The 223,613-nt window shown below is 73.4% G+C and carries 214 protein-coding genes (2 of these 214 cut by a window edge); 106 read left to right on the top strand and 108 right to left on the bottom strand.

The features are described 5' to 3' along the window. Window positions 1-218, top strand: partial view of an SDR family NAD(P)-dependent oxidoreductase gene (locus BJZ21_RS17050; protein ID WP_179664848.1) — the 3' portion only. The gene continues 754 nt to the left of window position 1, outside the view; only the last 218 of its 972 coding nucleotides appear in the window; its start codon lies beyond the left edge, outside the window; it ends in the stop codon at window positions 216-218. A gap of 24 nt (window positions 219-242) precedes the next feature. Here the strand turns inward: BJZ21_RS17050 and BJZ21_RS17045 are convergent, their stop codons facing one another. Next, a complete protein-coding gene (locus BJZ21_RS17045) occupies window positions 243-1,934 on the bottom strand; it encodes a dolichyl-phosphate-mannose--protein mannosyltransferase (protein WP_343052190.1) in 1,692 nt (563 codons plus the stop codon). 116 nt (window positions 1,935-2,050) lie between these two features. On the opposite strand from BJZ21_RS17045, the gene BJZ21_RS17040 reads away from it, so the two are divergent. The 9 genes from BJZ21_RS17040 (at window position 2,051) to BJZ21_RS17000 (ending at window position 11,610) form a co-directional block, all read left to right on the top strand. Next, the gene (locus tag BJZ21_RS17040; RefSeq protein ID WP_179664847.1) at window positions 2,051-2,758 is read left to right on the top strand and encodes an endonuclease/exonuclease/phosphatase family protein; all 708 of its coding nucleotides are present in this window, start codon (window positions 2,051-2,053) and stop codon (window positions 2,756-2,758) included. Between the two features lie 160 nt (window positions 2,759-2,918). Beyond that, window positions 2,919-3,776: a 16S rRNA (cytidine(1402)-2'-O)-methyltransferase gene (gene rsmI / locus BJZ21_RS17035; protein ID WP_179664846.1), complete on the top strand. Its 858-nt coding sequence runs from the start codon at window positions 2,919-2,921 to the stop codon at window positions 3,774-3,776. Next, a complete protein-coding gene (locus tag BJZ21_RS17030) occupies window positions 3,773-4,675 on the top strand; it encodes an alpha/beta fold hydrolase (protein ID WP_179664845.1) in 903 nt (300 codons plus the stop codon). The genes rsmI and BJZ21_RS17030 overlap by 4 nt, the downstream gene beginning before the upstream one ends. Beyond that, entirely contained in the window at window positions 4,672-5,583 is a 912-nt protein-coding gene (locus tag BJZ21_RS17025; protein ID WP_179664844.1) for a TatD family hydrolase, read from the top strand. Before BJZ21_RS17030 ends, BJZ21_RS17025 begins: the two co-directional genes overlap by 4 nt. Window positions 5,584-5,889: 306 nt before the next feature. After that, window positions 5,890-7,059 (top strand): resuscitation-promoting factor, encoded by a 1,170-nt coding sequence (locus tag BJZ21_RS21520; protein WP_343052189.1) that lies wholly within the window; start codon window positions 5,890-5,892, stop codon window positions 7,057-7,059. 29 nt (window positions 7,060-7,088) lie between these two features. Further along, window positions 7,089-7,988, top strand: coding sequence for a 16S rRNA (adenine(1518)-N(6)/adenine(1519)-N(6))-dimethyltransferase RsmA (gene rsmA / locus BJZ21_RS17015; RefSeq protein WP_179664843.1), 900 nt, complete (start codon window positions 7,089-7,091; stop codon window positions 7,986-7,988). After that, complete coding sequence (locus BJZ21_RS17010) at window positions 7,985-8,941, top strand: 4-(cytidine 5'-diphospho)-2-C-methyl-D-erythritol kinase (protein WP_179664842.1); 957 nt, start codon at window positions 7,985-7,987, stop codon at window positions 8,939-8,941. Before rsmA ends, BJZ21_RS17010 begins: the two co-directional genes overlap by 4 nt. Beyond that, complete coding sequence (locus BJZ21_RS17005; protein ID WP_179664841.1) at window positions 8,934-10,796, top strand: ABC-F family ATP-binding cassette domain-containing protein; 1,863 nt, start codon at window positions 8,934-8,936, stop codon at window positions 10,794-10,796. Before BJZ21_RS17010 ends, BJZ21_RS17005 begins: the two co-directional genes overlap by 8 nt. Window positions 10,797-10,875: 79 nt before the next feature. Next, the gene (locus BJZ21_RS17000) at window positions 10,876-11,610 is read left to right on the top strand and encodes a VOC family protein (RefSeq protein ID WP_179664840.1); all 735 of its coding nucleotides are present in this window, start codon (window positions 10,876-10,878) and stop codon (window positions 11,608-11,610) included. Between the two features lie 74 nt (window positions 11,611-11,684). Here BJZ21_RS17000 and BJZ21_RS16995 read toward each other — a convergent pair whose 3' ends face one another. Then, the gene (locus tag BJZ21_RS16995; RefSeq protein WP_179664839.1) at window positions 11,685-12,170 is read right to left on the bottom strand and encodes a MarR family winged helix-turn-helix transcriptional regulator; all 486 of its coding nucleotides are present in this window, start codon (window positions 12,168-12,170) and stop codon (window positions 11,685-11,687) included. A 98-nt stretch (window positions 12,171-12,268) separates the two neighbouring features. On the opposite strand from BJZ21_RS16995, the gene BJZ21_RS16990 reads away from it, so the two are divergent. From BJZ21_RS16990 to BJZ21_RS16980, 3 genes are all read left to right on the top strand, one after another. Continuing rightward, window positions 12,269-13,045, top strand: coding sequence for a trans-aconitate 2-methyltransferase (locus BJZ21_RS16990; protein ID WP_179664838.1), 777 nt, complete (start codon window positions 12,269-12,271; stop codon window positions 13,043-13,045). A 26-nt stretch (window positions 13,046-13,071) separates the two neighbouring features. Beyond that, on the top strand, window positions 13,072-13,458 hold the full coding sequence (locus tag BJZ21_RS16985) for a VOC family protein (protein ID WP_179664837.1): 387 nt from the start codon (window positions 13,072-13,074) through the stop codon (window positions 13,456-13,458). A gap of 198 nt (window positions 13,459-13,656) precedes the next feature. Further along, window positions 13,657-14,127, top strand: a complete 471-nt coding sequence (locus tag BJZ21_RS16980) for a hotdog fold domain-containing protein (protein ID WP_179664836.1) — start codon at window positions 13,657-13,659, stop codon at window positions 14,125-14,127. 3 nt (window positions 14,128-14,130) lie between these two features. Here BJZ21_RS16980 and BJZ21_RS16975 read toward each other — a convergent pair whose 3' ends face one another. From BJZ21_RS16975 to BJZ21_RS16965, 3 genes are all read right to left on the bottom strand, one after another. After that, window positions 14,131-15,600 (bottom strand): DUF6297 family protein, encoded by a 1,470-nt coding sequence (locus BJZ21_RS16975; protein ID WP_179664835.1) that lies wholly within the window; start codon window positions 15,598-15,600, stop codon window positions 14,131-14,133. After that, window positions 15,597-16,307 (bottom strand): ABC transporter ATP-binding protein, encoded by a 711-nt coding sequence (locus tag BJZ21_RS16970; protein ID WP_425490525.1) that lies wholly within the window; start codon window positions 16,305-16,307, stop codon window positions 15,597-15,599. The genes BJZ21_RS16975 and BJZ21_RS16970 overlap by 4 nt, the downstream gene beginning before the upstream one ends. 83 nt (window positions 16,308-16,390) lie before the next feature. Continuing rightward, window positions 16,391-17,959, bottom strand: a complete 1,569-nt coding sequence (locus BJZ21_RS16965; RefSeq protein WP_179664834.1) for a CehA/McbA family metallohydrolase — start codon at window positions 17,957-17,959, stop codon at window positions 16,391-16,393. Between the two features lie 100 nt (window positions 17,960-18,059). On the opposite strand from BJZ21_RS16965, the gene miaB reads away from it, so the two are divergent. Continuing rightward, window positions 18,060-19,571, top strand: coding sequence for a tRNA (N6-isopentenyl adenosine(37)-C2)-methylthiotransferase MiaB (miaB, locus tag BJZ21_RS16960; RefSeq protein WP_179664833.1), 1,512 nt, complete (start codon window positions 18,060-18,062; stop codon window positions 19,569-19,571). 52 nt (window positions 19,572-19,623) lie between these two features. Here the strand turns inward: miaB and BJZ21_RS16955 are convergent, their stop codons facing one another. The 7 genes from BJZ21_RS16955 to BJZ21_RS16925 all read right to left on the bottom strand — a co-directional run bounded on the left by BJZ21_RS16955 (window position 19,624) and on the right by BJZ21_RS16925 (window position 22,281). Then, a complete protein-coding gene (locus tag BJZ21_RS16955; RefSeq protein WP_179664832.1) occupies window positions 19,624-20,343 on the bottom strand; it encodes a hypothetical protein in 720 nt (239 codons plus the stop codon). Between the two features lie 45 nt (window positions 20,344-20,388). Continuing rightward, window positions 20,389-20,709 carry a hypothetical protein gene (locus BJZ21_RS16950; RefSeq protein WP_179664831.1) on the bottom strand — a complete coding sequence of 107 codons (321 nt, stop codon included), beginning with the start codon at window positions 20,707-20,709 and terminating at the stop codon, window positions 20,389-20,391. Window positions 20,710-20,771: 62 nt separating this feature from the next. Next, the gene (locus tag BJZ21_RS16945; protein ID WP_179664830.1) at window positions 20,772-21,131 is read right to left on the bottom strand and encodes a hypothetical protein; all 360 of its coding nucleotides are present in this window, start codon (window positions 21,129-21,131) and stop codon (window positions 20,772-20,774) included. Then, window positions 21,128-21,634, bottom strand: a complete 507-nt coding sequence (locus BJZ21_RS16940; protein WP_343052188.1) for an NUDIX hydrolase — start codon at window positions 21,632-21,634, stop codon at window positions 21,128-21,130. The genes BJZ21_RS16945 and BJZ21_RS16940 overlap by 4 nt, the downstream gene beginning before the upstream one ends. Further along, the gene (locus BJZ21_RS16935; RefSeq protein ID WP_179664829.1) at window positions 21,631-21,819 is read right to left on the bottom strand and encodes a hypothetical protein; all 189 of its coding nucleotides are present in this window, start codon (window positions 21,817-21,819) and stop codon (window positions 21,631-21,633) included. Before BJZ21_RS16935 ends, BJZ21_RS16940 begins: the two co-directional genes overlap by 4 nt. Window positions 21,820-21,883: 64 nt before the next feature. Further along, entirely contained in the window at window positions 21,884-22,045 is a 162-nt protein-coding gene (locus BJZ21_RS16930) for a hypothetical protein (protein ID WP_179664828.1), read from the bottom strand. Next, entirely contained in the window at window positions 22,042-22,281 is a 240-nt protein-coding gene (locus tag BJZ21_RS16925; RefSeq protein WP_179664827.1) for an antitoxin, read from the bottom strand. The genes BJZ21_RS16930 and BJZ21_RS16925 overlap by 4 nt, the downstream gene beginning before the upstream one ends. Before the next feature lie 87 nt (window positions 22,282-22,368). Here BJZ21_RS16925 and miaA point away from each other — a divergent pair, with 87 nt between their 5' ends. The 4 genes from miaA to BJZ21_RS16905 all read left to right on the top strand — a co-directional run bounded on the left by miaA (window position 22,369) and on the right by BJZ21_RS16905 (window position 25,778). Then, window positions 22,369-23,367 (top strand): tRNA (adenosine(37)-N6)-dimethylallyltransferase MiaA, encoded by a 999-nt coding sequence (gene miaA / locus BJZ21_RS16920; RefSeq protein WP_179664826.1) that lies wholly within the window; start codon window positions 22,369-22,371, stop codon window positions 23,365-23,367. Window positions 23,368-23,395: 28 nt separating this feature from the next. Continuing rightward, window positions 23,396-23,947 carry a dihydrofolate reductase family protein gene (locus tag BJZ21_RS16915; protein WP_179664825.1) on the top strand — a complete coding sequence of 184 codons (552 nt, stop codon included), beginning with the start codon at window positions 23,396-23,398 and terminating at the stop codon, window positions 23,945-23,947. Window positions 23,948-24,062: 115 nt separating this feature from the next. After that, window positions 24,063-24,956: a diaminopimelate epimerase gene (dapF, locus tag BJZ21_RS16910; protein ID WP_343052187.1), complete on the top strand. Its 894-nt coding sequence runs from the start codon at window positions 24,063-24,065 to the stop codon at window positions 24,954-24,956. A 45-nt stretch (window positions 24,957-25,001) separates the two neighbouring features. Continuing rightward, window positions 25,002-25,778 (top strand): SDR family NAD(P)-dependent oxidoreductase, encoded by a 777-nt coding sequence (locus tag BJZ21_RS16905; RefSeq protein ID WP_179664824.1) that lies wholly within the window; start codon window positions 25,002-25,004, stop codon window positions 25,776-25,778. A gap of 184 nt (window positions 25,779-25,962) precedes the next feature. On the opposite strand, the gene BJZ21_RS16900 is transcribed toward BJZ21_RS16905, so the two are convergent. The 3 genes from BJZ21_RS16900 to BJZ21_RS16890 all read right to left on the bottom strand — a co-directional run bounded on the left by BJZ21_RS16900 (window position 25,963) and on the right by BJZ21_RS16890 (window position 29,464). Continuing rightward, window positions 25,963-26,148, bottom strand: coding sequence for a hypothetical protein (locus BJZ21_RS16900; protein WP_179664823.1), 186 nt, complete (start codon window positions 26,146-26,148; stop codon window positions 25,963-25,965). A gap of 150 nt (window positions 26,149-26,298) precedes the next feature. Next, window positions 26,299-26,964: a nucleoside/nucleotide kinase family protein gene (locus BJZ21_RS16895; RefSeq protein ID WP_343052186.1), complete on the bottom strand. Its 666-nt coding sequence runs from the start codon at window positions 26,962-26,964 to the stop codon at window positions 26,299-26,301. Further along, window positions 26,957-29,464, bottom strand: coding sequence for an FAD-dependent oxidoreductase (locus tag BJZ21_RS16890; RefSeq protein ID WP_179664822.1), 2,508 nt, complete (start codon window positions 29,462-29,464; stop codon window positions 26,957-26,959). The genes BJZ21_RS16895 and BJZ21_RS16890 overlap by 8 nt, the downstream gene beginning before the upstream one ends. A 118-nt stretch (window positions 29,465-29,582) precedes the next feature. Here BJZ21_RS16890 and hflX point away from each other — a divergent pair, with 118 nt between their 5' ends. Then, on the top strand, window positions 29,583-31,118 hold the full coding sequence (gene hflX / locus BJZ21_RS16885) for a GTPase HflX (RefSeq protein ID WP_179664821.1): 1,536 nt from the start codon (window positions 29,583-29,585) through the stop codon (window positions 31,116-31,118). Between the two features lie 31 nt (window positions 31,119-31,149). Here the strand turns inward: hflX and BJZ21_RS16880 are convergent, their stop codons facing one another. Genes BJZ21_RS16880 through BJZ21_RS16865 form a run of 4 tightly spaced genes read right to left on the bottom strand, consistent with a single transcriptional unit; the run spans window position 31,150 to window position 34,167 of the window. Continuing rightward, on the bottom strand, window positions 31,150-31,347 hold the full coding sequence (locus tag BJZ21_RS16880) for a ferredoxin (RefSeq protein WP_179664820.1): 198 nt from the start codon (window positions 31,345-31,347) through the stop codon (window positions 31,150-31,152). Then, window positions 31,344-32,648 carry an NADH-ubiquinone oxidoreductase-F iron-sulfur binding region domain-containing protein gene (locus BJZ21_RS16875; protein ID WP_179664819.1) on the bottom strand — a complete coding sequence of 435 codons (1,305 nt, stop codon included), beginning with the start codon at window positions 32,646-32,648 and terminating at the stop codon, window positions 31,344-31,346. Before BJZ21_RS16875 ends, BJZ21_RS16880 begins: the two co-directional genes overlap by 4 nt. Continuing rightward, window positions 32,645-33,232: a ferric reductase-like transmembrane domain-containing protein gene (locus BJZ21_RS16870; RefSeq protein WP_179664818.1), complete on the bottom strand. Its 588-nt coding sequence runs from the start codon at window positions 33,230-33,232 to the stop codon at window positions 32,645-32,647. The genes BJZ21_RS16875 and BJZ21_RS16870 overlap by 4 nt, the downstream gene beginning before the upstream one ends. Beyond that, window positions 33,229-34,167, bottom strand: coding sequence for an FAD:protein FMN transferase (locus BJZ21_RS16865; protein ID WP_179664817.1), 939 nt, complete (start codon window positions 34,165-34,167; stop codon window positions 33,229-33,231). The genes BJZ21_RS16870 and BJZ21_RS16865 overlap by 4 nt, the downstream gene beginning before the upstream one ends. Before the next feature lie 158 nt (window positions 34,168-34,325). On the opposite strand from BJZ21_RS16865, the gene BJZ21_RS16860 reads away from it, so the two are divergent. Both BJZ21_RS16860 and BJZ21_RS16855 read left to right on the top strand, forming a co-directional pair. Continuing rightward, window positions 34,326-34,652, top strand: coding sequence for a hypothetical protein (locus BJZ21_RS16860; RefSeq protein ID WP_179664816.1), 327 nt, complete (start codon window positions 34,326-34,328; stop codon window positions 34,650-34,652). Window positions 34,653-34,812: 160 nt separating this feature from the next. After that, window positions 34,813-35,301 carry a hypothetical protein gene (locus BJZ21_RS16855; RefSeq protein ID WP_179664815.1) on the top strand — a complete coding sequence of 163 codons (489 nt, stop codon included), beginning with the start codon at window positions 34,813-34,815 and terminating at the stop codon, window positions 35,299-35,301. A gap of 16 nt (window positions 35,302-35,317) precedes the next feature. Here the strand turns inward: BJZ21_RS16855 and BJZ21_RS16850 are convergent, their stop codons facing one another. Beyond that, window positions 35,318-36,667, bottom strand: coding sequence for a sensor histidine kinase (locus BJZ21_RS16850; RefSeq protein WP_179664814.1), 1,350 nt, complete (start codon window positions 36,665-36,667; stop codon window positions 35,318-35,320). Further along, window positions 36,667-37,386 carry a response regulator transcription factor gene (locus BJZ21_RS16845; protein WP_179664813.1) on the bottom strand — a complete coding sequence of 240 codons (720 nt, stop codon included), beginning with the start codon at window positions 37,384-37,386 and terminating at the stop codon, window positions 36,667-36,669. Before BJZ21_RS16845 ends, BJZ21_RS16850 begins: the two co-directional genes overlap by 1 nt. Window positions 37,387-37,445: 59 nt before the next feature. Between BJZ21_RS16845 and BJZ21_RS16840 the strand changes: the two genes are divergently transcribed. Further along, on the top strand, window positions 37,446-38,039 hold the full coding sequence (locus BJZ21_RS16840) for a hypothetical protein (protein ID WP_179664812.1): 594 nt from the start codon (window positions 37,446-37,448) through the stop codon (window positions 38,037-38,039). An 84-nt stretch (window positions 38,040-38,123) separates the two neighbouring features. Here the strand turns inward: BJZ21_RS16840 and BJZ21_RS16835 are convergent, their stop codons facing one another. After that, a complete protein-coding gene (locus BJZ21_RS16835; protein WP_179664811.1) occupies window positions 38,124-39,026 on the bottom strand; it encodes an alpha/beta fold hydrolase in 903 nt (300 codons plus the stop codon). 272 nt (window positions 39,027-39,298) lie between these two features. Here BJZ21_RS16835 and BJZ21_RS16830 point away from each other — a divergent pair, with 272 nt between their 5' ends. Beyond that, window positions 39,299-41,212: an ATP-dependent DNA helicase gene (locus BJZ21_RS16830; protein WP_179665756.1), complete on the top strand. Its 1,914-nt coding sequence runs from the start codon at window positions 39,299-39,301 to the stop codon at window positions 41,210-41,212. A 6-nt stretch (window positions 41,213-41,218) separates the two neighbouring features. Here the strand turns inward: BJZ21_RS16830 and BJZ21_RS16825 are convergent, their stop codons facing one another. Both BJZ21_RS16825 and lexA read right to left on the bottom strand, forming a co-directional pair. Beyond that, window positions 41,219-42,037 (bottom strand): phosphatase PAP2 family protein, encoded by an 819-nt coding sequence (locus BJZ21_RS16825; protein WP_179665755.1) that lies wholly within the window; start codon window positions 42,035-42,037, stop codon window positions 41,219-41,221. A 90-nt stretch (window positions 42,038-42,127) separates the two neighbouring features. Continuing rightward, entirely contained in the window at window positions 42,128-42,856 is a 729-nt protein-coding gene (lexA, locus tag BJZ21_RS16820; protein ID WP_179664810.1) for a transcriptional repressor LexA, read from the bottom strand. Between the two features lie 173 nt (window positions 42,857-43,029). Here lexA and BJZ21_RS16815 point away from each other — a divergent pair, with 173 nt between their 5' ends. The 3 genes from BJZ21_RS16815 (at window position 43,030) to BJZ21_RS16805 (ending at window position 45,392) form a co-directional block, all read left to right on the top strand. Next, complete coding sequence (locus BJZ21_RS16815; protein ID WP_179664809.1) at window positions 43,030-43,872, top strand: SDR family oxidoreductase; 843 nt, start codon at window positions 43,030-43,032, stop codon at window positions 43,870-43,872. A 126-nt stretch (window positions 43,873-43,998) separates the two neighbouring features. Next, window positions 43,999-44,586 (top strand): DUF6318 family protein, encoded by a 588-nt coding sequence (locus tag BJZ21_RS16810; RefSeq protein ID WP_179664808.1) that lies wholly within the window; start codon window positions 43,999-44,001, stop codon window positions 44,584-44,586. Window positions 44,587-45,014: 428 nt separating this feature from the next. Further along, on the top strand, window positions 45,015-45,392 hold the full coding sequence (locus BJZ21_RS16805; protein WP_179664807.1) for a hypothetical protein: 378 nt from the start codon (window positions 45,015-45,017) through the stop codon (window positions 45,390-45,392). A gap of 84 nt (window positions 45,393-45,476) precedes the next feature. Here the strand turns inward: BJZ21_RS16805 and BJZ21_RS16800 are convergent, their stop codons facing one another. Beyond that, a complete protein-coding gene (locus BJZ21_RS16800) occupies window positions 45,477-45,773 on the bottom strand; it encodes a contact-dependent growth inhibition system immunity protein (protein WP_179664806.1) in 297 nt (98 codons plus the stop codon). A 19-nt stretch (window positions 45,774-45,792) separates the two neighbouring features. Continuing rightward, window positions 45,793-47,244 carry an RNase A-like domain-containing protein gene (locus tag BJZ21_RS16795; RefSeq protein WP_179664805.1) on the bottom strand — a complete coding sequence of 484 codons (1,452 nt, stop codon included), beginning with the start codon at window positions 47,242-47,244 and terminating at the stop codon, window positions 45,793-45,795. Window positions 47,245-47,525: 281 nt separating this feature from the next. Between BJZ21_RS16795 and BJZ21_RS16790 the strand changes: the two genes are divergently transcribed. Next, window positions 47,526-47,936 (top strand): LysM peptidoglycan-binding domain-containing protein, encoded by a 411-nt coding sequence (locus BJZ21_RS16790; protein ID WP_179664804.1) that lies wholly within the window; start codon window positions 47,526-47,528, stop codon window positions 47,934-47,936. Between the two features lie 189 nt (window positions 47,937-48,125). Here BJZ21_RS16790 and BJZ21_RS16785 read toward each other — a convergent pair whose 3' ends face one another. Beyond that, on the bottom strand, window positions 48,126-48,470 hold the full coding sequence (locus BJZ21_RS16785) for a hypothetical protein (RefSeq protein ID WP_179664803.1): 345 nt from the start codon (window positions 48,468-48,470) through the stop codon (window positions 48,126-48,128). A 133-nt stretch (window positions 48,471-48,603) separates the two neighbouring features. Between BJZ21_RS16785 and BJZ21_RS16780 the strand changes: the two genes are divergently transcribed. Then, window positions 48,604-49,689 carry an ATP-binding protein gene (locus tag BJZ21_RS16780; protein WP_179664802.1) on the top strand — a complete coding sequence of 362 codons (1,086 nt, stop codon included), beginning with the start codon at window positions 48,604-48,606 and terminating at the stop codon, window positions 49,687-49,689. Window positions 49,690-49,783: 94 nt separating this feature from the next. Then, window positions 49,784-51,184 (top strand): glutamate decarboxylase, encoded by a 1,401-nt coding sequence (gad, locus tag BJZ21_RS16775; protein WP_179664801.1) that lies wholly within the window; start codon window positions 49,784-49,786, stop codon window positions 51,182-51,184. 120 nt (window positions 51,185-51,304) lie between these two features. Here gad and BJZ21_RS16770 read toward each other — a convergent pair whose 3' ends face one another. Continuing rightward, window positions 51,305-52,111, bottom strand: a complete 807-nt coding sequence (locus BJZ21_RS16770; RefSeq protein ID WP_179664800.1) for a DUF1275 family protein — start codon at window positions 52,109-52,111, stop codon at window positions 51,305-51,307. Window positions 52,112-52,179: 68 nt separating this feature from the next. Here BJZ21_RS16770 and BJZ21_RS16765 point away from each other — a divergent pair, with 68 nt between their 5' ends. Beyond that, on the top strand, window positions 52,180-52,914 hold the full coding sequence (locus tag BJZ21_RS16765; protein ID WP_179664799.1) for an FCD domain-containing protein: 735 nt from the start codon (window positions 52,180-52,182) through the stop codon (window positions 52,912-52,914). On the opposite strand, the gene BJZ21_RS16760 is transcribed toward BJZ21_RS16765, so the two are convergent. The 7 genes from BJZ21_RS16760 to BJZ21_RS16730 all read right to left on the bottom strand — a co-directional run bounded on the left by BJZ21_RS16760 (window position 52,896) and on the right by BJZ21_RS16730 (window position 60,735). After that, on the bottom strand, window positions 52,896-54,698 hold the full coding sequence (locus BJZ21_RS16760) for a gamma-glutamyltransferase family protein (RefSeq protein ID WP_179664798.1): 1,803 nt from the start codon (window positions 54,696-54,698) through the stop codon (window positions 52,896-52,898). The genes BJZ21_RS16765 and BJZ21_RS16760 overlap by 19 nt on opposite strands. Next, a complete protein-coding gene (locus BJZ21_RS16755; protein WP_179664797.1) occupies window positions 54,695-55,768 on the bottom strand; it encodes an ABC transporter ATP-binding protein in 1,074 nt (357 codons plus the stop codon). The genes BJZ21_RS16760 and BJZ21_RS16755 overlap by 4 nt, the downstream gene beginning before the upstream one ends. Next, window positions 55,765-56,841 carry an ABC transporter ATP-binding protein gene (locus BJZ21_RS16750; protein WP_179664796.1) on the bottom strand — a complete coding sequence of 359 codons (1,077 nt, stop codon included), beginning with the start codon at window positions 56,839-56,841 and terminating at the stop codon, window positions 55,765-55,767. Before BJZ21_RS16750 ends, BJZ21_RS16755 begins: the two co-directional genes overlap by 4 nt. Then, a complete protein-coding gene (locus BJZ21_RS16745; RefSeq protein ID WP_179664795.1) occupies window positions 56,838-57,725 on the bottom strand; it encodes an ABC transporter permease subunit in 888 nt (295 codons plus the stop codon). Before BJZ21_RS16745 ends, BJZ21_RS16750 begins: the two co-directional genes overlap by 4 nt. Beyond that, window positions 57,722-58,675 (bottom strand): ABC transporter permease subunit, encoded by a 954-nt coding sequence (locus BJZ21_RS16740; RefSeq protein WP_179664794.1) that lies wholly within the window; start codon window positions 58,673-58,675, stop codon window positions 57,722-57,724. The genes BJZ21_RS16745 and BJZ21_RS16740 overlap by 4 nt, the downstream gene beginning before the upstream one ends. Window positions 58,676-58,677: 2 nt before the next feature. Beyond that, window positions 58,678-60,333, bottom strand: coding sequence for an ABC transporter substrate-binding protein (locus tag BJZ21_RS16735; protein WP_179664793.1), 1,656 nt, complete (start codon window positions 60,331-60,333; stop codon window positions 58,678-58,680). 219 nt (window positions 60,334-60,552) lie between these two features. Then, window positions 60,553-60,735 carry an SRPBCC family protein gene (locus tag BJZ21_RS16730; protein WP_179664792.1) on the bottom strand — a complete coding sequence of 61 codons (183 nt, stop codon included), beginning with the start codon at window positions 60,733-60,735 and terminating at the stop codon, window positions 60,553-60,555. Window positions 60,736-61,117: 382 nt separating this feature from the next. On the opposite strand from BJZ21_RS16730, the gene nrdR reads away from it, so the two are divergent. The 3 genes from nrdR (at window position 61,118) to BJZ21_RS16715 (ending at window position 66,238) form a co-directional block, all read left to right on the top strand. Then, window positions 61,118-61,636: a transcriptional regulator NrdR gene (gene nrdR, locus BJZ21_RS16725; RefSeq protein WP_179664791.1), complete on the top strand. Its 519-nt coding sequence runs from the start codon at window positions 61,118-61,120 to the stop codon at window positions 61,634-61,636. Between the two features lie 187 nt (window positions 61,637-61,823). Continuing rightward, window positions 61,824-64,727 (top strand): vitamin B12-dependent ribonucleotide reductase, encoded by a 2,904-nt coding sequence (locus BJZ21_RS16720; RefSeq protein WP_179664790.1) that lies wholly within the window; start codon window positions 61,824-61,826, stop codon window positions 64,725-64,727. Between the two features lie 278 nt (window positions 64,728-65,005). After that, on the top strand, window positions 65,006-66,238 hold the full coding sequence (locus BJZ21_RS16715; protein ID WP_179664789.1) for a hypothetical protein: 1,233 nt from the start codon (window positions 65,006-65,008) through the stop codon (window positions 66,236-66,238). 107 nt (window positions 66,239-66,345) lie between these two features. Here the strand turns inward: BJZ21_RS16715 and BJZ21_RS16710 are convergent, their stop codons facing one another. The 18 genes from BJZ21_RS16710 to BJZ21_RS16625 all read right to left on the bottom strand — a co-directional run bounded on the left by BJZ21_RS16710 (window position 66,346) and on the right by BJZ21_RS16625 (window position 85,180). Beyond that, window positions 66,346-68,586 (bottom strand): thiamine pyrophosphate-dependent enzyme, encoded by a 2,241-nt coding sequence (locus BJZ21_RS16710; protein WP_343052185.1) that lies wholly within the window; start codon window positions 68,584-68,586, stop codon window positions 66,346-66,348. A 339-nt stretch (window positions 68,587-68,925) separates the two neighbouring features. After that, window positions 68,926-69,324: a VOC family protein gene (locus BJZ21_RS16705; RefSeq protein ID WP_179664788.1), complete on the bottom strand. Its 399-nt coding sequence runs from the start codon at window positions 69,322-69,324 to the stop codon at window positions 68,926-68,928. Further along, the gene (locus BJZ21_RS21510) at window positions 69,321-69,605 is read right to left on the bottom strand and encodes a metalloregulator ArsR/SmtB family transcription factor (RefSeq protein ID WP_179664787.1); all 285 of its coding nucleotides are present in this window, start codon (window positions 69,603-69,605) and stop codon (window positions 69,321-69,323) included. The genes BJZ21_RS16705 and BJZ21_RS21510 overlap by 4 nt, the downstream gene beginning before the upstream one ends. A gap of 89 nt (window positions 69,606-69,694) precedes the next feature. Further along, the gene (locus BJZ21_RS16695) at window positions 69,695-70,603 is read right to left on the bottom strand and encodes a LysR family transcriptional regulator (RefSeq protein WP_179664786.1); all 909 of its coding nucleotides are present in this window, start codon (window positions 70,601-70,603) and stop codon (window positions 69,695-69,697) included. A gap of 4 nt (window positions 70,604-70,607) precedes the next feature. Continuing rightward, window positions 70,608-71,624: a YeiH family protein gene (locus tag BJZ21_RS16690; protein ID WP_343052184.1), complete on the bottom strand. Its 1,017-nt coding sequence runs from the start codon at window positions 71,622-71,624 to the stop codon at window positions 70,608-70,610. 192 nt (window positions 71,625-71,816) lie between these two features. After that, window positions 71,817-72,734, bottom strand: coding sequence for a pyridoxal 5'-phosphate synthase lyase subunit PdxS (gene pdxS / locus BJZ21_RS16685; protein ID WP_179664785.1), 918 nt, complete (start codon window positions 72,732-72,734; stop codon window positions 71,817-71,819). Beyond that, complete coding sequence (locus BJZ21_RS16680) at window positions 72,727-73,197, bottom strand: RidA family protein (RefSeq protein ID WP_179664784.1); 471 nt, start codon at window positions 73,195-73,197, stop codon at window positions 72,727-72,729. Before BJZ21_RS16680 ends, pdxS begins: the two co-directional genes overlap by 8 nt. Then, window positions 73,194-74,495: a histidinol dehydrogenase gene (gene hisD, locus BJZ21_RS16675; protein WP_179664783.1), complete on the bottom strand. Its 1,302-nt coding sequence runs from the start codon at window positions 74,493-74,495 to the stop codon at window positions 73,194-73,196. Before hisD ends, BJZ21_RS16680 begins: the two co-directional genes overlap by 4 nt. A 4-nt stretch (window positions 74,496-74,499) precedes the next feature. Then, window positions 74,500-75,759 (bottom strand): aminotransferase class I/II-fold pyridoxal phosphate-dependent enzyme, encoded by a 1,260-nt coding sequence (locus BJZ21_RS16670; RefSeq protein WP_218851528.1) that lies wholly within the window; start codon window positions 75,757-75,759, stop codon window positions 74,500-74,502. Next, a complete protein-coding gene (locus BJZ21_RS16665; RefSeq protein WP_179664782.1) occupies window positions 75,756-77,000 on the bottom strand; it encodes a threonine synthase in 1,245 nt (414 codons plus the stop codon). The genes BJZ21_RS16670 and BJZ21_RS16665 overlap by 4 nt, the downstream gene beginning before the upstream one ends. 21 nt (window positions 77,001-77,021) lie before the next feature. Then, on the bottom strand, window positions 77,022-77,816 hold the full coding sequence (locus BJZ21_RS16660; RefSeq protein ID WP_179664781.1) for an ABC transporter ATP-binding protein: 795 nt from the start codon (window positions 77,814-77,816) through the stop codon (window positions 77,022-77,024). 8 nt (window positions 77,817-77,824) lie between these two features. Next, complete coding sequence (locus BJZ21_RS16655) at window positions 77,825-78,892, bottom strand: taurine ABC transporter substrate-binding protein (RefSeq protein WP_179664780.1); 1,068 nt, start codon at window positions 78,890-78,892, stop codon at window positions 77,825-77,827. A 49-nt stretch (window positions 78,893-78,941) separates the two neighbouring features. Next, window positions 78,942-79,697, bottom strand: a complete 756-nt coding sequence (locus tag BJZ21_RS16650; RefSeq protein ID WP_218851527.1) for an ABC transporter permease — start codon at window positions 79,695-79,697, stop codon at window positions 78,942-78,944. Window positions 79,698-79,831: 134 nt separating this feature from the next. Next, complete coding sequence (locus BJZ21_RS16645; RefSeq protein WP_179664778.1) at window positions 79,832-80,623, bottom strand: GntR family transcriptional regulator; 792 nt, start codon at window positions 80,621-80,623, stop codon at window positions 79,832-79,834. A gap of 299 nt (window positions 80,624-80,922) precedes the next feature. Then, the gene (locus tag BJZ21_RS16640) at window positions 80,923-81,333 is read right to left on the bottom strand and encodes an MmcQ/YjbR family DNA-binding protein (RefSeq protein ID WP_179664777.1); all 411 of its coding nucleotides are present in this window, start codon (window positions 81,331-81,333) and stop codon (window positions 80,923-80,925) included. A gap of 83 nt (window positions 81,334-81,416) precedes the next feature. Continuing rightward, on the bottom strand, window positions 81,417-82,100 hold the full coding sequence (locus tag BJZ21_RS16635; protein WP_179664776.1) for a hypothetical protein: 684 nt from the start codon (window positions 82,098-82,100) through the stop codon (window positions 81,417-81,419). 282 nt (window positions 82,101-82,382) lie between these two features. Further along, window positions 82,383-83,408 carry an Ltp family lipoprotein gene (locus BJZ21_RS16630; protein WP_179664775.1) on the bottom strand — a complete coding sequence of 342 codons (1,026 nt, stop codon included), beginning with the start codon at window positions 83,406-83,408 and terminating at the stop codon, window positions 82,383-82,385. Between the two features lie 152 nt (window positions 83,409-83,560). After that, window positions 83,561-85,180: a DEAD/DEAH box helicase gene (locus BJZ21_RS16625; protein ID WP_246298519.1), complete on the bottom strand. Its 1,620-nt coding sequence runs from the start codon at window positions 85,178-85,180 to the stop codon at window positions 83,561-83,563. A gap of 374 nt (window positions 85,181-85,554) precedes the next feature. On the opposite strand from BJZ21_RS16625, the gene BJZ21_RS16620 reads away from it, so the two are divergent. After that, window positions 85,555-85,944, top strand: a complete 390-nt coding sequence (locus tag BJZ21_RS16620) for a hypothetical protein (protein ID WP_179664773.1) — start codon at window positions 85,555-85,557, stop codon at window positions 85,942-85,944. Window positions 85,945-86,113: 169 nt separating this feature from the next. Here the strand turns inward: BJZ21_RS16620 and BJZ21_RS16615 are convergent, their stop codons facing one another. The 3 genes from BJZ21_RS16615 to BJZ21_RS16605 all read right to left on the bottom strand — a co-directional run bounded on the left by BJZ21_RS16615 (window position 86,114) and on the right by BJZ21_RS16605 (window position 88,923). Further along, window positions 86,114-86,545, bottom strand: a complete 432-nt coding sequence (locus BJZ21_RS16615; protein ID WP_179664772.1) for a DUF1810 family protein — start codon at window positions 86,543-86,545, stop codon at window positions 86,114-86,116. A 130-nt stretch (window positions 86,546-86,675) separates the two neighbouring features. Continuing rightward, the gene (gene ung, locus BJZ21_RS16610) at window positions 86,676-87,860 is read right to left on the bottom strand and encodes a uracil-DNA glycosylase (RefSeq protein WP_218851525.1); all 1,185 of its coding nucleotides are present in this window, start codon (window positions 87,858-87,860) and stop codon (window positions 86,676-86,678) included. Window positions 87,861-87,951: 91 nt separating this feature from the next. Then, window positions 87,952-88,923, bottom strand: coding sequence for a DUF4268 domain-containing protein (locus BJZ21_RS16605; protein ID WP_179664771.1), 972 nt, complete (start codon window positions 88,921-88,923; stop codon window positions 87,952-87,954). An 851-nt stretch (window positions 88,924-89,774) separates the two neighbouring features. On the opposite strand from BJZ21_RS16605, the gene BJZ21_RS16600 reads away from it, so the two are divergent. Next, on the top strand, window positions 89,775-91,133 hold the full coding sequence (locus BJZ21_RS16600; RefSeq protein ID WP_218851431.1) for an ISL3 family transposase: 1,359 nt from the start codon (window positions 89,775-89,777) through the stop codon (window positions 91,131-91,133). Window positions 91,134-91,190: 57 nt separating this feature from the next. Continuing rightward, window positions 91,191-92,834: a DUF6119 family protein gene (locus BJZ21_RS16595; protein WP_179664770.1), complete on the top strand. Its 1,644-nt coding sequence runs from the start codon at window positions 91,191-91,193 to the stop codon at window positions 92,832-92,834. A gap of 3 nt (window positions 92,835-92,837) precedes the next feature. On the opposite strand, the gene BJZ21_RS16590 is transcribed toward BJZ21_RS16595, so the two are convergent. Next, the gene (locus BJZ21_RS16590) at window positions 92,838-92,981 is read right to left on the bottom strand and encodes a hypothetical protein (protein ID WP_179664769.1); all 144 of its coding nucleotides are present in this window, start codon (window positions 92,979-92,981) and stop codon (window positions 92,838-92,840) included. Window positions 92,982-93,084: 103 nt separating this feature from the next. Here BJZ21_RS16590 and BJZ21_RS16585 point away from each other — a divergent pair, with 103 nt between their 5' ends. After that, window positions 93,085-93,366, top strand: coding sequence for a helix-turn-helix transcriptional regulator (locus tag BJZ21_RS16585; protein WP_179664768.1), 282 nt, complete (start codon window positions 93,085-93,087; stop codon window positions 93,364-93,366). 80 nt (window positions 93,367-93,446) lie between these two features. Here BJZ21_RS16585 and BJZ21_RS16580 read toward each other — a convergent pair whose 3' ends face one another. After that, complete coding sequence (locus BJZ21_RS16580; RefSeq protein WP_179664767.1) at window positions 93,447-96,530, bottom strand: DEAD/DEAH box helicase; 3,084 nt, start codon at window positions 96,528-96,530, stop codon at window positions 93,447-93,449. 271 nt (window positions 96,531-96,801) lie between these two features. Between BJZ21_RS16580 and BJZ21_RS16575 the strand changes: the two genes are divergently transcribed. From BJZ21_RS16575 to BJZ21_RS16505, 15 genes are all read left to right on the top strand, one after another. Further along, window positions 96,802-98,070 carry a PP2C family protein-serine/threonine phosphatase gene (locus BJZ21_RS16575; RefSeq protein WP_179664766.1) on the top strand — a complete coding sequence of 423 codons (1,269 nt, stop codon included), beginning with the start codon at window positions 96,802-96,804 and terminating at the stop codon, window positions 98,068-98,070. A gap of 199 nt (window positions 98,071-98,269) precedes the next feature. Continuing rightward, window positions 98,270-99,262 (top strand): LacI family DNA-binding transcriptional regulator, encoded by a 993-nt coding sequence (locus BJZ21_RS16570; RefSeq protein WP_343052183.1) that lies wholly within the window; start codon window positions 98,270-98,272, stop codon window positions 99,260-99,262. Then, complete coding sequence (locus tag BJZ21_RS16565) at window positions 99,259-100,194, top strand: carbohydrate ABC transporter permease (protein WP_179664765.1); 936 nt, start codon at window positions 99,259-99,261, stop codon at window positions 100,192-100,194. Before BJZ21_RS16570 ends, BJZ21_RS16565 begins: the two co-directional genes overlap by 4 nt. Continuing rightward, window positions 100,191-101,033: a carbohydrate ABC transporter permease gene (locus BJZ21_RS16560; protein WP_179664764.1), complete on the top strand. Its 843-nt coding sequence runs from the start codon at window positions 100,191-100,193 to the stop codon at window positions 101,031-101,033. Before BJZ21_RS16565 ends, BJZ21_RS16560 begins: the two co-directional genes overlap by 4 nt. Window positions 101,034-101,073: 40 nt before the next feature. Beyond that, window positions 101,074-102,369 (top strand): ABC transporter substrate-binding protein, encoded by a 1,296-nt coding sequence (locus tag BJZ21_RS16555; protein ID WP_179664763.1) that lies wholly within the window; start codon window positions 101,074-101,076, stop codon window positions 102,367-102,369. Between the two features lie 44 nt (window positions 102,370-102,413). Beyond that, window positions 102,414-103,646 (top strand): ADP-ribosylglycohydrolase family protein, encoded by a 1,233-nt coding sequence (locus tag BJZ21_RS16550; RefSeq protein ID WP_179664762.1) that lies wholly within the window; start codon window positions 102,414-102,416, stop codon window positions 103,644-103,646. Further along, window positions 103,643-105,055, top strand: coding sequence for an ADP-ribosylglycohydrolase family protein (locus BJZ21_RS16545; protein ID WP_179664761.1), 1,413 nt, complete (start codon window positions 103,643-103,645; stop codon window positions 105,053-105,055). The genes BJZ21_RS16550 and BJZ21_RS16545 overlap by 4 nt, the downstream gene beginning before the upstream one ends. Next, window positions 105,052-105,972 carry a PfkB family carbohydrate kinase gene (locus BJZ21_RS16540; RefSeq protein WP_179664760.1) on the top strand — a complete coding sequence of 307 codons (921 nt, stop codon included), beginning with the start codon at window positions 105,052-105,054 and terminating at the stop codon, window positions 105,970-105,972. Before BJZ21_RS16545 ends, BJZ21_RS16540 begins: the two co-directional genes overlap by 4 nt. After that, entirely contained in the window at window positions 105,969-107,945 is a 1,977-nt protein-coding gene (locus tag BJZ21_RS16535; protein WP_179664759.1) for an SUMF1/EgtB/PvdO family nonheme iron enzyme, read from the top strand. Before BJZ21_RS16540 ends, BJZ21_RS16535 begins: the two co-directional genes overlap by 4 nt. Next, window positions 107,942-108,751 carry an alpha/beta hydrolase gene (locus BJZ21_RS16530; protein WP_179664758.1) on the top strand — a complete coding sequence of 270 codons (810 nt, stop codon included), beginning with the start codon at window positions 107,942-107,944 and terminating at the stop codon, window positions 108,749-108,751. Before BJZ21_RS16535 ends, BJZ21_RS16530 begins: the two co-directional genes overlap by 4 nt. Continuing rightward, window positions 108,748-109,935 (top strand): CaiB/BaiF CoA transferase family protein, encoded by a 1,188-nt coding sequence (locus BJZ21_RS16525; protein WP_179664757.1) that lies wholly within the window; start codon window positions 108,748-108,750, stop codon window positions 109,933-109,935. The genes BJZ21_RS16530 and BJZ21_RS16525 overlap by 4 nt, the downstream gene beginning before the upstream one ends. Continuing rightward, on the top strand, window positions 109,932-110,696 hold the full coding sequence (locus BJZ21_RS16520) for an aldolase/citrate lyase family protein (RefSeq protein WP_179664756.1): 765 nt from the start codon (window positions 109,932-109,934) through the stop codon (window positions 110,694-110,696). Before BJZ21_RS16525 ends, BJZ21_RS16520 begins: the two co-directional genes overlap by 4 nt. Window positions 110,697-110,915: 219 nt before the next feature. After that, on the top strand, window positions 110,916-111,203 hold the full coding sequence (locus BJZ21_RS16515; protein ID WP_179664755.1) for a hypothetical protein: 288 nt from the start codon (window positions 110,916-110,918) through the stop codon (window positions 111,201-111,203). A gap of 152 nt (window positions 111,204-111,355) precedes the next feature. Beyond that, window positions 111,356-111,979, top strand: a complete 624-nt coding sequence (locus tag BJZ21_RS16510; RefSeq protein WP_179664754.1) for a hypothetical protein — start codon at window positions 111,356-111,358, stop codon at window positions 111,977-111,979. A gap of 95 nt (window positions 111,980-112,074) precedes the next feature. Then, a complete protein-coding gene (locus tag BJZ21_RS16505; RefSeq protein ID WP_179664753.1) occupies window positions 112,075-113,274 on the top strand; it encodes a hypothetical protein in 1,200 nt (399 codons plus the stop codon). Window positions 113,275-113,677: 403 nt separating this feature from the next. On the opposite strand, the gene BJZ21_RS16500 is transcribed toward BJZ21_RS16505, so the two are convergent. Then, the gene (locus tag BJZ21_RS16500) at window positions 113,678-113,989 is read right to left on the bottom strand and encodes a hypothetical protein (RefSeq protein WP_179664752.1); all 312 of its coding nucleotides are present in this window, start codon (window positions 113,987-113,989) and stop codon (window positions 113,678-113,680) included. 10 nt (window positions 113,990-113,999) lie between these two features. Next, window positions 114,000-114,575, bottom strand: coding sequence for a MopE-related protein (locus BJZ21_RS16495; protein WP_179664751.1), 576 nt, complete (start codon window positions 114,573-114,575; stop codon window positions 114,000-114,002). 64 nt (window positions 114,576-114,639) lie between these two features. Between BJZ21_RS16495 and BJZ21_RS16490 the strand changes: the two genes are divergently transcribed. Further along, a complete protein-coding gene (locus tag BJZ21_RS16490; protein ID WP_246298518.1) occupies window positions 114,640-114,780 on the top strand; it encodes a fumarylacetoacetate hydrolase family protein in 141 nt (46 codons plus the stop codon). 137 nt (window positions 114,781-114,917) lie between these two features. Continuing rightward, the gene (locus tag BJZ21_RS16485; protein ID WP_343052182.1) at window positions 114,918-115,517 is read left to right on the top strand and encodes an SDR family NAD(P)-dependent oxidoreductase; all 600 of its coding nucleotides are present in this window, start codon (window positions 114,918-114,920) and stop codon (window positions 115,515-115,517) included. A gap of 83 nt (window positions 115,518-115,600) precedes the next feature. Here BJZ21_RS16485 and BJZ21_RS16480 read toward each other — a convergent pair whose 3' ends face one another. Continuing rightward, window positions 115,601-116,122, bottom strand: coding sequence for a hypothetical protein (locus BJZ21_RS16480; protein ID WP_179664750.1), 522 nt, complete (start codon window positions 116,120-116,122; stop codon window positions 115,601-115,603). Between the two features lie 79 nt (window positions 116,123-116,201). Between BJZ21_RS16480 and BJZ21_RS16475 the strand changes: the two genes are divergently transcribed. Further along, complete coding sequence (locus tag BJZ21_RS16475; protein ID WP_179664749.1) at window positions 116,202-116,582, top strand: VOC family protein; 381 nt, start codon at window positions 116,202-116,204, stop codon at window positions 116,580-116,582. Window positions 116,583-116,632: 50 nt separating this feature from the next. Here BJZ21_RS16475 and BJZ21_RS16470 read toward each other — a convergent pair whose 3' ends face one another. Continuing rightward, complete coding sequence (locus BJZ21_RS16470) at window positions 116,633-117,601, bottom strand: helix-turn-helix transcriptional regulator (RefSeq protein WP_179664748.1); 969 nt, start codon at window positions 117,599-117,601, stop codon at window positions 116,633-116,635. 152 nt (window positions 117,602-117,753) lie between these two features. Here BJZ21_RS16470 and BJZ21_RS16465 point away from each other — a divergent pair, with 152 nt between their 5' ends. From BJZ21_RS16465 to BJZ21_RS16435, 7 genes are all read left to right on the top strand, one after another. After that, window positions 117,754-117,909, top strand: a complete 156-nt coding sequence (locus BJZ21_RS16465) for a hypothetical protein (protein ID WP_179664747.1) — start codon at window positions 117,754-117,756, stop codon at window positions 117,907-117,909. Window positions 117,910-117,976: 67 nt separating this feature from the next. Continuing rightward, window positions 117,977-119,239 carry a lipase family protein gene (locus BJZ21_RS21170; protein WP_179664746.1) on the top strand — a complete coding sequence of 421 codons (1,263 nt, stop codon included), beginning with the start codon at window positions 117,977-117,979 and terminating at the stop codon, window positions 119,237-119,239. A 103-nt stretch (window positions 119,240-119,342) separates the two neighbouring features. Next, entirely contained in the window at window positions 119,343-121,562 is a 2,220-nt protein-coding gene (locus BJZ21_RS21855) for an FUSC family protein (protein ID WP_179664745.1), read from the top strand. Window positions 121,563-121,722: 160 nt separating this feature from the next. Beyond that, window positions 121,723-122,919, top strand: coding sequence for a phosphatidylserine decarboxylase (locus BJZ21_RS16450; protein ID WP_179664744.1), 1,197 nt, complete (start codon window positions 121,723-121,725; stop codon window positions 122,917-122,919). 280 nt (window positions 122,920-123,199) lie between these two features. Next, window positions 123,200-124,303, top strand: a complete 1,104-nt coding sequence (locus BJZ21_RS16445; protein ID WP_218851523.1) for an NERD domain-containing protein — start codon at window positions 123,200-123,202, stop codon at window positions 124,301-124,303. A 173-nt stretch (window positions 124,304-124,476) separates the two neighbouring features. Continuing rightward, complete coding sequence (locus tag BJZ21_RS16440) at window positions 124,477-125,160, top strand: hypothetical protein (protein ID WP_179664742.1); 684 nt, start codon at window positions 124,477-124,479, stop codon at window positions 125,158-125,160. A 79-nt stretch (window positions 125,161-125,239) separates the two neighbouring features. Continuing rightward, window positions 125,240-125,791, top strand: a complete 552-nt coding sequence (locus BJZ21_RS16435; protein WP_179664741.1) for a DUF4234 domain-containing protein — start codon at window positions 125,240-125,242, stop codon at window positions 125,789-125,791. A 62-nt stretch (window positions 125,792-125,853) separates the two neighbouring features. Here BJZ21_RS16435 and BJZ21_RS16430 read toward each other — a convergent pair whose 3' ends face one another. Further along, window positions 125,854-127,212, bottom strand: coding sequence for an ISL3 family transposase (locus BJZ21_RS16430; RefSeq protein ID WP_218851431.1), 1,359 nt, complete (start codon window positions 127,210-127,212; stop codon window positions 125,854-125,856). A 291-nt stretch (window positions 127,213-127,503) separates the two neighbouring features. On the opposite strand from BJZ21_RS16430, the gene BJZ21_RS16425 reads away from it, so the two are divergent. Genes BJZ21_RS16425 through BJZ21_RS16415 form a run of 3 tightly spaced genes read left to right on the top strand, consistent with a single transcriptional unit; the run spans window position 127,504 to window position 130,293 of the window. After that, window positions 127,504-129,045, top strand: a complete 1,542-nt coding sequence (locus BJZ21_RS16425; RefSeq protein ID WP_179664740.1) for a diaminopimelate decarboxylase family protein — start codon at window positions 127,504-127,506, stop codon at window positions 129,043-129,045. Beyond that, entirely contained in the window at window positions 129,042-129,434 is a 393-nt protein-coding gene (locus BJZ21_RS16420) for a hypothetical protein (RefSeq protein WP_179664739.1), read from the top strand. The genes BJZ21_RS16425 and BJZ21_RS16420 overlap by 4 nt, the downstream gene beginning before the upstream one ends. 22 nt (window positions 129,435-129,456) lie before the next feature. Next, window positions 129,457-130,293 carry an SDR family NAD(P)-dependent oxidoreductase gene (locus BJZ21_RS16415; protein WP_179664738.1) on the top strand — a complete coding sequence of 279 codons (837 nt, stop codon included), beginning with the start codon at window positions 129,457-129,459 and terminating at the stop codon, window positions 130,291-130,293. A 33-nt stretch (window positions 130,294-130,326) separates the two neighbouring features. On the opposite strand, the gene BJZ21_RS16410 is transcribed toward BJZ21_RS16415, so the two are convergent. Continuing rightward, window positions 130,327-130,962 carry an HhH-GDP family DNA glycosylase gene (locus BJZ21_RS16410; protein ID WP_179664737.1) on the bottom strand — a complete coding sequence of 212 codons (636 nt, stop codon included), beginning with the start codon at window positions 130,960-130,962 and terminating at the stop codon, window positions 130,327-130,329. Window positions 130,963-131,065: 103 nt separating this feature from the next. Between BJZ21_RS16410 and BJZ21_RS16405 the strand changes: the two genes are divergently transcribed. Continuing rightward, window positions 131,066-132,268: a hypothetical protein gene (locus BJZ21_RS16405; RefSeq protein WP_179664736.1), complete on the top strand. Its 1,203-nt coding sequence runs from the start codon at window positions 131,066-131,068 to the stop codon at window positions 132,266-132,268. A 17-nt stretch (window positions 132,269-132,285) separates the two neighbouring features. Here the strand turns inward: BJZ21_RS16405 and BJZ21_RS16400 are convergent, their stop codons facing one another. After that, complete coding sequence (locus BJZ21_RS16400) at window positions 132,286-133,884, bottom strand: APC family permease (protein ID WP_246298516.1); 1,599 nt, start codon at window positions 133,882-133,884, stop codon at window positions 132,286-132,288. A 222-nt stretch (window positions 133,885-134,106) separates the two neighbouring features. Here BJZ21_RS16400 and BJZ21_RS16395 point away from each other — a divergent pair, with 222 nt between their 5' ends. Continuing rightward, window positions 134,107-135,549 carry an amino acid permease gene (locus tag BJZ21_RS16395; protein ID WP_179664734.1) on the top strand — a complete coding sequence of 481 codons (1,443 nt, stop codon included), beginning with the start codon at window positions 134,107-134,109 and terminating at the stop codon, window positions 135,547-135,549. Between the two features lie 245 nt (window positions 135,550-135,794). Here BJZ21_RS16395 and BJZ21_RS16390 read toward each other — a convergent pair whose 3' ends face one another. From BJZ21_RS16390 to BJZ21_RS16380, 3 genes are all read right to left on the bottom strand, one after another. Further along, a complete protein-coding gene (locus BJZ21_RS16390) occupies window positions 135,795-136,115 on the bottom strand; it encodes a contact-dependent growth inhibition system immunity protein (RefSeq protein ID WP_179664733.1) in 321 nt (106 codons plus the stop codon). Then, window positions 136,112-137,527: an RNase A-like domain-containing protein gene (locus tag BJZ21_RS16385; RefSeq protein ID WP_246299692.1), complete on the bottom strand. Its 1,416-nt coding sequence runs from the start codon at window positions 137,525-137,527 to the stop codon at window positions 136,112-136,114. The genes BJZ21_RS16390 and BJZ21_RS16385 overlap by 4 nt, the downstream gene beginning before the upstream one ends. A gap of 157 nt (window positions 137,528-137,684) precedes the next feature. Beyond that, window positions 137,685-138,719 (bottom strand): hypothetical protein, encoded by a 1,035-nt coding sequence (locus BJZ21_RS16380; RefSeq protein WP_179664731.1) that lies wholly within the window; start codon window positions 138,717-138,719, stop codon window positions 137,685-137,687. A 168-nt stretch (window positions 138,720-138,887) separates the two neighbouring features. On the opposite strand from BJZ21_RS16380, the gene BJZ21_RS16375 reads away from it, so the two are divergent. Together BJZ21_RS16375 and BJZ21_RS16370 are read left to right on the top strand one after the other, a co-directional pair. Next, window positions 138,888-139,859: an ERCC4 domain-containing protein gene (locus BJZ21_RS16375; protein WP_343052181.1), complete on the top strand. Its 972-nt coding sequence runs from the start codon at window positions 138,888-138,890 to the stop codon at window positions 139,857-139,859. Between the two features lie 199 nt (window positions 139,860-140,058). Beyond that, on the top strand, window positions 140,059-140,748 hold the full coding sequence (locus BJZ21_RS16370; RefSeq protein WP_179664730.1) for a SprT-like domain-containing protein: 690 nt from the start codon (window positions 140,059-140,061) through the stop codon (window positions 140,746-140,748). Window positions 140,749-140,806: 58 nt separating this feature from the next. On the opposite strand, the gene BJZ21_RS16365 is transcribed toward BJZ21_RS16370, so the two are convergent. From BJZ21_RS16365 to BJZ21_RS16350, 4 genes are all read right to left on the bottom strand, one after another. Continuing rightward, on the bottom strand, window positions 140,807-142,279 hold the full coding sequence (locus BJZ21_RS16365) for an MFS transporter (protein ID WP_179664729.1): 1,473 nt from the start codon (window positions 142,277-142,279) through the stop codon (window positions 140,807-140,809). A gap of 130 nt (window positions 142,280-142,409) precedes the next feature. After that, entirely contained in the window at window positions 142,410-143,444 is a 1,035-nt protein-coding gene (locus BJZ21_RS16360; protein WP_246298515.1) for an NAD(P)-dependent alcohol dehydrogenase, read from the bottom strand. 11 nt (window positions 143,445-143,455) lie between these two features. Then, window positions 143,456-144,283: an iron-sulfur cluster assembly protein gene (locus BJZ21_RS16355; protein WP_179664728.1), complete on the bottom strand. Its 828-nt coding sequence runs from the start codon at window positions 144,281-144,283 to the stop codon at window positions 143,456-143,458. Window position 144,284: 1 nt separating this feature from the next. After that, window positions 144,285-145,340 carry an amidohydrolase family protein gene (locus BJZ21_RS16350; RefSeq protein WP_179664727.1) on the bottom strand — a complete coding sequence of 352 codons (1,056 nt, stop codon included), beginning with the start codon at window positions 145,338-145,340 and terminating at the stop codon, window positions 144,285-144,287. A gap of 205 nt (window positions 145,341-145,545) precedes the next feature. Between BJZ21_RS16350 and BJZ21_RS16345 the strand changes: the two genes are divergently transcribed. Then, entirely contained in the window at window positions 145,546-147,054 is a 1,509-nt protein-coding gene (locus BJZ21_RS16345; RefSeq protein ID WP_179664726.1) for an AAA-type ATPase lid domain-containing protein, read from the top strand. 16 nt (window positions 147,055-147,070) lie between these two features. Here BJZ21_RS16345 and BJZ21_RS16340 read toward each other — a convergent pair whose 3' ends face one another. Then, window positions 147,071-147,544: a hypothetical protein gene (locus BJZ21_RS16340; protein WP_179664725.1), complete on the bottom strand. Its 474-nt coding sequence runs from the start codon at window positions 147,542-147,544 to the stop codon at window positions 147,071-147,073. A gap of 215 nt (window positions 147,545-147,759) precedes the next feature. On the opposite strand from BJZ21_RS16340, the gene BJZ21_RS16335 reads away from it, so the two are divergent. After that, complete coding sequence (locus BJZ21_RS16335; protein ID WP_179664724.1) at window positions 147,760-150,150, top strand: transketolase-like TK C-terminal-containing protein; 2,391 nt, start codon at window positions 147,760-147,762, stop codon at window positions 150,148-150,150. Between the two features lie 145 nt (window positions 150,151-150,295). Here the strand turns inward: BJZ21_RS16335 and BJZ21_RS16330 are convergent, their stop codons facing one another. Next, on the bottom strand, window positions 150,296-151,063 hold the full coding sequence (locus tag BJZ21_RS16330) for an MOSC domain-containing protein (RefSeq protein ID WP_179664723.1): 768 nt from the start codon (window positions 151,061-151,063) through the stop codon (window positions 150,296-150,298). Between the two features lie 59 nt (window positions 151,064-151,122). Between BJZ21_RS16330 and rlmC the strand changes: the two genes are divergently transcribed. Both rlmC and BJZ21_RS21505 read left to right on the top strand, forming a co-directional pair. Then, a complete protein-coding gene (gene rlmC, locus BJZ21_RS16325) occupies window positions 151,123-152,262 on the top strand; it encodes a 23S rRNA (uracil(747)-C(5))-methyltransferase RlmC (protein WP_179664722.1) in 1,140 nt (379 codons plus the stop codon). A gap of 204 nt (window positions 152,263-152,466) precedes the next feature. Then, window positions 152,467-154,344: a VWA domain-containing protein gene (locus tag BJZ21_RS21505; RefSeq protein ID WP_179664721.1), complete on the top strand. Its 1,878-nt coding sequence runs from the start codon at window positions 152,467-152,469 to the stop codon at window positions 154,342-154,344. Window positions 154,345-154,422: 78 nt separating this feature from the next. On the opposite strand, the gene BJZ21_RS16315 is transcribed toward BJZ21_RS21505, so the two are convergent. Then, window positions 154,423-155,580, bottom strand: a complete 1,158-nt coding sequence (locus tag BJZ21_RS16315; protein ID WP_179664720.1) for an acyl-CoA dehydrogenase family protein — start codon at window positions 155,578-155,580, stop codon at window positions 154,423-154,425. 12 nt (window positions 155,581-155,592) lie between these two features. Further along, on the bottom strand, window positions 155,593-156,744 hold the full coding sequence (locus tag BJZ21_RS16310; protein ID WP_179664719.1) for an acyl-CoA dehydrogenase family protein: 1,152 nt from the start codon (window positions 156,742-156,744) through the stop codon (window positions 155,593-155,595). A 163-nt stretch (window positions 156,745-156,907) separates the two neighbouring features. Between BJZ21_RS16310 and BJZ21_RS16305 the strand changes: the two genes are divergently transcribed. Continuing rightward, window positions 156,908-157,393 carry a hypothetical protein gene (locus tag BJZ21_RS16305; RefSeq protein WP_179664718.1) on the top strand — a complete coding sequence of 162 codons (486 nt, stop codon included), beginning with the start codon at window positions 156,908-156,910 and terminating at the stop codon, window positions 157,391-157,393. A gap of 18 nt (window positions 157,394-157,411) precedes the next feature. Here BJZ21_RS16305 and BJZ21_RS16300 read toward each other — a convergent pair whose 3' ends face one another. Both BJZ21_RS16300 and BJZ21_RS16295 read right to left on the bottom strand, forming a co-directional pair. Next, complete coding sequence (locus BJZ21_RS16300; RefSeq protein WP_179664717.1) at window positions 157,412-159,748, bottom strand: FUSC family protein; 2,337 nt, start codon at window positions 159,746-159,748, stop codon at window positions 157,412-157,414. Between the two features lie 103 nt (window positions 159,749-159,851). Beyond that, window positions 159,852-160,457 (bottom strand): hypothetical protein, encoded by a 606-nt coding sequence (locus BJZ21_RS16295; RefSeq protein WP_179664716.1) that lies wholly within the window; start codon window positions 160,455-160,457, stop codon window positions 159,852-159,854. A 16-nt stretch (window positions 160,458-160,473) separates the two neighbouring features. Here BJZ21_RS16295 and BJZ21_RS16290 point away from each other — a divergent pair, with 16 nt between their 5' ends. After that, on the top strand, window positions 160,474-160,656 hold the full coding sequence (locus tag BJZ21_RS16290) for a hypothetical protein (protein ID WP_179664715.1): 183 nt from the start codon (window positions 160,474-160,476) through the stop codon (window positions 160,654-160,656). Between the two features lie 39 nt (window positions 160,657-160,695). Here the strand turns inward: BJZ21_RS16290 and BJZ21_RS16285 are convergent, their stop codons facing one another. Genes BJZ21_RS16285 through BJZ21_RS16275 form a run of 3 tightly spaced genes read right to left on the bottom strand, consistent with a single transcriptional unit; the run spans window position 160,696 to window position 162,583 of the window. Beyond that, entirely contained in the window at window positions 160,696-161,214 is a 519-nt protein-coding gene (locus BJZ21_RS16285; RefSeq protein WP_179664714.1) for a hypothetical protein, read from the bottom strand. Next, a complete protein-coding gene (locus BJZ21_RS16280; RefSeq protein ID WP_179664713.1) occupies window positions 161,211-162,392 on the bottom strand; it encodes a protein kinase domain-containing protein in 1,182 nt (393 codons plus the stop codon). Before BJZ21_RS16280 ends, BJZ21_RS16285 begins: the two co-directional genes overlap by 4 nt. 41 nt (window positions 162,393-162,433) lie before the next feature. Further along, window positions 162,434-162,583: a hypothetical protein gene (locus BJZ21_RS16275; protein WP_179664712.1), complete on the bottom strand. Its 150-nt coding sequence runs from the start codon at window positions 162,581-162,583 to the stop codon at window positions 162,434-162,436. A 269-nt stretch (window positions 162,584-162,852) separates the two neighbouring features. Here BJZ21_RS16275 and BJZ21_RS16270 point away from each other — a divergent pair, with 269 nt between their 5' ends. Next, complete coding sequence (locus BJZ21_RS16270; protein WP_246299672.1) at window positions 162,853-163,947, top strand: CHASE3 domain-containing protein; 1,095 nt, start codon at window positions 162,853-162,855, stop codon at window positions 163,945-163,947. A 176-nt stretch (window positions 163,948-164,123) separates the two neighbouring features. Here the strand turns inward: BJZ21_RS16270 and BJZ21_RS20650 are convergent, their stop codons facing one another. Both BJZ21_RS20650 and BJZ21_RS16260 read right to left on the bottom strand, forming a co-directional pair. After that, entirely contained in the window at window positions 164,124-165,803 is a 1,680-nt protein-coding gene (locus BJZ21_RS20650; RefSeq protein ID WP_218851522.1) for a DUF4389 domain-containing protein, read from the bottom strand. Window positions 165,804-165,843: 40 nt separating this feature from the next. Next, on the bottom strand, window positions 165,844-166,260 hold the full coding sequence (locus BJZ21_RS16260) for an Hsp20/alpha crystallin family protein (RefSeq protein WP_179664710.1): 417 nt from the start codon (window positions 166,258-166,260) through the stop codon (window positions 165,844-165,846). A gap of 177 nt (window positions 166,261-166,437) precedes the next feature. Here BJZ21_RS16260 and BJZ21_RS16255 point away from each other — a divergent pair, with 177 nt between their 5' ends. The 5 genes from BJZ21_RS16255 to BJZ21_RS16235 all read left to right on the top strand — a co-directional run bounded on the left by BJZ21_RS16255 (window position 166,438) and on the right by BJZ21_RS16235 (window position 170,800). Next, the gene (locus tag BJZ21_RS16255; RefSeq protein ID WP_179664709.1) at window positions 166,438-167,139 is read left to right on the top strand and encodes an alpha/beta fold hydrolase; all 702 of its coding nucleotides are present in this window, start codon (window positions 166,438-166,440) and stop codon (window positions 167,137-167,139) included. 168 nt (window positions 167,140-167,307) lie between these two features. Continuing rightward, window positions 167,308-168,669 carry a hypothetical protein gene (locus tag BJZ21_RS16250; protein ID WP_218851521.1) on the top strand — a complete coding sequence of 454 codons (1,362 nt, stop codon included), beginning with the start codon at window positions 167,308-167,310 and terminating at the stop codon, window positions 168,667-168,669. Window positions 168,670-168,767: 98 nt separating this feature from the next. Then, a complete protein-coding gene (locus BJZ21_RS16245) occupies window positions 168,768-169,226 on the top strand; it encodes a TspO/MBR family protein (protein ID WP_179664707.1) in 459 nt (152 codons plus the stop codon). Continuing rightward, complete coding sequence (locus tag BJZ21_RS16240; RefSeq protein ID WP_179664706.1) at window positions 169,223-169,576, top strand: TraR/DksA family transcriptional regulator; 354 nt, start codon at window positions 169,223-169,225, stop codon at window positions 169,574-169,576. The genes BJZ21_RS16245 and BJZ21_RS16240 overlap by 4 nt, the downstream gene beginning before the upstream one ends. A gap of 153 nt (window positions 169,577-169,729) precedes the next feature. Further along, window positions 169,730-170,800 (top strand): NADH:flavin oxidoreductase/NADH oxidase, encoded by a 1,071-nt coding sequence (locus BJZ21_RS16235; RefSeq protein WP_179664705.1) that lies wholly within the window; start codon window positions 169,730-169,732, stop codon window positions 170,798-170,800. A gap of 164 nt (window positions 170,801-170,964) precedes the next feature. Here BJZ21_RS16235 and BJZ21_RS16230 read toward each other — a convergent pair whose 3' ends face one another. The 3 genes from BJZ21_RS16230 to BJZ21_RS16220 form a co-directional block, all read right to left on the bottom strand. Continuing rightward, on the bottom strand, window positions 170,965-171,273 hold the full coding sequence (locus BJZ21_RS16230) for a WXG100 family type VII secretion target (RefSeq protein WP_179664704.1): 309 nt from the start codon (window positions 171,271-171,273) through the stop codon (window positions 170,965-170,967). Further along, window positions 171,270-171,581 (bottom strand): WXG100 family type VII secretion target, encoded by a 312-nt coding sequence (locus BJZ21_RS16225; RefSeq protein ID WP_179664703.1) that lies wholly within the window; start codon window positions 171,579-171,581, stop codon window positions 171,270-171,272. Before BJZ21_RS16225 ends, BJZ21_RS16230 begins: the two co-directional genes overlap by 4 nt. Before the next feature lie 227 nt (window positions 171,582-171,808). Next, complete coding sequence (locus tag BJZ21_RS16220; RefSeq protein WP_179664702.1) at window positions 171,809-172,516, bottom strand: FCD domain-containing protein; 708 nt, start codon at window positions 172,514-172,516, stop codon at window positions 171,809-171,811. Between the two features lie 129 nt (window positions 172,517-172,645). Here BJZ21_RS16220 and BJZ21_RS16215 point away from each other — a divergent pair, with 129 nt between their 5' ends. Beyond that, the gene (locus tag BJZ21_RS16215; protein ID WP_179664701.1) at window positions 172,646-173,182 is read left to right on the top strand and encodes a gluconokinase; all 537 of its coding nucleotides are present in this window, start codon (window positions 172,646-172,648) and stop codon (window positions 173,180-173,182) included. After that, on the top strand, window positions 173,182-174,627 hold the full coding sequence (locus tag BJZ21_RS16210; protein WP_179664700.1) for a GntP family permease: 1,446 nt from the start codon (window positions 173,182-173,184) through the stop codon (window positions 174,625-174,627). The genes BJZ21_RS16215 and BJZ21_RS16210 overlap by 1 nt, the downstream gene beginning before the upstream one ends. A gap of 101 nt (window positions 174,628-174,728) precedes the next feature. On the opposite strand, the gene BJZ21_RS16205 is transcribed toward BJZ21_RS16210, so the two are convergent. From BJZ21_RS16205 to glgA, 4 genes are all read right to left on the bottom strand, one after another. Beyond that, window positions 174,729-175,604: a hypothetical protein gene (locus BJZ21_RS16205; protein WP_179664699.1), complete on the bottom strand. Its 876-nt coding sequence runs from the start codon at window positions 175,602-175,604 to the stop codon at window positions 174,729-174,731. Window positions 175,605-175,744: 140 nt separating this feature from the next. Beyond that, window positions 175,745-176,173, bottom strand: a complete 429-nt coding sequence (locus tag BJZ21_RS16200; protein ID WP_179664698.1) for a hypothetical protein — start codon at window positions 176,171-176,173, stop codon at window positions 175,745-175,747. A 93-nt stretch (window positions 176,174-176,266) separates the two neighbouring features. Next, window positions 176,267-176,812 (bottom strand): GrpB family protein, encoded by a 546-nt coding sequence (locus BJZ21_RS16195; protein ID WP_179664697.1) that lies wholly within the window; start codon window positions 176,810-176,812, stop codon window positions 176,267-176,269. Window positions 176,813-176,905: 93 nt separating this feature from the next. Continuing rightward, a complete protein-coding gene (gene glgA, locus BJZ21_RS16190) occupies window positions 176,906-178,105 on the bottom strand; it encodes a glycogen synthase (protein WP_179664696.1) in 1,200 nt (399 codons plus the stop codon). A 98-nt stretch (window positions 178,106-178,203) separates the two neighbouring features. Between glgA and glgC the strand changes: the two genes are divergently transcribed. Next, a complete protein-coding gene (glgC, locus tag BJZ21_RS16185; RefSeq protein WP_179664695.1) occupies window positions 178,204-179,451 on the top strand; it encodes a glucose-1-phosphate adenylyltransferase in 1,248 nt (415 codons plus the stop codon). 38 nt (window positions 179,452-179,489) lie between these two features. Here glgC and BJZ21_RS16180 read toward each other — a convergent pair whose 3' ends face one another. Further along, window positions 179,490-180,056, bottom strand: coding sequence for a uracil-DNA glycosylase family protein (locus BJZ21_RS16180; protein WP_179664694.1), 567 nt, complete (start codon window positions 180,054-180,056; stop codon window positions 179,490-179,492). Between the two features lie 222 nt (window positions 180,057-180,278). Here BJZ21_RS16180 and BJZ21_RS16175 point away from each other — a divergent pair, with 222 nt between their 5' ends. Further along, window positions 180,279-180,755 carry a hypothetical protein gene (locus BJZ21_RS16175; protein ID WP_179664693.1) on the top strand — a complete coding sequence of 159 codons (477 nt, stop codon included), beginning with the start codon at window positions 180,279-180,281 and terminating at the stop codon, window positions 180,753-180,755. A gap of 21 nt (window positions 180,756-180,776) precedes the next feature. On the opposite strand, the gene BJZ21_RS16170 is transcribed toward BJZ21_RS16175, so the two are convergent. Beyond that, window positions 180,777-182,084, bottom strand: a complete 1,308-nt coding sequence (locus tag BJZ21_RS16170) for a phosphodiester glycosidase family protein (protein ID WP_179664692.1) — start codon at window positions 182,082-182,084, stop codon at window positions 180,777-180,779. A 93-nt stretch (window positions 182,085-182,177) separates the two neighbouring features. Between BJZ21_RS16170 and BJZ21_RS16165 the strand changes: the two genes are divergently transcribed. Then, window positions 182,178-183,380, top strand: a complete 1,203-nt coding sequence (locus BJZ21_RS16165) for a DNA methyltransferase (protein ID WP_179664691.1) — start codon at window positions 182,178-182,180, stop codon at window positions 183,378-183,380. Between the two features lie 57 nt (window positions 183,381-183,437). Here BJZ21_RS16165 and BJZ21_RS16160 read toward each other — a convergent pair whose 3' ends face one another. After that, window positions 183,438-184,847: a wax ester/triacylglycerol synthase family O-acyltransferase gene (locus BJZ21_RS16160; protein ID WP_179664690.1), complete on the bottom strand. Its 1,410-nt coding sequence runs from the start codon at window positions 184,845-184,847 to the stop codon at window positions 183,438-183,440. A 159-nt stretch (window positions 184,848-185,006) separates the two neighbouring features. Then, on the bottom strand, window positions 185,007-186,239 hold the full coding sequence (locus BJZ21_RS16155; protein ID WP_343052180.1) for an MFS transporter: 1,233 nt from the start codon (window positions 186,237-186,239) through the stop codon (window positions 185,007-185,009). 82 nt (window positions 186,240-186,321) lie between these two features. Between BJZ21_RS16155 and BJZ21_RS16150 the strand changes: the two genes are divergently transcribed. From BJZ21_RS16150 to BJZ21_RS16135, 4 genes are read left to right on the top strand one after another with little or no spacing between them, the layout of a single operon-like run. Next, window positions 186,322-187,308, top strand: coding sequence for a LysR family transcriptional regulator (locus BJZ21_RS16150; protein WP_179664688.1), 987 nt, complete (start codon window positions 186,322-186,324; stop codon window positions 187,306-187,308). 51 nt (window positions 187,309-187,359) lie between these two features. Beyond that, entirely contained in the window at window positions 187,360-187,674 is a 315-nt protein-coding gene (locus BJZ21_RS16145; RefSeq protein WP_179664687.1) for a hypothetical protein, read from the top strand. Between the two features lie 47 nt (window positions 187,675-187,721). Further along, window positions 187,722-188,828 (top strand): FUSC family protein, encoded by a 1,107-nt coding sequence (locus BJZ21_RS16140; RefSeq protein WP_179664686.1) that lies wholly within the window; start codon window positions 187,722-187,724, stop codon window positions 188,826-188,828. Next, complete coding sequence (locus tag BJZ21_RS16135) at window positions 188,825-190,063, top strand: DNA polymerase IV (protein WP_179664685.1); 1,239 nt, start codon at window positions 188,825-188,827, stop codon at window positions 190,061-190,063. The genes BJZ21_RS16140 and BJZ21_RS16135 overlap by 4 nt, the downstream gene beginning before the upstream one ends. A gap of 31 nt (window positions 190,064-190,094) precedes the next feature. Here BJZ21_RS16135 and BJZ21_RS16130 read toward each other — a convergent pair whose 3' ends face one another. Next, a complete protein-coding gene (locus BJZ21_RS16130; protein ID WP_343052179.1) occupies window positions 190,095-191,225 on the bottom strand; it encodes a glutamate--cysteine ligase in 1,131 nt (376 codons plus the stop codon). Between the two features lie 42 nt (window positions 191,226-191,267). Here BJZ21_RS16130 and BJZ21_RS16125 point away from each other — a divergent pair, with 42 nt between their 5' ends. Continuing rightward, window positions 191,268-192,731 (top strand): threonine/serine exporter family protein, encoded by a 1,464-nt coding sequence (locus BJZ21_RS16125; protein WP_343052178.1) that lies wholly within the window; start codon window positions 191,268-191,270, stop codon window positions 192,729-192,731. Between the two features lie 19 nt (window positions 192,732-192,750). Here BJZ21_RS16125 and BJZ21_RS21500 read toward each other — a convergent pair whose 3' ends face one another. Genes BJZ21_RS21500 through BJZ21_RS16110 form a run of 3 tightly spaced genes read right to left on the bottom strand, consistent with a single transcriptional unit; the run spans window position 192,751 to window position 195,762 of the window. Next, window positions 192,751-193,302, bottom strand: coding sequence for a DUF402 domain-containing protein (locus BJZ21_RS21500; RefSeq protein WP_179664682.1), 552 nt, complete (start codon window positions 193,300-193,302; stop codon window positions 192,751-192,753). A gap of 16 nt (window positions 193,303-193,318) precedes the next feature. Further along, the gene (locus tag BJZ21_RS16115; protein ID WP_179664681.1) at window positions 193,319-194,161 is read right to left on the bottom strand and encodes an SDR family NAD(P)-dependent oxidoreductase; all 843 of its coding nucleotides are present in this window, start codon (window positions 194,159-194,161) and stop codon (window positions 193,319-193,321) included. Continuing rightward, window positions 194,158-195,762 carry a flavin-containing monooxygenase gene (locus BJZ21_RS16110; RefSeq protein WP_179664680.1) on the bottom strand — a complete coding sequence of 535 codons (1,605 nt, stop codon included), beginning with the start codon at window positions 195,760-195,762 and terminating at the stop codon, window positions 194,158-194,160. The genes BJZ21_RS16115 and BJZ21_RS16110 overlap by 4 nt, the downstream gene beginning before the upstream one ends. Before the next feature lie 50 nt (window positions 195,763-195,812). Here BJZ21_RS16110 and BJZ21_RS16105 point away from each other — a divergent pair, with 50 nt between their 5' ends. Then, window positions 195,813-196,463, top strand: a complete 651-nt coding sequence (locus BJZ21_RS16105) for a TetR family transcriptional regulator (protein WP_179664679.1) — start codon at window positions 195,813-195,815, stop codon at window positions 196,461-196,463. A gap of 385 nt (window positions 196,464-196,848) precedes the next feature. On the opposite strand, the gene BJZ21_RS16100 is transcribed toward BJZ21_RS16105, so the two are convergent. Both BJZ21_RS16100 and BJZ21_RS16095 read right to left on the bottom strand, forming a co-directional pair. Continuing rightward, on the bottom strand, window positions 196,849-198,360 hold the full coding sequence (locus tag BJZ21_RS16100) for an ATP-binding protein (protein ID WP_179664678.1): 1,512 nt from the start codon (window positions 198,358-198,360) through the stop codon (window positions 196,849-196,851). Then, a complete protein-coding gene (locus BJZ21_RS16095; protein ID WP_281380844.1) occupies window positions 198,357-199,067 on the bottom strand; it encodes a response regulator transcription factor in 711 nt (236 codons plus the stop codon). The genes BJZ21_RS16100 and BJZ21_RS16095 overlap by 4 nt, the downstream gene beginning before the upstream one ends. A 137-nt stretch (window positions 199,068-199,204) precedes the next feature. Here BJZ21_RS16095 and hrpA point away from each other — a divergent pair, with 137 nt between their 5' ends. Together hrpA and BJZ21_RS16085 are read left to right on the top strand one after the other, a co-directional pair. Then, the gene (gene hrpA, locus BJZ21_RS16090; RefSeq protein WP_179664677.1) at window positions 199,205-203,140 is read left to right on the top strand and encodes an ATP-dependent RNA helicase HrpA; all 3,936 of its coding nucleotides are present in this window, start codon (window positions 199,205-199,207) and stop codon (window positions 203,138-203,140) included. 28 nt (window positions 203,141-203,168) lie between these two features. Continuing rightward, window positions 203,169-203,765, top strand: a complete 597-nt coding sequence (locus tag BJZ21_RS16085; protein WP_343052177.1) for a hypothetical protein — start codon at window positions 203,169-203,171, stop codon at window positions 203,763-203,765. A 220-nt stretch (window positions 203,766-203,985) separates the two neighbouring features. Here BJZ21_RS16085 and BJZ21_RS16080 read toward each other — a convergent pair whose 3' ends face one another. Beyond that, a complete protein-coding gene (locus BJZ21_RS16080) occupies window positions 203,986-204,456 on the bottom strand; it encodes a type II toxin-antitoxin system PemK/MazF family toxin (RefSeq protein WP_343052176.1) in 471 nt (156 codons plus the stop codon). Between the two features lie 211 nt (window positions 204,457-204,667). Between BJZ21_RS16080 and BJZ21_RS16075 the strand changes: the two genes are divergently transcribed. Further along, window positions 204,668-206,122: an extracellular solute-binding protein gene (locus tag BJZ21_RS16075; RefSeq protein ID WP_179664676.1), complete on the top strand. Its 1,455-nt coding sequence runs from the start codon at window positions 204,668-204,670 to the stop codon at window positions 206,120-206,122. Window positions 206,123-206,209: 87 nt separating this feature from the next. On the opposite strand, the gene BJZ21_RS16070 is transcribed toward BJZ21_RS16075, so the two are convergent. Together BJZ21_RS16070 and BJZ21_RS16065 are read right to left on the bottom strand one after the other, a co-directional pair. Continuing rightward, window positions 206,210-207,535 carry an HRDC domain-containing protein gene (locus BJZ21_RS16070; RefSeq protein ID WP_179664675.1) on the bottom strand — a complete coding sequence of 442 codons (1,326 nt, stop codon included), beginning with the start codon at window positions 207,533-207,535 and terminating at the stop codon, window positions 206,210-206,212. Between the two features lie 5 nt (window positions 207,536-207,540). Further along, complete coding sequence (locus BJZ21_RS16065) at window positions 207,541-208,176, bottom strand: DUF3000 domain-containing protein (RefSeq protein WP_179664674.1); 636 nt, start codon at window positions 208,174-208,176, stop codon at window positions 207,541-207,543. A gap of 31 nt (window positions 208,177-208,207) precedes the next feature. On the opposite strand from BJZ21_RS16065, the gene hemE reads away from it, so the two are divergent. After that, window positions 208,208-209,287 carry a uroporphyrinogen decarboxylase gene (gene hemE, locus BJZ21_RS16060; protein WP_179664673.1) on the top strand — a complete coding sequence of 360 codons (1,080 nt, stop codon included), beginning with the start codon at window positions 208,208-208,210 and terminating at the stop codon, window positions 209,285-209,287. Window positions 209,288-209,475: 188 nt separating this feature from the next. Here hemE and BJZ21_RS16055 read toward each other — a convergent pair whose 3' ends face one another. The 3 genes from BJZ21_RS16055 to BJZ21_RS21850 form a co-directional block, all read right to left on the bottom strand. Then, window positions 209,476-209,853 (bottom strand): hypothetical protein, encoded by a 378-nt coding sequence (locus tag BJZ21_RS16055; protein WP_179664672.1) that lies wholly within the window; start codon window positions 209,851-209,853, stop codon window positions 209,476-209,478. Between the two features lie 383 nt (window positions 209,854-210,236). Beyond that, window positions 210,237-210,794, bottom strand: a complete 558-nt coding sequence (locus BJZ21_RS16050; protein WP_179664671.1) for a hypothetical protein — start codon at window positions 210,792-210,794, stop codon at window positions 210,237-210,239. 144 nt (window positions 210,795-210,938) lie between these two features. Next, window positions 210,939-211,703 carry an NYN domain-containing protein gene (locus BJZ21_RS21850; RefSeq protein ID WP_179664670.1) on the bottom strand — a complete coding sequence of 255 codons (765 nt, stop codon included), beginning with the start codon at window positions 211,701-211,703 and terminating at the stop codon, window positions 210,939-210,941. Window positions 211,704-211,791: 88 nt separating this feature from the next. Here BJZ21_RS21850 and BJZ21_RS16040 point away from each other — a divergent pair, with 88 nt between their 5' ends. The 6 genes from BJZ21_RS16040 (at window position 211,792) to hemQ (ending at window position 218,412) form a co-directional block, all read left to right on the top strand. Then, entirely contained in the window at window positions 211,792-213,207 is a 1,416-nt protein-coding gene (locus tag BJZ21_RS16040; protein WP_343052174.1) for a protoporphyrinogen/coproporphyrinogen oxidase, read from the top strand. Window positions 213,208-213,608: 401 nt separating this feature from the next. Then, on the top strand, window positions 213,609-213,896 hold the full coding sequence (locus BJZ21_RS16035) for a hypothetical protein (RefSeq protein ID WP_179664668.1): 288 nt from the start codon (window positions 213,609-213,611) through the stop codon (window positions 213,894-213,896). Between the two features lie 114 nt (window positions 213,897-214,010). Next, the gene (locus BJZ21_RS16030; protein WP_179664667.1) at window positions 214,011-214,778 is read left to right on the top strand and encodes a hypothetical protein; all 768 of its coding nucleotides are present in this window, start codon (window positions 214,011-214,013) and stop codon (window positions 214,776-214,778) included. 99 nt (window positions 214,779-214,877) lie between these two features. Continuing rightward, a complete protein-coding gene (locus tag BJZ21_RS21845; RefSeq protein ID WP_179664666.1) occupies window positions 214,878-217,013 on the top strand; it encodes a histidine kinase in 2,136 nt (711 codons plus the stop codon). After that, entirely contained in the window at window positions 217,013-217,663 is a 651-nt protein-coding gene (locus tag BJZ21_RS16020) for a response regulator transcription factor (RefSeq protein WP_179664665.1), read from the top strand. The genes BJZ21_RS21845 and BJZ21_RS16020 overlap by 1 nt, the downstream gene beginning before the upstream one ends. 20 nt (window positions 217,664-217,683) lie before the next feature. Next, on the top strand, window positions 217,684-218,412 hold the full coding sequence (gene hemQ, locus BJZ21_RS16015; protein WP_179664664.1) for a hydrogen peroxide-dependent heme synthase: 729 nt from the start codon (window positions 217,684-217,686) through the stop codon (window positions 218,410-218,412). Window positions 218,413-218,515: 103 nt separating this feature from the next. Here hemQ and msrB read toward each other — a convergent pair whose 3' ends face one another. Further along, complete coding sequence (gene msrB / locus BJZ21_RS16010; RefSeq protein ID WP_179664663.1) at window positions 218,516-218,917, bottom strand: peptide-methionine (R)-S-oxide reductase MsrB; 402 nt, start codon at window positions 218,915-218,917, stop codon at window positions 218,516-218,518. A 131-nt stretch (window positions 218,918-219,048) separates the two neighbouring features. Between msrB and BJZ21_RS16005 the strand changes: the two genes are divergently transcribed. The 4 genes from BJZ21_RS16005 (at window position 219,049) to BJZ21_RS15990 (ending at window position 223,038) form a co-directional block, all read left to right on the top strand. Then, on the top strand, window positions 219,049-220,164 hold the full coding sequence (locus tag BJZ21_RS16005) for a ferredoxin reductase (RefSeq protein WP_179664662.1): 1,116 nt from the start codon (window positions 219,049-219,051) through the stop codon (window positions 220,162-220,164). 31 nt (window positions 220,165-220,195) lie between these two features. Next, window positions 220,196-221,416: a fatty acid desaturase family protein gene (locus tag BJZ21_RS16000; RefSeq protein WP_179664661.1), complete on the top strand. Its 1,221-nt coding sequence runs from the start codon at window positions 220,196-220,198 to the stop codon at window positions 221,414-221,416. Continuing rightward, window positions 221,416-221,865 (top strand): hypothetical protein, encoded by a 450-nt coding sequence (locus tag BJZ21_RS15995; protein WP_179664660.1) that lies wholly within the window; start codon window positions 221,416-221,418, stop codon window positions 221,863-221,865. The genes BJZ21_RS16000 and BJZ21_RS15995 overlap by 1 nt, the downstream gene beginning before the upstream one ends. A 72-nt stretch (window positions 221,866-221,937) precedes the next feature. Then, window positions 221,938-223,038: a DNA polymerase domain-containing protein gene (locus tag BJZ21_RS15990; RefSeq protein WP_179664659.1), complete on the top strand. Its 1,101-nt coding sequence runs from the start codon at window positions 221,938-221,940 to the stop codon at window positions 223,036-223,038. A 77-nt stretch (window positions 223,039-223,115) separates the two neighbouring features. On the opposite strand, the gene BJZ21_RS15985 is transcribed toward BJZ21_RS15990, so the two are convergent. Continuing rightward, on the bottom strand, window positions 223,116-223,613 hold the 3' portion of the coding sequence (locus BJZ21_RS15985; protein WP_179664658.1) for a hypothetical protein. The gene runs 72 nt beyond the window's last position; only the last 498 of its 570 coding nucleotides appear in the window; the start codon falls outside the window, past its right edge; the stop codon is at window positions 223,116-223,118.

The following is a 223,613-nucleotide window of genomic DNA, read 5'->3' as shown; positions in this document are numbered from 1 at the left end:
ACCGGCTCACCGGCCCGCTGCTGCGCGACGCCGGGGGCGGGGCCGACACCACGGTCTGGCTGGCCGCGACCGAGCCGGTGCCGACCGGCGGCCGGCTCTGGCACGACCGCCGGGCCCGCCCCACCCATCTGCTGCCCCGCACCCGCTCGGGCGACGCCGAGCGCGCGGAGCTGTGGGAGTGGGTACGCGCGCAGCTGGACCTGCCGCCGGCCCCCTGAGCGGGGAGCCCGGCGGGCGCCGGGTCAGATCCAGCGCGTGAACCAGATCCGGTCCAGCCACTCCTGGTGGGTGAGCAGCTGGTCGGTCCAGATCGGCCAGAACCACGCGAAGTTCAGCATCACAAGCACCAGGAACGAGCCCGCGACCACCACCGCCGCCGTACGCCGGGGTGTCGGGACCGGCGAGGTGCCGATCAGCCTGCCCATGGCCAGCGTGAGCGCCAGCACCGTGAACGGCAGCGTGACGACCGCGTAGAACAGGAAGATCGGCCGGTCGTCGTACATCAGCCACGGCAGCCAGGTCGTGAGCACGCCGACCACCGCGACCCCGAACCGCCAGTCCCGGGCGCCGAGCCACATGAACGCCGCGAAGACCAGCGCCAGCACGCCGCCCCACCACAGCACCGGGGTGCCGAGCAGCAGCACCTGGCGCAGGCAGGTGCTGTCCGCGGGGGCGTCGCAGCCCTGGGTGCCGGGCTTGATGTCCACGTCCGCGGAGACCCCGACCGGCCGGTTCAGCAGCAGCCACCCCGACGGCTTCGAGCCGTAGATGTGGGTGCTGCCGTTGAGGAAGTGGGTGTGGAAGACATAGATGTCGCGGTGGTAGTGCCAGAGCGAGTCCAGCGACTGCACCACCTCGCCGAGCCCGCTGGCGTCGGGCTCGTTGCGGGTCGGCCAGTCCTGGCCGCCGTGGTAGTGGGTGTACTGGGTGGCCGAGAGCCACTTCTCGTACTGCTCGGCGTGGATCAGCCAGCCGGTCCACGTGGACACGTAGACGACCAGGCCCACCAGCACCAGGTGCACGAACGCGGGCACGCCGTCCACCAGCGCCGAGCGCAGCACCGCCCACCGCACGCCGAACGAACGACGGGCCCCGGCACTCCACAGCCACACGAGCAGCCCGAACGCCGCCATCGGGTAGAGCGCGTCCCACTTGGTGCCGCACGAGAGCCCCCAGCACACGCCGCTGGCCAGCAGCCAGGGGCGGAACAGCAGCCGGCGCACCGGCCCCCACCCGCGCCGGTCGGTGACCGGCTCGGGCAGCAGCCGGGCCATCCGGGCGCGGTACCAGTCGCGGTCGGCCACCAGGCACGCCACCGCGCTGAGGGTGAAGAACGCCGCGAAGATGTCCAGCAGCGCCAGTCGGGACAGCACGAACTGCAGGCCGTCGAAGGTGAGCAGCAGGCCCGCGACGCAGCCGAGCAGGGTCGAGCCGGTGAGCCGCCGGGCCAGGCGGCACATCACCAGCACCATCAGCGAGCCGACCACCACCGAGGCGATCCGCCAGCCGAACGGGTCCATCCCGAACGCCTTCTCCCCGAGCGCGATCAGCCACTTGCCCACCTCGGGGTGGACGATCATCTCGGCGGAGTCCTTCCAGATCCCCGTCGTGTCCCCGCTCAGGATCTTCTCGTTGGCGTTGCTGATGTAGTCGTGCGCGTAGCCGAAGTGCAGCAGCGACCAGGCGTCCTTGGCGTAGTAGGTCTCGTCGAACTCCAGCTCGTGGGGCGTCCCGAGGTGCCAGAGCCGCAGCAGCAGCGCCAGCATCGCGACGGCGATGCTCGCCGACCAGCCGATGACCGGGTCCTCCAGGCCCACCCGGCCCCGGGCGCGCAGCGCCGCGAGCGGCACCGGCCGGCCCGACGCCGTGCGTGAGAGGCCGGCCCGACGCGCCGGAGCCGTCGCGATCGGTACGTCGGGGGCGCGGCTCGTCACGCCGGCAGACTCTACGTCGTGGCGTGCCCGGCGCCAGCGCTCAGCCGGGCCGCTCAGCCGGGCCGCTCGACCGATGACCCGGCCCGCGCTCGCCCCTCTCGGGTCTACTTGTCCTCATGGTGCTGGGTCCGGCCCCGGAGGGTGCTGCCGCCGACGGCAGCGGCTCGTCCGGCGTGCCGGTCCGGGTCGGCACCTACAACATCCGCGCCGGTGTCCGGGACGCCGACTTCACCGGCGGGGTCGCGGCGCTGCTGCCGCGGGTCGACGTGGCCGGCCTGCAGGAGATCGCGCGCCGCGGCCGCCAGGCCTGGCTCGCCGACCGGCCCGGCTGGGGCTGCTTCCGCCCCCGGGAGGCCGGCGCCAACCCCGTGGTGTGGCGGTCCGCGGCGTTCGACCTCCTCGACGGGTACGGCGCCCTGCTCGCGCACGGGCGCCACATCGGCGACGAGAAGCCGGCCAAGGGCCACGACCTCGACGACCAGTACGCGACGGTCGTGCACCTGCAGCACCTCGCCACCGACCAGGAGGTCACGGTCATCGACGTACACCTGCTCGCCGGGGCCACCACCGCCGGTCGCCGCCGGCACGACCGGCCGCTGATGTTCGGCTTCTACCGCGACGAGGTCAGGAGCCTCGCGGCGCTGGTCGAGGCCGAGCGCGCCACCGGACGGGTCTTCGTCCTCGGCGACTTCAACATCGGCTACGCCGCCGACGCGCGCTGGCACGACGAGGCGATGCCGTTCGCGCGCCTCGCGGCGCTCGGGATGGTCTCGATGTGGCGCGACTGCGGCACCGCCGGCCGGGGCACCCACGGCCCGCAGTAGATCGACCAGATCTGGTCGCAGGGGCCCGCGGACCGCTGCGAGGTCGCCTACGACGTCGAGCACTCCGACCACTTCCCGGTGATCGGGACCTACTCGCTGGTGCCGCCGTCGAGCTGACACCGACCCGGGCGGAACCGGGGGCGCCTGCGATGATCGGGGCGTGACCCCGACCTCCGACGGCCCCGGCACGCTGGTGCTCGCCGCGACCCCGATCGGCCGGGTCGCGGACGCGCCGCCGCGACTGGCCGAGGAGCTCGCGACCGCCGACGTGGTCGCGGCCGAGGACACCCGCCGGCTCAAGCGGCTCACCAGCGACCTCGGCGTGAGCGTCGCAGGCCGGGTCGTGTCGTACTTCGAGGGCAACGAGTCCGCGCGCACCCCCGCGCTGCTCGAGGCGCTGCTGGCCGGCGAGCGGGTGCTGCTGGTGACCGACGCCGGGATGCCCAGCGTGTCCGACCCCGGCTACCGGCTGGTCGCGGCCGCGGTCGAGGCCGACGTACCCGTCACCGCGGTGCCCGGCCCCTCGGCCGTGCTGACCGCGCTGGCCGTCTCGGGCCTGCCGGTGGACCGGTTCTGCTTCGAGGGGTTCCTGCCGCGCAAGGCCGGCGAGCGGTCCCGGCGGCTGGCCGCGCTCGCGGAGGAGGAGCGGACCATGGTCTTCTTCGAGGCCCCGCACCGCACCCAGGCCGCGCTGGCGGCGATGGCCGAGGCGCTCGGCGGCGACCGGCCGGCCGCGGTCTGCCGCGAGCTCACCAAGACCCACGAGGAGGTACGCCGGGGTCCGCTCGACGACCTCGTCACGTGGGCGGCCGAGGGCGTGCGCGGGGAGGTCACGATCGTGGTCTCCGGTGCGCCCCCGCGGGCGGACCTGGACACCGACCCGGACAGCCTGCTGGCCGCCGTGGCCGAGCTCGAGGCCGCCGGCACCAGCCGCAAGGAGGCGGTGGTCGAGGTGGCCAAGCGGGCCGGCGTGCCGAAGCGTGAGGTCTACAACCTGGTCCACGGAGGACGCGCATGACCGGACAGAACGGCCGCATCGAGACCTACACCCACGACGGGCTCACCTTCGACGTCCGCGACAGCGGGCCGCTGGACGGCGACCCGGTGGTGCTGCTGCACGGCTTCCCCGAGCGCGCCAGCTGCTGGGACGCGGTGGTCCCGCTGCTGCACGAGCAGGGCCTGCGCACGCTCGCGCCCGACCAGCGCGGCTACTCCCCGGGCGCGCGGCCGCGCCGGCGCCGCGACTACCGCACCGGCCACCTCGCCGCCGACGTGCAGGCGCTGATCGACGCGGTCGGCCGGCCGGTGCACCTGGTCGGCCACGACTGGGGCGCGGCCGTCGCCTGGCTGGTCGCCGCCCGCAGCCGCGACGTCCGGTCGCTGACCGCCGTCTCGGTGCCCCACCCGGTGGCCTTCCAGAAGGCCATGCTGAGCTCCCGGCAGGGCCTGGACTCCTGGTACATGTACCTCTTCCAGCTGCCGCTGCTCCCCGAGGCGCTGGCCCGGCCCGGCGGCCCGCTCGAGACGTTCCTGCGCCGCGGCGGCATGGACGACGCGGCGCTGGCCCGGTTCCGGCGCGAGATCGTGGAGTACGGCGCGCTGCCGGGCGCGCTGGGCTGGTACCGCGCCCAGTTCCTCGGCGGCGGCGACGCGATGCCGGGCGGGGTGACGGTGCGGGTCCCCACGACGCTGGTGTGGAGCGACGGCGACGTGGCGATCGCCCGCAAGGGCGTGGACCTGACCCCGCAGTTCGTGCACGCGCCGTACGCGCTGGAGGTCCTCGAGGGCGTCTCCCACTGGATCCCCACCGAGGAGCCGGAGCGGCTGGCGGCCGCGGTGCTGGCGCGGATCCGCTCGGTCGGCCCCGAGACGCCCGAAGCGCCCGAGACGCCCGAAGCGCCCGAGGCGGACCGGTGACCGTGCCCCCTGAGCGTCCCACCCGCACCCGGGCGGCCACCGAGGAGAAGACCGGCAGCCGGCGCGACCGCGAGCGCCCGCCGGCGCCCGAGCCGCTGCCGCACCCGGTGGTGGACAACCACTGCCACCTCGACATCGCCGACGCCGACGACCCCGGGGACTGGTTCACCACCGACGAGGCGATCGCGGCGGCCGCCCGGGTGGGCGTGCCGCGGATCGTGCAGATCGGCTGCGACCTGCCCGGCGCCCGCTGGGCGGTCGACGCAGCTGCGGCGTACGACGCCCTGGTCGCCGGCGTCGCGCTGCATCCCAACGAGGCCCCCCGGCACGCCGCCGCGGGCACCCTGGAGGAGGCGCTGGCCGAGATCGAGCGGCTGGCCGGCGCGCATCCGAAGGTCCGAGCCGTCGGCGAGACCGGTCTGGACCACTTCCGCACCGGCGAGGACGGCCGGGCCGCCCAGGTGGCGTCGTTCCGCCGGCACATCGACCTGGCCAAGCGGCTGGACAAGACGCTGGTGATCCACGACCGCGACGCCCACGAGGAGGTGCTGCGCGTCCTGGACGAGGAGGGCGCCCCGGAGCGCTGGGTGATGCACTGCTTCTCCGGGGACGCCGACGTCGCCCGGCGGTGCCTGGACCGGGGGGCGTGGCTGTCGTTCGCCGGCACCGTCACGTTCAAGAACGCGCAGGTCATCCGGGACGCGCTGGTGCTCGCGCCCCGCGACCGGGTGCTGGTCGAGACTGACGCGCCCTACCTCACGCCGAGCCCGTTCCGGGGTCGCCCGAACGCCTCCTACCTGGTGCCGCTGACCATGCGCGCGATGGCCGAGGTGCGGGGCGAGGACCTGGCCGCGCTGTGCGCCGCGGTGGACGCCAACACCGAGGCGGCGTTCGGCGGCGCCTGGTAGTCCCGGCTACCACGGAAGGCCCTCCCTACCGGGTATTTGGTCCCCGAGAGCCTGGTCACGTCTGGGCCATTTGGGGGAGGAGGACTTTGACCGCGCCGCGGATCTCGTTAACGTTTCGTTACTGATGGCCGGGATCGGGAACGATCTGACCAGTGCCGGTGGTCGTCGCGACGCAGCGACAGCCCCGCCCGGGCGCCCCCCATTGCGGGCGTCCATCCCCTGCATGCACCCGCCACCCCCCGGTGGCAATCGTGTGCGCTGCGCGCTGGCAACCCGAGGACCGGACCGTACGACCCCCGGAGAATCGTGCCGAGCAGTGACAACAGCAAGCAGTCCCGACTGACCTCCCTCCCCGCGTGGGCCAGGAGCCGTGCCGCCCTGGTCGGCGTCTCGACCGTCGCCGTGCTGGCCGTCGCCGGCACCACCATCGGCTACGCCCACATGGGCAAGACGGTCACCCTCTCCCTCGACGGCCAGACCCAGCAGGTGACCGCGAGCGGCGACACCGTCGGTGACGTCCTCGACGCCCAGGGCATCCACGTCGACAACCACGACATGGTCGCCCCCGCCCTCGGTCAGCAGGTCGACGACGGCAGCGAGATCTCGGTGCGGTTCGGCCGACCGCTCAAGCTCGAGGTGGACGGCAAGCAGCACACCTACTGGGTCAATGCGACGACCGTCGGCGGCGCCCTGAACCAGATCGGCCGCAGCTTCACCGGGGCCGACCTGTCCCTGAGTCGTGGCGGGTCCATCGATCGCGGGGGCCTCAAGCTCGACGTGGTGACGCCCAAGAAGCTGACCGTGAAGGTCGGCGACAAGAAGCCGGTGCGCCGCCAGCTCACCGCGGTCACCGTCGCGGACGCCCTGAAGCAGATGGGCGTCAAGGTCGACAAGGACGACCGGACCAGCCCCGGCAAGCACCACGAGGTCACCGACGGCGACCGCATCGTGTTCACCGACGTCCGGGTCGTGAAGAAGCAGGTGCACGGCGAGTCGATCGGCTACGACACGATCCACCGCGACGACTCCTCGCTGGCCCAGGGCAAGACCCGGGTCGCGCGCTCCGGCCGCGCCGGGCTGCGCAACGTGACCTACCAGCTGGTCTACCGCAACGGCGACCTGGCCACCCGCAAGGTGGTGAGCCAGCAGGTGCTGCGCGACCCCGTCGACGAGGTCGTCGAGGTCGGCACCAAGGCGCCGGCGCCGCAGCCGACGCCCGCCCCCGCCGCGAACTACGCCTCCGGCGGGAGCGCCTGGGACCGGATCGCCGCGTGCGAGTCCGGCGGCAACTGGGCCGCGAACACCGGCAACGGCTACTACGGCGGGCTGCAGTTCAACCTCAGCACCTGGCGCGCCTACGGCGGCGTCAGCCGGCCGGACCTCACCAGCCGGGAGTACCAGATCTCCATTGCGGAGAAGGTGCGCGCCGCCTCCGGTGGCTACGGCGCCTGGCCGGTCTGTGGGGCCCGCGCCTGACCCGCGGAGCCGCAACTAGGCTGGGTCGCATGTCTGACACCTCCGCCGGTCCGAGGCTGCTCGGGCCGGCGGAGGTGCGTCGGCTCGCCGCCGAGCTCGACCTCCGGCCGACCAAGCAGCGCGGCCAGAACTTCGTCATCGACCCCAACACGGTCCGCCGGATCGTGCGCGAGTCCGGCGTCACCGCCGACGACGTCGTCGTCGAGATCGGGCCCGGGCTCGGCTCGCTGACGCTCGCGCTGCTCGAGGTCGCCGGGCGGGTCGTGGCGATCGAGGTCGACGCGGTCCTCGCCTCCCGGCTGCCGGCCACGATCGCCGAGCATGCGCCGGACCACGCCGACCGGTTCGAGGTCGTGCTCGCCGACGCGCTGCGGGTGGCCGCGGTCCCCGGGCCGGCGCCGACCGCGCTGGTCGCGAACCTGCCCTACAACGTCTCGGTCCCGGTGCTGCTGCACATGCTGACGCTGCTGCCCTCGCTCGAGCGCGGCCTGGTCATGGTGCAGGCCGAGGTGGCCGACCGGCTGGCCGCCGGCCCCGGCTCCAAGGTGTACGGCGTGCCGTCGGTCAAGGCCGCCTGGTTCGCCGACGTGCGGCGCGCCGGCGCGATCGGGCGCAACGTGTTCTGGCCGGCGCCCAACGTCGACTCCGGGCTGGTCGCCTGGACCCGGCGCGAGCCGCCGGCGACCACCGCCACCCGCGCGCAGGTGTTCGCGGTCGTCGACGCGGCGTTCGCCCACCGCCGCAAGGGGCTGCGCGGGGCGCTGCGCGAGCTGGCCGGCTCGGCCGAGGCGGCGACCGCCGCGCTGGAGGGCGCCGGCATCGACCCGCTCGCCCGCGGGGAGTCGCTGGCGGTCGACGACTTCGTGCGGATCGCCGAGGGGCTCGCGGCAGCCGCGCCCGCCGCGGCCTCCCGGGAGGCCGACGCGTGAGCCGCCGGAACACCGGGCTCACCGTGCGTGCGCCCGCGAAGATCAACCTGCACCTCGGCGTCGGCGGCGTGCGCCCCGACGGCATGCACCCGCTGCTGACCGTCTACCAGGCGGTGAGCCTCTACGACGACCTCGCCGCCGCGCCCGCGGAGGCCTGGCGGCTCGGCCTCACCGTCGACGACCACGTCGCCGCCCACGAGGTGCCGCTGGCCGGCGACAACATCGTCGACCGGGCCGCCGACCTGCTCGCCGCCCATCACGGCCTGGCCCGCGCCGACCACGGCGCCGCCGTGCACATCACCAAGGCGATCCCGGTCGCCGGCGGCATGGCCGGCGGCTCCGCCGATGCCGCGGCCGCGCTGGTGGCCCTGGACCGGCTCTGGGGGCTGGAGACCTGCGACGACGACCTGCTCGCGATCGCCGCCGAGCTCGGCAGCGACGTGCCGTTCGCGCTGCTCGGCGGCACCGCCGTCGGCACCGGACGCGGTGAGATCGTCACCCCGGTCGCCGACCACGGCTCGTGGTGGTGGGTGCTCGCGCTCAGCGCCCGGGGGATGTCCACGCCCGCGGTCTACCGGCACTTCGACGAGTTGCACCCCGACGCCTCGCCGGAGCCGCCGCCGGCCGACGCGCTGCTCGCGGCGCTGGACTCCGGCGACCCGGCGCGGCTGGCCGCCACCTTGCACAACGACCTGCAGGCGCCGGCGTTCGACCTGCGCCCCGACCTCGCGGACCGGATCGCGCGGGGGGAGGCCGAGGGCGCGCTGCGCGGGCTGGTCTCCGGCTCCGGCCCGACCTGCGTGTTCCTGTGCGGGTCCGGCGAGCACGCGCGCGCGGTCGCGGCCGCCCTGCGGGTCCCCGATCCCGCGACGGGCGCGGAGCCCGTCGTACTCGTCGCGCACGGCCCGGTGGCCGGCGCCCATGTCGTGGAAGGGCTGGCCGCCCATGGCTAACCTCGTCAACCTCGAGCGGGTCTCCAAGGCGTACGGCGTCCGACCGCTGCTCACCGATGTCTCCCTCGGCGTCGCCGCGGGGGACCGGATCGGGATCGTCGGCCGCAACGGCGACGGCAAGACCACGCTGCTGGAGGTCATGACCGGGCTCGAGGAGCCCGACACCGGCCGCGTCTCCCGGTCCCGCGGCCTGCTGATCGGCTACCTGCACCAGGGCGACGAGCTCGACGACACCCACACCGTCCGCGAGGCGGTGCTCGCCGGTCGCTCCGACCACGAGTGGGCGGCCGACCCGCGCACCCGCGAGGTCGTCGAGGTGCTGCTCGCCGGGGTCTCGCTGGACCGGGCCGTGGTCGGGCTCTCCGGCGGGGAGCGGCGCCGCTGCTCGCTGGCCGCGCTGCTGCTCGGCGAGCACGACCTGGTCGTGCTCGACGAGCCCACCAACCACCTCGACGTCGAGGCGGTGGACTGGCTGGCCCGCCACCTGGTGCAGCGGTCCTCGGCGCTGGTCGTGGTCACCCACGACCGGTGGTTCCTCGACGCGGTGTGCCAGTGGACCTGGGAGGTCCACGACGGCGTGGTGGACGCCTACGAGGGCGGCTACGCCGCGTTCGTGCTCGCCAAGGCCGAGCGGCAGCGGCAGGCCGCGGCCTCGGAGGTGCGCCGGCAGAACCTGGTCCGCAAGGAGCTGGCGTGGCTGCGTCGCGGCGCCCCGGCCCGGACCTCGAAGCCGAAGTTCCGCATCGACGCGGCCAACCAGCTGATCGAGGACGTGCCGCCGCCGCGGGACCCGATGGAGCTGCAGCGCTTCGCCACCCAGCGGCTCGGCAAGGACGTGATCGACGTCGAGGACGTCGACCTGGTGCGCGGGACCCCGGGCGAGGGGGAGCGGCAGCTGCTCTCCCACGCGACCTGGCGGATCGGCCCCGGCGACCGGATCGGCATCGTCGGCGTCAACGGCGCCGGCAAGACCTCGGTGCTCTCGTTGATCGCGGGCACGCTCCCGCCCTCGGCGGGCCGGGTCAAGCAGGGGCGCACGGTGGCGCTGCAGCACCTCACCCAGCAGCTCGACGACCTCGACCCCGCGGGCCGGGTGCTGCCCACGGTCGAGTCGATCCGCCGGGTCACCCGCACCGCCGACGGCGAGGTGACCGCGACCGCGCTGCTGGAGCGGTTCGGCTTCACCGGCGACCGGCTCACGGCCCGGATCGGCGACCTCTCCGGCGGCGAACGCCGCCGGTTCCAGCTGCTGCGGCTGCTGCTGACCGAGCCGAACGTGCTGCTCCTCGACGAGCCCACCAACGACCTCGACATCGAGACGCTCAACGTGCTCGAGGACTTCCTGGACGGCTGGCCCGGCACCCTGGTCGTGGTCTCCCACGACCGCTACTTCCTCGAGCGGGTCACCGACTCGGTGTGGGCGCTGCTCGGCGACGGCCAGATCTCGATGCTGCCCCGCGGCGTCGACGAGTACCTGGAACGGCGCAGCGTGCAGGAGCGCGAGCGCGAGGCGGCACTCGCGTCGACTCCCAGCGCGCCGAGCGGGCAGTCGGAGGCACTCTCGGAGGTGCGAGCGGGCACTTCGGGGCAGTACGACGGGTCGCCGGCCGCCGCGACGCCGCCCAAGGCGAAGGCCGGCAGTGCCGAGGAGCGGTCCGCCCGCAAGGAGATCGCCCGCATCGACCGGCAGCTGGCCCGGATCGCCGAGCAGGAGGCCGCGCTGAACGCCCAGGTCCTCGAGCACGCCCAGGACTACGAGAAGCTCGCCGAGCTCAGCACCCGGCTCAACGCGCTCGCCACTGAGAAGGACGAGCTCGAGATGGAGTGGCTGGAGGCCGCCGACCTCCTGGAGTGACCGGGCCGCCTGCGTCGGTCGGCTCGCGCCGCGGGAGCGCCCGTCGGCCGGCGGTCGGCTGGGGGCCTACGGTGGGGACGTGTACCTGGAGAACGTCGTCATCGACGCCCGCGAGCCGCAGCGGCTGGGCCGCTTCTGGGAGGCGGTGCTCGGCGGCGAGCGCCTGACCGACGAGCCGGACGGGTTCGAGACCCGGCTCGCCGTCGAGGGCGGCCCGGTGCTGGACCTGTGCCTCCAGCGGGTCCCCGAGCCGCCGCCGGCGCCGCAGAGGCTGCACCTGGACCTCCGCGGCGGGGCCCGCCAGGACCAGGAGGTCGAGCGGCTGCTCGGGCTGGGCGCGCGCCGCCTCGACCTCGACCCGCGCGACCTCGACCGGCGCGAGGTGCCCGGGGTGGTGCTCGCCGACCCGGAGGGCCACCCGTGCTGCGTGCTGGAGGACCGGGCGGCGTACGCCGGCACCGGGCCCCTGGCGGCGCTCTCGCTCGACTGCGCCGAGCCGGACCGGGCGGCGGAGTTCTGGTCCTGGCTGACCGGCTGGACCGACGTCGCCGGTGTCGCGCCCAGGTCCCTGCGCCATCCGTCGCGGCGCGGTCCGCTGCTCGAGCTGCGCCCCGAGGCCGCCCCCAAGGGGCCGACCAAGAACCGGATGCACCTCGACATCCGGCTCGAGACCGGCGACGACCCGGACGATGTCGCGGCCGGCATCGCCGCCCGCGGCGGCCGCGAGCTGCCCTCGGAGGGGGCGGCGCTGCCGTGGCGGATTTTCGCCGACCCGTCCGGCAACGAGCTCTGCGTGCTGCCCGCGCGGTCCTGAGGACCGGCGACCGGCCCTCCCCAGGACTCGTCCGGGGCGGCGGCACCCTCCGGGGGACCGGGGGCGGTCGCCGGTCAGGAGAAGGGTGCGAGCAGGGTGCGCAGCAGGTCGGCGAGGGCGTCCTGGTCCCGCGCGGGGAGGTCCTGGAGCAGGGCGCGCTCGGCGTCGAGCAGCGCGGTGAACGCGCCGTCGACCGCGGTCTTGCCCTCCGCGGTGAGCCGGACGATCACGCCGCGGCGGTCCTCGGGGTCGGGGTAGCGCTCCACGAACCCGCGCGCGGCGAGCCGGTCGACGCGGTTGGTCATGGTCCCGCTGGTCACCAGCGTCTCGCGCAGCAGCCGGCCCGGCGAGAGCTCGTACGGCGCCCCCGCGCGCCGGAGCGCGGCCAGCACGTCGAACTCCCACGACTCGATCCCGTGGGCGGTGAACGCCTCGCGGCGGGCCAGGTCGAGGTGCCGGGCGAGCCGGGAGATCCGGCTGAACACCGCGACCGGCGCCAGGTCCAGGTCGGAGCGCTCGCGGGCCCAGGACTCGACCAGCTCGTCGACCTCGTCCCTCATGACGCCATCCTAACCATCCGGTCGAGAATCTTGACATCGAGAATTCTTCGCGTCACGATGAAAGTGTCTTGATGTCAAGATAAACCGAGGAGCGGCAGATGACCCACACCTGGGACCCGGAGCGGTACCTCACCTATGCCGACGAGCGCGGCCGGCCGTTCGTGGAGCTGCTGGCCCGCGTCCGCGCCGAGGCGCCCGGTGCCGTGGTCGACCTCGGCTGCGGGCCGGGCAACCTGACCGGGCTGCTGGCCGAGCGCTGGCCGGACGCCGCGGTCACCGGCCTCGACGCCAGCCCCGAGATGATCGCGAGGGCGCGCGCCGCCGAGAGCCGGATCGCCTTCGACGTCGCCGACCTGCGCGACTGGGCGGTGCGCGGCGCCCGCGACGTCGACGTGCTCGTCTCCAACGCCACCCTCCAGTGGGTGCCCGGGCACCTCGACCTGCTGCCGGCGCTGGCCGGCCGTGTCACCCCCGGCGGCTGGCTGGCCTTCCAGGTGCCCGGCAACTTCGACGAGCCGAGCCACACGATCCGCCGCGACCTGGCCGCCGAGCCGCCGTACGCGCCGCACACCGCGGGCGTCGCCGCCCCGTCCAGCCACGACCCCGCGGTCTACCTCGACGCGCTGACCCGGCTGGGCTGCGAGGTCGACGCCTGGGAGACGACCTACCTGCACGTGCTCACCGGCGCGGACCCGGTCTTCACCTGGGTCTCCGGCACCAGCGCCCGGCCCACCCTGCAGGCGCTGCCCGAGGACCTGCGCCCGGCGTTCGAGGCGGAGTTCAAGCGGCGGCTGCACGCGGCCTACCCGCAGCGGGAGTGCGGCGTGGTCCTGCCGTTCCGCCGGATCTTCGTCGTCGCCCGCATCCCCGCCTGAGCCGCACCCACCCCGAGAGGAGCGTCATGAAGCTGCACCACGTCCAGGTGGCCTGCCCGCCCGGCGGCGAGGACGCCGCCCGCCGGTTCTACGCCGACGGGCTCGGCCTGACCGAGGTCGAGAAGCCGGCCGACCTGCGCGCCCGCGGCGGCGCGTGGTTTCGCGCGTACGACGCCGCCGGGTCGGTCGCCGCCGAGGTCCACGTCGGCGTCGAGGAGCCGTTCGCGCCGGCCCGCAAGGCCCATCCGGCGTTCGTGCTCGACTCGGTCGCCGAGCTCGAGGCCACCGCCGACCGGCTCGCCGGCGCCGGGCACGCGGTCGACTGGAGCCAGCGGACCACTTTCGCCGGCCACCAGCGCTTCCACACCTTCGACGGCCACGGCAACCGGGTCGAGGTGCTCGCTCCCGCCTGACACCCGCGGGTGGCGGTGAGCTGTGCACCGAGTCCGGCCCGGGAACGGTGGCTGAGTCACCGCCCACCGAGCGGGCGCGCGTCAGGACCGACCGGGCCGGACCAGTCCGCCCTGGTAGGCCGCGACGACCGCCGGCGCCCTGCTCGACGTGGTGCGGGTCACGGTGCGGCACGGTTACCCATCGGTAGCATGCGCGGCATGAGCCAGGTCCTCACCCTGTGGGAGAAGGTCAGCCCGCTGCCCCAGGGCAAGCGCATCTTCTCGATCCTCTTCGCCCAGAAGGCGCCGTACTTCGCCACGATCCGGCCGCGGTTCACCGAGATCCGGCCGCACCGGGCCGAGCTGGTGATCCCCAAGCGCCGCGGCGTGCACAACCACCTCAAGACCGTGCACGCGATCGCGCTGTGCAACGGCCTCGAGGCCGCGATGGGCGCGCTGGCCGAGGCCACGATCCCCGCGGACAAGCGCTGGATCCCCAAGGGCATGGAGGTCGGCTACACCGCCAAGGCGACCACCGACATCACCTGCGTCGCCGAGACCGACCCCGAGCACTGGACCCGGGTTCCCGACGCGGGCGGCGAGGTGCCGGTCCGCGTCCGGGGCGTCCGCGGCGACGGCACCGTGGTGGTCGAGGGCGTGATCCGGCTCTGGGTGACCCCGCGGAAGTAGCGGCTACTCGCGCCCGACCAGGTAGCCCAGCACGCCGAGGCTGAACAGCAGCGAGATCACCGCGCCCTTGCCGGTCGGCGAGATCAGCACCGGCGCGGTGGTCAGCACCAGCACGTCGAAGCCGCGGGCCGCGCTGCCGTAGAGGTTGGTCGGCACCGCCCCGGCCGGGGTCGTGACCAGCGGCTTGCTGTAGTCGGGCGGCCGCCCGGTCACCCACCGGGTCGCCGCGGCCAGCGCCGCGGCGCCGACGACCACCCCGAAGACGACCGCGTGCCCGGGGTCGACGCCGAGCGACCCGTCGAGCGCGCCGGCCGTCGCGAGGCCGTACGCCGCGAGCAGGCCGGCGGGCACGGCCAGCGTGGCCATCCGGGTGGTGGCCGCGGGGAACGGCATCGCCCGGGCGATGCTCGGGGTCCGGGTGAGCGCCCGCACGCCGGTGAGCAGCGGCAGCCCGGTCAGGAAGCCGGTGAGCGCGGCGACCAGCACCACCACCCGGCCGCCGCCGGCGGTCTCGGTGGCGTAGGGCACCACGACGGCCGCCACGAGCAGCAGCACGGTCTGCGGGCTGCGCCGCACCCGGGTCAGGTCGAGCCAGACCAGGGCGGCCGCGCCCGACGGGCCGCCGCGCCGCGGGCGGACCGACCCGTGGCCGGTCCAGCGGTGGGCGACGACCACGTCGAAGGCCAGCGCCAGGTCGAGGCTGGCCAGGGCCCCGGAGACCCCGGGGGCCAGCGCCCCGCCGGCCGCGACGTCCCGGCGCCGCAGCCGCGGCAGCCGGCGCACCGCCAGCGCGAGCAGGGCCAGCGTCAGCGCGGCGGCGACGAGCACGCCGGTGACCCAGGCGGGCGAGCCGACCGGCGGGTCGGCGACCGGGGCGCGGCCGAGGGCGAGCACCAGCAGCCCGCCCCAGACCGCCGCCACCAGCACCCAGGTCAGCAGCCGCGCGACCACGCCGCCGGCCGACTGCGACAGCGCCGCCAGGCAGACCGCGACCGCGGACAGCAGCGCCGCCGAGAACGTGAACGACAGCAGCGCCGCGCCCGGGAACGCCGCGACCGCCGACGCCCCGGCCGCGACCAGCCCGCCGCCGACCAGCGCGATGCCGACGGCGCCGAGCAGCCGCGGCCGCAGCACCGAGCCGCGGTCGACCGGGGCCGTCATCAACCAGGAGTCGACCGCGGGGGAGACGAAGACCGGCCCGAAGAGCCGCGCCAGCGCCAGCACCAGCACCACGCCCGCCACCCCGGTGACCCAGGGCAGCACGGTGCGCGCCTCCAGGCAGCCGGCCGCGACACAGGCCGCGCCGGCGGCGCGGCGCACGTTGAGCACCACGTTGACCAGGGCGGAGCCGAACATCGCCACCGCCAGCAGCGCCACGTAGGCGTCGCTGAGCACGTCGACGAGCCGGGCGGTGGCGCGCCCGCGACGCCAGTGCCGGATCTCGGCGCGAAGCTCGCGGACCTCCGTGCTCATGCCTCCCTGCCGGCGGGCTCTCGGTGGGCGCCGACGTCGACGACCCGGTCGGCGACCGCCTCGACCAGCGCGGTCGCGTGGCTGGCCATCAGCACGGCCAGCCCCTGCGCCTTCTCCTGGACCAGGCGCCCGGCCAGCCAGTCCAGGCCCGCGCGGTCGAGCCGCTGCTCGGGCTCGTCGAGGACCAGCAGCTGCCGGGGCCGCACGAACGCGCTGGCCAGCGCCAGCCGGCGCCGCTGCCCCGAGGACAGGGTGCCGGGCAGCTGGCCGGCCTGCGCGATCAGCCCGACCTCGTGCAGCACCTCGTCGACGAGCTCCTGCGCGTCGGCCACCCGGTGCGCCTTCGCGAACAGGTCGAGGTGCTCCACGACCGAGAGGTCGGGGAAGAAGTCCATGTCGTCCATCACCACCGCGAGGTGGGTGCGCACCTGCTCGGAGCGCTCGTCGAGCGGCTTGCCGTCGAGCTCGATGGTGCCGCCGGTCGGCTTGTCGGCGCCGGTCACGCAGCGCAGCACCGTCGACTTGCCGGCGCCGTTGCGGCCCACCAGCGCCACCGCCTCCCCGGCCCGCACGTCGAGGTCGAAGCCGGCCAGCACGTCCACCTCGCCGAAGCGACGGCGCAGCCCGCTCACCCGCAGCAGCGGCGGGGCCTCCGCCTTCGGCTTGGGCTTGCGCTGCTTCTTCTGCTGGTGCGGGGGACGGGCCACGACCGCCAGCGTGCCACTCCGGTCCCCGGCGCCCGTGACCCGGGCTGGCCGGCTCGGGCCTCGTCACCCGGGTGGTCGGGTCCTCAGGCGCGGTGGGGCCCCGAGCCGCCGAGCAGGACCGGATTGGTCATCGCCACCATCGGCGCGGTCGGCGTGGTGCCGCGGCGCACCTCGGCGCGGACGAACCCGGTCCCGCCCGGCACGGTCGTCTCGATCAGGGCCTCGCCGCCGCTCGCCGCCGCCGTCGCGAGAGGGGCGCCGGGGCCGGGCCCGAGCAGCGTGGCCACGCAGCCGTCGTCGAGGCCGGTGACGTGCAGGCGTACGGCGACCGCGTCGCCCTCACCGCTCGGCACCCGGTCGCCGCACCCGCCGGTCACCGCACCGAGCCGCGCCGTCAGCTCCAGCCCGACCCCCGAGGACTCCGCCAGCCAGCTGTGGCCGCCGCGGTAGCCGGCCAGGATCTCCTCGACCGAGAGCGCCCCGGCCCGGACGACGGTCTGGGCCAGCCCGATCCGCTGCTCGTGGCCGTGCGAGTCGGAGTTGCCGACCGCCGGCTTGAAGACCCCGTCGGTGAGCAGCTGGTGCCAACGCTGGACGGCGCGCTCGTTGGCGGTCTGGTTCAGGCCGCTCCACGGCCCGTTCCAGACCTCGACCGCGTCCATCTCGGCGAAGTCGTCGCCGAACTCCCAGCCGATCCCGGCCCCCAGCTGGAAGGGGTGGGCGGCGATCGCGAGCCCGCCGGCGGCCCGGGCCCGGTCGGCGAACCGCCCGAGCTGCCCGTCCGCGGGCCGGTAGCGCCAGTCGATCCAGGTGCCCGGCTCGAGGCCGGTCGCCAGCCAGTGGCCGGTCCGGGTGGTCACCTCCTCCCCGGCGATGACCAGGAAGTCGGCGGGGACGTGACGGCCCCAGGTGCGCTGCGCCGAGCTGGTGTTGTGCTCGGCGCTGCCGAGGAAGTCCAGGCCCGCGGCCCGGGCGTCCGCCAGCACCTGGGCCTGGGTCTGGTGGCCGTCGGAGTGGACGGTGTGCACGTGCAGGTCGCCGCGGTACCAGCCCGGACCGCTGCCCGGCACGGCCGTCGGCGCCGGTTGCGGCACGAACCCCGGCCCGCGCGGGCCGAAGTGCAGCGTGACCCGCACCGTCCACGGCGTACCGGCCCCGACGATCTGGTACGGCCCCAGCGCGACCGCCCAGCGGCCCGGCGTGATCGGACCGGCCAGGTAGCCGGGGGTGGCGTGGGCGCGGCTGATCCGGAACGACCGCCGGGCCCCGCCCGACCAGCCGCGGAAGCCGCGCGCGTCCCCGAGCGCGTGCCCGGACGGGTCGAAGATCCCGATGTCGACCACGTTGACCGTGGTCGGCCCGATCGACGTGGGGTGGTAGTCGTAGCCCACCTCGATCGCGCGGACCCCGCGCGGCACGTGGAAGGGCACGTAGTGCCAGTCGGGCCCGTGCGGGTCGGTGAACTCCCCGCGGAAGGTCCTGGTGACCGCCGAGCCGGCGTGCGCCGGCTCGAACGAGAACAGGGCGGAGCTGGTCGCCAGTCCGGCGCCGGCCAGGAGCAGCCGGCGGCGGTCGAGACGGCGCGCGGCGCCGTGCCCGGTGGGTGGGCCGGAGGGTGGATCGGCGGGCCGTGCCGAGGGGAGCTCGTTCATGGTGTCCCCACCCTCGGTCATCCGGGGCGTCCGCGCAGGCGGTTCGAGGCATCCGAGCGATTGCGACGGGCCGCGCGGCCCGCCGTACCCTTGGGCGGTCATGACTGCCACGCCTGAGACCGCCGAGACCGCCCCGCGCACCTACGAGGTCCGCACCTACGGGTGCCAGATGAACGTCCACGACTCCGAGCGGCTCACCGGGCTGCTCGAGGAGGCCGGCTACGTCTCGGCGCCGTCGGGGGAGCAGGCCGACGTGGTCGTGTTCAACACCTGCGCGGTGCGTGAGAACGCCGACAACAAGCTCTACGGCAACCTCGGGCACCTGGCGCCGGTCAAGGCCGCCCATCCGGGCATGCAGATCGCGGTCGGCGGCTGCCTGGCGCAGAAGGACCGCGACACGATCACGACCCGCGCCCCGTGGGTCGACGTGGTGTTCGGGACCCACAACATCGGCTCGCTGCCGGTGCTGCTGGAGCGGGCCCGGGTGCAGGAGGAGGCCCAGGTCGAGATCCTGGAGTCCCTCGACGTCTTCCCCTCCACGCTGCCGACCCGGCGCGAGTCGGCGTACGCCGCCTGGGTCTCGGTCTCGGTCGGGTGCAACAACACCTGCACGTTCTGCATCGTGCCGGCGCTGCGCGGCAAGGAGAAGGACCGCCGGCCCGGCGACATCCTCGCCGAGATCCGGGCGCTGGTGGCCGAGGGCGTCACCGAGATCACCCTGCTGGGCCAGAACGTCAACGCCTACGGCGTGGAGTTCGGGGACCGGCAGGCGTTCTCCAAGCTGCTGCGCGCCTGCGGCGAGGTCGAGGGGCTGGAGCGGGTCCGGTTCACCTCCCCGCACCCCGCGGAGTTCACCGACGACGTCATCGAGGCGATGGCCGAGACGCCCAACGTGATGCCCTCGCTGCACATGCCGCTGCAGTCCGGCTCCGACCGGGTGCTGCGCGCGATGCGGCGCTCCTACCGGCAGTCGAGGTTCCTCGGCATCATCGAGCGGGTGCGCGCGGCGATCCCGCACGCCGCGATCACCACCGACATCATCGTGGGCTTCCCCGGCGAGACCGAGGAGGACTTCCGGGACACCCTCGAGGTGGTCCGCGCCGCGCGGTTCTCCGGGGCGTTCACCTTCCAGTACTCCAAGCGCCCCGGCACCCCCGCCGCCGTGCTCGAGGACCAGATCCCGCCGGACGTGGTCAAGGACCGCTACGAGCGGCTGGTCGAGGTCGTCAACGAGATCGCCTGGCAGGAGAACAAGGCGCTGGTCGGGCGCACCGTCGAGCTGATGGTCGCCGAGGGGGAGGGCCGCAAGGACGCTGCCACCCACCGGCTCTCCGGGCGCGCCCCGGACAACCGGCTCGTGCACTTCGCCGCCGACTTCTCGCAGGTCGACGCCGGCTCCGGGGTCCGGCCCGGCGACATGGTCACCGTCGAGCTCACGTACGCCGCCCCGCACCACCTGGTCGCCGACGGGCCGGTGCGCGCGCTCCGGCGGACCCGCTCCGGCGAGGCGTGGGAGGCCCGCCAGGCCCGGCCCGCGCCGTCGGGCGTCACGCTCGGCATGCCCTCGGTGGGCGTGCCCGCGCCGCTGCCGGAGGCCCCCGCCTGCCGGTGAGGCCCGCGCCCGGTGCCCCCGGCTCCGGCTCCGGGCCGGGCGGCCCGGGACGTCAGGCCGAGCGCGGTCCGGAGACCTCGATCCGCCTGACCTCGGCCGCGGGGGTCGGCAGGTCGGTCAGGGCCGCCAGCAGCCCGGCCAGGAGCTCGCGCCGACCCGGGTCCGCGCCCGGGCCGAGGCGCGCGAGGGCGTCGTGCAGCCGCTCGGGAGTCGTGCGGCGGCAGCGCACGGCGTCGGCCAGCCAGGCGAGCGCCGCTACCTCTGCGTCGTCCGTCCGGCCGCCGCCCGTCCGGCCGCCGCCCGTCCGGCCGCCGCCCGTCCGGCCGTCCCCCGTGCGGCCGGCGAGCTCGGCGGCGACGTCGAGCAGCGCGTCCTCGACGGGCACCCGCGGGGGCGACAGGTCCCACCGGACGCGATCACCCAGCCCGTCCAGCCGGTGCGCCCGGATCCCCGCCGGGGCCACGAACCGGCTGTCGCGATCGACCGCGACGTGGATGACGGCGTCCCCACCGTCGCGCCGTCCCGGGCCGTCGGCCAGGCGCAGCACGGAGCGATGGCACAGCGCCGCCGGCCAGGCCAGCAGCACCGCCGCCCAGCTGCGCTGCAGCCAGCTGGGGGCCGCGCCGCACGCGAGGTAGACGCCCTCGTGCAGCGCCCGCCACCCGCGCCGCTCGGCCGTGCGCGCCACGTCGAGCTCGTCCCAGCCGGCCGCGCGCAGCTGCAGCCGCCCGATCACGCCCGACTGTCGCTCGAGCAGCTCCTCGATCCCCACGACCGAGCACGCTCCCCGACGGGCGCCGGCGCGGCAAGGGGCAGTTCAGTCGCCTGTGGAGGAGCGCGGGTCCCGGTCGGGGTAGCCGGCCTTCGGGGCGAGCCCCTCCGGCTTCGGCTCCGGGTTGCCGGTCGACTGCTCGGGCGGGACGGTCTCGCCGGGCTCGCGCTCGTGGGGCGAGGTGTCGCGCAGGCCGTCGGTGGCGTTCTGGCCGGGTCCGGCGTGGCCCACCCGCTCGCTGCTGACGCCCATCCCGCCGGCGGCGCGCTGGGGTCCGGAGGAGTTCGGGGTCGACTCGCGCAGGTCGGTGTCCTCGGAGAGGTCGGCACCGGCAGGGGTCGCCGCCGGGTCCGCTGCGGTGTCCACACTCGGATCTGCTGCCGGGTCCACTGCGGGGTCCCGGGACGAGTCGGTGGGGCGGTCCTCGCTCATGCCGGCGACTCCCGCTCCCCGGACATCGGCTCCTCGTCCCGGGTGGCCTGGGTCGAGGTGTCCTCGCCCTCCTTCATCTCCTCCGGGAGCGCGACGTCGTCGACCGCCGGGTTGTCGCGCAGAGACAGGTCCGGCGTGTCCGTCCCCGCGTGGGGCCCGTCGCCGACCGCGTCGGCACCGCCGGGCGCGGGCTCGCCGGGCTCGATCTGCGGCTCGGGCATCGGCCCGAGGTCCCCGTGCTCGGCCTGGTCGCCGGCCTCGGCCTCGGCCTGGTCGGCGTGGTCGCCGGCCTGATCGGGCTGGTCACCGGCCTCGGGCTGGTCGCCGGGCTCGTTCTGATCGCTCGGGTCGCTCATGGTGATCCCTCCCTGCTGCCGGCCTCGAAGCCGAACGTGGTGTACGGCTGCGTCGTACCCAGCCGGAGCTCCGCCAACACCGCCCGCTCGTGCGGAACGACCGGGTCCGGCAGCGCCTCGAGCGGGCACCAGCGCAGCTCCGCGCACTTCTCCGGCTCCACGATCCGCGGCTCGCCGGTCCACGAGCGGGCGGTGAAGAAGAAGTCGATCCGCTCGTCGATCGGCTCCCCGCCGCGGGTGCGCTGCATCGCGGTGACGAACGCCAGGTCGAGGTCGCGCACGTCGATCTCCTCGAGCGCCTCCCGGCGCGCGGCGTCGTACGCCGTCTCGCCCCGCTCCACGTGGCCCGCGGCGGCCGCGGCCCAGTGGTCGTCCATGAAGCCGGTGTTGCGCCGCAGCTGCAGCAGCACCTCCGGGCCGGTGGCGCCGTCGCGCAGCAGGAAGACGTAGGACGCGGGCACGACCACGAACCGGCCCCCGGGCTGGTCCAGGGGCGGGCTCACTCCGGCTCGGCCTCGACGATCTCCTCGTCGTGTGGCGTGGTCTCGGTCTCGCCCTCGACGTCGTAGACGGTGCCGGTCTCGTCGGAGACCGCGGTCTCGCGCTCCTCGGCCTCGTACTCCTCGGGGTCGGGCTCGTCGTGCACGGCCTGCTCGGCGAGCTCCTCCTCGGGCACTTCGCTGGTCATCGGTCCTCCTGGCTGTGGATGGTGTCCGGGTTGTCCCGGGCGACGTCGCGGTCCGGCGGCCGGCTCACTGCGAGGGCTGGTCCTCGGAGCTCTCGGCGTTCTCCACCTGGGCGCTCGACCCGCCCGCGGCGTCGTCCTCGTCGGGCAGCTCGCCGGCGTGCTCGCCGGGCGGCACGGCGTCGCCCAACGGGCGCTGCTCCTCCTCCTCGGGGATCGGCGCGGTCACCGGGCGTCTCCGCCCGAGCGGTGCCGGCCGCCGCCGGGCATGTCGTCGTCCTTGCCGTCGAGCCGGTCCAGGGCGTCCTTGGCCTTCGCGGCGCCGGTGGCGAGCCGGTCGGCGTGCTTGCCACCGGTCCTGTCGTCGATCACCTCGGCTGCCTTGTCGATGCCGTCGGCGATCTTGTCGCCGTGCTTGTCCACGGCGTCGGTGAGCGCGTCCTTGGCCTTGTTGAAGAAGCTCATGGCACTCCTGGTTCGAGGGTCCGGCACGATAGGTCGGACCCGGTGGCTGGCACCGGTCGTGTACCCCGTTGCTGCCACACTAACCACATGCCCGAGCCCCGGACCGCCGCGCCGACGAGACGCGCCGCCGTGCCGGTCGTGGCCGTCGTCGGGGCGACCGCGTCCGGCAAGACCGGGCTCTCGCTGGACCTCGCGGAGCGGCTCGGCGGCGAGGTCGTCAACACCGACGCGATGCAGGTCTACCGCGGCATGGACGTCGGCACGGCCAAGCTCCCACCCGCCGAGCGGCGGGGCATCCCGCACCACCTGCTCGACCTGCTGACGGTGCGCGACCCGCTCACGGTCGCGGAGTTCCAGCAGCAGGCGCGGGCGGTGATCGGGGCGCTGCGGGCGGCCGGCAAGGTCCCGGTGCTGGTGGGCGGATCCGCGCTCTACACCCGCGCGATCCTGGACCGCTTCGACTTCCCGGGCACCGACGAGGCGGTCCGTAGCCGGCTCGAGGAGGAGCTGGCCGCGGTCGGCGCGCCGACCCTGCACCGGCGGCTGGCCGGGCGCGACCCCGAGGCGGCGGCCCGGATCCTGCCCGAGAACGGCCGCCGGGTGGTCCGGGCCCTCGAGGTCATCGAGATCACCGGCCGGCCGTTCAGCGCCTCGCTGCCGACCATGGCCTACGCCGACGCCGCGACCGTCCAGGTCGGGCTGGACATCGACCGGCCCACGCTGGACGCCCGGATCGCGCAGCGGGTGGACCAGATGTTCGCCGACGGCCTCGTGGCCGAGGTCGAGCGGCTGCTCGCCGAGGGGCTGGCCGAGGGCCGGACCGCCGGCCGCGCGATCGGCTATCGCGAGGTCGCGGCGCACCTCGCCGGCGACCTGACGCTGGACGAGGCGCGCGAGCGGACCGTCGTGGCGACCCGCCGGTTCGCCCGCCGGCAGGACTCGTGGTTCCGCAAGGACCCGCGGATCGTGTGGGTGCCCTTCGACGCCCCGGACCGGGTCGAACGGGCGCTCGCCGCGGTGGCCGCGCTGGGCGCGCCCGCCGTGCCGAGCGCGCCGGGCGCGCCGGCTGTCGGTGCCGCGCCCTAGCGTGGGCGTTGCCACGGAGGGAGACCCGATGACCCGGACCACCTACTACACGGCGGCGACGCTGGACGGCTTCCTGGCCGACGAGCACGACTCGCTGGACTGGCTGTTCAAGCAGCACATCGACGAGGCCGGGCCGATGGCCTACGGGCCGTTCATCGCGGGCATCGGGGCGCTGGTGATGGGCGCGACGACGTACGCGTGGATCCGCGCGCACCACGTCGACCGCGGCGAGGCCTGGCCCTACCCGATGCCCACCTGGGTGCTGACCCATCGCGACCCGGCGCCGGTGGAGGGGGCCGACATCCGGTTCGCCCGCGGCGACGTGCGACCGGTGCACGCGGCGATGGTGGCGGCCGCGGGCGGCAAGGACCTGTGGGTGGTCGGCGGCGGCGACCTGGCCGCCGACTTCGCCGAGGCGGGGCTGCTCGACGAGCTGTGCGTGCAGCTCGCGCCGGTCACGCTCGGCGCCGGGCGGCCGCTGCTGCCCCGGCCGTTCGACCTCCGGCTCACCGAGGTGGCGCGCAACGGCGACTTCGCGTGCGTGCGCTACGACGTCGGGGGTCCCTACCGCGGCGACTGAGCGGGGCCGAGCGGGGCTGCGCGGGCAGCGCCGGCACCGTCATCCGGTCCGGTCGTGGGCGGGGCGGCCCCGTCGTACGACGTCCGCCCGGCGCCCGTGCCGATACCGTGGAGGCGTGACCGCCCTCGCGACCGGATCTCTGCCTGAAGCCACCGCCGGCTACCCGTTCCTCAAGGGCCACGGCACCGAGAACGACTTCGTGCTGCTGCCCGACCCCGACGGCTCGGTGCACGGGCCGCTCGACGCCGCCCGGGTACGGGCGCTGTGCGACCGCCGCGCCGGCCTCGGCGGCGACGGGGTGCTGCGGATCATCCGGACCGCGTCGTACGACGGGCCCGACGCGGCGCTGATCCACGGCCAGGACGCCGAGTGGTTCATGGACTACCGCAACGCCGACGGGTCGCCGGCCGAGATGTGCGGCAACGGCAGCCGGGTCTTCGCCCGCCACCTCGTGGACGCGGGCCTCGTCGACGGGGACGCCCCGATCCCGGTCGCGACCCGCGCGGGCGTGAAGGTGCTGACGGTCGCCGGCGACCTGGTGACCACCGACCTGGGCGCCCCGAAGGTGCTCGGCCAGACCGTGGTCGGCGTCGGGCTGCACAGCTGGCCGGCCCGGCACGTCGACATGGGCAACCCGCACGCGGTGGCGTTCGTCGACGCGCTCGAGGACGCCGGCCGGCTGCTCGAGGAGCCGACGTACGACACGGAGACTTACCCGCACGGCGTCAACGTCGAGTTCGTCGTCCGCCGCGCCGAGCGGCACGTCGCGATGCGGGTGCACGAGCGCGGGTCGGGGGAGACCCGCTCGTGCGGCACCGGCGCCGGCGCGGTGATGGTCGCGACCGCGCTGGCCGACCGAGCGGTCGACGAGGGCGCGGCGCCGCGCTCGGAGCTGGCCTACCGGGTGGACGTGCCCGGCGGCACGCTCACGGTCACCTGGACCCCGGAGGACCGGGTGCTGCTCACCGGCCCGGCCGTGGTGGTGGCCGCCGGGACCACCGCGCTCTGACCTGTCGTGCCGGGGCCCCCAACCCGTTCCCTATGCTGCGGCCCCATGGACTTCAACGGAGCATCAGCGATCGTGACCGGGGCGGCGTCGGGCATCGGCGCGGCCGTCGCCCGCCAGCTCGCCGCGGCCGGCGCGACGGTGGTCGTGGCCGACCTGCAGGCCGACAAGGGCGAGGCGCTGGCCAAGGAGATCGGCGGCGTCTTCGTCAGCGTCGACGTGACCGACACCGAGCAGATCAAGGCGGCGGTACGCCGGGCGAGCGAGCTCGGCCCGCTGCGGGTCCTGGTGAACTCGGCCGGCATCGGCTGGGCCCAGCGCACCATCGGCCGGGACGGCGAGGTCGACTCCGCGCACGACCTCGACGCGTTCCGCAAGGTGATCGCGATCAACCTGGTCGGCAGCTTCGACGCGATCCGCGTCGCGGCCACCGAGATGAGCCGGCTCGAGCCCACCGAGAGCGGCGAGCGTGGCGCGATCGTCAACATCGCCAGCGTCGCGGCGTTCGACGGCCAGATCGGGCAGGCGGCGTACTCCGCCTCCAAGGGCGGCCTGGTCGGCCTCACCCTGCCGGTGGCCCGCGACCTGTCCGCCGCCGCGATCCGGCTCAACACCGTCGCGCCCGGGCTGATCGACACCCCGATCTACGACTTCGGCGGCGACGCCGAGGCGTTCAAGGCCAAGCTCGGCGAGAGCGTGCTGTTCCCCAAGCGGCTCGGGCAGCCCGAGGAGCTCGCCTCGATGGTGCTGGAGTGCCTGCGCAACCCCTACATGAACGGCGAGACCGTCCGCGTCGACGGCGGCATCCGGATGCCCCCCAAGTAGCGCCCGGGGGACACCACCCCCCGCGCGCTAAGGAGAAGGGCGCGGGTGTGCCCCTCTCCTTAGCGCCGGGGGTGGTGTCCGTGGTCGGTGGGGGTTGCTGCTGTCACGCCGACGACCAGCCACGCGAGGATCGGCCAGCCGACCCGGTCGGGCTGGACCAGGCAGTCGCGGTCGGTCCGGAACGTCAGCGGCCGGTCCAGACGCCAGGGACGCCCGCGAGCTCGAGCCCGACGATCCCGGGGCCGCGCACGCTCGGGTCCAGGCCGGCCAGCCGGCCGAACGCCACCGCGAGCACCGCGAGCGCCACCGCGGCCGCGAGGCCGGTCCGCCGTCCCCGGTCCGTGGCCAGCCACGCCTGGAGCCGCCGCATCCTGACCACCGCCCTCCCGGGCGACGCCGCCCGAAACCGACCCCCTCAGTGTGACCCCCGGGGCTGGAGGTGCGCGTGACCCGGACGGGGCATCCGTGCCCCCCCAGGTTGGTCACCCGGGCCGGGGAACGGGCGGGCGAACGGGCGGGCCTACCGGCCGGCGGGGCCCGCCCAGCCGGTCAGGTCCAGGACCAGGTCGGCGCGGCGGGCGGCGGCGTCCACGAGCGCGGCGTTGGCCTCGTCGACCCGCACCACCCACTCACGCGCGGCGGCGGGGGACTTGCCGGACGCCTGGTGGCGGGCCAGCAGCCGCGGCACCCGCACCGCCGCGTCGCAGGTGACGTGCCAGACCGCGTCGAGCCAGGCCCGCGCGGCCACCCACTCGGGGCCCTCGAGCAGCAGGTAGTTGCCCTCGGTCACCACCAGCGGCGCCGACGGCGGCACCGGCACCGCCCCGGCCAGCGGCTGCTCCAGATCACGCTCGAACGCCGGCGCCATCACCACGTGGTCGGGCCGCGCGCGGATCCGGCCCAGCAGCGCGGCGTACCCCCACGCGTCGAAGGTCTCCGGCGCGCCCTTGCGCTCGCGCAGCCCGCGCCGCACCAGCTCGACGTCGGCGAGGTGGAAGCCGTCCATCGGCACCACCACCGCGCCCGGCGCCCGGGCGGCGAGCGCGGCGGCCAACGTCGACTTGCCCGCGCCCGGGGCGCCGGTGATGCCGAGCAGCAGCCGGTCCGGCCCGACGGCCGGCAGCAGGGCGGCGAGCTCGCGCCCGTCGGGGGAGAGGCGGACGACGTCCACCGCCGCCTCAGGCACGCACCCGCGCCGAGGTCGGGTCGTAGAACGGCCGCAGCGAGACCTCCACCGGCCACCGGGTGCCGGCCACGTCGACCTCCCAGGACCCCGCGGCGAGCCAGTCCGCGGTCACCGGCGCGCCGCCACCGGCGACGAACGCCAGCCCGACCGCGGAGCCGACCGTCCAGCCGTACGACGCGGCGCGCACGTAGCCCACCGGGACGCCGTCGCGGTGCACGACCTCGGCGTGGAACAGCAGCGGCTCCGGGTCGAGCACCCGCAGCTGCACCAGCCGCTGGGCCATCCCGCCCCGCGCCGCGTTGGCCTCACGCCGGGCCAGCACCGCCTCGCGGCCCACGAAGCCGCCGGGCTTGTCCAGCGCCAGCGCGAACCCGAGGCCGACCTCGAGCGGGCAGTCGGTGTTGTCGACGTCGTGGCCGAAGTCGCGGTAGCCCTTCTCCAGCCGCAGCGAGGACAGTGCCTTGAGCCCGACCGGGCGCAGGTCGTACGCCGCGCCCGCGGCCTGCAGCGCGTCGTACACCTTCAGGCCGTCGCCGGCGGGCACATACAGCTCGTAGCCGAGCTCGCCGAGGTAGGTGATCCGGGCGCAGAGCACCCGGGAGCCGGCCACGTCGATCCACCGGGCGGTCCGGAAGCCGAAGGCCTCGGTCGACAGGTCGGCCGTCGTGAGCGAGGCCAGCAGCTCCCGCGACCGCGGCCCCTGCAGGTTCAGCTGGGCGAACTCGGCGGTGACGTCCTCGACGGTCACGTCGACGTCGCCCGCGACCGCGACCTGGCGGCCCAGCCAGGCCAGCGCGTGCCCGTGGGCGGTGTCGGAGGCGACCACCAGGAAGTCGTCGTCGGCGAGCTTGGTGACGGTCAGGTCGGCCTCGAGGTGGCCGTCGTGGTCGAGCCACTGGGTGTAGGTGATGGTCTCCGGCGCCCCGTTCACGGCGCCCGCCGAGACCCGGTCGAGCACCGCACCGGCGTCGGCGCCGCGGACCCGGAGCTTGGCCATGAAACTCATGTCCATCAGCCCCACGCCCTCGCGGACCGTGCGGTGCTCGGCCTCCCACTGCGCGAACCACGGCGCCCGGCCCCAGGTCGGCTCGGCCACCGGCGCGACCCACGGCCCGGCGAACCAGTCCGCGCCCTCCCAGCCGGAGACCTCGCGCAGCAGCCCGCCCTGCTCGACCAGCCGGTCGTGGACGGGCGAGAGCAGCGCGTTGCGCGCCGAGCGCAGCTGCTTGCCGGGGGTGTGCGCGGCGTAGACGGTGCCGAGGATCTCGGTGGTGCGCGCGGCGCGGTAGCCGTCGTCGGCCTGGTGCGGCCGGAACCGGTCGACGTTGAAGCCGGTCACGTCCACGTCCGGGCGCCCGGTGGTGAGCCAGTGCGCCACCACCCTGCCCAGCCCGCCGGCCGAGAGCACCCCCACCGAGTTCATGCCGGCGGCGACGAAGTAGTTGCGGATCCCCGGCGCCTCGCCGACGGCCGGGGCCAGGTCGGGCGTGAACGACTCGGGGCCGCAGAAGAAGGTGCGTACGCCGGCCTCCAGCGTCACCGGCACCCGGGCCATCGCCCGCTCCAGGAACGGCGCCATCCGGTCCCAGTCCGGCGCGATCTTGCCGAAGGAGAAGTCGGCGGGGATGCCCTCCACCTGCCAGGGCGCGGCCTGCGGCTCGAACAGCCCGACCATCATGCCGCCGCCCTCCTCGCGGTAGTACCCGTAGGCGGCCGGGTCCTCGAAGACCGGCGTGTCCGGGCCGAGCCCGTCGATGGTGTCGGTGATCAGGTAGTAGTGCTCGGCGGCCTGGTTCGGGATCACCAGCCCGTTCCGCGCGCCGAGCTCGCGGGCCCACATGCCGGCGCAGTTCACGACGTACTCGCACTCGACGTCGCCGGCGGTCGTGGCCACGCCGCGGACCTCGCCGCGGTCGGTGCGCACGTCGGTGACCGTGACGCCCTCCACGATCCGGACGCCGAGCTGCCGCGCGCCCTTGGCGAGCGCGGTGGTGAGGTCGACCGGGTTGACCCGGCCGTCGCCGGCCACGTGGAAGCCGGCCAGCAGGTCGTCGGTGCGCGCCCACGGGAACAGCTCGGCCATCTCGCGGGGGGAGATCTCCTCGACGTCCAGGCCCAGGTGCCGCTGGAACGTGGCGACCCGGCGGTACTCCTCGAGCCGGTCGGCGTCGGCGGCCGCCTCGATCAGCCCCACCGGCCGGAACCCGGTGGCCTGCCCGGTCTCCTCCTCGAGCCGGGCGTAGAGCTCGCGGGAGTAGAGCCGGATCCCGGTGGCGGTCTCCGAGGTGGAGCCGAAGCAGGTCATCAGCCCGGCGGCGTGCCAGGTGGTGCCGGAGGTGAGCCGGTCCCGCTCGAGCAGCACCACGTCGGTCCAGCCGGCGTGCGCGAGGTGGTAGGCGATCGAGCAGCCGATCACGCCGCCGCCGATGATCACGACGCGGGCCCGGTCGGGAACATTCGGGGCCCGGTCGGGAACATTTCCTGCGCTGGGGGAGGTCACCAGGCAAACCTACTGCCGGGAATCGGCGCCCGGTCCACGGCGTTGAGCCCTGTGTGGGACGTGTCGCGACCGATATCGGCTCGCGCACCCCGGGTCCCGCACCTACCCTGAGAGGCATATGACGAACGCACGCGACTTCAACCTCGACGCCGAGCTCGACGCCACCCGCGAGTGGGACCGGCTCGAGGAGGCCGACGACTGGGTCTCCGGCTACGCCGACCCGGACGGCCGCGACGAGGGGCCCGACGAGGCGCCCGACGACTCGTGGGCCGACGAGCCCGATCCCGAGCTGACCAGCGGTGAGCTCGACCTGGCCGAGCGGCACGAGCTGCGCCGCGTCGCTGGCCTGCGCACCGACCTCGAGGACATCACCGAGGTCGAGTACCGCCAGCTGCGCCTGGAGCGGGTCGTGCTCGTGGGCGTGTGGACCGAGGGCAGCGTGGAGGACGCCGAGAACTCCATGGCCGAGCTCGCGCTGCTCGCCGAGACCGCCGGCTCGGAGGTGCTCGACGCGATCTACCAGCGCCGCCAGAAGCCGGACCCGGCCACCTACATCGGCCGCGGCAAGGTCGACGGGCTGCGCGAGATCGTGCAGGCCACCGGCGCCGACACCGTGATCCTGGACGGCGAGCTGGCCCCCAGCCAGCTGCGCAACCTCGAGGACCGGCTCAAGGTCAAGGCCGTCGACCGGACCGCGCTGATTCTCGACATCTTCGCCCAGCACGCGAAGTCCCGGGAGGGGCAGGCCCAGGTCGAGCTGGCCCAGCTCAACTACATGAAGCAGCGCCTGCGCGGCTGGGGTGGCAACCTCTCCCGGCAGGCCGGCGGCCGGGTCGCGGCCGGCGCCGGTATCGGTGGCCGTGGCCCCGGTGAGACCAAGATCGAGACCGACCGGCGACGGATCAACACCAAGATCGCCAAGCTGCGCCGCGACCTCAAGGCGATGAAGGGCACCCGCGACACCAAGCGGGCCGAGCGGCGCCGCCACGCCATCCCCGCGGTGGCGATCGCCGGCTACACCAACGCCGGCAAGTCCAGCCTGCTCAACCGGCTCACCGACGCCGGCGTACTGGTGGAGAACGCGCTGTTCGCGACGCTGGACCCCACCACCCGTCGTACCACCACCACCGACGGCCGGGTCTACACGATGAGCGACACCGTCGGGTTCGTCCGGCACCTGCCCCACCAGCTCATCGAGGCGTTCCGCTCGACGCTGGAGGAGGTCGCCGACGCCGACCTGATCCTGCACGTCGTCGACGGCTCCCACCCCGACCCCGAGGGCCAGCTGGCCGCGGTGCGCGAGGTGTTCGCCGAGATCGGCGCCGACCGGGTGCCCGAGCTGGTCGTGATCAACAAGGCCGACGCCGCCGACCCGATGGTGCTCGCCCGGGTCCGGCAGCGCGAGCCGCACTGCGTGGTGGTCTCGGCGAAGACCGGCGAGGGGATCACCGAGGCGCTCCGGCTGGTGGACAGCGAGCTGCCGCGCCCGGACGTGGAGTTCCACGCGCTGCTGCCCTACGAGCGCGGCGACCTGATCAACCGGCTGCACCAGCACGGCGAGATCGCCTCGCTCGAGCACACCGCGGACGGCACCGTCGTCCACGGCCGCGCGAACGCGGACCTGGCCGGCGAGCTGGCGGCGTACGCGGTCTGACCGTGCGCCCGCCGGCCGCCCGCCCGGCCGCTCAGCGGTCGGTCAGCCGCAGCGCGAGCCGCGGACAGGCGCGTACGGCGGCCCGGGCGTCGGCGAGGAGCGCGTCGGTGACCTCGCCGGCGACGACGGGGTAGCCCCACTCGTCGAGGTCGACGAGCTCGGGCAGCAGCTCGTGGCAGAGTCCGCGCGCCCGGCAGCTCGGCCAGTCCACCCGCAGCCGGCGGCTCACGAGGCCACCTCGCCAGCATCCTCGGCGGCGCTGCCGACCGGCTCGACGGCGCAGCGGCCCGCGGCGTGCTCGGCGACCTCGTCGGGGAACACCGCGAGCACCGACCGCACCAGCCGGGCCGTGCCGTCGGGGTGCGCGCAGGCCCCACGACCGGTGACCAGCGCGGCGAGCCGGCCGGCCCGGCCGGCCGCCCCGGAGACGCCGCCGTCGGCATCGCCGTGCACGAGCTCGCGGACGACGCTCGCCAGCGCCGGCAACCCGTTGTGGCACGGCCCGCACCGGCCCGCGCTCTGGCCGGCCAGGTAGTCGACCACCCGGCTGGTGAGCGTCAGCGGACAGGACCCGCCCGGCGCCAGCAGCACTCCGGCCCCGAGCGGCGCTCCGAGAGCGCTCATCCCGGGCACCGAGACCCGGGCCGCGCGCAGCGTCGGCCAGGTGGCCCACGAGCCGTGGAAGCCGCCGACCAGCGCCGGGTGCCCGTGCACGCCGGGGGGCAGCAGGTCGCGCAGCCGCGTGCCGTAGCCCACCTCGTGCACGTGCGGCACGAAGCCGGGGCGGGTCAGCGTGAGCAGCGTGGTGCCGGGCTCGCGGTCGGTGCCGTGATGGCGGTACGCCGCCCCACCGCGGAGCACCAGCAGCCCGACATGGGCCCAGGTCTCGGCGTTCGAGAGCAGCGTCGGCCGGCCGGCCAGCCCGGCGACGGCCTCCGGTGCCCAGGAGGTCACCGGCAGGTTGGGCCGACCGGCGAGCAGCTCGACCACGGCGCGCGCCTGGCCGCCCACGAACCGCGGCTCGGTGGCGTGCTGCCGGATCGGCACGGCATCGTCCCGCTCGTCGAGCGCCCGGACCACCGACTCGCGCACCGCCGGCCGGTCGCCGGCGACCACGACGTGCACCTCGCGGGCCCGCAGGGCGCACGCGGTGGCGACCGCCCCGTCGAGGACCAGGTGCGGCCGGGTCAGCGCCAGTGCGCTGTCCTTGGCGCTGCCCGGCTCGCCCTCGCTGAGGTTGACCACGACCACCGCCTCGCGGCCCCCGCGCCGGCCCGGGGCCCGGCTCGCGGTGCTGCCCGCCGCTGTGTCGAGCTTCCGGACGAACGGGAACGCCGCGCCGCCACGGCCGCGCAGGCCGGACGCCCGGATGAGCTCGCGGAGCGCGGCCAGCCCGACCTCCGGCAGCGCGCCGTACCGGCCGCGGTGGGCGGCCAGCGACGGGCCGTCGGTGAGGCCCGCCAGCAGCGCGGGTCCCTCATGCACCGCGACCTCCTGCGGCACCGGCACCGGTGAGGCGAGGGCGCTCATCGGGCCCCCTCCGGGTCGGTCCCCGGCCACAGGCCGCGCCAGAGCCGGACCACCGTGACCCCCAGCATCACGCCGACGCAGACGGCCGTCGGCAGCGTGGCCCACCGGTGCTCCACCGCGAACAGATCCGCGGGCGTCAGCCCGAGGTCGGTGCCGATGCCCAGGCCGTGACCGACCGCGAGCACCCAGCACGCCCACGCGGCCAGGTGGATGCCGTGCCAGGCCCGGTGGCCCATCCGGGCGCGCAGCAGGCTGGTCACCACGACCACGGCCACCAGGTCCAGCGACAGCGCGCCGAGGCCCAGCCAGAGCGGCCGGTAGGTCGCGCCGAACGGTACGACGGCCTGCCACCACCGGATGTCGACGAAGCTGTCGGCGACGGCCGAGACCACGTGCGCCGCCAGCAGCGTCACCGAGACCAACGCCAGGTTGCGGTGCAGGGACTGGGTGACGAAGCGCGGCAGCCCGCCGCCGGACCGGCCGCCCAGCGCGAGCACGCCCAGGGCGGTGCTGGCGGTGAGGGCGACCAGCAGCACCAGCCCGGTGCTCCGGTTGAGGTACCACAGCAGAGGGTCGTTGCTCATGCGGCTGTCCCTTCCTCGCGGGGGGTCTGGGGCCAGGCACCGACCGTGCGGACGGTGCCGTCGGCGGCGACCAGCCGGGCGTCGACGCCGTGCCCGAGCAGCCAGTCGGGGGCCTGCTCGCCCAGGACCACGGCGGCGGTCGAGGCGGTGTTCGCGGCGACACAGGTCGCCCCGGTCGCGGTGACCGTGCGCCACACGCCGGCGACCGGCTGGCCGGTGCGAGGATCGAGCAGGTGATGGCGTCGTACGCCGTTGCGCGTCCAGCGGCGCACCTGGGTGCTGGAGGTGGCCAGGCCGCCGTGATCGAGCGTGACCAGGGCCTGCACCGGGTCGCCGGGTCGTTCGGCGACCGCGACCGGCCAGGGCGGATGCACCGGCCGGCCGGTGGGGGTCGCGAGCGCGAGGTCGCCGCCGACGCTGACGACCGCGGGCCCGGTGAGCCCGGCGGTGAAGGCCGCGGCGACCAGGTCGGCCGCCCAGGCCTTGCCGGTCGCGCCGAGGTCGAGCGCGGTGCCGGCCGGGATCCGGATCGCGCCGTCGGGGTCGAGGCGCACCTCGCGCCAGGCGTGCGGGCCCGGCGGGGTGACCGGGACCACCGGAGCGCCGGGGCACTCGGTGAGCCGGGCGTGGTCCCGGTCGTAGCCGAGCTGCACCAGCGGACGGCCGAGCAGTGGGTGCACCAGCCCGTCGGTCGCCCGGGCGGCACCGAGCGCCGCCTCGACCGCCTCGAGCAGCAGCGGGTGGACCCCGACCCGGCGGCCGGGCTGGCGGTTGACCCGGCTCAGGTCGGAGTCGGCGCGGAACCGGCTGCACACCTCGTCGACGTCGCGCAGGACCTCCTCGGCGAGCCGGCGCGCCGGCCCCAGGTCGGCGGCGTCGTGCACACCCACGTGCACGTGGCAGCCCAGGGCGGAGAACGTGGTCGCGGCCGCCATCTCAGCCACCTCCCCCGGAGCCTGTGCTCGGCGCAGGGGCGGGTGCCGGCGGCGGTGGGGGCGGCGGTGCGGGTGCGGCCGCGGGCGGGGCGGGCGGCGGGGCAGCGGGCGCCGGTGCGGCCGGGGGCGGCGCGGCAGCCGGAGCCGGAGGAGGGGGCGTGCTCACGCTGCCTCCGCCGCCGATCGGGGCGGACCCGGCAGTGGCGTGGACGTACCGGGTGGTGACCCGCGTCTGCACCGGTCGCTGGCGCAACACCACGTGGGGTCGCTGGGCGCGCCGGGCGAGTGCGGCGTCGTACCGCGCCCGCGCCCGTTCGGCCTTCGCGGCGGCGGCTGCCGCGACCCGCGACCGCTGCGCCGCGACGGCCTGGGTGCTCGCAACCTCCTTCGCGTGGTCGCGGGAGGCCAGGCCGGCCAGCCAGCCGGCCGCAGTGAGGGCGCCCACCAGGGAGACGCCGGTGACCGCGCTGACCGCGAGCCGGTAGCGGTCTCGAGAAGATGCCGAGTAGGTCATGGCCGCCACGCTGCGGGCCGGGACGCCAAGCCGTCCTCATGGCGTCGTCAAGTCCGGGTCAAGGTGGGCCTTGAGGGGGATTTGAGGTTCCCCCGACGCGCTCCTGACCCAAGAGCGCCGAGCCTGTCGCCATGAGACGCATCTCCGCCTGGATCCTCGCCCTGGCCGTCGTGGCGGGCGCCGCCGGCTCGGCCGTCGCCTACGCGCACACCAGCCCCGGCCTCCCGCCCGACGCCGGCACGCCGGCCGCCGCGACGAGCGCCGTACGCCAGCAGCCGGACCGTGCCCCGCGTCCCGCGCGCCCGGTCACCAAGGTCCGCTGGGCGCCGTGCCCAAGGCACGCCCACCTTGAGCACGGCGTCTGTGTCGTGGACGTGGTGCACACCGTGGTGCTGCCGGCCCCGCCATCTCCGCGGGCCGCCCCGGCTGCCCCGGCGACCTCGACGACCGCGGCTGCCGCGACTGCCGGGACAGCAACGGCATCGCGCGGGGCCCGAGCCACCGCGGCCACGGCCGCCAGGCCCGGCGAGGACGGCGAGGACGGCGAGCCCGGCGAGCGTGGTGGCGAGCACGCCGGCGGTGAGGACGGTCCCGCCGGCCATGCCGGTCACGATGACTGACCGGCTCCCGCGCCGCTCAGCCCTCGAGCAGCGGCAGTACCACGGTCACCAGCGCGCCGCCCTCGGGTGCCCGCCCGGTGGAGAGCCGGCCGCCGCTGCCGGCCGCGGCGCGCCGGGCGATGTCCAGGCCCAGCCCGGTCGTCCCGAGCCGGGTGGCGCCACTGCCGATGCCGGTGCCGGCGCCGGCGCGGTCGGGGCGGCCGGGTCCCGGGCCGGGGCCGGCGGCGTCCCGGACCGGGAGGCCGGGGCCGGCGTCGGCGACCTCCAGCACCGCTACCGGGCCGGTGTCCTCGCGGACCGGGCGCAGCTCCAGGCGCAGCCCGGTGCCCTCGGCGGTGTGGGCGAAGACGTTGTCGACGAGCACGTCGACGAGGTCGCCGAGGTCCTCGGCCGCCATCGGCACCCGCAGCGCGACGGCGGGCAGGTCGACCCGGAGCTCGCGGCCCTGGTCGTCGGCGAGGGGGCGCCAGAACTCCACCCGCCGGCGCACCGCCGTGACCGCGTCGCAGCCGGTCGGCAGATCGGTGCGGACCGGGCGGCGGGCCTCGTGGACGATCGAGTCGATGGTGCGCTGGAGGGTCGCGATGTGCTCGCCGAGCCGTTCGGCGAGCTCGGGGTCGGCGACGCCCTCGGAGTCCAGGCGCAGCGCGGTGACCGGCGTCCGCAGCCGGTGGGAGAGGTCGCCCACGGCGGCGCGCTCGCTGGCGAGCAGCTCCCGGGTGCGCTCGGCGAGGCCGTTGAGCGCGCGGGCCAGCTCGCGGGTCTCCTCGGGGCCGCGGACCTCGGCGCGGGCGTCCAGCTCGCCCTCGCGAAGCCGGTGGGCGGTCGCGGCGACCTCGATCAGCGGGTCGCTGACCCGGCGCCCCAGCCGCGAGGCCAGCAGCACCGCGAGCGCGAGCAGCACCACACCCAGCCCGACGATCGCCGCCCAGGCCCGGGAGACGCCCTGGCGCAGCTCGGCCGGCGCGACGGTGGCGCGCGCCACGGCGGTGCCGTGGGGGCCCACCACCGGCAGCAGCACCCGGCCGCCGCGGGCGTCGACGACCGTGAAGGCCTCGCCGGACCGGGCCCGGCGTACCTCCGGGTCGCCCGCCATCGACGGGCCCGAGCCCAGCGTCCGCCCGTCACCGGTGAGCACCTGGGTGGACGGCGCGCCGCGCCGGTCGATCTCCCGCACCAGCGCTCGCAGACGGGCGGCGTCGGGCACCCGGGCGACGAGGATCGCGACGCTGCGGGCCTCCTGGTCGGCCGCGGCCATCGCGCGGTCCTCGGCCAGGGTGCGCACCAGCAGGCACAGCGGGATCACGAAGGCCGCCACCACCGCCGACGTGGTGACGACGACCAGCCATGAGATGCGGCGGCGCATCAGGGCCCCCCGGAGTCGGGCTCGGGGTCCGGCACGGGCTCGGGGTCGACGAGGCGTACGCCGACCCCCCGGACGCTGAGCAGGTAGCGCGGCTCGGCGGCGGACTCGCCGAGCTTGCGGCGCAGCCAGGACAGGTGCACGTCGACGGTCCGGTCGGACCCGCCGTACGCCTGCTGCCAGACCTCGGCGAGGAGCTCGCGCTTGGTGACCACCTCGCCGGCGCGGGAGGCCAGCAGGAGCAGCAGGTCGAACTCCTTGCGCGAGAGGTCCAGGGTCTCGCCGCCGAGGGTGGCGGTGCGGCTGCGCTCCTCGACGACCAGCGACCCGACCCGCAGCGGCGCGGGCGGCGAGGTCTCCCGGCCGCCGCGGCGGAGCACCGCGCGGATCCGGGCTGCCACCTGCTCGGTGCCGAACGGCTTGACGACGTAGTCGTCGGCCCCGCCGTCGAGGGCGCGGACCATCGTCGGGTCGTCGTCCTGGGCGGTGATCACGATGATCGGGACCCGGCTGGCCGCCCGGATCATCGAGATCAGCGTCAGGCCGTCGACGTCGGGGAGCCCGAGGTCGAGCAGCACGACCTCCGGCGACTCGCGCAGCACCAGCTCCAGCCCGGTCAACCCACGGGCGGCGGTCGCGACCGCGAAGCCGCGCTCCCGCAGCCCGCGCTGCAGGCCGGTCCGGATCCCGTCGTCGTCCTCGACCACGAGGATGCTGGTCATGCTGGAACGGTAGACCGCGGCCGGGTGGCGTCGGTCCCGACGGACGGCAGGATGACCGGATGAGTCGATGGCGGTGGCCGCTGGTGGCCGCGCTGGCGTGGCTGGCAGTCGTGGCGGTCGGCTCGGCCGCGGTGTGGTGGGTGATCTCCAGCGTCGGCGAGGACTTGGGCCCCGGGCGGTCGGTGACCGCGGTGGTGCCCGGCGGGACGGGGGGCCGGGCGCCGGGCGGGGGCGCTCCGGGTCCCTCGGCGACCGCGGGTCCCTCGGCTCCTCCGGGCCCCTCGGGGACCACCCCGCCGGGGTCGGCGTCGGGTTCGGCGTCGGGTCCCTCCTCGGGGGGGCAGCCGCCGGGCTCGCCGGGGACCTCGGGGTCCGACCGACCGGCGCCCACGGCGACCCACCGGGAGACCTGGGCGGGTCGGGGCGGGTACCTCACGGTCGGCTGCCGGGGCGTGCAGGCCGGTCTGGTGGCCGCCCAGCCCGATCCCGGGTACGCGGTCTCCGTGAGCGACCGGGGTCCCCAGCGGGTCGAGGTGTCCTTCGAGGGCCGCACCGAGGACGGCGGCCGGCGTGTCGAGGTCCGCGCGGAGTGCCGGGCCGGGCGGCCCGCGTTCCAGCTCTCCGCCGGGGAGGGCGGGGGCCACGACGACTGACCGACCCCGGGCAGCCGCTGACGGCGGGCGTGCCGGCCGCGCGCCCGCCCGGAGGGGGTCACCGCCGGCGCGGCCGGCGGCAGGTCAGCGACCCGCGAGCACCTTGAGGTCGGCGAGGATCTCCTCGATCCGGACGGCGAGCGAGATGTGGCCGTCCTCGTCGAAGAGGTGCGGCTCGGCGCCGGGCACGTGCGCGGCGAGCCACTCGCCGTGCGCGAACGGCACCATCGCGTCCTGCCGGCCCTGCCAGACCCCGACCGGGACCCGGGTCGACTGGAGGTCGAAGCCCCACGGGGCGGTCGCGACCAGCCCGTCGTCGCGCACCCCGCGGACCCCCTGCGCGCCGGCGCGCTGCAGGCTGCGGGCGAGGTAGTCGCCCAGGTCGTCGGTGAACGCGGCCGCGTCCACCGGCGTGAGCAGGCCGCCCATCGCGCCGACCAGCTCGGCCAGCGGCGTCTGCAGGATCGGCAGGAAGTCCTCGGTCAGGTAGGCCGCGTAGGCGTCGGGGCCCTGCACGGCCGCGGCGTACTCGGCGCGGTTCTCCGGCGCCATGCCCGCGAACCAGTCCAGGCCCTGGCCGTCCTTGGGCCCGACCCCGGCCAGCGTCGCGACTGCCAGGCACCGGTCCGGCAGCAGCGCCCCGCAGGCCAGCGCCCGCGGTCCGCCGCCGGACCAGCCGAGCGTCACGAACTCCTCGACCCCGAGCTGCTCGAGGATCGTCATCGAGTCCGCCACGTCGTCGACGACGCGGGGCGCGCCGTCCTCCCACGAGTACGGCGAGGACCCGCCGTACCCCGGCCGGGAGTAGGTGATCATCCGCAAGCCCTGCCGCCGCGCGGCGTCCTCGAAGCGGGCGAACGGGACCGCGGCGCTCGGCGAGCCACTGTGGTAGAGCCAGGCCAGGCCGTCGGGATCGCCGCCGGTGAGCACCTCCAGCACCCGGCCGTCGTCGGTCGTCACCTCGAGGTAGTCGACGTGCTCGTCCATCCTTCTCCCGTCCTCGTGCCCGGTGGGCGGTGCGCCCGCCCCCGATGGCGTACGGCGCAACCGGTCCACCTTAGGGCCCGCGAGGGCCGATGGCTGTGGAACTCCGTGGAACGGGTGTCCGTGGCCGCGGTTAGGGTTCTCGGGTGCCCCCGACCTCCGCCGCCGACAGCGACTCCACGACCGCCCCGAGCTCGGGTGCCGGCCGCGTGGGCGCGGTGCTCGAGGGCGCCGTGGCGGCCCTCGGCGGCCGGCGCCGCGACGGGCAGGTCGCGATGGCCGAGGCGGTCGCGGAGTCGATGCGCGAGGGCCGGCACCTGCTCGTCCAGGCCGGCACCGGCACCGGCAAGTCACTGGCGTATCTGGTCCCGAGCCTGCTGCACGACCAGCGGGTCGTGGTCGCCACCGCGACGCTCGCGCTGCAGCACCAGCTCGTCGAGCGCGACCTGCCCCGCCTGGTCGAGGCGGTGGGGTCGCAGGAGGGCGTCGACGCGTCGTACGCCGTGCTCAAGGGCCGCTCGAACTACGCCTGCCTGCACCGGATCCGCGAGGGCGTGCCCGACGAGCAGGGCGCGCTGGTGGAGATGCCGGCCGGCTCGATGGGCCAGAAGGTCCTCGAGCTGCGGTCCTGGGCCGAGGAGCAGGCCGAGAACGGCGGCTCCGGCGAGCGCGACAACGCCCCGCGGCACACCGACCGCGAGTGGCGGCAGGTCAGCGTCGGCCACCGCGACTGCCTCGGCGCGGCGAAGTGCCCGTTCGGCCAGGAGTGCTTCGTCGAGCTGGCCCGGGAGAAGGCGCACCGCTCCCACCTGATCATCACCAACCACTCGCTGCTCGCGATCGACGCGATCGAGGGCGTGCCGATGATCCCCGACTACGACGTCGTCGTGATCGACGAGGCCCACGAGCTGACCGCCCGGGTCACCCAGGCCGCGACCGACGAGCTCTCCGCGCCCGACGTGGAGCGGGCCGCGCGCCGCTCGCAGCGGTTCGTCGAGGGGTCCGAGGCCGACGACCTCGCCGACGCGGGGGAGACGCTGCGCGACGCGATCGACGGCTGCGACCCAGGCCGCTTCGAGCGGCTGCCCCAGCACCTGGCCGACGCGCTGGTGCTGGTGCGCGACGCCGCGCGCGCCTGCCTCTCGGCGTACCCCCGCGAGAGCGACGCCGGTGACGCCGACGCCGGCCGCACCCAGGCGCGCGGCACGGTGCAGGAGGTCTTCGCGTACGCCGAGCGGATGGCCGCCGACCTCGAGTCCGACGTGCTGTGGCTCTCCGAGGGGGGCAGCGGCGGGCAGAGCCGGGTGCCGCCGCGGCTCTGCGTGGCGCCGCTGCAGGTCTGGGGCCCGATGCGCGACAAGCTGCTGACCGACAAGACGGTGGTGTTCACCTCGGCGACGCTGATGCTCGGCGGCGACTTCAACTCGGTGGCCGGCAGCGTCGGGCTGAAGCCCGGCGAGCGGGTCACCGAGGGCGCCGCGGGCGCGGCGGTCGGCGGCGCGCTGTCCGAGCACGCGCTGCCCTGGCGGGGGCTCGACGTGGGCTCGCCGTTCGACTACGGCCAGCAGGCGATCCTCTACGTCGCCCGGCACCTGCCGCCGCCCGGCCGCGACGGCCTCGGCAAGGCCCAGCTCGACGAGATCGTCGAGCTGGTCGACGCCGCCGGCGGCCGCACGCTGGGGCTGTTCTCCAGCCGGCGGGCGGCCGAGGCCGCGGCCGAGGTGGTGCGCGAGCGGCTGCCGCACCTGACCACGCTGGCCCAGGGCGATGCGCAGCTGCCCGAGCTCGCCCGCCAGTTCGTCGAGGACCCGCACACCTGCCTGTTCGGCACGCTGAGCCTGTGGCAGGGCCTCGACGTGCCGGGCGAGACCTGCCAGCTGGTGCTTATCGACCGGATCCCGTTCCCGCGCCCCGACGACCCACTGATGAGTGCCCGGCAGAAGGCGGCCGACAAGGCCGGCGGCAACGGGTTCATGCAGGTCGCCGCGACCCACGCCGCGCTGCTGATGGCGCAGGGCGCGGGACGGCTGATCCGCACCACCACCGACCGCGGCGTGGTCGCGGTGCTCGACCCGCGGCTGGCCACCGCGCGGTACGGCGGTTTCCTCAAGGCCAGCCTGCCCCCGATGTGGACCACCACCGACCCGGCCGTGGTCCGCAAGGCGCTGGCCCGGCTGGCCGAGGGGTAGCGCGCCTCAGTCGACCGCGAGCTGCGCGCGGCGGTTGGCCAGCGCCCCGTCCGGCGGCCCCATGCGGCCCCGGCGGTCGCGGTCGGCGCGGACGGGCAGCCCGTCGGCGACCATGAAGCCGGTGACGATGACCAGCCAGCCGACCAGCACGTCGAGGACCCAGTGGTTGCCGGTGCCGACGATCACGACGGCGGTGCCGACGGCGTAGAGCCAGCCGAGCACCTTCACCCACGACCAGCGGGCGTGCCGGTGCAGCGCGATCGCGCACCACAGCGCCCAGCCGGCGTGCAGCGAGGGGAAGGCCGCGAGCTGGTTGGTCAGGCCGCCGAGCCCCCGCGGCGCGGAGGCGTCGGTGCCCCACCAGCCGGCGGCGGCGTGCAGGTCCAGCACGTCGACGTAGCCGCCGAGGAACCGCGGCGGAGCGGTGGGCAGCATCAGGTAGATGACCAGCCCCAGGATCGTGGCGATCGCCAGGGCCCGGCGCGCCGGGAGGTAGGTGTGCCGGCCGCGGAGGTAGAGCCAGACCAGCACGGCGAAGGTCACCACGTAGTGCAGCGCGGCGTACCAGTAGCTTCCGAGCAGCCCCAGCACCTCGTGGGCGCTGAACAGCTGGTTGAGCGGGACCTCCCAGTGGAGGCCGAGGTGCTTCTCGATGTGCAGCAGGCCGTGCGCGCGCTGCAGCGCGGGCGTCATCGCGGTGTCGGCGAGGAGCCGGGAGAGGCTGTAGCCCAGCCACAGCACCAGCACGAGCACCAGTTCGAGCACGCCGCGCGTCAGGCGCGGGTACCGCTGTCGGACACCCGCGATCGCGGTCAGGGACGGCATGCTCACGTGAAAACTCTCCGGGAAATCAATGGTTGTGCAAACCCAGTATTACCCGGAGGTCATCCTGAGGAGGACATTACGTCCCAACCGTCACATCCGCCGTAGGACCGCGGTCACCTTCCCGAGGATCGTGGCGTGGGTGCCGTCGATGGGGTCGTAGGCCTGGTTGTGCGGGAGCAGCCACACCTGGCCGTCCTTGCGCTGGAAGGTCTTCACGGTGGCCTCGCCGTCGATCATCGCGGCCACGATCTCGCCGTTGACCGCGGTCGGCTGCTGGCGGATCACGACGTAGTCGCCGTTGCAGATCGCTGCGTCGATCATCGAGTCGCCGGAGACCTCGAGCAGGAACAGCTGGCCGTCGCCGACCAGCTGCTTGGGCAGCGGGAAGACGTCCTCGATGCGCTCCTCGGCCAGGATCGGGCCGCCGGCGGCGATCCGGCCGACGACCGGCACGTACTGCGCGGCGGGCATCGCGTCGCCGACGCCGGTCTCGTCGTACGACGTCTCCTCGGCGGCCGAGATCGAGCGCCGGGCCGCGAGAACCTCGGGCAGGAACACCTCGATGGCGCGCGGCCGGTTCGGGTCGCGCTTGATGAACCCCTTCTCCTGCAGCACCCGCAGTTGGTGGGAGACGCTGGAGGAGCTCGTCAGGCCGACCGCGTCGCCGATCTCGCGCATGCTCGGCGGGTAGCCGCGGCGCTCGATGGAGTTCTTGATCGTGCTCAGGACCCGCTGCTGGCGCGGCGTCAGCCCGGTGGCGTCCGGCGGGCCGTCGGGCAGCTGCGTGACCTTGTCGGACGGCGTCTTCTTCGGGGCCATGCGGCTGCCTCCATGTCGTGCGGGCGGGCGGCCCGGTGGTGCGGGCGACGTCCCGACGGTAGCGGAACCGGCCGGATGATTCAAACACCTGTTCGAAGGCGTGTCGCCTTGACGGACCGGGCTGTCGCGGCCTCCGCCGCGTCGGTCTCCGCCCGTTGCGGCAGACTCCCCGCATGGCCAGAGCGAGCGGTGCGGCGCACCCTGCCGCGGGTGCGCGCGGGGAGAGCTGTGTGGTGACCGGTGGTGCCCGCGGGATCGGGCGCGGGATCGCCGAGCGGATGGTCGCGCGGGGGTACGCGGTCGTGCTCACCGACGTCGACGCCGCGGGCGCGGTCCGCACGGCCGGGGAGATCGGCGCGGTCGCCGGGCTCGGCCTCGACGTCCGGGACCCCGAGGCGCACCGGGCGGCGGCGGTCGAGGCAGCGTCGTACGGCGTGCTCACCGCCTGGTTCAACAACGCCGGGGTCGGCGATGACGGCCGGCTCGCGGAGCTGTCGGAGGAGGCGGTGCGCCGCCTGGTCGAGGTGAACCTGCTGGGCACCCTGTGGGGGATGCGCGCGGCGCTGGCCGCGTTCGCGGAGTCCGGGCGCGGCGGCGACGTCGTGAACACCGCGTCGCTGGCGGGGCTCGGGCCGGTGCCGGGCTACTCGGTGTACGCCGCGACCAAGGCCGCGATCGTCTCCGCGTCGATGTCGTGCGACGTGGAGAGCCCGCGCGGGGTGCGCGTGCACGCGCTGTGCCCGGACGGCGTGCAGACCGCGATGCTGGACGGCCAGACCCCCGGTGGCCTGGGCAACCTGCTGGTGCTCTCCGGCGGGCGGATTCTCGGCGTCGACGAGGTCGCCGAGGCGGCGGTCGCGCTGGTGGGCTCGCGCCGGGTGGTCCGCTCGCTGCCGCCGTGGCGCGGCGGTGTGATCCGCGCATCGGCGTTGGCGCCCTCGGTGACCGCGAAGGCGCTCGGGGTCTTCGTCGCCCGGGGCCGCCGCGCCCTGCAGCGCCGCGCCGGCAGCAACTGACCGGGGCCGGCCATTCGGGACTGTCCACAGGCGGTCTGGCGGGGCCTTCCCAGGTCGTGGGTCCTTCCGTAATGTGCATTTCCGCGGCCCCTCGCCGGGCCGCGGCTTCGGGGGAAGGATCCGTGGATGGAGCGCTCTCGGTCGGCGTTCGCCGCTCTCGGCCTCCTCCTCGCCTGCGCCCTGGGCGGGTGTTCGTCGCAGGATCCGGTGCCGAAGGTCGCGCCTGCGTCGGGGATGTCGGAGTCGGCGTCGGCGTCGGCGTCGGCGAGTGCGACGCCGTCGGGACCGGTGAAGCCGGTCATGCCGGCGGCTGCGAAGAAGCACACCGCGGCTGGGGCTGAGGCGTTCGTGCGGTTCTACTGGGAGATGGCGGACTACGCCCAAGCCACTGGCGATACATCCGGCCTGAGCCATCTGGGGAGCCCCGGCTGTAAGGCGTGCCACGGTGGGATAAGGGCGATTGATGTCCTGTATGAGCAGGGGGGACGGATCCGCGGTGGCGGCACCTCGCTCTCCGGGTTTCACACATTCCGGGTGTCTGTCGACCCGCCGACCTATCAGGTGAGGGTCGCGATCCGAAACAGCAAACAGGTGGTCCAGCGCCCCGGCGACAAGCACGATGAGGTCTATCCGCCAAGCGTTGTGCACGCTCGCTTTCTCGTTGACCTGCTCGACACCCATTGGTCAATCGGCTATTGGGAGGACGTCTCCTAATGCTGATGCGCTTCATGTCGTCGGCTCTACCGGCCCTGCTGCTGATCACGACTGCGGCGTGCCACCCGGCCTTCGCTGACGGCTCGACCGAGGCCGGTTCTCGTGGCAACTTCTTCTACGTCGGCGCCTCGGCTGAACAGTACGAGGGCGGGGCAGCGAATGGTGCACGGTCGACGGGCGTCGCCGAGGGTGTGTGGCACCAAGAGATCGCTTGTGCCGAAGGTGGCCTGGCTCTGTGTGCAGACGTCATGGTCTGCCCGGACGGAACGCCAATGACCAGATGGCTGTTCGTGGGACCCGATGGCAGTTTGCGCGACTCCTACTATTCGTGTCCGACGCAGACGGGGCCTGCACCTCAGCCGCAGATCACGCAGGCGTTGGTGCTCCAGGCGCTGCGCAGGGTTGGCCTTCCGGGGTCGCAGCTGAGGGTGCAGCCGCCGGGTGGGGAGACGCTGGTCAACTTCCGGACCAACTTCTACACCGAGCAGGAGCCGTTCACCAGGACGGTGCAGCTGCTGGGTCGCAGGGTCGATCTGCGGATCTGGCCGAGCCAGTTCCACTGGCGGTTCGGGGACGGCGCGGACCTGGCCACCTCGAACGCGGGGGCGCCCTACCCGGACCTGCAGATCACCCACGCCTACGAGTCCAAGGGTGGTGTGAGTCCGAGCGTGGACACGACCTACGCGGCGCAGTTCCGCGTGGATGGCGGAGCGTGGCGAGACGTCGACGGCACCGTCACGATCCCCGGCAGCCCGGTCCGGCTGCAGGTGCGGACCGCGCGGCCGGTGCTGGTCTCCTACCAGTAGCGGTTTGGGGCGGATCGCAAGCACCAGAGGGGTGGGATCCGCCGCAAAGGAAGTCGGCCCTCGTCCGGCTACCGCCCGGCGAGGTCAGTGACGTCCGGCCAGGTCACGCTGGACCCGCCGGGCGATCTCGAGCAGGCAGCCGCGATAGCCGCCCTCCTCGTCAGCGAGTGACAACTCGCAGCCCAGACCGTCGAGGAACGCCTCGAGCTCCGCGTCCGTGTGATGCGTGCGCAGGACCCAGGAGACCTCGTCAGGAAGCAGCGGAGCCAGCTGGGGAGCCCCGGCGACAAACGCATCGACGTTGTCCCAGAGGTCGCCCAGCAGGTCGAAGTCCTGGTGGAAGTAGGCCCTCATCAGGTGCTCGAGTGCCGGCGTCTCCATCCTTCGTCCTCTCATCGGGTCACGGCCTGGGATAGGCGGTGTGGATGCGAAAACCCTCGGGCATCCCGGCGTCCCGCACAAGGACGACCCGGACGCCGGTGACGTCGAAGAGCTCGCCGGCACGATTGGCGGTCCTGCCGGTCACGGATCCGAGGTCGGCCTCCAGTGCCAGGACCCTTTCCGAAGACGAGCGCCACGCGTCGAGCTTCTCTCGTTCAGACCTGAGGACTCGGGCGACTACCCGCTCTGCGGTGTCCTGGTCGGGGAACGTCGAGGCGAAGCGGAGCTTGGGCTCCCGGGACAGTCGCTCGACCAGTTGCTCGTCCTTGCGGGCGACATGTCTTGCCAGGAGGTGGCCGCCGGCGTCCTCGTGCTGCTGCAACCAGCCCCTCCCGCGCGTCCACCACAGTCGCATCTCACCTCGTTCGCCCTGGGCGAGCGACCGGGCAACGGCGGCCTCCCTGAACTTCACGAGGTTCAGTCGCGTGGTGCTGAGAGCGTCCCGCGCGGCGCGGACGGTGGTGGCGCAGCCCTCGGCCAGCACGCGGAGGGCCTCGAGCAGGGCCGCGAACCGGGGTGACTCCGCCGCCACTCGGGCGGCGACCGCGGCCAGGCCGGCCGCGGTGCCGGCGCCGCCGGTGAGGAAGCCGAGGGCGACGGAGATGACCACGCCCTCGACGACCTGCTCCAGCACCCAGCCCGCCAGGTCCAGGATCTCGGCGTGCTTGGCCTCGACGGCGTCGGCGTACGTTTCGCAGGACGTCGCCAGGGCGGTGAGAGCGGACGCCACGTCCTCGGTGTGGGCCCTGAGGCGGGCCGTGGCCCCGAGGGCGAGGGGAACCTCGGGGGAGCGCTCGAGCCACAGGCCGCGGGCGGCGCTGTCGCAGCAGCCGATCGGGTCGGCCAACGCGGTGGCGGCGGAGCGCCACGCCGCCGCGGCGCGGCGCAGCCGGGCGGCGTCGGCGGTGGGCCAGGCGAAGCCCTGGAGGTGGTCGAGGATCCAGTCGACCTGGGCGGGCAGGGCGGGCAGCGCCGTCGCGCCGCGGGCAGGAGGCGGCGTGCCCGGCAGCACGCTCACATAGCCGTGGTCGGGCAGCCGGTCCCCGTCGTACACGGTGGCGCCGCCGATCACCGCGCGGGCGTTCGCGCGCGCATGGTTGGCCAGCGTCGCGTGGGTGAGCCGCCCGAGCCCGGCGTACGACGCGACCAGGTCGGCCAGCGAACCGACCGCCTCGGCGGCGGCAGCGTCGTACGCCGCGGCGAAGTCGAGCGAGGTCGAGTCGTCGCCGGCCATCCCGCCGCACCCGGCCAGCGTGGCGACCAGGCGGGTGTGGGCCAGGGCGGTGAGCTGGTTGGCCTCGGTGAGGGCGGTGCTCGCGGTCCGGTAGCCACCGCCGTCGATCTGCAGCACCACCATCGGCGTGCCTCCAGAGCCGGACCGGAACCAGGACGACCCCACGATGCCGCCCATCGGGCCGGCGTGGGGGACCGAGACGCGATCTGTGGATAACGCCCGACGACACGTTGACGACGTCGGTCGTGATTCGAACAAATGTTCGTCAGATGCTTGCGTCGTTCGAACACCTGCTCTAGCCTCGTACATACGTTCGATCGAACGTTTGATCGAGGATGTGACGGTCGACCGGTCCAGACCAGTCTTCCCCGGACTGTCGGTGGCCGCCACTAGACATTCCTCGACAGGCAGGCCGAACCGATGACCCAGGCAGACCGCCGCTTCCCCAGGAGGTCCCGATGAGCACGATGACGATGAGCACCACGATGAGCAGCAGCTACGCCGCCCCCGGCCGCGAGGCGCGTCCCGTCCGCGGCCTCCCCACCCCACCGGTGCGGCAGGCGAGCGGAAGCGGCCAGGTGCGGCTCACCCGGCGCGGCCGGGCCGTGGTCTTCGCGCTCGCGCTGCTCGTGGTGCTGGGTCTCGGCGTGCTGTGGGCGGCCGGCTCGGTGGCCACCGAGCAGGCCGGGCAGCCCGAGCCGACTCGGGTGGTCATGGTCGCCCCGGGCGACACCCTGTGGCAGATCGCGGCCGACATCGCCGACGACGGCCAGGTGCGCGCCATGGTGGACAAGATCGAGCACCTCAACGCGCTCGACTCCGCGGCGCTCCAGTCCGGCCAGCGCCTCCAGGTGCCGCTGCACGGCTGAGCTCCGCGCAGCGACCGCAAGACTTCCGCCAGTCGACCTCGACCCCGGCTGGCGGAACCGGGGAAGACGAGGGGCGGGGCCGCGGTGGCCCCGCCCCTCGCGGCTTCCCAGCAGCCGCCCGGTCCGCCCATTTCGAGGGCTCGACCGAGTCAGCCGGCCCGACGTACCCAGCGGGCCGCGGGCGCAGGTTCAGCGGGCGGCGCGCCGCCCGCCCACCGGGCGCGGCGCGGCCGGTGGCTCCTCGGGCGCCGACGGGTCACGGGTGACCCCCAGCCTTCGCAGCAGCCGGGCGAGCAGCATCAGTCCGACGAACAGGCATGCGACCGCCCCCAGCGACGCGATCCCGAGGAACATCCAGGCGCCCGAGTCTCCGTCGCGGGCGGCCGAGCCGAAGTCGATCGCGGCGTACACCAGGTAGCCCCACGCCACCACCGCCAGCGTCACGCCGAGCGCGAGCCCGAGCAGTGGCCGGCTCAGCGACGGGCCCTGTCGAGGCGCCCGCCTCGGACCTGCGCGCTTTCCCCGAGTCGCCACAGCCGCCATTGTGGCCGATCCTCGCCCGACGCGTGGCGCCGGGCTGAGATTCGCACCGCCGGCGGAGCCGGGCGGAAAAGTCAAGGTCCTTGCGCCCGGACATGCGTCGGGGATCTGCCCTAGGCTGTGACTCGTGGTGCAGGGAAGGACCCCGCCGGCGGGGGACGCCGGGGGACAACTGGACGACGTACCCCACGAGCCGCTCGGCCACCTGTCGCGGCTCGGCTTCTCGCTGCGCAGCGCCGGCGACGTCGACGAGATCGCGCGCTGCCTGATCCGCGATCTCGGCGAGCTGCCCGGCGTGGTCCGGGTGGGGGTGGCGTTGACCGAGGGCGGCGGCCGCCGGCTCAAGTTCACCGCCACCGATCGGGCCACCGAGTCCACCCCCGAATCGACCACCGAATCGGCCACCGGGCCGACCACCGGGGGCGGGCCGGAGTGGTGCCACATCGACGCCTACGACGACGTGCCGCTCACCGCGGTCGTGCGCACCGGCGAACCGGTGCTCGGCGACCTGGACCACCTCGAGCGGCAGTTCACCGAGCTCGTCGCCCACGAGCGCGAGCGCGGCGTGCGCGCGCTCTCGGCCTGGCCGCTGCCCGGCCTGGGCTCCCCGATCGGCGGCCTCATCGTCTTCTACGACAGCCCACAGCCCTTCACCGAGCAGCACCGCAGCCTGATGGAGGCCACGGCCCGCCGGGTCGCCGAGGCGGTACGCCGGGTCCGGGTCACCTCCGGGCGGGGCCCGGGCGACGCGACCCCCGATGACCCGGCGCTGGTCGGGAGCGGCGAACGCCGCAGCCTCCTGCTCGAGGGCGACCCGCGGGCGCCGGGCGCGGCCCGCCAGTTCCTCCGCGCCCACCTCGCCGAGTGGGGGGTCGACGACGACCTGGTCGAGACCGCCCAGCTCTGCCTGTCGGAGATGGTCACCAACGTGGTCATGCACGCCCGCACCAGCTCCGAGCTGACCCTGCACCTCGAGGCCGAGGTGCTCACCGTGGTGGTCCGCGACCTTGGCGGCTCCAGCCGCGCCGGCGACCCGACGATGGAGGTCGCGCTGGGCGAGGACGACGACCCGCTCGGCGTGTCCGGGCGCGGGCTGATGCTGGTCGACGCGCTCGCCGACCGGTGGGGCTCCGAGGCCGACGCCAGCGGCACCACCGCCTGGTTCGCGCTCGAGCTGGCCTCGGTCGGCGGGCACTCCTCGCGCACCGGCTGACCCCGTCGTACGCCGCGGCCGCCGACCCCCGGCGTACCCCGCATCGTCAGCTGCGGGTGAGGGCAGCGCGCCCGACCCCGGCGAGGCTGGGGTGATGGCGGTGTGGCGCAGGCACGCGGAGGACGAGGCGGCGGAGGCCGGGGACGCCGAGGTGCTGCCCCGGTTCACGCGGGCCGGGATGCTGCAGGTGCCCACGCGCCGGCTGGGGGAGCGGGAGATGCTGCCGCAGACGGCCTACCAGATCGTCATGGACGAGGTGATGCTCGACGGCAACGCCCGGTTCAACCTCGCGACGTTCGTGACGACCTGGATGGACGAGGAGGCCGACCGGCTCTACGCCGCGACCGCCGAGAAGAACATGGTCGACAAGGACGAGTACCCGCAGACCGCCGCCATCGAGGAGCGGTGCGTGCGGATGATCGGCGAGCTGTGGCACGCCCCGCACGCGGAGGCCAGCGTCGGGACCTCGACCACCGGCAGCTCCGAGGGCTGCATGCTCGCCGGGCTGGCGATGAAGCGGCGGTGGCAGCACGCCCGCCGCGCGGCGAGCCGGCCCACCGACCGGCCCAACCTGGTGATGGGCGCCAACGTGCAGGTGGTCTGGGAGAAGTTCGCGAACTACTGGGAGGTCGAGCCGCGCTACGTGCCGCTGGAGGGCGACGTGCTGCACCTGACCGCGGACCGACTGCTCGACCACGTCGACGAGAACACCATCGGCGTGGTCGCGGTGCTCGGCTCGACGATGGACGGCAGCTACGAGCCGGTGGCCGAGATCTGCGCGGCGCTGGACCGCTACGAGGCGGCCAGCGGGGTCTCGGTGCCGGTGCACGTGGACGCTGCGTCCGGCGGGTTCGTGGCGCCGTTCCTGCAGCCGGAGCTGGAGTGGGACTTCCGGCTGCCGCGGGTGGTGTCGATCCAGGCCTCGGGGCACAAGTACGGGCTGGTCTATCCCGGCGTCGGCTGGGTGGTGTGGCGCGACGCCGCGCACCTGCCCGACGACCTGGTCTTCCACGTGAACTACCTCGGCGGCGACATGCCGACCTTCGCGCTGAACTTCTCCCGGCCCGGCGCCCAGGTGGTGCTGCAGTACTTCCAGTTCCTGCGGCTGGGCCGCGAGGGCTACCGGCTGGTGCAGCGCACCTGCCAGGACGTCGCCGGGCACCTGGCCCGCGCCATGGCGGCCCGCCCGGAGATCGTGCTGGTCTCCGACGGCTCCGACCTGCCGGTGGTGACGTTCGCGCTCGCCCCGACGGTGTCGAAGTTCGACGTGTACGACGTGTCGCGCAAGCTGCGCGAGCACGGCTGGCTGGTGCCGGCCTACACGATGCCGCCGAACCGGCAGGACCTCGCTGTGCTCCGCGTCGTGGTGCGCAACGGCTTCAGCCACGACATGGCCGAGCTGTTCCTGCGCGACCTGCTGGAGAGCCTGGAGTGGCTCGACGACCTCGTCGCCCCGATGCCGCACGAGGAGCAGCCGAGCAGCTTCCACCACTGAGGCCGGGGCGGCTCGCGGGGTCAGCCGAGACATGTAACGCCCGGTTAGGGGGTCCAGCGCGCCGGTCGAACGGTGCACCTGAGCCCCTAACCGGGCGTTACATGTTTTCTGCGGGCGAGCTCAGCGCTCGGAGACGATCCGCCGGGCTCCGAGCGCGACGACACCGAGCGGCAGGACGCACAGCATCGGCGCCAGCCGGGGGGCGTGCACGGTGGTCAGGGCGCTCACCGCCGCGCCGGACATCAGCGCCAGCAGCACCTGGCCGCGCGGCAGCCAGGAGGTGGGCGGGCGCCGGGCGGCGAGGTCGCCGATGAAGTTGGTCAGCGTCCCGGTCAGGTACGTCGACGACAGGCCGTTGACCCCGAAGCGCTGCACCGCGCTGCTCTGGATGCCCAGGGCAACCGCCGAGAGCATCAGCAGCACCAGCGCGACGTGCTCGCTGCGATGCCCCTGGCTCACCTCCCAGCCGGCCAGGTAGGCCAGCAGCACCCCCAGCTCGACGAGCAGGGCCCGGGTCACCCGGCGCGGCCACACCGGGTCGTCGGCCCGGGGCGAGCCCGCCAGGTGCGCCCCGACGAGCAGGCCGACCACGAAGGCGAGGATCGCCGCGCCCGACGTCAGCGCGAGCTGGGCGTCGGCGGCGCCGGCCGACAGGCCCAGCAGCACCATGTTGCCGGTCATCACGCTGGAGAACGCCCCGCCGAGGGCGAGGAAGCCCATGGCGTCCGCGCTCCCGGTCGCGAAGGTGAGCGTGACGACCAGCGCGTGTCGGCGGCGCACCGCCCGGCTGCCGGGCTCCGGAGAGTTGCCGGCCTCCGGCCCGGAGGCCGGATCGCCGCCCGGGCCGGGCTCGCGCTCGGTGCCGCGATCGGCGCGGTCCGGCTGGGTCGCCACGCCGATGGCGGGAGAGAGGGCTCGTCTGGCCACGGGGATGTATCCTCCGAATCGATTGTCTTTCGTATACAAAGCGGTGGGAGCCGCGGGAGGTGGCCACGGTGAGCGACCTGAGGACGCCGGAGCCGAGCCCGGCCAGCCCGGCCACCACGGCCACGCTCGGGGCCCAGCACCTACCGCTGCGCGACCAGGTCCTCGAGGCCCTGCGTGCGGCGATCATCAACGGCGTCTACCCGCCCGGTGAGCGCCTCACCGAGGACCGGCTGGCGGTGGACTTCGGGGTCTCCCGCAACCCGGTCCGCGAGGCCCTGCGGGTCGCGGAGACCGAGGGCTTCGTGGTGATCATGCCGCGCCGCGGTGCCGTGGTGGCCTCGCCGAGCGCCACCGCGGTGGCCGACATCTTCGCGGTGCGCGAGCGCCTGGAGCCGCTGGCGGCCCGGCTGGCCGCCGAGCGCGCGGGCGCCGACGGCGTGGCGAGCCTGCGGGAGATGCTCGAGCAGGCGCGGGTCGCCACCGAGGCCGGCGACCTGGCCCGGCTGGCGGAGCTCAACAGCGCGCTGCACCTGCGGATCCTGCACCTGAGCGGCAACCCGTGGCTGACCTCGATCGCGACCGCGCTCTACCTGCACGTGCAGTGGGTCTTCCGCCTCGGGGCCGCCCGGCGGGCGCCTCACTCGTGGCAGGAGCACATCACGCTGGTCGACGCCATCGAGTCCGGCGACCCCGAGGTGGCCGAGCGCTGCGCGATCGCGCACCTCGCGGCCGCCTCGCACGCGGCGCACACCAACGCCGAGGAGGGGTACGGCGAGGCCGCGGATCAGCGTCCGCACGCGTAGCCCTGCATCCCGCGCGGGTTCGCGCCGGCGGAGAGCACCCCGGTCTCGGGGTCGCGCGCGACCGCGCACATCCGGCCCAGGCTCCACGGCCCGGCCCGGCGTACGTCGTGGCCGCGGGCCTCGAGCCCGGCCAGCACCTCCTCGCCGAGCCGGTCCTCGACGACCAGGACGCCGGGCTCGACCCCGCGGGGGTAGAACGAGGCCGGCAGGCTGGTGGTGTGCCACATCGGGGCGTCGATCGCCTCCTGCAGCGACTGCCCGCCGGCCAGCACCCGGAGCACGAACAGCAGCTGCCACTGGTCCTGCTGGTCCCCGCCGGGGGTGCCGCAGGCGAGCACCGGGACGCCGTCGCGCAGCACCATCGTCGGGCTGAGCGTGGTCCGCGGGCGCCTGCCGGGCGTCAGCGAGGAGGGCAGCCCCTCCTCGAGCCAGGTCATCTGCAGCCGGCTGCCCAGCGGGAAGCCGAGCTCGGGGATCGTCGGCGAGCTCTGCAGCCAGCCGCCGCTGGGCATCGCGGAGATCGTGTTGCCCCAGCGGTCCACGACGTCCACGTGGCAGGTGTCGCCCTTGGTCTGCCCGTCCGCGCGGACCGTCGGCTCGCCGGTGGTCGGGTCGGCCTCGGCGCCCGGGCGGTCGGCGTCCGCGAGCCCCTCGGTGACGTAGCGCGCCAGCCGCGGGGTGCGGCCGCCGGGGGAGCCGGGGCGGACCTCGCGGGAGGCGGTCTCGCCGATCAGCGCCGCGCGTTCCTTGGCGTACGACGGGGAGAGCAGGTCGTCCAGCGGCACCTCGGTGTCGCCGTACCAGCCCTCCCGGTCGGCGAAGGCGAGCTTGAGCGCCTCGGCCTGGGCGTGCGCGCCCGCGACCGTGCCCGGGTCCAGCAGCTCCGAGCCCGGCTCCGCGCCGAGCGCGTCGAGGGTGGCCAGCGTCTGCAGCAGCACCGGGCCCTGCCCCCAGGGCCGGGTCTTGGCGACCGTGTGCCCGGCGAACTCCAGGGTCGCGGGCTCCTCCCAGGTGGCGGAGAACTCCGCCATGTCCTGGCCGGTGACCAGGCCGGCGTGCGCCTCGCCGCTGGAGTCGCGGAAGGACTGCCGGGAGAACGCGTCGACGGCCTCCGCCACGAACCCCTGCGACCAGGCGCGCCGGGCGGCGTCGATGCCGGCCTCGCGGGAGGCGGCGCCGCGGGACTCCCCGACCAGCCGCTCCAGGGTGGTGGCGTACGCCGGGTTGCGGAACATCTCGCCGTCGCCGGGCGGTCGACCGCCGGCGAGCCAGAGCGCCGCCGAGGTGTGCCAGGCCTGCTCGAAGAGCTCGCGGACCGCGGCGACGGTGTCGCCGACCCGGCCGAGCAGCGGGTGTCCGTCGCGGGCGTAGCCGATCGCGGGGGCGAGCACGTCGGCGAGCGTCATCGTGCCGTGGTCGCGCAGCAGCAGCAGCCAGGCGTCGACCGCGCCGGGCACGGCCGCGGCGAGCGGCCCGGAGCCCGGGACCAGCTCGAGCCCGAGCCCGCGGTAGTGCTCGATGGTCGCGCCGCGCGGCGCCGGGCCCTGGCCGCAGAGCACCCGCGGCCGCGGGTCCTGTGCGGTGGCCACGATCGCCGGCACCTCGCCGCCGGGGCCGTTGAGGTGCGGCTCGACGACGTGCAGCACGAAGCCGGCGGTGACCGCGGCGTCGAAGGCGTTGCCGCCGTGCTCGAGGATGCCCATCGCGGACTGGCTGGCCAGCCAGTGCGTGGAGGAGACCATGCCGAAGGTGCCCTGCAGGGTGGGGCGGGTCGTGAAGGTCATGCGGTGGGGATCCTCCCGGGAACGGTGGCGGTGTGGGGGTCGCCGGCGGTGGTCGCGGCCTCGTCGCGCACGTCGGGGCCGGAGCCGTCCGGCCGCACGTAGTGACAGGCCGCGGAGCCGTCGCCCAGGTCCACCAGCGGTGGCACCTGGGTGCACAGGTCGGTGGCGGCCGGGCAGCGGGTCCGGAACCGGCAGCCCGACGGAGGGTCGAGCGCCGAGGGCAGGTCGTCGCCGAGCAGCACCGGGCGGCGCTGCCGCTGGACGACCGGGTCGGCGACGGGGGCGGCGGCCAGCAGGGCCTGGGTGTAGGGGTGCGTGGGCCGCTCGAAGAGCCGCCGGCGCGAGCCGCGCTCGACGAGCTGGCCGAGGTACATCACCGCGACGTCGTCGGCGAGGTACTCCACCGCGGACAGGTCGTGGGTGATGAACAGGCAGGCGAACCTCATGTCGTGCTGCAGGTCGGCGAGCAGGTTGAGCACCGCGGCCTGCACCGAGACGTCCAGCGCGCTGGTCGGCTCGTCGGCGATCAGCAGCGAGGGCTTGGAGATCAGCGCGCGGGCGATCGAGACCCGCTGCCGCTGGCCGCCGGAGAGCTCGTGGGGGTAGCGCTGGGCGACCTCGGCGCGCAGCCCGACCCGGCCGAGCTCCTCGGTGACCCGGGCGTCGCGGTCGCGGCGCGAGAGCTTCTCCCCGCGCAGCCGGAGCGGCTCCCCGACCACGTCGCCGACCAGCATCCGCGGGTCGAGCGAGCCGGCGGGGTCCTGGAAGACGATCGACACGTCCCCGCGGTGCGGCCGCAGCTGGCGGCGGGTGAGGTGGGTGACGTCGGTGCCGGCGACCCGGACGGTGCCGCCGGTGGGCTCGACCAGCCGGGTGAGGCACTTGCCGACCGTGGACTTGCCCGAGCCGCTCTCGCCGACCAGCGCGAGCACCTGTCCGGGCCGCAGCGTGAACGACACGTCGTCGACCGCGCGCACCGGCCCGAAGTGCATGGCGAGGTGCTCGACCTCGAGCGCCAGCGGGTCGGTGTCGGCCGCGCGGTCCGTGGAGGGGGTGGGCTGGGCGGTCATCGGGTCTCCTCCGGTACGGCGGGGACGGGGTGCCAGCAGGCGGCCCGGTGCGGGCCGGCGTCGGCCCCGCCGGGGGACGTCAGTGGCGGCCGCTCGGTGCGGCACCGCTGGTCGGCGGCCGGGCAGCGGTCCGCGAACGTGCAGGCGTCGGGCTGCTCGGAGAGCACCGGCACCAGGCCGGGGATCTCGTCGAGCCGGTCGGTGCCGGCGTGCCGGCCGGGCTGGGGGGAGGCGGCCATCAGCCCGGCGGTGTAGCGGTGCCGGGGGTGGGCGAACAGCTCCTCCACCGGGCCGGACTCGACCACGCGGCCGGCGTACATCACCACGACCCGGTCGGCGATGTCGGCGATCACCCCGAGGTCGTGGGTGATGAACAAGATGCTGGTGCCCAGCCGGTCGCGCAGGTCCCTCAGCACCTGCAGGATGCCCGCCTGGACGGTCACGTCGAGCGCGGTGGTGGGCTCGTCGGCGACCAGCACCTTGGGGTCGCAGGCGACCGCCATCGCGATCATCACCCGTTGCCGCATGCCGCCGGAGAGCTGGTGGGGGTAGTCGTCGACCCGGGTCTCGGGGGAGGGGATGCCCACCAGCCGGAGCAGCTCGACGGCGCGCCGGCGGGCGTCGCGGCGGGAGATCTTCTCGTGCGCCCGGAGCACCTCGGCGACCTGGCTGCCCACGGTGAGGACCGGGTTCAACGAGGTCATCGGCTCCTGGAAGATGTAGGCGACCTCGCGGCCGCGCACCCGGCGCAGCGCCGGTCCGCGGGCGCCGACCAGCTCGGTGGTGCGGCCGCCGTCGCCGCGCAGCTGCACCGAGCCGGTCACCTTCGCGGTGCCGGGCAGCAGCCCGGCCAGGCTCATCGAGGTGACGCTCTTGCCGCAGCCGGACTCGCCGACCACGCCGACGATCTCGCCGGCGCCCAGCGTGAGGTCGACCCCGTCGACGGCCGAGACCCGGCCGGACTCGGTGACGAACTCCACCGACAGGTCGCGCACCCGCAGCACGGGTTCGGTCTGGGCGTGGTCAACGGAGTCGAGGTGGTCGACCCCGTCGACCTGCGTCGACGAGCTCATCGGTTCCCCTTCGGGTCGAGGGCGTCGCGCAGCGCGTCGCCGAACACGTTGAACGCCAGCGCCAGCAGCATGATCGTCAGGCCCGGCATCACCGCAGCCCACGGCGCCCGGGCGGCGAACTGCTGGGCCGAGGCGAGCATCGTGCCGAGGCTGGGCGCGGGCGGCTGGATGCCCAGGCCGAGGAAGGACAGCACCGCCTCGCCGAGGATCGCCGCGGGGATCGCGACGGTCGCCTGCACCAGGATCGCCGAGGTGGCGTTGGGCAGCACGTGCCGGGCCAGCACCCACACGTCGCCGGCGCCGTCGACGATCGCGGCGGCGACGAAGTCCAGCGACTTCAGCCGCAGGGTGTCGGAGCGGACCACCCGGATCACGCTGGGCACCTGGGCGACGCCGATGGCGATCGCCGCGTTGCCGAGGCTGGCGCCGCGGATCGCGGCGAGCCCGACGGCCATGATCAGGAACGGGAAGGCCAGCAGCAGGTCGGTCAGCCGGCCGATCACGGTGTCCGCGGCGGGGAAGTAGCCGCCGGCCAGCCCGAGCGGCACGCCCACGAGCAGCGCCACCACGACCGCGAGCACGCCCACCTCGAGCGAGGCGCGGGCGCCGTACATGATCCGCGACAGCACGTCGCGGCCGAGGTCGTCGGTGCCGAGCAAGTGCCCGGGCGTGCCGGGCGGGGCGAGGGTGTGGGAGAAGTCGGTCTGGGCCGGGGCGTACGGCGCCAGCCAGGGCGCGAGCACGGCGGCCAGCACCGCCACCACCAGCACGGTCAGGCTGACCATGGCCAGCGGGTTGCGGCGCAGCCGGCGCAGCACCCGGGCCCGGCGGCCGGGCGCGGCGGTGACGACGGGGGCGACGGGTGTTTCGGCGACGGCGGTCACGAGGCCTCCCCGGCGACCCGGATCCGCGGGTCGACGATCGAGTAGAGCAGGTCGACGATGAAGTTGATGAGGATGTAGGCGGTCGCGGTGATCAGTACGACGGCCTGGATGACGGGGTAGTCCCGCTGGAAGACCGCGTCGATCGTCATCTTCCCGAACCCGGGCAGCCCGAAGATCTGCTCGGTGACGACCGCCCCGGAGATCAGCCCGCCGAGCTGCAGCCCGACGATCGTGATCACCACGATCAGGCTGTTGCGCAGCGCGTGCCGGCCCACCACCGTGCCGGGGCGCAGCCCCTTGGCCCGGGCGGTGCGGACGTAGTCGGCCGAGAGCGAGTCGAGCATCGCCGAGCGGGTCTGCCGCATGATCACCGCGGCCAGGCCGGTGCCGAGGATGACCGCGGGCAGGATCAGGTGGTGCAGGTTGTCGATGGGGTGGCTCAGCGGCACGAACCCGGAGGCCGGGAACAGGCCGGCCCCGACCGAGAGGTAGAGGATCGCCAGCAGCCCGAGCCAGAAGTGCGGCACGGACAGCCCGATCAGGGCCAGCCCGTTGGCGAACCACTCGCTGGGGCGGCCCCGCCGCACGGCGGCCAGCACGCCGGCGCCCACGCCGACCACCGTGGCGATGAGGATCGCCAGCGCGGAGAGCTCGACGGTGACCGGCAGCGCCGTGCGCAGCATCGAGGACACCGGGATGCCGGTGCGGACCGACACCCCGAAGTCGCCGTGCAGGGCGTTGGCGATGAAGTGCCCGAACTGCACCCACACCGGCTGGTCGAGGCCGTAGTGGTGCCGGATCGCGGCGAGGGCCGCCGGGGTCCGGTCCTCGCCCGCGAGGGCGAGGGCCGGATCCCCGGGCAGTGCCCGCATCCCGAGGAAGACCACCACGGTGGCCAGCAGCAGCGTGATCGCCGACTGCCAGGCGCGGTGGAAGAGGTAGCGGGCCACCGCTACTTCGCCAGCCCGGCGAACGCCAGGCGCACCACGCCGTCCGGGAAGACCTGCACGCCCTTGACGTCGTTGGACACGCCGGTGATGTTGCGCTGGCGGTAGAGGTAGACGATCGGGTCGTCCTCGCTCATCACCTTCACGGCCTGGCCGTAGAGGTCCTGCCGGGTCGAGACGTCGCCGGCCTGGCGGGCCTGGTCGAGCAGCTTGTCGAGCTCGGGGTTGCTGTAGCCGGAGACGTTCAGGCTGCCGCCGGTGCCGACGAACGGGGTGATGTTGGCGTCGGGGTCCACCCGGCCGCTCCAGCCGAGCTGCAGCAGCTCGAAGTCGCCGCGGTCCTGCTGGTCGAGCAGCGAGGAGTACTCCACGGGCTGGATCTTCAGGTCGAAGCCGCCGTCCTTGACCATCGACTGCAGCGCCTGGGCCAGCCGCAGGCTGTCAGGGGTGTTGGACTCCAGCATCGTGACCTTGTAGGGCAGGGAGACACCGGCCTCCTTGAGCAGCTGCTTGGCCTTCTCCGGGTCGTGCGGGCGGCACTGCTGCGCGGCGTCGGAGGAGTACGGCGAGGCCGGGGAGATCGGCGAGCAGGCCACGTCGTACTGGTTGTTGAAGACCGCCTTGACCAGGCCCTGGCGGTCGATGGCGTACTCGAAGGCCTGCCGGACCCGGGCGTCCTTGGCGTCGGGGCGGTCGATCGGCTTGGGGGGCGTGCCGACGCCGTCGACGTTGCCGACGTTGAACGTGACGCCCTGGTAGCCCAGCGACTGGGACTGCAGGATGCTCAGCGAGGGGTCGTTGCTCAGCTCGCCGACGTCCTGGGGGGAGATCGTGTCGGCGACCTTGACGTCACCCGAGCGCAGGTTGGCCGCGCGGATGCCGGAGTCGGAGAGGATCCGCCACACGATCTTGTCGAGGTGGACCTTGTCGGCGTCGTAGTAGTTGGGGTCGCGGACGACCTCGATGGAGTTCTGCGGGACGCGCTTGGAGAACTTGAACGGCCCCACGCAGCTGGGGTGGGAGGCGAAGTTGTCGCCGTACTTCTTCAGCGCGGCCGGGCTCATGACCATCCCGGCCCGGTCGGCGAGCGCCGCGGTGAACGGCGTGAACGGCTCCTTGAAGTGCACCACGACCGTGCTGGCGTCGGGCGTCTCGATCGACGAGATCGGGCCGAGCTCGCTGACCCGGCCGGACTGCGGGTTGGTCAGGTCGCGCTCCAGCGTGGTCTTGACCGCGGCGGAGTCCATCTTGGTGCCGTCGGAGAAGACCGCGTCGGTGCGCAGCGGGATCGTGACGGTCTTGCCGCCGTCGCTGGTCTTCGGCAGGTCGGTGGCCAGCTGCGGGACGATCTCGGCGTCCTGGTTGACGTCGTAGAGCTTCTCGCACATCGTGGAGAAGACGTAGCGGGAGTAGAGGCTGCGCGAGAGCGTGGGGTCGAGCATGTCGGGTTCGGCGGAGAGAGCCATGGTCAGCGTGCCGCCGTCCTGCACCTGCGCGGTGTCGGCGGTGGAGCCGAAGGCGTCGGGGCCCTTCGCGGCCGACGCTCCGTTGTTGTCCGCGCCGACGGAGGAGCAGGCGCTGAGGGCGGCCAGGGACAGGGCGACGACGGCGGTCCCGGCCTTGGCCAGGCGGGGGAGGGATCTGTTGTGCACAGGGGACATCGGGAGGCTCCTCGGGGCCGGATTCGATGGGGCTCCCCGCACCGTATGTTGTATACAAAGTCCCTGACAAGACTTTCTCACAAGCGATTGTGAAGATCCTCGCCCTCGCCCGCGCCGGCGGCGAGCTGCGGCCGGCCGCCGTGGTGGCGGGGCCCCGCGTCGCTGGCGGGCCGCGGCTGCGGGCCCGGTGGTGGTCGAACGTTCGTACACCCGGGAGCGTCAGCTCTCGATGGCCCGCTTCATGGTCGTGAGCATGGTGTCCAGGTCGCGGTCCGCGTGCCAGAGGACGCGATCGACGACCCGGTCCATGAACGGCACCTTGGTGGAGTAGTCGAACCGCAGCGACAGCGTGGTGCCGGTCGGGTCGGGCTCGGTGGTGAACGTCCCCGGTGCCCGGTCCACCGCCCAGTGGCCAACGTCCCCCGGCGACGGGACGCCGGAAGGGGATCCCCACCGGCCCACGACACGCCCGGGCCGGACCGGCCCACCCGCCCTGACCTGCGGTTTCACAACTGCCCCAAACGACACGCCGGGGGAGTTCCGCATTCGCTTGCGAAGCCTCGGGATGGGCGCGTACGGTTACCACTACATCTAGTACTTACACCGGTGTAGTTATCCACATCTAGTTCACAGCTAGGCGCGGAAGCCCCACAGGTGGCTGGTTGTTCTCCACAGTAGAACGCCCGATATCCACAGCTTCTGCACACCCCTCGAGGGGTGTTCGTTGCGACCCCGGAGTCGGGTGCGAGTGCACCACCCAACGACTTGCGAGAGGGGGCCCAGGATGCACTGTCCGCACTGCCGGCACACCGACACCCGGGTCCTGGACTCCCGGGTCGCCGACGACGGCGGCTCGATCCGCCGCCGGCGCACCTGCAGCAGCTGCCAGAAGCGGTTCACGACCGTGGAGCAGATGCAGCTGAGCGTGGTCAAGCGCTCGGGCGCGACCGAGCCGTTCACCCGGGAGAAGGCGGTCGCCGGCGTCCGCAAGGCCTGCAAGGGCCGCCCGGTCACCGAGGACCAGCTGGCCTGCCTGGGCCAGGAGGTCGAGGACGCGCTGCGCAGCGAGGGCGCCGCGGAGATCCCGGCGCACGAGGTGGGGCTGGCGATCCTCGGGCCGCTCAAGCGGCTCGACGAGGTCGCCTACCTGCGCTTCGCCAGCGTCTACCGCGCGTTCGAGTCCGCCGACGACTTCGAGGACGAGATCGCCGCGCTCCGCGCCGAGCGCGCCGGCGTGCCGGACAGCCCCGAGGGCCTCGCCCCGGCGGGCGAGCTCGTCGAGACCTCAGCCCCACCGGGCTGACCACAGACCGCCCGGCGTGCGTCGTGGGGAAGCGGCGCGCGCCGGGCGTACCAAACCAGCTTCCCGCAACCGCTCCCGAAGAGGAGCAGCGGCCCAGCGGGCCGCGACCGGATGTCGGTGGTCGGAGAGACCATCAATGCAGGGCCCCAGCCAGGGCGACGACGAGGGAAAACAGGGAGAACCAGGGATGACCGAGACGGTGAGTGGCGCAGCGGCCAAGACGGGCGCCGGCCTGAAGATCCAGCGGGTCTTCAGCACCAAGGGCAAGCACCCGTACGACGAGATCACCTGGGAGCGTCGCGACGTCGTCCAGACCAACTGGAAGACCGGCGAGACCGTCTTCGAGCAGAAGGGCGTGGAGTTCCCCGACTTCTGGTCGGTCAACGCCTCGACGATCGTCACCACGAAGTACTTCCGCGGCGCGGTCGGCAGCGACGTCCGCGAGTGGAGCCTCAAGCACATCGTCGACCGGGTGGTGAAGACCTACACCAAGGCCGGCCTCGAGCACGGCTACTTCGCGACCAAGGCCGACGCCGAGGTCTTCGAGCACGAGCTCACCTGGCTGCTCGTCCACCAGTACTTCTCGTTCAACTCCCCGGTCTGGTTCAACGTCGGCACGCCCTCGCCGCAGCAGGTCTCGGCCTGCTTCATCCTCTCCGTCGACGACTCGATGGACTCGATCCTCAACTGGTACAAGGAGGAGGGGTTCATCTTCAAGGGCGGCTCCGGCGCCGGCCTGAACCTCTCCCGGATCCGCTCCTCCAAGGAGCTGCTCTCATCCGGCGGCACCGCCTCCGGTCCGGTCTCCTTCATGCGCGGCGCCGACGCCTCCGCGGGCACCATCAAGTCCGGCGGTGCGACCCGTCGCGCGGCGAAGATGGTCGTGCTCGACGTCGACCACCCCGACATCGTGGAGTTCGTCGAGACCAAGGCGCGCGAGGAGGACAAGATCCGCGCGCTGCGCGACGCCGGGTTCGACATGGACCTCGGCGGCAAGGACATCACGTCCGTGCAGTACCAGAACGCCAACAACTCCGTGCGCGTCAGCGACGAGTTCATGCGCGCGGTCGAGGACGGCACCGAGTTCGGGCTGCGGGCCCGCAAGACCGGCGAGGTGATCGAGACCGTCGACGCCCGCGAGCTGTTCCGCAAGATCTCGACCGCCGCCTGGGAGTGCGCCGACCCGGGCCTGCAGTACGACGACACGATCAACGACTGGCACACCAACCCCGAGACCGGCCGGATCACCGCGTCCAACCCCTGCTCGGAGTACATGTCGCTGGACAACTCCTCGTGCAACCTGGCCTCGCTGAACCTGCTGAAGTTCCTGCGGGACGACGACACCTTCGACGCCGAGCTGTTCGCGAAGGCCGTCGAGCTGATCATCACCGCGATGGACATCTCGATCTGCTTCGCCGACTTCCCGACCGAGTCGATCGGCAAGACCACCGTCGACTACCGCCAGCTCGGCATCGGCTACGCCAACCTCGGCGCGCTGCTGATGGCGATGGGCCTGGGCTACGACTCCGACGGCGGCCGGGCGATGGCCGCGACCATCACCTCGCTGATGACCGGCCAGTCCTACAAGCGCTCGGCCGAGCTCGCCGCGATCGTCGGCCCGTACGCCGGCTACCAGCGCAACGCCGACGCCCACAAGCGGGTGATGCGCAAGCACCAGGCCGCCAACGACACCGTGCGCACCCTGCACGTGGCCGACAGCCAGGTGCACAAGGCCGCGACCAAGGCCTGGGCCGAGGTGATCAAGCTCGGCGAGAAGAACGGCTTCCGCAACGCGCAGGCCTCGGTGCTCGCGCCCACCGGCACCATCGGCTTCATGATGGACTGCGACACCACCGGCATCGAGCCGGACTTCTCGCTGGTGAAGTTCAAGAAGCTCGTCGGCGGCGGCTCGATGCAGATCGTCAACCAGACCGTGCCGCGGGCGCTGCGCAAGATGGGCTACCAGCCCGAGCAGGTCGAGGCGATCGTCGACTACATCGCCGAGCACGGCCACGTGGTCGACGCCCCGGGCCTGAAGACCGAGCACTACGAGGTCTTCGACTGCGCGATGGGCGCCCGCTCGCTGAAGCCGATGGGCCACGTGCGGATGATGGCGGCCTGCCAGCCGTTCCTCAGCGGGGCGATCTCCAAGACCGTCAACCTCCCGCAGTCGGCCTCGATCGAGGACGTCGAGGACGTCTATCTGCAGTCCTGGAAGCTGGGGCTGAAGGCGACCGCGATCTACCGCGACAACGCGAAGGTCGGCCAGCCGCTGGCCGACGGCGGCGGCAAGGCTAAGAAGGACGCCGCGGCCGCGGCGGAGGCCGCCGAGGTGATCGAGAAGGTCGTGGAGAAGGTCGTCTACGCCCCGACCCGCAAGCGGCTGCCGAAGTCGCGCCAGTCGCGCACCACCTCGTTCACGGTGGGCGGCGCCGAGGGGTACATGACCTCCGGTGCCCACGACGACGGCGAGCTGGGCGAGGTGTTCCTCAAGCTCGGCAAGCAGGGCTCGACCCTGGCCGGCGTGATGGACGCGTTCTCGATCGCGGTGAGCATCGGCCTGCAGTACGGCGTGCCGCTGGAGACCTACGTCTCGAAGTTCACCAACCTGCGCTTCGAGCCGGCCGGCCTGACCGACGACCCGGACGTGCGGATGAGCCAGTCGATCATGGACTACATCTTCCGCCGCCTCGCGCTGGACTACCTGCCCTTCGAGACCCGCCAGGCGCTGGGCATCTACTCCGCCGACGAGCGCCAGCGCTACCTGGAGACCGGCTCGTACGAGCCCCTCGAGGAGACCGGCTCCGCCGCCGAGCTGCTCGACGGCTCCTCGGCCGACCTCGCTGGTCGAGTGGACTCGTCCGGTGGTCGAGTAGCGAGCGCCAGCGAGCGTATCGAGACCGAGGACGCCGGGGTGCCCGAGGTTCCGGCTTCGGCGACCAAGGAGGCCCACACCTCCGCCGAGCTCCTGGAGAAGATCACCGGCACCGCGGTCGACTCCCCGCTCTGCTTCACCTGCGGCACCAAGATGCGCCCCGCCGGCTCCTGCTACGTCTGCGAGGGTTGCGGCAGCACCAGCGGCTGCAGCTGATGATGCTCCGCTGATCTAGGCACGTGCCTCGGGCCCGTCACCGCAAGGTGGCGGGCCCGACGTACGTTCTCGGGCGTCTCGCTGTGACCACGTGCCTGGAGTGGCGTTGGTGCTGGCCGCGAGCCGCGGCGCGCTGACCGGCTGACAGACGTTGCCTGATTCTCGTGTGCTGGCGTGCCGCCGCTCCTAGGCTGCCCGCGATGTGCCGCGAGCGGCGAGGACGACCGCGCGGAGAGAATCGAACTGGAGGTCTGGTGACTCAGACGAGCGACATGCGCATGGACGAGATGCTCGATGAACTGCTTGCCATGGCCACCGACCACACCGGCGAGGCCTACGAGAACCTGAACCCGGTCCTGACGCCTCGTCTCGACGCCGCCCTCGAAGCGCTCGGTCAGCAGTTGTCGGAGGCTCGCGAGGCGGGCGTGCCGGCCAGGTCGGGCGATCTGCTTCATCCTCTGTTCGAGGCGAGAGCCATCCGGGACGCCGATGGACTGGACGTACTGGGTGATTGGCTGGACCGATACGGGGAATGCCTCACTCCCTTCCGGAAGTACAGGCTCGCGAATCGGATCGCCTGGATCACCAGGGGCGCCAACACCGACCTGCCTCCGTCGGTCGATCGAGCCAGCGACCGCTTCCGCCTGCACGTGGCGTTGATGCGCAAGAGGTTCGTGTTCGACGTCGAGGCGATGGCACGCATGTTCCGCCACGTGCAGATCGATCCCGAGCAAACGGACGCGGTGATCCGTGCCCTCGACGCGTTCTGTGACATCCGCCAGACGCAGGACGCGGCGGAGGCTGCGGCCGCCGTGGAGGCCGCGCTGTCGGCTCACGATGTGCGTGAGTTCGAGGACGCGGTTTATGACATCGTCGCGCACGCCGTCTGGCTCAACTTCGAACTCGAGCGGCAGGGGGAGGTCCTGCAGGATGTCTGCGAGCGCGCGATCACGTACTCCGGGCGGGCGTCGAGTGTCATCCTCTTTCGATACGCCACCGCCCTTCGTCTGCAGGGCGACTACGAAGCTGCCATCCGCAAGGTCGAGAGCGCCCTGGCCAAACTGCACGGATCCACGGAGTTCGTGCGCACCTTCTCGGAGCAGTGCGTTCGGGAGCGCGAGTTGAGTGTCGCCGGCCTGTCGATGAGACGCGACCGTGACCGGGTCGAGCAGGACTTGCTGGATGTGCGAGACGAGGTCGGCGACATCGAGCGCCGCTCCATCGCGAGAATGATCGAGGTCATCGGACTCTTCACGGCGGTGGCCGCCTTCGCTTTCGGCGGCGGCAGCATCGCCGCCCACGCCGGCTCCACACCTCGCGAGACCCTGGTCGTCCTCGGAGGCTTCGGATCCGCGCTGGTGACGTTCTCGCTCGTCGTGGTCGTCGTCACCCATCTCTCGATGGGAGGCAGCTGGTCAGCCAGACGGCTGATCGCTCTCTGCGCCGCGGTCGTTGCCGCGGCGGCAGCGCAGTTCGGCCTCATGATTGCGGTGTCTCATGTGGCCTTCTAGCGACGCGGTCGCGCTATCCAAACGGTCTGGCTCGCCGCCGCTGGCCGCGGAGCCCTCGCGGCAGCGGCGGTTGGACCCGCAGAGCCTCGCCCCGAGCATCGGGACAGTCAGCGGTCTCGCACAGCAGGAGCCCGACCAATAGCCATCGCGGCCTCCCAGATCTCATCCTCTGAGACCAGGACCAGCTCGGCGGCATCGCCCAGCGGGATGTAGGTGTCGGCTCCTGCCACGCGCGACAGCAACCCCCGGTAGTCGGAGTCGAGAAGGGTCGCCATCACGGACTCCGCCACGCCTCCGGACTTCCTGGTCTCGTCCACGACAAGCACACGTCCGGTGGCCTCAGCCTCGCGACGCAGATCCTCAACCGGGAGGGGGGAGAGCCAGCGCAGGTCAACCACGCGGCAGTGGATGCCGGCATGCTCCAGTCGCCGGGCGACCCGGAGGCTCATGCGCAGGCCGTTGCCGAACGAGACGATAGTGAGATCTTCGCCGTCGAAGTAGGTCCGTGCCCGGCCGAGAGGCACGTGCTTCTTCGGCCACTCGTCCGGCGCGGCATAGCGTGACAGCCACTGCCCGTCGCCCTCTTCATAGAGGTCGCGGGTGTGGTACAGCGCAATAGGTTCGAGGAAGACGCAGAGGCGGCCGTCGGCCCGAGCAGCCGCAACGCAGGTGCGCAGCATCGCGGCGGCATCATCGGGCCGCGCCGGAGAGGCGATCACGATTCCCGGGATGTCGCGGAGAACGGCCACCGAGTTGTCGTTGTGGAAGTGGCCACCGAAGCCCTTCTGGTAGGCGTAGCCCGCGATGCGCACCACCATCGGATTGAGGTACTGCCGGTCGGAGAAGAACGGCAGGCTTGCTCCCTCGCCGCGCAGCTGGTCCTCGGCGTTGTGCAGGTACGCCAGATACTGGATCTCCGGGATCGGTAGCAGCCCGGAAACTGCGGTTCCGAGGCCGAGTCCGAGGATCGTCTGCTCATCAAGCAGGGTGTCGAAAACTCGGGCCCCGCCGGCCCGCTTGGCGAGCCCCCGGGTGACGCCGTACACGCCTCCCTTGACACCGACGTCCTCGCCGAAGACCAGGGCCTCCGGGCGGGCCGCGAGGGTATCGCCCAATGCCCGGTTGATCGACTGCGCCAGGGTCAGCCCGCCTTCGTCTTCGGGCAGCGTGTCGCCGAACATCCCTCGGCGCCGTTCTCTGCCGGCGGCGCGGCCGGCCTCCTCGGCGACCTCTTGCTGGTCTCCGAAGCGCAGAGGCGCGACGACGTCAGCTCGCAACGCGAGCTGTGGCCGCGCGAGCACCTCCTCAGCGATCGTCATGACGTGCTCGCGGGTGCGCTCGTAGCGCGCGAGCACCTCGGTGGGCGTGAGGATGCCGGCATCGACCAGGATCTTCGCCGTAGCCAACACCGGATCCTGACGCAGGTCGCGCTGGATTTCGGCCACAGCCCGGTAAGCGAGCTCGACGTCGGAGCCAGCGTGTCCCATGAGCCGCACCGTGCGAAGGTGCAGGAATGCCGGCGCGCGGCGGGTGCGAACCCATGCCACGGCCTCACGGGCCACGGCAAGCGTCTCCTCGAGGTCGGTGCCGTCAGCAGTGAAGTACGAGAGCCCGGGCCGGGCGCCGTAGGTCGCGGCGATCCATCCCCGTGGGCTCCGACCGCTGATCCCGAGGCCGTTGTCCTCGCACACGAGCAGCAGCGGCACGGGGAGGCCTTGATACGAACCATGCAGGGCCGCGTTGATGGCGCCCAACGCGGTGGAGTGGTTCGCGGAGGCATCCCCGAAACTGCAAACGGTGATCGCGTCGTGGGGCCACGCGCTTGGTACCCCGAGCTTCTTGGCCCGCTCGGTCGCAAACGCGACGCCGACCGCGCGCGGGAGGTGCGAGGCGATCGTGGAGGTCTGCGGCAGCACGTTGAGGTCCGGGTGGCCGAAGACCTTGTGCCGGCCACCGGTCATGGGCTCGTCCGCGGCAGCGGCCATGCCGAGTAAGACGTCACGAAGCCCCTGATGTCCTGTGACCTGGCTGGCCCGGGCCAGGTAGAAGGCGCCTGACCGGTAGTGGAGGAGCGCCGGATCGGTCGGGCGCAGCGCATCGGCGACCGCGGCGTTCCCTTCGTGGCCCGAGGAGCCGATGGTGTAGAAGCCGCGCCGTTGCGTTTGCAGCCAGCGACCCGCGAAGTCCAAGTGTCGGCTGCCGAGTTGGGCCTCGAACAGGCGTAGGAGCACCCCGGGCTCCGTCGGCCGCGGGGAGGGTGCCGCGTGGGTCGGCGACGTCATCGCCGTGACGGCCTGCCGGAACTGGGTGTCGACGTCGTTGACGATGCGGGAACTATCGGTCGTCACGTTCGGGCTCCCGGCTCGACTCGCGAGTCATTCATATGCGGAACTCTTTCAAGAACCGATAGACCTGGCCACCACGTGACCGCCAGATCTTCTCGGTCGTGTTCGCAGAGATGCTTACGCTGCCGTGCCGCGACCGTTCTCGTAGATTGAAGCGCCCCCAGGTTTGATGCCGCATCGAACCTGGGGCGCTTCACAGTGACCCCCCAGCCGGAGTCCCGCGACGGGCGGCGCCGACCGAGACCGAGGCCGCCATCTTGGAGTTCGAGAAGCAGTGGTGGAAGGACGCTTGGACAGTCACGCGCAGCGTCGGGGATGCGATCAGGCACTGCTCGCATGTGGTCAGACCATGCCCGGCTTCTCGGTGATGAGTTGGATGAGATTGCCGCAGGTGTCGTCGAAGACGGCGACGACGGCGGTGCCGATGTCCGTGGGGGGCTGGGTGAAGGTGACGCCGTTGCCGGTCAGTCGCTCGTACTCGGCGGCGACGTCGTCGACGGCGAACTGGGCTGACGGAATGCCGTCTTCGACGAGTGCGTCGCGATATGGCTTCACTGCCGGGTGGCCGGCCGGTTCCAGCAGCAGCTGGGGTCCACCTGGAGCGTCTGGGGAAACAACGGTCAGCCAGGAGTGCTCACCAAGCGGGATGTCATGGTGCTTGGAAAAGCCCAGGACCTCGGTGTAGAACTCGAGCGCCGCGCGCTGGTCGTCTACATAGACGCTGGTCAACTCGATCCTCATGGAGCTTCCTTTCGAGTGGTCGGCCATCGTCTGGTGATGGCTTCGAGTGGCTCTGGGTCGAAGAAGTGGAGCTTGGTGCGACCACGCCGCTCGGTTGCCACGAGGCCGGCTTCCTCGAGCACGCTCAGGTGCTGGGAGATCGCTTGGCGGGTCGAGCCGACGCGGTGATGCATGGTGAGCGCCGTACAGATTTCGAACAGGCTTTGGCCGTCCCTGGTCGCCAGCTCATCGAGGATGAGGCGTCTGGTCTCGTCGGCGAGCGCCCTGTACACGTCAGCCACGTAAGCAGTATATGCAAGTGTGTGCTTGCCTGATAGGGAGAGGCTTCCGCCAGAAGTGGCGGTCGGGGGGACTGGATTGGACGCACACTTCAGACGGCATCCGCCAGCGCGACCAGGTCGCGGGCGAGCGGCGTCGGCTCCCGACCGAGCCAGAGCGCGGTCAAGGGGCGGTCGGCCACCAGGTCGTGAACCGGGACCTCCACGAGGGTTCCGGCGGCGAGGTCGGTGGCTGCGGCGCGCGCACTGACGACCCCCACCCCGCCACTGGCGCGCGCTGTCGCCAAGATCATCGAGGTGGAGCCCAGTTCGACGGCGTGCCGCGCGTCGGGCTCCTCGCCGAGCGACTCGGCGAGGCCGGCGAGGAAGGCCTCGCGGGTGCCGGAGCCGCGCTCGCGTAGCAGCAGCGGTAGATCGGGCAGGTCGCGGGCGCGAAGACCCTGCGCAGCGCGCGCGGCGAGGGGGAAGCGCGGGGAGACCACCAGGGCCAGCCGGTCGCTGCCCACAGCCCGCGTGGTGAAGCCCGCCGGCACGGTGGGGCTTTCGATGAACCCGAGGTCTGCCTGCCCGTTCCGGACCCGTTCGCAGACGCCCCGGCTGTTGGAGACGGTCACGCCCACGTCCGCGGTGGCATGCGTGCGGCGGAGGGACAGCAGCCACAGGGGCAGGCAGTACTCCGCGACGGTGAGGCTGGCGGCAACCCTGAGCCGGGACTGCCCCACCGCTTGCAGCGCTCGGACACCCTCGGTGAGGGTGCGCGCGGCCTTGACGACGTCGCCCGCCCAGGCGACCACGGCTTCGCCGTTCGGCGTGAGCCCCGTGCCGTGGGCACTGCGGGCGAGCAGGGGGACCGCCAACTGCCGTTCAAGCCGGGACAGCCGGGCACTGGCGCTGGGCTGGCTCATGCCGTGCGCGGCGGCCGCCTTGCCGACGCTGCCCAGTTCGGCGACCGACAGCAGCAGGTCGAGCGTCGCTAGCTCGGGCGTCCACGCGGGAAGCATCTCGTTAGGACGCCACCCGCAGCAGGAGCAGGCTGGTGGTCGTCACGACGACCCAGAGTACGGCGCCGAGGATCAACGGGCGTGCCCCGGCCTTGCGCAGCGCAGCGACGTCGGTGGAGAGCCCGATGGCGGCCATGGCGATGGTGATGAAGAAGATCGAGGCCTTCTGGGTGACTGGCTGCGTCGCCGCGGGAAGCACGCCGGCGGTGTTGGCCGCGGCGACCAGGAGAAAGCCGACCAGGAACCACGGCACCAGGCGGACCGATCGGCGCAGCAGGTGAGGGCGCTCCGCCGGGGCGGTGGTGCGGTCCGCGCCGATGACGCCCAGGGCCAGGCAGATCGGGATGATCATCAGCGTGCGGGTCAGCTTCACCACGACCGCGTGGTTCCCTGCCTCCGGTCCGTACGTCGTGGCCGCCGCCACCACCGACGAGGTGTCGTTGACCGCGGTGCCCGCGAACAGCCCGAACTGGTCCTGGGTGAGTCCCAGCGCGTGTCCGAGCGGCGGGAAGAGCAGCACCGCCGCGATGTTGAAGCAGAAGATCGTGGAGACCGCGTAGGCGATCGTGCTGCTGCGGGCCCGGAGCACCGGGCTCACCGCGGCGATGGCGGAAGCCCCGCAGATCGCGGTGCCGACGCCGATGAGCGTGCGCAGATCCCGGTCGATGCCCATCCGCTTGCCCAGGACGTGGGCGACCAGCAGGCACGCGACCAGGGTGCCCAGCATCACCGGCAGCGACGAGACGCCGACCTCGGCGACCTGCCGCAGCGACAGCTGCGAACCGAGCATCACCACCGCTACCTGGAGGACGGTCCGCGCCGAGAAGCCGATGCCGGGCTGCAGGGACGACCACCGCCGGACGAAGCGGCTCAGCGCCACGCCGAGCACGATGGCCGACACGGGGGCGCCCAGGAGCGGGAGCGCGGCACCGATGGGCCACGCCGCCACGGCCACGGCGACGGCGACGGCGAGCCCGGGCAGCACGATCGTCGCGCGGTGTCGTCGATCCTGTCGATCCACGGCAGCGGGGCTGGTTGTCGTCACCTGATCACCGTCGCTTGCCCGCGGCGCGCCTGGCACCGGCATCTTGGCTACCGGGGTCATCCGAGTTGCCTATGCCCCGGTCCGGCACGACGCCCGCGGGTCGCAGCAGGCAACCGACCAGGCCGGTCCCTAGGTGGTCGTCGGCCGCCGACGCTTGCCCGAACACGGTCACCAGCCGCGCTCGGCGAGCCGGTGTGGCTGGGGGATCTCCTCGACGTTGAGGCCGACCATCGCCTCGCCCAGGCCGCGGGAGACCTTGGCGACCACGTCGGGGTCGTCGAAGAAGGTCGTGGCCTTCACGATCGCCTCGGCGCGCTGCGCGGGGTTGCCGGACTTGAAGATGCCCGAGCCCACGAACACGCCCTCGGCGCCCAGCTGCATCATCATCGCCGCGTCCGCCGGGGTGGCGATGCCACCGGCGGTGAACAGCACCACGGGCAGCTTGCCGTGCTCGGCGACCTCCTTGACCAGCTCGTAGGGCGCCTGCAGCTCCTTGGCCGCGACGAACAGCTCGTCGGGCGAGAGCGCGGCGAGACCGCGGATCTGCTTGCGGATCGTGCGCATGTGGGTGACCGCGTTGGACACGTCACCGGTGCCGGCCTCGCCCTTGGAGCGGATCATCGCCGCGCCCTCGGTGAGCCGGCGCAGCGCCTCGCCCAGGTTGGTCGCCCCACACACGAACGGCACCGGGAACGCCCACTTGTCGATGTGGTTCTCATAGTCGGCCGGGGTCAACACCTCGGACTCGTCGATGTAGTCCACCCCCAGGCTCTGCAGCACCTGGGCCTCGGCGAAGTGGCCGATCCGGGCCTTGGCCATCACCGGGATCGAGACCGCCTCGATGATGCCGTCGATCATGTCCGGGTCGCTCATCCGCGAGACACCGCCCTGGGCCCGGATGTCGGCCGGCACCCGCTCCAGCGCCATCACGGCCACCGCGCCGGCGTCCTCGGCGATCCTGGCCTGCTCGGGGGTGACCACATCCATGATCACCCCACCCTTGAGCATCTCGGCCATCCCACGCTTCACACGCGTGGTGCCGGTGCCCTCGGAGGGGGCTGCCGAGGAGCTACGTGGGTCAGTCATGCGCGACCGTCACCTCGACCTCGACCGGTGCGTCCAGGGGCAGGACGGCGACCCCGACGGCCGACCGCGCGTGCCGGCCGGCGTCGCCGAACGCGACTCCGAAGACTTCGCTGGCGCCGTTGAGCACCGTCGGTTGGCCGACGAACCCGGGGTCGCTGGCGACGTAGCCGACCACCTTCAGGACCTGGCGTACGCGGTCCAGGTCGCCCAGCACCGACTTGAGCGCGGCGATCGCGTTGAGCGCGCACAGGGCCGCCAGCCGGTTCGCCTCGGTCGGGGTGACCAGCCCGGGTCCCTCGCCGACCTTCCCGGCGCCGGCCAGCTCGCCGCCGGTGAGGGGGAGCTGCCCCGCCGTGTAGGCGACCCCCTGTGCCGTCACGGCGGGCACGTAGATCGCGACCGGGGCGGGCGGGTCCGGCAGGACCAGCCCGGCCTGCCGCAACCGGGCCTCGACCCGGCTCATTCGGGGACCAGGGTGAACTGCTCGTCGGGGAAGTACTTGGCCAGTCGGACGTCGGCGGCGCGGGCGTGTCCCTCCATGCCTTCCACGCGGGAGACGCGCGCGACCACCTGGCCGACCTCGCGGCTGGCCTCCCGCGTCATCTGCTCGAAGGTCAGCGTCTTGAGGAACTTGCCGACCCAGAGTCCTCCGGTGTACCTGGCGGCCTGCTTGGTCGGCAGGATGTGGTTCGGTCCGGCGGACTTGTCGCCGTAGGAGACCGTGGTCTCCTCGCCGATGAAGAGCGTGCCGTAGTTGCGCAGCCGGTCGTGCCACCACGGCAGGTCCGCGGCGTGCACCTCGACGTGCTCGGAGGCGATGTCGTCGGAGACCTGGGCCGCCTCCTCGCGCGTGTCGCAGAGGATCACCTCGCCGCAGTCGGCCCACGCCTGCGCGGCCACCTTGCCGGTGGGGAGCGGGTCGATCGCTTGGGGCATCAGCTCCATGACCTTCCGGGCCAGGGCCTCGGAGGTGGTCACCAGGACCGTGGGGGAGTCGGGGCCGTGCTCGGCCTGGCTGGCGAGGTCGACGGCCACGATCCACGGGTCGGCGGTCTCGTCGGCGATGATCAGCGCCTCGGTGGGGCCGGCGAAGACGTCGATGCCGACCTGGCCGAAGAGCAGGCGCTTGGCTTCCGCGACGAAGCGGTTCCCGGGCCCGGCCAGCACGTCGGCCCGCTTGCCGGTGTACAGGCCGTACGCCATCGCGGCGATCGCCTGGACGCCGCCGAGGCAGAGGATGGCGTCGGCGCCGGCGGCGGACATGGCGTAGAGCGTGGCCGGGTGGATGCCGTTCTCCCCGCGCGGCGGAGAACAGGCGACGACGAACGGGACGCCGGCGGTCTTGGCGGTGCCGATGCTCATCGCGGCCGACGCCGCGTGGGCGTACCGGCCGCCCGGCACGTAGCAGCCGGCCACCTCGACCGGGATGTGTCGATGGCCGGCCCTGAGCCCGGGGCTGAGCTCGAACTCGAGGTCCTGCAGGCTCTCGCGCTGGGCGCGGGCGAAGGCCTGGACGCGGGCGAGGGAGAAGTCGATGTCGGCGCGGACCTGGTCCGACAGCTGCTTGGCGGCCTGGTCGACCTGCTCGGGGGTGACCAGGAAGCTCTCCGGGCTCCAGCTGTCGAGGTGCGCGGAGTACTTGGCGACGGCTTCCTCGCCGCCCGCTTCGATCTCGGCGAGCATCCTGGTCACCAGCGCGGTGGTCTCGCTGTTGTCGGCGGCGGCCACCGGAACGGCGTGCTTGAGGTGGGCGATGGTCATGGTTCTACCGTCCTGGTTGGTTGGGGGAGTGGGTGGTGGCCGCTCGGGCGTGGTCGAGGGCGTGGGCGAGGATCGCGACGACGTCCTCGCAGCGCTCCGGCGGCAGCGCGAGGGGGATCCGGATGTCGCAGAGGGTCGAGAGGACCGCATCGGTGCCGGGCAGCGCCCGGCGCTCGGCGTACGCCCAGGAGGTGTAGGCGCTGGTGAACGCCTCCGGACGCTCGGCGCCGAACCACTTCACGTGGACCCCCAGCCCGTCGGCGACCCGGCAGAACGTCGTGATCTGGGCACCGGTGAGGTCGTCGAGGAAGAACTGGAGCGAGCTGCCCACGAACTGTTCCGCCGGCGGCCGCTCGGGCAGCCGGATCCCGGGGACGCCCGCGAGCCCGCCGGCGATGCGGTCGTAGCGCTCGTTCCACTGCGCGACCCGGGCCGGGAGGCTGCGCAGCTGGGGCCGCAGCACCGCGGCAGCCGTGCTGGTCAGGCGCATGCTGTGGTTGGGCTCGAGCCCCCGGAGGTCCTCGAAGCGCGCCAGGTCGGGTCGCCGCGTGTGCTGGCCGTAGAGCATGTAGCTGCCCGAGGCCAGGATCGCCCGGGCCGCGATCTCGTCGTCATCGGTCGCGAGGAGCCCGCCCTCTCCCGAGTTGAGGTGCTTGTAGGTCTGGGTGCTGAAGCAGCCGACGTCGCCGAAGGTGCCCGTCAGCTGGCCGTCCCAGGAGCCGCCGATGGAGTGGGCGCAGTCCTCGACCAGCCGCAGGTCGTGCTCGGCGCACAGTGCCTGGACCGCGGCCAGGTCGCTGATGTGACCGCGCATGTGGGAGAGCAGCAGGATGCCGCCCCGGTGCGCACGCGCCTGCCTCTCGAGGTCCTCCAGGTCGATGGTCAGGTCGCGGGTGGTCTCCACGAGTACGGCGCGTCCTCCCGCGTGCTCGACCGCTCCGGGCACCGGGGCCAGCGTCCAGGCGTTGAGCAGGACGGGGTCGCCGGGCTGGAGCCCGAGACTGTGCAGCGCCAGGTAGAGGGCGGCGCCGCACGAGTTGACCGCGATGACGTAGCGGCGGCCGAGGTAGTCGGCGACCTCCTCCTCCCACCGGGCCGCCTCGGAGGGCTCCGCGCCCTCCTCGGCGTAGCGGAACAGCTTCCCGGTGCGCATCAGCGCGACCGCCCGGTCGATCCCCTCCTCGGGGATGGGGTCGGGTGTCGACAGGTCGATCCCCAGGGCGGGTGGGGCGGCCGAGTGCTCGGCGATCGGTCGGGCGGTCACGGCGTCGGGGAGGCGTGGACGGCGGAGTCGGGGATCGAGGTGCCCGGCGCCAGGACCGGCAGGTCCGCGTCGACGCACTCGGGGTACTTGATGCCCGCGCCGGTGTTGAGCACGACGACCCGGTCGGTGGGGGAGATCCAGCCCCGCTCGGCCAGGCGTCGCGTCGCGGCCACCGCGGCGGCCCCCTCGGGGCAGACGAACAGGCCCTCGTGCCGGCCGAGGATCCGCAGCTCCTCGAGCAGGGCGTCGTCGTTGACGTCGACCGCGATGCCGCCGGTCTTGTAGAGGATGTCGAGCATGATGAAGTCGCCGAGGGCCTTGGGGACGTTGATCCCGAAGGCCACGGTCCGGGAGTCCTCCCAGAACGTGCTGTCGGGGCGGCCCTGCTCGAAGGCCGACACGATCGGGGCGCAGCCGCTGGACTGCACGGCGACGAAGCGGGGCATCTGCCCCTCGACCCACCCCAGGGCCAGCAGCTCCTCGATGGCCTTGTGGATCCCGATCAGGCCGACGCCGCCGCCGGTGGGGTAGACGACCACGTCGGGCAGGGTCCAGCCGAGCTGCTCGACGATCTCGAGCCCCATCGTCTTCTTGCCCTCGATCCGGTAGGGCTCCTTGAGGGTGGCCACGTCGACCCAGTCCCCGCGGGAGACGGCGTCCGCGATCATCGCGCCGGCGTCGCTGATCACCCCGTCCACGAGGTGCACCTCGGCGCCGGCCGTCAGACACTCCGCCCGGGTGATCCGGGGGGCATCCTCGGGCATGGCGATGAGGGCCCGGAGCCCGGCTCGTGCGGCGTAGGCGGCCCAGGCGGCGCCGGCGTTGCCGTTGGTGGGCATGGCGATCTGCGTCCAGCCGAGCTCCGCGGCCCGCGAGACCCCGACCGCGGCACCGCGCGCCTTGAAGGTGCTGGTGGGCGTCGCGCTCTCGTCCTTGATCCACAGCTCCTGCAGGCCCAGGTCCGCGCCGTGGCGGGCCATCTTCAGCAGGGGGGTGACCACCTCCCCGAGCTTGACCTCGTTGCTGGCGGCCGAGCTGGGCAGCAGCTCGTGGTAGCGCCACAGCTCCCAGCTGCGGTCGCGCAGGGACGAGCGGGGGACCTCGCGCTTGAGCGCGTCGAGGTCGTAGCGAGCCAGCAGCGGTGACGCGCACCGACGGCACAGGCCCTGCGCGACGGTGGCGTCGTGGACGTGGCCGCAGCGGGCGCACTCGAGGTGGGAGAGGTAGCTGTAGCGGGTCATCGGATTCCTCGGTGGTAGTTGTCAGCTGGCCCGCGACAGCGGAGCAGTGTGGATGGCCGTGCGGACCTCGTCGGCGACGGCGAGGAACTCCGGCAGGGCGCGGAGGCGTTCGGGGGCGATCGGCTCGTCCGGTCGGGAGAACACGGCCGCCCGGTCCAGCACGATCCGTCCGGGGCGGGGGCTCATGACCATGACCCGCGACCCGAGGAAGACGGCCTCGTCCACGCTGTGCGTGATGAACACGATGGTCTTGCCCGTGGCTCGCCAGATCTCCAGGAGCTCGTTCTGGAGATGCTCCCGGGTGAGCGCGTCGAGCGCGCCGAACGGTTCGTCCATGAGCACGATGTCCGGGTCGTTGGTGAGCACCCGCGCGATCTGGCAGCGCTGCTGCATGCCTCCGGACAGCTCGTAGGGGCGCCTGGCGGCGAAGTCGGCGAGCCCGACCATGTGCAGGAATCGCTCCGCGTCGGCCTTGCGCTGGGACGCCTTCACGCCGCGGAGCTTGGGGCCGAGCTCGACGTTCTCCTGGACCGTCAGCCACGGGAACAGGTTGGGCTGTTGGAAGACCACCCCTCGGTCCGCCGCGGGCTTGGTCACCGGGACGCCGTCGACGCGGATCATCCCCTCGGTGGGCGTCATGAAGCCGGCCAGCAGCCGTAGCAGGGTGGTCTTGCCGCAGCCGGACGGGCCGGCGAGGCAGAGGAACTGGCCGGGTTCGATGTCGAAGCTGATGTTGCTGAGCGCCTGGACGTGGTCGCCCTTCATCCGGAAGTCGTGGCTCACCGCGTCGATCTCGACGGTGCGTTCGTGGCTCATGGCCGGCCTCAGTCCGTCACCGAGGAGGCGGGGCCCGCGTCGACGCCGTCGCGGTAGGCCTGTTCCGGGCTGACCCCGTCGATCGAGCCTTGCGAGAGGAGGAACTTCGCCGTGGTGACGAGGTCATCGGCGACCTTGCCGCCGAGGTACTCCGCGGTTGCCTGCTTCGAGGCGGGCAGGTAGATGTACCCGCTGAACAGGCCGCTGACGTCCTTGGGGGAGATGCCCATCTGGATGGCGATGCTCTCGGCGGCCTTGTTCGGGTCGTCGGTGATGAGCTTGACGGCGTAGTCCTCGGCCTTCGCCCACTGCTTCATGAAGTCGGGGTTCTGCTCGGCGAAGCTCGCCGTGGCCGCGGAGAGGTCGTAGGTGGGCTTGCCGGCCTTGGCCGTGTCGGCGCTGGAGTAGATCTGCTGACCGGTCTTCTTGAGCTGGTCGAGCACGGGATTCCACACCCAGGCGGCGTCGATCTGGTTGCCGTTCCAGGCGGCTGCCATCGCTTCGGGGGCGAGGTTGACCAGCTGCAGGTCCTTGCCGGGCACGAGTCCGGCGCTGTCCAGGGCCTGGAGGAGCGAGAAGTGCGAGGTGGAGCTGAACGGGACCGCGACCCGCTTGCCGGCCAGGCCCTTCAGGTCGGTGATCGACTTGTCGTGGACCACGAGAGCTTCGGCCTCGCCGATGACCTCTTGGATCCACACCACCTTGATGGGGAGCTGGAGCGGCTTGGACAGGGCGATGGTGGCGGGTGAGGAGCCGAGCATCCCGACGTCCACGCTGCCCGCACCGAAGGCCTGGACCACGTCACCGCCGGAGCTGAACTGGGACCACTTGATGGTGGCGTTCGGCATGCAGGCCTCGAGCAGGCCCATGTCCTTGACGATCAGGTCGCCCGTCGGGCTGGCTTGCCAGGCGATCTGGGCGGTGGTCTTGACGCTCGTGTCCGGTTCCCAGGGGCACTTGGTGTCCTGGGCCTGGGCGGTCGCGCTACGGCCCGAGGACACGCAGCCGGTGGTGGAGAGCAGGAGGGCGACGGCGCCGAGGCCGGCGAGACGGTACGACGCACGGTGTGCGGGCATGATCTTTCGCTTTCTCGAGGAGGGGGGAGCGTCCCGAGCTGGTGACTAGCTAGGCCTTGCCCCGCCAGGGGACAAGGAGTCGTTCGATGAACCTCAGGAGACCGTCGAGGACGACAGCGGCGATGCCGATGACGATGATCGCGGCCACGGTCAGGGGCGTCTGCAGCTGCGTGCCGGAGAGGTAGGCGAGCCCGCCGATGCCGGGAATGCCGTTGTTGAGCTCGGCTGCCACGACGGTCGTCCACGCGAAGCCGGTGGCGACCCGGATGCCGGTCATGACGTCGGGCAGGGTCGCGGGGACCATGACGTGCCACACCGCTTGACGACGGGACGCGCCGAGGCAGAGCACGGCGTTGACCTGGTCCTCGCGGACTCCGCGCACGCCGCTGATGGTCGCCATCGTGATCGGGGGGAAGGCGGCCAGGAACAGCAGCCAGATCTTCGAGGTGTCGCCGATCCCGAACCACACGATGAGCAGACCGATGTAGCCCAGAGGGGGGAGCGACCGGAGGAAGTGCAGGTAGGGCTCGGCGATGACGCCGATCCAGCGCACCGTCGACATCAACAGCCCGATCGGGATGCCCACGATGATGGCGGCGCCGACACCGGCTCCGATGCGCTGGAGGCTCGCGAGCAGGTGCTCCCACATGTAGTAGTTCTGCTCGCCCCGCACGATCCGGTCGACACCGTCTGCGATGGGGTGGTTGGTGTTCGCTCGTACGAACGCCTCCCACACCGAGCCGGGCGAGGGCAGGTACAGCGGTTTGACGAGCTCGAGCCCGGTGATGGTGAACCACAGGGCCATGAACACCGCGAGGGTGAGCAGGCGCGCCGCCCACGGGCGAAGGCCGGCCGGGAGCCTGTTCCAGCTGGCCCGGGAAGAACGTGCCAGCGCGGGGCGAGGTCCGTTCGCGGACGCGGGCGTGGTGGCCTGGACAGTCATCGGCTCGACCTTTCGTCGGTGTCGTCGGCGAGCTGGCCGCTGCCGACGCCGGTCACGCCGGCCTCGGCGAGCTGGGCGAAGAGGGCGTCCATCCGCCGGCTCAGCTCGGGGGTTTCGGAGGTCGCCGCCGCGAGGTTCTCCACCACGGAAGCCAGGTGCGCCAGAGAGCCGACCCGCGCTCCGCGGCGATCGCCGTTGGCGATCGCCACGCAGACCACCTCGTGCTGGTCGGCCCACCGGTGCGGCAGCTCGCTGGACCCCCAGGCCTGGGTCCGCGCCGTGAGCATCATCGGATCGATCGCCAGGTCGAGCAGGTCGGTCGCGGCGTCCCGGAGAAACGTGTTGCGGCACACGGCCAGCAGCGCCCGGTGGACCCGGATGTCGGTGGTCGCGTGCAGCTCCGGGTCGTCCACCGCCAGATGCATGCCGCCGATGAGCTCCCGGGCCGCGCGCAACGCCTTGCGGTCGGGGTCGGAGGCGGCGGCCGCGAGCGCCTGGGGCTCGATCAGGATGCGGGTCTCCAGGAGGTCCACCGCCTCGGCGAGAGAGCCGAGCGGGGGCCGCTCCAGGTCGCGGGGCGCAGCCTCGTTGCTGATCACGACCGTCCCGGAGCCCCGGCGCGACTCGACGTGGCCGGCGAACTGCAGCGCTGCCAGCGCCTCGCGCACCGTGGGTCGGCTCACCTCGAACTCGCGGGCCAGGGCTTCCTCGCTGGGCAGGCGGGCGCCGACCGGGATGGACCCGTTGGTGATCTGTCCGAGGATCTGCTCGGCGATCGAGGAGGCCACGTGAGGCGGACGCTCAAGCGGTCGGAACCTGACTGTGGGCGATGTCACATCCGGCATGGCAGGAGCGTGGCAGTTGCCAAGTTGTCTGTCAACTAGGCAACCCAAGTTTTGGGGTCGATCTCAGACCCCCTCCCGCTGGTAGGGGTCGGGCCTCGGGCGTTCGCCTCTGTGCGTGTTGGAAGGTGTCCAGCCGGTTGAGACTCGTCTGGTCACGCGGTCTGTGTCAGGGCTCCTCCGAGCGGCACGGTCGGGCGCATGACCCATTGGGTCACGGCGACAACGCGCCGACCGCACGGCGTCTATCGCTCCAGTTGGCGCCTGAGCCGCTGGGGAGCGCAGAACCGATAGCTCTCGGTCACCAGTTCGGCCACCTCATCCCAGTCGGTGTCGCCGTCGAGCACCATGCCCACGGCGGCGGGGGACCATGGCGGCTTGTAGAAGGGCGGCCCGGCGTGGCTCAAGGCCAGCAGCTCGTCGCCGGACGACCGGAAGGTCAGCACCGTGGTGGGCTCAGCCACCCCGGTCATGTCGCGGTACGCCGACGTGTAACCCTCCTGGGCGACCAGGACGTGGGCGAAGGTCTTGTTCCGAACCCGCCACCTCACACCCGTCCAGGCGTCCTCCTCGTAGGCGTCGGGCAACGCCAACGAGGAGGACGCAACCCGGGCGACGACCTCGCCGGACGGCTCGATGCGCGGCGTCCGGGGCATGCCCCGAGTCTGTCAGCGGATGCCGACAGGTGGTCACATGTCCTGTCTGTTGCTGCATGCAGCTCCGCCGGCGTCCGCCGCCATCATCTGAGGCTCAAGCCGGAGTGCTCGCGGGTAGAGGCCCGGTACTTCTCTAGCCGGTCGATGACGTCGGCTGCGGCGCCCTTGTCCACCGGCTCGCCGTCTAGTGTGCGGAGCCAAGCCAGCAGTCGCCGGCCAGCGACGAAGTCGATCCCCTCGACTCGAGCCTGCTCAGGAACATCATGTTGGGCCGCGCCCCAGAGCACAACGACGGGCACGACGCGGAGTGGATTCTCCTTGGCGCGGTGTCGTGCACCGCGCTCGGCTTTCAGCAGAGATTGCGCGAGCCCTTCGGCCCTGGTCCGGACGCGGCGCGCCGCTTGTGCCATGTCGACGGTGTCGCGGGCCTGGTTGCGCCACTTGGAATCGATCGCCACCAAGCCGCCACGACGGGTCACGACGAGGTGATCGAGATCGCCGGCTTGGAGGTTGATGCTGTCCACCCAGCCCCAGATCAACCCCTTCCTCTTGGCGCGCTGGAGCTCTGACCGAGTGTTGTCCTCACCCCAAGCCCCACGCAGGTGCCAGATCGCCTCGCGATCGGTGGCCAAGAACGCCGAGTGAAGAATGTGCAGGTAGGCCGCCACCAAGGTCGCCTGAAAGACGCCGAGCAGCCACCACGTGAACGCCGTCGGGGTGAGGAGGACGGTGACTAGGAATGTCTCGGCCGCGCTCAGGGTCACCACGAGGGCCGTACCTCCCGCGAGCAAACCTCGGTTGCGACGCGCCCAAACGACGAGGCGGGATCGCCACACTCGGCGCGAATACGGGTGGTACCTGGCCATGCGAGCCTTCCGATCGTCGGGTCTCGCAGATTCAACAGCACCGCCAGCAGTCACGAGCCGCTTTCCGGTTTCGCGACCATCCTCGTGGCACCTAACCTCGGCTGTGCCACCGAGAGGTTCCACGGACTTGGAATCCCCTGGACGAGGGCACGAGTCATGATCCAGGTGAGCCCGCCGGGTGCGTCAGAGGCCGATCTTGTTGACCGCGTAGGTCGCCTCTCCCAGGGTGAACTGAGCCCCGTACGGACTCGACAACTGGTCGATAAGCCCCTGGCGAGAGAAAGACGAGAAGTCGAGATAGTCCTTGGCCGAGCGGACCGCCTGCTCCTTCCAGTCCACGTTCAGCTGGTCGACGGCCCAGGTGGCCTCGTCGAGCCCGAAACCCGAGCCGTACTTCGACGACAACTGGTCGATGAGGCCCTGCCGGCTGAATGCCGAGTAGTCCAGGTAGCCCTGGGCAGATTCAAGCGCGTTCTCCATGGCGAGAGTGACCTTCGACCGGCTCGGATCGCTCGGGAAGGCATCCTTCGAGTCAGCGACGCCGTCATTGTCGGTGTCCTTGCTGAAGCGGGGATCCTTGGGGAAGTCGTCGAGTTGATCGGGGACAAGGTCACCATCGGTGTCCTTGCTGTAGCTGGCGTTCTTGGGGAAGTCGTCCTTGTAGTCGGCGACTCCGTCGTCGTCGGTGTCGACGTCGTCACGTGTCTGGATCTTGGGGTCCTTCGGGCGGAAGTCGTCGCCATCCCTGACGCCGTCGCGGTCGGTGTCGAGGTCGTCACGTGTCTGGATCGCGGAATTCTTGGGCCGGAAGTCGTCCGCGTCGACCACGCCGTCTCCATCGGTGTCGACGGGCTCGGGCACAGTCTCGGTTTCCGAAGAGATCTCAGCGTCGGATTTGCCGACTGCCTCAGCCGAGGTACCCGCCGCCGCAGGGCTGGGGTCTTCATTCACGCTGCCGAGGGTTCCCACGATGAACATCAGGAGGACGAATGCGAACACACCGCTGATCACCTTGTGGCGAAGGAACCAGTTGCCCTGCGAGGCGCCGGTCGCGCCACCGCGAACCGTCGCCCCCGACTGTGAGGAGTGACCAGGTGACGGCTCGATCCTCCCGGGCGCGGTGTGCTCGGTCCACTGCTGACCATCCCAGTACCGCTGTCCGTTCCCCCCGTTGTCGGGGTACCAGCCGGGAGGGGGAGTCGCGTTCATCGTGGAATTTCCTTGGGATCGGGTCCGACCGCACGGACGGGCTTGGACGGCGACCGTAAGCCGCAGGGCAGGTGTTGTCTGCCGAACTGAGCGGTCCAAACCTTTGCCGGACGAAATGGCCCGATCGGACTATTCGCGAGGCCGAGCCCCGGTCAGGTGCCGTCCTCGATCAGGGTCGTGGACGGAAGCCAGTCGGCCCCGAGGAGCTGGGCGAGGTCGGCGAGGCCGGTGGTATCGCTTCCCACCGTGTCGGAGGCGGCGGCGATCCGCTCCACCATCACCTTGCCGACCTGCTCCTCGACCGTGCCCTCGGCGTACGCGATGTGCCACGGCGAGACCTGGTGGTCGCGGTGGGTGCGGCCGGTCACCTGCCGTCCGGCGATTCCCGAGAAGCGGGCCTGGTGGAAGACGCCGACCCGCGGCTCGGTGCTCGCCTGGCGACCGTCGGCGAGGGTCTCGCTGGCGTGCAGGCTGATCGAGGCGACCGCGGTGAACACGCAGACCTTCGCCTGCCCGGTCTGGAACCGGAGCCGCTCGGCCTCGGGGTCGAACCGGTCGCGGCCGTAGATCGTGGCCACGTCGATGCCGGAGTCACGCAGCCGGTCGGCGATCGGGTCGGCGGCGGTCGCGACGAACTCGACCGAGCACGCCACCTGTCGCTCGGCCTGGACCTGCTGGGCGATCCAGTCGACCGTGGAGTCGACGCGGATCAGGCCGGCCTTCTGCCGGAAGCGCAGCAGCGCGGCCCGACCCTTCGCGACATTGCGGCCGCGTCGCGCGATGTCCATCTCGCGACAGAACTCCCCCCACTCGGCCTCGTACGCCCTCCGCTCCGCCGGCGTGAGCGCCACCGGCATGCCGGAGATCGGCACCGGCCCCCACGGCGCGGCGCGGTGCAACATCGCCGGAGGGCGCTCGTCGGCGAGCCAGCCGCGCACCAGCTTGAGGTCCGCGGCGCGCCGCGCCGCGTCGGTGGTCCAGGTCGCGCCGTAGCGCCCCTGCTCCACCCCGACGCCGTGGCGTGCGAGCGCGGTGGCAAACGCGGCCCCGGGTTGCGCCGCCGAGGTCCACTCCTGCATCGGCTCGCCGAGCACCTGCGCATAGGCCGGAGCGAGGTACGGCAGCTCCAGGGGCGTGTGTCCGGGCGTCGCGGTCGTCGCGATGACGAACGGCGCCTTGTCGTGGGGCCGCCCGTGCCCCGAGATCCGCGCCCAGTGCTTCCACCGCTTCGTCGTCGTACGTCGCAGCGCGTGGGCCTCGTCGGCGATGATCACGTCCCACGTGTGGTCCTTGACCTTCTCCAGCCGGTCCCACGTGATCACGACCCATTCCAGACCCCCGTCGCCCAGCGCCGTGATCGTGCGGCACCAGTGGCCGATCGTGATCGCGGCCGGCCGGTCGGCCACGACGAGCACCCGTCGCGCGCCGCGGAGGTCGCCCACCGCCGTCGCCCCGAGGACCGCGGCGACCGTCTTGCCTACGCCGGGCTCGTCGGCCAGCAGGAACTGCCGTCCGCCCGCCGCGGCGCGCGCCGCGATCGCATCGGCCGCTTCGAACTGGATCCTCCGGGGCTCGAGCGCGTCGGTCGGCTCGGGGCTGGGCGTGGGATTGTCGGGGTTGAGAGTGTTCTCGATGAACCGACCCAGCGTGTATGGCCCCGGGGCGTAGGGCGCGAGGTGCACGGGCAAGGCGCGCCCGACGAACAGGTGGGCCTTGACGGCCGGGTGCCAGGTGGCGCCCTCGACCTGCGTCCCGTAGGGGACGTCGAGCACCCACAGCCGCTCGCCCGGCCCCGCGGCCGGCAACGGCCGCTGTCGCGTCCCGCTCCGGCGCGGTGACGCCCCGCGTCGACGAGCAGTGGAGGGGCGACGACTGGGCATCCCCGGACGCTATCGGGGTCTCCCTCCCGACGAGTGCCGGCTCGCCCACGTCTGCTGACGGTCAGGCGCGCCGGTCTACCCGTGCTCGTGCCGACCCTTGTGGCGGGGCGCGGCCTGCAGGCACCGACGTGCGGGGCATCCAATGCCCCAGCAGCGGCGGAATGAACGCACCTTCGACTTGCAAGTCCCGCGGCGGTTTCGCCCAATGGGATAGTTGTGCCATCTGATTGCGGGCAGATCCTCGTCCGGGGTGTCATCCTCGGCGCATGAAAATCAGAGGTTCAGCGCGCCGGGCCAGCGCGGTGGAGGCCGTCTTACGCATTTCGTTCGCTGCGATGGCGGCTGTGGCCGCCGTCGATGCGCTCCACTCACTCTGGGCTGTTGCTGTGGGGCTTGTCGTCCTGGTCCTGCCGGTTCGCTTCCATAAGGAAACCGTCGGCGTCGCAGCGCCAACCACCGTACGGGACATCCTTCAGTTGATGAGCTCATTCCGATGGGCTGGTCTGCTGACAACGCTGCTCGTCGGCGGCGCCGCGCTCGCGCTTTGGCGCGGTTGGGTGACGTCGGCCGCGATCGCCGCGATCTGGGTGTTGACCGTTAGCGCGCTGTTGCCGGCCGCGACTCACGACGCCCGAAGGCCCGCTCAAGAGATCTGAGCCGCGTGAGCACGGCGCGCGTTGGGGTCTCGGCTGCACGGTGCAGCCTGTTCGCGGCGGTATGACGCGGGTCCTCTCGCGCTATCGAAGGTCCGGTCGGTCCCTTTCTCGGCGGGGTCCCCCTCACAGCCGGTCGACTCCAACGCGGAAGTCGACCACAGCGGCGCGCTCATGTGCCCAGGAAGTCCACGGTCCGCGGGTCTCGTTCCTCGGCGAAGAACGTGTCCAGAACCTGCTGGAACACCAGCTCTGATTCGGCGGCGATGGCGAAGAGCGTCATCGAGGAGCGCAGTTTCGCGTCATCGGGTGACCCCATGATCTGGCGAGCAGTCCGATCGGAGTGGGACAGGACCGCCCGGGCGCATTCGACCAGCCGCGGACCGAGCACGGGGTGATTCAGGTAAGCGCGCGCTTCAGGGAGCGAACTGATGGCGTAGCGCTGTGACATCGGCGAGAAGCCCAGACCGGCAGCCTGCGGGAAGACGAACCACATCCAATGACTCGTCTTGTGGCCAGCACGCAACTCGTCCAGCGCCTGATCGTGGATACCGTTTGACTGCGCCTCGACGAAGCGCTCCAGGCGGTAGGGGTCCACACTCACCCCGCCGAGGCTACGCGACGCCGGCGATCCGGCCGCGCCGACAGGCGGCGGAACGACACCTCATGCTGGTGCTCGGTATTGCCGATCCGGAGCGCAGTCAGCGATGGACACTGATGGCTCGCCGCGGGTGTCACTCGTCTTGCGGCGTCCGGTCCAGAAGTGACCAGTCCACTGGCGCCCGCCCGGCGGAGGCTAGGAGCTTGTTGGCTGTCGTGAACGGCTTGGATCCTGCGAGCGGGTTGTGCGCGTTGGCCCGAGCTTTCGGATGTGCAGCCTTGATTGGCGCTGGGTGACGGGTCAGGTCGATCAACTTTGCCTTCTTCTGTGCAGGGCCACCCCACAGGATGAACACGACCCCCTTGAGCCCGGCACTGATGGCGCTGATGACGCCGTCCGTAAACGTCTCCCAGCCCATCCCTTCGTGGGAGTTCGACTTGCCGCGGCGAACGGTCAGGGTTGTGTTCAGCAGCAGGACACCCTGCTCGGCCCACGCGGTCAGATCACCGTGGTCCGGCAGGTCAGACAAGCTGATTTCGAGGTCGGCGGCCAGTTCCTTGCGAATGTTTCGTAAGGACGGAGGGATGGTGATGCCGGTCGGCACGGAGAACGCCAGCCCGTGCGCCTGCCCAGGCTTGATATACGGATCCTGACCGAGAATGACGACCTTGACGTCGTCGTACGGCGTCAACTCGAACGCCTCGAAGGTCTGTGCCCTCGGTGGGTAAACCTCGTAGTTCTCCCGCTCGTAGGTGACGAATTCCAGCAGCTTGGACCAGTACGGCTTGGCCAGCTCGTCGCGAAGCGGCTCATCCCAGCCGCCACCGAGGCGGACGCCGTGGGCACCGGCGACGTTGCTGTCGGCGTCCGGCTCGCTCCCGCTGGTCGGCGATCCGCCCTTGAGTAGGTACTCGTTGATGTCCTGCAAACCGACGTTCTCGCCCACCGCAGGCAAGAGGCCGCGGTCACGCAGGTCCGCGTAGGCAACTCGATTGTGCTCGAAGAAATGCCGTTCTAACTCGGCGTCTTCGACGGGATCCGGCGACACCTCTCGCGCCGAGGCGGGAGTTGCGATCGGTTCCGTTGTGCCGTCCGCGAAGTAGCGCCCCGCCTGCATGCCCGGGTGTCGGTGCTCCGAGAGGAAATCGAGGTAGGGCCGGCCGCGCTCGTCCTCCCCCCAGGCCCAACCGATGTGCATGCCCTGATGGAAGCTGTGGCCGCGTTCCTGATCGGCAACATCAGCTGCGTTCACCGTCCGGTAGTCCTCGGGCACCGTCCGAAGAGCTGACTCTGCGCACCGCAGCCGTTCATCGTTCATGGCGAGAGGCTACGCGCGCACACCGAGACTTCCTGACGGGCACAAGCTGAGGAGGGCAGAGGCGGCGGTAAGACGCGCCGCGCTCGACGGCTTAGTTGTCTCCGAGCAGCGACTTGATCTGTTGGGTGAGGGGCCGGAACTTCTCCATGGTGGCGATGAACCACGTGATGAACTCGGCGTGCGCATCCGTGTCGAGCACGTCGCCGCTGAGTCGGTCAATGTGAATCCGGCACGCCTTCTTTCCCGGCAGGGCGTCATAGCGGATCGCCGGTCCGAACTCCTCGTCGAGCAGATGCCTGTGAGCGGTGAACCGCTTGAACTCAGCGAGATTTGCCTCAGCATCGGGGCCGCCGAAGTACAACTCGACACGAGGACCCGCCATTGTGAAAGCCATCCCGTACCAGATCGACGAGCTTCCGTAGGGAAGGGTGATCCAGGACTGCGCGGAGGCGGCGGTCGACCGCGTCCAGGTCGGATGTTCAGCGCGGATCCGGCCGAGTAGTTCGTTCCAAAACTCCTGGTAGGCGAGCGACTTCGGCGACAGCGTCACGGCGGTCCGTTCGTTGTGAACCTGCTTGGTCCAATCGTTCGGCTTCGCCACTATGCGGAACAGTGGAGCTGGTCGCGAGTCGTCGATGCGGACAGCCGCGATCTCGACACCGAAGAACCGGGTGTCCTCGTCAGTGTGTTCGTTGAGCCAGTCCAACGCGGCACGGTGCTCCTCTCGAAAGGACGGCGCACACCACACGATCGTCGAAGGATCCGTCCCGCCGGCGTAGGTCAAGAGCTGTCCCAGGTGGGAGTGGTCGGTCTGCTCGAGCTGGTTTTCAACGATCACCACTGTGTTCGTCGCAAGGTCAGTCCCGATCAGGTCCAGCGCGAACCCACCGACTCGTCGCTCGGCTTCCGTGAGTTCAAGGTCCATGCCGAGGGCGTCGCCAAGGACATCCGCATTCTCCAGGAGCCAGAGGGTGAAGTCGTGAGCCTCGTGCTTCCAGATGTCACGCACGGGCACAGCTGCCAGCCGGCTCAGGCCCTTCTGATCGCGGTCCACCACGTTCATGTTCCTTCGGCTTTGCGGGAAGATTCGACCCCAAGGTGCCAGATCAAAGTGACTGCGTGCGGGAAGACCCGACCTTGTGGCGGCGAACTGACGCAGGCTGCGAGCCCCGCGACTCTGAGTGATGGTGCAGCGACCTCGATGTGCGGGGATCCAGGCTCCGTGGACGTCTTCGGGGCGACGGTGTCCGGCATGCCTGGCGACCAGTTTGGCAAGCTCGTGGCCGGCAGTCCGGCCATTTGGTCGGCCGCGCCGAACGTGAACGGCCGCGACATTGCCGGTTGTCCGGGAGGGAACAACAAGCTTCCCTTCCCGGGCGGTCCGAGGCGCAGCTTGTGCCCCCGCTGGGGCTCAGGTCGGCGACCGGCTTCCGAGGTCGAGCCACAGCTCATTGTGAGGCGGCCCTAGGTGAAGTCGAACGGCCTCCCGGTTCTCGACGGCACCTTGAGCGATTCGGTACGCACCAGCGGTCACCCGCTCGTAGATGAGCTGCGTTGACAGCATGAAGTCGTCTGGGAGCTCGTTGTCGTCGCGCTCCGGCATTTTCAGCTCCCCGCCATTGTGTGTTTCCCCGATTTGCGCCACCCGAGGGTGTTTCGATCCGTCAGAACTCTATGGGTAGCCGCCGGAGCGGCGACACTCGGCGCGTTCGCCGAGGTGGCGAGGACGATTCGGCGACGAGTGTTGTAGGTCACGCGCCTTCGTTACAGAAAGCGCACCTAAGAGGCGATTGACGGCTCTTCTTACCTGCGGTGGGGGCAGTGAGCGACACGACCTGAGCGCCTGACCCAGACAGGGGTCGAGGCCTTCCAGGATCGGTAGCGACCAAGCTGACCGACCGAAAGGCCTCGACGATGCTCGAGCCTACGGCGTGCGACCGCGCGCGCCCACGTTCTCAACGCTCCTGCTACTGCGACCGGTGTGACCTCCTCGTCGGCCTCGATGGGTTCCACGTCATCGGCGTCGGCGAACACGCCGGCGCGGTCCGTGTCGTTGTCGAGACACCGCCTGAGCCGACGGGCTGTCGTAGGTGTGGGGTGATCGCACACAGCCACGGTCGACGCGACGTGCGCCTGATCGACGTGCCCTGCTTCGGGCGCCCGGTCCGGCTGGTCTGGCGCAAACGAACGTGGCGCTGCGGCGAGGAGAAGTGCACGGCCAGGTCGTTCACCGAACAGCGCGAGGATCTGGCGGGCCCGCGGGCGTTGCTGACGGTGCGTGCGTGCTGGTGGGCGATCAACCAGCTCCGCCGCGAGCACGCCTCGGTCGCCGGCCTCGCGCGGCAGCTCGGCACGACCTGGCGCACGCTATGGCGCTCGATCGAGCCGCTGCTCGAGGCCATGGCCGTCGACCCGGCACGCTTCGAGAACGTCACCAGCCTGGGCGTGGACGAACACATCTGGCACCACGTCTCGACCAGACCGATCAAGGACGGCGGCCGCGGCCCGAAAGAGCTCACCGGGATGGTCGACCTGAGTCGTGACCAGGAAGGACGCGTGCGTGCGCGGCTGCTCGACCTGGTCCCGGGCCGATCCGGCAAGGCCTACGCCGACTGGCTCGAAGAACGCGGCAACGCCTTCCGCGACGGCGTGAAGGTCGCCGCCCTGGACCCTTTCCAGGGCTACAAGACCGCGATCGACGACAAGCTCGAGGACGCCGTCGCGGTGGTTGATGCGTTCCATGTCGTGAAGCTCGGCACCGCCGCGGTCGATGAGTGCCGGCGCCGGGTCCAGCAAGAGACCCTGGGTCGCCGCGGCCGCAAGGGCGACCCGCTCTACGGCATCCAGAAACTGCTGCGCGCGGGCGCGGAGAAGCTCACCGACAAGCAGTGGGCCAGATTCGAGAAAGCCATCGCAGCCAGACCCGATGAGCACCTGCAGGTCTGGATCGCCTGGTCGTGCGCCCAACAACTCCGCACCGCCTACCGCCACCCCGATCCGGCCGAGGGCCGCAAGATCGCGACCAAGATCCTCGACTCGTTCCCGACCTGCCCGGTCCCCGAGATGGCCCGACTCGGTCGCACACTGAAGCGCTGGAAAGAGGCGTTCCTGGCCTACTTCGAGACCGGCCGATCCAACAACGGCGGCACAGAGGCCATCAACGGCCTGATCGAGCTCCATCGACGCGTGGCCAGAGGATTCCGCAACCGCGAGAACTACCGCCTACGCATGCTGCTCATCGGCGGCGGGCTCAGCCACCCCCACCTGAAGTAAGAAGAGCCCGATTGACCCCTAGGGTGAGCGCGGCCACTACTCGGGGGGGATGTCTGAATGCTGTCAAAGAAGGACTCGAAACTTAGGTACAACTGCTACCTCCTCATCGACAGCGTGAAGGACGTCGAGAGGGCGCTGCGCCCGAAGTATCGCCCAGGTGCCGCGCAAGGGATGACGCAACTTCCGTCCACATCGGTCGCTCCAGCAGGAGCCATTGCATATCTCGGCTCGAGCGCGCCGCGTCAACCTGTTTGGGCGCAGCAACTCGAGGCCGCCTTCAGTGGAGCTGACGCCATCGCCAATGTGGCTCACCGGCTGGTGATCTTTCTTCCTGTCAAAGGCCGATGGTTCGCCGTTTGCTTTGGTTACGGCAGTTCCGCGCTCGAGTGGGACCTTGTTGACCACAACTTCGGACTTCGCGTCGCGATGCGAAGGTTCGCACCTGAGGCTGTGCAGGAGCTACGAAGCCGACGAGTCGATGCGACGGCTAGAACCCAAGCGGTGACTCTCCCTGCGGGAGCTCAACTACGCGACTTCGGTGTACCGCTCGAAGGCGAGTTCGTCCGCAAGATGATCGGGCGCCTGGACGGTACTGGCGAGTCCGGTTCTGTGGTGGCCGGCGACTCGATCATTTTCAGGGCAGACACCGATCTCTCCACGGTTCAGCAAGAGCTAGAACAAATGCTTGACGACCTTGACAGTGCTGACGTTCGACAGCAGTTCGAATTCATCGATGCCCTTGAACCACTTCGCAACAGTGACTCGATCGCCAAGGAACTCGACCAAGTGCTCGGTGCGGCACTGCTCGAACGACCTCAAGACCTAGAGAGACTGCCCGACCGAGGAGAGTCTTGGAAGCAGCAGTTTCTCGAATTCGCTCCGCCTGATGATGTTCGCTTAGAGGACGTCGACCACTTTGCGGTGAGAAACGGTGACCACAGTTCCACTTTCACTGCGTTGAGCCTCCCCGCTGTGCGGAGAGCCCTGGCGGAGGTACACGTCAAGCGAGGGTCGGGCTTCCTTAAGACCGTGCGCATCGTTGCAATGACGGCAGATGGGGAAGCGGCGAGTCAGATGCTTCCGGTCCGGCATTGGTTGGTGTTTGAGGCGAGCCGCGTGGCGTCACGCTTTATCCTGACGCTCGGCCGATGGTTCCGCTTGCAGGAGACATATGCGGAACAGTTGGACCACGACCTGAGTGGAATTCTAGATGTGACCGCCAATCTCAATCTGATCGATTGGCGGACTGTTTGGGACGAAAAGACGTACAACCAACGGGCAGTCATCGGGCGCAGCGATCTCCTCACGTTGGACCGCAAGCTCTGCCCGACTGAAGACGGGGGGCACATCGAAGTTTGCGACCTCCTGCATATGAGTGGCTACCTCATTCACGTGAAGCGCTATAACGGCAGCCAAACACTCAGTCATCTCTTCGGACAGGGCACCGTTTCGGCGGAGTTGCTCAAGGTGGACACCGTCCTCAAGCCAGCGTTTGTCGACAAAGTGAACTCTCTCGATGCCGCGTTTGCTCCTGTGGCCAAGGCTGCCGCCGAGCGCGTGACCTACGCCATTGCTGTTGCGGACGGACGACCTGTTCCCTTGGGTCTTCCGACCTTCAGTAAAGTCAACCTTCGAAACCATGTCCGCCAGTTGAAGTTGCTGGGTGCGGATGCCTCGGTGGCTCGTATCAATATCACATAGTTGTCAGCCTCGAGCGCTGTTGGATAGTTGCGGTCGCGCCAGCAAGGGGATCTGCGCGGCCTCGAGCACGGCACGCAGGCCGTCAATCGCCTCCTTGTCTTCTGTGACATACGAGACGAAGGCGTGCTTCCTATCCAGATAAGCCATGCGCTGAGGTAAACAGATCGCCCGACGCGATGGCCGAATGAGGTGAGGGGCCTAGCGAAACCTGCGCAGGGACGTGATTCAGACCGCAACACTAGGAGGATTGATGGCCACACCCACCAAGGGCGGCAACCCCGTTTCAACGCGGGCCGGCATCGACACACGGAATCGCATCGTCGAGCTGGTCGCCGCGAACGTCGAAAACGGTGGCGACGGAATGACTCGCGCCGAGCTGGCGGCGGAGCTTGGAATCACCAAGCCGCGCCTCCACAAGCATCTGACAATGCTGTTCGCAGACCGTCGCGTCCAGCAGATCGGCATGAAGGTCGTGCCGAGCAACGAGGGCCACATTCACATCTGCCGCACCTGCGGCCAGACCATGCACTGAGGCCCTCAGGATCACTTCCCAGGGGCCAACGAGCACAAACGGGTGCGTCTTAGTGGGCGGAATGAGGCACTGGTCTTGGGTCAGCTGGCCGCGACCGTGGCCGCGTTGAAGAACTCCGCGGGCATGGGATGCGCAAGTCGCCACGTGATCGCGATGGGCCGTTCACCCAGGTGGGACTCGTAGGCGGCGGGCCCGAGGAACAGGTAGGGCGCGGTGCCGAACTCGTCCTTCTGTTCCGCCCGCACGAACAGCAACACCGTGCTCGCCCCCGTCAGATAGCGCTGCCCGGTGGGCGAGGCGAGGGTCGTCGTCGACTGCGACTCCCAGTGGAACAGCGTCGGACTGATCGGGTAGTCGCGGTACATCGTCGTGGGGGAGTAGTCCGCCTCCGACTTCTTCAGCGTGACAAAGAGGATGTCGGTGTTGGACGCCTTCGAGTAGGCGACACCCTGCATCACGCTGGTCGGCCGCCGCTCGAGATCGGCGTAGTCCAGCGCCGCAAGGATCTCCTCGCGCTGGTAGCGCGCGTGCACGCGCAGCGGGGTCTCAGCCAGCGATCCGTCGAGCCGCAGCGCCTGGTGGCGGGCGTTCTCGAACGACACGTCGACCACGCTCCGGAGCTCATCGCGAGTGGCCTGCTCGCGACGGAGCGCCGCGAGCCCCGTCGTGAAGGACGCGTGGCCGCCGCCATCGGGCCAAACGGAGAAGAACAGCATCCGCGCGATCCGCTGCTCGCTCGGGGAGAGGGCGTCGTACGACGCGGCGTCGTCCGCGAGCAGCCGGCCATACTCGGCGGCCCGGTGTTGATCATCCACATGAGCGAACGCCCGCGAACGCTTGAGCAGCTTCGCTTCGTGGCCGGTTCCTGCCCGGGTGGCGAGGCCGGCGTCGCGGCGCAGCTCCGTCCACGACCGGCCGCCTTGTCGGAGGACATCGGCGAGCTCGAGCCCGGATTCACGCAGGAACGTCGGCAGGTCCTGATCGCCGTACGACCGCAGTTCCGAGACCAGCTGCGACCAGCGGCTGGCGACCTGGGACCGCACGTTGTCGAGGATCAGCCGCTGGGACTGCTGATCCATGACGATCTGGCAGCCCGAGGGCAGGAAGGAGAACCCTCGTTCGATCTCGCGCTCCAGGCCGCGGCGGGTCTGCCCGGTGAGCGCGCGCAGCTTCAGGTCGAAGCGGAACTCCTTGCGGTGGTAGCCCACGAAGTCCAGGGCGGTGAGCACGGCTTTGGTGCGGGTCCGGCGTAGGCCCCGGCCGAGCTGCTGCAGGAAGACCGTGGCGCTCTCCGTGGGTCGCAGGAACAACACCGTGTCGACGTCGGGTAGGTCGAGGCCCTCGTTGAACAGGTCGGCAGCGAACAGGATGTTGACCCGCCGATCACGAAGATCGCGAAGCGCCTCCTCCCGCTGCGGCTGAGGCGTCTGGCCGCTGACAGCGCGGGCCGGGATGCCCGCCTCGACAAAGACCTGCGCCATGAACTCCGCGTGGGCCACGCTGACGCAGAACCCGAGGGCCCGCATCGCGCCCGGGTCGAGCACCTTGCCGCGCAGCTGATTCAGCACGATCGCGGCCCGCGCCCGATTGCCGGTGTAGACCGAGGACAGTTCGCTCTCGTCGTAGCGCCCCTTGGCCCAGCTGATCCGCCGCAGGTCGGTGCCGTCGGCGATCGTGAAGTAGTGGAAGGGGCAGAGCAGGTCTGCCCCGAGGGCATCCCAGAGTCGCAGCTCGGCGGCGGTGCGGTTGTCGAAGAAGACGCGCACGTCCACGCCGTCCGCGCGCTCGGGTGTCGCGGTGAGGCCCAGGAGCTCGCGCGGCTGCAACCACTCGATCAGGCGGCGGTACGTCGTGGCCTGGGCGTGATGGAACTCGTCGATCACGACCACGTCGAAGGCGTCCGGCGGGAGGTTCTGCACCCCGTACGACGTCAGCGACTGGACGCTGGCGAACACGTGGCGCCAGCGCTCCGGACGAACACCGCCGACGTAGAGCTCACCGAAGTCCGCGTCCGCCAGCACCTCGCGGTAGGTGCGCAGTGACTGCTCGAGGATCTCGCGCCGGTGCGCCACAAACAGCAGCGAGGGCCGGTCGCCCGTCGCCGGATCGCACAGCCGTCGATAGTCGAGCGCCGCCACGACGGTCTTGCCGGTGCCCGTGGCCGCGACCACCAGATTGCGATGGCGGTCGTGGACGACCCGCTCGGCCTCAATGGCGTCGAGCATCTCCTGCTGATAGGGAAACGGCCGCACCTCGAGGCCGGCCAGCGAGATCGTGATGCGGTTGTGCTGGGTGCGTCCCGACGCCTCGGCCAACGCATCGTCGAGGCGGTCACGATCCCGATCGGGGTCGTACAGCTCGAAGCTCGTGTCATTCCAGTAGGTGTCGAAGGTCGCGGCGAACTTCTCCAGGAGCGCCGGGGTGCCCACGCGGGAGAGCCGCACGTTCCACTCGACACCGTCCAGGAGCGCCGCGCGCGAGAGGTTCGACGAGCCGACGTACGCCGTGTCGTACCGCGTGCGCCGCCGGAACATCCACGCCTTGGCGTGCAGCCGGGTGCGTTGCGCGTCGTACTGCACCTTGACCTGCGCGCCGAACTCGCGGACGAGCCGATCCAAGGCCGCGCGCTCCGTGGCGCCCATGTACGTCGTCGTGATCACCCGCAGAGGTGCCTGGCGCAGCAGGAGCCTGCTGAGTTGCGGCTCGAGCAACCGGAGGCCATGCCACTTGACGAACGCGCAGAGCAGATCCACCTCGTCGGAGGTGTCGATCTCCGCGCGCAGTTCGGCGCCGAGGCTCGGCTCATCCCTCGCGTTCGTCAGCAATGCCGCGTCACTCAGCGGAGTGCTCGGCCGCACGGGCTCGATCTGCACCGATCCCGGGACTGACGGTGGGGTGAGCTTCAGGAGCTGACGCGCGGGGTGCCTGACGTCGTCCGGGGATTCACTCAGGACCGAGAGCAGCGCGTTGACTCGGCGCACCCGCTCCTCGGGATTCCTGACGAGCTCGAGTGCGCGAAGGCTGGCGTCGTAGATGTGACGCGCAAGGACGTGCGGCGCATCCGCGGGATCCACGCCCGCCAGCTCGACCTCGACTCCGCTGAGGCCGGCGAGCCTGGTGTCGAGGTTGGCGGTCAGCAGACTCTCGTGGAGTCCCGGCTCCATCAAGGCCTCACTTTCTGCCCGCTCGAGCTTCCCGTCAGCTCCCCGGAAGTTCCTATCACCTGAGGTGACCAAGGCACTGCGGAACTCCGAATGCCGGCCGTTGACAGCGCGCCTGCAGCGCCGAGCTGGCCCGCGCCCTTCGACCATCGCGGGGGCCGTGGTGCACCCGGCGTGGCTGCTGTGCTCCGTGTTGCCACCGGGGTCGGGGAGGCCGGGAGCGGCGGGACATATCGGTTCTGGTTGCTGCTGAGGGCCGGACGTACTCTTTGGTATGCCTGAGGAGCGACCAGGACCGGATGACCTCGCGCTGGACAGCCGGGCCGAGGGGTTCGGCGAGCGACTGCTGGGCTCGCTGCTGGACCGGGCCCACACCATGCCGCCGCAGCTGATCGCCCCCCTGATCGCGCAGGAGGTGGCCCGGATCGGTGGTCGCGACGTGACGGTGCTGCTCCAGGACTACGACCAGATGACCTTGGTGGCGTTGCCCGGGGAGAAGCTGGTGGTGGGCGGGGACCAGCCCATCGACGACTCGCTGGCCGGCCTGGCCTTCCAGACCGACGAGATCGTGGAACGGCCCTGGGGGGACGTGGTCCGGCTGTACGTGCCGCTGCTGGACGGCACCGACCGGATCGGGGTGCTCGTCTTCACCCTCGACCGGGTCGACGAGCACCATCGGCGGCTGGTGCGCCGGTTGGCGGGGTTGGTCGCGGACATGATCGTCACCAAGAACATGTACACCGACCGGTTCTTCCAGGCGCGTCGACGCAAGCCGATGAGTCTGTCGGCCGAGATGCAGTGGCAGCTGCTGCCGCCGCTGATGATGACCACCCCGCAGGTGGCCGTGGCCGGGGCCCTCGAGCCCGCCTACGACGTGGCGGGCGACAGCTTCGACTACGCGCTCAACGACGACACGCTGCACCTGTGCATGATCGACGCCATGGGGCACGGGCTGAGTGCCGCCGTGATGAGCACCGTCGCCATCGGCGCCTACCGGCACGCCAGGCGGGCGGACGTCGAGCTCTCCGAGCTGTACGCCGCCATGGACTCCGCCGTGGCGGACCAGTTCGGGCCGGAGCGGTTCGCCACCGCGCAGATGGCGGCCCTCGACGTGATGTCGGGGCGGCTGCGGTGGGTCAACGCGGGGCACCCCCCGCCGCTGTTGCTCCGTGCCGGTCGCATCGTGGCCGAGCTGGACAGCCCCACCACCCTGCCGGTCGGCTTCGGCGGCGACACGCCGATCGTGACCGAGAGGATGCTGCTCCGCGGCGACCGCGTGCTGTTCTACACCGATGGGCTCGTCGAGGAGCGCCTCCAGGGCGGCATCGAGTTCGGCGACACCCGCATGAGAGAGGTCCTCGAACGGGTCGAGGTCCACGGTGTGAAGCTCCAGGAGTCGGTGCGCCGGATGTCGCGCCTGCTGATGGTCGAGCGCGGCGGAGCCACCACCGATGACTCCACGCTGCTCATGGTCGAGTGGGCCGGGGCACCCGCCCACGAGCTCGCGACCCCGGCCGACCCCCCGGAGCTCCCACCCGGCTGACCGCGCGGGTGCCCCCAGCACCCCTGCGCCCGCTCGAGCTCCCGGCCGCTCCCGGCCGTGCGCGGCCGTGCGCGGGCGCCGAGCCGTCCGTCACCTGTTGACGTGACCGCCGTCTCATGGCACGCTCTGCAAACGATTACAGTAATCGTTTACAGGAACGGAGCGGATGATGTCGGGAGAGCGCCCCACGGTCGCCCGCGTGGCCGAGCTGGCCGGCGTCTCGGTCGCCTCCGTCTCCCGCGTGCTCAACGGCCTGCCGGCCAGCGACGCGGTCAAGGAGAAGGTCAACCGGGCCGTCGACGAGCTCGGCTACCGGCCCAACGCCTTCGCCCGCAGCCTCAAGGTGCGCCGCTCCCAGCAGCTCGCGTTCGCCGTCGCCGACGTCGGCAACCCGGTCTACGTCGAGATGATGCGCGCCATCGAGGACGAGACCCGCGCCCACGGCTACCGGCTGCTGGTCTCCTCGACCGGCGGCCGGTCCGACGACACCCTCGCGCTGCTCGACAGCCTCGAGGGCGGGTACGCCGACGGCCTGGTGCTCAGCCCGGTCCGCGTGGACGCCCGGCTCGTGGCCCGGCTGCGGCAGGTGACCTACCCGCTGGTGGTCATCGGCACCGTGCCGACCGACGTCGCCGTCGACAACGTCCGCGCGAACTCCGCCGGGGGAGTCCGGCTCGCGCTGGAGCACCTGCACGAGCAGGGCTGCCGGCGGATCGCGTTCGTCAACGGCCCCGAGGACACCGTCCCCGGTGAGGCCCGGCGCCAGGCCTTCGAGCGCACCGCCCAGGCGCTCGGGCTCGACCCCGGCGCCGACCTGCGCGTCGAGGCCGGCGACTTCACGCTGGCCGAGGGCCGCAAGGCCGCCGAGACCCTGCTGGACCGCACCACCCCCGACGCCGTCCTCGGCGGCAACGACCTGCTCGCGATCGCGACCATGCAGGTGCTCGCCGAGCGTGACCTGCGCATCCCCGACGACGTCGCCGTCGTCGGCATGGACGACACCGAGCTCGCCGGCGTCACCAGCCCCAGCCTGACCAGTGTCGGCCTCGGCGCCCACGAGCGCGGCCGGGTGGCGGCCCGGCTGCTCCTCGACCGGCTCGACCACGCCGACCGGGAGCCGCAGCGGGTCACCGTCCAGCCCCAGCTGAGCGTGCGCGACTCCTCGCGCAAGGGAGACGCGGCGCGCCGATGACCACCACCGAGCTCGCACCCCCCGCGCCGGCCGCGGCGCCGGACAAGCCCCGGGGCCGCCGGCCCGGCCGGCTCAAGGGCGACGCCTGGCCGCTGCTGCTGCCGGCCCTGATCCCGATCGCGTTGTTCAGCGTCTACCCGCTGCTGCAGGGCATCTACCTCGGCTTCACCGACTCCCACGCCGGGCTCAACCAGGTCACCCAATTCACCGGCCTCGAGAACTACCAGCGCCTGATGCACAACGAGCTGTTCTGGAGCTCGTTCAAGATCGGCCTAATCTGGGCGCTGTCGGTCACCGTGCTGCAGTTCCTCGCCGCCATGGGGCTGGCGCTGCTGCTCAACGCGAACCTCCGGCTGCGCTGGCTGGCCCGCACGCTCTCGCTGATCCCGTGGGCGATGCCGCCGGTGGTCACCGGGATCATGTGGCGGCTGATGTTCGACCCGAACTCCGGACCGATCAGCAGCGCCTCCCAAGCGCTCGGCTTCGGCCAGCTCAACCTCCTGGGCGACTTCACCACCGCGCTGCCGGCCGTCATCGTCGTCGGCGTCTGGGCCGGCATGCCGCAGACCACGATCACCCTGCTCGCCGGGCTGCAGGGCGTCGACGACTCCCTGCACGAGGCCGGCGCGGTCGACGGGGCCAGCCCGTGGAAGCGGTTCCTGCACATCACGCTGCCCCAGCTGAAGCCGGTGATCATCGCGATCACCTCGCTGAACTTCATCTGGAACATCAACACCTTCGACCTGATCTACGTGATGACCAACGGCGGCCCCGGCGGCAAGACCATGGTCCCGGCGCTGTTCGCCTACAACGAGGCGTTCCGCTACGGCCACTTCGGCATCGCGGCCGCCATGGGCAACGTGATGGTGGTCGTGATCATCGGGCTGCTGCTGTTCTACCTCCGCTCCCGGCTGAAGGAGGAGCGGCGATGAGCTCCGGGCGCACCAGCACGGCCGGGCGGGCGGGGCAGTACGTCGCGCTCGCGGCGTACGTCGCCTTCCTCGGCTTCCCGCTGCTCTGGCTGGTCTCGACGGCGTTCAAGAGCACCAAGGAGATCGCGCTCGGCGGCGCCGCCCTGATCCCCGACGCGCCCACGCTGAGCAACTTCAGTGACGCCGTGCACAAGGCGAACCTCCTGCAGGCCGGGCTGAACAGCCTCCAGGTCGCGATCGCCACCACGGTGCTCACGGTGCTGCTGGCCCTGCCGGCCGCCTACGGCCTGGCCCGCTTCCGCACCGTGCTCCGGCCGGTCACCCTCGGCTGGGTCCTGGTCAGTCAGGTCTTCCCCACGATCCTGGTGATCATCCCGCTGTTCCTGATCCTCAAGCAGTTCCACCTCGTGGACTCGTTGACCGGCCTGACGATCGTCTACGTCGTCTTCACGCTGCCGTTCTGCCTGTGGATGCTGATCGGCTTCGTCTCCAACATCCCGCGCGAGCTGGAGGAGGCCGCGGCGATCGACGGCGCCAGCCGCCTGCGGATCCTGCGCAGCATCGTCTTCCCGCTGCTGCGACCCGGCGTGGTCGCGACCGCGCTGTTCGCGTTCATCTCCTCGTGGAACGAGTTCCTCTTCGCGCTGGTCCTGATCCAGACCCCCGACAAGGTCACGCTGCCGCTCACGCTCTCGCGGTTCGTCGGCGCCGAGGGCCAGGTCCAGCTCGGGGCGCTCGCCGCCGCCTCGCTCCTCGCCACCATCCCCAGCCTGCTGTTCTTCGCGCTGATCCAGCGCCGACTGACCTCGGGACTGCTCTCCGGAGCCGTCAAGGGCTGACACCCCACTCACCGCACCACCGAAGAAAGGGATTTCCCCGATGAAGCTCAGCAAGACCGTGGGCGTGCTCTCGGCCGTCCTCACCCTGGCACTCGCCGGGTGCGCCACCTCGACCGACAACGGCGGGGGTGGCAGCGGCGACGGCAGCGGCGGAGGCAAGGTGACGCTGCGCTTCCAGAGCCTGGCCTTCCAGGACTCGACCATCAAGGCGACCAAGGACATCGTCGACTCCTGGAACGCCGACCACCCCGACACCCAGGTGAAGTACGTCCAGGGCAGCTGGGACTCCGTGCAGGACCAGCTGGTCACCCAGTTCCAGGGCGGCACCGCGCCCGACATCATCCAGTACGAGTCGGCCGCCACCACCCAGTTCGCCAACCAGGGCTACCTCGCCGACCTCTCCGGCTCGCTCTCCGACGACGTGAAGAGCGCCGTCTCGCAGGACATCTGGGACACCGTCACGGTCGACGGCAAGGTCATCGCCGCGCCCACGCTGCTGCAGGCCTACGTGGTCTTCGCCAACAAGGACCTCCTCGACAAGGCCGGGGTGCAGATGCCCACCGGCGACACCTGGTCGTGGGACGACTTCCAGGCCGCGGCCAAGGCGACCACCAAGAACGGCGTGTACGGCGTCGGCTGGGGGCTCGGCTCGCCGACCGCGACGATGATGAGCATGGGCATGAACTTCGGCGCCACCTACTTCGACGGCACCGGCACCGACGCCACCGTGCACGTCGGCGACGCCGAGCTCGCGCTGCCCGAGCACATCCACTCGATGGCCTACGACGACAAGTCCCTCGACCCGGTCACGCTGACCCAGGCCGGCTCCGACGTGATGACCGGCTTCCTCAAGGGCAAGTACGCGATGACCGTGCAGGGCTCCTACAGCGCCCAGACGCTCGCGGAGTCCGCACCGAAGAACCTGCACTGGGTCGCGATGCCGCTGCTGGCCGCGGACACCGCCGAGCAGTCGGCCAACCCCCAGACGCTCTCGGTCTCCGCGCAGAGCAAGGACGTCGCCGGAGCCTCGGAGTTCGTCGACTACTACATGCAGGCGCAGAACCTGGCCAAGGTCGCCGAGGGCGACTGGCTGATCCCCGCCTCGTCCACCGCCGCCGACCAGGTCGCGCAGGACACGAACGGCGAGAACGGCTGGGACACCATCCTGGCCGCCCGGCAGTACCTGAAGGCCGCGCCGTACCAGTCGGTCACGAACTACCCGCAGTGGAAGGACCAGATCGCCACGCCGGCCTTCCAGAAGTTCCTCGCCGACGACATCTCCTCCGACGAGCTGGCCAAGGACCTCGAGGACGGCTGGGACCAGGTCAACCAGTAGTCCCCCCGGTCCGCACACGCACCCGCACGACGGAAGGAAGCAGCGTGACGCTGCACGACTCCCTGATCGACCCGCCGCTCGACCAGGCGCTCGACCCGCTGCTCGACAAGGCGCTCGGGACCCTGGTGGGCTCGGCCGTCGGTGACGCCCTCGGGGGCGCCACCGAGGGCTGGACCACCGAGCAGATCCGCCAGCGGTACGACGGCTGGGTCACCGGCATCGTCCCGCCGTACAACGCCGACTGGCGGGACGCCCGGCCGATCGCGCCGTACCACAAGGGCGACGGTCACATCACCGACGACACCTTGATGACCCACGCGCTGGTCGACGTCTACGCCCAGCGGCGCGACCACCTCGACGCGTACGCGATCGCCGCGGACCTGGTGCCGCTGCTGATCGGCGAACGCCGCTGGATCCCGGAGCTGGAGTCCGAGGCGCTGCTGCTCCAGCGGATCTTCCTCGCCGAGAAGTGGTTGGTGGCCAGGCTGCACTACGGCCACGTGGACCCGCGCGAGGCCGGCGTCGGCAACATCGTGAACTGCGGAGCGGCGATGTACATCGCGCCGGTCGGGGTGGTCAACGCGGCCGACCCGGCCGGTGCCTACGCCGAGGCGATCGAGATCGCCTCGGCCCACCAGTCCAGCTTCGGCCGGGAGGCCGCCGGCGTGCTGGCGGCCGCGGTCGCGGCGGCGTTCACGCCCGGCGCCACCGCCCGGTCGGTGGTCGACGAGGCGCTGGCGCTCGCCCAGGACGGCACCCGGGCCGCGATCGAGGCGGTCGCCTCGGCCGCCGTCACGGTCTCGGACTGGCGGGAGGCGATCCCGGTGCTCCGCGCCGCGATCGAGCCCTTCGACACCGTCGGGCCGCGCTACCGCGAGCCCGAGATGGACGCCCGCCGGCCCAGCCGGACCAAGGCCATCGAGGAGCTCCCGGTCGCGCTCGGCATGGTGCTGGTCGCCGACGGCGACTACGAGGCCGCGGTGCTGGGCGGGGTCAACTACGGCCGCGACGCCGACTCGATCGCCAGCATGGCCGGCGCCATCTGCGGGGCGCTCGGCGGTCACGGCTCGGTCCGCTCGGACTGGGCGACCACGGTCGCCGAGGCCAGCCGGACCCCGCTGGAGCCGGCCGGCCGGACCATCGCGGGGGTCGCCCGCGAGGTCTTCGTCAAGGATGCGGAGCGAGCGCGGCTGCGCGAGGCCCGGCGTACGGCGCTGACCGGGGCCGGCGACGTCGCCGGCGCCGACCGGACCGTGCGGGAGGACGTCGCTCGATGAGCCGGCTCACCTGGGTGCAGCCGCCCGACCTGCTCGCGCACGAGCTGGTCGCGAGCGCGGAGGACGGCAAGGACGTCGCCGAGGTCCGCGCCCGCTGGCTGGCCGCCGGCGGGCAGGCCACCGCGCCGGTCACCGGCCTGGCGCAGGAGGGCGACGAGTCGCTGCGCGCGCTGGCGCGGCAGCTGCTCGACGAGCTCGAGGGGCTGCCCGGGGACCCCGGGCTCGCGGGGCGGGAGCCGGACGGGCTCGAGGAGATCCTCGGTGCCGGGTCCGGCCAGGGTCCCCGCCAGAGTTCCGGGCAGGGCTCCGGCCAGGAGTCCGAGGGGGCGGCAGTGCTGGCCGACCGGGCGCTGGCCGACCGGATGCTGGGGGCCTGGCAGGGGCGGGCCGCGGGGTGCCTGCTCGGCAAGCCGGTGGAGAAGATCCCGCGCCACGGCATCCGGGAGATCCTGCGGAGCCAGGGCCGCTGGCCGCTCGATGACTGGTTCACCGCCGTCGGGCTGCCCGCGGAGGTGGCCGCCCGGTGGCCGTGGAACCGGCGCTCCGCGCCGACCAGCCTCGCCGAGAACATCGCCGGGATGCCCGAGGACGACGACCTGAACTTCCCGATGCTCGCGCTCGACCTCGTCGAGCGGCTCGGCACCGGCTTCACCACCGACGACGTCGCGGACGCCTGGCTGGCGAACCTGCCCGGCGGCCGGGTGTTCACCGCCGAGCGGGTCGCCTACCGCAACCTGCTGCTCGGCGACCGCGCCCCGCGCACCGCCACCCGGCACAACCCGTTCCGGGAGTGGATCGGCGCGCAGATCCGCGCCGACGTCTACGGTTGGGTCAACCCCGGCGACCCGGTGGCGGCGGCCCGGCTGGCCTGGACCGACGCCGGGCTCAGCCACGTCCGCAACGGCGTCTACGGCGCGATGTTCGCCGCCGCCGCCTGCGCCGAGGCCCTCGTCGCCGACCACGTCGACGAGGTGCTCGCCGCCGGGCTGGCGGTGGTGCCGCCGCAGAGCCGCTACGCCGCGGCCATCTCCTTCGGCGTCGACCTCGGCCGCTCCGGGCTGTCGACCGAGCAGGCCCTCGACCGGCTGTCCGAGGCGTACGGCCACCTGCACTGGGTGCACGTGCTCAACAACGCCGCGCTGGTGGCCTACGCGCTGACCGTCAGCGGCGGGGAGTTCACCACCGCCATCACCACGGTCGTCACCGGCGGCTGGGACACCGACTCCAACGGCGCGACCGTCGGCTCGGTCTGCGGCGCGCTGGCCGGGGCCGCGGCCCTGCCGACCCGCTGGATCGCGCCGCTGCGCAACCGGGTCGCCACCAGCCTGCCCGGCTTCGACGGCATCGGGCTGGACACCCTCGCCGAGCGCACGCTGGCGCTGGTCCCCGAGCAGGAGCCCGCCCGGTGACCGGCCACGAGGTCGTGGTGCTGGGCAGCGCCAACCTCGACCTGGTCTCGACGGTCACCGCCATCCCCGCGCCCGGGGAGACCGTGCTCTCCACCGGCCGGGAGGCCCGGGCCGGCGGCAAGGGGCTCAACCAGGCCGTCGCCGCCGCGCGGGCCGGCGCCCGCACGGCGCTGGTCGGCGCGGTGGGCGACGACGACGCGGCCCACCTGCTGCTGCGCGCGGCCGCCGACGCCGGCATCGACACCGCGCTGGTCCGCCGGGTGCCCGGCGCCAGCGGCACCGCCTGGATCATGGTCCGGCCCGACGGCGAGAACGCGATCGTCGTGGACAGCGGCGCCAACGCGACCGTCGAGCGGCTGCTCGAGGCGGAACGGGCGGTGATCGCGGCCGCCGGCGTACTCCTCGCCCAGCTCGAGACGCCGCTGGCCGCCCTCACCGAGGGCTTCGGGCTCGCGCGCGAGGCGGGCGTGCCGGTGCTGCTCAACGCCGCCCCCGCGGCGTCGCTGCCGGCCGAGCTGCTCGCCTGCGTCGACGTGCTGGTCGTCAACGAGCACGAGGCCCGGCAGCTGTCCGGCCGCGCCGACCCGGCGGCGGCCGCCGCCGTCCTGCTCGAGCTGGTCGGCTCGGTGGTGGTGACGCTGGGCGCGGACGGCGCGCTGCTCGCCGACCCGGCCGGCGCGCGGCGGGTCGCCGGTGTCCCGGCCGACGTCGTGGACACCACCGGAGCCGGGGACACGTTCACCGGCGTGCTCGGCGCCACCCTGGCCGCGGGCGCGGACCTCGACGCCGCGGCGGCCCGCGCGGTCGTCGCCGGCGCCCTGGCGGTCGAGGCCGCCGGCGCCGTTCCGTCGATCCCCACCGCCGCCCAGATCCACGCGCGCGCCGCCGCGCACCTCGACCAGAAGGCCTCCCGATGATCCCGAACGCGGAGCCGCGCGACCCCTACGCGGCCCGACCGATCGATCGGCCCGCCGCGGTGCCGCTCGAGCCGGACGCCGACCTGTCGGTGCTCGACGAGGCCAAGATCCTCGCGGCGCCCGACGACCCCGCCGACCGGCCGGCCTGGCGGGCCGCGCTGCACCGCTGGCGCGCCGAGGCCCGCGAGCGCACGTCGTACGACGACGGCGTCTACGCCGACCCCGCCGGCCGCTGGGCGAGCACGGCGTGGAACGTCGCCGTGGTCTGGCTGTGGGACGAGGCGGTCCGGGACTGGGACCGCGAGCGCTTCGACGCCGAGCGGCTGCTCGCCACGTACGCCGACGTGGGTGGCCTGGACGCGGTCGTGCTCTGGCACGCCTACCCGGTCATCGGCGTCGACCCGCGCAACCAGTTCGACTGGTACGACGTGCCCGGGCTCGACGCGCTCGTCGCGGACCTGCACGAGCGGGGCGTGAGGGTCTTCCTGGACTACAACCCCTGGGACACCGGCACCCGCCGCACCGAGCGCTCCGATGCCGCCCGCCTCGCCGAGCTGGTGGCGTCCCTCGGCGTGGACGGCGTCTTCCTCGACACCCTCAAGGAGGGCGACCCGGAGCTGCTCTCGACGATGGCGGCCCTGCGGCCGCGGCCGGTGCTCGAGGGGGAGTCCCGGGTGCCGCTCGCGCGGATCGTCGACCACCAGGCGTCGTGGGCGCAGTGGTTCGCCGACAGCCCGGTGCCCGGCGTGCTGCGGGCGCGCTGGTTCGAGCAGCGGCACATGATGCACCACACCCGGCGCTGGAACCGCGACCACCGCGACGAGCTCCGCTCGGCGTGGGTCAACGGCGCCGGCGTGCTGCTGTGGGACGTGGTCTTCGGCGTGCGCGTGGACTGGGAGCACCGCGACCGGCACACGCTGCGCCGGATGCGGGCGACCTACCGCGCGCTCGAGGCGTGGTTCACCGAGGGGGAGTGGGAGCCGTTGACCGACCTGCACCCCGACGCCACGGCCGCCGGCGTCTTCGGCTCCCGCTGGACCCGCGACGGGGTCGAGCTGCACACGCTGGCCAACCCCACCGGCGCCACCTACGACGGCCCGCTGCTCGCCGACGGCCCCGGCGCCGCCCACGTGGTCGTCGGGGACGGCACCGTGCCCGCGCTCGGGGTGGCCGGGCTGGTGCGGGTGCCGACCGGCGCCGAGCCGCCGGCCGGGCTGGCCGCGCTGGTGACCGACAACGCCGCCGACCCGGCCCCGACCCGGCCGCTCGATCGCCCCGCGCCGGTGCGGGTGACGCCGGACCGGGCGACGGGACGGCCGGCGGCCGACGCCGTGCGAGTCCAGCCCGGCGAGCGCACGCTGCCGGTCACCTGGCGCCAGCGCGAGACCGGCCTCTACGAGACCGCGCCGTACGTCGCGGACTGGAAGCCGCTGCCGCCCCGGCTGCACCAGCTCCGCGAGGACCGCCGCCGGGTCACGCTCGGCGCCGTGGCCGTCGACGCCACGGAGGTCACCAACGACGAGTTCGCGGTGTTCCTCGCCGAGACCGGCTACCGCCCCGCGGAGCCGAACCGGTTCCTGGCGCACTGGGTCGACGGCGCGCCCGCGCCCGGCACCGGCCGCGAGCCGGTCCGCTACGTCGACCTCGAGGACGCCCGGGCGTACGCCCGGTGGCGGCACGCCCGGCTGCCCACCGAGGACGAGTGGCAGGCCGCCGCCGGCGAGCCGGGCTGGCGCCGCGGCGAGCCCCTGGTGTGGAGCTGGACCGAGAGCGAGCACCGGGACGGGCGCACCCGCTGGGTGGTGCTGAAGGGCGGCTCCTGGTTCGCCGCCGAAGGCTCGGAGTGGTACGTCGACGGCGGCCCGCGCGACCCCGACTGGTCGGTGCGGTTCCTGCTCACCCAGGCCGGCACCGGCCGCTCGGAGTGCCTCGGCTTCCGCTGCGCGGTCGACCTCGTCGAGGACCACGCATGAACCTCGTGGCCACCCGGGCCGCCACCGGGATCGTGTGGTCGCCCGTGCTGAGGGAGGAGATCCGCTACCGGGTGCTGACCCCGCGCGCGGACCGGCGCGGCCGCACGTGCCTCTACCTGCTGCACGGACGCGACGGGTCGATGGACGACTGGCTGCCGCTGCTCCCGCTCCTGGACCGGCTCGTCGACACCGGCGCGATCCCGCCGCTGGTGGTGGTGATGCCCGACGCGCCGTGGTCGGAGCGCGCCGGCTTCTACGTCGACAGCGCGTTCACCGGGCAGCCCCCCGGCCGCCCGGTCGAGACCGCGCTCACCCGCGACCTGGTCGCGCACGTCGAGGCGACCTACCCGGTCGCCGCGGACCGGACGCACCGGCTCGTCGGGGGCGTCTCGATGGGCGGGGCCGGGGCGCTGCGGCTGCTGCTCGCGCATCCCGAGATGTTCTCCGGCGGCCTCGCGCTGAGCCCCGCGGCGTACGACCCGCTGCCGCCGGCCGGCAGCTCCACCCAGCAGTCCGGCGCGTACGGCCACGGCGACCTGGTCTTCGACGCCGACGTCTACCGGGCGCTGGGCCACCGCGGACTGCTCGCCGCCTGGCCGCCGGACCGGGTCGCCCGGCTGTTCGTCGCGGCGGGTGCGGACGAGGACCTGTGCCTGCAGGCCGCGCAGGTCCACCGCGCCGCCCGGGAGACGCCCGGCATCGAGTCGACGCTGCGGGTGCTGGCCGGCGGCCACGACTGGGACCTGTGGCAGCAGGCCACGGTCGAGGGCCTGACCTGGCTGTTCGACGGAAGGGTGGACCGATGACCGGACCTCTGGCGGGGCTGCGCGTCGTGGACGCGGCCACGCTCTTTGCCGGCCCGCTGGCCGCGACCCACCTCGGCGACTTCGGCGCCGACGTGATCAAGGTCGAGCACCCGCGCCGGCCCGACGCCGCCCGCGGGCACGGCCAGGTCAAGGACGGCATCGGGCTGTGGTGGAAGACCCTGGGCCGCAACAAGCGGACGGTCACGCTCGACCTGAAGAACCCCGAGGGTGCCGCGGCCATGAAGCGGCTGCTGGCCACCGCGGACGTGCTGGTCGAGAACTTCCGGCCCGGCACGCTGGAGCGCTGGGGCCTGGACCCCGAGACGCTGCTGGAGCTCAACCCGCGGCTGGTGGTCGCCCGGGTGACCGCCTTCGGCCAGGACGGTCCCTACGCGGGTCGGCCCGGCTTCGGGTCGCTGGCCGAGGCGATGAGCGGCTTCGCCGCCATCACCGGTGAGCCGGACGGGCCGCCCACGCTGCCGCCGTTCGGGCTCGCCGACGGGATCGCCGGCCTGGCGACCGCGTACGCGGTGCTGGCCGCGCTGCGACACCGCGACGAGACCGGCCGCGGCCAGGTGGTGGACCTGGCGATCATCGAGCCGATCCTGATGATGCTCGGCGCGCCGCTGACCGGCTACGACCAGCTCGGCTACGTGCAGCCGCGCACCGGCAACCGGTCGGTGAACAACGCGCCGCGCAACGTCTACCGGACCGGTGACGGTGAGTGGGTGGCGGTCTCGACGAGCTCGCAGAGCATCGCCGAACGGGTGCTGCGGATGGTCGGCCGCGCGGACCTGATCGAGCAGCCGTGGTTCGCATCCGGCGGTCAGCGGGCCGAGCACGCCGACGAGCTCGACGAGGCGGTCGGGGGCTGGATCGCCGAGCGCAGCCGCGAGCAGGTCGTGCGCGCCTTCGAGGAGGCCGAGGCCGCGGTCGGCCCGATCTACGACGTGCGGGGCGTGCTCGCCGACCCGCAGTACCAGGCCCGCGGCACGGCCCTGACCGTCGAGGACGCCGACCTGGGCCCGCTGGTGATGCAGAACGTGCTCTTCCGGCTCTCCGAGACCCCCGGCGAGGTGCGCTGGACCGGCCGGCACCCGGGCGCCGACACCGACGAGGTGCTGGCCGAGGCGGGCCTGTCCGCCGCGGAGATCGCCCGGCTGCGAGAGGCAGGTGCGGTGTGAGCGTGGTGCTGCTCTACGTGCCGGGCTCGCGTCCCGACCGGTTCGACAAGGCGGCGGCGACCGGCGCCGGCGTGATCCTGGACCTCGAGGACTCGGTCGCGGCCGAGGACAAGCCGGCGGCCCGGGCCGCGGTCGGGCAGTGGCTCGCGACCACGGCGTACGCCGGGGAGCTGCAGGTGCGGGTGAACAGCGCGCACTCCGCGGAGCTCTGGTTCGACCTGGCGACGCTGCCCGCGCAGGTCGACCTGCGGCTGCCCAAGGTGGAGTCGCTCGCCGACCTCGAGCCGGTGGCGGACCGGAGGGTGCACGCGATCCTCGAGTCGGCGGCCGGCGTGGAGAACGCCCTGGCCATCGCCCGCCATCCGGCGGTGCGCACGCTGTCGCTGGGAGAGGCCGACCTGGCCGCCGAGCTCGGCATGGACGGCGACGAGGCGTTCGGCTGGATCCGGTCGCGGGTCGTCGTCGCGACCGCCGCGGCCGGCCTGCCGGCGCCGATGATGGCGGCCTATCCGGCGCTGCGGGACCTCGACGGGCTGGCCGAGTCGTGCCGGCGCGGGCGGCGGCTGGGCATGCGGGGACGCACCGCGGTCCACCCCGCGCAGGTACCGGTGATCCGGTCGGTCTTCGAGCCGTCGCCCGCGGAGGTCGCGTGGGCCAACGACGTCCTGGCGGCGCTGTCGTCGACCGGCGTGGCCACGCTGAGCGACGGATCGATGGTCGATGCGGCCATGGCCCGGCGGGCCCGGGCGATCCTCGGCTGACGGTCGCCGGCGGATGCCTTGATCGGCAGCGTCTGCGCTCAAGAAGCGGCTGCGCACGACCGAGACCTTCTGTGGGCCGCCGACGAGGGGACTTCGGCCGTGGCGTTCAGGTGCCACGGCGACTGCGGCCCGCGACTCGGTCATGCCGCTGGAAGTGGCGTCGAGGCTCCCTCCTGCTACGTGCGACACCGGGTCGCACGTCAACTGAGAAGGGCCACCATGAAGAAGCGGATCCTCGTGGCGATTGCCGCCACCGTCATGGGGCTGACGGCCGCCGGTCCCGCCGTCGCTCAGCCGACCCACTCGCTGGCAGCGCGCCACCATCATCACCGCCACCACCACCACGCGGGCGCCCACCACTCGTGCACCCAGACCTCGTCGGGCACGTGCATCCGCGGTGGCGAGTTCTGCCCTCAGGCGAGCTACGGCGACAGCGGGTGGGACGCGCGCGGCCGTCGCTACGTGTGCAAGGGCGACCACACGCATCCGCACTGGATGCTGCCCTGACGCTCGCCCGACTCGGGTCCCGACCGGTTCGACCCAAGGTCGAGCCTCCCCGGCGGGCGCGGGCGATCCTCGGCTGACGGCCGGTCGACGACGGCGCGGTGGGTCGCGGGCCACGGCTACGATCGGGCGACCAAGTCAACACAGGGGGACTCGTGACGACGACATCGCGCTCGGGGCGCTGCCGCAACGGCTTGCTCATCGGCTCGCTCCTGGCCACGCTCGTCACGGGGCTGACCGGGTGCAGCGACGGCGGGGCCCTCGGGACCACCGCGGGAGCCGCCACGAGCGGGGGCGCGTCCGACGGGGCTTCCTCGACGCCCGCGCCCGGGTCGGGATCCCCGTCCGGGTCGCCCTCGGCGACCGCGCCCGCCGACGGCAAGGAGGTCAGCAGCGACGTCTTCACGGCCCACGTCCCGGCGAGGTGGCACCTGCGCAGCATGATCTCCGCCGCGATCGTCGGCTTCGCCCCGGACGGCGGCGCGGCCGCGTTCAACGTCGTCCCCGCCTTCGGCGCGTCGGTCAGTGACCGGCGATTGATCAGCGAGGCCGATCGTGACTACGGCTGGTCGCGCAAGCCCCGGGTCGAGCAGCCCGTCTTCGTCGACGGCCAGCGGATGGTGCACCTCAGTGGTCCGATCGGGGGCGGGAAGAGGGCGGACTACTACGTCGGTATCCACGCGGACTACGAGGTCTCCCTCGACCTCGAGACGAGGCGGTCGGCGGCCGACCAGGCGGCGATCGCCGACGCCATCCTCGCCAGCTGGCACTGGAAGTAGGGCCCGCCGCCGGCTCGTCCTTCGCGGCTGAGTTCTCCACAGGCGCGGGAAATCGGTCTTGTCGGGGCCCCGGTCGAGGGCGTTGTCTCGGCGGCATGACCGACCCGAGACCCTCGTCCCCGTCCGGCCCGAGCCGAGGCTTCGGTCGCGGCCCGCGGATCAGCGACCTGATGACCCGTGAGTACGACGCGTTCGTCGCCAGCGCGCTGGCGGCCGAGCGGGCCGGCGACGCGGAGACCGCGCTGGAGTACCACCAGGGCGTGCCGATGTTCCGGCGCAGCGCGCACCGGGTGGTGCTGGCCCAGCTGGTCGACCTGTCCGCGGAGATGACGCCGTGGCTGTGGGCCCGCTGGGCCGCCTACCAGTGCACCCGCGTCGAGGACGCCGGCACCAGCTGTCGGGAGTCGACCCGGTCGGCGCTCGACTACACCCTGCGGATGTTCTACGCCGAGCAGATGAGGCACGCCTTCGACACCGGCGCCGACCCGATCCGGCTGGTCTCCGGGGTCCAGGGGGAGGACTGGGCCTACCACCAGATCTGCACCTTCGAGCTCGACGGGCTGGAGCGGTTCCTCAACACGCTGGCCGGCGGCCGGCTCGCGGACGGTTGCGCGCTGGCGCGGGAGTGGGTCGGCGCCCGGGTCGGCGGGTTCCGGGTCCTCTCCACCGGGCCCGACGGGCTGGTCGTCCGCGACCTCGCCGACGGCCACTCCGTGCAGCTGCTCGACCTCGGCGCCGGGCTGCTCGCCGACGCCGACGGCTGGCTGATCGGCCGGCTGGTGCCCAGCGGCACCACGCCCGCGCTGATGTTCGACACGCGCCCGCTGCCCGTCGACGCGCAGACCGCACTCCAGGCCTCGACCGGAGACCGGCGCGGCGCCTGGATCACCGCGCTCGAGACCGCGTTCGCCGAGGGCCGTCTCGACCGCTCGCTGCTGCGGTCCGAGGACCGCGAGCTGGTCACCGACGTGCCGAGCCTGCAGCTGCTCGAGCGCGGCACCCCACCGGACGCGCTGGCCAGCACCCTCCGCCAGCTCGCCCAGGGGCGCGACGAGATCGGCCGCGCGGCCTACCGCGTCCTGCGCGCGGCGGCCGAGGGCTCGTTCGGGACCGACGAGCATGCGCCCTACGTCGCCGCCGCGGTGGTGAACCCGCACGGCTTCGCGGAGGCAGGGCGCCTGCTGGTGGCCCCGGCGCACCGCGCGGCCTGGGAGCGATGGGCACCACTGGTCCCCGAGCCCGCCCGCGGCCGGCTCGCCCGGCTGGCCGCGCTCAGCGCCGCCGCGGCGGCCTGACTGGGTGTGTCCCTATTGAGACCGAAGCGCACTCAAGCAGCCGATGTCCGGACGCTGACACACCCCAAAGCGCAAGGCTCTCGGTCCCGGCACTTACGTCTGCGGCATGCAGGCAACTGGCACGAGTCAAGGGTCAAGATGGCGCCCCATGCCAGCCCCGCGCATGGCCATCCTGCACCGAACAAACACCGAGGACAGTTGCCAGTGCCAGCCCGCCGCCGGAGACTTTGAGCCGCACGCAGGTCACTTTGCTCAGCTGATGTAATCGCGTCGTCGGGGCGCACGGTGGCCACTGTGGTCGCTGACGCCCGTGAGCGCACCAACCACGCGTCCACGGCGGGGCGCCGAGGGGCTTGCCCCCGGCGACCCGCCGCTGCAGTTGCGGGTCCGTCTCGAGCTATGGCTACGTGTGCACGCGGCGTCGACCGGCGCGGCGGGCGAGGAGCACCACGACGACGGCGAAGAGGACGGCAGCGATCAGGCCGCCGACCACGAATTCCCCGGTCAGGGCGTCGGTGCCGAACCGGACGCCCCGGAACGGCGCTAAGGCGGCAGGTGCCTGGTCGTGGCAGACCTGCTTCTCGGCGGGCGTGTTCGCGGGCACCCCGGTGTCCGTCCCCTCGACGCACGTCTTCACGACGCTGTACCCCACCCCGGTGATCCACAGCAGCCAGCCGGGGATGGCCAGCAGCGCCAGCCATCCCCAGCCCGCCATGCGGGGCCGTTCAGTAGTCGAACTCGACTCGGCCATACCCCGATCCGTTCTCTGTCTTCACCAGTGTGCCGTCGACGCGGATCTGGACTGTCCAGTTCGCCGGCTCCGCGCACCGGTGATACTCGTACACCTCCACCGTGTATGTGCCGTGCAACGGGCTGGCGCCGTCGTCCCACACAGTGTTCTCCACGCCGCCAGGCTCGGAGTCGTAGCCGCACACGAAGACGTTGTCGTCCCGGTCCAGGCGGCCGCCGGTGGCCGTCGGCCCGGTGTTCCCATACCAGATGCGGGTGCCGCCAGGGTCGGTGACGTGCAGGTCCAGGTCGTCGTCGTTGTTCCACAGCAGCGTGACCTGGATGACGCCGGTGCCCACGACCAGGTCGTGGCCGTCGCAGTTCTGGTCGATGCCGTCGTTGGGTACGTCCACGGCTCCGGGGTTGATGCTGGAGTCGTAGGGCGCGCAGTCGGCCTCGTCGTCCCAGCCGTCGTTGTCGGAGTCGCCGCCGCACAGCGCCAGGTGAGTGGGCGGGTCGGTGTCCTTCCCGATCGGATCGTGCCGCCAGGCCACGCACGTCGGCAGGCTCACGTCCAGCGTGGCGCCGCCGGTGCGGACCAGCGGGGCCGTGTTGGTGAGGTCGACGTTGATGCCGATGCAGTTCCTCGTGTTGACCGGGACGCCGGAGGGCGTGGCGTTGTCGGGCCGCTTTCCCTACCTCGGCGAGGGCGACGTGGTCGAGCTGGCCATCGACGGTCTGGGGCGTCAGCGTCAGGAGGTGGTCTCCGGTGAGTGAGCTCGGCGGTCTGGTGGCCCTCGTCACCGGGGGCGCCTCCGGCATCGGCGCGGCGACCGCGGTCCGGATGCAGGAGCTGGGGGCGAGCGTCGCGGTGCTCGACCTCGAAGTGGGCGATGCTCCCGAGGGGACCCTCGGTGCCCCTGGACGTCACGGACGAGGCTGGCGTCGCCGACGCCGTCCAGACCGTCGTCGCCAGGCTCGGCCGGCTCGACGTGGTGGTCAACAACGCCGGGATCGGTGCTCAGGGCACCGTGGAGACCAACGATCTCGTCGAGTGGCACCGGGTGCTCGACGTGAACCTGCTCGGGATGGTGCGAGTCAGCCGTGCGGCCCTCCCGCATCTGCGTCGTTCCCCGTCGGCAGTCATCGTGAACACCGCGTCGGTGGCGGCGGACGTCGGGCTGCCGGATCGCGTCCTCTACAGCGCGAGCAAGGGCGCGCTGGTCGCCGCCTCGCGAGCGATGGCGGCTGACCTGGTCCACGACGGGGTCCGGGTCTGTTGGGTCAGCCCCGGGACCGCCAACACCCCGTGGGTGGGTCGGCTGCTCGACCGAGCGGACGACCCGGCCGCCGAGAGAAGGGCACTGGAAGCCCGCCAGCCGCACGGCCGGCTGGTCGGCGCCGATGAGGTCGCCGAGGCGATCGCCTATCTCGCTCGCCCGACCGCGGGCTCGACGACGGGCGTGGGGCTCACGGTCGACGGCGGACTTGCCGGCCTCCGGCTCCGACGCTGAGCCGCGCGGGCAGTACGACCGGTCGGCTACCGGTCGCCCCGTCGTGCCAGCGCCGCCCTGAAACGGAAGCGACGCCCATCGGCTCAGTCACCCAGGAGCGCGCCGTGCAGGAGCTCGGCGGCCCGGGCGCTCCGGCGCGCCGCGACGCCCGGCATCAAGAAGAGCAGGAGACCGGTCGGGACCGACATCACGAGACCGGCGAGAAAGGCGCCCCGGACGTCGCTGTCGCCCGGTCCCCGCTGGATGGCCAGCACCACCGCGACGCCGAACAGGAACAGCGTGAACACCACGAACATCCCGGTGGCCAGCCGGTCGAGCAGGTAGCGCAGCCGCCCCTCGAGGCGCACCCCGTCGCCGGTCTGCTCCAGGCGGCCCTTGACCGACCAGGTCGGCGACGAGATGCCGCCGCCGCCGTAGTAGCGCAGCACCAGCACCCCGTCCCGGACCGTGAGCCGGTAGCTGCGGGGCACCTCAGCGTCCCGGGCCGCGGCCTCGATCCCGGGGACCGTGCCGCCGGGCAGCAGCAGCCGGAAGCCGGTGGGTCGCAGCAGGGCGGCGAGGACGCTCCGGGGCTTCGGGTCGACGTCGAGGTCCTCAGCAGGCATCGGCCCGGACCTTACGCGCGGGGGTGCCGCGCACCGCAAACACCTTGAGCCCCGGACCCGGGGGCGCCACACTCCCGGGATGGCCTCGCGAATCCGCAACACCTGCATCGACTGCGCCGACCCCTACGCCCTGGCGCTCTTCTGGAGCCGGGTGCTGGGCGTCGCGATGGATCCCGAGGATGCCCCCGGCGCGGACGAGGCCGGCTTCGACGTCGAGGGCGGGCGCAGCCTGCTCTTCCTCCGGGTGCCCGAGCCCAAGGCGACCAAGAACCGGCTGCACCTGTGCCTGGAGCCGCAGCAGCAGCAGCGCGACCAGGAGGTGGCGCGGCTGCTGGACCTCGGCGCCACCCTGTGGGACGACCAGCGCCGCCCGGACGGCACCGGATGGGCCGTGCTGCAAGATCCCGAGGGCAACGAGTTCTGCGTCCTGCGCAGCGAGGCGGAGCGCTCCGACGCCTGACCGGGGCGCGGGCCGGGCTGCGGGCCGGGCTGCGGGCCAACCGACGCGGGTCACCGTGGGTCGGCCTGCGTCGCCCGGCCGAACCGCTCGCCGAGCCGCCGCACCGCCTCGACCAGCTCCGGCGGGTCGTGCACGGTGAAGTCGACGCCGAGGCGGGCCAGGGTCAGCGCGATCGCGGTCAGCGTCTCGCCGCCGATCCGCGCCCGGCAGCGGCGATCGTCCATCGGCTCGAGCACGCCCTCCGCGGAGAGCAGAGCCACGTCGGCCGCCGGCGCGTGCAGCGTCACCGACGCCTCGTGCCGCCAGGTGGTGCGGGGCAGCAGCTCGGCGAGCTGGCCCTCGACGTCGCCGGGCGGGTCGCGCGGCTCGAACCGCGGACCGGCCGGCACCCGAGGGTGCAGCCGGTGCACCTCGAAGGCCGCCCATCGGTCGGCGGCGACGTCGAAGCCCAGCAGGTACCACCGGTGGCCGCGGCTGAGCAGCCGGTGGGGCTCGACCTCGTGCGCCGCCCGGTCGCCCTCGGCCTCGGCGGCCGGCGCGGCGTCGTACCAGAACCGCACCCGCTCGCGCCGGTCGCAGCGGCCCGCCAGCTCGGTGAGCACCGCGGGGTCGACCACCGGCGCCGGCTGGGCGCTGGGCAGCGGGACGGTGTAGCGGTTGAGCAGGCGGACCTGCTGGCGCAGCCGGGCGGGCAGCACCCGCTCCAGCTTGGCCAGCGCCCGCACGGAGGTCTCCTCCATGCCGCCGATGATGCAGTTCACCCCGGTGCGCAGGCCGACCGCCACCGCGACCGCCTCGTCGCGATCCAGCAGCAGCGGCGGCAGGCTGGTGCCGCCGTGCCCCAGCCGGTAGCCACCCACGCCGGGGGTCGCGCGCACGTCGTAGCCCAGCTCCCGGAGCCGGTCCACGTCGGTGCGCACCGTGCGCCCGCTGACCCCGAGCCGCTCGGCCAGCTCGCCGCCGGTCCAGTCGCGGTCCCCCTGGAGCAGGGAGAGCAGGCGCGTCGCGGTGTCCGGCATGCGCGCCACCCTGTCAGCCGGCTAGGAAGCGTCGCCGCCTAACCGGGTGACAGCGTCGGGCGCGCCACCAGGCCGCGGGGCTGCTGTCCTGCGGGTGAGCGCCCCGGCCCTCGCCTCGACCCCCTTCCCTCCACCACAGAACGGAACACCTGATGCGCAACCAGATCCTCGCCTCGGCGCTCGGCGCGGCCGTCACCCTGCTCGTCGCCGCCCTGGTCCTCGACGACGGCCCCGGGCTGGGCCCGCAGGTGGTGATCCTCGGCATCGTCGGCGCCATGCTCGGCTGGCTGGCCGTGAAGGTGTGCTAGCGATCGCGTGACGAACGGCCGCGAGCGTCGTTGGTAGGGCGACCGGATCAACTGCAGGAGGAACGCCGTGCGTCTTCGATCCACCGCCCTGGCCCTGCTGGCGGCCGCGGTCGCGGCCACCGTCACCGCCGTACCGACCGGTGCGCCGGCGGAGGCCGCCGCCGCCTCGGACGGGCTGGTGCGGCCCGCGAAGGACCCGTTCTACACCTACGACGGCGCCAAGCCGCTGCGGAAGATCGCGCCCGGGACCCCGCTGAAGACCCGCGACGTGACCCTGGGCGCGAGCACCGGCCAGACCCCGCTGCCGGCCGAGCAGATCCTCTACCGCACGACCGACACCCAGGGGCACGCGGTCGCGACCGTCACCACGGTGGTCGAGCCGGCCACCGGCACGACGGCGCCCCGAGTGGCGGCGTACCTCTCCTTCTATGACGCGCTGTCGGCCAAGTGCGACCCGTCCTACACGCTGCGCGGCGGCGACCCCGGCGCGGCCAACCAGCAGCTGACCGGCCTCGAGCAGGCCACCGTCAACAGCCTGGCCGGCCAGGGCTACATCGTGACCGTGCCGGACTTCGAGAACCAGGACCTGCACTGGGTCGCCGGCCGCGAGGCCGGCGTGAGCACGCTCGACGGCATCGAGGCGACGCTGCGGGCGCTGAAGCTCGACCGGAGGGCCACGCCGGTCGGGATGATGGGCTACTCCGGCGGCTCGATCGCCGCCGACTGGGCCAGCGAGCTGCAGCCGCACCGCGCCCCGCGGATGAACCTGGTCGGCACCGCGCTCGGCGGGATCCCGGCCAACCTGCGGCACAACCTGCCCTACGTCGACGGCACCCCCGAGTGGTCCGACGTGATCCCCGGCGCGATGATCGGGATCAGCCGGGCCTACGGGCTCAACCTCGACCACTACCTGTCGAAGTGGGGCCGCAAGGTGGCGCGCACCGAGTCGCACCAGTGCATCGGCGAGATGTCGGGGGAGTTCCCCAACCTCACCATCAAGCACCTGATGAAGAAGCGCTACGAGCACCTCCTGGCCGTGCCTGCCTTCCACCGGATCATGAAGCGGCTGAAGATGGGCTCGGCCAAGGGCCACCCGGGCGCGCCGATGTTCATGCTGTGGGGCAACCACGACGGGAAGGGCGACGACGTGATGGTCGCCGCCGACCAGGCCAGGCTCGCCGCGGAGTACTGCGCCCAGGGCGTGCCGGTCTCCACCGTGGAGCTGCAGGGCGCCAACCACAGCGACGCGGGGGCCGCGTTCATCCCGCAGGCCGAGGCGTGGCTGGCGGCGCGGTTCGCCGGTACGCCGGCGCCGAGCACCTGCAGCTGACCCCGGCCGGGCGGGGCGGAGCCCGCCGGCGCTCGCTCGCCCACCCGGTGCGAGCGGGCGCCGTGGTTCGCCTGTTCTTTGCCCGTCTGGGACCATCGGAACCGTGCCCGAGGTCCGTCGAATCCTGTTGGAGACCCGGGACCGGATCGCCGCCTCGGACCCGGGAATGGGCCGGTTCAAGCAGGCGCTGAACGCGACGGCGTCGGTCGGTACGGCGCTGCCGGTGCTGCTGCTGCTCGCGTGGCTGCTCGGGTGGTCGGGACCGGTGGCGTTCGCGACCACGATGTTCGGCGCGGTTGTGGCGATGATGTGCTCCAACGCGCTGGTCGCCAAGCCCCGGGCGGCGGCGGCCCGGACAGCGGCGTACTTCCCGCTCGCTGTGGCCGTCGGGCTGGTGCCGGGCACGCTGTCGGGTGGGCACCAGCTGCTGCAGGTGGTCGGCTTCGCGGCCGCGCTCTTCCTCGCGGTCTGGGTGCGCCGCTTCGGCATCGACTTCTTCTTCTACGGGTTCATGGCCTGGATGGGCTTCTTCTTCGCGACCTTCCTGAAGGCCAGCTGGGGGCTGGTGCCCGAGCTGCTGGTCGCGTCGGTGGTGTCCACGGCGTGGGTGTGGGTGCTGAGCTCGACGGTCTTCCACACCGATCCGCGCCGGGTGCTGCAGTCGACGCTGGGCGCCTGCTTCGCGCGCGGGCGAGCGGTGGCCCGCGAGTGCGTGGACCTGCTCGAGGCCCCCGACCTGGGCTCGCGGGCCCACGGCCGGGCGCTGCGCTCGCTGGCCGGGCAGCAGGCCGCGCTGGCCGAGACCGCGCTGCTGGCCGAGGCGTGGTCCGCCGAGCCGGGCGCGCTGCCGGAGGGCTGGTCGGCGGCCGCGCTGCGCCGCCGCACGCTGGAGATGCAGCAGGCGGTGGAGCGGTTCGCCGGCGCGACCGTGGCGCTGCGCGACGCCTCCGACGAGCTGGTGGCCGAGGCGCGCCGTACGGTCGACCACCTGGCCCGGCGCCGGGACCACGCCGCCGCCGTGGCCAGCGAGCGGCTCGACCGGCTGGCCGACGCCGCGCGGGAGGCCGGCGACGAGGACTGGTGGCCGGCACGGCACCTGGCGTACGGCGTCCGGGAGTTCCTGCGCTTCGACGCCGCCGTCGACCACCCGCCGGAGGTCGACCCGGGCGAGGAGGAGTTCGAGGCCGCCGTGGGACTGGTCTTCGGCAACCTGCCGGGGGCGCCCGCCGTCAGCCGCGACGTGCCGGTGCGTGCGGCCCGCTGGAACCCGATGGGCCGGCTCTCGATGACCACCCGCCAGGCCGTGCAGGTGACGCTCGCCGGGGTGATCGCGATCGGGCTGGGCACGATGCTCTCGCCGACCCGCTACTACTGGGCGGTGATTGCGGCGTTCGTGACGTTCACCGGCACCGGCACCCGCGCCGAGACCATGATCAAGGGCTCGGCCCGGATCGGCGGCACGTTGCTGGGGCTGTTCGCGGCGGTGCTGCTCGCGCACCTGACCGTGGGCAACCAGGTCGCGATCTTCGCCACGATCCTCGGATCGATCTTCATGGCGTTCTACCTGGTGAAGATCTCCTACGCCGCGATGACGTTCTTCATCACGATCCTGCTGGGCCAGCTCTACACGGTGCTCGGCAGCTTCAGCGACCAGCTGCTGGAGCTGCGGCTCGGCGAGACCGCGGTGGGGGCGGTGGTCGGCGTTCTCGTCGCGATGGTGCTGGCGCCGCTGTCCACCCGCGACACCGTGCGCTCGGCGCGGCAGGAGCTGCTGGAGTCGCTGCGCGAGCTGCTCGAGGGCGTGGCGAAGTTCGCCGACGGCGAGCGCGTCGACCTCGACGGGCTGGTCCGGGCGCTCGACGACCGCGCGCGGCGGATCGCGCTGGTCGCCCGGCCGCTGACCCGGCCGCTGGTGCTGGGGCACTCGCCGCGGCGGACCCGCCGGCGACTGGGGCTCTACGTGACCGCGGTGACCCAGTGCCGCGCGCTGGTCGAGGCGGCGCAGCGACGCCCTCTCGAGGACCCCGCCGTCACCGTGGCCGCCGCCCGCGCGCTCGCCGACGCCGTCAGCGCCCTGCTGGCCACCGGCATGGGCGCCGGCGCCCCCGCGGCGGAGCACCCGCTGCGCCGCAGCGACGTCGCGCTCTTCCGCGACCACCGCTCGGCCCGCGACGAGGACCCGGTGATCCGGCACCTGCACCACCTCGGCGCGACGCTGACCGAGATCGCCGAGACCGGGATCGCGCTGCCCGCCCGGGACCGGTCGGCGGGCGACGGGTCGCAGGAGACCGGGCGCCCGGCCGAGGCCGGCCCCGCCCGCTGATCTCCCGGTCGTTGATTGCGCGAGGGCAAGGACGGGTACGCGACAAGGGGGCGGCCGCTCGGGCGCGCTGCCCGACCTATCTGCCCGACCAACCTGATCAACCCGGCTGCCCGTTCCGGAGCGCTCCGGCCGGTGGCCCGATTCCGAGAAGGAGCACGCCTTGCCCGAGGCTCACCAGATCGTGTCCGACCTGCAGAAGCTCGTCGACCGGCGCGGCGACCTTCGACCGCTGCTGGAGAAGTCGCTCGTCCGGGCGCGGGAGCGCGCGGAGACCGAGCTCAACGCCGAGCTGCGCAACACGCTGGACTGGCCGGCCGACCTGCCGGCGTACTACGACTACCTCGAGGGGTTCATCCGCTGGATCCCGCGCCAGACCGACAATCCGGCGTGGAGGGTCTCCTCCCCCGGGGAGCGCTACGCCAAGGAGGTCGCCGACCGGCTCTCGCACTTCTTCTTCCTGATCGACCAGAAGGTCGACGAGGACGAGTCGGCGGTCGCGCAGAACGACGAGGAGTTCCGCGACTGGCTGACCGAGTTCGCCCGGCAGTGGGGCAGCTTCCTCGACACCCCGGAGTCCTTCAGCGAGGAGATCCTCGAGTCGTTCCTGAAGGAGGCGCCGGAGTACACCATCGAGGAGTCGATGATCGACGGCCGCCCGAACATGCCGAGCGGCTGGCTGACCTTCAACCAGTTCTTCGCCCGCGAGCTCAACCCGGGCCTGCGTCCGATCAGCGAGCCGGGCGACAACCGGGTGGTCACCTCGCCGGCCGACTGCAGCTACATCCGCACCTACGACATCGACGCCGAGTCCAACATCCCGGCCACGCGGATCAAGGAGACCCACCGCTACGGCAACATCAAGCAGCTGTTGGAGGGCAGCAAGTACGCCGACGCGTTCGCGAACGGCACCTTCGCCCACTACATGCTGCCGCCCTCGGCGTACCACCGCTACCACGTGCCCGTGGCCGGGGAGATCAAGGAGTCCTTCACCATCCAGGGCCGGGTCTTCATGCAGGTCGACCTCACCGACGGCGAGCTGCAGTCCAAGGACAGCGCCAAGAGCGGCTACGAGTTCTCCCAGACCCGGGGCGTGCTCACGATCGACACCGCGGCCTCCGGGCTGGGCGACCTGGGCATCGTCGCGGTGGTCCCGGTCGGCATGTCGCACGTCGCCTCGGTGAACATGAGCGCGGTGCCCGGGGCGCAGGTGGCCAAGGGCGAGGAGTTCGGCTACTTCCTCTTCGGCGGCTCCGACATCATCGTGCTGTTCCAGGAGGGCGTGGACCCGGAGGTGGACACCAGCGAGGCGTTCCGGCACGTCGGCTCGGTGATCGCGCGGGCGAAGACGCTGTCGTAGCCCGGTCAGCCGCCCGGTCAGGCGGGCAGCGCCGGGGGTGCCGGGCGGTCTGGGGCGGGTTCGCGGGCGCTGTGGAGAGGGGCACGGTTGTGCCCCTCTCCATAGGACGATCGTGGGCATGGTGGCCTACCACCTCGGTCGCCGGAGCCGGCGTCGGCCTCGGCGTCGGCTCAAGTCCGCCGTCGCGCGGGCCGATGGTCCCCTGGACGCGGCAGTACGGCGGCAGTACGACGGGTGGCTCGAACGGGTGGCCTCACGGGTGGCACGACGGGGAGCGGACGTGGCGGGAGAGTCGGCCGACGAGCTGGCGCGGCGGCAGCGCGAGAAGGCCGAGCGGCTGCTGAGGGCTGCGGAGCGCTACGAGCAGGGCGCCCGCGGCGAGCAGGCCACCGGCGCGATCCTCGACCAGCTGTGCGCGGACGGGTGGGCGGTCTTCCACGACGTGCGTTGGCCGGGCCGCCAGCGGGCCAACCTGGACCATGTCGTCGTCGGGCCGCCGGGCGTCTTCGTCGTCGACGCCAAGAACTGGAGCGGCCGGATCGAGCTCGGCGACCAGACCTTCCGCGCCAACGGGCGACGGCAGGACAAGGTCGTCGCCGCCGCGGGCGACGCGGCCCTCGCGGTGGCCGGCCTGCTCGGCCCGGAGGCCTGTGCCGCGACCCGCTCGGTGCTGTGCTTCGTCCGCGACGAGCCGCTCACCGGCTGGTGTCACGAGGTGATGGTCTGCTCGACCGGCAACCTGCGCGAGACGCTGCAGGGCGGCCCGGCGGTGCTCACCGAGGACCAGCAGCGCGCCGCCGCGGTCGAGCTGGACCTGGCCTTCCGGGCCGCGGCCCGGGGTGACCGGCCGGCGCCCGACTCGGGCTCCGGCACCCGGCCCGGCGCCAGGCCCGGACCCAAGCCCGGCCCCGGGCCCGCGGGCTCGCCCGGCCCGCGTTCCGGCCCGCGTTCGGGTCCGCGGGCGGGTGCGCGGGCGGGTGCGCGGTCGCCCGCGCCGGTCCGCCCGATCGGGCCGCGCCGGCCCCGGCGTACCGCGCCGAGGAGGAGGGGCGGCGCCGGCCGCCTCCTCGCACTGGGGCTGGTGCTGGCGCTGACGCTGGTGCTCGGCGCCGGCGCGCTGGCCAGCTCCCTGCCCCGGCTCATCGACCTCCTCGACCCGCCCGTGACCGCGACGCAGGTGCCGCTGGGGCCGACGGTCTACGAGGACTGCGAGGCGCTGCGTGCGGACTACCCCGACGGCGTGGGTACCCGCCGTGCGGTGCGGCACCTGGCCGCCGGGGGACGGGCCCCCGCGGTGCAGCCGGCGGTCTACCGGGCGAACCGGAGGCTGGACCCCGGTGCCGACGGGATCGCCTGCGAGCCGGTCGCCGGCAGCACGCCCTGACCCGCCGCCCGTCCTGACACACCGCTCTGGCCCGCCCGTCCTGATCCGATCGGCGCCGGCCGGCGCGTCGCGGACCTCGGTGCATGTTGCGCCTGCGGCGCCCTTTCCGCGCGGGCCGTTCGTCCTTGATCGTGTCTCGCGGCCGGGCGCATGCTGGTCGCGGAGGTGTGCTCATGGCGAATACCGAGATCCCGGACGGACTTCCGATCCTGTCGCGCGGCAAGCACCGCAATCCGCGCCGGGGCGCCTGCTTCATGGAGCTGGCGTCCGTGCTGGCCAGCGAGAGATGGAGCGATCATCCGGCGTGCACCCATCCGGTGCTGGCCGAGCTGGCCCGGTCGGTCAACGACCACACCAGCGACCGGCATCGCGGCGACCTGCTCCCGCTCGTGCCGTCGGTCATCGGGCTGCGCGGCGGTGGCCTGTCGTGGGTCGTGGACCTGACCGCGGCGGTCGCGCTGCAGGCGCTGCCCGAGGTGTCGGAGTCCTCGATGCGCGCGCTGGTGGCGGGCCTGCTGCGCTGCGACGAGTTCGCGGCCCAGCTGCCGTCCGGCTCGGTGCCGCACGCCGCCGCCGTACGCCGGGCCCTGGACGACCGCCCCCGCGCGGTGACGTGGGCACGGCGGCTGTCCGGCGGCCGACCGATCACCACGACCGCGTTCGAGAAGCGCTCGGCGCCGGGGGTGATGGCGTGTGCGGTCCGCGGGATCGCCACCTCCGCCACCTCGGAGGCCGACTGCGACGCGCAATTGCGCGAGCTCCTCCGGGTGGGCATCGACACCGCCCGCGCGGGCCAGCCCGCGGCGACGCCGGAACGGCTGGGCGGCCCGACCGCGTCGGTCCGCTACCACCGGTAGGACGCCCGCCCGGCTGACACCGGCCGGCTGCCCCCGCCCGGCTGATCCGGATCGCCCGCAGCCCCGAGGAGGAACCACCATGTCCGAAGTCGACGAGCCGCAGCCCGACAAGCCGACCGAGACCGGCTCCGGGTCGCCGCCCGCGGGCGAGGAACCGCCGTCACCCGCCGCCCCGGCGTACGGCTCCCCGACCCCGGCGTACGGCTCTCCGACCCCGGCGTACGGCGCGCCGACCCCGGCGTACGGCGGAGTGCCGCCGACCGCGGCCGGGCCGGGCGGCCAGGTGCGCGAGACCGGGACCTGCATCCTGCTCACAGTCGTCACGCTCGGCTTCTACAGCCTGTACTGGTACTACAAGACCCACGACGAGATGAAGCAGCACACCGGCACCGGACTCGGCGGCCCGGTGGCGCTGCTCCTCGCGATCTTCGTCGGCTTCGTGATGCCGTTCTTCAACTCCCACGAGGTCGGCAGGCTCTACGAGCGCCGGGGCGAGGAACCACCGGTCACCGCGATGACCGGGCTCTGGGCGCTGCTGCTCGGCTGGTTCTTCTTCGTCGGGTCGATCGTGTGGTTCGTGAAGACCAACCGGGCGCTGAACGACTACTGGCTCTCGCTCGGCGCGGAGTGAGCCGGGCCCGGCCAGCGGGGGGTCCTCCCGTTTGAACAAATGTATGTTCAAACGGGCTCTTCTTACTTCAGGTGGGGGTGGCTGAGCCCGCCGCCGATGAGCAGCATGCGTAGGCGGTAGTTCTCGCGGTTGCGGAATCCTCTGGCCACGCGTCGATGGAGCTCGATCAGGCCGTTGATGGCCTCTGTGCCGCCGTTGTTGGATCGGCCGGTCTCGAAGTAGGCCAGGAACGCCTCTTTCCAGCGCTTCAGTGTGCGACCGAGTCGGGCCATCTCGGGGACCGGGCAGGTCGGGAACGAGTCGAGGATCTTGGTCGCGATCTTGCGGCCCTCGGCCGGATCGGGGTGGCGGTAGGCGGTGCGGAGTTGTTGGGCGCACGACCAGGCGATCCAGACCTGCAGGTGCTCATCGGGTCTGGCTGCGATGGCTTTCTCGAATCTGGCCCACTGCTTGTCGGTGAGCTTCTCCGCGCCCGCGCGCAGCAGTTTCTGGATGCCGTAGAGCGGGTCGCCCTTGCGGCCGCGGCGACCCAGGGTCTCTTGCTGGACCCGGCGCCGGCACTCATCGACCGCGGCGGTGCCGAGCTTCACGACATGGAACGCATCAACCACCGCGACGGCGTCCTCGAGCTTGTCGTCGATCGCGGTCTTGTAGCCCTGGAAAGGGTCCAGGGCGGCGACCTTCACGCCGTCGCGGAAGGCGTTGCCGCGTTCTTCGAGCCAGTCGGCGTAGGCCTTGCCGGATCGGCCCGGGACCAGGTCGAGCAGCCGCGCACGCACGCGTCCTTCCTGGTCACGACTCAGGTCGACCATCCCGGTGAGCTCTTTCGGGCCGCGGCCGCCGTCCTTGATCGGTCTGGTCGAGACGTGGTGCCAGATGTGTTCGTCCACGCCCAGGCTGGTGACGTTCTCGAAGCGTGCCGGGTCGACGGCCATGGCCTCGAGCAGCGGCTCGATCGAGCGCCATAGCGTGCGCCAGGTCGTGCCGAGCTGCCGCGCGAGGCCGGCGACCGAGGCGTGCTCGCGGCGGAGCTGGTTGATCGCCCACCAGCACGCACGCACCGTCAGCAACGCCCGCGGGCCCGCCAGATCCTCGCGCTGTTCGGTGAACGACCTGGCCGTGCACTTCTCCTCGCCGCAGCGCCACGTTCGTTTGCGCCAGACCAGCCGGACCGGGCGCCCGAAGCAGGGCACGTCGATCAGGCGCACGTCGCGTCGACCGTGGCTGTGTGCGATCACCCCACACCTACGACAGCCCGTCGGCTCAGGCGGTGTCTCGACAACGACACGGACCGCGCCGGCGTGTTCGCCGACGCCGATGACGTGGAACCCATCGAGGCCGACGAGGAGGTCACACCGGTCGCAGTAGCAGGAGCGTTGAGAACGTGGGCGCGCGCGGTCGCACGCCGTAGGCTCGAGCATCGTCGAGGCCTTTCGGTCGGTCAGCTTGGTCGCTACCGATCCTGGAAGGCCTCGACCCCTGTCTGGGTCAGGCGCTCAGGTCGTGTCGCTCACTGCCCCCACCGCAGGTAAGAAGAGCCTTCAAACGGGAGGACGGGTGGTCGCCCGGGGCTCCTCCCCGGCGGCGCTCCACCAGGGTGCCGCCCCGCAGCGGGGACCCGGGGCGATCCGGGACCACGGTCCCTGGTGGCGGGGGCACGCCCGACGTTCGCTGGACGAGAAGCCCCCACCGTCGAACGAGAGCGTGGCGCCATGCCCAAGCCCAGGAACGCCGTGACCAGGCGGCCCGGCCCCGCCGACACGCTGTCGGTGCGCGACGGCCGGCTGTGGGTCGAGGAACGACCCGCGTCCGACCTCGTCGAGGAGTTCGGGTCACCGCTGTTCGTCTTCTCCGAGGCCCAGCTGCGCGGCAACCTGCACCGTTTCCGCAACGCGTTCGGGGCCGAGTGGCCCGAGGGGCCGGTCGACGTGCTGCCCGCGTTCAAGGCCAACACGCTGCTCGAGCTGCGCCGGATCCTCAGCGAGGAGGGCGCCGGCGCGGACATCTACTCGCCCGAGGAGCTCGCCGGCGTGCTCAGCACCGGCGTGGACCGTGAACGGGTCTCGGTCAACGGCGGCGGCAAGTCGCGCGAGCACCTGCGCACCTGCGTGGCGGCCGGGGTGCGGATCACCGTCGAGGACGTCGACGAGATCGACCTCATCCAGGAGGTGGCCGCCGAGCTCGGCGACGTCGCGAAGGTGCGGCTGCGGTGCAAGGCCGCCGTACCCAACCTGTGGCGCCGCACCGACTTCAGCCAGCTCAGCGTCCCGATCGACCTCGGCGTGCAGGTCTACAAGTCGGGCATCCCGCGGGAGTACCTCGTCGACATGGGCCGTCGGGTGTTCGCGATGTCCAACGTCGAGCTCGTCGGCCTGCACTTCCACGTCGGCCGGCACCACCCGAGCCTGTGGTTCTGGGAGGGGCTGATGACCCGCTACGCCCGCCTCGTCGGCGAGCTCAGCCGCGCCTGGGACGGCTGGCGGCCCGCCGAGCTCGACATCGGCGGCGGCATGCCCAGCCCCCGGGACCCGCACAACGAGGAGATGGCGCGCTCGGAGTTCCTGCTCACCGCCGCGGGCTACCCGCTGATGGTGGGGGCCCGCCGGCTCGGGGAGGAGACCTACCACCGGATGATGGGCCGGCTGGTGCCCGCGCTGACCGGGCACCGCGTGCGCAAGGAGCCGCCCACGATCGAGGAGCTCGCCGCCACCATCACCTCGACGCTGCGCCGGGAGCTCACCCGCGAGGGCCTGGACCTGCAGGGCATGCGGCTGCAGCTCGAGCCCGGCCGCAGCCTCTACGGCGACACCGGCATCCACCTGACCCGCGTGAAGAAGGTGAAGCGGCAGAGCGAGCCGATCCCGTACGCCTGGGTGCTGCTCGACACGACGTACTTCTTCCTCGCCGGCGGCGTGCTCGAGCACAACCGGCACCCGTTCGTGGTCGCCGACGACGTGGACGGGCCCGCGAGCCTGGCCGCGGACCTGGTCGGCCACTCCTGCTTCGCCGACCAGATCGTGCTCGGTGCGCACCTGCCGCCGGTGAGGACCGGGGACGTGATCGCGCTGCTCGAGACCGGTGCCTACCAGGAGAGCTCGGCCTCGAACTTCAACGCGCTGCCGCGGCCGGCCTCGGTGCTGGTCTCGGGCACCCAGGCCCGGATGGTCAAGCGTGCCGAGACCCTCGCCGACGTCTACGCTCGCGACGTGGTCACCGAGGAGGCCCGCGAGCGCGTCGCCGCGCCGGGCCCGTGACCGACGACCCGCTGGTCTGGGTCACCGCGGTCGTCCAGGTCGGCACCGCGGCCGGGATCGGCGCCTTCTGGGCGACCTGGTTCCGCCAGCCGCACGCCGAGCCCTGGCAGCCGGTCGGCTACGTCGAGCACGAGCGGGTCTTCGTCTTCCCCGACAGCCTGTGCGCGACGGTGCTGGTCGTCTCGGCGGTGCTGGCCGTCCTCGACGAGCCGTGGGGCCCGACGCTGGGCCTCGTCGCCGCGGGGATGCTCACGTTCCTCGGCGTGATCGACGCCGCCTACTACGCCCAGCACGGCCTGTATGCCCGCGAGCGGGACGGACTGCTCAACGCCGCGATCGTGGTGGCCGTGCTGGTCGTCGCGGCCCTGCTGGTCCTCACCTACCACTGACCGGCAGTCCCAGGAGGTCGCCATGCGCCATCAGTCCCACGGGTACGACGGGTCGCGGGAGCTCGACCCGTTCTTCGCCCAGCACGCGATCGTCACCGGCGGGTCGAGCGGGATCGGCCTGGCGCTGGTGCGGCTGCTGGTCGAGGCCGGCGCCCGGGTCACGGTGCTCGCGCTCGACGACGCGGACCTGGTCGCGCTCACGGCCCCGCCGTACGACGGGGCGGTGCTGGCGGTGCCCACCGACGTCGCCTGGCGCGACGAGGCCTTCGCCGGCGTGGCCCGGGCGGAGGCCGCGCACGGACCCGCCGACCTGGTGGTGACCTGTGCCGGGGTGGTGCGGCCCGGCTACTTCACCGAGCTCGACCCCGCCGAGCACGAGCGCGAGATGCAGGTGAACTACTTCGGCACGCTGTGGACGCTCCGGGCCGCCGCACCGGCGATGATGGCCCGGCGGCGCGGCGCGATGATGGCGATCTCGTCGTTCGCGGGGCTCGTGGGTCCGTTCGGCTACACGGCGTACTCGCCCTCGAAGTTCGCGGTCCGCGGCCTGTGCGAGTGCCTGCGGGCCGAACTCAAGCCGCACGGGGTGCACGTCGGCTGCGTCTTCCCGCCCGACACCGACACCCCGATGCTGGCCGCCGAGGTGCCGCTGAAACCGACCGAGGCGCAGGCCTCGAGCATGCTGCCGGTGCTGTCGGCCGAACAGGTGGCCCGGGCGGTGCTGCGCGGGGCTCGGCGGCGCACCGCGCGGGTGCACCCCGGCCGGCGCACGCCGGCGTACGCCCGGGCGGTCACCGCGCTGCCCGGTGTCACCGGCCTCGTGATGGACCGCGACGTCGCGCGCTCGGCGCGGCACTGACCCCCGGGGCCGGCCCGGGGCGGCCCCGGCGCCTCATCGTCCGCGGACGTCCTCGACGACCGTCTTGTCCCGCGCGGCGCGGACGCAGGCGGCGACCAGCCGCGGGAGGTCCTCGGGTGAGACGAGCCGGGCCAGCCGCTCCGGTGCGGTCGGCAGGCCCAGCCGGTCGGCACCCCGGGCGGCGAGCTCGTCGACGTACGGCGCCAGGTCGGTCCAGGTGCCCTGCACCTCCCGGCAGAAGATCGCGGCGCCGGCCGGGCCGATGCCCTTGAACTGCTGGAGGTCACGATGGAGGTCGTCGGTCCGCTCGTGCAGCCGGCGCAGGTCGCCGGCGTACTCGGCGAGCACCCGAACGGCGAGCTCGCCGAGCTGGGTGGCGGTGCGGAAGTCGTAGCGCCGGTAGCCGCCCCGGCCCAGCGCGTCGACCCGCCCCTGCCAGGACAGGTCCCGGGTGCCGCGCGGCGTGCCGCACCCGGCCGCGAACAGCTCCCGCGCCGAGGCGACCGCCACCGAGGAACGGATCCGCGCCGACAGCAGCAGGCTGAGCACCAGCAGCTGCCACAGCGGCGCCGGCTCGTCGGCGAGGCGGATGCCGGCGTCCGCCGCGTACGTCGTGCCGTGCCGCTCCAGCAGCGCGCTCACCAGGTCCTGGGTCTCGTCGGTGGCCATGCCGCACCGGTACCCGCCGGGCCCGGCGCCACGCGGCCGGCGGTTGTCCACAGGTCGCGAAGTCGGTCTGGCGGAGCGCGCCGCGGCGGCGTTGGCTGGGGGCATGCCAAAGTCACGGGGACGCAAGCCACACAACCGGTCGCGCAAGCAGCAGCGGCGGCCGGCACCACGCCGTACGCCGGGCCGCGGCGGGCTGGACCCGATCGCGATCCGCGCCGAGTCCGAGGACTTCCTGCCGCTGATGCGGGCCAGCGACGCGGCCGAGGCCCGCGGTGATGCGGCCGGGGCGCTGGACGTGATCGGGCGGCGGCCCTACGGGCACGACGGCAAGCCGTTCTGGCGGCCCTGGCGGGTGACCCGGCTGTGGCAGCTGGCCAGGCTCGGCTCCGTGCTGCCGCGGTGGGCGACCTCGCGCTGGATCCTCGCCCAGGCCGCACAGGGGCTGGGACCCACGGACCGGCTGCGCCATCAGCGGGCGCTGCAGGTCGCGCTGCAGGTCCGCGGGGCACCCGGTGGCGATCTGCGCGAGCTCGGGATGACCGCGGTGGACGTGATGGACCACGACTGGGTCCACCGCCAGCTGGTGCTCTACGAGCTCGGCGGGCTCGACTCGTTCCTGCGCCGGGAGGCGAGCCCCGCCCTGCTCGCCGGCGCGGACCGGATCGAGCAGTGGGCGCGGACCCCGATGGGTGGCTACCGGCTGCTCGCCGAGGATCCGCTGCTGCTGCGCTGGGCGGTGCTCGGCACCGGGGAGACCGTCGAGACCCCGAACCTGGGCGCCGCCAGCCTGCTCGGGCCCGGGGACTGCGCGCTCGGCCGGCTGGTGCCGATCGAGGAGGGCGCGATGTTCGAGGCGGCCCCGCTGTTCGTGCCGGAGCACACCGCGATGCGGGTCGCCGGCGACCCCGACGGGTGGATCCAGGCGGTCGCCGAGGCCTGCCAGGACGACTCGGCCGCGCCGGAGCAGCAGTGCAGCACCGGCGGCCACGACTTCGAGCTGCTCACCGACGTGCCGCTGGTGGTGCAGCTGCTGGCCCACCACGACGTGGGTGCGTCCGGCCTGTGGACCGAGGACTGCGTCTGCCTGGTGCTCGCCGCGCTCTCCGGACACTTCGAGCACCGCCCGGACGCGCCGCCCTGGCCGTCCGTCGCGGCCGCGCTGCTGCAACCCCACGTCGCCGACCGGCTGGCGCTGCTCCTGGGGGAGGAGGACCGGGACGCCCTCCGCCACCTGGCCGACACCATCGCCGGTCCCGCGGCCGCCCTCTGCCGGGAGCTGGTGCCCGACCTCGGCGAGGCAGCGTGACACCAGCCGGTCCGCCGTCAGTCGTGGCGCTCGGCGCCGGTGGCCTCCGCCTCGTCGTGCAGGTGCCTGGCCAGCGCCCGATCCGGTCGGCCGATCGCGAAGAACAGCACGCCCACGACCGCGACGACGACCATCACCAGCAGGGTGATCCAGTCGAGGTTGAAGTAGCCGCGCGGGCTGGTCAGGCCGGTGGGGGCGACGACGTTGAGCAGCATCAGGGCGAGGTAGACCCCGGCGAGCACGTAGACCGCCCACGCCCACCGGCCCAGCCGGAAGCGGCCCTCGGGGACCCAGCCGCGGGCCCGCGCGATGATCACGCCGATCACCGTGAGCAGGAACGAGAGGTAGATGCCGCTGACGCCGAACGACACCAGCGAGACCAGCGCGTTGATGTTCGCCGGGTAGGTGATGAAGCCGAGGTGGACGTCCTTCGACGGCGAGTAGAAGACCAGCAGCATGAACAGCACGGTGATCACCGCGCCGCCGAGCAGCGCGTTGGTCGGGGTCTTGAAGCGCGGGTTCACCGCGGCCAGCCACCGCGAGGCGGGCAGCGCGCCGTCCCGAGCGAACGAGAAAGCCAGCCGGCTGCCGGCGCCCTGCACCGAGGTGCCGCAGGAGAAGAACGCGAAGATCACGATCAGCAGCAGGAAGTCCTGCAGGCCGCTGGGCAGCTCGCCGAGGATGAACGGCACCCCGCCCCCGTTCACGGTCCGGCCCACCGGGTCCGAGCCGGACGGCATCGCCAGCAGCAGCGAGGCGGTCAGCACGAACGACGCCACGCCGCCCCAGACCAGCGCCCGGCGCATCGACTTCGGCACCTCCACGCCCGCGTCCTTGGTCTCCTCGGAGATGTCCCCGGCGGACTCGAAGCCGTAGAAGATGTAGACGGGGGCGAGCACCGCGATCAGCGCCGCCCCGGTCCACCAGTTCCCGCCGAAGTCCAGCCCCAACGGGTTGCTGCCGACGTGCTGCACGTCCTGGGTGGAGAACAGGAAGCCCAGCCCGTGGTGGAAGCCGTCGATCGCGAGGATGATCGCGATGCCGAGGGTGCCCACGATCTCGACGTACACGCCGAACTGCGCGACCCGTCCCATCACCCGCGCGCCGGTGATGTTCAAGACGGTCTGGATGATCAGCAGCCCGCCGCTGACGGCCAGGATCGTGGCGTGGCTGGTCGGGTCCCAGTTGGTGCCGAACCAGTTGTGGCTGAGCGCGGTGACGTAGCCGACGACCCCGGTGTCGACCGAGGCGACGGTGATCAGCAGCGCCATCCCGTAGAACCAGCCCACGAACCAGCCGTAGGACGGGCCGACGGAGAACTTGGAGTACTGGTAGAGCGCCCCGGCCACGGGGTAGTGGCTGGCCAGCTCGCCGAAGACGAGCGCGACGAAGAGCATCCCGATGACCGGCAGCCAGGTCAGCCAGACGTACGCCGGGCCGCCGGTGGCCACGCCGAGCACGAACAGCGAGTAGATGCCCACCATCGGCGAGAGGTAGGTGAACGCGACCGAGAAGTTGGCGAACGACCCCAGGACCCGGTTCAGCTGGGGGCGGTAGCCGAGGCTGGCCAGACGCGCGTCGTCGGTCAGGCCCTCGAGCGGGGCGGGCTCGGTCATGGCGGCCTCCATGGGTTGTGGCCATGGTCGGTCCGCGCGGGACGTCCCTCCATCCCCAATGAGGGTCAAGTGCCTCGGGGCCCGCGGCGGCCCCTCGAGCCGATCGAGGTCCGGCGGCCACGACCTGCGGGACGTCCGCCTCTTGACCCGAGCGGTTGACGGAGAACGGCGCCAGGTAGGAGGTTTCTGTGGTGGGGGCTCGGCCACGGAGAGGGAGACGAGATGACCGACCAGACATCGGCCGGAGGGCGGCGGGTGGCGGCCCAGACCGGGATCTTCAGGCGCAAGCCGATCGAGGACGACGGCTCCGAGAGCGGGCTGGAACGCAGCATCGGGCTGTGGCAGCTGACCGCGATCGGCCTCGGCGCGATCATCGGCGCCGGCATCTTCGCGCTGGCCGGACCGGTCGCGAAGGTCGACGCGGGGCCGGCGGTCTCGGTGTCGTTCATCATCGCCGGGATCGCGAGCGCGTGCGCGGCGCTGTCGTACGCCGAGTTCGGCGGGCTGATCCCGCGCGCGGGCTCGGCGTACACCTACGGCTATGCGGTGCTCGGCGAGTCCGTCGGTTGGTTCATCGGCTGGGACCTGCTGCTGGAGTACACCGCGATCGTCGCCGTCGTGGCGATCGGCGTCTCGCAGTACATCACCTTCCTGCTCGACGCGTTCGGGCTCGACCTGCCCGCGTGGATGCTCGGCGCCCCCGGCACCGGCGACGGGCACTTCGTCGACCTGTTCGCGGTCCTGCTCTGCCTCGGTGTCGCGTGGCTGCTCAACCGCGGCATCAAGACCTCGGCCAAGGTGGAGACCTGGCTGGTGTTCGTGAAGATCGCGATCGTGCTCGCGGTGATCGTGGTGGGCGCGTTCTACGTCAAGAGCGACAACCTCACGCCGTACTTCCCCTACGGGCTCTCGGGCGCGGCGACCGGGGCGGCGACCGTGTTCTTCGCGGTCTTCGGGTACGACGCGATGAGCACCGCCGCGGAGGAGTCCAAGGACGCCGAGCGCAACCTGCCCAAGGCGATCGTGCTCTCGCTGGCGATCGCGATGGTGCTCTACCTGCTGGCCGCCACGGTGCTGACCGGCATGCAGAACTACACGGACCTCGCCGACGCCGCCGCGTTCGGTGTCGCGTTCGAGTCGGTGGGGCTCTCGAGCTTCGCCAAGGTCGTGGCGTTCGGCGCGATCATCGGCATCTTCACGGTGCTGTTCTCGTTCACGCTGGGCGCCTCGCGGGTCTGGTACGCGATCGCGCGCGACGGGCTGCTGCCCTCGTGGTTCGCCAAGACCAATGAGCACCACTCGCCCTCGCGGCCGGTGTGGATCGTCGGCATCGTCTCGGCCGGCATCGCCGGCTTCACGCCGATCGTCGACGCCGCGGAGCTGACCAACATCGGCATCCTGCTGGCGTTCATCGTCGTCTCGGTCGCGGTGATCGTGCTCCGCTACCGCTCGCCGGACCTGCCGCGGACCTTCCGGGCGCCGCTGATGCCGTTCACCCCGCTCCTCGGCATCGCGTTCTCGGTCTGGCTGATCACCCAACTGCAGCCGGCCACCTGGATCCGGTTCGCGGTGTGGTTCGTGATCGGGGTCGTCATCTACGCCTCCTACGGCTACCGGCACAGCCTGCTGGGGCGCGGGCGGGTGGTGCAGACCAAGGACACCTGAGGTCGGTTGACCGGGGCGGCCGGCGGGGCCGGTCGGCCCGGCCGGCGCCGGCCGGCCGGATCCCGGAGGAGACCTTGGGTCACCACGTGGCTCACCCTCTCCTCTGGGATCTGGACAGCAGGCCAGCGGGGGTCGGGGCAGTTTCGGTCGGGGTGATGGCCGGTGGGCTGGTGGACCATCTCGGAAGATCTGCCGCATCTGGTGCGGCAGATCTTCCGAGCTGACCGGACCGGCCGGGCCGCCGGTCAGCGGTGGTCGGGGAGGCGGGCGTGGACTCGGTCGGCGACCTCCAGCAGCCACTGGCGGGAGCCGCCGTCGTGATCCTCGAAGCGGTACATGCAGCCCAGCGAGTCCAGGTAGTGCTCGAGTTGCTCGTCCGTGGAGTAGAGAGACAGCAGCTCCGGGATCTCGGCAAGGACGCGGGCTGCGTTGCGTGGGTCGTCATCGACGAAGGCATCGACCGTCTCCCACATGCCGCCGTAGACCTCGTCGAAGTCCTGGTGGAAGTAGGCCTTCATGAGGGTGTCGACGGCCGGTCTCTTCACGTTGCCTCCAGGGATGCTCATGGGGTCGGGTACGCGGTCAGGATGTGAAAGCCCTCGGGCATCGTCGCATCGCGGATGAGCACGACACGCAGCCCGTGGGCATCGGTGACGAGTCCGTCTGGACGAGCGCACCTTCCGATCAGTCCTGCCGTCACGGCGTCCACCTCGTGTGGCGCCCCGCTGCCACTGGCGAGCCATGCCTCGATCCCCGCACGGTCACGGTCCAGGGCCCGTGCGATCGCCGCCTCAGCGGCCTCCTCGTCGGTGAAGGAGGAGGCGACTCGGGGCCCGGACGTCTGCTGCGTGCGCTGGATAAGTTCTTCATCCGTCTTGCCGACATGCCTCGCGATCGTGTGGCCGGGGGGCCGCTCGTGGAGCTTGAGCCACCCTCGGATCCGCCCCTGCGTCCAGGCCAGCCGCAGCTCACCTCGTTCGCCCTGGGCGAGCGACCGGGCCACGGCGGCGTCCTTGAACCGGACCAGGTTCAGTCGCGTGGAGCTGAGCGCGTCCCGCGCGGCGCGGACGGTGGCGGCGCAGCCCTCGGCCAGCACGCGGAGGGCCTCGAGCAGCGCCGCGAACCGGGGTGACTCCGCGGCCACCCGGGCGGCGACCGCGGCCAGGCCGGCGGCGGTGCCGGCGCCCCCGGTGAGCGCGCCGATCGCCACGCTGATCACGACGCCCTCGACCACCTGCTCCAGCACCCAGCCCGCCAGGTCGAGGATCTCGGCGTGCTTGGCCTCCACGGCGTCGGCGTAGGAGTCGCAGGCGGACCCGAGCGCGGCGAGCGAGGCGGCGACCGCTCCGGTCCGCGCCCGCAGCGCCCCCGTAGCCTCCACGGCTCGCGGGACCTCCGGGGAGCGCTCGAGCCAGAAGCCGCGCACCGCGCTGTCGCAGCACCCCTCGACGTCGGCGAGCGCATCGGCGGCGGCCCGCCACGCCGACGCCGCCCTGCGGAGCCGGCCCACGTCGGCGCCCGGCCACACGAACCCCTCGAGATGGGCCAGGATCCAGCCGACCTGGCTCGGCAGGTTCGGCGGCGTGGCGCCCCGGGAGGTGGTCGGCGTCCAGGGCAGCACCGTCACGTAGCCGGAGTCCTCCCCGGCGTCCGGCAGCCCGCCCCCGGCGTACACGATCGCGCCGCCGACGACCGCGCGGCTGTTGGCGCGGGTGTGGTTGTCCAGGGTGGCGCGGGTGAGGTGGCCCAGGCTCGTGCACGCGTCGGTCAGGTCGGCCAGCGAGGCGACGGCCTCGGCGGCGGCCGCGTCGTAGGCAGCGGCGAAGGCGGCCGAGGTGGTGTCGTCCCCGGCCATGCCTCCACAGGACGCCAGGACTCCGCGCAGGCGGGTGGCGGCCAGCGCGGTGAGCTGGTTGGCCTCGGCGAAGGCGGTGGCGGCGGTCCGGTAGCCGCCGCCGTCGATCTGCAGCACCACCATCTGCACGACCCCCGCGTCCGCCTCGGCACCAGTACGCCGCCCACGATGCCGCCGGCCGGGCCCGGGTGGGGGGCCGGAACCATATCTGTGGATAACCCCGCGCCCGGCCCGCCCACGAGCGGCCCGCCCCAGCCCGCCCCAGCCCGCCCCAGCCCGCTCAGCCGGCCTCGGGCGGCTCGGGCGGCTCGGCGGCGTCCGGCCGCGCCGGCACCGGACCCGACGAGCCGCCCCGCAGCAGGGTGAGCCTCGGCCGCGCGGGCAGCCGGCCCTCCCAGCCCTCGGGGTCCTCGGCGCACGGGGTGCGCCAGGCCAGGTGGCCGAGCAGCGCGATGACGAACTGGTCGAGGGCCATGCCATGACGCCGTGCCCGCCGGTCGAGCTCGGCGTGCAGCGCCGCGGGCATGCCCTCGAGGCAGAGCTCCACCCCAGCCTCCTCCCGGGCCCCCGCCAGCTCGCGCCAGAGGTCGGCCGGGCGGACCGCGACCGGGTCGTGCAGGATCTCGTCGAGCGGCGCGTGCGGCGTCGACAGGAGGCCGGGATCCTCGAGACGGGCCCGGGCCAGGCAGCGCACGACCAGGGCCTCGAGCTGCTCCGGGTCGTCCTCGCCAGACCCGTAGTCGCGAGCGAACCGCTGGGCCAACCGCTGGACCAACCGCTGGGCCATCAGGGTGCGGACGTGCAGCTCCTCCCGCGGCCCGGCCAGGTGCGCGGGGTCGACGAGCGAGACCGACAGCCGGCCGTCGCGCCAGCGCAGGCCCACCAGGTCGCCGCGCCGGGCCGCGGGCAGCCAGCCGGCGGGACCCACGAGCACCGGCGCCCCCGAGGCGGAGATCCGCGCCTCGCCGCCCGACGCCAGCGGCAGGGGGTGCAGGCGGGCGAGGCTGAGGAACGGTTGCGCGCCGCGGCCGAGCCACAGGTCGGTGCGCCCGCCCAGCGCGCCGCGCACCCGGTGGGTCAGCACGATGCCGTCCAGCACGTGCGCGAGGTGGTCCACGCGCCCGTCGGGCCGCCGCACCAGCGTGGCCGCCGCGTCGGCGGCCAGTTCGACGCCCTCGGCCGTGACCCGGGCGTCCCGCAGCCGCCGCCGGACGCGGGCGGCCAGCGTGGCCGGGTCCTGGGGGCCGTGGTCGGAGATCAGGTCGGCGAGCACCTCGTGCAGCTCGACGTGCCCGCGGACGGCGGGTGCGGTCATGGCGTGTCCTCCGCGTTCGGTGGCGGGTCCGGGACCGCGATCATGACCCGGCCGACGGGGCTCCGCGCGGGGCTCTCCACAGCGGCCGCCGCACGGCCCAAAGGGCGTGCACACGCCGGTCTCCCGCAACCTCGATCCACAGCCGTTCCCGGCTGCCAGACTGGCCCGGTGCCCGAGGACTTCGTGATCGCCCGGAACCCGGACGGCGACTCGACCCTGCCCTACCTCCTGCGGATCCCGCTCGGCCCCGGCGGCATCATCCTCAAGGCGCGCGACACCTGGCCGCGCACCGCCAAGATCTACTGCCACCGCGTCGACGCCTGGCCCGAGGACGCCGAGGTGGTCGAGCGGGTGCCGGTGCGCAGCTGCGTACGCCGGGGCGCGGCGATCGACCTGGTGCTGGACCGCGGGCGGGAGAACCGGTCGCAGCTGGTCTTCGCGCGGGTCCGCGGCGGCCGGCCGGCGATCTTCTGGCAGACCGCCCGCACCGCCAAGCAGGCGCGGCCGGCGGTCGACCTGCCGACCGCGCGGGCGTTCGGGCAGGCCGGCCTGGAGATCGTGGTCGACAGCCACGAGCGCTACGCCTACGGGTTCCCCGATCAGCAGGTGACCACGGTCCGGGGCCGCCTGGCCGCCGGCGACTACGGGATCGTGCGCGGCGGGACCGTGCTGGCCGCGGTCGAGCGCAAGAGCCTCGCCGACCTGGTGAGCTCGCTGACCACCGGCAAGCTGAAGTACCAGCTCACCGAGCTCGCCTCGCTGCCGCGGGCCGCGGTCGTGGTCGAGGACCGCTACTCGGCGGTCTTCCGGCTCGAGCACGTGCGCCCGGCGCTGGTCGCCGACATGCTGGGGGAGTGCCAGGTGCGGTGGCCGATGGTGCCGATCGTGTTCTGCGAGACCCGCAAGCTGGCCCAGGAGTGGACCTACCGCTTCCTGGCCGCGGCGTCGGTGGGCGCCGAGGAGGAACGGGCGGGCAGCGAGGCGGTCGCCCGTCTGGCCGCAGGCGCGCCGCTGGCGCCCGCGCCGCCGACCGCCGCGCAGGTCCGCGTGTGGGCCCGACAGCAGGGGCTGCCGGTCTCGGCGAAGGGCCGGGTCCCCCAGGAGGTCGTCGCGGCCTACCTGGCCGACCGCGACGGCTGAGGGTCGCTGGCGTCGGCCTGCTCCCGGCCAAGTCCCGGCCGCACCGGCCCGTCCGGCGTCCACAGGTCGGCGTCCCGTCGGCGGGGTCCACCGGCCGGTGGGCGCCGGCGCCGGTCGTCGGCGCGCTTTCCTAGGGTGTTCCCACGACGGCCGGGGTGGCCGTCGTGGAGGTGGGCCGGCAGGCGGCCCGAGGAGCGAGATGGACCTGACCGAGGCGGCGACGATGGGGCGCCGGCTGCTCGACGAGCACGGGCTGGGCGACTGGACGCTGGTCTTCGACCGGGCCAAGCGCCGGGCCGGCGTGTGCCGGGCCGGGGTGCGGCAGATCGGGCTGAGCGCGCCGCTGACCCGGCTGCACCCGGTCGCGGAGGTCCGCGACACGCTGCTGCACGAGATCGCGCACGCGCTGGTCGGGCCGAGCCACGGCCACGACCAGGCCTGGCGTGCGGTCGCCCGGCGGATCGGCTGCACCGGGGAGCGCTGCGTCAGCGCCGACGTCCCCGCGCTCGAGGGCGACTGGGTCGGCACCTGCCCGGCCGGCCATCGGGTCACCCGCCATCGCCGCCCGCAACGGCCGGCCTCCTGCCGCGACTGCGCGCCCCGGTTCGACCTGGCCCACCTGCTCAGCTGGACCTTCCGCGGGACGCCGGCGCCGATGCTGACGAGCTACGACCAGGCGCTCGCGCGGCTGCGCGAGCCCTCGCCGGCGGGGGCGGGCGCGCTCCCGGGCGTGCCGCTGCGGATCGGGGACCGGGTGCGGATCGTGAGCCCCGGGCGGAAGTACGACGGGGTCGCGGGCACGCTGGTCAAGCGTGGCCGGACCCGCTACCACCTCCAGGTCGGGCGGGCGGTGATGACCGTGCCGTTCACGATGGTCGAGCGGGCCTGAGGCGGGCCGGCGGGCGACGGGGTCGGGACCGGGCGCGCCGGCCCGGGCCGCCGGCGGCTCAGTGAGCGGCGGTGTCGGCCGCCTCCGGGTGGTGCTCGGCCTCCCAGGCGGCCTGCGGGCCGGGCACCACGTGGGTCCGGGCGCGGATCACCGGCACGAACGCCGCCACCAGCGCGGCCAGGGCCGAGGTCGCGACCAGCACGCCGAACGCGTTGGTGTAGCCGGACTCCACCGGCAGGCCGTCGGGCCGGATCCCCGCGGTGATCACGCTGGCCAGGACCGCGCCGCCGATCGCGCCGCCGACGGTGCGGATGTTGGCGTTCATGCCGCTCGCGACGCCGGTCTGCGACTGCGGCACCGCGTCGACGACCAGGTTCGACATCGCCGCGAACGCGAGGCCGAACGCCAGCCCGAGCAGCGTGGTCTCGGCGACGACCTGCCAGAGCGCGCCGTGCGCGAGCGTGAGCCCGAGGGTGCCGACCGCGGTGAGCGCGGAGCCGGCCACCAGCACCGCCTTGGCGCCGAACCGGTGGGCCAGCGCGCCCGAGATGATCCCGGCGACGAAGGTCGCGGCGGTCTGCGGCAGCAGCAGCAGGCCGGACTCGGTCACCGAGACGCCGAACCCGTAGCCGGTGACGTCGGGGGTCTGCAGGAACTGGGGCAGGAACGCGAACATCGAGTACATCCCGATGCCGAACAGCAGCGCGACCAGGTTCACCGTCCAGACCGTGGGGATCCGCATCATCGTCATGTCGACCAGCGGGTGGTCGCTGCGGGCCTCGGCGAGCACCCACGCCGGCAGCAGCACCGCGGCCAGCACGAACAGCCCGAGCACCCGGCCCGAGGTCCAGCCCCAGGTGTGGCCCTGGCTGACGCCGAGCAGCAGCGCCACCAGCCACGCCGAGAGCAGCAGGGCGGTGCCGACGTTGATCCGGCCCGGCGTGCGCTCCGGCGACTCCGGCACCCACACCGCGGCGGCCACGCCGGCGACCAGCGTCATCACCATCGGCAGCCAGAACAGCCAGTGGTAGCTCAGCGCGTTGACCACGGGACCGGCCAGCACCAGGCCGACACCCCCGCCCACGGCCAGCAGCGCCGCCGACGTACCGACCGCGCCGGAGACCTTCTCCCGGGGGAACTCGTCACGGATGATGCCGAAGGTCAGCGGCAGCACGCCGCCGCCGATGCCCTGCACGGCCCGGGCCACGATCAGCACGCCGATGGTGGGCGCGAGCGCGGCGACCAGCGAGCCGATCGTGAGCGCGGCCATCGTGACCACCAGCATCCGCTCCTTGCCGACCTTGTCGCCGACCCGGCCCACGATGGGGGTGAACACCGACGCCGAGAGCAGGTAGGCGGTCAGCACCCAGGTGACCGTCTCCTGGTCGGTGTCCAGGGCCTGCTCGATCGTGGGCAGCACCGGGTTGACCATCGACTGCAGCAGCGAGAACGACGCGACGCCGAGGCAGAGCACCACGAACGTCACCCGGTAGTCGGTCCTGCGCTCCGTGACCAGCGTGTGCGCGCCCATCGTGTCCTCTCCTGGAAGATGTGCCGGGCCAGAAGAGGCCGGTGCAGGGCCGAACGCCGCCGGCCCGGGGCGCCATTCCCGGGACCGGCGTGTCGGGGCTCACCCGGCCAGGGTTCGGCCAGGGGTTCGGTCAGGGGGTGAGGATCGCCCGGCCGCGGACCCGGCCGGCGTCGAGGTCGTCGATCGCGGTCTGGAAGTCCTCGAGCCGGTACTTCTGCGTGTGCAGCGTGACCGCGCCGCGGGCCGCGAGCACCATCAGGTCGCACAGGTCGTTGTAGGAGCCGACCAGGTTGCCGATGAAGTTGATCTCGGTCGAGATGATGTCGATCGTCGGGACGTCGATGTTCTCGCCGTAGCCGACCACGTGGTAGTCGCCGGCCCGGCGCAGCATCCGCACGCCCTCCGCGGTCGCGCCGCCCTCGCCGACGAAGTCCACGACCACCTCCGCGCCGTGCCCGCCGGTCAGGTCCAGCACCTCCTCGACGTGCTGGCCCTCGGCGACCACGCCGTGGTCGGCGCCGATCGAGACGGCCAGCTTGACCGCCTCGGGGTTCCGGTCGACCACGATCAGCTCGGCGGGGCTGAGCGCCTTGAGCACCTGGATCCCGATGTGCCCGAGGCCGCCGGCGCCAATGACCACGCACCGGTCGCGCGGGGTGAGCCGGCGGGCCGCCTTCGCCGCGGCGTGGTAGGCCGTGAGCCCGGCGTCGGCCAGCGCCGCCACGTCGGCCGGCTCCAGCGACTCGTCGATCCGCACCACGCTGCGGGCCGAGGTGCGCAGGTACTCCGCGTAGCCGCCGTCGGTGTCGATGCCCGGGAACGCGCTGGCCTCGCAGTGCACGTCGTCGCCGGACCGGCAGGCGCGGCACAGCCCGCAGGTGATCAGCGGGTGCAGGATCACCTTGTCGCCCTCGGCGACGTTGGTGACCGCCGAGCCGACCGCGTGCACCCAGCCGGCGTTCTCGTGGCCGATCGTGTACGGCAGCGCCACCCCGGACTTCTCGGCCCACTGGCCCTCGAGGATGTGCAGGTCGGTCCGGCACACGCCGGCGCCGCCGATCCGCACGACCACGTCGAACGGCCCGGTCGGCTCCGGGACGTCGACCTCGGCCATCCGGAGGTCCTGGTGGTAGCCGACCACCTGGACGGCTCGCATCTTCGTCATGACCTGTGCTCCTAGCGTCGGGTCGTCCCCGCGGCCGCGGGGACGAGGGTGGTGAGCGGGATGAAGGTGGGGTCGTCGGCCTGCTCCGCGCCGTCGGGCCGGGGCACCTGGTCGGCGTCCGACCCCGGGTAGCGGGTGCGCAGCAGCCCGCGGCAGAAGTGTGCGTTGCCGTCGATCGAGATCCGCGTCGAGCGCGCCCGGCGCAGCGCCAGCGGCACCTCCTCGGGCGGGTAGCCGCGCCCGGTGTGGTCGACCAGCACCGGCGCGTCGGGGGAGTCGGGCAGCCCCAGCGCGGACCGGCGGCGCCGCAGCGCCCCGGCGTACCGGTCCTGCGGCAGCTCGCCGAGCGTCACGCCGCCCAGGGACTCCACCGGCCGGTCGGGGTCGCGCCGCAGCAGGCCGGTCAGGCAGCGCTCCATCGCCGCGGCGTGCGCCTTGCGCCGGAACGTCATGCGCAGCTCCTCCAGGTCGTGCTCGGCCTCGTGCCGGAACGTGCCCAGGTAGCCGGCGTCCGCGGCCAGGCCGCGGTTGATGAGGTCGGAGTCGTGGTGGTCGTCGAGCTCCACCACCACCCGCCGGGCCCAGGGCAGCGCGGTCAGCACGTCCTTGGCGTCGGAGGCCATCAGGTAGGCGAAGTTCGGCGAGCAGAACGACGTCGGCAGCCGCAGGTGCACCTCGAGGTCCCCGGCTGCCTCCCCGGTCAGCTCCAGGGACCGGACGAAGCCGAGATCGGTGATCGGCTCGTCGAGCTCGGGGTCCATCACCTGCCCGAGCGCGGCGTACGCCTCCTCCCGGCGCGCGGTGCCGGGGTCGTACGCCGGGGCCGGCGCGGCACCCATCTCAGGCCCTGGCCAGGTCGGCGGCCTCGGGCTGGCGGGGCCCGACGTCGGGCTCGCCCGCATCCTGCTCGGCCTCGGGCAGCCGCAGCTCGGCCGGCACGTCGAGGTCGTACATCCGCGCGGCGTTGAGCCCGAGGATCTTCTTCTTCTGCGCGAGGGTGAGCGGGGCGTACTCGGTCATGTCCTCGGGGATCTGGAAGTCCACGAACCGCTCGATGAGCCACTTCGGGGTCCACAGCGCGTAGTCGGAGGAGAACTGGATCCGGTCCTCGCCGATCCAGTAGAGGAGCTCGCCGATGATCTGCGCGAAGTAGCGCGGCCGGGTGTGGATGAACGGCATCGCCACCGCCAGCCCGCCGTGCACGTTGGGCTCCTGGGTGGCGATCCAGCAGAAGTCCTCCAGCCGCGGCAGGCCGACGTGCTCGACGACGAAGTTCAGCTCGGTGAAGTCGGTCGCGACGTGGTCGACGTCGGCGACGTCGAAGGAGTCCCGGTCCAGCGGCCGGATCGTCGGGCCCTTGTGGATGTGGATGTTCTTGATGCCCAGCTCCTGGCAGGCCTCGAAGTAGCGGTAGGCCCAGGGGTCGTCGAGCTTCCAGCCGCGCGAGTCGCCGTGCCACTCGGCGGTGTAGAGCTTGACGCCCTTGAGGTCGAACCGCTCGGCGTCCCGGCGCAGCTGCTCGAGCCCGACCTCGCCGTTGCGGGGGTCGAAGTTGTGGTTGTAGGTGAGCTTGTCCGGGTGGGCCCGGGCCAGCGCGGAGGCCTCCTCGGTCTGCCCGAAGCCGGTGTTGTAGAACTCGCCGAGGTAGGCGGGCTGGAAGATCGCGTGGTCGACGTAGCCGTCCTCGAAGAGGTCCTTCATCAGCCGCTCGCCGCCCTGGTAGAGGTACTCCTCGTAGCTCCACACCTCCGACTCGGGCGAGAGGTTGCGGTGGTAGTCGTAGAAGCAGTCGATGAACTGCTTGCCGTGGATCGTCCGCTGGTTCTCCGGACGGGCGTCCCACAAGGCGATGTGGGCGTCGACGATGAAGTAGCTCTCGTCGTCCTTGGTGTACATGTGCGTCTCCGTTCCCGCGTGACCGGCGTCACTCCCTCCGGCGAACCTAAGCCGACGACCGGCCCCCGCGACCGGGTCGAACGTCTCAATCTGAAACAGGCACCGTCTCGATCTGAGACGGCCGACCGGTGCCCCGGGGGCGGGCCGGGAGGTAGCGTCGAGCACATCTCGGGACTCGCGCGTCCGTGCTCCGGAGGAGGTGGCCATGGACCTCGGTGACGTCCCCGAGCGCGCGCGCCTGCACCCGGCGCTGCGGGCCGAGCTGCCCGGTTCGGACGTCGAGGCCGACGGCGGCCACGTGTCCCGGCGGCTGCTCGCCTCGTGGCAGCGCAGCCAGGAGTACGGCGTACCGCTGGAGGCCGTCGCGCCCGTCTTCACCGGCACCTACGACGAGGAGTCGCTGTTCTTCGAGTGCGGCCGCCGGGTGCTGACCGACCTGCACCGGACGCTGGTCAACGAGCCGATCTCGCTGATGCTCACCGACGCCGACGGCCTGGTGCTCAACCGGCTCAGCGGCGATCACGCGCTGCTGCGGGCGCTGGACGCGGTGCACCTGGCGCCGGGGTTCGGGTACGCCGAGCGCGCGGTCGGCACCAACGGGCTGGGACTGGCGCTGGCCGACCGGGTGCCGACCGTGGTGCGGGCCGAGGAGCACTACTCGCTGAGTCTGTGCAGCTACACCTGCGCGGCGGTGCCGGTGCTGGACCCGCTCACCGGCCGGCTCGAGGGCAGCGTCAACCTGACGACCTGGTCGACCTCCTCCAGCGACCTGCTGCTCGCGCTGGCCCAGTCCGCGGCCGGCAACACCGCGGCGCTGATGCTGGCCCGCTCCCAGGGGCGGCGTCCGCGGCCCGCGCCCCGGGGCGAGGTGTTCCGCGTCGAGACCGAGCCCGGCGGCGGCACCGTCCAGGAGCTCTCGGCCGCGTGGACCGAGGCGGTCGCCCAGGCCGAGGCGGGGCTGGCCGCGGGGCGGGTGGTCGCGGCGGTGGGCGAGCCCGGCGCCGGCCGGGCCACCATGCTCGCCCAGGCCCAGCGGCACGCCCGTCCGCGTGACCGGATCCTCTCGGCCAGCACCCCGGCGCCCCAGGACACCGACCCGTGGCTGGCGCTGTGGTCGCCCGAGCTCGGCAAGCCGAGCACCGCGGTGGTGGTCTGTGACGTCGACGCGCTGCCGACATGGGCCGCCGAGCGGCTCCGGCAGCTGGTGTGGCAGGCCCGCGCCGACCGGCCCGAGGGACCCGGCGTGCCGTTCACGATGACCGCCGAGCGCTTCGAGGACATCCCGGCGCCGCTGGCCGGGCTGGTGGGGACCGTCGTCCAGGTCCCCCCGCTGCGCGACCGGGTCGAGGACGTGCTCCCGCTGGCCCACCACGCCGCCCGCAAGCTGCGCGGTCGCGGCGTGGACTTCACCGCCGCGGCGGTGGCCGCGCTGCGCGGCTGCGCCTGGCCGGGCAACGTCGACCAGCTCCACCGGGTGGTCCGGGACGCGGCGACCCGCACCGACGTCGTCGATGTGCGCCACCTGCCCGCGGAGGTGCTGTCCGGGAGCCCGCGCCGGCTGAGCCGGATCGAGGCGTTCGAGCGCGACGAGATCGTGCGGGTGCTCACCCGTCCCGGCGTCACCATGCGGGAGGCCGCCGAGGAGCTGGGGATGGGTCGGGCGACGATCTACCGCAAGGTCGCGGCGTACGACATCCACATCCCCAAGCACTGACCCCGGGGGTCGGCGGTCAGCCGGAGCTGCTGGGGCCGCACGGGACGTCGGTGACCAGCTGCTGCACCGCGGTGCCGACCTGCACGGCGGCGGTCCCGAGCTGCTGCAGGGTGTTGCCGGCCCCGCCCTGCCCCGCGTTGTCGAGCGCGGTGCCGAAGTCCTTGAGCGCCGCCTGCACGGCGTCGACGTCCGGGCCGTAGGCCGCGCTGGCCGCCGGCTTGAGGTCGGCGAAGTCCTTCTGGGCGTCCTGGAAGCCGGCCTGGAACTCCGCGAGCGTGCCGGCGCTGCTCATCGCCTTGACGTCGGCGCGCAGCGCGTCCAGCGAGTCGCACACCGCGGTGGTCCCGCCGGGCGCGGTCGAGGCGGTGCCGGCGGACGAGGTGGTGGACGGCGACGTGGTCGAGTTGTTGTCGGAGCTGCAGGCGGCGAGCACCAGCGCCAGGCCGAAGAGCGTCGCGGCGAGCAGGACGGCGAGCAGACGGTGCGCCACGGCGTACCTCCTCGATCGGGGTCCCCTCCACCGTCGGTGCTCCGCGGACCCGGCGCCTCGTCCCCGTGGGGTGATCCCGGGGCGGTGATCCCGTGGGGGTGATCCCGGCCGGGCGGGGCGGCGTGGCGGCCGGCGCCACGGTGGGGGAGGATCGCCGCCGGGCCGCGCCACCGCCGTCGCGGCCCGGGACCCGGAAGGACCGTGACCACGCAGCCATGAGCGAGCTCGACACCACCGCCGCCACCGCCCCCGCGCCCACCGCCGCGCCCGCGGGCCACGCGCTGAGCGCCGCCGAGGCCGACACCCTGCGGGAGATCTCCCAGCGGGTGCTGTGGCTCTCCGCCGCGATCGTGGACGCCGCCAACCGCGGCCGGCCGAACACCAGCGGGGTGAAGGTCGGCGGCCACCAGGCCTCCTCAGCCTCGATGGTCGACATCATGGTCGCGCTGTGGTTCCACGAGCTGACCTCGCTGGACCGGGTCTCGGTCAAGCCGCACGCCTCCCCGGTGCTGCACGCGATCAACCATCTGCTCGGCGACCTCGACGCCTCCTACCTGCCCACGCTGCGGGCCAAGGGCGGGCTGCAGTCCTACCCCTCCCGGCTCAAGGACCCCGACACCGTCGACTTCTCCACCGGGTCGGTCGGGATCGGGGCGACCGCCGCGCTGTGGGCGGCGATCTCGCACCGCTACGTGCGCTCGCAGTTCGCCGACGCCCCGCCCGCCGGCCGCTTCGTGAGCCTGCTCGGGGACGCCGAGCTCGACGAGGGCGCCATCTGGGAGGCCGTCGCGGACCCGCAGGTCGCCTCCCTCGGGGAGCTGCTGTGGGTCGTCGACCTCAACCGGCAGTCGCTGGACCGGGTGGTCCCCGACATCCAGATCGCCCGGCTGCAGGGCATGTTCGCCGCGGCCGGCTGGCAGGTGGTGACGCTGAAGTGGGGCCGGCTGATCTCCGCGCTGTTCTCACGCCCCGGCGGTGAGGAGCTGCGCCGCCGGCTGGAGGAGATGCCGAACGAGGAGTACCAGCGGATGCTGCGCGTGGACTCCTCCCAGGTCGCCGACCGGATCATGGGGGACACCACGACCGGACAGGGCGGCTCGGCCCAGCTCCGCGCGCTGCTCGACCAGGTGCCGGCCGCGCAGCTGGCGGCGGCGGTCCGCGACCTGGGCGGCCACGACCTCGGGCTGCTCGTCGACACCTTCGGCGCCGTCGACGACCACCGTCCGACGGTGGTCTTCGCCTACACGGTCAAGGGCCGCGGGCTGCCGACCGAGGGCCACCCGAACAACCACTCCGCGCTGCTCACCGAGGCCCAGATGCGGGCGCTGGCCGACGCGTCCGGCACCTCGCTGGAGGACCCGTGGCGGGCGTTCGAGCCGGACAGCGCCGCCGCCGACCTGTGCCGCGGGCGGGGCGCCGCGCTCCGCCGTACGCCGGTCCCGCCGCCCGCGAGCGTGACCGTGCCGACCGCGCTCGGCCACCCGCACCGCAAGCCGGTCTCGACCCAGGCCGCGCTCGGCCGGCTGCTCGCCGACCTCAAGCACGACGCGCCCGCCGCGGCCGCGCGGGTGGTGACCTGCAGCCCCGACGTCGCCTCCTCGACCAACCTCGGCGGCTGGATCAACAAGACCGGCGTGTGGTCGGTGCAGGACCGTCGCGACTGGTTCGCCGACGACGCCGAGCGGGTGCTGAAGTGGCACGAGGTCGCCACCGGCCAGCACATCGAGCTCGGGATCGCCGAGGTCAACCTGGTCGGGCTGCTCGGCGAGCTCGGCGCGACCTGGTCGCGGTGGGGCGAGCGGCTGATCCCGATCGCGACGCTCTACGACCCGTTCGTGTCGCGGGCGCTGGAGCCGTGGTCCTACGGGATCTACTCCGGCGGCCAGTCGATCCTCGTCGGCACGCCGTCCGGCGTCACGCTGGCCCCCGAGGGCGGCGCGCACCAGTCGATCACCACCCCGTCGATCGGGCTGGAGCAGCCCGGCTGCGTGGCGTGGGAGCCGGCGTTCGCGGCCGACCTGGAGTGGACCTTCCTGCACGCGATGTCGCAGGTCGGCGTGCCGGGCGGGACCTCGGCGTACTTCCGGCTCTCCACGCGGCCGATCGACCCCGCGCTGGCCGCGCTGCCCGAGGACCCGGCGCTGCTGGAGCGCCGGCGGCGGCAGGCGATCGCCGGCGGCTACCGGCTCAGCCCGCACGCGCCCGCGTCGGACGAGGTGACGCTGGTCGGCGTCGGCGCCCTGATGCCGGAGGTGCTCGAGGCCGCCTCGGTGCTCGCCGCCGCGGGCGTCAGCGCCGGCGTGGTGTGCCTGACCTCGCCGGACCTGGTCTTCCGGTCCTGGCAGCAGCGCTCCTCGCGCGGCGTCGGCGAGGGCAGCGGGATCGTGGACCTGCTGTTCCCGGCCGCGGCGGCGGCGCCGCTGGTGACCGTGCTCGACGGGCACCCGCACACGCTGTCCTTCCTCGCCGGCGTGCGCGGCGACCGGACCCGCTGCCTGGGCGTCACCGACTTCGGGCAGTCCTCGGGGCTGGCCGACGCCTACGCGCTGCACGGCATCGACGCCGGCTCGATCGCCGACGCGGCGTTGTCGCTGCTGGGGCGCTGACGCGCTCGGGTCGTCCGGGCTGTGGCCGGTCCGTCCGTTCAATTGCTCGGACTTCGCGGGTTACCGGTCAGTAGACCGGCCCATCTCCAAACAATTGAACGGATCATGCGCCCCGGTCGGCACAGCCCCCTCGACCAGCCCGCCGTCAGTCGACGAGGACCGGGTCGCCCGGCCGCACCGCGCCGGGGGCGACCACGAACGCGTCGACGCCGAACGGCAGCTCGGGGGTCCCGTCCGCGGCCGGGGCGGGCCGGTCGGCCAGGGCCTTGAGCACCGGCGCGCTCGGCACACCGGTGACCGGGTCGAGGTCGATCACGGCGCAGCGGGGGACCAGCGCGTTGACGCGGACCGTGGCGTCGCCGAGCCGGACCGTGCGGCCGACCCACGACTCCTCCGCCCACGGCTCGAGGTCGTCGACCACGATGGTCGGGCGGAAGCGGGCAGGCTCGCGGGCGAGCTCGGGCCGCCCCAGGCTGTCGGCCAGCGACCGGAGCGAGGCGAGCGAGACCAGCGTGACCGGCGCGCCGTACACCACCTGCCCCGGGGGCGCGGCGGCGAGGCGGACGTCCGCCCCGAGATAGGAGGAGGCGAGCGCCGCGTGCGGCCCGGCCAGCAGCGCCAGCGTCGCCGGGCGGCCCCAGTAGTCGCAGACCAGCTCCTCGCCGGTCGGCTCCGGCGCCGAGCAGGCGACCTCGCCCGAGGGCAGCACCATGCTCAGCACCGCGCCGTCCCAGGCGGAGCGGATGGCCACCAGCGATGGGTTCTGCACGGTCTTCAGCACCCGGCGGCCGGCGACGTCGACCAGGCAGAAGGCGCGGTCCCCGACCGGCCCGTGCTCCGCGAGCGTCACCCGGTCGTACGCCGGGTGCCGGGTGCCCTTGACCGGGGCGAAGCCCACGCGTGCGACGTGCATCTCCCGACCCTCCCACGCCCCGTCGCCGTCCTGGGGGCACGCCCTAACCTTGGACGGTCATGCCCAGCGATCACCTGTGCGCCTACTACGACTCCGGCCGCTGCCGCTCCTGCACGCTGCTGGGGTGGCCCTACGAGCGACAGCTCGCCGAGAAGCAGCGCTCGGTGGAGGGGCTGCTCTCCGCCCACCCCGGGCTCGCGTGGCTGCCGCCGGCCCGCAGCGCCCAGCTGGGTTTCCGCAACAAGGCCAAGATGGTCGTGACCGGGACCGTCGAGCAGCCGGTGCTGGGCATCCTGCGCCCCGACGGCACCGGCGTGGACCTGCGCGAGTGCCCGCTGCACACGCCGGGGATCGCGGCGGCCCTCCCGGTGCTGGCCGAGTTCGTGACCCGGGCCCGGCTCACGCCGTACGACGTGGCCTCGCGCGCCGGCGAGCTCAAGCACCTGCTGGTGACCGAGTCGCCGGACGGGGAGCTGATGGTGCGGTTCGTGCTCCGCTCGACCGAGGCCGAGGCGCGGATCCGCAAGCACCTCCCCGCCCTGCGGGACCGCCTGCCGACGCTCCGGGTCGCCTCGCTGAACATCCAGCCGGCGCCCAAGGCGGTCCTCGAGGGCGAGCGGGAGATCCTGTTGACGGAGGAGCAGACGCTGCGGATGCGGGTCAACGGCCTCGACCTGCACCTGCGCCCGCAGAGCTTCTTCCAGACCAACACCGCGATGGCCGCGACGCTCTACCGCGACGCGCGCGCGTGGGTCGCCGAGCTCGACCCGGGCACCGTGTGGGACCTCTACTGCGGCGTGGGCGGGTTCGCGCTGCACCTGGCCGGGCCGGGCCGGCGGGTCACCGGCGTCGAGGTCAGCGCGGAGGCGGTCGCCAGCGCCGAGACCACCCGCAGGGAGGCCGGTCTGGAGCGGGTCGAGCTGCTCGCCGGCGACGCCACGGCGTACGCCCTCGGCGCCGGGACCGCGCCGGACCTGGTCGTGGTGAACCCGCCGCGCCGCGGGATCGGACCCGAGCTCGCCGGCTGGCTCGAGGAGTCCGCCGCGACCACGCACGTCGTCTACTCCAGCTGCAACGCCCAGTCGCTGGCCCGCGACCTCGCCGCGATGCCCTCGCTGGTGCCGGTGCGGGCCCGGCTGCTGGACATGTTCCCCAACACCGGGCACTACGAGGTGCTCACGCTGCTCGAGCGCCGCTGACCCGCCGCCCCGTGCGGCGCGGGTGGATTGAGATCCGCGGCCGCGGGTAGCCTCCGGCCAGCCGACCCAGGGGGAGACGACGTGCCCGGCCCTACCCACCCGCATGCTCACCGTGCCGCCACCAGGGCCGCCACTCGCCCAGGCGCCCGCCCCGCTGCCCGCCCCGCCCTGCTCGCGGCGCTGACGCTCGCGCTGGGGCTGACGGTGCTCCTGCCCCTGGCCGGCACCCGGTTGGCGATCGCCCCCGCCCGGGCGGCGGACGGCGAGGTCCCGAGCGCCTACGGCCGGATGCTCCTGGTCCTGGACTCGTCCGGCTCGATGGCCGAGCCGTCGGGCGGGGGGACGACGCGCATCGCCGCGGCCAAGCGGGCGCTGACCCAGGTCGTGCGTCAGCTTCCCGAGCAGTCGGAGGTGGGCCTGCGCGTCTACGGCGCCACCGTCTTCGACAAGGACCACGAGGACGCCTGCACCGACAGCCAGCTCGCCGTGCCACCCGGCACCGGGAACCGTGGCGACCTGCTCGACGCGATCGGTGCGGTGAAGCCGTACGGCGAGACCCCGATCGCCTACGCGCTCCGCCGGGCCGCCGACGACGTCGGCGACGGGGGCATGCGGTCGGTGGTGCTCGTGTCCGACGGCATCGCCACCTGCGCCCCCGACCCCTGCAAGGTGGCCGCCGAGCTGGCCTCCTCCGGCGTCGACCTGCACATCGACGTGGTGGGGCTGAGCGTCTCCGGGGGCGCGCGGCAGCAGCTGCAGTGCATCGCCGAGCAGGGCAAGGGCACCTACTACAACGCCGACTCGGCGGCCGACATCGTGAAGACGCTCACGCGAGTGTCCCAACGGGCGGTGCGCCCGTTCAGGCTGGCCGGCACCCCCGTCGAGGGCAGCCGCACCGCCGCGGACGCGCCCACGATCACCGCGGGCCAGTGGACCGACGTGGTCGGCGGCAAGGGCAGCCCCGACGCGACGCGGCACTTCCGCGTCCGGCGCACCATGCCGGGCTCGACGATCCACGTCACCGCCACCACCCGCGGCACGGTCGGCAAGTGGGACCAGATCGGCGTGACGTTGACCGGCCCGGACGGTTCGGAGTGCGACAAGGAGGACGACTACCGCGACATCGACCAGTACTCGATCCTCTCGACCGAGGTCGTGAGCGGCCGGGACGTCCCCTACATCGAGGACGACTGCTGGCAGGGCGACTCGCTCGAGATCGCCGTCGAGCGGGGCAACTTCGAGGACACCCGGAGCGCGCCGTTCTCGCTCACGGTGTTCGAGGAGCCGCCCGCCACCGGCGTCGAGCAGCTGCCGGAGTGGCAGGAGACCGGCGCGTACGTCGCGCCCTCGGTCCCGGGCCGGGCCCACCGGCTGGTGGCCGGCAGCGGCTTCGCCGACGCCCCGCGGATCGGGACCGGCCGGTACGCGCTCGACATCGTGCCGGGCGAGTCCCAGATCGTCCGGGTCCCGCTGGACTGGGGCCAGCAGCTCACGGTCCGGGCGAGGTTCCCGGCGGGCACCCCCGGGGTGGAGGACCTGACCGGCATCCAGGGCCCCTTCGGCGACCTGAAGCTCTACACCAGCCTGCTCGGAACCATGTCGGCCTACGCCAGCGGCACCGACAACACCTCGATCATGCCGGGCCTGCGCGCCGGGGAGCTGACCGCGATGTCCCCGACGGTGCGCTACCGGAACCGCGAGGCCTACGGGGACGGTCAGCCGGTGCTCCCGGGCGACCACTACGTGGTGGTCTCGATGAACGCGGACTCCGACGGGGACACCTGGGTGCAGCCCTACACGCTGGAGGTCGAGGTGCTCGGCGAGCCCGCTGGGGCTCCGGCGTACGAGGGCGACGCGGAGGTGACCCAGCCCCTGGACGCGCTGGCGGTCGCCCAGGCCCGGGAAGCGCCCACGTCCGCGCCGACGGGGCCGACGGCGGCGGGTGGGCCGGCCGGATCGGCGGCCGAGGCCGATCGGCCGGCCGACGACGGGCTGAGCGCCGGACTCGTCGGGGCCGTGAGCCTCGGGCTCGTGGTGCTGCTCCTGGTCCTGCTGCTGCTGGTCCGCCGCCGCCGGGCCTGAGCCGCCCGGCCGGCACCGGGGCGTTTGCCTGAGCCCGCGCCGGGGCGCGGTCCCGAGGCACACGACCGCCGGGCGCGGTCAGGGCAGCGGGTCGACCTCGCCGTGCTCCCCGACGGTCGAGGCGAGCCGCCGCAAGTGGTGGTCGCCGTCGCCGAGCAGGTGGTCGAGCGCGGTGAGCCGACTGGTGTAGCTGCCGACGGCGTACTCCGCGGTCATGCCGATGCCGCCGTGCAGCTGGATCGCCTCCTGGCCCAGGTGCCGGCCGGCGCGGGAGGTCTGCAGCGCGGCCCGCGCCGCGGCGTCGGCGACCTGCTCGGGCCGGCCCGCCGCCACCACCATCGTGGCCCACGTCGTGACGCTGCGGGCCAGCTCCAGCGAGACGTACATGTCCGCGGCCCGGAAGGTCAGCGCCTGGAAGGTGCTCAGCGGCACGCCGAACTGCTTGCGGTTGCGGAGGTAGTCGGTGGTCGAGGCCAGCGCGACGTCCATCGCGCCGAGCGCCTCGGCGCAGGCCATCACCCGGCCGATGTCGAGCACCACCGCGATCGTCGCGGTCAGGTCGGCGCCGGGCTCGCCGAGGGGTACGGCGGGGGCCTCGTCGAGGCCGACCCGGGCCGCGCGCCCACCGTCGTGGGTGGGGTAGCCCGCGCGGGTCACGCTCGGTCCGGCCGGGTCGACCAGGAACAGCCCGGTGCCGCCGTCCGGCAGCGCCGCGGAGACCACCAGCCGGTCGGCGCGGGCGCCGGCGACCACCGGCTCCTTGACCCCGGAGAGCGTCCACTCGGTGCCGGAGCCGGACGCGGTCACCGCGGCGGCGGTGGCCGACCAGCGCGCCGCGCCGGACGCGCCCGGCTCGGCGTGCGCCCAGCCGAGCACGCACTCGCCCGCCGACAGCGCCCCGAGCACCTCGGCGCGCTGCTCGGCGGTGCCGGCCGCGGCGACCATGCCCCCGGCGAGCACCACCGAGGCGAGGTACGGCTCGGGCGCGATCACCCGGCCGAGCTCCTCGGCCACGATCGCGACCTCGACCGGGCCGGCGCCGGATCCGCCGTCCTCCTCGCGGAACGGCAGCCCGAGGATGCCCATCTCGGCCAGCCGGCCCCACAGCTGCTCGTCGAAGCCGGGGTCCTCGGCGACCGCCCGGCGCCGGTTCTCGAAGTCGGAGTAGGCCTTGCCGACCAGCCCGCGCACGGCCTCGCGCAGCGCCTGCTGCTCCTCGTCGTAGGTGAAGTCCATGTCAGCCGCCTCTCAGAGCCCGAGGATCGTCTTCGCGATGATCTGCCGCTGGATCTCGTTGGACCCGCCGTAGATCGACGCCTTGCGGAGGTTGAGGTACGCCGGGGTGGCGCGCCGCGACCACCAGGGGATGGCGGAGTCCTCACCCGCCCCGGACGCCAGCGAGTCCGGGCCGGCCAGGTCCACGACCAGCTCGCTGACGGCCTGCTGCAGCTCGGTGCCCTTCAGCTTCAGCACCGACGAGGCCGGGTGCGGCTTGCCGTCGGAGGAGTTCGCGGCGACCCGCAGCGCGGTGAGCTCCAGGGCGAGCAGCTCGTTCTCGAGCTCGGCGAACCGGGCGGCGGTCAGCGGATCGGCCAGCTGCTCCCCGGCGTACTGCTTGGCGGCGGCGAGCACCCGCTTGGTGGCGCCGACCGGCGCGACCCCGACCCGCTCGTTGCCGAGCAGGAACTTCGCGTAGTCCCAGCCGTGGTTGAGCTCGCCGACGAGCTGGTCGGCCGGGACCCGCACGTCCTCGAACCACACCTCGTTGACCTCGTGGCCGCCGTCGATCAGCTCGATCGGCCGCACGGTGACGCCGGGGCTGGTCATGTCGATGAGCAGGAACGAGATGCCGCGCTGCTTCTTGGCCTCGGGGTCGGTGCGGACCAGGCAGAAGATCCAGTCGCCGTACTGGCCCAGCGTGGTCCAGGTCTTCTGCCCGTTGACCACGAACTCGTCGCCGTCGCGCACCGCGGTGGTGCGCAGCGAGGCGAGGTCGGAGCCGGCGTCGGGCTCGGAGAAGCCCTGCGACCACCAGATGTCGAGGTTCGCGGTCGCCGGCAGGAACCGCTCCTTGAGCTCCTGGGAGCCGAAGGTCGCGATCACCGGGCCGACCATCGAGGCGTTGAACGCCAGCGGCGGGGGGACGGCGGCGCGCTGCATCTCCTCGTGCCAGATGTGCCGGCGCAGCTGGGACCAGTCCTGGCCGCCCCACTCGACCGGCCAGTGCGGCACGGCCAGACCGTGCTGGTTCATGAGCCGCTGGCTCTCCACGATCTGCTCCTTGGTGAGCTCGCGGCGCTCGGCCACGGTGTCGCGGATCTCCTGGGGGATCTCGGTGGTGAAGAACGTCCGCATCTCGTCACGGAAGGCGGCGTCCTCCGGGGACAGCTCCAGCTGCATCGGCGTCTCTCCTGGGGTCGGTGGCGGCCGGGTGGGCCCGCGTCCGCGAGGTTACCCGCCCGTAGGAAGTGCCGGCCCGGCCGGTGTTCCCGCGGGGTTCCCGGATGCCGGGAGTGGACCCCGGCTTGCGGGGCCCGGGACGGCAGCGGCAAGGTGGAGGGCGATGACATCCTCCGAGGACTACTGCGAGCTGTGCGACCTGCCCCTGAGCCAGTGCGTGCACGGCCGCCCGCCGACCCCGCCGGCGGAGAAGCCGGCCCCCGCCGCCGCCCGGACGACCACCCGGACCAGCCGCACCACCAGCCGGACGACCACCCGGGCCGCGAGTCCGACCGCCACCGGCCGCGCCACCGTGAGCAGCCGACCGCCCCGGCGGACCCCCCAGCGGGAGTTCCGGCGCCACATCCTCGGCGCCCTGCAGGACTCCGGCGGCCGGGCCGACGTCGAGGACCTGATGGCCGAGGTCGCGCGCCGGATGGAGGAGGTGCTGCGGCCCGCCGACCACGAGACGGTCAACCAGGGCGAGCTGCGGTGGCGGTACGCCGCCCGCCTCGAGCGCCGCGCCATGCAGGACGAGGGCCTGATGGTGCCGCCGAGCCGGCCGGGCCTGTGGGAGCTCAGCGACGCCGGGCTGACCGCGACCGACTAGCCCGAGCCGCGCGCCGGGTCAGTCCCCGGCCGAGCTGACCGCCGCCGGGCGCTCGTCCTCGGCGCCCGGGCCGCCGCTCCGCAGCCCCGCACGGGTGGGCCGCCGCGCGAGCGGCTGGTCGGGTGCGGCGGGGTGCGGGAGCTCGCGGGTGAGGCCGCGGAGCGCCCCGTCGATCGCCCGCAGGTGCCGCAGCACCGACCGGAGCAGCTCCCCGGCGCGGCCCTCGGCGTCCTCGGCCAGGCGACGCAGCGCCTCGAGCTGGTCGTCGACCGAGGGCGGGGTGGGCGCGGTCCCCGGCCCGCCGGCCTCGAACACCGGCCGGACCGTCGCGACCGTCCCGGCGACCGCCTCGACCGCGTCGCGCACGACCTGGCGCCGGCCGGGGGAGGAGACCAGGCCGGGCTCCTCGGCCGCGCCGCGGGCGAGCGCCCGCGCGTGGTGCTCGCACGCGCCGGTCACCACCACCAGGTGCCGCAGGCCGGTGCGGCGGGTGAGGCCGGCGACCTGGCCGGTCAGCGGCCGCGCGGTGGTGCGCAGCGTGGTCATCGCGTCCCGCAGCGTGCGCGCCTGCTCCAGCACCGCCAGCTCGCGGTGCAGGTCGGCCGGCTCGGTGACCACCGTCGCGACCCGGGCGAGCAGCTCGCTGAGTCCGTCGAGCACGTCGGCGATGTCGTCGGTCGCGGCGCGCCGGCCCCGGGCCGGCAGCACGACGTACGCCGCCAGCACCCCCGCCGCGGCCCCCGCGACCGTCTCCTCCAGCCGCAGCACCAGCAACCCCACGCTGAACTGGCCGAGCAGGCCGTAGAGCAGGCCGAGCATGGTGGTGATGAAGAAGATCATCCAGGCCAGCGAGACCTGCACCAGGTAGACGCCGAGGAAGACGCACAGGGCGATGGCCACCAGCGAGAGCACCGTGTCGCCCCCGATGAGCGCCGCGACCACGACGCCGGCGCCGACCCCGAACAGGGTGCCGACCACCCGCAGCCAGCCCTTGGTGAGGATCTCCTCGCGGGTGGAGGCGCCCGTGAACACCACGAACGCGGCGATCACCGCCCAGAACCAGCGGACGGGGGAGAGCAGCTCGCCCAGCACGATCGCGAGCACCCCGGCCACCGCCACCTGGGCGGCGGTCCGGGACAGCTCGCGCCACGGCGGCGCCCCGCCGCCGGAGTCGTCGCCCTCGCCCTCGTCGTCGCCCTCGTCGTCGGCGTCGTCCTTCTCCTCGTCGGCGTCGGCGCGGCCGGCGTGGTCGGGCCCGTCCTCGGCCGAGGCCGCCTCGGCGACGTCGTGGGCCAGGCCCTCGCCGTCGGGCTCGGGCGACCAGCTGCGCTGCCAGGCCTCGGCGCAGCGGTCCAGCGCCGCGACCAGCACCGGGGCCAGCTCGGGGCGCTCCGAGGCCGGGCGGCGGCTGGCGACGGCGGTGCCCAGCCGGGCCCGAAGGTCGCCCAGGGCGGCGCGCAACGCCCTGCGCTGCGCCGTGTCGTGGGGGTCAGGGGCGTCGGGCTCGACGGCGTCGACGGGGTGGACGGGGTCGCTCGGCTCGTCGGGCGCGGGCGCCACCAGGTCGGCGGACAGCGCCACCACCCGCTCGAGCGTCAGCTGGGCGTCGAAGACCCGGACCGCGAGCTCGTCGTTGGCGATGCCGCTCCACAGCGGGTCGTCGGCACCCTGCAGTCGTGACTCGGCGGCGTGGGCGGCCTCCTCACAGGCCCGCACCCGGTCGCGCACGCGCGCGGCGGTGCGGCCCGACCACCGGCCCTCGGCGACCGCGTCCCCCAGGGTGTCCAGCAGCCGCCCCGCTCGCACCGACCAGGCGGCCAGCTCGCGGCGCAGGTCGCGGTCCGGGCGGCGGGGGCGCAGCAGGTGGCGCACGGTGAAGCTCATCGCCGCGCCCACGGCCGCACCGGCGACCATCACCGGCAGCTGCGAGGGGGTGACCTGCAAGAACAGCGCCAGGAAGTAGCTGACGAAGCCGATCATCCCGACCGCCAGCCCCCGCGGTCCCCACCGGCGCAGGTAGACCGCCGCCACCATCACCAGCACGAAGACCGCGTCGCTGAGGACCTGGTGGCCGTGGTCGAAGGCGGCCAGGCCGGCCGAGACCGCCGCGCTCGGCACCATCAGCGCGGTGCTGATCGCCCGGTCGCGGGGCCGCGGGTCGTTGACCGTGAGCGAGGAGATCATCGCCACGACCACCCCGAGGATCGCCGGCACCACCGGCTGTCCCCAGGCCGTCGCCATCCCGACCACCGCGACGACGGTCAGCACGATCGCGGCCACGGTGGTGGCCGCCATCCGGAGCCGCACGAACGCCGGGTCGGAGACGGTCAGCAGGATCCAGCCACGTCGCAGCACCCGCCCACCTCCCACCCTTCCTTGGCCACCCTTCCCTGGACCGACGACCCAGGTTAGGAGGCCGGTCCAACCGGCGCCGGCGGCCGGTTCACCGGGCCGCGGTTCAGGTGAGGACCCGGATCTCCGCGCCCAGCCGGGCGTCGCGCTCGAGGCGCAGGTCGTCGCCGGACCAGAACATGCCCGGGTCGTAGTAGTTGGTGGGGAGCCGGTGGTCGAGCAGGCCCATCGCGGCGTACGTCGCCGCGACGACCTCGGCGCAGTAGGTCATCTCCGCCGCCGCCCGCCGGCGTACCCGCCCCCGGGCCCAGCGGCCGACGAGCGCGGCGGTGGACGGGAACGGCGTGCCGTCGAGCCGGGCGATCGTGGTCAGCACCGCGTCCTCCATCACCGGCGTGACCTCGCCCTGCAGCTGGCGCAGCCAGGCCCGCTGCCCGTAGCGGCCGGTCCACTGGCCGACCGCGTCGCGCAGGTCGTGCAGCTGGACGCCGCGGTGGTGGCTCCCGGTCCACACGTCGAGGAGTCCCTTGCCGAGCTCGGCGTGCCACATCAGCGGCGGCAGGTCCTCGAGGACCACCGCCATGCCGACGTGGTTGACCGGCGCGTTGGTCATCATCCGGATAGCGTGGTCGGCAGCCGAGCGGCCGCGGAACAGCCACAGGTCGCCGGTGCGCGTGAGCTCGACGGCCTCGTCCAGGGGTAGGTCGGTCATCGGGAGGAGTCCGTTCGTGAAGCTGTGGAGGGTGCTCGGGGTCGCGGGTCTGGCGGGCGTGGCCGCCACCGGCGCCATCATCGCGCGCGACCAGCGCCGGCGCGCGCAGCTCACGCCGGAACAGGTGCGCGCCCGGCTGCTGGAACGGGCCGAGCAGGCGCGGGGCAACCAGGACGGCCAGGACGGCCGGGCCGGCTGACCGGCGCTCGGTGTCCGACGCCCGCCCTCACCGCGCCACTCAGTGCTTGCCCGGTTTGGGCCCGTGCTTGGGCCCGTGCTTCGGCGCGTGCTTCGGTCCGGGACCGTGACCCTTGGGCTCCTTCGGCGGCTTGGCGTGCCCGGGCGGCTTCCCGGTCTCGTGCCCGGGGGGCTCCGGTGAGTCCGGGGTGTCCTGCTCCGGACTCGGGTCGAGGGTGGGTGACGCGGAGCCCGTCGAGGAGGAGTCCGCGGACGGCTCCGGTCGCGCGGGCAGCGCCGTGAGCAACCGGTCGGCCGCCGAGACGATCGCGGCACTCACGGCGCTGTCGAGGGTGCCGCTGCGCTCGGCGCGGTCCGCCGCCTGCTCGAGCCGGTCCAGCGCGGTCCGGGCTGAGTCGTAGTCCCGCGCCGTCACGGCCCGGTCCACCGCGTCCAGACGGGACTGCAGGGTCGGCACCCGGTCCGCGGGCGAAGCCGCGGAGCCGCCCCCGCAGCCGGCCCCGGCCAGCACCAGCGCCAGGACGGGCAGCACCCGCAGCAGGGCCGGGCGTCGGGTCATGACGCACCCCCGTGCACGGCGTCGTGGAGGTCCTGCAGGGGTTGGCGCAGCCGGGCGGGGGTGTTCGACGGGAGGTCGTCGCGGCCGGAGCTCGAGCCGCCCGTCGCGGCCAGCGCCACGACGACCAGCACGACCAGGATCGCGGCGACCGCGCCGAGGACGCCCCACAGGTGGCGGGGGACCCGGCCGGCGGCGGCCCGGGCGCGCGCCGGGAGCGGTGCCCGATCGGGACCGGAGTGAGCCGGTCCGGTCGTGGCTGTCGGGGCCGCTGCGGGCCTCGGAGCTGCCAGGACCGTCCGACCCGGCGGGGCCGGGGGCGGCCCGGGCAGGACCCGGGTCGGGTCCGCGGGCGCCGGCGCGGTGCGGGTCCCGGTCGAGCCGGCGGCGAGCGCGGCCAGTTCGTCGGCCACCTGGCGCGCGGTGGGCCGGGCGGCCGGGTCCAGCGCCGAGGTGGCCTGCAGCAGCTCGCGCCACCCCGGCGGCAGCCAGGCGGGCACCTCGGGGGCCCGCTGCAGCCGGGCCAGCGCGGACTCGGTCGGGGTGCCCGGGAAGGACCGCTCCCCGGTGAGCGCCTCCAGCAGCACCAGCCCGAGCGAGTAGACGTCGACCGCCGGCGTGATCTCCCCGCCCTGCACCTGCTCAGGCGCGAGGTAGGCGGCGGTGCCGATGGCGTGGCCGGTCCGGGTGTGGCGGACCGCGTCGCCCAGCAACCGGGCGATGCCGAAGTCGGCGAGCTTGACCCGGTCGGCGCGGCCGATGAGCACGTTGCCGGGCTTCACGTCGCGGTGCACCACGCCCTGGCCGTGGGCGTAGGCGAGCGCGTCGGCCAGCTGCGCGCCCAGGGCGGCGACCCGGTCCGGCGGCAGCGAGCCGCCCGAGCAGCACTGGGCGAGCGTCTGGCCCTCGACCAGCTCCATGACCAGGTAGGGACGCTCGGCGGTGGTGCCCGCGTCGAGCACCATCACCAGCCCGGGGTGGCTCAACCGGGCCAGCGTGCGCGCCTCGGCGGTGAACCGGAGCCGGTCCGACTCCTCGTCGGCGGTCTCGCGCAGCACCTTCACCGCGACCGGGCGCTGCAGCACCCGGTCGGTCGCGCGGTGCACGTCGGCCATGCCGCCGCGACCCAATAGCTCGCCGAGCTCGTAGCGGTCGGCGACCACCCCGGTCTCGCTCGTCACGTCCACTCCTGTCCACGCCGGTCGGCCCGCCGGCCCGGGACTCAGGTGAACCAGACCGCGTCGCACCCGTCGCACTCGTAGCGGTTGCTGACCACGCCGTCGTCGTACTCCACGGCGCGCAGCTGCCATCCGTGCGCGTGTCCGGCGAGCTCGGCCGCGGTGGCGCCGGAGGGTTCGACCAGCGTGGTCACTGTCCCACCTCCCCCGTGGTCCGCCGCGGTCGACGCCGGACGGGCGGGACCGAGGAGGGTCGTGCCCATCCCGACCGGGTCCAAACCCCGGGACCGGAGCGGCGGGTGTGGTCTGGACCACCCGGAGGACCCCGGCCGGCGCCGCGCGGCGCCGGTCTGACCCCGCCGCTCCAGGACCGCCCCGCGGACCGGCCCGGACGGCGTAGCGTGTCAGGCGCAAGTGCCACCGCCGATCCCGTGACCCTGCTGGAAGGGGCGAGTGCGTGGAGATGGCCCCGCCCGACCGCGGTTCCCCGGCCTGGAGCCGGCGGCCCGTCTGGTCGCTGCGCCTGTGGCTGCTCGCGGCGGCCGTGCTCGCGCTGCTCGCCGTCGGCACCGGCGCCGGCGCCACCTTCGCCACCCGCGGCGTGGTGTCCGACGCCTCGGGGGACCTGACCCGCCGGCTGCGTCCGGCGCAGGGCGCCACGCAGGCCCTGCTCACCGCCTACGTCGACCAGGAGACCGGGCAGCGCGGGTTCGTGCTCACCGGGGACGAGGGGTTCCTCCAGCCGTACCGGGCCGGCGGCGAGGAAGTGCGGCGGCTCGAGCTGCGCCTGGGTCCGTTGCTGGCCCCGAATCGGGAGGCGACCGCGCTGCTGCGGGAGGTCAAGGCGGCCGGCGACACCTGGAACACCCACGTCGCCGCCCAGATCGACGCGGTGCGCGACGGTGGGCCGGCGGCGGTGCGGCACGTGCGGGTCCAGCGGGAGGAGAAGCAGATCTTCGACCGGCTCCGCTCACGGCTCGACGAGCTGCGCATCAACGTGAACGGGCTGGTCGACGCCGAGGTCCACCGGCTCGCGACCGCCCAGCAGCACGTCGACGTCGCGATGGTGATCGCGCTGGCCCTCGCCGTCCTGGCGCTGGCCGGCACCGTGGCGCTGCTGTGGTTCGCGCTCACCCGGCCGCTGACCCGGCTGCTCGACCAGCTGGCGTCGGTGGCCCGCGGCGACTACCGGCGCCACATCGACGTGTCCGGGCCGGAGGAGATCCAACGGATCGGGCAGGCGGCCGAGACGATGCGGGTCAGCATCGTGAACCGGTCCGCCGAGCTGGCGGACGCCCAGCACGAGCTCGGCGTCCAGAACGAGCGCCAGCGACTGGCCGCCGACCTGCACGACACCACCATCCAGCGCCTGTTCGCGCTGGGGCTCAAGCTCAGCGCCCTCGCCTCCCAGCGAGCCGAGCTGGCGAGCACCCTCAACACCCTGATCGAGGAGGCCGACGAGATCATCCGCGAGCTGCGGCGGATGATCTTCGAGCTCGACGACAGCCGGGCGGGTGCGGCCTCCGCGCCGGCGGCGCGGGACCGCTCCTCGGGATGATCCGCGCGGCCCCCGGTGGCCGCCCGGCCCGAGGAGGAGGACGCACGAGGGCCCGGCACCTCGGGAGTGCCGGGCCCTGGTGGCCACTGGACTGGATCAGCGGCAGCGACGCGACCCGAGGCGGGAATGGCGATTCCGTGACCGCCCCGTGTCTGGCACCAGCCAAGCGCGTCCGCTCAGCGCGGCGCATCCCCCATCCGGGCCATCCCCGGACCGTCCTGGGGTCCCGAGGACGGCGGACGGCGTCGCAGCGCGAGGACCAGGACCACGGCCGCCACGATGGCGCCGACCAGCCCGGTGACGAGCAGCCCCCAGGCCAGGTTGTCCAGCGCCGGGACGGTGGCGCCCACCGCCACGTCGGCGGCCACCGGGGTGGTGCCGGCCCCGTTCATCACCACCAGCGTCCAGTGCCCCGCCTCCGCCGGCCAGGTGACGGTCTGGCGGCCGGGACCGTGGGACGAGGCGGCCCAAAAGCCGAGGTCCTGCGGGGCCCGCGGCGGTGAGCCGCCGTCGGTGAAGTCCGTGCGTGCGCTGCCGCCGTCGGCGTACGGCTCGCGCACCACCGAATGCGCGACGCCGGCCAGGTAGGTGTCGACGTCGTTGGTCCGGGCGATGCCCACGAACACGCCGTTGCCGGTCCGACCGTCGGCCTCGACCCGCACCGTGCCGAGCCAGTCGTCGGGCACCCCGAAGAGCGGCGTGCCCGAGCGCAGCTCGACGTCGGGGCTGGTCACCGCGTAGCCCGGGGACGTGAACGCCACAGCCGAGCTCATCAGGTAGCCACGGTCGTCGCGCAGGCCGTCGTCGGCCACACGCAGCACCCCGCCGGCCGCCACCAGCCCCAGGGAGACCAGCGCCAGCACCGAGCCGACCACCACCGCCAGGATCCGGCCGGGACCCCAGCGCGAGGGGGCCGCCACCGGCGGGGGAGGCGGGGTGGGCGGGCCGCCGAGCACCTGGCCCCAGCCGACGGTCGGCGGGGGTGCGGCGGCGCCGACCTGCGGGTGGACGACCGGTCCGGGGCCGGCGCCCGGCGGCGGCGTGCCCAGGCGCGCCGCGCCCGGCCCGGCCGGTGGCCCGGCCGGTGGCCACGTCGTCGGGGGAGTCGCCTGGGTGGGCGCCTGGGTGGGTGCCTGGGGCGGCGTCTGGGTGGGCGGCTGGCTCGGCGGCCGCCCGGCGCCCCCGACGGTGAGCACCCCGGTCGCCGGGTCCGTGCCCCCGAGGTCCAGCCGGAACGGCGGGTAGTCGTCGGTCATCAGCGAGGCGTACGCCGCGACCCGCAGCACCCACCGGTTCAGCCCCAGCACCAGATCGAAGATCCCGCCCGGGTAGCGGCCGGTGAACAGCAGCACGACCGCGGCCACCAACACCAGCAGCCCGATCAGCCCGCTGCCCCAGGCCCGGTTGTCACCGCCGCTCGCGGCATACCAGCCGGCGCCGAGGAAGACCCCGACGACCAGGTAGTGCGGGATCGCCAGCAGCCACCACTTGACCAGCGCCAGGCCGCGGGAGAGGTGGTCGGGGTACTCGACCTCGAGGTGGGCGGGGTAGTCGGGTCGCTCCTCCAGGCTGAACGGCGGGTAGCGGTCGGTGCCGAGGCCGCCGTACGCGTAGAAGGCCACCCGCCAGCTCCAGCGCAGCACCCCGACGTTGAAGTCGAAGATCCCGCGGGGGTAGCGGCCGGTGACCAGGATCGCCACCCAGGCCACCACGCTGAGCACCACGAACGCGGCCCACAGGAACGCCAGCACCACGTAGTGCGGGATCGCCAGCAGCCACTTGACCAGCCACAGCCAGCGGCTCAGGCCCGGGTCGAGCGCGGCGTCGACCCGGACCGGGTAGACGTGCCCGTTCAAGGTCCTGTCCCGATGCCCGCGGCGGCCACTGCCGGCGCCGTCACTCGCCGTCGCGCTTGATCGGGATCGACGTCGGCTCCGCGGTGGCGACGGCCGTCGGGAAGGTGACCTCGAGGATCCCGTCGCGGTAGGTCGCGTGCACCTGCGAGGGGTCCGTGCCCTGGGGCAGCCGGACGCTGCGCGAGAACGCTCCGTAGTGGAACTCGCTGTGCTGGGTGTCGCGCTTCTCCTCGCGGCGCTCGCCGTGGATGGTGAGGAAGTCGTTCTGCACCGACAGGTGGATGTCCTTGTTCGGGTCCACGCCGGGCAGCTCGGCGCGGATGACCGCGTGGTCGTCCTCGGTGCAGCTCTCCACCCGGATGAAGTGGCCCTCGCGCGGGGACAGCCCGGCGCCGGACTCCAGCCAGTCGAGCATGTCGGCGAGGCGGTTGGAGGCGCGGACGGCAACGGTGGACATGGTCGATCTCCTTTCGACGGCGGCTCCCCACCAGCGTCTGTCCGGGCTCAGAGGGGCCGCAGAGGACAAGGTCCCGCGGGCCGCGGGCCGTTGTGCTGGCGCCGGTCCGCTGCCGGTCCGCCCCCGGCCCGGCGACGTCCGGCGGCCGGCGTTGGACCCGCCCGAGAGACTGGAGGGGTGCCCGTCGAATCCCACCCGCCCGTCGCGCCCCGGCTGCTTCCCACCCACCTGCCGCGCCGCCCGCAGGGCGCGGTGCTCGTGCTGCACGGCGGGGCGTCCCGGCCGGGCCGGCCGCCGGTGAGCCCGGCCCAGCTGTCGGTGCTGCGGATGGTGCCGGTGGCCCGCCGGGTCGCCCGGGCCGCGCGCGGCCGGCTGGCGGTGTTCCGGCTGCTCAACTCCTACCGCGGCTGGGACACCACGCACACCCCGCTCGACGACGTGGCCTGGGCGCTGGGCGAGGTCCGGCAGCGGTACGGCGAGCTGCCGGTCGGGCTGGTCGGCCACTCGCTGGGCGGTCGTGCGGCGCTGCTGGCCGGCGCCCGGGACGGCGTGCGCAGCGTGGTCGCACTGAACCCCTGGGTCTACCCCTCCGACCACGCCGACCTGGCCGGCCGGCGGGTGCTGTTCGTGCACGGCACCGAGGACCGGGTCGCGGACCCGGCCCGCGCCGCGGCGGTGGCCCGCCGCCTCGCCGCCACCACCGACGTCGGCTTCGTCTCGGTCCCGGGCGGGCGGCACGCGATGCTGCGGCACGGCGGCCTGTTCGAGCGGGCTGCGGCGGACTTCTGCCTGGCCACGCTGCTGGAGCCGCCCCCGGGCCGACCCGCCGGCGTGGTCGGCCGGGTGCTGGACGGCGAGCAGTGGGTCAGTGCCGGGTGAGCGCCGGGTCGTCGAAGTGAGGTTCCCGGGCCGTTGGGGAATGCCGGGGCCGATGGGGCAGACGTGGCCCCGGGTGACCACGTAGGGTGCCGGTCAGGACATGGGGTCGACACCTAGTGGTGGTTGAGGCGTCGTGGTTGAGGTGTCGTGGTTGATCGGGGAGGCTCGTTGCGCCGGGCAGTGTTCAGGGTCACCAGCGCCGTCACCACCGTGGTCGCCGGCGCGGTCGCCGGCGCCGTGCTCCCGCTCGCGGCCGCCCACGCCGACAGCACCGTGGTGGTCCGCGGGCTCGGATTCGCGCCCGAGAGCAGCACCAACCTCGCGCTGGTCGGCTGCACCGGGCTGTACGACGTGGCGCCGGGCGGCGTCACGACGTACCTCTCGCCGAGCCCGGACGGCCCGGCCGGCACCCGCGCGCTCAAGTACGACCTCCCCGGCGGCTCCGCGGTGGGCTCCCAGCACCACGTGGCGTCGATGGCGGCCACCACCGTCGCCGGCCTGTCGGTGCAGGCACCGCACGGCACCAGCGGGGTGGCGTACGCCGCCCTCCAGTCGGCCCAGGACGCCGGCACCGACCTGGTCTGGGTGGGCCGCGCCCCGCTCACCGTCGCCGCGGGGGCCTGGCAGCGCCTCGACGCCACCGGGCTGACCTACACCTGGAGCCACCTCGACCTGGCCACCGGCCAGCCCGCCGCCAGTGCCGCCAGCGCCAGCGCGGCCGCCGACCCGGCCGACCCTGCGGACCCCGCCTCGCCCGCCGACCCGGCCGCGCCGGCGGACCCGGCCGCGCCGGCCACGGTGGCGGAGCTCCTGGCGGCCCACGGCGGCGACGTGCCCGGCTTCTACGCGGTCGGCCTGGGCTGCGACGGGAACCCGTTCAAGATCGACGCACTGCGGACCGGGACGCCCGGCGACGTGACCACCTACGACCTGGAGGGCTACACCACCACCACCGGGATCACCGGCTCGGCGACCCGGATCGCGGCCGGCGACCAGGTCACCCTGCACGGCTCCGTGTCCAGCGACCTGGTCGGCCCGCTGGCCCAGGGGCTGCTGGTGCTGGAGGCGCAGCAGCCCGGGAAGGGCGGGTTCGCACCCGTCGACGGCGCCGCGCTGCAGGTGGACGGCGGCGGGGTCAGCGCGACGGTCGAGCCGACCGCGCACACGGTCTACCGATGGCGGTTCGGGGGCTCCTCCTCCGCCGCCGGCAGCGTGTCCGCGCCGTTCGTGGTCGACGTCGCCTCGGTGGTCACCGCGGCGCCCGCGGCCGGTCACGGTGGCGCCGACGGCACCCCCGCGATCGCCGGCCGCACGCTCCCCGCCCGTCCGGGCGTGACGGCGACGCTGTGGCGGGTCGGCCGCGGCGGCCCGACCGCGGTCGGCTCCGCGCGCACCGCCGCGGACGGCAGCTACGCCATCGACGTGCCCGCCGGCCGGACCGGACCCTGGCGCTACTACGTCACCGTGCCGGCGGGTGGGGGCAACCTCGCCGGGCAGTCCCCGATCCAGACCTTCAGCCCGACGCCCTGAGCTCGACGCCCTGAGCCCGACGCCTTCAGCCCGACGTCCTGAGCCCGACGCCCTGAGCCCGGGGCGGCCCGGCTTGCCCGGGCAGGCAGGCTGGGGGCATGCGCGCCTCCGTCCTGACGCCCGTGATGACCGCGGCCGCTGCCGTGCTCGGCAGCCTCGGCACCAAGCCGCAGAGCGAGTGGTACCGCTCGCTCGACAAGCCCGCCTGGCAGCCCCCGGGTGCGGCGTTCCCGCTGGTGTGGACGCCGCTCTACGGGTTGATCGCCTGGGGCACCGGCCGGGCCGCCGACGCGGCCCGCGGTGACGGCCGCCGCCGGGTGCTGGCGCTGACCGGCGCGGACCTCGCGGTCAACGCCGGCTGGTGCTGGGCGTTCTTCGACCGGCAGTCGCCCCGCGGCGGCCTGGCCGCGATCGCGGTGCTCAACGGGCTCAACCTCGCGCTGGTGCGGGAGGCCGCCCGGCACGACCGGGTCGGGGCGGCCGCGCTGGTGCCGTACGTCGCCTGGACCGGCTTCGCGACCGCGCTGAACGCATCGATCTGGCGGCGCAACCGATGAGCGACCCCGGCGCCGTGCCGCCGGGGGCCGCCGCCCGGCTGGCCGCGGAGCGGACCCGCACGACCCAGCGCCTCGACCGGCTGCGGCACGACTTCCTCGGCGTGGTCGACGCCTCGCGCGACTCCAACGCCGACGACGAGCACGACCCCGAGGGCGCGACGATCGCGTTCGAGCGCTCGCAGGTCGACGCGCTGCTGCGGCAGGCCGAGGAGCACCTGGCGGAGGTGGACGCGGCCTACGAGCGGCTCGCCCACGGCGGCTACGGCCGCTGCGAGGTGTGCGGCCGGCCGATCGCCGCCGAGCGGCTCGAGGCCCGGCCGACCGCGCGGACCTGCATCTCGTGTGCCTGAGCCGGCGCCGCCCGGGCCGGGGGAGCGGCGGCGCGTGCCGGCGTACGCCGTGGCGCGCCGCTCCCGGTGAGCGCGGGGCCGCGGAACACCCGGCGCCCCGCCGTTGTTGACCCGGGGTCCGTGCACATCCTTCATCGTCAGGAGCCCCGACCCGTGAGCCAGTTGTTCAGCCCCATCACCCTGCGTTCGGTCACCGCCCGCAACCGCGTCTGGGTCTCCCCGATGTGCCAGTACTCCGCGGTCGACGGCGTCCCGAACGACTGGCACCTGGTGCACCTCGGCTCGTTCGCGCGTGGCGGTGCCGGGCTGGTGTTCACCGAGGCGACCGCGGTCAGCCCGGAGGGCCGGATCTCGCCGGCTGACGCCGGCCTGTGGAACGACGAGCAGCAGCAGGAGTGGGCGCGGATCGTGGCGTTCGTGCACGACCAGGGAGCCAGCGCCGGCATCCAGCTCGCGCACGCCGGCCGCAAGGCGTCCTCGAAGGCGCCGTGGGACGGCCGCGGCTTCGTCGCCGACGAGGACGGCGGCTGGGAGCCGGTCGGGCCGTCGGCGATCGCGTTCCCGGCCCTGCGGGAGCCGCGGGAGCTGACCACCGAGGAGATCGCCGGCGTGGTGAGCGACTTCGGTGCGACGGCGACCCGCGCGATCGCGGCCGGCTTCGACGTGCTCGAGGTCCACGCCGCCCACGGCTATCTGCTCCACGAGTTCCTGTCGCCGCTGTCGAACCAGCGCATCGACGAGTACGGCGGCTCTTTCGACAACCGGGTCCGGCTGCTGCTGGACGTCGTCGCCGAGGTCCGTGACCGGGTGTCGGCCGAGGTGCCGGTCGTGGTCCGGATCTCCGCCACCGACTGGGTCGAGGGCGGCTGGACCGCCGAGGACTCGGTGCGGCTCGCGGCGCTGCTGCGCGAGGCCGGCGTGGACCTCGTCGATGTCTCGACCGGGGGGAACGCGCTGGCCGACATCCCGGTCGAGCCGGGCTACCAGGTGCGCTTCGCCCGCCAGGTCCGGGCCGAGGCGTCGATCCCGACCGGCGCGGTCGGCCTGATCACCGAGCCCAAGCAGGCCGAGGAGATCGTCGCCGACGGGTCGGCCGACGTCGTGCTGCTCGCCCGGGCGCTCCTCCGCGACCCGCACTGGGCGCTGCGCGCGGCCCACGAGCTCGGCGTCGAGGTGGGCGAGGGCATCGACTGGCCGAAGCAGTACCAGCGCGCCGCGCTCTGATCCTCTGATCTGAGGTTCGCCGAGTCGGCGCTCGTTGACCTCCGGGCTGCCGGCCTCCGGTCGAAGCGCGCCGCCTCGGCCGCGCCCGCCCGGCCGCTCCAACGTGATCGCGGAGTCCCCGACGCACCTGCTGCGTCGGGGACTCCGCGATCCTCGGGTCGGGGTCACACCAGCTGGTCCCACATCGCGACGTTGGCGGCGACCGCCGCGGCGTAGCCCTGGTGGGCGCGGCCGCCCGCGGCGCGCATCCGGAGCAGCCCGGCGTGCATCTCCCGGAAGCCGGCCTCCCACCGGTGCTGGGCGTCCAGCTGGGCCGCGGCCGCCGCGCCGTCCCAGCTCGCGTGCAGCACCCGCACCCGGGCGCCGAGGTCGGCCAGCAGGGACTCCAGCTCCGACGCACCGGCCGCCATCCGGTCCACCACCTGCTCGAGCCGGTCGAGGTCGACCGTGAACCGGTCGGGCGCGGCGGTCACCGGCCCAGCCGGCCGGCCACGCCGGCCAGTCCGCCGGCGGCGGCGAGGTCCCGCGCGGTGAGGTCGCGGTGCACCCGGTCGACCAGGTCGCGCATCGCCAGCAGCCCCGCCAGCACCTCCCCGGCGCCGGCCCGCCACTCCTCCCAGCCGGAGGCGAACGCCTCGGCCGCCACGCCCGACCAGCCGCCGTCCAGGAGCGCGCCCACCTCGCCCGCCATGCGGTCGCGGCAGCCGCCGAGCCGGTCGGCGGCCGCGGCGAGGTCGCCGAGCGCGGCGCGGAAGGCCGGGTGGCTGGCCTCGATGGTCATGGGTCCTCCCGAGGGTCGTCGTACCCCCGACCCTCCCGGTCGCGCCGTCTCGTGCCAACCCCGGATCCGCGCGCCTGTGGACAACCGCCCTCGGACCGGACCCCGGAGCTCGCCGAGTCGGCGCTCGTTGACGCGTCGGGCACGCCGAGTCGGCGCTCGTTGACGCGCCGGGCACGCCGAGTCGGCGCCGGTTGACGCGGGTACGCCGGTCCGGGGCGGCAGGTGGGTCAGGAGTCCTGTTCGTCCTGGAGGGCGGTCGCGGCCTCCTCGATGATCGCGCGCATGGCGCGTTCGGCGGCGGGGGCGTCGCCGAGCCGGACGGCGCGGGCGACCTCGTCGTGCAGCGCGATCGCCTCCGGGTTCGGGCGCGAGGGCATCATCCCGTGGTGGGTGCGGCCGCTGAGCACCTCGCCGACGACCCCGTCCAGCGCGCTGAGCATCTCGTTGCCGCTGGCCGCGAGCAGGGTGCGGTGGAAGATCGTGTCCGCGACCAGGTAGGCGGCCAGGTCGCCGCTGCGCCCGTGCACGGCCATGTCCGAGGCCGCCGCGGCCAGCACCCGGCACTGGGTCAGGTCGGCCCGCTGGGCCGCCAGGGACGCCGCGACCGGCTCGACGCCGCGGCGCAGCTCCGAGAGCGAGAGCAGCTGCGCGGCGCGGTCGCCCTCGTCGAGGCGCCAGCGGATGATGCGCGGGTCGAAGACGTTCCAGCGCGATCGGCGCTGGACGGTGATCCCCACCCGTCGGCGCGAGGTGACCAGTCCCATCGACTCCAGCACCCGGATCGCCTCGCGGGCCACGCTGCGGGACACGGCGTACTCCCCGCAGATGCCCTCCAGCGTGAGCACGCTGCCGGCCTCGAGTCGTCCCGACGCGATCCGCCCGCCCAGGGCATCCAGGACGCTCGCGTGCTGGCCGGTGGCGGGGGGCGTCGTCACGGGAACATCATCTCATCCCCACCCATCCGCATCAATGAACGGGTGAAATCGGGATAAGGGTTGCAAAAGTATGACCTATTGGGTCACCATTCGTGACGACAGCCACAACCCACGTACCCGGGAGTGCGAATGCCAACCTCGTCGCTCGTCGTCGTCATGGGCGTCTCCGGCTCCGGCAAGTCCACGATCGGAGCCGCGCTCGCCCAGCGGCTCGGCGTGCCGTTCGTCGACGCCGACGACCTGCACCCCGAGGCCAACATCGACAAGATGTCGCGCGGCGAGCCGCTCGACGACCACGACCGGCACCCGTGGCTGGAGACCATCGGCCGCTGGCTGGCCGACCACGACGCCCGCGGTGGCGTGGTCAGCTGCTCGGCGCTGAAGCGCAAGTACCGTGACCAGCTGCGCCACCAGGCGCACCGGGTCGAGTTCCTGCACCTGCAGGGCACCCGAGAGGTGATCGCCCGCCGGCAGGCCAGCCGCCCGGGCCACTTCATGCCGCCGTCGCTGCTCACCTCGCAGTTCGCCACGCTCGAGGGCCTCGAGCCCGACGAGCGCGGCGTCGTCATCGACGTCGACCAGCCGGTCGACCGCATCATCCAGGAGTACGTCGACCGGCACGCCGCAGGCGCGACCGCGTCCGGCGCCACCGAGAAGGAGAACTGATGTACGCCCTGTCCGCTCTGCTGCCGATGGCCGGCACAGACCTGGCCCAGCCGGTCGCGCCCGGTGGCCAGCTGATCTTCGCCGCGCTGCTCGGCATCGCGCTCATCGTCGTGCTGATCACGCTGCTGAAGGTCCACCCCTTCCTGGCGCTGACCCTGGGCGCGATGACGGTCGGTGCCGTGGCCGGCCAGAACATCTTGAAGAACGCCGACGGCACCGGCGTGCTGCCGTCGTACCTCGCCGGCTTCGGCAGCACCGCGGCCGGCGTCGGCACCCTGATCGCCCTCGGCGCGATGTTCGGCAAGCTGCTCGCCGACTCCGGCGGCGCGGACCAGATCGTCGACACGATCGTCGGGAAGTCCTCGAAGCGGACCCTCCCGTGGGCGATGGCGCTGGTCGGCGCGATCATCGGGCTGCCGATGTTCTTCGAGATCGGCCTGGTCATGCTGATGCCGGTCATCTACCTCGTCGCGCGCCGCGCCCAGGTCTCGCTGATCACCGTGGGCATCCCGGCGCTCGCCGGCCTCTCGGCGATGCACGGCTTCATCCCGCCGCACCCCGGCCCGGTCACCGCGATCGGCTACCTCGGCGCCAACCTCGGCCTCACCCTGGCCCTCGGCATCCTGGTGGCGATCCCGACCATCATCGTGGCCGGCCCGCTGTTCGGCAGCCTCGCCGGCCGCTGGGTCGACATCCCGGCCCCGGCGATCTACGACCACGAGGAAGCGGAGCACGCCGTGCGCCGCGAGGGCCCCGGCGCGACCACCGCCGTGCGCCGGACGTCGTTCGGGCTGACCATGTTCAGCGTGCTGCTGCCGGTCGTGCTGATGCTGGGCAAGGCGCTCGTCGACCTGCTCGTCGACGACCCCACCCAGCCGCTGCAGCGGTTCTTCGACCTGGTCGGTGAGCCGTTCTTCGCGCTGCTGATCGCGCTTATCGTCGCGATGTTCACCCTCGGCCGGGCCTCCGGCATGGACCGCAAGCGGATCTCGACCACGCTCACCGAGTCGCTGCCGCCCATCGCCGGCATCATCTTGATCGTGGCCGCCGGCGGCGGCTTCAAGACCGTGCTCGTCGACACCGGGGTCGGCACCGTGCTGGGCGACTGGGCCCGGGACGCCAACATCTCGGTGCTGCTGCTGGCCTGGGTGCTCGCGGTGCTGATCCGCCTGGCCACCGGCTCGGCGACGATCGCCACGATCACCGCCTCGACGCTGATCATCCCGCTGGTCGCCGGCATGTCGTCGACCGAGACCTCGCTGGTGGTGCTCGCCGTGGGCGCCGGCTCGGTGTTCTTCTCCCACGTCAACGACGCCGGCTTCTGGCTGGTCAAGGAGTACTTCGACATGGACGTCGTGCAGACGATCAAGTCGTGGTCGCTCATGGAGACCGTGCTCTCGGTCAGCGGCCTGGTGTTCACGCTGATCCTCAGCGTGATCGTCTAGCTGCTGCCGGGCCCGGTCGGCCCCGGCACCCCACACGCGAGGCCCGCCCGGAGCGATCCGGGCGGGCCTCGCGTGCTGCCGGCGTGCGCCGGCCCCTGCGGTCAGCTCAGCGTGACGAAGTGCCACATGCCCATGTACGCGTGCGGCATCCCGGTCTCGTCGTCCGGCCAGAAGCACATGATCAGGTACCGGCCGGCGGGCAGGTCGTAGTGGAAGGTCTGGGTCCGGTACGGCGAGATCACTCCGGTGTCGGTGCTGGCGCGCAACGCCCACGGCGGCTGCTTCTGCGAGCCGGAGTTGAAGTAGTCCCGGACCATCTTGCGGGTGGTGCCCGGCTTGACCCGGTTCATCACCACGAAGTGCGGTTGGTCGCTGTGGTTGCTCACCAGCGTCCAGCCGGCCGCCGGGATCGTGGCCGACGACAGGTCGAAGCCGTAGCTGAGCGCGGTGATGCGGCTGTCGTGAGGCACCGTGGGCCGCGACGCGGGCTTTCCGTGGACCCTCAGGACGGTCGCGGCCGGACCGTTCTGGTCCACCACCATCAACCTGTTGGCGTGGAGGTTCACCGAGAACCAGCCGGGCTGGCCCGGCCTAGCGGGTGCCCCGCCGAGGAAGGTGATGTGGTCGTCGACGCGGTTGACCGCCGCGACGTTGCCGCGGAAGGCCTTCCCGAAGTCGGCCTGCGCCTGGCGGGCGGTGTACCCGTGGTGCAGGCGCAGCAGCTGGAGCTCGTGGCCGTGATGGTCGCCGGCCACGACCTTGAACATCACCCGCCCGGCGCGCATGTGGTTCCCGACGCTGAGACGGATGTGCTTCTTGGTCATGGTGGCGACGACCGTGGGAACACCGTGCACGCTGAGGTCGGCGGCGGCCCCGGGGGCCGCCGTCGCCGACGCAGGAGCGGTCAGCAGGCCGCTGGTCGCCAGGCCGAGGACCGTCAGCGCGGCAACGATCCGAGGTGAGCGGGCAATGGACATGGTCATCAAACCTTCCCGGTGGCTGATCGGGGATCCCATCAGGTCCCGGCCGCCGTGGGGAGGAACCCGCCGCACAGATGCCCAGATCTGGGTACGCCGGAGATCCTGTCGCCGGAAGGCGAGCGAGGTGTCCGGCCCGCTCACGCGGTGCGGGCCATCACCTCGTCCATCGGCAGCGGCACCAGCATGTCGTCGGTGGCGAGGTGCACCACGTCGGTCTCGACCTCGGCCCGGCGGCAGGCGTCGTAGAGGCTGCGCGCCCAGGCCAGGTCGTCCGGCGTCGGGCCGCCGCGGCCGGGCCGGGACCGCAGGAAGACGATTCGCTCGCCCGCGCACATCTCCGAGCCGAGGGACCTGAGCAGCGCGACGAAGCTGTTCAGCTCCGGGGGCGTCGGCGGCCGCACGCACTCCTCGATCTGGGTCAGGTGCGGGAGCGGGGTGCCGTCGGGCTGGACGAACATCAGCCACAGGCTGTGCCCGCCGAAGCCCAGCGGCTCCATGAGGTGGCGCCAGGCGTCCTCGAGGTCGGCCTGGCTGCGGATCACGGGTGCGTAGGGTGTCTCGCTCATGCCCGTCAGCCTCGTCCGATCCGCCGCGCGGCGCGACCGCTCCTCCACAGGGGCCCTCGGCAGGGCCGACCGGCGGCCGGCCGGTCCGGCGGTTCAGGCCGTCTGGTCGTTGAGCCGCCGGATCTGCAGCCGCTCCTCCGCGGTCAGGTCCGCGACCGCGAGCACCCGCTGCAGCACCGTCGACTTGCCGGCGAGGTAGGTGTCGATGTCCATGTCGGGGTCGGCGGCCAGGGCCAGCTTCACGGCGGCGTACTCCTCCCGCAGGTCCGCCCGCGCGCGCAGCACCTCGCGCACGGCGAGGTGGTTGCGCAGGTGCAGGGTGCCGGCCACGCACACGTAGATGTTGCGGCGCGGCTGGTCGTCCGGCGCGTGGAACGCCTCCCGGTCGGTGACGCCGAGGTCCCCGCGGTGCGCGTAGCCGGCGCCCTCGAGGGCGGCCACGGCCGCGGGCACCTGGCGGCGGGCCACGACCACGTCGACGTCGATGACCGGCTTGGCCGCGAGCCCGGGGACCGAGGTGGAGCCCACGTGCTCCACCGCCGCGCCGGGGACGCCGCGCAGCGCCGGCTCGAGGTCCCTCGCGACGTGCGCGAACCAGCGCGGCCACTCCGGGGAGTACGGCACCACCTCGATCGCCACGCGGGGATGGTCGCACACCGACGGCCGCGGCCGTGGGTACCCGTGGGTGCCCGCCGGTGCCCGCGGGGGCGCCGACCGGGAGCGGGCCGCCGGTCAGAGCACCGAGCGGTAGACCTCGACGGTGCGCTCGGCGATCGCCCCCCAGCTGAACGCCTCGATCGCCCGGCGCCGGCCGGCGCGACCCATCCGCGCCGCGCGGTCCGGGTCGCCGACCACGTCGTTGAGCGCGGCCGCGAAGTCCGCGACGTAGCGGTCCGGGTCCAGCGGTGTGCCGGTGCCGTCGGTTGCCTGCTCGATCGGCACCAGCCGGCCGGTCGCCCGCTCGTCGTCGCTGTCCACGACGACCTCGGGGATGCCGCCGGTGGCGGTGGCGACCACCGCGGTCTCGCAGGCCATCGCCTCGAGGTTGACGATGCCGAGCGGCTCGTAGATCGATGGGCACACGAACGCGGTCGCGCCGGTGAGCAGCGCGACGACGTCACGGCGCGGCAGCATCTCGGCGATCCACACGATGCCGTCGCGCTGCCGTCGCAGGTCCGCGACCAGCCCCTCGACCTCGGCCAGGATCTCCGGGGTGTCGGGCGCCCCGGCGCACAGCACCACCTGGCAGTCCGGGGGCAGCTCGGCGACCGCGCGCAGGAACAGCGGCAGCCCCTTCTGCCGGGTGATCCGCCCGACGAACACCACCGAGGGCCGGTCCGGGTCGACGCCCAGCTCGCGCACCCGGTCGGGGTCGGCGCGCGGCGCCCAGTCGTCGGTGTCGATGCCGTTGTGCACCACGTGGACCCGGTCCGGATCGATCGCCGGGTAGCAGCGCAGCACGTCCTCGCGCATCGCCGAGGACACCGCGATCACCGCCGCGGCCGCGTCGTACGACGTCCGCTCGACCCAGGAGGAGATCGCGTAGCCGCCGCCGAGCTGCTCGGCCTTCCACGGCCGCAGCGGCTCCAGCGAGTGCGCGCTGACCACGTGCGGGACGCCGTAGAGCAGCGAGGCGAGGTGCCCGGCGAAGTTGGCGTACCAGGTGTGGGAGTGGACCAGGTCGGCGCCGGCACAGCCGTCGGCGATGGACAGGTCGACGCCGAGGGTCCGCAGCGCCGCGTTGGCGTGGGCGAGCTCGCCGTGGTCGGCGTACGACGCGGTCAGCGGCTCCTCGCGCGGCGCACCGAAGGCGTGCACCCGGGCCTCGAGGTCGGGCAGCCGGCGCAGCGCGCGGACCAGCTCGGCGACGTGCACCCCCGCGCCGCCGTAGATCTCCGGGGGGTACTCCTTGGTCAGGACGTCGACGCGCATGGCGCGAAACTACTCCGTCGCCCCTCGGACAGGCATCGCGTGGTTCGGTCCCCGAACTCGCACTGCCCGTGGCGGCCGGCTCCCGCTAGCGTGACCGCATGAGCCCCAGCAGCCGCAAGAAGGTCCTGGCCATCGTCCTCGCCGGCGGGGAAGGCAAGCGGCTGATGCCGCTGACCGCGGACCGGGCGAAACCGGCGGTGCCGTTCGGCGGCATCTACCGGCTGATCGACTTCGCGCTGTCGAACGTCGTGAACTCCGGCTACCTGCAGATCGTGGTGCTCACCCAGTACAAGTCGCACAGCCTGGACCGGCACGTCAGCCAGACCTGGCGGATGTCGACGATGCTCGGCAACTACGTCACCCCGGTGCCGGCGCAGCAGCGGGTCGGCAAGCACTGGTACCTCGGCAGCGGCGACGCGATCTACCAGTCGCTGAACCTGATCCGCGACGAGCAGCCCGACATCGTCGTGGTCGTCGGCGCCGACCACGTCTACCGGATGGACTTCTCCCAGATGGTCGACCAGCACGTGGCGAGCGGCGCGGCCTGCACGGTGGCCGCGATCCGCCAGCCGATCTCGATGGCCGACCAGTTCGGGGTCATCGACGTGGCGCCCGAGGACCCCTCGCGGATCCGGGACTTCCTGGAGAAGCCGACCGACCCGGTCGGCCTGCCGGACAGCCCGGGGGAGGTGCTGGCCTCGATGGGCAACTACGTCTTCGACGCCGACGCGCTGGTCGAGGCGGTCAGCCGGGACTCGATGATGACCGGCTCCAAGCACGACATGGGCGGCGACATCGTGCCGGCGTTCGTACGTCGCCAGCAGGCCGGCGTCTACGACTTCAAGGACAACGACGTCCCGGGCGCGACCGACCGCGACCGCGGCTACTGGCGCGACGTCGGGACGATCGGCTCCTACTACGCCGCGCACATGGACCTGGTCTCGCCGCTGCCGGTGTTCAACCTCTACAACTTCGACTGGCCGATCTTCACCTCCTACGGCCCGCAGCCACCGGTGAAGATCACCCCCGGCGAGGACGGTCACGCCTCGCTGACGCTGGAGTCGCTGCTCTCGCCGGGCACCGTGGTCAGCGGCGGCGAGATCGCCCGCTCGGTGCTCTCGCCCGCGGCGTTCGTCGGCGCCGGGGCCCAGGTGTCGGACTCGGTGCTGATGAACGGCGTGCGGATCGGCGCGGGGGCGGTCGTGAGCAACGCGATCCTCGACAAGCACGTCGTGGTCCCGCCCGGCGCCCGGATCGGCGTCGACCCGGGCGAGGACGAGGCGCGCGGCTTCGTCGTGCAGGACGGGCTGACCGTGCTCGGCAAGGACCAGGTCTTGCCCGGCTGAGGGGGCCTGGCTCGGGTGGGCCGGGAGCGGCCCGGCGGTCAGAGGATGCCGGCGGCGCGGGCGGGTTCGGCGTACGCCGCGGCCAGCGACTCGACGGTCTCGTGGGCGTTGAGGCCGCTGGGGTTCGGGACGACCCACAGCTCGGCGCCGGCGAACGGCTCGGGCTGGTGGCCGAGGGCGGCCCCGCGGTGGCCGAAGGCGTGGCGGTACGCCGTGATGCCGGCGACCGCGACGACCCGCGGCGCAACCCGGTGGACCAGCTCCTCGAGCTGCCGGCCGCCCTCGCGCAGCTCGTCGCGGGACAGCTCGTCGGCGCGGGCGGTGGCCCGGCGGACCAGGTTGGTGATGCCGATGCCGCGCCCGCGCAGCAGGTCGCGGTCCTCGTCGGTCATCCCGGCCGAGGGGTCGATCGGGTGCCCGATGATCCCGGCGCGCAGCAGCGCGGGGTAGAAGCGGTTGACCGGGTGGGCGAAGTGGGTCTGCGTGGCCGCGGTCCACAGCCCGGGGTTGATGCCGACGAACAGCAGCCGGACGTCGGTGCCCAGCAGGTCGGGCACCTCGGTGCCGCGGAACGACTGCAGCTCGGCACGGGTGAAGCGGGGCACGGACGCATGCTGCCACGCGGCCGGGCCTCCGCCCCGACCGCCCGCCCCGACCGCCCGCCCCGACCGCCCGCCCCGACCGCCCGCCCGGATCGTCGGGGGCGGGAACCGGTGGCGGCGGGCTACCGTCCCATCATCATGCGACGCACTCTCGGACCCCTGCCGCTGCCCGCCCTTCGACCCGCTCTCAAACCCGCCCTCCGGCCCGCCCTGCTGCCCCTCCTGATGACCGTGCTGCTGACCGCGGGGCTAGTCGCCGGCTGCGGCGCGGACACCGCCTCCGACCCCGGCGCGTCGGCCGGCAGCACGTCGACCGGCAGCGCGTCGCCCTCACCGAGCACCGGCCCCGTGGACAGCACCGTGCTCGCGCTGATCAGCCAGACCGCGGTGGGCGGCCGCGTCGACCCGCACCCCACGGTGCTGGACAGCCGGGCCGCCGTCGAGCAGTTCGCCGGCCGGTTCCGTGGCGGGCTGCTCCAGGGCCGGCTCCAGCAGGTGCTCGCGAAGGCCGACCTCGGCGACGGCCGGGTGCCGGTCGCGGCCGTGGTCGCGGTCGGCTGCGACGTGCCGAAGGCGGTCGACGTGCAGCGCACGCCCGACGGGCTCCAGGTCACCGCGCAGCCGGTGAGGAGTCCGCTGCCGGAGTGCCTGGCCCCGGTCACCACCGTCGCGGTCGTGGCGGTCCCGTCCGGCGCGGTGTGACGTCGGCCGCCGCCCCTCGGGTCACCGCGGGGCGGCGTACCGGACCTCGAGCGCGTTGGCGACCCGGCGCTGGAAGCCGTCCGACGGGCTGTTGACCACCCGGCTGCGGGCGCCGGGGCGACGCACGACCATCGTGGTCGAGCCGCCGCCGTCGAGGTTGAGCGCGTCGTCGGCCCCGAGGTCGACCATCAGGTTCGCGAGCTCGACCATGGTGAGGCCACGGCTGTCGCGCTGCCGGCCATCGACCGCGAGGATCAGCACCTCGCCGGTGTCGCGGTCGATGCCGACGGCCGTGCGCGGGGCCATCATCCGGTCGTCGACCACGTTGACCAGCCCGTCCTTCACCAGGAACCGGCTGCCGCTCAGCGCCATCGCCGGGTGCTGCGGCAGGCTCCACCCGAGCGTGGCCCGGGAGCCGACGGTCAGCGCCCGCAGCGCCCGCGCGCCGGCGCCGCGGCCGATGAGCACGGTGCCGTCGATGGGCCGGTCCCGGGTCAGCCGGGTCTGCGAGGCCCGCACCCGGCCGCCGCGGACGACGACCATGCGGACGTGTCGCCGCTGGCCGTCGGTGACCCGGTAGCCCGCCGTACGCCCCCAGCGCGGGGTGTAGACGCCGATGCCGCCGGGCTGGACGAACGCCGAGTTGAGGTTGGTGATGGTCAGGTCCGGGTGCTGGGCGACGTGCGCCCGCAGCGCCAGCGTGCCCATCTCGGGCTGGCCGTCGCGGGTGAGGTAGAACGCGGAGTTCCAGCCGCTCCTGCGGGCGTTGAGCAGCCCGCTGCTCCGGTCGCGGGCGACACCGAGCGGCGCGCCGGTGTCGCCGATGTCGTAGAAGTCGCCGTTCACCCCGGCCACCGCGTGCGTGCGGTCCACCAGGTCCTTGACGGTGGCGGTCTCGCGGACCCGGCCGCTGGTGGCGACGTCGAGCGAGACCCCGGGGCGGCGGGTGTCGACGGTCAGCAGGTACGCCCGGTTCGGGCCGCGCGCGTCGAGCCGGTCCCACCGGGTCCAGGTCACGCCCGGCGCGAGCTCACGCCGGACCAGGTCCGCGGTGGTCGGGGACTCCCGGGCGTACGACGGGACCGCCGGCGCGAGCACGCCCCGCTCGCCGTCGCTGCTGGTGACCGGGTGGTGCCGGGCGTCGACCGCGCGCGGCACCCGGTGGCCGTGCCCAGAAGCGAGGGGAGTGGCGAGGGGAGTGGCGAGGGGAGTGGCGAGGGGAGTGGCGAGGGGAGTGGCGGGTGGCGGTGCGGTGCCGGCCAGGGCGGGGGCGGCCGCCGCGAGGCAGCTCGCGAGGACGGCAGCCGACAGCGGGGCCCGAGCACGCATGCCCGACAGGCTAGGTGGCGATCCCCCCGGCGGCGCGTAGGCCCGCGACCGTGTCGCCGGCCGCCGCCCCGCCCGGCCCACTAGGGTGCGCACGTGGGTCGACGGGCTGGGCACCCCTGGAACGCCTTCATCGAGGGCGACAACCTCGAGGTGCTGGCGCGGGTGACCGCGCCGGTCGACCTGGTCTACATCGACCCGCCGTACAACACCGGCAACGACTTCGCCTACCGCGACGACTTCCGGCACGGCGAGGCGCGCAGCACCCGCCACCAGGCCTGGGTGGCGATGATGCGGCCCCGGCTCGAGGCGGCGCGGGGGCTGATGAGCGAGCGGGCGGCGATCTTCGTCAGCATCGACGACAACGAGGCGGCGCACCTGCGGCTGCTGATGGACGAGGTGTTCGGGGAGCCGGGCTTCGTCGCCCAGGTGGTGGTCAACCTCAACGCCAAGGGCCGCCAGCTCGGCCGCGGGTTCGCGACCAGCCACGAGTACCTGCTGGTCTACGTCAAGGACCCCCGGCGCACCGCCCTGGACGCCAGCAGCCCCGACGCGGTCGACGAGCGCGACTTCCCGCTGACCGACCCGGCGACCGGCCGCCGCTACCGGCGGCTGCCGCTGCGCAACACCAACAAGAAGTTCAACCCCACCACCGCGCGCACCCTGCACTTCACGCTCTGGGGCGATCCGGTCACCGGCCGGGTCGGCACCAGCCCGTTCGCGGGGGCGCAGGAGATCGGGCCGGTCTTCGGCGACGGCCGGCCCGCGGTCTGGCGCTGGTCGCGCCCGCTCATCGAGCAGCGCCCCGAGGATCTGGTCTGCCGCACCGTCAACGGCCGGGCCGGCCCCCGGGTCGACGTGTTCCAGAAGGACTGGCTGGTCCGGGACACCCCCGGTGGCCGCCGCAAGAAGCTGCGCACGATCTGGCTCGCCGAGGAGATCGGCACCACCGACACCGCGGTCGCGGAGCTCAAGGCGACCGTGGGCCACGTCTTCGAGTCGCCCAAGCCGACCGGGCTGGTCCGCAGGATCCTCGCGACCATGCCCGACGACGTGCGCGTGCTCGACTTCTTCGCCGGCAGCGGCACCACCGGGCACGCGGTCGCCCTGCAGAACGCCGAGGACGGCGGCAGCCGCCGGTGCCTGAGCGTCAACTCCGGGGAGCCGACCCGGGAGGGCTCCAACGCCCGCGCCGCCGGGCTGCTGAGCGTCGCCGACATCACCCGGGCGCGGCTGCGCGCGGTCGCCGAGACGGTCGGCGGCGGGCTGCTCGAGGACCCGCCGCAGTGGCCGGGATGAGCGCGCAGCAGCGGTCCCGGGCCGGGTGGCTCGACCGGCGCCGAGGACCGCGGCCGCTCAGGCCCCGACCGCCTTCTCCAGCGCGGCCACCTCGGTGTCGAGGTGGCCGAGCAGCCGCTGCAGGTGCGGGACGGTGCGCCGGCAGCCGGTCAGCCCGAACCCCATGTTGCCGTCGTAGGACGTGCAGGTGATGTTGAGCGCCATGCCGTTGATCGGGATCGAGAGCGGGTACTGGCCGAGCAGCCGGGCGCCGTTCCAGTAGTGCGTGGTCCGGGGGCCGGGCACGTTGCTGATGATCAGGTTGTACGGCGGCTTGACGATGCCCTGCATCCGCAGCAGCGGCGGCAGGATCGCCGGCGCCTGCCCGAGCGCACTCATCGCCATGATCTGCACCGGGGTCATGCTGGACAGCGCCTCCTTGCCGTCCTTCATCGACCGGTGCACCGCGGCCAGCCGCTCGGCCGGGTCGGCGAGGTCGGTGCCGAGCTTGCACATCACCGCGCCGACCGCGTTGCCGCCGTCGGCCGAGGCGACGTGGGACTGGCGGGCGTGGAGGCCGACCGGCACCATCGCCACCAGCGGGGCGTCCGGCAGCGCGTCGAGCTCGGTGAGGTAGGTGCGGACCGCGCCGCTGCACATCGCCAGCACCACGTCGTTGAGGGTGGCGCCGGACGCCTTGCCGATCGCCCGCAGCCGCTCGATCGGCCAGTCCTGGGCGGCGAAGCGGCGGGACCCGGTGATCGAGCGGTTGAACATCGTGCGCGGGGCGTAGAGCGAGAGCGCGGAGGTCTCGTTGCGCACGCTCCTGTTGAGCGTCCGGATCAGCGCCCCCGGCAGGCCGGCCGCCTCGGCGGCGATCCCGAGCGCGGTCTGCAGCGCGTGCACCGACACCTCGGCGAGGTCCCGTTCGGTGACCGCCGGCGACCGCTCGCGGCTGCGGGCCGCGCTCGCGCGCATGCCCCACGGCGCCGGCATCCCCCGCTTGTCCGGGTCGGTGCTCAGCACGCTCTGGATCAGCCGCATCGCGGAGATGCCGTCGACCAGCGCGTGGTGGGTCTTGGTGTACATCGCCACCCGGCCGTCGCGCAGGCCCTCGATGACGTGGGCCTCCCACAGCGGGCGCTCCCAGGCGAGCCGGGTGCTGTGCAGCCGGCCGCAGAGCTCGAGCAGCTCGCGGATCCGGCCCGGACGGGGCAGTGCGCTGTGCCGGACGTGGTGCTCGATGTCGAACTGGTCGTCGTCCTCCCACACCAGCTGGCCGGCCGTCCGCAGCGACCGCTTGGGGTGCTTGAGGAACAGCGGGGCGACGGCCTCGACGTCGCGCATCTGCTCGAACATCTGGCGCACGTAGTCCCGGCCGGCCCCCTCGGGCGGCTGGAACAGCTGCAGCCCGCCCACGTGCATGGGCTGGCTGCGGTTCTCGGCCAGCAGGAACGCCGCCGACGTCGGATCGATCGGTGTGACCACGGGTACCCCGCTCTCGTCGTTGACCGATCCTCGCCCTCGGCCGCCCGTTTCACAACGATCCTCCCCAGCCGGCGGCGGTCCATGCCGCCGGTCCTCGGATGTGTGCCACCGGGCCGCGCCCCAGGTGCGCCGGGGCGGCGATCCGGAGGGCCGGCGTGCTCAGCGGCGCAGCGGGTCGAGCGAGGGGGTGTGCCGCAGGACGCCGGCCAGCGCGGCGGCCAGCACGACCAGCACGACCGACAGGGTGACGACCGCGGGCCAGGCGCCCGCGGACCACGCCGTACCGGCAAGGCTGCCGAAGACCGAGGAGCCGAGGTAGAAGCCGAACAGGTAGAGCGAGGCGGCCTGCCCCGACGCGATGCCGCCGGCCCGGGCCCGGGCCGGGACCCAGCCGCTGGCCACGCCGTGCACGACGAAGAACCCGGCGGTCATCACCGCCAGGCCCAGCACGATCACCGGGAGCGGGCGGGCCAGCGTGAGCAGGATCCCGGCGAGCGTGATCGCGCAGCCCGCGGGGACGACGGTCCGGCGGGACCAGCGCTCGGCGAGCCGGCCGGCGACGACCGAGCTGATCGAGCCGATCGGGTAGACGAGGAAGACCAGCCCGGCCGCCCCCAGGCTCAGCCCGACCTCGGGGGAGGTGAGCCGGAAGCCGATCGCGTTGCTGACCGCCACGAACGACCCCGTCGTGCAGGCGCCGATCGCGTAGAGCGCCAGCAGCCCCCGGTCGGTGAGCGCCCGCCGGGTCATCGTCACGAGGTGGTCGAGCCGGGCCGGGGCCGCGACGAAGTTGCGGGACGGCGGCAGCAGCAGCCGGACCGCGACCGCGCAGCCCACGCCGACCAGGCCGAGCGCCGCCAGCGCCCAGCGCCAGCCGGCCAGGTCGCCGACGACGCCGGCGGCCAGGCGCCCGGTCATCCCGCCCAGCGCCGTGCCCCCGATGTAGAGACCCGCGGCCCGGGCGTGCAGGTCGGGGTGCAGCTCCTCGTGGAGGTACGCCGTCGCGACCGCCGGCAGGCCCGCGAGCGTGACGCCCTGGAGCAGCCGCAGCCCGAGCAGCACGTGCCAGCCCGGCGCCGCGGCGCAGGCCAGGGCGACGACCGCCGAGAGCGCCAGCGACAGGTGGATCAGCCGGGTGCGGCCCAGCACCTCCGAGAGCGGTCCGGCGACCAGCAGCGCGAGGCCGAGCCCGACGGTGGTCAGCGAGAGGGACAGCGTGCTCGCGGCCGCGGTCACCTGGAAGGAGTCGGCGAGCTCGGGCAGCAGCGCCTGGGTGCTGTAGAGCAGCGCGAAGGTGGCGACCCCGGCCGCGAACAGCGCGGTCGCGATCTGGCGGTAGCCGGCCTCCCCGGCGCGGTAGCCGTCGTGGCGGGTGGCGGCGGCGATGGACACCCGGCCACTGTCCCGCATCCGCGGGCATGCTTCCAATGCATGGTTTCACGCCAACTGCATACGCCACGCGTATGTTGTCGCCATGCAGCTGGAGGACCTCCGCAAGCTGCTCGTGCTCGCCGAGCACGAGCAGGTGACCGACGCCGCCGCGGTGCTCGAGGTGCCGCAGCCGACCCTGTCCCGGCTGTTGGCGCGGGTGGAGCGCGAGCTCGGCGTACGCCTCTTCGAGCGCGACGCCAGGGGGGTGCACCCCAACCCGTACGGCGAGCTGGTGCTCGCCGCCGCGCGCGACCTCACCGGCCGGCACGACCAGCTGGTGCGCGACCTCGCCGACCTGCTCGACCCGGACTCCGGCACCGTGCGGCTGGCGTTCCTGGACTCGATGGCGACCTCGCTGGTGCCCCGGCTGCTGCACGAATTCCGGGCGGTGGCGCCGCGGGTGCGCGTGGTGCTGACCCAGGAGCCGAACCACGAGATCCTCCGCGACCTCGCCGCCGGCACCGCCGAGCTGGCGGTCACCTCGCCCCGGCCGAGCGGGCCGCACGGCTGGCTGCCGCTGCAGCGGCAGCGGCTCGCCGTCGCGGTGCCGGCCGGGCACCGGCTCGCCGGGCGGACCCGGGTCCGGCTGCGCGACCTCGAGGGCGAGGAGTTCGTCACGGTGCCCCCGGGGTTCGGCTTCCGGGCGCTGGTCGACGAGCTGTTCGCCGGGGCCGGCGTGGTCCCGCGGGTCGCCTTCGAGAGCGTCGACCTGGCCACGATCGAGGGGCTGGTCGGCTCCGGGCTCGGCGTGGCGCTGCTGCCCGAGCAGCTGATCGGGCAGCTGATCGGGGGGCGGGCCGTCGGGGTGCCGCTCTCCGCGGCGGGCGCCGAGCGGATGGTCGGGCTCACCTGGCGCACCGACCGACGCCCGGCCCCGGCGGCCGCCCGGTTCCTCGCCTTCCTGGCGGAGCAGGCGGCCGCGGACCGGGCCGAGCCGGCCCGGCCCACTTCTCCTCCACAGGCGGCCCTCCCGCGGGGTCGTCCCCAGCCCGGCCGACGCTCGCCGCGGCGGACCCCACCGGTCTCCTAGCGTCCGAGCTGCGCCGGAACTCGCCGGCGCCCCGACCTCGGGAGACCACAGATGAAGCACACCCTCGGGCTGATCGCCGCCGCCACCGTCCTCGCCGTCGGGGGAGGGACGGCCGCCTGGGCGAGCGGGGACGACCCGCCGCCGGGCGACACGATCACCGACGTGAGCGGCGACTGGCGGCACGGCTGGACGATCGAGCACTACGACGGCACGGTGACCTACCCGCCCACGATCGCGGAGGCCCGCGCCGGGTGCGCGGCCCTGCACCACCGGGTCGGCCGGGTGCGCTGCCGCACCCGGACCCGGATCTGGTACCGCGACCTCGCGGCGACGAAGCTGGCGCTGGACTTCGCCCGGTCCCGGTAGCGGTCGGCGGGCCGGCCGTCGCGCCGGTGCATGGCAGGATCTCCGCCATGGAGGCCGCCGCCGGACCCCTCGACCGCGCCTGGGACCGTGGCCGGCTCTCGCTGCGGGCCCGGATCCGGCGCTGGGAGTCCAAGCGCTGGGCGATCGCCCAATGCGCGACGGCGGCCGGGGTCGCCTGGCTGCTGGCCAGCGACGTGCTCGGGCACCAGGCCCCGTTCTTCGCGCCGATCGCCGCCGTGGTCAGCCTCGGCACGACCTACGGTCAGCGGCTGCGCCGGGTGGCCGAGGTGACGATCGGGGTGGCCCTCGGGGTGTTGCTCGGCGACCTGGTGGTCACCTGGATCGGCACCGGCGCCTGGCAGCTGACCCTGATCGTCGGGCTGGCGATGTCGCTGGCGTTCCTCCTCGACGCGAGCCAGCTGCTGGTCAACCAGGCCGCGGTGCAGTCGATCGTGGTCAGCACCCTGCTGCCCGACCCGGGGGCGGGGCTGACCCGGTGGAGCGACGCGCTGGTCGGTGGCGCGGTGGCGCTGGTGGCCGCGACCGTCGTGCCGGCCGCACCGCTGCGCCGGCCCCGACAGCAGGCCGCGATCGTGATGCGCAAGATCGCGATGCTGCTCCGCGCGGCCGGGGAGGTGATGACCGACGGCGAGATCGACCGGGCGACGGCGCTGCTCGCCGACGCCCGCGCCACCGACCACCTGATCCGCGAGCTGCAGGCGGCCGCCGACGAGGGCCTGGCGGTGGTGGCGTCCTCGCCGTTCCGCATCCGTCACCGGGGCAACCTGCGGCTGATGGCCGAGCTGGTCGAACCGCTGGACCGGGCCCTGCGCAGCACCCGGGTGCTGGTGCGACAGACCGCGGTCGCGGCCTACCACCAACGCCCGGTGCCGAAGTCCTACGCGCTGGTCGCGCTCGACCTCGCCGACGCCGCGGACGCGGTGGCGGACGAGCTGGCCGACCGACGGATCGCGGTGGCCGCCCGGCCCGCGGTGCTGGCGGTCGGCAACGCCACCGGCCTGGTCGAGCGCAGCGACGTGCTCACCGCCGAGGTGGTGCTCGGCCAGCTGCGCTCGGTCGTGGTGGACCTGCTCATGGTCACCGGCCTCGACCAGCTGCAGGCCACCGACACGCTGCCGCCCCCGCCGCGATGACCGGCCGGCCCGACCCCGAGCCCCGGCCCGAGCCCCGGCCCGAGCAGCCGCCCGGCCGCCGACCCGGGCGGCGGTGGGTGCTGCACGTCGACCTGGACCAGTTCATCGCCGCGGTCGAGGTGCAGCGGCATCCGGAGCTGGCCGGCCGCCCGGTGGTCGTCGGCGGCCGCGGCGACCCCACCGAGCGGGGCGTGGTGGCGACCGCGTCGTACGAGGCCCGGGAGTTCGGCGTCGGCTCGGGGATGCCGCTGCGGGTGGCCGCCCGCAAGTGCCCGGACGCGGTCTTCCTGCCGGCCGACCACGCCGCCTACGAGGCCGCGTCGGTGCGGGTGATGGAGACGCTGCGCTCGCTGACCTGGGGTGGCGCGCCGGTGGTGGTCGAGGTGCTCGGCTGGGACGAGGCGTTCCTCGCCGCCGGCCCGGGCGCGGACCCCGCCGAGGTGTCGGCGGACGTGACGGCGGGAGCGGTGGCCGAGCCCACGACCGGGCCGCGCGGGGAGGGGGTGGGGGGAGGGACCCCCGAGCAGCCTCCCGGGCCGGTCGGCCCCCGGGCGTTCGCGGCGCTGGTCCGGCAGCGGGTGCTGGAAGAGACCGGGCTGCACTGCTCGGTGGGCATCGGCGACAACAAGCTGCGGGCCAAGATCGCCACCGAGTTCGGCAAGCCCCGCGGGGTGGCCGAGCTGACCGCGGACACCTGGGCCGAGGTGATGGGCGAGCGGCCGACGGACGCGCTGTGGGGGATCGGCCGCAAGACCGCGAAGAAGCTGTCCGCGCTCGGCATCGACACCGTCGCCCAGCTCGCCGGCTCGGACGCGCGGGTGCTGGCCGCCGAGCTCGGCCCCACGATGGGGCCGTGGTACCACCGGCTCGGCCGGGGCGAGGACTCCAGCCCGGTCGACGCCACCCCCTGGGTGCCGCGGGCGCACGGCCGGGAGGAGACCTACCAGGTGGACCTCGAGGACTGGGAGCGGATCGCCGAGGAGGTCCGGGTGCTGACCCGGCGGACGGTGGCCGACATCGACCGGGAGGGCCGCCCGGCGGCGCGGGTCGCGATCAAGGTGCGGTTCAAGCCGTTCCTCACCGTGACCCGCAGCCTCACCATGCCGGCGCCGACCAACGACCCCGTCGTGCTCGCGGAGGCGGCGGTCTCGCTCCTGGACCGGGTCGAGCACGACCGCCCGGTGCGGCTGCTCGGCGTCCGCCTGGAGATGACCGAGCCGACCGGCGGCTACTGAGCCCCCCTCCCGCGGCCACCCCGCCGCCGCGCTACCCCAGGCCGGCGCGCAGCTCGCGCACGACCGAGTCGACGACCGCAACCAGGTCGCCGCCGGTGCGCTCGGCCACCGCGCGCTGCCGCTGGTAGGACGCGCCGCGCCGCGGGATGTCGGCGACCGCGGCCAGCTCGGCGGAGCAGCCGAGCCGCTCCGCGACCGGCTCGAGCCGGACCAGCAGCTCGGCGAGGTCGTCGGTGACCAGCCGCTCGTGGCAGTCGGCGTCGAGCACCACGATCGCGTCGAGTCCGTAGCGGGCGGCGCGCCACTTGTTCTCCTGCACGTGCCACGGCGGCATCGTGGGCAGCGCCTCGCCGCGGGCGGCCCGGGTGTCGAGGTCGACGACCAGGCAGTGCATCAGCGCCACCAGCGAGGCCAGGTCGTCGAGGTCGGAGACGCCGTCGCAGATCCGGTTCTCCAGGGTGCCGTTGCGGGTCGAGGGCCGCAGGTCCCAGCGGATCTCGGAGAGCTCGTCGACCACGCCGGTGGCCAGCTGGTCGGAGGCGAACGCCTCGAACTCCTCCCACCGCTGGAACTGGAACGGCAGGCCCGCGGTCGGCAGCTGCTGGAACATCAGCGCCCGGTTGGAGGCGTAGCCGGTGTCCACGCCGGACCAGATCGGCGAGGACGCCGAGAGCGCCAGCAGGTGCGGATAGTGGTTCAGCAGCGCCGAGAGCACCGTCATCACCCGCTCCCGCACGGGCAGGCCGACGTGCAGGTGCACGCCCCAGATCAGCATCTGCCGGCCCCACCACTGGGTGCGGTTGATCAGCTCCTCGTAGCGGTGCCCCTCGGTGAGCTGCTGCCGGGTCCAGGACGCGAACGGGTGGGTGCCACCGCCGTACAGGTCGACGCCCATCGCGTCGGCCACCGGCACCACCTCGGCCAGGGTGCGCCGCAGGTCGGCGACCGCCTCCCCGACGGTGTGGCACACGCCGGTGACCACCTCGACGGTGTTGCGCAGCAGCTCCTTGTGCAGCCGCCCGGGGTCCGGCAGCCGGGGGCCGGCGGCGGCGAACAGGTCGGCCGCGCAGTTGGCCAGGTCGCGGCTGGACCGGTCGACGAGCGCGAGCTCCCACTCGACGCCGATCGTCGGCTCGGGGGAGCCCCGGAAGTCGATGCGCACCCGACCAGCGAAGCACATCGCGGGCCTGTCAGCATGGGGCGCGTGCTGGAGTCTCGCGCGCTGAACCTGACTCTCGACTTCTGCCTGCGGGTCGGCGAGATGCTGCTCGCCTCGGGCGGGGGCGCCGCCGACGTGACCGCGACCATGCGGACGCTGTCCTACCACCTCGGCGTCCGGCACCCCGACATCGACGTCACGTTCACCTCGCTGTCGATGACCTTCCAGCCGAGCCCGGAGGACCCGCCGCTCATCCAGATCCGGCAGGTCAAGCAGCGCGAGATCGACTACGAGGACCTCACGCTGGTCGACCACCTGGTGCGCGACGTGCTGGCCGACCGGGTGGACCTGATGGAGGCGCGGGCCAAGCTCGCCCGGATCGTCTCCTCCGGGCACAAGCAGCCGCGCTGGGCGGTCACCCTGGGCTGGGGCGTGATGTGCGCCGGCGTCGGCCTCCAGCTCGGCGGTACGCCGACCGTGATCGCGATCGCGTTCGTGGCGGCCGTCTGCATCGACCGGGCCCAGGTGCTGATGTCGCGCCGCCGGCTGCCGTTCTTCTACCAGCAGGTGGCCGGCGGGGCGATCGCCACGATCCTCGGCGCCGGCGCGGCCGGCCTCGGCCTGGTCGGCAACCCGTCCCTGGTCGTCAGCGCGAACATCATCATGCTGCTCGCCGGCATCGGGTTCATGGGGGCGCTGCAGGACGCGCTGTCCGGGTTCTACATCACCGGCGGCGCCCGGCTGACCGAGGCGATGCTGTCCACCGCCGGGATCATCGCCGGGGTCAGCGGCGGCCTCACGCTCGCGCAGATGGCGGGGATCCAGGTGCACCGGCTCAACCCCGGCGCCTACGGCAGCGTCAAGGCGGTCTCGATGATGGCGCTCGGGGCCGCGATCTGTGCCGCGGCGTTCGCGTTCGCCTCCTACGCGCCGCGCCGGATCATCGCGCCGATCGCGGTGATCGCGGCCGCCGCGATGGTGATCTCGCAGACGCTGTCGCTCTCCGAGGCGGGCAGCACCTGGCCGACCGGGCTGGCGGCGTTCTTCGTCGGCCTGGTCAGCTACACGGTGGCGGGCCGGATGCGGGTGCCACCGCTGGTCGTCGTGGTCTCCGCCGTGGTGCCGATGCTGCCGGGCCTGTCGATCTACCGCGGGCTCTCGCTGCTCGCCGAGGGGCAGCACGCGACCTCCCAGGGCCTGCTGGCGATCATCACGGCCGCCTCGATCGCGATCGCGGTGTCCTCGGGGGTGATCCTGGGGGAGTACGTCGCCCAGCCGGTGCGCCGCGAGGCCCAGAAGCTCGAGAGCCGGCTCGCCGGCCCGCGCCTGGTCGGTCCGCTGCGGGTGCGCACCGGGCGCAAGGCCCGCCGCGAGCAGCAGCGCCGGACCCGGGAGCCCGCCGCCGCGACCGAGCGCGCCGCGGAGCCGGCCGCCTCGGACCGCCGGCAGGGGTCGGTCGGCCGGGACCGTGCGCACGGCGAGCCCCAGCCGGCCAATTCCGAGGACTGAGCGGCGTGACCGCGGCCGCTCAGCGGGCCGCGAGCCGGTCGAACCAGGCCGCGCTGGTCCCGTCGTACGGCGGGCAGCCGGCCTCGACCGCGGCCCGGACCCGGTCGCAGGAGCGCATCGCCAGCCGCGAGACCTCCTCGGGGTAGGCGTAGCGGACCCGGTGCTCGGCGAACTCGTCCTCGTCGTCGACCCAGACCCGGCCGGTCGGCCCCTGCACCACGTCGAGGTCGAGGTCGACCGCGCGCACCACGGCGCCGTCCCAGACCGGCGGGGTGGTCATGTCGACGTAGACCCGCACCGGCCCGCCGTGCGCGTGGAACGTGGCGAACCAGCCCCGCTCGGCGTCCGGGCCGGGGCCCGGGACCAGGCAGACCTGGGCGACCGGCGCGACGTACTCCGCGCCCGGCCGGGCGAAGAACGTCCCGCCGGGCAGCCCGATCCAGTCGCCGTGCGCGTCCGCACCGAGGTGGACCGCGTCGTACTCCCAGTGCGGCCGGCCGCCCCACTTGGTCATCACCACGTGGACCGGGTCGCCCGGCCGGGGCCGGCCCGGGGTGGGGAGTGTGCTCACCCTGCGTTTGTAGCAGTCAGACGACCGTGGCCTTCGGCGGCACGACCTTGCGGCTCGCCATCGCCACGACGTCCTGGTAGCGCGAGCCGGTGAGCCGGGCGAAGTGGTGCAGCGCGTGGGCGTCGAGACCGACCAGCACCCGCGCCTTGTTGCCCACGATGCCCTTGACGATGATCTCGGCGGCCTTCTCCGGGGTCATCCGGGCCAGCTTCTCGTCGAAGAGCCGGGCGGTGGCCTCCTTGTCCTCGCGGTCGGAGACCCGGGCGTTGCGGGCGATCGCGGTCTTGATGCCGCCGGGGTGCACCGCCGTGACGCCGACCCGGTGGCCGGCGATCAGCATCTCCTCGCGCAGCGCCTCGGTGAGCCCGCGGACGGCGTACTTGGTGGCGTTGTAGGCGCTCTGGCCGGGCATCGAGATCAGCCCGAACAGCGAGGACAGGTTGACCACGTGGCCGTCGCCGGAGGCGATCAGGTGCGGCAGGAACTCCTTGGTCCCGTGCACGACGCCCCAGAAGTTCACCCCCACGATCCAGTCCATGTCCTCGTAGGTGAGGTCGACCAGGTCGCCGGCGAGCGCCACGCCGGCGTTGTTGATGACGACGTTGACCCGGCCGAAGTGCTCGGCCACGGCCGCGGCGTACGCGGCGAACGCCGCCCGGTCGGCGACGTCGAGCCGGTCGCTGCGGACCTCGGGGGCGCCGGCGACGGTGGCCAGCTCCACGGTCTGGGCCAGGCCGACCTCGTCGACGTCGGAGAGCGCCAGCAGCGCGCCGCGCCGGGCCAGGTTCACCGCCAGCGCGCGGCCGATGCCGCTGCCGGCGCCGGTGATCACGACGACCTTGTCCTCGAGCGTCTTCATGCGGTCACGTCCTCGGTCTCTCGGTGGGCGGCGGTGGGGGAGGGCTCGGCCGTCGGGCCGGGGTGCGGCGCGCGCACGGCGTAGGCGGCGACGTCGAACTCGGCCAGCAGCCGGCGGAAGGTGAAGGTGGCGCGCGGCCACAGCGTGGTGTTGCGGCCGTGCGCGTCGAGGTACCAGCTCGAGCAGCCTCCGGTGCTCCAGACGGTACGCCGCATCCGGTGCTGCAGGTCGGCGTTCCAGGTCCGGGTGGCCGCGGGGGTGGGCTCGACCGCGGCGTACCGGTGCTGGCGCATGGTGCGGACCGCGGCGCGCAGGTAGGCGACCTGGGACTCGATGATGAAGACCATGCTCGAGTGGCCCAGCCCGGTGTTGGGGCCGACCAGCATGAACAGGTTCGGGAAGCCCGGGACCGTGGTGCCCTTGTAGGCCTCCATGCCGCCGGTGCGCCACTGCTCGGCGAGGGTGCGGCCGTCGCGGCCGGTGAGCCGCTCGGTGATCGGCAGCTCGGTGGTGAAGAAGCCGGTCGCCACGACCAGCACGTCGACCGGTCGCTCGGTGCCGTCCTCGGAGACCACCGCGTCCGGCGTCACCCGCGCGATCGGGTCGGTGACGACCTCGACGTTCTCGGCGTCCAGTGCGGGGTAGTAGCTGTTGGAGATCAGGATCCGCTTGCAGCCGATCTCGAAGGTGGGGGTCAGCCGCGCCCGCAGCTCGGGGTCGGACACGCCCCGCTCGAGGTTGGCCAGCGCGAGCCTCTTGGCCGGCAGCGCCAGCCGCGGCTGCCGCGTGAAGCCGGGCACGTAGCTCTCGCGGCCCCAGTAGATCGCGGTGCGGTAGAGCCTCTGCAGCCCCGGCAGGTGGCGCAGGGCCAGCCTCTCCAGCCGCCCGTAGCGGCGGTCGCGGCGGGGCAGGACGTACGGCGCGGTGCGCTGGTAGACGTCGAGGTGGCCGGCCCGCCGCTGGATCTCGGGGATGATCTGGATCGCCGAGGCGCCGGTGCCGATCACCGCGACCCGCTTGCCGGTGAGGTCGACGTCGTGGCGCCAGCGGGCGGAGTGGAACAGCTCGCCGCCGAAGTCCTCGATCCCGTCGATGTCGGGCAGCCGCGGCTCGGAGAGCCCGCCGGCGGCGACCACCAGGGTCTGGGCGGTCAGCGTGTGTCGGCCGGACCCGTCCTCGACCTCGACGCGCCACCGCTGGGCGTCCTCGTCCCAGCCGGCGGAGACCAGGGCCGTGCGGAACCGGAAACGGTCCAGCGTCCCGGACTCGCGGGCGACCCGGCGCAGGTAGGCCTGGATCTCCGGCTGGGGGGAGAACGACATCGACCAGTCGGGGTTCGGTGCGAACGAGAACGAGTAGAGCTGGCTCGGCACGTCGCAGGCGGCCCCCGGGTAGGTGTTGTCGCGCCAGGTGCCGCCGACGTCGTCGCCCTTCTCGATCACCAGGAGGTCGTGCTCCCCGTCCTGGGCGAGCTGGATCGCCGCGCACAGGCCGGCGAAGCCGGCGCCGACCACCAGGTGGCGGACGTGGTCCGGCAGGCTGTGGGGGCGGTCGTGGCCAGGGCGTGTGGTGGTCCCCGTCGTGGTCCCCGTTGCTGTCATGGCCTCGACGGTATTGGCGTTATTGAACAAGTGTCAATAGAATCCGGCGCGTGACGGCGAACACAGAGAACGACGCCCGCGGCGACGGATCCGCCGGTGGGGCGCGCACCCGGCTCAGCCCCGAGCAGCGGCGCTCGCAGCTGCTCGACCTCGGAGTGCGGCTGCTGGCGCACCGCTCCCTCGACGAGCTCTCGATCGACCTGCTGGCCGAGGAGGCGGGCATCTCCCGCGGCCTGCTATACCACTACTTCGGCAACAAGCACGCCTTCCACGAGGCGGTGGTACGCCGGGCCGCGGACGACCTGATCGCGCAGACCGCGCCCCCGGTCGAGGGGGAGCCGCTGGAGCGGCTGCTGGTCTCGACCACGGCGTACCTGGACTACGTCGAGGCCAACTTCGAGGGCTACCTGTCCCTGGTGAAGGGGGCCGCCGGCGGCAACGACACGCTGCGCGAGATCTACGAGGAGGCGCGCTCGGCGCTGACCGACCGGATCTTCCGCGAGGACGCGCAGGGCGGGATTCTCCCCGACACCGCCGCGTCCCGGCTGGTCGTGCGCGGCTGGGCGGCGATGACCGAGGAGCTGGTCCTCACCTGGGTCCAGGACCCCGGCGGGGTGTCGCGCGAGGAGCTGGTCGCGATGATCGCCGGCGCGCTGCCCGCGCTGGTCGCCACGCTGCCGGGGTCGGCCGGGGAGCGGTGAGCTGTCCACCGGATCCCCGCCGGAACCGGTGGAGGAGTCACCGGCCCGGCCGGGGAGCGGTGAGCTGTCCACCGGGTCACCGCCGGGACCGGTGGAGGAGTCACCGCCGGCTGGGCGGCGATGACCGAGGAGCTGGTCCTCACCTGGGTCCAGGACCCCGGCGGGTGACGCGCGAGGAGCTGGTCGCGATGACCGCCGGCGCGGTGGCCGTCCTCGTCGCCACGCTGCCGGGGTCGGCCGGGGAGCGGTGAGCTGTCCACCGGATCCCTGCCGGAACCGGTGGAGGAGCCACCGCCCGGCCGGGGAGCGGTGAGCCGTCCACCGGGTCCCACGCCGGAACGGTGGAGGAGTCACCGCCGGCAGCCCGGCCAGCCCGCCTGGGCGGTCAGCCCGGCAGGTCGACGGTGATCGTCGTGTCGCCCGGGCGGGAGTCGAGCCGGACGGTGCCGCCGTGGGCGTGCACGATCGCCTCGACGAGGGAGAGGCCGAGACCGTGGCCGCCGACGACCGCGTCGGCGCCCTCCCCGTCGAGCGAGCGGGTCCGGGCGGTGTCGCCGCGGGCGAACCGCTCGAAGGCGTGCTCGACCAGCTCGGGCGGGAAGCCCGGGCCGGTGTCGTGGACGCAGAACCGGCCGCCCGAGGGGGTGGCCCTCGCGGAGACGGTGACCACGGTGCCCGGCGGGGTGTACTTGCGGGCGTTGGTGAGCAGGTTGGTCACGACCTGGTGCAGCCCGTGAGTGTCGCCGGTGACCTGCACGGTGCCGTCGGTCCCGCCCGCGCTGCCCGCGCTGCCCGCCCCGACCGCGCTGTCGGCGCTGTCCGCGTCGCCGGGCAGGTCGAGTCGCCAGCGGTGGTCGGGGGAGACCACCCGCGCGTCGGACACCGCCTCGACGAGGAGCCGGGAGAGGTCCACCGGCTCGCGCTCGAGCGGCCGCCCGGCGTCGAGCCGGGCGAGCAGCAGCAGGTCCTCGACCAGGGCGGTCATCCGGCCCGACTCCTCCTGCACCTTGCCCAGCGCGGTGCGCACCGCGGACGGGTCGTCGGGGCGCCGCCGCGCCAGCTCGGTGTAGCCCGCGATCGTGGTCAGCGGCGTGCGCAGCTCGTGGGAGGCGTCGGCGACGAACTGCCGCACCTGCTGCTCGCTGCGGTGCCGCGCCTCCAGCGACGACTCCACGTGCACGAGCAGCTTGTTCAGGGCGGCGCCGACCTGGCCGACCTCGGTGCGCTCGTCGGTCAGGTGGTCCGGCACCCGCTCGGTCAGGTCGATCTCGCCCGAGGCCAGGGGCAGCTCGGCGACGACGTGGGCGGTGTCGGCGACCTCGCGCAGCGGCCGCAGCTGCCGGCGTACGACGAAGAGCCCGGCGCCGGCGGCGGCGACGACGCCGAGCAGGGTCAGCAGCACCTCCCACCAGATCAGCTGGGCCACCGTCGCGTCGACCTCGCTGAGCGGCCGCCCGCTGGCGATCAGCGCGCCGCCCTCCTGCCTCAGCACGACGCGGTAGGACCCCAGCCCGGGCAGCGTGACGCCGTGCACGCGGCCGTCGGCGGGGAGCGCGGCGAGGTCCGTCAGCGCGGTGGTGGACAGCGTGCGGCAGGCTGCGTGCTCCTCGCTGACCACGCAGCCGCTGGGCGCCGGGCGGAGCCGCGCGACCAGGGTGCCCGGCCCCTGGAAGCCCGCGTCCGGGGGCCGCGGGCCGGGCACACCGCCGTTGTCGCGGTCGTGGTCGTTGTCGCTGAACCGGCCCAGCGAGGACTGCACGTCGTGGTCGAGGCGGTCCAGCAGGCTCGCCCGCAGCGCGAGCGTGGTGACGGTCGCGATGAGCACCGAGACCAGCGCCACCAGCACGACCGCGGTGACGACCAGCCGCGAGGTGAGCGAGGCCAGCAGGTTGCTCACGTGGCCGGCTTCAGCACGTAGCCGGCGCCGCGCATCGTGTGGATCATCGGCTCGCGGCCGGCGTCGACCTTCTTGCGCAGATAGGAGATGTAGAGCTCGACGACGTTGGCCTGGCCGCCGAAGTCGTAGTTCCAGACCCGGTCGAGGATCTGCGCCTTCGACAGCACCCGGCGCGGGTTGCGCATCAGGTAGCGCAGCAGCTCGAACTCGGTCGCGGTCAGGCTGATCTCCTCACCGGCGCGGAACACCTCGTGGCTGTCCTCGTCGAGCGTGAGGTCCCCGACGCTCAGCACCGATGAGGTCGCGGCCTGCTGGGCCCCGGCGCGGCGCATCAGCCCCCGCAGCCGCGCCACCACCTCCTCCAGCGAGAACGGCTTGGTCACGTAGTCGTCGCCGCCCGCGGTCAGGCCGGCGATCCGGTCCTCGACCGCGTCCTTGGCGGTGAGGAACACCACCGGTACGTCGGGGTCCGAGGTCCGCAGCCGGCGCAGCACCTCGAGGCCGTCGAAGTCGGGCAGCATCATGTCCAGCACCACCGCGTCGGGGCGGAACTCCTTGGACGTGCTGACGGCCCGGGAGCCGGAGTGGGCCGTGGCCACCTCCCAGCCCTCGTAGCGCAGCGCCATCGAGATCAGCTCGGCGATGTTCACCTCGTCGTCCACCACGAGCACGCGCAGCGGGGAGCCGTCCGGCCTGGTCAGGTCCATGCGCTGCACCCCATGGGGTCCACCTTGCCTGCTCCCGGCCCGGGCGCAACTGTGGACTTGCTGTGAGTCGCCTGTGCGTCCCGCGGACTTTTCCGGTTCGCGGGCGCAGCCACCCCGCAGGCACAATGGCCGGCATCATGTCCGGCCCCGCCCACTCCCGCGAGAGCACCCCCGACCCCGCGAAGCGGGAGCAGCGCCCGGACCCGGCCCCGCTGAGGATCAGCTACCCGCCGGAGCTGCCGGTCACCCAGCGCCGCGAGGACATCGCGGCCGCGATCCGCGACCACCAGGTGGTGATCGTCGCCGGCGAGACCGGCTCGGGCAAGACCACCCAGCTGCCGAAGATCTGCCTGGAGCTCGGCCGCGGCACCCGCGTCCGCACCGGCAAGGGCCGGGACGGCCGGCCCCGTTACAGCGGCGGCCTGATCGGGCACACCCAGCCCCGGCGGATCGCCGCCCGCTCGGTCGCGGAGCGCATCGCCGAGGAGCTCGGCACCGAGCTCGGTGACCTGGTCGGCTACCAGGTGCGGTTCACCGACCGCACCTCCCGCTCGAGCCGGGTGAAGCTGATGACCGACGGCATCCTGCTCGCCGAGCTGCAGCGCGACCGGATGCTGCGCCGCTACGACACGATCATCATCGACGAGGCCCACGAGCGCAGCCTGAACATCGACTTCCTGCTCGGCTACCTCCGGCAGCTGCTGCCGCGCCGGCCGGACCTGAAGCTGATCATCACCTCGGCGACCATCGACCCCGAGCGGTTCGCCCGGCACTTCGCCGACCGCGACGGCAAGCCCGCCCCGATCGTGGAGGTCTCCGGGCGCACCTACCCCGTCGAGGTCCGCTACCGGCCGCTCCTCGAGCTCCCGGAGGAGGACGAGGAGGGCGAGCCGGTCGTCCGCGACCAGACCGAGGCGATCGTCGACGCGGTCAAGGAGCTCTCCGCCGAGGGCCCCGGCGACGTCCTGGTCTTCCTGCCCGGCGAGCGCGAGATCCGCGACACCGCCGACGCCCTGTCCGACCTCACCTCCTCGACCCGTGGAGGCGGTCTCGAGGTCGTGCCGCTCTACTCCCGGCTCTCGGCCGCCGAGCAGCACAAGGTCTTCCAGCGCCACACCGGCCGCCGCGTCGTGCTCGCGACCAACGTCGCCGAGACCTCGCTGACCGTGCCGGGCATCCGCTACGTCGTGGACAGCGGGGTGGCCCGGATCAGCCGCTACTCCGCGCGCACCAAGGTGCAGCGGCTGCCGATCGAGCCGATCAGCCAGGCCTCGGCCAACCAGCGGTCGGGCCGCTGCGGCCGGGTCGAGGCCGGCATCGCGATCCGGCTCTACTCCGAGGAGGACTTCGAGTCCCGCCCGGAGTTCACCGACCCCGAGATCCTGCGCACCAACCTGGCCTCGGTGATCCTCCAGATGGCCTCGCTCGGGCTCGGCGAGATCGCCCGGTTCCCGTTCGTCGAGCCGCCGGACCGGCGCAACGTGACCGCCGGCGTGCAGCTGCTCGAGGAGCTCGGTGCGGTCTCGGCAGGGGACCTGACCAAGGTGGGCCGCCGGCTGGCGCGGCTGCCGATCGACCCGCGGCTGGCACGGATGATCCTCGAGGCCGAGCGGCTCGGCTGCCTGCGCGAGGTGGTCGTGATCGCCGCGGCCCTGTCGCTGCAGGACCCGCGCGAGCGCCCGGGGGCCGAGCACCCCAGGGAGCAGGCGCAGGCCGACCAGCTGCACGCCCGGTTCAAGGCGGAGGGCTCGGACTTCCTCACCTGGCTCAACCTGTGGCGCTACCTCAAGCAGCAGCAGAAGGAGCTCTCCTCCTCGGCGTTCCGGCGGATGTGCCGCCGGGAGTTCCTCAACTACCTGCGGGTGCGCGAGTGGCAGGACTTCGAGTCCCAGCTGCGGCAGGTCTGCAAGGAGATGGACCTCGACGTCGGGGTCTCGGCACGCTCGACCAGCGAGGGCGCGGCGTACGACGCCGACGGGATCCACCAGGCGCTGCTGTCCGGGCTGCTCTCCCACATCGGGGCCCTGGAGGAGCGCGACAAGAACGAGCCGGGCGGCAAGGGCCGCCGCGGCCCGCGGGAGTACCTCGGCGCCCGCGGCACCCGGTTCGCGATCTTCCCGGGCAGCGGGCTGCACCGGAAGAACCCGCCGTTCCTGATGGCCGGTGAGCTCGTCGAGACCAGCCGGCTGTGGGCGCGGCAGAACGCCGCGATCGACCCGGAGTGGGCCGAGCGGCTGGGCGGGCACCTGGTCAAGCGGACCTACTCCGAGCCGCACTGGAGCAGGAAGCGGGCCGCGGTGATGGCCCACGAGCGGGTCACGCTGTACGGCGTCCCGCTGGTCGCCGACCGGCTCGTCAGCTACGGCAAGGTCGACCCCGAGCTCGCCCGCGAGCTGTTCATCCGGCACGCGCTCGTCTACGGCGAGTGGCAGACCCGGCACAAGTTCTACGCGAAGAACCTCGCGCTGCTCGAGCAGGCCGAGGAGCTCGAGCACCGCGCCCGGCGCCGCGACATCGTGGTCGACGAGCACACGCTCTTCGACTTCTACGACCGCCGGGTCGGCGAGGAGGTCGTCAGCGGTGCGCACTTCGACCAGTGGTGGAAACGGGCCCGGCAGCGGCAGCCCGAGCTGCTCACCTTCGACCTCGAGATGCTCACCCACGACACCGCCGAGGAGGTCCGCGCGGCGGACTACCCCGAGACCTGGGTGGGCGAGGGGCTGACCTTCCCGATCAGCTACCACTTCGAGCCCGGCGCGGCCGACGACGGCCTGACCATCGACGTGCCGGTGGCGACGCTGAACCGGGTCGGCGCCGAGGACTTCTCCTGGAATGTGCCGGGGCTGCGCGAGGAGCTGGTCACCAGCCTGATCCGCAGCCTGCCGAAGGGCCTGCGGGTGAGCTTCGTGCCGGCGCCCAACAAGGCGCGGGAGTTCCTGGCGGCGGTGCCGCCGGGGGAGGAGCCGCTGCTCGACGCGCTCGAGCGCTGGTGCCGCAGCACCACCGGCGTGGTGGTGCCGCGCGAGGCCTGGGACTGGTCCAAGGTGCCCGAGCACCTGCGGCCGACGTACCGCATCGTCGACGACGGCGGCCGCGAGCAGGCGCGGGGCAAGGACCTGGAGGCGCTCAAGGAGCCGCTGCGGCCCACGTTCGCCAGGGCGATGGCCGAGGTGGCCGCCGACAGCGGGATCACCCGCACCGGCGAGACCGACTGGGTCTTCGGCACCATCGAGCCGTCGTTCACCCGGACCCGCGCCGGGCACGAGGTGCGCGGCTTCCCCGGCCTGGTCGACGAGGGCGGCGCCGTCGGGCTGCGGGTCTTCGGGTCCGCGGTCGAGCAGGAGGCCCAGCACCGGCTGGGGGTGCGCCGGCTGCTGCTGCTCGGCCTCGACCGGCTCGACGGCCGCGGCGGCGGTCCGGTCCGGCGGGTGCTGGACGGGCTCGACAACGCCCGAAAGCTGGGCCTGGCCGGCTCGCCGTACCCCTCGGTCGGCGAGCTGCTCGAGGACTGCCGGGCCGCGGTGGTCGCCGACCTCGTGGACGCCCGGCCGGCGATCCGCGACGAGGCGGCGTTCCGGGCGCTGCTGGCCGAGGCCGGCGCGGAGCAGGAGGCGCGGCTGCGCGCCGTGCTCGACGACGTGATCCGGGTGCTCGAGGCGTGGCGCCAGGCCGAGAAGGCGCTCAGCGGGCGCACCGAGATGGCCGAGCTGCCGGCGATGTCGGACATGAAGGCCCAGCTCGCGCGGCTGGTGCACCGGGGGTTCGTCGCCGAGGCCGGGGCCGGGCAGCTGCGGCGCTACCCGACCTACCTCGCCGCGCTGCGCCACCGCCGCGAGCGGCTGGCCGAGCAGGTCGGCCGGGACCGGCAGCTGATGGACCAGATCTCCGACGTCCAGGACGCGTGGCTGCACCAGGTCGCGGCGCTGCCCGAGGGGCGGCCGCCCGGCGCCCACCTGCGGCAGGTGCGGTGGCTGCTCGAGGAGTACCGCGTCTCGCTGTGGGCCCAGCACCTCGGCACCCCGGTCCCGGTCAGCGACCAGCGGATCCGCAAGGCGCTGAACGCCGCCTCCTGAGGGTGGGGGCCGGTCGTAGGGTGGCGCGGTGAGCGAGCGTCCCCACCACCGGCCGATGAAGCCCGGGTCCGACTTCTTCGAGGAGCTGACCGGCGGCGTGGACCCCGCGGCCGTCAGCGAGGCCGCCGACCGGGCGGCCACGCTGCTGGTGCGCGGGGCGCGGGAGTCCGGGGACGACGCGGTCGCCGACCGGCTGCTGCACCTCGCCGAGAGCGAGGGCATCGAGACCATCGCGGAGGTGTGGGCCGGGTCGCCCGCCGACTCGCTGGCCGGCTGCCTGTGGCGGCTCTACCTGCTCCGGTCCTGGGTGTACGCCGACCCGGTCGGGGTGGCCCGGGAGTACGAGGCCGGGCGGGCCCGCGCCCAGGTGGCCCGGGTCGTCGCCGGGGTGGCCGACCCGCCGGGACCCGACGAGCTCAAGGCGATGATCGACCAGGTGCTGCGCGGCATCGTCGGCAGCGACTTCGCCGACGTGTTGCTGCGCGCGGCCGCCTTCGCCCGGGTGGTGGCGACCGGCCGGGCCTCGCTCACCGGCCCCACGAACGACGAGGTGCGCCGGATGCTCGGCCTGGCCGAGCAGCTCGAGGCCGCCGGCCACGCCGAGCTCGACGAGGGACTGAGCTGAGGGCCGGACCGCCGACGCCGAATGTGTGCGACTCATCTCAGCGGTATCGCCTTGAGCCCACCCGATGAGGTCGTAAGGTTGGTCCCCGGAGCACGTCGGACCGCGGCAGCCCCGGGTCCCAAAATAAGCCGCTACGAGCGGCCACGCGCCGTGAGGCGCTCCCGGTCCGGCGTGCTCCCTCAGTTATCGGCTCAGTTCTCGGCTGAGGTCCCGGCTCAGGTCACGGCAGGGCGTGGTGCCGGCGCGCGGCGGCCAGCACCCGGTCGTACGTCGCCCGGTCCAGCGCCGCGCCCTCCCGGCGGATGCCGGCCGGCTCGAGCTCGAGCAGCCGGTCCAGCCGCACCTCGCTGGGCCGCCTCTCCCGGTCCCAGCCGCCGGTCCCGACATCCATCCAGTACCGCCCCTGGCGCGCCTCCTGGGCGGCGTCGCGGTCGTGGTCCTTGCTGGTCAGCATCAGGCCGAGCCAGCGCTCGCCGCCGCCGGCCCGCCGGCTGCCCACCAGCAGCACCGGGCGGTCCTTGCCGCGACCGTCGTCCTCCTCGAAGGGCACCCAGGCCCACACCACCTCGCCGGGGTCCGGCCGTCCGTCCGCCCGGGGCGCGTAGCCGAAGACGTCCGGCTCGCGACGCGGGCGGCGAGGTCGGGCGGCCCTGGTCACCAGGTCGCGGATCCGGCGGCTGAGTCGAGGCACGGGGGGAGCCTACGGCCGGCGGCCCGGCGGCCGACCGGGCCCGCACCGGGACGCACCGGGTCGCGCGCAGGGTCGCGCAGGGTCGTCCCCGGCGCGAGGCGCCTCCGGGCCCGTGCCGCCGGTCGGTAGGGTGGGGCGCCGGCGGCCCGGGTCCGGGCCGGCCGCAGCAGGAGCGGTCAGAGCCCGGCGTACGCCGGGGAGAGGGGTGCAGGTGAGGATTCGTCGCTGGTCTCGTGGGCGCGGCCGGTCGGCGGTGCTCACCGGAGCGCTGGCCGGGGTGCTCTGCCTCGGGCTGGCCGGCTGCGACGGCGGCACGGGGGCACAGCCCGGCCCGATCCTGCACAGCAGCAGCGCGAGCTCGCCGACGCCCCAGCCCACCTCGCTGACGTTCGGGGTCTACGGACCCAAGGACGAGCAGACGGCCTTCGAGCGCGTGGTGAACGCCTTCAACGCCACCAGTCAGGACAGCCAGGTCCAGCTGCACAGCTGGCCCACCCACGACGCGATGATCTCCGAGCTGCGCAAGGCCTCCGCCGGCGGGCAGGAGCTCCCGGACGTGTTCATGGTCTCCCGCAGCGACCTGGCGTGGCTCCAGCAGCAGCAGCTCACCCAGCCGGTCGACGAGCTGCTCGACGAGCGCGGCGTGGACTTCGGTGACGGCTACGCGCGGTCCGCGCTGGAGGCGTTCAGCGCCGACAACCGGCTGCAGTGCATGCCGTACTCCATCTCGCCGATGGTCATCTACTACAACAAGGATCTCATCGACTTCGCACGGATGGCCGAGCGCGGCCTCGACGCCCCCGACCCGGAGAGCGACAACCCGCGCTGGACCTTCGAGCAGTTCACCGCCGCGGCCAAGTTCGCGACCCATCCCCGCAAGGGCACCCGCGGCGTCTATGTCAGTCCCTCGCTGAACGGGCTCGCCCCGTTCATCTACTCCGGTGGCGGGTCGCTCTTCGACGACGAGCAGAACCCCACCTCGCTGGCCTTCTCCGCCAGCGGCACCCAGGACGCGCTGAACCGGGTGCTGCCCCTGCTGCGCAACCCCCACCTCACGCTGACCCAGCGACAGCTCGCCACCGCCTCGCCGCTGCAGTGGTTCGAGCGGGGCAAGCTGGGCATGATCGCCGGCTACCGCTCGCTGGTGCCGCGGTTGCGGCGGGTGCCCGGCCTCGACTTCGACGTGATGCCGATGCCGATCCTGGACAGCTCCGCCACCGTCGGGAACGTGACCGGCCTGTGCTTGTCCGCCGACGCGGCGAGCACCCCGGAGGCCGCCGACTTCCTGGTGCACGTGCTCTCCACCGAGCAGGTCGCCCAGGTCGCCCACACCGGCTACCTGGTCCCGACCAATCTCGAGGCGGCCGCCGGCGAGGACTTCCTGCAGCCGGGCCGCCAGCCCGAGGACGCCCGGGTCTTCACCAGCAGCGAGCGCTACGTCCACTTCATGCCGCTGATCGACACGATGACGCGGCTGGAGCAGGTGGTCGGGGGAGAGCTCAACGAACTGGTCACCGTGCCGGTGCTCGACCTGGCCCAGCTCGGCGCGCAGATCGACGCCCAGTCCCGCAGCGTGCTGGCCCCGGCCAGCCCCAGCCCCAGCCCGAGCGACAGCTCGAGCCCGAGCCCGAGCCCCAGCTCGACTGACAGCCCGAGCGCCGGCTAGCTCGAGCGCCGGTCGGCTCGAGCGCCGGTCGGCTCGAGCGCCGGCCGAGGGCGGGCCGGCCGGCCCGGGGCGCGGAGGCACCCGACGTCAGTCCGTGGCGGCCTCGGCGTCGGCCTGCAGCACCGCGGTGGTCAGCAGCGGCGCGGTGAGCGCGATCTGCCAGCTGCGGGCGCCGTACGCCGCGAGCTGGGCGGCGACCTCGTCGAGCAGCTGGCCCGGGTCGCGGGTCGCGGGCGGCGTCCACAGCGTGCGCCGCAGGTAGTCGGGCGTCAGCAGGTTCTCCACCGGGATCGAGTGCTGCTCGGCCAGGTCGGCCATGGCGCTGCGGGCGAGCGCGAGCCGGCTGGCCGCGACCGGGTCCTTCTCCGCCCATGCCCGGGGCAGCGGCGGACCGTCGCTGCGCGGCGAGCGGGCCGGCAGCTGGTCCTCGGGCATCTCGGTGGCCTCGCGCAGCGCCGCCAGCCAGCGGCCGGCGTACCGCTCGGCGCCCCGGCCGTGGAAGCCGCGGGTGCGCAGCAGGGACGGCTTGTCGGCGGGCATCGCCTGCGCGGCGGCGACGATCGCGCTGTCGGGGATGATCCGCCCCGGGGTGACGTCGCGCTGGGCGGCGATCTCGTCGCGGGTCTCCCACAGCGCGCGCACCGCGCCCAGGCCGCGGCGGCCGCGGACCCGGTGCATCCCGGAGGTGCGCCGCCAGGCGTCGACCCGGGGGGTCGGCTGGAAGGTGCGCAGGTGGTCGAACTCCTGGCGGGCCCAGTCGTCCTTGCCGGCGGCGGCCAGCTCCTCGGCCAGCGCCGCGCGCAGCTCCACGAGGACCTCGACGTCCAGCGCGGCGTACTCCAGCCACGGCTCCGGGAGCGGGCGGGTCGACCAGTCGACCGCGGAGTGCTCCTTGGCGAGCCGGTGGCCGAGCAGGGTCTCGACCAGGGTGGCCAGGCCGACCCGGGGATAGCCCAGCAGCCGGCCCGCGAGCTCGGTGTCGAAGAGCGCGTCGGGGTGCAGCCCCAGCTCGGCCAGGCAGGGCAGGTCCTGGCTGGCGGCGTGCAGGATCCACTCGGTGCCGGCCAGGGCCTCGGCCAGCGGGTCGAGGGTGTCCAGCGCGATCGGGTCGACCAGCGCGGTGCCGGCGCCCTCCCGGCGCAGCTGGATCAGGTAGGCGCGGGAGGAGTAGCGGTAGCCCGAGGCCCGCTCGGCGTCGATCGCGACCGGGCCGGTGCCGCCGGCGATGGCCGCGGCGACCTCGCGCAGCCGCTCCGCGTCCTGCACCACCGAAGGCAGGCCGTCGCGCAGCGTGAGCAGCGGGCGCTCCTCGACCGGCGGCTCGGGGACGGTGTCGCCGGCCGGCACCCCCTCGGGATCCGCGGCCGGGATGTCGGCGAGCTCGGGTTCGGAGGGGTCGGCGAGCGGGGGCATAGGACTCAGTGTCCCGGACCGCGCTGGCCGCGCCGGCTCGGGATCACCGCAACCCCCTCCGGCACCGGCGGCAGCCCCGCCGCGGTGCACAGCAGCTCGCCCCACGCCTCGATGTGCGGGGCGAGGTCGAGCGGGGCGCCGGGGACCGCTCCCGGCTCCGGGGCGGGGGACCACGAGGCGCGGATCTCCAGCTGGGCGGTGCCGCCCTCGTCGGCCATGCCGCCGAAGCTCTCGGTGGCCACCCGGGTGACGGTGCCGGAGGCGGCGGCGTACGTCGCGCCGTGGGCGTCGAGCGCCTCGGTCAGCCACGACCAGCCGACGCTGGCCAGCAGCGGGTCGGTCACCAGGTCCAGGTCGATCTCGGCGCGGGTGTAGGCCACCAGCCGGAAGGTGCCCTCCCAGGCGTCGTTGCCGGCGGGGTCGTGCAGGAGGATGATCCGGCCGGTGCCGACGTCGGTGTCGTCGACGGTCACGTCCGCGGACAGCGCCGCGGCGTACGGCGCGATCCGCTGCGGCGCCGGCATCTCCTCACAGAAGACCTCCGGGCGCAGCCGGGCGGCCTGCATGCTGCTCACCGCGTCCCGGAACTCCGGGGGCACCCCCGCACCCGCTCCGGGGTGCGTCTCCTGACTGGCCACCATGGGTTCACAGTAGGTCGGCGGGCCCGTCTCGATGTGCGAACACGCCGACCGACCTGCGAGGCTTCACCCCGTGAGCACCCGTCCAGACGTCTCCGAGAGCGCCTTCTTGAAGGCCGCGCGCGGCGAGCCCGTGCCGCACACCCCGGTCTGGTACATGCGCCAGGCCGGTCGGTCGCTGCCGGAGTACCTGCGGGTCCGGGAGGGCGTCGCGATGCTCGACGCGTGCGTGGATCCCGACCTGGTCGTCGAGATCACCATGCAGCCGGTGCGGCGCTACGGCGTGGACGCGGCCATCCTCTTCTCCGACATCGTGCTGCCGCTCAAGGCGGTCGGGGTGGACCTCGACATCACCCCCGGCGTGGGGCCGGTCGTCGCCCATCCGGTGCGCACGCTCGCCGACGTCGAGGCGATCCCCGAGCTGACGCCCGAGCACGTCCCGTTCATCACCGAGGCGGTGCGCGGGCTCGTCGGCGAGCTCGGCGGCACCCCCCTCATCGGCTTCGCCGGCGCGCCGTTCACGGTCGCGTCGTACCTCGTCGAGGGCGGCCCGTCCAAGGAGCACGCCCGCACCAAGGCGATGATGTTCGGCGCCCCCGAGGTCTGGGAGGCGCTGATGGCCAAGATCGCGCGGATCGCCGCGGCCTACCTCGAGGTGCAGGTCGCCGCCGGTGCCAGCGCGGTGCAGCTGTTCGACTCGTGGGCGGGTGCGCTGACCCCGGCCGACTACCGGGCGCAGGTGGGGCCGCACTCGGCGTACGTGCTGGAGCGGGTCGGTGCGCTCGGGGTGCCGCGGATCCACTTCGGGGTCGGCACCTCCAACCTGCTCACGCTGATGGGTGAGGCGGGCGCCGACGTGGTCGGCGTCGACTGGCGGATGCCGCTGGGCTCGGCGATCCCGCTGGTGGGAGACCGGGCCGTCCAGGGCAACCTCGATCCCACCCTGGTCTTCGCCCCGACCGAGCTGATGACCGCCCGGGCCGCCGAGGTGATCGAGGCCGGCCGCGCCGCGCGCGGGCACATCTTCAACCTCGGCCACGGCGTCATCCCCTCCACCGACCCCGACCAGCTCAAGCGGCTGACCGAGTTCGTGCAGTCCTATCCGGTGGCCTGATCTGGCGTGAGGGGTGCCGAGCCGGCCCTCCGAGCCGGCACGGAGCCCGTGAGGTGTGCGTTGGCCGGCGTGAATGTCTCTCGCGGCCCCGCCGCCACTGACGTGCGGGCGGTGTTCCGGCCGGTCGAGGGCCGATTTCCTTTGCGGCGGATCCCACCCCTCTGGTGCTTGCGATCCGCCGCAAACCGCTACTGGTAGGAGACCAGCACCGGCCGCGCCGTCCGCACCTGCAGCCGCACCGGGCTTCCGGGGATCGTCACCGTGCCGTCGACGTCTCGCCACGCTCCGCCATCCACGCGGAACTGCGCCGCGTAGGTCGTGTCCACGCTCGGACTCACACCACCCTTGGACTCGTAGGCGTGGGTGATCTGCAGGTCCGGGTAGGGCGCACCCGCGTCCGAGGTGGCCAGGTCCGCGCCGTCCCCGAACCGCCAGTGGAACTGACTCGGCCAGATCCGCAGATCGACCCTGCGACCCAGCAACTGCACCGTCCTGGTGAACGGCTCCTGCTCGGTGTAGAAGTTGGTCCGGAAGTTGACCAGCGTCTCCCCACCCGGCGGCTGCACCTCCAGCTGCGACCCCGGAAGGCCAACCCTCCGCAGTGCCTGGAGCACCAACGCCTGCGTGATCTGCGGCTGAGGTGCAGGAGCGCCGGGGCCGTTACCCTGCGCTGCACAGAAACGGTCAGGCGGGAGGCCGACCGTTATGGCCATCCGAACACAGGCGGCGTCCCAGCCCGAATCCCTCGGCGGGGTGGCGTGGGACGCCACCCCTGCAGGAGCGGGCGGTTGAGTGGTCGAAGTGCAGGTCTGATGCGCCACCAACTGGACCGCACCGTCCACGAACTGCTCTGCCTGCGTCCAATGACACTCACCCGTCGCGTGAGCGGCCGGAGTGCAGAAGACGAGCGAGCTCGCGAGCAGGGCGAGAGCCAAGGTCAAGGAGGCCCTCATGACAAGAAGCCCAAGAAACTGACCAGCCAGCCCTTCTCGGATGGCTGCAACTTGAAGACCGCCATATGCCGCTCGGGCGGATACTCATTCGGCGTAGCGCCCGCCTCAGACACCGTCGTTCCACCAGCCATCACCACGCCCGCATCGACGACCGCCCGCGACGAGCCCGTAGAACGGAGCCTTGCCTTGGCGATTCGCCACCCAGCCGTGTCGAAGTGACCGCCACTGGAATAGATCTCCTCGATCGGCTCGATGAGCCCATCACAGGTCCTGCAACTCGGCGCACTCAGTTCACGGACATCATCGACACCTTCGCCCCGTAACGCCTTGTTACGCGCTGCTACCCAGGAGCGAACTACAGCGACCGGCCGGGCCTTCTTCGACGGCGTCGCAGTTGCACTCTCCGAGGCCGGGTCGGACGCTGACGGCGAGACGGACTCCGACATCCCCGACGCAGGCGCGACCTTCGGCACCGGATCCTGCGACGAGCACCCGGCGAGCGCGCAGGCGAGGAGGAGGCCAAGAGCGGCGAACGCCGACCGAGAGCGCTCCATCCACGGATCCTTCCCCCGAAGCCGCGGCCCGGCGAGGGGCCGCGGAAATGCACATTACGGAAGGACCCACGGCCTGGGAAGGCCCCGCCAGACCGCCTGTGGACAGTCCCGGATGGCCGGCCCCGCCGGTCAGGGCGCGCCGCGTCAGGACTTCTTCGCGGCCGTCTTGCGGGGTGCGCGCTTGCGCGCGGTGCGGGTCGGCCGCAGCCGCACCCGCACCTGCTGGTCGGGCTCCTGCTCGACGTCGACGTAGTCCTGCGCCCGGGCGAGCTCGACGAGCTTGGGGTAGCCGTAGTTGCGGGAGTCGAACGAGGGGTTGTTGGCGCTGATGTGGCTGCCGACCACCGACAGCGCCGCCCAGCCGTCGTCGTGCGAGGTGGAGTCGATCGCGGCGACCAGGATCTTGCGCAGCTCCGGCAGGGGAGCCGCCTCCTCGTCGGGCTGCTGGGTCGCCTTGGCCGCGTCGACCGGCTCCCGGCCCAGCACCTCGAGGTAGATGAACCGGTCACAGGCGGCCACCAGCGAGCGAGGGGTACGCCGCCGGCCGAGCCCGATGACGGTCTTGCCCGACTCGCGCAGCCGGGTCGCGAGGCGGGTGAAGTCGCTGTCGCTGGACACGATCGCGAACCCGTCGAGGTTGCCCGAGTAGAGCAGGTCCATCGCGTCGATGATCAGCGCGGAGTCGGTGGAGTTCTTGCCGCTCGTGTAGGCGAACTGCTGGACCGGCTGGATCGCGTGCCGGTGCAGCTCGTCCTTCCAGGGGGAGAGCTGCGGGGTGGTCCAGTCGCCGTAGGCGCGCTTGACCGTCGGTACGCCGTACCGCGTCAGCTCCTCGAGCAGGGCGCTGACGGAGGCGGCGGAGGTGTTGTCGGCATCGATGAGGACGGCGAGGCGGCTGTCGGCTGGCACGGGACCAGCCTCGCAGACCGGCCCGGCCGGCGTACCCCTTCGGGGTCGATCTCGCGGCGCGGCCTACCCTGACCGGGTGGATGGCCGGGTGGATCGTGCGCAACGCCGGGTGGTCGTCGTCGGGGGCGGGATCGCCGGGCTCACCGCGGCCCGCGACCTCGCCGCGGCCGGCCACGACGTGCTGCTGCTCGAGGCGACCGACCGGGTCGGCGGCAAGCTGCGCCGGCACGAGGTGGCGGGCGTCGCGGTGGACGTCGGCGCGGAGGCGATGCTCAACCGGCGCCCCGAGGGGGTCACGCTGGCGGCGGCCGCGGGGCTCGAGGTCATCCATCCGGCGGTGGTGTCCTCCCGCCTGTGGGTGCGCGACGCGCTCCGCCCGCTGCCGCGCTCGCTGATGGGCGTGCCGCTCGACCTGGACCAGCTCGCCTCCTCCGGCGTGCTGTCGGCCGACGGGCTCGCGCGGGCCCGTCGGGAGCCCGAGCTGGCCGCGGAGGTCCTCGACGGCGACGTGTCGGTGGGGGACCTGGTGGCCCGCCGGTTCGGCGACGAGGTGACCGACAGCCTGGTCGAGCCGCTGCTCGGCGGCGTGTACGCCGGCCGCTCCCGGGAGATCTCCGCCCGCGCCGCGGTGCCGCAGCTGGTGGCGTACGCCGAGCGCGGGTCGCTGCTCGAGCAGGCCGGCGCGATCCCGCCCAGCTACGACCGGCCGGTGTTCGCCGGCGTCCCCGGCGGCATGGGCCGGCTCCCCGAGGCGTTGGCCTCCGGCTCGTTCGTCGTGCGCACCGGCGCGACCGTGCGCGGGCTCCGCCCCGGCCCGGACGGTGCCGGCTTCGTGCTGGCGGTCGGGCCGACCACCGCCCCCGAGCAGCTCCGCGCGGACGCGGTCGTGCTGGCCACCCCGGCCGCGCCGACGGCCCGGCTGCTCGGCGAGGTCGCGCCGGCGGCGGCCGCCGAGCTCGCGGGCGTCGAGTCCGCCTCGGTGGCGGTGGTGACGCTGGCGTTCCGGGCCGCCGAGGTGCTGCCGCTGCTCGAGGAACGGCTCGGCGGCCAGGGCTCGGGGTTCCTGGTCCCGCCGACCGCCGGACGCCGGATCAAGGCCGCGACGTTCTCGTTCGCCAAGTGGGCCTGGGTCCGCGACGCCGGTCGCCGGACGCTCGACGGCGAGGACCTGGTGCACCTGCGCACCTCTCTGGGCCGGCACCGCGAGGCGGTCGCGCTGCAGGCCGCCGACGAGGAGCTGGTCGGCTGGTCGCTGGCCGACCTGGCGGACGCGGTCGGCCTGTCGGCGACCCCGGTCGACACGCACGTCCAGCGGTGGGGCGGCGGGCTGCCGCAGTACGCCCTCGGACACCTCGACCGGGTCGCCCGGGTCCGCGCCGCGATCGCCCGGGTGCCGGGGCTCGCGGTCTGCGGCGCGGCGTACGACGGGGTCGGCATCCCGGCCGTGGTCGCCTCCGCGCACCGCGCCGCCCGCGAGGCGCTGGACGCGCCGCCCGCCGGCTGAGCCCGCCGGCTAACCCCGCCGGCCGGCTCGTCGCACCCGCGCCGGTGGGCGGTGGGTGAGCCCAGTCGCTCTCTGCTTCCGGCCTGGGGTGGTGGCCTGGGGTCCTGAGCCCCGCCCCCCGGTGAAACTCGGTCCGGCCCACTCTTGCCTGCGACTCGGCCGCACCGGCGCGTCCTGCTCCCAGCATCCGCAGGGGCCCGGGCCGGCGCATCCCCCGCCCGGGTCATGTGGGCCGGTCCCCGGGGCCGCGGATCCGGTTGCGGAATGGCGACCAACCGCAGATCCCCGCACTACCCGGCTGCGGTCTGTCACCATTCCGCACGCGGAGGCCCGGCGGCGCATGGCTGAGAAGGGTCATTGGTCACTGGTCATGCTGGGTGGTCTGGGTCATGGTCTCGAGCGTGAGTGCTGAGCGCTTGCGCGTGATCGAATGCGGTGCGCGCGACGGACGCCCGGTGATCCGGCGCCACGACGAGCGGCAGGTCGGGCCGCTCTTCTTCGGCCCCGGTGACGCCAACCTGCTCTGCGGCGCGTGCACGTTCCTGCTGATCCGTGGCGCGAACGGCGCGCACTCCATCCGCGACGCGGTCGTGGAGTGCCCCAACTGCGGGTCCTGCAACCAGGCGTCCCGCCCGGCGCCGGACCCGGGTAGCCCGGCGCCCCCGGCTCCCCGGCCCGCTTCGCCCTAGCCCGGCCCGGGCGCCCGGCAGGTCTGCCTCGTTGTCCCTGTCGGTCGGGACACCGGGCCCGGCACCGTCGGGCCATCGACGGCGACCGCCGTCCCGACCCGAAGGAAGAGCCGCATGAGCACCCACGTCTCCACCTCCAACCCGGTCCGTTCCGACGTGCTGGACCCCGGGCCGTACGCCGGGACCCCGGCCCCCGCCGCCTCGCGTCCGACCGGCCACCCCGCCCACCCCGGCCACCCCGGTCGCGCCTGGACGCTCGCCGGCATCGCGGCGGGGCTGGCGGGGATCGGCACGCTGGTGACCTCCAGCCTGGTGGACGTCGTCTACGCGGACCGGTTCGCCGGGACCACCGACGGCGTCGCGACGGCGCTGCAGGACAAGGCCGGCGTGATGTTCGCGTTCCACACCGTCACCGCGCTGGGCGCGGTGCTCACCGTGCTGTTCGCGGCCGGGCTGTACCGCCGGCTGCGGGCCGCGCTTCCGGACAGCACGATCCCGCTGGTCGCGTTCGCCGGCCTGTTCGGCACCGCGGTGGTGTCGATCCTGGGCAGCGGCCTGGACACCGAGTACATGATGTCGCTCGCGGCCCGCGACGGGTACGTCGACGACGCGACCAGCGCGATGTACAACCACTGGATCGGCACCGTCCCGTGGCTGTGGACGCTGGCCGGCCTCACCGGGCTGGCGGTGTTCGTCGCCGCGCGCCGGGGCGCGGTGCCGCGCTGGACCGGCCGGGTGGGCCTGGTCCTGGGCGGTCTCACCCTGCTGCTCGGCATCTCCCCGCTGGAGTACATGGCCGGTGTCACCGGCTCGGTGTGGCTGGTGGTGACCGCCGCCGGGTTCGCGCTCGGCGACCGGGCGCACCGCGCGGCGGCCCGCTGACCGGCGTACGCCGTGCCGCTCCCGTCCCGGGACCCCACATCCCGGGCAAACCCGGCCGGTCCGGCCCCCTCGGGGTCGGGCCGGCCGCACAATGTGCCGGTGGACCCCAGGCAGGCGACCCGACGGCACCTCGCGGTGCTGGCGCTGCCCGTGCTCACCACCGCCGCGTTCGCGCTCACCGTCGCCCTCGACCTGGCCACGCCTCCCTCCGGTCCCGGTCGCGAGCTCGCCCCCGGCTACGGCTGGAGCTACGCGCTGCTGGGGCCGCTGCTCGGCGGACTGGCCACGGTGATCCTGGTGCGCGACGTGCGCCAGGGCTGGGGCTGGGCGCTGGCCTGGCTGGGGGTGTTCTGGGCCCTGGACGGGCTCACCCAGTCCTACGTCCGGTTCGGGATCCGGCCGGACGACGCGCTGCCCGGCGAGAACCTCGCCCTGTGGTTCCTCAACCGGTTCGGGGCGTTCCTGCCGGTGACCGTGGCGGTGCTGCTGATGATCTTCCCGACCGGGCGCTTCCTGGAGGGCCGCTGGGGCCGGGCGTGCCAGGCGGCCCTGGCGCTGATGGTCGTGTCGGTCGCCGCGGCGATCCTCGCGCCCACCGGCCCGCAGGCCAGCGGCATCGACCCACCCCCGGGCGTGGACGTCGACGCGTTCACGGTGCCGGCCCTGGGCGGGCTGGCCGACCGGGCCATCCCGCTGGCCGTGGCCCTCTCGATCGCCGGCCTGGGCGTCGCCATGGCCTCGGTGGTGGCCCGCCACCGGGTCGCCCGCGGCCTCGAGCGCGAGCGGATGCGCTGGCTGCTGTGGTCGGTCGTCGCGATGGCCCTGGTCATCGTGCTCGGCTTCGTCGTCCACGTCCGCCAGGTCCAGGACCTGGTGATCTTCTGCGTGGCGCTGCTGCCCGCCGCGGCGATGACCGTCGGCATCGTCGATCCCCGGCTGGTCTCGATCGAGGACCTGCTCGGCCGCACGCTGGTGCTCGGCGCCCTGGCCGTCGTGCTGCTCGGCGTGGACCTGCTGGCGGTCGCGGCGCTGGCCGGCGCGCTGGGCGACTCGCTCACGCAGGGCCAGGTGGTGACGACCGTGCTGCTGGTCTCGGCGGTGCTCTACGCGCCGCTGCGGTCCCGGCTGGCCGCCTGGGTGCGGCGGCTGCTGCTCGGCGGCCGCGACAACCCCTACGACGTCGTCGCCGGGTTGGCCGCCAGCCTGGAGACCGCCGACGAGGGCCCCGCCCAGCTCGCGGCGGTCGCCCGGGCGGTGGCGACGGCCTTCGGCGTGGGCTTCGTCAGCGTCGAGGTCGACCGGGCCGCGGGCGAGCGGCTGGTCGCGACGTACGGCGAGCCGCCGCGGGAGACCCGCAGCCTACCGATCGCCTACCGCGGCGTCGAGGTGGGCCGGCTGGTGCTCCCGGCCCGGGGGCTGCGCAGCCGGCTCGGCCGGCGCGACGAGCAATTGCTCGGCGACCTGGTCCGCCAGGCGGCCACCGCCGCCCGTACCAGCCGACTCGCCGAGGAGCTCCAGGACAGTCGCGAACGGCTGGTCGCCGCGCGCGAGGAGGAGCGCCGACGGATCCGCCGGGACCTGCACGACGGGCTGGGCCCGGCGCTGAGCGGGGTCGTGTTCCGGCTGGAGTCGGCCCGGCTGCGGCTCGACCGCGACCCCGAGGCAGCCCGGGCCGACCTCGCGGCCACCCGCGAGCAGGTGCAGGAGGTGGTGGCCGACGTACGCCGGCTGGTGCACGAGCTGCGCCCGCCGGCCCTCGACGACCTGGGCCTGGCCGGGGCGCTGCGGCAGCAGGCCGACCGGCTCACCCGGGACGGGCTCGTGGTGCGGGTCGAGGCCGACGACCTCGGCGCGCTGCCGGCGGCGGCCGAGGTGGCGGCGTACCGCATCGCCGCCGAGGCGCTGACCAACGTGGTGCGGCACGCCGCCGCGGCCACCGCGACCGTGCGCGTGCGCCGCCGGCCCGGTGAGCTGGTCGTGGAGGTCCGCGACGACGGCAGCGGCATCGACGAGCGGGCGCAGGCCGGCGTCGGGCTGCTGTCGCTGCGGGAGCGGGCCGCCGAGCTGGGCGGCCGCAGCGAGGTGACCTGCCCACCCGGCGGCGGCACGCTGGTCCGGGCCTGGCTGCCGACCGCGCGGCCGGACGCCGGGTCGGACGCGGGGCAGGACGCCGGGCCGAGCATGGGCCAGGACGCGAGGCAGGAGCCGGTGGTCGTGCCGGCGGGGGAGGGCTGATGGGCGAGCAGGTCATCCGGGTGGTCGTGGTCGACGACCACCAGATCGTGCGCGACGGGCTGGTCTCGCTGCTCGGCGCCCTGGACGGGATGGCGGTCGTCGGCACCGCCGCCGGCGGCCGCGACGCCCTGCGCGTGGTCGCCGAGGCTGCCCCGGACGTCGTGGTCATGGACATCCAGATGCCGCACCTGGACGGGATCGAGGCCACCCGGCGGGTCACCGCGCAGCAGCCCGGCGTGCGGGTGGTGATGCTGACCATGAACGAGGACGACGACACGATCCTCGCCGCGATCCGCGCGGGGGCGTCGGGCTACCTGCTGAAGGGGTCGGGGGCGGAGGAGGTCGCCAACGCCGTGCGCGCCGCGCATGCCGGCGGCATGGTCTTCGGGGCCACCCTGGCCGGCCGGGTCGCCGACCTGTTCGCGGGCCGGGCCACGGTGGCGGTGCCGTTCCCCGAGCTCACCGACCGCGAACGGGCGGTGCTCGACCTGCTCGCGGCCGGACGGTCGAACGACGCGATCGCGCGGGCGCTGTTCGTCTCCTCCAAGACCGTGCGCAACACGGTGTCGGCGATCTACGCCAAGCTGCACGCACCCGACCGCGCGGCCGCGATCATCAAGGCCCGGGAGGCCGGTCTCGGGCGCGCTTGAGCGGGGTCCACAATGGAGGCATGAGCACGACCTCCGACAGCCCCGCCACGAAGACCCGGGCCGCGCGCGCCCGGGAGATCAACGACTCCATCCAGTACACGATGTGGTCGGTCTTCCGGCTCCGCGACGTCCTCGGTGACGACGCCGACCGCGAGGCCGAGGGCGCCGAGGTCGAGAAGCTGTTCGCCGAGCTCGCCGAGTCCGACGTGGTGGTGCGTGGCGTCTACGACGTCAGCGGGCTGCGCGCCGACGCCGACGTGATGGTCTGGTGGCACGCCCCGCGCTCGGAGGACCTGCAGGCGGCCTACCACCGGTTCCGCCGTACGGCGTTCGGCCGGCGGCTCGACCCGGTCTGGTCGCAGCTGGCGCTGCACCGGCCCGCCGAGTTCAACAAGGGCCACATCCCGGCGTTCATGGACGACGAGGAGCCGCGCGCCCACCTGTGCGTCTACCCGTTCGTGCGCTCCTACGAGTGGTACCTCCTCGAGGACGCCGACCGCCGCCGGATGCTGGCCGAGCACGGCATGATGGCCCGCGGCTTCCCCGACGTGCGCGCGAACACCGTCTCCAGCTTCGCCCTCGGCGACTACGAGTGGCTGCTGGCCTTCGAGGCCGACGACCTGCACCGCATCGTCGACCTGATGCGTCACCTGCGCGGGGCCGAGGCCCGCCGCCACGTGCGCGAGGAGGTGCCGTTCTACACCGGCGCCCGCACCCCGATCTCCGAGCTGGTCGCCCGGCTGCCCTGACCACGGGTGGTGGGTCAGCCACCTGTGTCGGCGCGCGGTCGGTGGCCAGCTCACCGCTGCCGGGACCGCCAGCCCCGGGGCCGCGGGCCCCGGGCGGGCGAGCTCAGGAGTCGGCGGGCTCGAGGGTCAGGCTGATCGAGTTGATGCAGTAGCGGTCGCCGGTGGGGGTGCCGTACCCGTCGGGGAAGACGTGCCCGAGGTGCGAGCCGCAGCCGGCGCAGCGGACCTCGACCCGCTTCATCCCGTGCGAGGTGTCCTCGAGGTACTCGACGGTGTCGGTCAGCGGCTGGTAGAAGCTGGGCCAGCCGCAGCCGGAGTGGAACTTGGTGTCGGACTCGAACAGCTTGGCCCGGCAGGCCTTGCAGCGGTAGACGCCGGTGGTCTCGGTGTCGGTGTACTCACCGACGAACGGCGCCTCGGTGCCGGCCCGACGCAGCACGGCGTACTCCTCCGCCGAGAGCTCGGCCCGCCACTCCTCGTCGGTCTTCTCCACGTCGTAACCCATGCCCCCACGGTAGGCGAGGGAGCAAAGTGGCGCGCGCCGGGCGCTGGGACGCAGTTCACCCTCTCGGGGCGTTGACCATTCCAGTAAACACCTGTTCACTGAGTTCCCAGACCAGTCGAACGGAGGCGGGCATGGCCGTGACGAACCCCTGGGAGTCCATCCCCTGGGACCGGGTGCGCAGGGCGGGCTCCAAGCTGACCACCCCGCTGCACCCCGACGACTACCTGCGGTTGCTCAACCCGCTGTGGAGCGAGCGTGAGCTGCGCGGGCGGATCGAGGAGGTGGTCCCGGAGACCGAGGACGCCGCGACCCTGGTGATCCGTCCGGGCTGGGGCTGGCGCTACGACCACCGCCCCGGCCAGTACGTCGGGATCGGCGTGCAGGTCGACGGGAAGTTCCAGTGGCGGTCCTACTCGGTGAGCTCGCCCCCGCAGCGTCGGGGCCGGACGATCTCGATCACGGTGCGCGCGATGCCCGAGGGCCTGCTGTCCTCGCACCTGGTCAGGGGGCTCGCCCCCGGCACCATCGTGCGGCTGGCGCTGCCCGAGGGCGACTTCGTGCTGCCGGACCCGCCGCCGGCGCGGATGCTGTTCCTGGTCGGCGGCAGCGGCATCACCCCGGTGATGGCGATGCTGCGCACGCTGGACCGCCGCTCCCGGGGGACCGGCCGGGCGATGCCCGACGTGGTCATGCACTACTCCTCGCCGACCCCGGAGCGGATGATCTTCCGCGACGAGCTGGCCGACCTCGAGGCGCGGCACGAGTCCCTGACCGTGCACCGGCTGCACACCGACCTCGACGGCATGCTCGCGCTGGCCGACCCCGAGCGCGGGCTCGACCGGATCTGTCCGGACTGGCGCGAGCGGGAGACCTGGGCCTGCGGCCCGGGGCCGATGCTCGACGCGATCCGCGCGCACTTCGAGGACCAGGCGGCCGAGGACCGGCTGCACCTCGAGCGGTTCTCCCTCGAGCTCGGCGGCGACGGCGGCGAGGGCGGCACGATCACGTTCCGCAACTCCAACAAGCAGATCGACGCCGACGGCGCCACCACCGTCCTCGAGGCGGGCGAGGAGGCCGGCGTCGGGATGCCGTACGGCTGCCGGATGGGCATCTGCCACACCTGCACGCTGACCCTCGTCTCCGGCACCGTGCGCGACCTGCGCAACGGCAACGAGTTCGGACAGCCCAACGAGCCCGTGCAGACCTGCGTCACCGCCGCGGTCGGCGACTGCGTGCTCGACATCTGACCACCACCCCGCAACGAACAGGAGACCCGACATGGCGATCTCGGACGTCAAGGAGTACACCCACCTCACGGCCGACGAGGTGGAGCAGATCGGGCGCGAGCTCGACCAGATCCGCCGGGACGTCGAGGAGTCCCGCTGTGCCGCGGACGCGGCGTACATCAACCGGATGATCAGGGTGCAGCGCGGCCTCGCGGCCGCCGGGCGGCTCACGCTGCTCGCCGGCTCCCGGAGCAGGCGGGCGCGCACCCCCGCCTGGGTCGCCGGCGCGACGTTCCTCGGGCTGGCCAAGGTCCTCGAGAACATGGAGATCGGCCACAACGTCATGCACGGCCAGTGGGACTGGATGAACGACCCCGAGATCCACTCCAGCAACTGGGAGTGGGACACCGCCCAGCCGGCCGAGCAGTGGAAGCACAGCCACAACTACATCCACCACCAGTTCACCAACGTGCTCGGCTACGACAACGACATCGGGTACGGCATCCTGCGGATGGCCCGCGAGCAGAAGTGGCACCCGGCCAACCTCGGCCAGCCGGTCTACAACGCGGCGCTCGCGACGCTGTTCCAGTGGGGCGTGGCCCTGCACGACCTGGACCTCGAGCGGATCCGCAAGGGCGAGAAGGACCCGAAGGAGATGAAGCGGCAGCTGCGCCAGATCGCGCGCAAGGGCCGCAACCAGATCCTCAAGGACTACGTCGTCTACCCGGCGCTCTCGGGCCGGGGGTGGAAGACCACGCTCACCGCGAACATGACCGCGAACCTGGCGCGCAACCTGTGGTCCTACGTGATCATCTTCTGCGGGCACTTCCCCGACGGGGCGCTGCACTTCACCGAGGAGGAGCTCGAGGACGAGACCCGCGCGGAGTGGTACCTGCGCCAGGTCCTCGGCGCCGCGAACTTCGACGGCGGGCCGCTGCTGCACATCCTCAGCGGCAACCTGGGGTTCCAGATCGAGCACCACCTGTTCCCCGACCTGCCGAGCAACCGGTACGCCGAGATCGCGGTGAAGGTCCGCGCGCTGTGCGAGAAGTACGACATCCCGTACACGACCGGTCCGCTGCACCGCCAGTACGGCCAGGCGCTGCGCACGATCATCAAGCTCTCGGTGCCGAACAGCTGGACCTCGAGCGACCAGCCGGAGCCGCCGAGCCCGGTGCGCGACCGCAAGCGGCGCACCGACGCCGAGCGGCCGGCCCGGATCAGGCAGCTCGGCTCCTGGACCCGCAGCCCGCAGGAGAGGAGCCACGACTGATGGACCCCGCTCCCCGCCCCTTCAGCGAGCTGCCGGCCGACCCGGAGCTCGGCGTACCCGTGCCGTTCGCGTGCGGGACCGCCGGGTTCGGCGGCCCGCGGGACGGCTCGGCGCCCAGCGTGCGGAGCCTCGACGGCCGGCGCGTCACGCAGTGCGCGCTGTCGCGGGTCTGCGGCGTGTGCGGCGCCGGGCTGGGCCGGCCGATCGCGTTCCTCGGCAGCCGGCTCGAGGCCGACCGCAACGCCTTCCACTTCCCGCCGGCGCACCTGTCCTGCGCGGAGTCGCTGCTCGACGCCGTGCGCGGGCTGACCGGCGGGGTGCTCGGCCAGGAGGAGGACGTGCGCAGCTGGACGATCGTCACCACGGCCGGGTTCGAGTACGTCCGCCCCGGCAAGGAGGACCTCGACCGGCGCCCGACGTTCCAGCCCAACTCGGTCCTCACCGGCTGACCCCGGATCGGGTCGTGTGCCCGAGGACGCGCCGGGGCGCTCTCGGGCCCACGACCCCGCTAGCGTGAGCCCATGGCGAAGACAGCCGCCGCGGAGGTGGAGGCCGGGGGACGCTCGGTGCGGGTCTCGAGCCCGGACCGGGTGATCTACGAGGCGACCGAGGACACCCCCGAGGTCACCAAGCTGGGGGTGGCGCGCTACGTCGCGTCGGTCGAGGACGGCCTGATGCGGGCGCTGCGCGACCGGCCGACCGCGCTCGAGCGCTGGACCTCGGGGGTGCGACCCGGCATGAGGCTGGCCACCGGCCCCCAGGACCGGGGCGCCGACGCGTTCTACCAGAAGCGGGTGCCCAAGGGGGCGCCGGACTACCTCGAGAGCGTCGAGGTCACCTTCCCGTCCGGCCGGACGGCCGAGGAGATCTGCCCGACCGAGATCGCGGTGCCGGTCTGGTGCGCGCACATGGGGACGATCACCTTCCACCCCTGGCCGGTGCGCCGCGACCCTGCCTCGGATTCCTGGCAGGACCGGCCCGACGAGCTGCGCATCGACCTCGACCCGCAGCCCGGCACCGACTTCCGCGACGCGGTCCGGGTGGCCGGCGTGGCCCGCGAGCTGCTGGAGGAGCTCGGGATGCGGGGCTACGTCAAGACCTCGGGCAACCGGGGCGTGCACATCTACGTCCGGATCGCGCCGCGCTGGGAGTTCCTCGACGTGCGGCACGCCGCGATCGGGTTCGGGCGGGAGCTGGAGAAGCGCGACGGCGGCGTCACCACCGCCTGGTGGAAGGAGCAGCGGGGCGAGCGGGTCTTCGTCGACTTCAACCAGAACTGCCGCGACCGCACGATCGCCTCGGCGTACTCGCTGCGCCCGCTGCCCGGCGCGCCCGTCTCGACGCCGCTGAGCTGGGAGGAGCTCGCCGAGGTCCGGCACCCGCGCGAGCTCAACCTGTTCACGGTGCCCGAGCGGCTCGCCTCGCAGGGGGACGCCTGGGCGTCGATCGACGAGGTGCACCACGACCTGACGCCGCTGCTGGAGCTGTGGGAGGCCAGCGAGGGCGGGGAGATGCCGTTCCCGCCGGACTACCCGAAGATGCCGGGCGAGCCGCCCCGGGTGCAGCCGAGCAAGAAGGTCGCCGCGCACTGGGACGCCGACGGCAACCGGGTCGAGGGCTGAGGGACCGCACGCGCCGGTGGGCCGGGCCGTACGGCGTCCCGCGCGCCTCGCGCGTCCCGCAGCGACCCCGGCGCCGGTCAGAAGCCGGTGACGCCCTCGCTGCCGTAGCCCTCGGCCTGCTCGTCGAAGTTCTCGTGCTCGAGCAGGTGCAGGACCGGCACGCCGATCTTGCGGCGGGCCTTGGAGGTCCAGTCGACGTGGAAGAACTCCGCGACCACGTGCGAGCGGGTCAGGATGATCGCCTCGCGGGCGTCGACCCGGGCGACCTCCGCGGCCAGCGCGTCGATCGGTGGCTCGCCGCAGACCCGGCCCTCGGCGGTGGCGCCGGTGGCGCGCAGCGCCTCGAGCGTCGCCTGCAGGTCGGCGGCGGACCGCTCCTGGCAGTCCTTGCGCACCGCCTCGAGGTCGACGTCGTTCATCGCGATCGTCGGGGAGGTCAGCACCTCGCCGGCGGACAGCGAGCCCATCGCGGACTCGATCCGCGCCGCGGCGTCCTCCAGCGGCATCAGCACGTGGTAGGCCACCGGCTCGTCGAGACCCTCGTGCAGGGACCGGACCTGCGCGGCGTCGGCCGC

Source organism: Nocardioides panaciterrulae (assembly GCF_013409645.1).
GTDB lineage: Bacteria > Actinomycetota > Actinomycetes > Propionibacteriales > Nocardioidaceae > Nocardioides > Nocardioides panaciterrulae.
The sequence above is the reverse complement of the archived record's forward strand: the minus strand, read 5'-3'. Positions and strand labels throughout refer to the sequence as shown.

What these genes read in the sequence shown, in the direction of transcription:
- BJZ21_RS17040 (WP_179664847.1), top strand. Translation starts at nt 2,051, where the DNA reads ATGGTGCTGGGTCCGGCCCCGGAGGGTGCTGCCGCCGACGGCAGCGGC.
- BJZ21_RS17030 (WP_179664845.1), top strand. Translation starts at nt 3,773, where the DNA reads ATGACCGGACAGAACGGCCGCATCGAGACCTACACCCACGACGGGCTC.
- rsmA (WP_179664843.1), top strand. Translation starts at nt 7,089, where the DNA reads ATGTCTGACACCTCCGCCGGTCCGAGGCTGCTCGGGCCGGCGGAGGTG.
- BJZ21_RS17005 (WP_179664841.1), top strand. Translation starts at nt 8,934, where the DNA reads ATGGCTAACCTCGTCAACCTCGAGCGGGTCTCCAAGGCGTACGGCGTC.
- BJZ21_RS16995 (WP_179664839.1), bottom strand. Translation starts at nt 12,170, where the DNA reads ATGAGGGACGAGGTCGACGAGCTGGTCGAGTCCTGGGCCCGCGAGCGC.
- BJZ21_RS16990 (WP_179664838.1), top strand. Translation starts at nt 12,269, where the DNA reads ATGACCCACACCTGGGACCCGGAGCGGTACCTCACCTATGCCGACGAG.
- BJZ21_RS16985 (WP_179664837.1), top strand. Translation starts at nt 13,072, where the DNA reads ATGAAGCTGCACCACGTCCAGGTGGCCTGCCCGCCCGGCGGCGAGGAC.
- BJZ21_RS16980 (WP_179664836.1), top strand. Translation starts at nt 13,657, where the DNA reads ATGAGCCAGGTCCTCACCCTGTGGGAGAAGGTCAGCCCGCTGCCCCAG.
- BJZ21_RS16975 (WP_179664835.1), bottom strand. Translation starts at nt 15,600, where the DNA reads ATGAGCACGGAGGTCCGCGAGCTTCGCGCCGAGATCCGGCACTGGCGT.
- BJZ21_RS16965 (WP_179664834.1), bottom strand. Translation starts at nt 17,959, where the DNA reads ATGAACGAGCTCCCCTCGGCACGGCCCGCCGATCCACCCTCCGGCCCA.
- miaB (WP_179664833.1), top strand. Translation starts at nt 18,060, where the DNA reads ATGACTGCCACGCCTGAGACCGCCGAGACCGCCCCGCGCACCTACGAG.
- BJZ21_RS16945 (WP_179664830.1), bottom strand. Translation starts at nt 21,131, where the DNA reads ATGAGCGACCCGAGCGATCAGAACGAGCCCGGCGACCAGCCCGAGGCC.
- BJZ21_RS16935 (WP_179664829.1), bottom strand. Translation starts at nt 21,819, where the DNA reads ATGACCAGCGAAGTGCCCGAGGAGGAGCTCGCCGAGCAGGCCGTGCAC.
- BJZ21_RS16925 (WP_179664827.1), bottom strand. Translation starts at nt 22,281, where the DNA reads ATGAGCTTCTTCAACAAGGCCAAGGACGCGCTCACCGACGCCGTGGAC.
- miaA (WP_179664826.1), top strand. Translation starts at nt 22,369, where the DNA reads ATGCCCGAGCCCCGGACCGCCGCGCCGACGAGACGCGCCGCCGTGCCG.
- BJZ21_RS16915 (WP_179664825.1), top strand. Translation starts at nt 23,396, where the DNA reads ATGACCCGGACCACCTACTACACGGCGGCGACGCTGGACGGCTTCCTG.
- BJZ21_RS16905 (WP_179664824.1), top strand. Translation starts at nt 25,002, where the DNA reads ATGGACTTCAACGGAGCATCAGCGATCGTGACCGGGGCGGCGTCGGGC.
- BJZ21_RS16900 (WP_179664823.1), bottom strand. Translation starts at nt 26,148, where the DNA reads ATGCGGCGGCTCCAGGCGTGGCTGGCCACGGACCGGGGACGGCGGACC.
- hflX (WP_179664821.1), top strand. Translation starts at nt 29,583, where the DNA reads ATGACGAACGCACGCGACTTCAACCTCGACGCCGAGCTCGACGCCACC.
- BJZ21_RS16875 (WP_179664819.1), bottom strand. Translation starts at nt 32,648, where the DNA reads ATGAGCGCCCTCGCCTCACCGGTGCCGGTGCCGCAGGAGGTCGCGGTG.
- BJZ21_RS16870 (WP_179664818.1), bottom strand. Translation starts at nt 33,232, where the DNA reads ATGAGCAACGACCCTCTGCTGTGGTACCTCAACCGGAGCACCGGGCTG.
- BJZ21_RS16865 (WP_179664817.1), bottom strand. Translation starts at nt 34,167, where the DNA reads ATGGCGGCCGCGACCACGTTCTCCGCCCTGGGCTGCCACGTGCACGTG.
- BJZ21_RS16855 (WP_179664815.1), top strand. Translation starts at nt 34,813, where the DNA reads ATGAGACGCATCTCCGCCTGGATCCTCGCCCTGGCCGTCGTGGCGGGC.
- BJZ21_RS16850 (WP_179664814.1), bottom strand. Translation starts at nt 36,667, where the DNA reads ATGCGCCGCCGCATCTCATGGCTGGTCGTCGTCACCACGTCGGCGGTG.
- BJZ21_RS16845 (WP_179664813.1), bottom strand. Translation starts at nt 37,386, where the DNA reads ATGACCAGCATCCTCGTGGTCGAGGACGACGACGGGATCCGGACCGGC.
- BJZ21_RS16840 (WP_179664812.1), top strand. Translation starts at nt 37,446, where the DNA reads ATGAGTCGATGGCGGTGGCCGCTGGTGGCCGCGCTGGCGTGGCTGGCA.
- BJZ21_RS16835 (WP_179664811.1), bottom strand. Translation starts at nt 39,026, where the DNA reads ATGGACGAGCACGTCGACTACCTCGAGGTGACGACCGACGACGGCCGG.
- BJZ21_RS16830 (WP_179665756.1), top strand. Translation starts at nt 39,299, where the DNA reads ATGGCCGAGGCGGTCGCGGAGTCGATGCGCGAGGGCCGGCACCTGCTC.
- BJZ21_RS16825 (WP_179665755.1), bottom strand. Translation starts at nt 42,037, where the DNA reads ATGCCGTCCCTGACCGCGATCGCGGGTGTCCGACAGCGGTACCCGCGC.
- lexA (WP_179664810.1), bottom strand. Translation starts at nt 42,856, where the DNA reads ATGGCCCCGAAGAAGACGCCGTCCGACAAGGTCACGCAGCTGCCCGAC.
- BJZ21_RS16815 (WP_179664809.1), top strand. Translation starts at nt 43,030, where the DNA reads ATGGCCAGAGCGAGCGGTGCGGCGCACCCTGCCGCGGGTGCGCGCGGG.
- BJZ21_RS16810 (WP_179664808.1), top strand. Translation starts at nt 43,999, where the DNA reads ATGGAGCGCTCTCGGTCGGCGTTCGCCGCTCTCGGCCTCCTCCTCGCC.
- BJZ21_RS16800 (WP_179664806.1), bottom strand. Translation starts at nt 45,773, where the DNA reads ATGGAGACGCCGGCACTCGAGCACCTGATGAGGGCCTACTTCCACCAG.
- BJZ21_RS16795 (WP_179664805.1), bottom strand. Translation starts at nt 47,244, where the DNA reads ATGGGCGGCATCGTGGGGTCGTCCTGGTTCCGGTCCGGCTCTGGAGGC.
- BJZ21_RS16790 (WP_179664804.1), top strand. Translation starts at nt 47,526, where the DNA reads ATGAGCACGATGACGATGAGCACCACGATGAGCAGCAGCTACGCCGCC.
- gad (WP_179664801.1), top strand. Translation starts at nt 49,784, where the DNA reads ATGGCGGTGTGGCGCAGGCACGCGGAGGACGAGGCGGCGGAGGCCGGG.
- BJZ21_RS16760 (WP_179664798.1), bottom strand. Translation starts at nt 54,698, where the DNA reads ATGACCTTCACGACCCGCCCCACCCTGCAGGGCACCTTCGGCATGGTC.
- BJZ21_RS16755 (WP_179664797.1), bottom strand. Translation starts at nt 55,768, where the DNA reads ATGACCGCCCAGCCCACCCCCTCCACGGACCGCGCGGCCGACACCGAC.
- BJZ21_RS16750 (WP_179664796.1), bottom strand. Translation starts at nt 56,841, where the DNA reads ATGAGCTCGTCGACGCAGGTCGACGGGGTCGACCACCTCGACTCCGTT.
- BJZ21_RS16735 (WP_179664793.1), bottom strand. Translation starts at nt 60,333, where the DNA reads ATGTCCCCTGTGCACAACAGATCCCTCCCCCGCCTGGCCAAGGCCGGG.
- nrdR (WP_179664791.1), top strand. Translation starts at nt 61,118, where the DNA reads ATGCACTGTCCGCACTGCCGGCACACCGACACCCGGGTCCTGGACTCC.
- BJZ21_RS16720 (WP_179664790.1), top strand. Translation starts at nt 61,824, where the DNA reads ATGACCGAGACGGTGAGTGGCGCAGCGGCCAAGACGGGCGCCGGCCTG.
- BJZ21_RS16715 (WP_179664789.1), top strand. Translation starts at nt 65,006, where the DNA reads ATGGACGAGATGCTCGATGAACTGCTTGCCATGGCCACCGACCACACC.
- BJZ21_RS16705 (WP_179664788.1), bottom strand. Translation starts at nt 69,324, where the DNA reads ATGAGGATCGAGTTGACCAGCGTCTATGTAGACGACCAGCGCGCGGCG.
- BJZ21_RS16695 (WP_179664786.1), bottom strand. Translation starts at nt 70,603, where the DNA reads ATGCTTCCCGCGTGGACGCCCGAGCTAGCGACGCTCGACCTGCTGCTG.
- pdxS (WP_179664785.1), bottom strand. Translation starts at nt 72,734, where the DNA reads ATGACTGACCCACGTAGCTCCTCGGCAGCCCCCTCCGAGGGCACCGGC.
- BJZ21_RS16680 (WP_179664784.1), bottom strand. Translation starts at nt 73,197, where the DNA reads ATGAGCCGGGTCGAGGCCCGGTTGCGGCAGGCCGGGCTGGTCCTGCCG.
- hisD (WP_179664783.1), bottom strand. Translation starts at nt 74,495, where the DNA reads ATGACCATCGCCCACCTCAAGCACGCCGTTCCGGTGGCCGCCGCCGAC.
- BJZ21_RS16665 (WP_179664782.1), bottom strand. Translation starts at nt 77,000, where the DNA reads ATGACCCGCTACAGCTACCTCTCCCACCTCGAGTGCGCCCGCTGCGGC.
- BJZ21_RS16660 (WP_179664781.1), bottom strand. Translation starts at nt 77,816, where the DNA reads ATGAGCCACGAACGCACCGTCGAGATCGACGCGGTGAGCCACGACTTC.
- BJZ21_RS16655 (WP_179664780.1), bottom strand. Translation starts at nt 78,892, where the DNA reads ATGCCCGCACACCGTGCGTCGTACCGTCTCGCCGGCCTCGGCGCCGTC.
- BJZ21_RS16650 (WP_218851527.1), bottom strand. Translation starts at nt 79,697, where the DNA reads ATGGCCCTGTGGTTCACCATCACCGGGCTCGAGCTCGTCAAACCGCTG.
- BJZ21_RS16640 (WP_179664777.1), bottom strand. Translation starts at nt 81,333, where the DNA reads ATGCCCCGGACGCCGCGCATCGAGCCGTCCGGCGAGGTCGTCGCCCGG.
- BJZ21_RS16630 (WP_179664775.1), bottom strand. Translation starts at nt 83,408, where the DNA reads ATGAACGCGACTCCCCCTCCCGGCTGGTACCCCGACAACGGGGGGAAC.
- BJZ21_RS16620 (WP_179664773.1), top strand. Translation starts at nt 85,555, where the DNA reads ATGAAAATCAGAGGTTCAGCGCGCCGGGCCAGCGCGGTGGAGGCCGTC.
- ung (WP_218851525.1), bottom strand. Translation starts at nt 87,860, where the DNA reads ATGAACGATGAACGGCTGCGGTGCGCAGAGTCAGCTCTTCGGACGGTG.
- BJZ21_RS16605 (WP_179664771.1), bottom strand. Translation starts at nt 88,923, where the DNA reads ATGAACGTGGTGGACCGCGATCAGAAGGGCCTGAGCCGGCTGGCAGCT.
- BJZ21_RS16600 (WP_218851431.1), top strand. Translation starts at nt 89,775, where the DNA reads ATGCTCGAGCCTACGGCGTGCGACCGCGCGCGCCCACGTTCTCAACGC.
- BJZ21_RS16595 (WP_179664770.1), top strand. Translation starts at nt 91,191, where the DNA reads ATGCTGTCAAAGAAGGACTCGAAACTTAGGTACAACTGCTACCTCCTC.
- BJZ21_RS16590 (WP_179664769.1), bottom strand. Translation starts at nt 92,981, where the DNA reads ATGGCTTATCTGGATAGGAAGCACGCCTTCGTCTCGTATGTCACAGAA.
- BJZ21_RS16585 (WP_179664768.1), top strand. Translation starts at nt 93,085, where the DNA reads ATGGCCACACCCACCAAGGGCGGCAACCCCGTTTCAACGCGGGCCGGC.
- BJZ21_RS16580 (WP_179664767.1), bottom strand. Translation starts at nt 96,530, where the DNA reads ATGGAGCCGGGACTCCACGAGAGTCTGCTGACCGCCAACCTCGACACC.
- BJZ21_RS16575 (WP_179664766.1), top strand. Translation starts at nt 96,802, where the DNA reads ATGCCTGAGGAGCGACCAGGACCGGATGACCTCGCGCTGGACAGCCGG.
- BJZ21_RS16565 (WP_179664765.1), top strand. Translation starts at nt 99,259, where the DNA reads ATGACCACCACCGAGCTCGCACCCCCCGCGCCGGCCGCGGCGCCGGAC.
- BJZ21_RS16560 (WP_179664764.1), top strand. Translation starts at nt 100,191, where the DNA reads ATGAGCTCCGGGCGCACCAGCACGGCCGGGCGGGCGGGGCAGTACGTC.
- BJZ21_RS16555 (WP_179664763.1), top strand. Translation starts at nt 101,074, where the DNA reads ATGAAGCTCAGCAAGACCGTGGGCGTGCTCTCGGCCGTCCTCACCCTG.
- BJZ21_RS16545 (WP_179664761.1), top strand. Translation starts at nt 103,643, where the DNA reads ATGAGCCGGCTCACCTGGGTGCAGCCGCCCGACCTGCTCGCGCACGAG.
- BJZ21_RS16535 (WP_179664759.1), top strand. Translation starts at nt 105,969, where the DNA reads ATGATCCCGAACGCGGAGCCGCGCGACCCCTACGCGGCCCGACCGATC.
- BJZ21_RS16530 (WP_179664758.1), top strand. Translation starts at nt 107,942, where the DNA reads ATGAACCTCGTGGCCACCCGGGCCGCCACCGGGATCGTGTGGTCGCCC.
- BJZ21_RS16525 (WP_179664757.1), top strand. Translation starts at nt 108,748, where the DNA reads ATGACCGGACCTCTGGCGGGGCTGCGCGTCGTGGACGCGGCCACGCTC.
- BJZ21_RS16515 (WP_179664755.1), top strand. Translation starts at nt 110,916, where the DNA reads ATGAAGAAGCGGATCCTCGTGGCGATTGCCGCCACCGTCATGGGGCTG.
- BJZ21_RS16505 (WP_179664753.1), top strand. Translation starts at nt 112,075, where the DNA reads ATGACCGACCCGAGACCCTCGTCCCCGTCCGGCCCGAGCCGAGGCTTC.
- BJZ21_RS16500 (WP_179664752.1), bottom strand. Translation starts at nt 113,989, where the DNA reads ATGGCGGGCTGGGGATGGCTGGCGCTGCTGGCCATCCCCGGCTGGCTG.
- BJZ21_RS16490 (WP_246298518.1), top strand. Translation starts at nt 114,640, where the DNA reads ATGCAGTTCCTCGTGTTGACCGGGACGCCGGAGGGCGTGGCGTTGTCG.
- BJZ21_RS16480 (WP_179664750.1), bottom strand. Translation starts at nt 116,122, where the DNA reads ATGCCTGCTGAGGACCTCGACGTCGACCCGAAGCCCCGGAGCGTCCTC.
- BJZ21_RS16475 (WP_179664749.1), top strand. Translation starts at nt 116,202, where the DNA reads ATGGCCTCGCGAATCCGCAACACCTGCATCGACTGCGCCGACCCCTAC.
- BJZ21_RS16470 (WP_179664748.1), bottom strand. Translation starts at nt 117,601, where the DNA reads ATGCCGGACACCGCGACGCGCCTGCTCTCCCTGCTCCAGGGGGACCGC.
- BJZ21_RS16465 (WP_179664747.1), top strand. Translation starts at nt 117,754, where the DNA reads ATGCGCAACCAGATCCTCGCCTCGGCGCTCGGCGCGGCCGTCACCCTG.
- BJZ21_RS16440 (WP_179664742.1), top strand. Translation starts at nt 124,477, where the DNA reads ATGGCGAATACCGAGATCCCGGACGGACTTCCGATCCTGTCGCGCGGC.
- BJZ21_RS16435 (WP_179664741.1), top strand. Translation starts at nt 125,240, where the DNA reads ATGTCCGAAGTCGACGAGCCGCAGCCCGACAAGCCGACCGAGACCGGC.
- BJZ21_RS16430 (WP_218851431.1), bottom strand. Translation starts at nt 127,212, where the DNA reads ATGCTCGAGCCTACGGCGTGCGACCGCGCGCGCCCACGTTCTCAACGC.
- BJZ21_RS16425 (WP_179664740.1), top strand. Translation starts at nt 127,504, where the DNA reads ATGCCCAAGCCCAGGAACGCCGTGACCAGGCGGCCCGGCCCCGCCGAC.
- BJZ21_RS16415 (WP_179664738.1), top strand. Translation starts at nt 129,457, where the DNA reads ATGCGCCATCAGTCCCACGGGTACGACGGGTCGCGGGAGCTCGACCCG.
- BJZ21_RS16410 (WP_179664737.1), bottom strand. Translation starts at nt 130,962, where the DNA reads ATGGCCACCGACGAGACCCAGGACCTGGTGAGCGCGCTGCTGGAGCGG.
- BJZ21_RS16405 (WP_179664736.1), top strand. Translation starts at nt 131,066, where the DNA reads ATGCCAAAGTCACGGGGACGCAAGCCACACAACCGGTCGCGCAAGCAG.
- BJZ21_RS16400 (WP_246298516.1), bottom strand. Translation starts at nt 133,884, where the DNA reads ATGACCGAGCCCGCCCCGCTCGAGGGCCTGACCGACGACGCGCGTCTG.
- BJZ21_RS16395 (WP_179664734.1), top strand. Translation starts at nt 134,107, where the DNA reads ATGACCGACCAGACATCGGCCGGAGGGCGGCGGGTGGCGGCCCAGACC.
- BJZ21_RS16390 (WP_179664733.1), bottom strand. Translation starts at nt 136,115, where the DNA reads ATGAGCATCCCTGGAGGCAACGTGAAGAGACCGGCCGTCGACACCCTC.
- BJZ21_RS16385 (WP_246299692.1), bottom strand. Translation starts at nt 137,527, where the DNA reads ATGGTGGTGCTGCAGATCGACGGCGGCGGCTACCGGACCGCCGCCACC.
- BJZ21_RS16380 (WP_179664731.1), bottom strand. Translation starts at nt 138,719, where the DNA reads ATGACCGCACCCGCCGTCCGCGGGCACGTCGAGCTGCACGAGGTGCTC.
- BJZ21_RS16370 (WP_179664730.1), top strand. Translation starts at nt 140,059, where the DNA reads ATGGACCTGACCGAGGCGGCGACGATGGGGCGCCGGCTGCTCGACGAG.
- BJZ21_RS16365 (WP_179664729.1), bottom strand. Translation starts at nt 142,279, where the DNA reads ATGGGCGCGCACACGCTGGTCACGGAGCGCAGGACCGACTACCGGGTG.
- BJZ21_RS16360 (WP_246298515.1), bottom strand. Translation starts at nt 143,444, where the DNA reads ATGACGAAGATGCGAGCCGTCCAGGTGGTCGGCTACCACCAGGACCTC.
- BJZ21_RS16355 (WP_179664728.1), bottom strand. Translation starts at nt 144,283, where the DNA reads ATGGGTGCCGCGCCGGCCCCGGCGTACGACCCCGGCACCGCGCGCCGG.
- BJZ21_RS16350 (WP_179664727.1), bottom strand. Translation starts at nt 145,340, where the DNA reads ATGTACACCAAGGACGACGAGAGCTACTTCATCGTCGACGCCCACATC.
- BJZ21_RS16345 (WP_179664726.1), top strand. Translation starts at nt 145,546, where the DNA reads ATGGACCTCGGTGACGTCCCCGAGCGCGCGCGCCTGCACCCGGCGCTG.
- BJZ21_RS16335 (WP_179664724.1), top strand. Translation starts at nt 147,760, where the DNA reads ATGAGCGAGCTCGACACCACCGCCGCCACCGCCCCCGCGCCCACCGCC.
- BJZ21_RS16330 (WP_179664723.1), bottom strand. Translation starts at nt 151,063, where the DNA reads ATGCACGTCGCACGCGTGGGCTTCGCCCCGGTCAAGGGCACCCGGCAC.
- rlmC (WP_179664722.1), top strand. Translation starts at nt 151,123, where the DNA reads ATGCCCAGCGATCACCTGTGCGCCTACTACGACTCCGGCCGCTGCCGC.
- BJZ21_RS16315 (WP_179664720.1), bottom strand. Translation starts at nt 155,580, where the DNA reads ATGGACTTCACCTACGACGAGGAGCAGCAGGCGCTGCGCGAGGCCGTG.
- BJZ21_RS16310 (WP_179664719.1), bottom strand. Translation starts at nt 156,744, where the DNA reads ATGCAGCTGGAGCTGTCCCCGGAGGACGCCGCCTTCCGTGACGAGATG.
- BJZ21_RS16305 (WP_179664718.1), top strand. Translation starts at nt 156,908, where the DNA reads ATGACATCCTCCGAGGACTACTGCGAGCTGTGCGACCTGCCCCTGAGC.
- BJZ21_RS16295 (WP_179664716.1), bottom strand. Translation starts at nt 160,457, where the DNA reads ATGACCGACCTACCCCTGGACGAGGCCGTCGAGCTCACGCGCACCGGC.
- BJZ21_RS16285 (WP_179664714.1), bottom strand. Translation starts at nt 161,214, where the DNA reads ATGACCCGACGCCCGGCCCTGCTGCGGGTGCTGCCCGTCCTGGCGCTG.
- BJZ21_RS16270 (WP_246299672.1), top strand. Translation starts at nt 162,853, where the DNA reads ATGGCCCCGCCCGACCGCGGTTCCCCGGCCTGGAGCCGGCGGCCCGTC.
- BJZ21_RS16260 (WP_179664710.1), bottom strand. Translation starts at nt 166,260, where the DNA reads ATGTCCACCGTTGCCGTCCGCGCCTCCAACCGCCTCGCCGACATGCTC.
- BJZ21_RS16245 (WP_179664707.1), top strand. Translation starts at nt 168,768, where the DNA reads ATGCGCGCCTCCGTCCTGACGCCCGTGATGACCGCGGCCGCTGCCGTG.
- BJZ21_RS16240 (WP_179664706.1), top strand. Translation starts at nt 169,223, where the DNA reads ATGAGCGACCCCGGCGCCGTGCCGCCGGGGGCCGCCGCCCGGCTGGCC.
- BJZ21_RS16225 (WP_179664703.1), bottom strand. Translation starts at nt 171,581, where the DNA reads ATGACCATCGAGGCCAGCCACCCGGCCTTCCGCGCCGCGCTCGGCGAC.
- BJZ21_RS16215 (WP_179664701.1), top strand. Translation starts at nt 172,646, where the DNA reads ATGCCAACCTCGTCGCTCGTCGTCGTCATGGGCGTCTCCGGCTCCGGC.
- BJZ21_RS16210 (WP_179664700.1), top strand. Translation starts at nt 173,182, where the DNA reads ATGTACGCCCTGTCCGCTCTGCTGCCGATGGCCGGCACAGACCTGGCC.
- BJZ21_RS16205 (WP_179664699.1), bottom strand. Translation starts at nt 175,604, where the DNA reads ATGTCCATTGCCCGCTCACCTCGGATCGTTGCCGCGCTGACGGTCCTC.
- BJZ21_RS16200 (WP_179664698.1), bottom strand. Translation starts at nt 176,173, where the DNA reads ATGAGCGAGACACCCTACGCACCCGTGATCCGCAGCCAGGCCGACCTC.
- glgA (WP_179664696.1), bottom strand. Translation starts at nt 178,105, where the DNA reads ATGCGCGTCGACGTCCTGACCAAGGAGTACCCCCCGGAGATCTACGGC.
- glgC (WP_179664695.1), top strand. Translation starts at nt 178,204, where the DNA reads ATGAGCCCCAGCAGCCGCAAGAAGGTCCTGGCCATCGTCCTCGCCGGC.
- BJZ21_RS16175 (WP_179664693.1), top strand. Translation starts at nt 180,279, where the DNA reads ATGACCGTGCTGCTGACCGCGGGGCTAGTCGCCGGCTGCGGCGCGGAC.
- BJZ21_RS16170 (WP_179664692.1), bottom strand. Translation starts at nt 182,084, where the DNA reads ATGCGTGCTCGGGCCCCGCTGTCGGCTGCCGTCCTCGCGAGCTGCCTC.
- BJZ21_RS16150 (WP_179664688.1), top strand. Translation starts at nt 186,322, where the DNA reads ATGCAGCTGGAGGACCTCCGCAAGCTGCTCGTGCTCGCCGAGCACGAG.
- BJZ21_RS16145 (WP_179664687.1), top strand. Translation starts at nt 187,360, where the DNA reads ATGAAGCACACCCTCGGGCTGATCGCCGCCGCCACCGTCCTCGCCGTC.
- BJZ21_RS16140 (WP_179664686.1), top strand. Translation starts at nt 187,722, where the DNA reads ATGGAGGCCGCCGCCGGACCCCTCGACCGCGCCTGGGACCGTGGCCGG.
- BJZ21_RS16135 (WP_179664685.1), top strand. Translation starts at nt 188,825, where the DNA reads ATGACCGGCCGGCCCGACCCCGAGCCCCGGCCCGAGCCCCGGCCCGAG.
- BJZ21_RS16115 (WP_179664681.1), bottom strand. Translation starts at nt 194,161, where the DNA reads ATGAAGACGCTCGAGGACAAGGTCGTCGTGATCACCGGCGCCGGCAGC.
- BJZ21_RS16110 (WP_179664680.1), bottom strand. Translation starts at nt 195,762, where the DNA reads ATGACAGCAACGGGGACCACGACGGGGACCACCACACGCCCTGGCCAC.
- BJZ21_RS16095 (WP_281380844.1), bottom strand. Translation starts at nt 199,067, where the DNA reads ATGGACCTGACCAGGCCGGACGGCTCCCCGCTGCGCGTGCTCGTGGTG.
- hrpA (WP_179664677.1), top strand. Translation starts at nt 199,205, where the DNA reads ATGTCCGGCCCCGCCCACTCCCGCGAGAGCACCCCCGACCCCGCGAAG.
- BJZ21_RS16070 (WP_179664675.1), bottom strand. Translation starts at nt 207,535, where the DNA reads ATGCCCCCGCTCGCCGACCCCTCCGAACCCGAGCTCGCCGACATCCCG.
- BJZ21_RS16065 (WP_179664674.1), bottom strand. Translation starts at nt 208,176, where the DNA reads ATGGTGGCCAGTCAGGAGACGCACCCCGGAGCGGGTGCGGGGGTGCCC.
- hemE (WP_179664673.1), top strand. Translation starts at nt 208,208, where the DNA reads ATGTGCGAACACGCCGACCGACCTGCGAGGCTTCACCCCGTGAGCACC.
- BJZ21_RS16050 (WP_179664671.1), bottom strand. Translation starts at nt 210,794, where the DNA reads ATGGAGCGCTCTCGGTCGGCGTTCGCCGCTCTTGGCCTCCTCCTCGCC.
- BJZ21_RS16030 (WP_179664667.1), top strand. Translation starts at nt 214,011, where the DNA reads ATGAGCACCCACGTCTCCACCTCCAACCCGGTCCGTTCCGACGTGCTG.
- BJZ21_RS16020 (WP_179664665.1), top strand. Translation starts at nt 217,013, where the DNA reads ATGGGCGAGCAGGTCATCCGGGTGGTCGTGGTCGACGACCACCAGATC.
- hemQ (WP_179664664.1), top strand. Translation starts at nt 217,684, where the DNA reads ATGAGCACGACCTCCGACAGCCCCGCCACGAAGACCCGGGCCGCGCGC.
- msrB (WP_179664663.1), bottom strand. Translation starts at nt 218,917, where the DNA reads ATGGGTTACGACGTGGAGAAGACCGACGAGGAGTGGCGGGCCGAGCTC.
- BJZ21_RS16005 (WP_179664662.1), top strand. Translation starts at nt 219,049, where the DNA reads ATGGCCGTGACGAACCCCTGGGAGTCCATCCCCTGGGACCGGGTGCGC.
- BJZ21_RS16000 (WP_179664661.1), top strand. Translation starts at nt 220,196, where the DNA reads ATGGCGATCTCGGACGTCAAGGAGTACACCCACCTCACGGCCGACGAG.
- BJZ21_RS15995 (WP_179664660.1), top strand. Translation starts at nt 221,416, where the DNA reads ATGGACCCCGCTCCCCGCCCCTTCAGCGAGCTGCCGGCCGACCCGGAG.
- BJZ21_RS15990 (WP_179664659.1), top strand. Translation starts at nt 221,938, where the DNA reads ATGGCGAAGACAGCCGCCGCGGAGGTGGAGGCCGGGGGACGCTCGGTG.